This window comes from Pontibacillus salicampi, assembly GCF_042434395.1.
Classification (GTDB): domain Bacteria; phylum Bacillota; class Bacilli; order Bacillales; family BH030062; genus Pontibacillus; species Pontibacillus salicampi.
This window is the reverse complement of record NZ_JBHLTP010000003.1, coordinates 576005-806690: the sequence shown is the minus strand read 5'-3', so window position 1 is coordinate 806690 and position 230686 is coordinate 576005. Positions and strand designations below refer to the sequence as shown.

At 39.8% G+C, this 230686-nt stretch carries 233 protein-coding genes, 2 pseudogenes, 2 riboswitches and 3 other annotated features (2 of these 240 cut by a window edge); of the genes and pseudogenes, 76 read left to right on the top strand and 159 right to left on the bottom strand.

The window, feature by feature from the left end; genetic code table 11:
* Positions 1-1518, top strand: the 3' portion of a protein-coding gene (locus tag ACFFGV_RS05535) for a glycoside hydrolase family 13 protein (RefSeq protein WP_377345597.1). 138 nt of this gene lie to the left of the window's left edge; the window shows 1518 of its 1656 coding nt (coding positions 139-1656); the start codon falls outside the window, past its left edge; it ends in the stop codon at positions 1516-1518.
* Positions 1519-1624: 106 nt separating this feature from the next.
* Here ACFFGV_RS05535 and ACFFGV_RS05530 read toward each other — a convergent pair whose 3' ends face one another.
* The 5 genes from ACFFGV_RS05530 to ACFFGV_RS05510 form a co-directional block, all read right to left on the bottom strand.
* Positions 1625-2335: a nitroreductase family protein gene (locus ACFFGV_RS05530; protein WP_377345596.1), complete on the bottom strand. Its 711-nt coding sequence runs from the start codon at positions 2333-2335 to the stop codon at positions 1625-1627.
* A 124-nt stretch (positions 2336-2459) separates the two neighbouring features.
* The gene (locus tag ACFFGV_RS05525; protein ID WP_377345595.1) at positions 2460-2873 is read right to left on the bottom strand and encodes an RrF2 family transcriptional regulator; all 414 of its coding nucleotides are present in this window, start codon (positions 2871-2873) and stop codon (positions 2460-2462) included.
* A 245-nt stretch (positions 2874-3118) separates the two neighbouring features.
* Positions 3119-4699, bottom strand: a complete 1581-nt coding sequence (locus ACFFGV_RS05520) for a long-chain-fatty-acid--CoA ligase (protein WP_377345594.1) — start codon at positions 4697-4699, stop codon at positions 3119-3121.
* Positions 4700-4857: 158 nt separating this feature from the next.
* Positions 4858-5202: a VOC family protein gene (locus ACFFGV_RS05515; RefSeq protein ID WP_377345593.1), complete on the bottom strand. Its 345-nt coding sequence runs from the start codon at positions 5200-5202 to the stop codon at positions 4858-4860.
* A gap of 241 nt (positions 5203-5443) precedes the next feature.
* Positions 5444-5794: a DUF2200 domain-containing protein gene (locus ACFFGV_RS05510; protein WP_377345592.1), complete on the bottom strand. Its 351-nt coding sequence runs from the start codon at positions 5792-5794 to the stop codon at positions 5444-5446.
* Positions 5795-6084: 290 nt separating this feature from the next.
* Here ACFFGV_RS05510 and ACFFGV_RS05505 point away from each other — a divergent pair, with 290 nt between their 5' ends.
* Entirely contained in the window at positions 6085-6324 is a 240-nt protein-coding gene (locus ACFFGV_RS05505; RefSeq protein WP_377345591.1) for a hypothetical protein, read from the top strand.
* Position 6325: 1 nt separating this feature from the next.
* Here ACFFGV_RS05505 and ACFFGV_RS05500 read toward each other — a convergent pair whose 3' ends face one another.
* Together ACFFGV_RS05500 and ACFFGV_RS05495 are read right to left on the bottom strand one after the other, a co-directional pair.
* Positions 6326-7672, bottom strand: a complete 1347-nt coding sequence (locus tag ACFFGV_RS05500) for a cytochrome P450 (RefSeq protein ID WP_377345590.1) — start codon at positions 7670-7672, stop codon at positions 6326-6328.
* A 116-nt stretch (positions 7673-7788) separates the two neighbouring features.
* A complete protein-coding gene (locus ACFFGV_RS05495; protein WP_377345589.1) occupies positions 7789-9240 on the bottom strand; it encodes an aldehyde dehydrogenase family protein in 1452 nt (483 codons plus the stop codon).
* A 222-nt stretch (positions 9241-9462) separates the two neighbouring features.
* Between ACFFGV_RS05495 and ACFFGV_RS05490 the strand changes: the two genes are divergently transcribed.
* Complete coding sequence (locus tag ACFFGV_RS05490) at positions 9463-9579, top strand: putative holin-like toxin (protein ID WP_377345588.1); 117 nt, start codon at positions 9463-9465, stop codon at positions 9577-9579.
* Between the two features lie 188 nt (positions 9580-9767).
* On the opposite strand, the gene ACFFGV_RS05485 is transcribed toward ACFFGV_RS05490, so the two are convergent.
* The 3 genes from ACFFGV_RS05485 to ACFFGV_RS05475 form a co-directional block, all read right to left on the bottom strand.
* The gene (locus ACFFGV_RS05485) at positions 9768-10004 is read right to left on the bottom strand and encodes a YqkE family protein (RefSeq protein WP_377345587.1); all 237 of its coding nucleotides are present in this window, start codon (positions 10002-10004) and stop codon (positions 9768-9770) included.
* The gene (locus tag ACFFGV_RS05480) at positions 9997-10338 is read right to left on the bottom strand and encodes an iron-sulfur cluster biosynthesis family protein (RefSeq protein ID WP_377345586.1); all 342 of its coding nucleotides are present in this window, start codon (positions 10336-10338) and stop codon (positions 9997-9999) included. Before ACFFGV_RS05480 ends, ACFFGV_RS05485 begins: the two co-directional genes overlap by 8 nt.
* A 98-nt stretch (positions 10339-10436) precedes the next feature.
* On the bottom strand, positions 10437-11762 hold the full coding sequence (locus ACFFGV_RS05475; RefSeq protein WP_377345585.1) for a glycoside hydrolase family 18 protein: 1326 nt from the start codon (positions 11760-11762) through the stop codon (positions 10437-10439).
* A 171-nt stretch (positions 11763-11933) separates the two neighbouring features.
* On the opposite strand from ACFFGV_RS05475, the gene ACFFGV_RS05470 reads away from it, so the two are divergent.
* Positions 11934-12212, top strand: coding sequence for a DUF2651 family protein (locus tag ACFFGV_RS05470; RefSeq protein WP_377345584.1), 279 nt, complete (start codon positions 11934-11936; stop codon positions 12210-12212).
* Positions 12213-12261: 49 nt separating this feature from the next.
* On the opposite strand, the gene ACFFGV_RS05465 is transcribed toward ACFFGV_RS05470, so the two are convergent.
* From ACFFGV_RS05465 to ACFFGV_RS05450, 4 genes are all read right to left on the bottom strand, one after another.
* The gene (locus tag ACFFGV_RS05465; protein ID WP_377345583.1) at positions 12262-12675 is read right to left on the bottom strand and encodes a VOC family protein; all 414 of its coding nucleotides are present in this window, start codon (positions 12673-12675) and stop codon (positions 12262-12264) included.
* Positions 12676-12748: 73 nt separating this feature from the next.
* Positions 12749-14020: a Y-family DNA polymerase gene (locus tag ACFFGV_RS05460; protein WP_377345582.1), complete on the bottom strand. Its 1272-nt coding sequence runs from the start codon at positions 14018-14020 to the stop codon at positions 12749-12751.
* A gap of 187 nt (positions 14021-14207) precedes the next feature.
* The gene (locus ACFFGV_RS05455; RefSeq protein WP_377345581.1) at positions 14208-14987 is read right to left on the bottom strand and encodes an SDR family NAD(P)-dependent oxidoreductase; all 780 of its coding nucleotides are present in this window, start codon (positions 14985-14987) and stop codon (positions 14208-14210) included.
* A gap of 13 nt (positions 14988-15000) precedes the next feature.
* Complete coding sequence (locus tag ACFFGV_RS05450) at positions 15001-15963, bottom strand: MBL fold metallo-hydrolase (protein ID WP_377345580.1); 963 nt, start codon at positions 15961-15963, stop codon at positions 15001-15003.
* 413 nt (positions 15964-16376) lie between these two features.
* Here ACFFGV_RS05450 and ACFFGV_RS05445 point away from each other — a divergent pair, with 413 nt between their 5' ends.
* Entirely contained in the window at positions 16377-17915 is a 1539-nt protein-coding gene (locus ACFFGV_RS05445) for an AbgT family transporter (protein ID WP_377345579.1), read from the top strand.
* 40 nt (positions 17916-17955) lie between these two features.
* Here ACFFGV_RS05445 and ACFFGV_RS05440 read toward each other — a convergent pair whose 3' ends face one another.
* A complete protein-coding gene (locus ACFFGV_RS05440) occupies positions 17956-19575 on the bottom strand; it encodes a M20/M25/M40 family metallo-hydrolase (protein ID WP_377345578.1) in 1620 nt (539 codons plus the stop codon).
* Positions 19576-19785: 210 nt separating this feature from the next.
* Between ACFFGV_RS05440 and ACFFGV_RS05435 the strand changes: the two genes are divergently transcribed.
* From ACFFGV_RS05435 to ACFFGV_RS05425, 3 genes are all read left to right on the top strand, one after another.
* Positions 19786-20535, top strand: coding sequence for a glycerophosphodiester phosphodiesterase (locus ACFFGV_RS05435; RefSeq protein WP_377345577.1), 750 nt, complete (start codon positions 19786-19788; stop codon positions 20533-20535).
* Positions 20536-20866: 331 nt separating this feature from the next.
* Positions 20867-20971: a hypothetical protein gene (locus ACFFGV_RS05430; protein WP_377345576.1), complete on the top strand. Its 105-nt coding sequence runs from the start codon at positions 20867-20869 to the stop codon at positions 20969-20971.
* 97 nt (positions 20972-21068) lie between these two features.
* Entirely contained in the window at positions 21069-21488 is a 420-nt protein-coding gene (locus ACFFGV_RS05425; RefSeq protein WP_377345575.1) for a universal stress protein, read from the top strand.
* A gap of 111 nt (positions 21489-21599) precedes the next feature.
* Here the strand turns inward: ACFFGV_RS05425 and ACFFGV_RS05420 are convergent, their stop codons facing one another.
* Positions 21600-23639, bottom strand: coding sequence for a thioredoxin domain-containing protein (locus tag ACFFGV_RS05420; protein ID WP_377345574.1), 2040 nt, complete (start codon positions 23637-23639; stop codon positions 21600-21602).
* A gap of 192 nt (positions 23640-23831) precedes the next feature.
* Between ACFFGV_RS05420 and ACFFGV_RS05415 the strand changes: the two genes are divergently transcribed.
* Together ACFFGV_RS05415 and srtD are read left to right on the top strand one after the other, a co-directional pair.
* A complete protein-coding gene (locus ACFFGV_RS05415) occupies positions 23832-24272 on the top strand; it encodes an excalibur calcium-binding domain-containing protein (protein WP_377345573.1) in 441 nt (146 codons plus the stop codon).
* A gap of 79 nt (positions 24273-24351) precedes the next feature.
* Positions 24352-24990, top strand: a complete 639-nt coding sequence (gene srtD, locus ACFFGV_RS05410) for a class D sortase, LPxTATN-specific (protein WP_377345572.1) — start codon at positions 24352-24354, stop codon at positions 24988-24990.
* 50 nt (positions 24991-25040) lie between these two features.
* On the opposite strand, the gene ACFFGV_RS05405 is transcribed toward srtD, so the two are convergent.
* On the bottom strand, positions 25041-25199 hold the full coding sequence (locus ACFFGV_RS05405; RefSeq protein WP_377345571.1) for a hypothetical protein: 159 nt from the start codon (positions 25197-25199) through the stop codon (positions 25041-25043).
* Between the two features lie 376 nt (positions 25200-25575).
* Here ACFFGV_RS05405 and ACFFGV_RS05400 point away from each other — a divergent pair, with 376 nt between their 5' ends.
* Entirely contained in the window at positions 25576-27012 is a 1437-nt protein-coding gene (locus ACFFGV_RS05400; RefSeq protein WP_377345870.1) for an NADP-dependent glyceraldehyde-3-phosphate dehydrogenase, read from the top strand.
* Between the two features lie 606 nt (positions 27013-27618).
* On the opposite strand, the gene ACFFGV_RS05395 is transcribed toward ACFFGV_RS05400, so the two are convergent.
* The 7 genes from ACFFGV_RS05395 to ACFFGV_RS05365 all read right to left on the bottom strand — a co-directional run bounded on the left by ACFFGV_RS05395 (position 27619) and on the right by ACFFGV_RS05365 (position 34749).
* Positions 27619-28563: an LCP family protein gene (locus ACFFGV_RS05395; RefSeq protein WP_377345570.1), complete on the bottom strand. Its 945-nt coding sequence runs from the start codon at positions 28561-28563 to the stop codon at positions 27619-27621.
* A 1-nt stretch (position 28564) separates the two neighbouring features.
* Positions 28565-29041: a hypothetical protein gene (locus ACFFGV_RS05390; protein ID WP_377345569.1), complete on the bottom strand. Its 477-nt coding sequence runs from the start codon at positions 29039-29041 to the stop codon at positions 28565-28567.
* Positions 29042-29301: 260 nt separating this feature from the next.
* Positions 29302-29862, bottom strand: a complete 561-nt coding sequence (locus tag ACFFGV_RS05385) for an SGNH/GDSL hydrolase family protein (protein ID WP_377345568.1) — start codon at positions 29860-29862, stop codon at positions 29302-29304.
* Positions 29863-29997: 135 nt separating this feature from the next.
* The gene (locus ACFFGV_RS05380) at positions 29998-31488 is read right to left on the bottom strand and encodes an MDR family MFS transporter (RefSeq protein ID WP_377345567.1); all 1491 of its coding nucleotides are present in this window, start codon (positions 31486-31488) and stop codon (positions 29998-30000) included.
* A gap of 212 nt (positions 31489-31700) precedes the next feature.
* Entirely contained in the window at positions 31701-32660 is a 960-nt protein-coding gene (locus ACFFGV_RS05375; RefSeq protein WP_377345566.1) for an arsenic resistance protein, read from the bottom strand.
* Complete coding sequence (locus tag ACFFGV_RS05370) at positions 32657-34081, bottom strand: HAMP domain-containing sensor histidine kinase (protein ID WP_377345565.1); 1425 nt, start codon at positions 34079-34081, stop codon at positions 32657-32659. Before ACFFGV_RS05370 ends, ACFFGV_RS05375 begins: the two co-directional genes overlap by 4 nt.
* The gene (locus ACFFGV_RS05365) at positions 34078-34749 is read right to left on the bottom strand and encodes a response regulator transcription factor (RefSeq protein ID WP_377345564.1); all 672 of its coding nucleotides are present in this window, start codon (positions 34747-34749) and stop codon (positions 34078-34080) included. The genes ACFFGV_RS05370 and ACFFGV_RS05365 overlap by 4 nt, the downstream gene beginning before the upstream one ends.
* 149 nt (positions 34750-34898) lie before the next feature.
* Here ACFFGV_RS05365 and ACFFGV_RS05360 point away from each other — a divergent pair, with 149 nt between their 5' ends.
* The 4 genes from ACFFGV_RS05360 (at position 34899) to ACFFGV_RS05345 (ending at position 37629) form a co-directional block, all read left to right on the top strand.
* Entirely contained in the window at positions 34899-35831 is a 933-nt protein-coding gene (locus ACFFGV_RS05360) for an ABC transporter ATP-binding protein (RefSeq protein WP_377345563.1), read from the top strand.
* Complete coding sequence (locus ACFFGV_RS05355) at positions 35806-36522, top strand: ABC transporter permease (protein ID WP_377345562.1); 717 nt, start codon at positions 35806-35808, stop codon at positions 36520-36522. Before ACFFGV_RS05360 ends, ACFFGV_RS05355 begins: the two co-directional genes overlap by 26 nt.
* Positions 36522-37241 carry an ABC transporter permease gene (locus tag ACFFGV_RS05350; protein WP_377345561.1) on the top strand — a complete coding sequence of 240 codons (720 nt, stop codon included), beginning with the start codon at positions 36522-36524 and terminating at the stop codon, positions 37239-37241. The genes ACFFGV_RS05355 and ACFFGV_RS05350 overlap by 1 nt, the downstream gene beginning before the upstream one ends.
* A 91-nt stretch (positions 37242-37332) precedes the next feature.
* On the top strand, positions 37333-37629 hold the full coding sequence (locus ACFFGV_RS05345; protein ID WP_377345560.1) for a DUF3817 domain-containing protein: 297 nt from the start codon (positions 37333-37335) through the stop codon (positions 37627-37629).
* A gap of 109 nt (positions 37630-37738) precedes the next feature.
* Here ACFFGV_RS05345 and ACFFGV_RS05340 read toward each other — a convergent pair whose 3' ends face one another.
* The 4 genes from ACFFGV_RS05340 to ACFFGV_RS05325 all read right to left on the bottom strand — a co-directional run bounded on the left by ACFFGV_RS05340 (position 37739) and on the right by ACFFGV_RS05325 (position 39985).
* A complete protein-coding gene (locus tag ACFFGV_RS05340; protein WP_377345559.1) occupies positions 37739-38329 on the bottom strand; it encodes a YdeI/OmpD-associated family protein in 591 nt (196 codons plus the stop codon).
* Positions 38330-38587: 258 nt separating this feature from the next.
* On the bottom strand, positions 38588-39106 hold the full coding sequence (locus tag ACFFGV_RS05335; protein ID WP_377345558.1) for a dihydrofolate reductase family protein: 519 nt from the start codon (positions 39104-39106) through the stop codon (positions 38588-38590).
* Positions 39103-39378 (bottom strand): hypothetical protein, encoded by a 276-nt coding sequence (locus tag ACFFGV_RS05330; RefSeq protein ID WP_377345557.1) that lies wholly within the window; start codon positions 39376-39378, stop codon positions 39103-39105. Before ACFFGV_RS05330 ends, ACFFGV_RS05335 begins: the two co-directional genes overlap by 4 nt.
* A 202-nt stretch (positions 39379-39580) precedes the next feature.
* Positions 39581-39985: a GNAT family N-acetyltransferase gene (locus ACFFGV_RS05325; protein WP_377345868.1), complete on the bottom strand. Its 405-nt coding sequence runs from the start codon at positions 39983-39985 to the stop codon at positions 39581-39583.
* 338 nt (positions 39986-40323) lie between these two features.
* Between ACFFGV_RS05325 and ACFFGV_RS05320 the strand changes: the two genes are divergently transcribed.
* On the top strand, positions 40324-41544 hold the full coding sequence (locus ACFFGV_RS05320) for an MFS transporter (RefSeq protein ID WP_377345556.1): 1221 nt from the start codon (positions 40324-40326) through the stop codon (positions 41542-41544).
* A gap of 59 nt (positions 41545-41603) precedes the next feature.
* On the opposite strand, the gene ACFFGV_RS05315 is transcribed toward ACFFGV_RS05320, so the two are convergent.
* The 4 genes from ACFFGV_RS05315 to ACFFGV_RS05300 all read right to left on the bottom strand — a co-directional run bounded on the left by ACFFGV_RS05315 (position 41604) and on the right by ACFFGV_RS05300 (position 44264).
* On the bottom strand, positions 41604-41798 hold the full coding sequence (locus ACFFGV_RS05315; RefSeq protein WP_377345555.1) for a hypothetical protein: 195 nt from the start codon (positions 41796-41798) through the stop codon (positions 41604-41606).
* A 110-nt stretch (positions 41799-41908) separates the two neighbouring features.
* Entirely contained in the window at positions 41909-42085 is a 177-nt protein-coding gene (locus tag ACFFGV_RS05310) for a hypothetical protein (RefSeq protein ID WP_377345554.1), read from the bottom strand.
* Between the two features lie 350 nt (positions 42086-42435).
* A complete protein-coding gene (locus ACFFGV_RS05305) occupies positions 42436-43554 on the bottom strand; it encodes an MFS transporter (RefSeq protein WP_377345553.1) in 1119 nt (372 codons plus the stop codon).
* A gap of 158 nt (positions 43555-43712) precedes the next feature.
* Entirely contained in the window at positions 43713-44264 is a 552-nt protein-coding gene (locus tag ACFFGV_RS05300; protein WP_377345552.1) for a TetR/AcrR family transcriptional regulator, read from the bottom strand.
* A 1469-nt stretch (positions 44265-45733) separates the two neighbouring features.
* Between ACFFGV_RS05300 and ACFFGV_RS05295 the strand changes: the two genes are divergently transcribed.
* Entirely contained in the window at positions 45734-46618 is an 885-nt protein-coding gene (locus ACFFGV_RS05295; RefSeq protein WP_377345551.1) for an SDR family oxidoreductase, read from the top strand.
* Positions 46619-46621: 3 nt separating this feature from the next.
* On the opposite strand, the gene ACFFGV_RS05290 is transcribed toward ACFFGV_RS05295, so the two are convergent.
* The 8 genes from ACFFGV_RS05290 to ACFFGV_RS05255 all read right to left on the bottom strand — a co-directional run bounded on the left by ACFFGV_RS05290 (position 46622) and on the right by ACFFGV_RS05255 (position 51875).
* The gene (locus ACFFGV_RS05290; RefSeq protein ID WP_377345550.1) at positions 46622-47146 is read right to left on the bottom strand and encodes a nucleoside deaminase; all 525 of its coding nucleotides are present in this window, start codon (positions 47144-47146) and stop codon (positions 46622-46624) included.
* Between the two features lie 13 nt (positions 47147-47159).
* The gene (locus ACFFGV_RS05285) at positions 47160-47612 is read right to left on the bottom strand and encodes an ASCH domain-containing protein (RefSeq protein WP_377345548.1); all 453 of its coding nucleotides are present in this window, start codon (positions 47610-47612) and stop codon (positions 47160-47162) included.
* Between the two features lies 1 nt (position 47613).
* A complete protein-coding gene (locus tag ACFFGV_RS05280; protein ID WP_377345546.1) occupies positions 47614-48069 on the bottom strand; it encodes a hypothetical protein in 456 nt (151 codons plus the stop codon).
* A gap of 31 nt (positions 48070-48100) precedes the next feature.
* On the bottom strand, positions 48101-48418 hold the full coding sequence (locus tag ACFFGV_RS05275) for a class I SAM-dependent methyltransferase (protein WP_377345544.1): 318 nt from the start codon (positions 48416-48418) through the stop codon (positions 48101-48103).
* Between the two features lie 61 nt (positions 48419-48479).
* Positions 48480-49079 (bottom strand): M15 family metallopeptidase, encoded by a 600-nt coding sequence (locus ACFFGV_RS05270; protein ID WP_377345543.1) that lies wholly within the window; start codon positions 49077-49079, stop codon positions 48480-48482.
* Positions 49080-49203: 124 nt separating this feature from the next.
* Positions 49204-49677, bottom strand: a complete 474-nt coding sequence (locus tag ACFFGV_RS05265; RefSeq protein ID WP_377345541.1) for a 2-thiouracil desulfurase family protein — start codon at positions 49675-49677, stop codon at positions 49204-49206.
* 97 nt (positions 49678-49774) lie between these two features.
* Positions 49775-50356 (bottom strand): type 1 glutamine amidotransferase family protein, encoded by a 582-nt coding sequence (locus ACFFGV_RS05260; RefSeq protein WP_377345540.1) that lies wholly within the window; start codon positions 50354-50356, stop codon positions 49775-49777.
* 238 nt (positions 50357-50594) lie between these two features.
* On the bottom strand, positions 50595-51875 hold the full coding sequence (locus ACFFGV_RS05255; protein WP_377345538.1) for a histidine--tRNA ligase: 1281 nt from the start codon (positions 51873-51875) through the stop codon (positions 50595-50597).
* Between the two features lie 295 nt (positions 51876-52170).
* Here ACFFGV_RS05255 and ACFFGV_RS20855 point away from each other — a divergent pair.
* Positions 52171-52365 (top strand): annotated as a pseudogene (locus ACFFGV_RS20855) (IS110 family transposase); the annotation flags it as partial.
* Positions 52366-52818: 453 nt separating this feature from the next.
* Here the strand turns inward: ACFFGV_RS20855 and ACFFGV_RS05250 are convergent.
* The 17 genes from ACFFGV_RS05250 to ACFFGV_RS05170 form a co-directional block, all read right to left on the bottom strand.
* The gene (locus tag ACFFGV_RS05250) at positions 52819-53376 is read right to left on the bottom strand and encodes a cysteine hydrolase family protein (RefSeq protein ID WP_377345536.1); all 558 of its coding nucleotides are present in this window, start codon (positions 53374-53376) and stop codon (positions 52819-52821) included.
* A 371-nt stretch (positions 53377-53747) separates the two neighbouring features.
* Entirely contained in the window at positions 53748-54404 is a 657-nt protein-coding gene (locus ACFFGV_RS05245; RefSeq protein ID WP_377345534.1) for a Type 1 glutamine amidotransferase-like domain-containing protein, read from the bottom strand.
* Between the two features lie 333 nt (positions 54405-54737).
* The gene (locus tag ACFFGV_RS05240; protein ID WP_377345533.1) at positions 54738-55052 is read right to left on the bottom strand and encodes a hypothetical protein; all 315 of its coding nucleotides are present in this window, start codon (positions 55050-55052) and stop codon (positions 54738-54740) included.
* Between the two features lie 240 nt (positions 55053-55292).
* Complete coding sequence (locus ACFFGV_RS05235) at positions 55293-55487, bottom strand: hypothetical protein (protein ID WP_377345531.1); 195 nt, start codon at positions 55485-55487, stop codon at positions 55293-55295.
* 1020 nt (positions 55488-56507) lie between these two features.
* Positions 56508-57719, bottom strand: coding sequence for an MFS transporter (locus ACFFGV_RS05230; protein ID WP_377345529.1), 1212 nt, complete (start codon positions 57717-57719; stop codon positions 56508-56510).
* Positions 57720-57755: 36 nt separating this feature from the next.
* The gene (locus ACFFGV_RS05225) at positions 57756-58805 is read right to left on the bottom strand and encodes an ArsR/SmtB family transcription factor (RefSeq protein WP_377345527.1); all 1050 of its coding nucleotides are present in this window, start codon (positions 58803-58805) and stop codon (positions 57756-57758) included.
* A 241-nt stretch (positions 58806-59046) separates the two neighbouring features.
* Positions 59047-60711, bottom strand: coding sequence for a long-chain fatty acid--CoA ligase (locus ACFFGV_RS05220; protein WP_377345525.1), 1665 nt, complete (start codon positions 60709-60711; stop codon positions 59047-59049).
* Between the two features lie 30 nt (positions 60712-60741).
* Positions 60742-61716: a quinone oxidoreductase family protein gene (locus ACFFGV_RS05215; protein WP_377345524.1), complete on the bottom strand. Its 975-nt coding sequence runs from the start codon at positions 61714-61716 to the stop codon at positions 60742-60744.
* Between the two features lie 11 nt (positions 61717-61727).
* Positions 61728-62513: an enoyl-CoA hydratase/isomerase family protein gene (locus tag ACFFGV_RS05210; protein ID WP_377345522.1), complete on the bottom strand. Its 786-nt coding sequence runs from the start codon at positions 62511-62513 to the stop codon at positions 61728-61730.
* 12 nt (positions 62514-62525) lie between these two features.
* Entirely contained in the window at positions 62526-64289 is a 1764-nt protein-coding gene (locus ACFFGV_RS05205) for an acyl-CoA dehydrogenase FadE (protein WP_377345521.1), read from the bottom strand.
* On the bottom strand, positions 64264-65019 hold the full coding sequence (locus tag ACFFGV_RS05200) for a 2-phosphosulfolactate phosphatase (RefSeq protein ID WP_377345520.1): 756 nt from the start codon (positions 65017-65019) through the stop codon (positions 64264-64266). The genes ACFFGV_RS05205 and ACFFGV_RS05200 overlap by 26 nt, the downstream gene beginning before the upstream one ends.
* Position 65020: 1 nt before the next feature.
* Entirely contained in the window at positions 65021-66073 is a 1053-nt protein-coding gene (locus ACFFGV_RS05195; protein WP_377345518.1) for a phosphotransferase family protein, read from the bottom strand.
* A gap of 12 nt (positions 66074-66085) precedes the next feature.
* Positions 66086-66481, bottom strand: coding sequence for an acyl-CoA thioesterase (locus ACFFGV_RS05190; RefSeq protein WP_377345517.1), 396 nt, complete (start codon positions 66479-66481; stop codon positions 66086-66088).
* An 18-nt stretch (positions 66482-66499) separates the two neighbouring features.
* Positions 66500-67387, bottom strand: coding sequence for a 3-hydroxyacyl-CoA dehydrogenase family protein (locus ACFFGV_RS05185; RefSeq protein WP_377345516.1), 888 nt, complete (start codon positions 67385-67387; stop codon positions 66500-66502).
* Positions 67380-67964 carry a TetR/AcrR family transcriptional regulator gene (locus tag ACFFGV_RS05180; protein WP_377345515.1) on the bottom strand — a complete coding sequence of 195 codons (585 nt, stop codon included), beginning with the start codon at positions 67962-67964 and terminating at the stop codon, positions 67380-67382. The genes ACFFGV_RS05185 and ACFFGV_RS05180 overlap by 8 nt, the downstream gene beginning before the upstream one ends.
* 35 nt (positions 67965-67999) lie before the next feature.
* Positions 68000-68779 (bottom strand): SDR family oxidoreductase, encoded by a 780-nt coding sequence (locus ACFFGV_RS05175; protein ID WP_377345514.1) that lies wholly within the window; start codon positions 68777-68779, stop codon positions 68000-68002.
* Positions 68769-70004, bottom strand: a complete 1236-nt coding sequence (locus ACFFGV_RS05170; protein ID WP_377345513.1) for an acyl-CoA dehydrogenase — start codon at positions 70002-70004, stop codon at positions 68769-68771. The genes ACFFGV_RS05175 and ACFFGV_RS05170 overlap by 11 nt, the downstream gene beginning before the upstream one ends.
* Positions 70005-70169: 165 nt before the next feature.
* Between ACFFGV_RS05170 and ACFFGV_RS05165 the strand changes: the two genes are divergently transcribed.
* Positions 70170-70355 carry a hypothetical protein gene (locus ACFFGV_RS05165; protein ID WP_377345512.1) on the top strand — a complete coding sequence of 62 codons (186 nt, stop codon included), beginning with the start codon at positions 70170-70172 and terminating at the stop codon, positions 70353-70355.
* A 358-nt stretch (positions 70356-70713) separates the two neighbouring features.
* Here ACFFGV_RS05165 and ACFFGV_RS05160 read toward each other — a convergent pair whose 3' ends face one another.
* Complete coding sequence (locus ACFFGV_RS05160) at positions 70714-71133, bottom strand: Lrp/AsnC family transcriptional regulator (RefSeq protein WP_377345511.1); 420 nt, start codon at positions 71131-71133, stop codon at positions 70714-70716.
* Between the two features lie 120 nt (positions 71134-71253).
* Between ACFFGV_RS05160 and ACFFGV_RS05155 the strand changes: the two genes are divergently transcribed.
* Complete coding sequence (locus ACFFGV_RS05155) at positions 71254-72012, top strand: MBL fold metallo-hydrolase (RefSeq protein ID WP_377345510.1); 759 nt, start codon at positions 71254-71256, stop codon at positions 72010-72012.
* Positions 72013-72356: 344 nt separating this feature from the next.
* Here ACFFGV_RS05155 and ACFFGV_RS05150 read toward each other — a convergent pair whose 3' ends face one another.
* The 6 genes from ACFFGV_RS05150 to ACFFGV_RS05125 all read right to left on the bottom strand — a co-directional run bounded on the left by ACFFGV_RS05150 (position 72357) and on the right by ACFFGV_RS05125 (position 78724).
* Positions 72357-73271, bottom strand: a complete 915-nt coding sequence (locus ACFFGV_RS05150; RefSeq protein WP_377345509.1) for an RluA family pseudouridine synthase — start codon at positions 73269-73271, stop codon at positions 72357-72359.
* Positions 73272-73406: 135 nt separating this feature from the next.
* Complete coding sequence (locus ACFFGV_RS05145; RefSeq protein ID WP_377345508.1) at positions 73407-74117, bottom strand: LutC/YkgG family protein; 711 nt, start codon at positions 74115-74117, stop codon at positions 73407-73409.
* Positions 74114-75544 carry a LutB/LldF family L-lactate oxidation iron-sulfur protein gene (locus ACFFGV_RS05140; RefSeq protein ID WP_377345507.1) on the bottom strand — a complete coding sequence of 477 codons (1431 nt, stop codon included), beginning with the start codon at positions 75542-75544 and terminating at the stop codon, positions 74114-74116. Before ACFFGV_RS05140 ends, ACFFGV_RS05145 begins: the two co-directional genes overlap by 4 nt.
* Positions 75545-75558: 14 nt before the next feature.
* Complete coding sequence (locus ACFFGV_RS05135; protein ID WP_377345506.1) at positions 75559-76272, bottom strand: (Fe-S)-binding protein; 714 nt, start codon at positions 76270-76272, stop codon at positions 75559-75561.
* An 81-nt stretch (positions 76273-76353) separates the two neighbouring features.
* Positions 76354-77061, bottom strand: coding sequence for a FadR/GntR family transcriptional regulator (locus ACFFGV_RS05130; protein ID WP_377345505.1), 708 nt, complete (start codon positions 77059-77061; stop codon positions 76354-76356).
* Between the two features lie 76 nt (positions 77062-77137).
* The gene (locus ACFFGV_RS05125) at positions 77138-78724 is read right to left on the bottom strand and encodes an L-lactate permease (RefSeq protein WP_377345504.1); all 1587 of its coding nucleotides are present in this window, start codon (positions 78722-78724) and stop codon (positions 77138-77140) included.
* A gap of 446 nt (positions 78725-79170) precedes the next feature.
* Here ACFFGV_RS05125 and ACFFGV_RS05120 point away from each other — a divergent pair, with 446 nt between their 5' ends.
* Positions 79171-80406 (top strand): MFS transporter, encoded by a 1236-nt coding sequence (locus ACFFGV_RS05120; RefSeq protein ID WP_377345502.1) that lies wholly within the window; start codon positions 79171-79173, stop codon positions 80404-80406.
* A gap of 71 nt (positions 80407-80477) precedes the next feature.
* Here the strand turns inward: ACFFGV_RS05120 and ACFFGV_RS05115 are convergent, their stop codons facing one another.
* Positions 80478-81071 carry a CBO0543 family protein gene (locus ACFFGV_RS05115; RefSeq protein WP_377345501.1) on the bottom strand — a complete coding sequence of 198 codons (594 nt, stop codon included), beginning with the start codon at positions 81069-81071 and terminating at the stop codon, positions 80478-80480.
* A gap of 224 nt (positions 81072-81295) precedes the next feature.
* On the bottom strand, positions 81296-81667 hold the full coding sequence (locus ACFFGV_RS05110; RefSeq protein ID WP_377345500.1) for a MerR family transcriptional regulator: 372 nt from the start codon (positions 81665-81667) through the stop codon (positions 81296-81298).
* Positions 81668-81760: 93 nt separating this feature from the next.
* Here ACFFGV_RS05110 and ACFFGV_RS05105 point away from each other — a divergent pair, with 93 nt between their 5' ends.
* Positions 81761-82522 (top strand): SDR family NAD(P)-dependent oxidoreductase, encoded by a 762-nt coding sequence (locus tag ACFFGV_RS05105; RefSeq protein ID WP_377345499.1) that lies wholly within the window; start codon positions 81761-81763, stop codon positions 82520-82522.
* Positions 82523-82625: 103 nt separating this feature from the next.
* Here the strand turns inward: ACFFGV_RS05105 and ACFFGV_RS05100 are convergent, their stop codons facing one another.
* Together ACFFGV_RS05100 and ACFFGV_RS05095 are read right to left on the bottom strand one after the other, a co-directional pair.
* Positions 82626-83189: a maltose acetyltransferase domain-containing protein gene (locus ACFFGV_RS05100; RefSeq protein ID WP_377345498.1), complete on the bottom strand. Its 564-nt coding sequence runs from the start codon at positions 83187-83189 to the stop codon at positions 82626-82628.
* 16 nt (positions 83190-83205) lie between these two features.
* Positions 83206-83925: an AAA family ATPase gene (locus ACFFGV_RS05095; protein ID WP_377345497.1), complete on the bottom strand. Its 720-nt coding sequence runs from the start codon at positions 83923-83925 to the stop codon at positions 83206-83208.
* Between the two features lie 287 nt (positions 83926-84212).
* Between ACFFGV_RS05095 and ACFFGV_RS05090 the strand changes: the two genes are divergently transcribed.
* Both ACFFGV_RS05090 and ACFFGV_RS05085 read left to right on the top strand, forming a co-directional pair.
* Positions 84213-85268, top strand: coding sequence for a M1 family metallopeptidase (locus ACFFGV_RS05090; RefSeq protein WP_377345496.1), 1056 nt, complete (start codon positions 84213-84215; stop codon positions 85266-85268).
* Positions 85265-85669, top strand: coding sequence for a M1 family aminopeptidase (locus ACFFGV_RS05085; protein ID WP_377345866.1), 405 nt, complete (start codon positions 85265-85267; stop codon positions 85667-85669). Before ACFFGV_RS05090 ends, ACFFGV_RS05085 begins: the two co-directional genes overlap by 4 nt.
* A gap of 168 nt (positions 85670-85837) precedes the next feature.
* On the opposite strand, the gene ACFFGV_RS05080 is transcribed toward ACFFGV_RS05085, so the two are convergent.
* The 5 genes from ACFFGV_RS05080 to ACFFGV_RS05060 form a co-directional block, all read right to left on the bottom strand.
* Positions 85838-87064 (bottom strand): MFS transporter, encoded by a 1227-nt coding sequence (locus tag ACFFGV_RS05080; protein WP_377345495.1) that lies wholly within the window; start codon positions 87062-87064, stop codon positions 85838-85840.
* A 52-nt stretch (positions 87065-87116) separates the two neighbouring features.
* Positions 87117-87331, bottom strand: a binding site (T-box leader).
* Positions 87332-87390: 59 nt separating this feature from the next.
* Positions 87391-87813, bottom strand: coding sequence for a GNAT family N-acetyltransferase (locus tag ACFFGV_RS05075; RefSeq protein WP_377345494.1), 423 nt, complete (start codon positions 87811-87813; stop codon positions 87391-87393).
* Between the two features lie 15 nt (positions 87814-87828).
* The gene (locus tag ACFFGV_RS05070) at positions 87829-88380 is read right to left on the bottom strand and encodes a GNAT family N-acetyltransferase (RefSeq protein ID WP_377345493.1); all 552 of its coding nucleotides are present in this window, start codon (positions 88378-88380) and stop codon (positions 87829-87831) included.
* Between the two features lie 145 nt (positions 88381-88525).
* Positions 88526-89101: a TetR/AcrR family transcriptional regulator gene (locus ACFFGV_RS05065; RefSeq protein WP_377345492.1), complete on the bottom strand. Its 576-nt coding sequence runs from the start codon at positions 89099-89101 to the stop codon at positions 88526-88528.
* A complete protein-coding gene (locus ACFFGV_RS05060; protein WP_377345491.1) occupies positions 89101-89817 on the bottom strand; it encodes an MBL fold metallo-hydrolase in 717 nt (238 codons plus the stop codon). Before ACFFGV_RS05060 ends, ACFFGV_RS05065 begins: the two co-directional genes overlap by 1 nt.
* Positions 89818-90081: 264 nt before the next feature.
* On the opposite strand from ACFFGV_RS05060, the gene ACFFGV_RS05055 reads away from it, so the two are divergent.
* Together ACFFGV_RS05055 and ACFFGV_RS05050 are read left to right on the top strand one after the other, a co-directional pair.
* Complete coding sequence (locus ACFFGV_RS05055; protein WP_377345490.1) at positions 90082-91629, top strand: BCCT family transporter; 1548 nt, start codon at positions 90082-90084, stop codon at positions 91627-91629.
* Between the two features lie 189 nt (positions 91630-91818).
* Positions 91819-92286 (top strand): hypothetical protein, encoded by a 468-nt coding sequence (locus ACFFGV_RS05050; RefSeq protein ID WP_377345489.1) that lies wholly within the window; start codon positions 91819-91821, stop codon positions 92284-92286.
* Positions 92287-92453: 167 nt separating this feature from the next.
* Here the strand turns inward: ACFFGV_RS05050 and ACFFGV_RS05045 are convergent, their stop codons facing one another.
* The 5 genes from ACFFGV_RS05045 to ACFFGV_RS05025 form a co-directional block, all read right to left on the bottom strand.
* Positions 92454-93002 (bottom strand): GNAT family N-acetyltransferase, encoded by a 549-nt coding sequence (locus ACFFGV_RS05045; RefSeq protein WP_377345864.1) that lies wholly within the window; start codon positions 93000-93002, stop codon positions 92454-92456.
* 94 nt (positions 93003-93096) lie between these two features.
* Positions 93097-94104, bottom strand: coding sequence for a FecCD family ABC transporter permease (locus tag ACFFGV_RS05040; RefSeq protein ID WP_377345488.1), 1008 nt, complete (start codon positions 94102-94104; stop codon positions 93097-93099).
* Positions 94101-95105 carry a FecCD family ABC transporter permease gene (locus ACFFGV_RS05035; protein ID WP_377345487.1) on the bottom strand — a complete coding sequence of 335 codons (1005 nt, stop codon included), beginning with the start codon at positions 95103-95105 and terminating at the stop codon, positions 94101-94103. Before ACFFGV_RS05035 ends, ACFFGV_RS05040 begins: the two co-directional genes overlap by 4 nt.
* A 96-nt stretch (positions 95106-95201) precedes the next feature.
* Positions 95202-96137 (bottom strand): iron-hydroxamate ABC transporter substrate-binding protein, encoded by a 936-nt coding sequence (locus ACFFGV_RS05030; RefSeq protein ID WP_377345485.1) that lies wholly within the window; start codon positions 96135-96137, stop codon positions 95202-95204.
* Entirely contained in the window at positions 96088-96933 is an 846-nt protein-coding gene (locus tag ACFFGV_RS05025) for an ABC transporter ATP-binding protein (RefSeq protein WP_377345484.1), read from the bottom strand. Before ACFFGV_RS05025 ends, ACFFGV_RS05030 begins: the two co-directional genes overlap by 50 nt.
* A gap of 132 nt (positions 96934-97065) precedes the next feature.
* Here ACFFGV_RS05025 and ACFFGV_RS05020 point away from each other — a divergent pair, with 132 nt between their 5' ends.
* On the top strand, positions 97066-98118 hold the full coding sequence (locus ACFFGV_RS05020) for an NAD(P)/FAD-dependent oxidoreductase (RefSeq protein WP_377345483.1): 1053 nt from the start codon (positions 97066-97068) through the stop codon (positions 98116-98118).
* A gap of 351 nt (positions 98119-98469) precedes the next feature.
* On the opposite strand, the gene ACFFGV_RS05015 is transcribed toward ACFFGV_RS05020, so the two are convergent.
* On the bottom strand, positions 98470-98925 hold the full coding sequence (locus ACFFGV_RS05015; RefSeq protein WP_377345482.1) for a hypothetical protein: 456 nt from the start codon (positions 98923-98925) through the stop codon (positions 98470-98472).
* Between the two features lie 305 nt (positions 98926-99230).
* A riboswitch (TPP riboswitch) is annotated at positions 99231-99345 on the top strand.
* A gap of 138 nt (positions 99346-99483) precedes the next feature.
* On the opposite strand from ACFFGV_RS05015, the gene thiC reads away from it, so the two are divergent.
* A complete protein-coding gene (gene thiC, locus ACFFGV_RS05010; RefSeq protein WP_377345480.1) occupies positions 99484-101268 on the top strand; it encodes a phosphomethylpyrimidine synthase ThiC in 1785 nt (594 codons plus the stop codon).
* A gap of 28 nt (positions 101269-101296) precedes the next feature.
* Positions 101297-101464 (top strand): serine protease, encoded by a 168-nt coding sequence (locus tag ACFFGV_RS05005; RefSeq protein WP_377345479.1) that lies wholly within the window; start codon positions 101297-101299, stop codon positions 101462-101464.
* Positions 101465-101737: 273 nt separating this feature from the next.
* Here the strand turns inward: ACFFGV_RS05005 and ACFFGV_RS05000 are convergent, their stop codons facing one another.
* The 3 genes from ACFFGV_RS05000 to ACFFGV_RS04990 form a co-directional block, all read right to left on the bottom strand.
* On the bottom strand, positions 101738-102289 hold the full coding sequence (locus ACFFGV_RS05000; protein WP_377345478.1) for an NAD(P)H-dependent oxidoreductase: 552 nt from the start codon (positions 102287-102289) through the stop codon (positions 101738-101740).
* 686 nt (positions 102290-102975) lie between these two features.
* Complete coding sequence (gene eutH / locus ACFFGV_RS04995; RefSeq protein ID WP_377345477.1) at positions 102976-104052, bottom strand: ethanolamine utilization protein EutH; 1077 nt, start codon at positions 104050-104052, stop codon at positions 102976-102978.
* 212 nt (positions 104053-104264) lie between these two features.
* Positions 104265-105110, bottom strand: coding sequence for an HAD-IIB family hydrolase (locus ACFFGV_RS04990; protein ID WP_377345476.1), 846 nt, complete (start codon positions 105108-105110; stop codon positions 104265-104267).
* Positions 105111-105716: 606 nt separating this feature from the next.
* Here ACFFGV_RS04990 and ACFFGV_RS04985 point away from each other — a divergent pair.
* From ACFFGV_RS04985 to ACFFGV_RS04975, 3 genes are all read left to right on the top strand, one after another.
* Positions 105717-106583: an alpha/beta fold hydrolase gene (locus ACFFGV_RS04985; RefSeq protein ID WP_377345475.1), complete on the top strand. Its 867-nt coding sequence runs from the start codon at positions 105717-105719 to the stop codon at positions 106581-106583.
* Between the two features lie 466 nt (positions 106584-107049).
* Positions 107050-108012, top strand: coding sequence for an ATP-binding cassette domain-containing protein (locus tag ACFFGV_RS04980; RefSeq protein ID WP_377345474.1), 963 nt, complete (start codon positions 107050-107052; stop codon positions 108010-108012).
* Complete coding sequence (locus ACFFGV_RS04975; RefSeq protein ID WP_377345473.1) at positions 108005-110398, top strand: ABC transporter permease; 2394 nt, start codon at positions 108005-108007, stop codon at positions 110396-110398. Before ACFFGV_RS04980 ends, ACFFGV_RS04975 begins: the two co-directional genes overlap by 8 nt.
* A gap of 214 nt (positions 110399-110612) precedes the next feature.
* Here ACFFGV_RS04975 and ACFFGV_RS04970 read toward each other — a convergent pair whose 3' ends face one another.
* The 14 genes from ACFFGV_RS04970 to ACFFGV_RS04905 form a co-directional block, all read right to left on the bottom strand.
* Positions 110613-110900 carry a hypothetical protein gene (locus tag ACFFGV_RS04970; RefSeq protein WP_377345472.1) on the bottom strand — a complete coding sequence of 96 codons (288 nt, stop codon included), beginning with the start codon at positions 110898-110900 and terminating at the stop codon, positions 110613-110615.
* Positions 110901-111232: 332 nt separating this feature from the next.
* Positions 111233-111778 (bottom strand): dCTP deaminase, encoded by a 546-nt coding sequence (dcd, locus tag ACFFGV_RS04965; RefSeq protein ID WP_377345471.1) that lies wholly within the window; start codon positions 111776-111778, stop codon positions 111233-111235.
* A 77-nt stretch (positions 111779-111855) separates the two neighbouring features.
* Positions 111856-112296: a Fe-S cluster assembly sulfur transfer protein SufU gene (sufU, locus tag ACFFGV_RS04960; RefSeq protein ID WP_377345470.1), complete on the bottom strand. Its 441-nt coding sequence runs from the start codon at positions 112294-112296 to the stop codon at positions 111856-111858.
* Between the two features lie 134 nt (positions 112297-112430).
* Positions 112431-112784 carry a hypothetical protein gene (locus tag ACFFGV_RS04955; protein WP_377345469.1) on the bottom strand — a complete coding sequence of 118 codons (354 nt, stop codon included), beginning with the start codon at positions 112782-112784 and terminating at the stop codon, positions 112431-112433.
* 181 nt (positions 112785-112965) lie between these two features.
* Positions 112966-114141 (bottom strand): GTP-binding protein, encoded by a 1176-nt coding sequence (locus ACFFGV_RS04950; RefSeq protein ID WP_377345467.1) that lies wholly within the window; start codon positions 114139-114141, stop codon positions 112966-112968.
* Positions 114138-115325: an FAD-dependent oxidoreductase gene (locus tag ACFFGV_RS04945; protein ID WP_377345466.1), complete on the bottom strand. Its 1188-nt coding sequence runs from the start codon at positions 115323-115325 to the stop codon at positions 114138-114140. The genes ACFFGV_RS04950 and ACFFGV_RS04945 overlap by 4 nt, the downstream gene beginning before the upstream one ends.
* Before the next feature lie 27 nt (positions 115326-115352).
* Positions 115353-115622 (bottom strand): 30S ribosomal protein S14, encoded by a 270-nt coding sequence (gene rpsN / locus ACFFGV_RS04940; RefSeq protein ID WP_377345465.1) that lies wholly within the window; start codon positions 115620-115622, stop codon positions 115353-115355.
* Positions 115623-115674: 52 nt separating this feature from the next.
* Positions 115675-116883 carry a GTP-binding protein gene (locus tag ACFFGV_RS04935; protein WP_377345464.1) on the bottom strand — a complete coding sequence of 403 codons (1209 nt, stop codon included), beginning with the start codon at positions 116881-116883 and terminating at the stop codon, positions 115675-115677.
* A 38-nt stretch (positions 116884-116921) separates the two neighbouring features.
* On the bottom strand, positions 116922-118592 hold the full coding sequence (locus tag ACFFGV_RS04930; protein WP_377345463.1) for a nucleoside recognition domain-containing protein: 1671 nt from the start codon (positions 118590-118592) through the stop codon (positions 116922-116924).
* On the bottom strand, positions 118586-119701 hold the full coding sequence (locus ACFFGV_RS04925; protein WP_377345462.1) for an NAD(P)/FAD-dependent oxidoreductase: 1116 nt from the start codon (positions 119699-119701) through the stop codon (positions 118586-118588). The genes ACFFGV_RS04930 and ACFFGV_RS04925 overlap by 7 nt, the downstream gene beginning before the upstream one ends.
* A 45-nt stretch (positions 119702-119746) precedes the next feature.
* Positions 119747-120730, bottom strand: coding sequence for a CobW family GTP-binding protein (locus ACFFGV_RS04920; RefSeq protein WP_377345461.1), 984 nt, complete (start codon positions 120728-120730; stop codon positions 119747-119749).
* 155 nt (positions 120731-120885) lie between these two features.
* Positions 120886-121710: a metal ABC transporter permease gene (locus tag ACFFGV_RS04915; protein ID WP_377345460.1), complete on the bottom strand. Its 825-nt coding sequence runs from the start codon at positions 121708-121710 to the stop codon at positions 120886-120888.
* Positions 121707-122480: a metal ABC transporter ATP-binding protein gene (locus tag ACFFGV_RS04910; RefSeq protein ID WP_377345459.1), complete on the bottom strand. Its 774-nt coding sequence runs from the start codon at positions 122478-122480 to the stop codon at positions 121707-121709. The genes ACFFGV_RS04915 and ACFFGV_RS04910 overlap by 4 nt, the downstream gene beginning before the upstream one ends.
* Positions 122480-123424, bottom strand: coding sequence for a metal ABC transporter solute-binding protein, Zn/Mn family (locus tag ACFFGV_RS04905; RefSeq protein WP_377345458.1), 945 nt, complete (start codon positions 123422-123424; stop codon positions 122480-122482). The genes ACFFGV_RS04910 and ACFFGV_RS04905 overlap by 1 nt, the downstream gene beginning before the upstream one ends.
* A 418-nt stretch (positions 123425-123842) precedes the next feature.
* Between ACFFGV_RS04905 and ACFFGV_RS04900 the strand changes: the two genes are divergently transcribed.
* The 4 genes from ACFFGV_RS04900 (at position 123843) to ACFFGV_RS04885 (ending at position 127777) form a co-directional block, all read left to right on the top strand.
* Positions 123843-124625: an MBL fold metallo-hydrolase gene (locus ACFFGV_RS04900; RefSeq protein ID WP_377345457.1), complete on the top strand. Its 783-nt coding sequence runs from the start codon at positions 123843-123845 to the stop codon at positions 124623-124625.
* 933 nt (positions 124626-125558) lie between these two features.
* Positions 125559-125882 carry a PadR family transcriptional regulator gene (locus ACFFGV_RS04895; RefSeq protein WP_377345456.1) on the top strand — a complete coding sequence of 108 codons (324 nt, stop codon included), beginning with the start codon at positions 125559-125561 and terminating at the stop codon, positions 125880-125882.
* The gene (locus ACFFGV_RS04890) at positions 125879-126739 is read left to right on the top strand and encodes a permease prefix domain 1-containing protein (protein WP_377345455.1); all 861 of its coding nucleotides are present in this window, start codon (positions 125879-125881) and stop codon (positions 126737-126739) included. Before ACFFGV_RS04895 ends, ACFFGV_RS04890 begins: the two co-directional genes overlap by 4 nt.
* Before the next feature lie 21 nt (positions 126740-126760).
* The gene (locus tag ACFFGV_RS04885; RefSeq protein ID WP_377345454.1) at positions 126761-127777 is read left to right on the top strand and encodes a TolB family protein; all 1017 of its coding nucleotides are present in this window, start codon (positions 126761-126763) and stop codon (positions 127775-127777) included.
* Between the two features lie 33 nt (positions 127778-127810).
* Here ACFFGV_RS04885 and ACFFGV_RS04880 read toward each other — a convergent pair whose 3' ends face one another.
* From ACFFGV_RS04880 to ACFFGV_RS04870, 3 genes are all read right to left on the bottom strand, one after another.
* Positions 127811-128038: a hypothetical protein gene (locus ACFFGV_RS04880; protein ID WP_377345453.1), complete on the bottom strand. Its 228-nt coding sequence runs from the start codon at positions 128036-128038 to the stop codon at positions 127811-127813.
* Between the two features lie 165 nt (positions 128039-128203).
* Positions 128204-128389: a hypothetical protein gene (locus ACFFGV_RS04875; protein ID WP_377345452.1), complete on the bottom strand. Its 186-nt coding sequence runs from the start codon at positions 128387-128389 to the stop codon at positions 128204-128206.
* A gap of 28 nt (positions 128390-128417) precedes the next feature.
* Positions 128418-128771 carry a DUF3221 domain-containing protein gene (locus ACFFGV_RS04870; protein ID WP_377345450.1) on the bottom strand — a complete coding sequence of 118 codons (354 nt, stop codon included), beginning with the start codon at positions 128769-128771 and terminating at the stop codon, positions 128418-128420.
* A 159-nt stretch (positions 128772-128930) separates the two neighbouring features.
* On the opposite strand from ACFFGV_RS04870, the gene ACFFGV_RS04865 reads away from it, so the two are divergent.
* A complete protein-coding gene (locus ACFFGV_RS04865) occupies positions 128931-129959 on the top strand; it encodes a zinc-binding alcohol dehydrogenase family protein (RefSeq protein WP_377345449.1) in 1029 nt (342 codons plus the stop codon).
* Between the two features lie 517 nt (positions 129960-130476).
* Positions 130477-131166: a bacteriorhodopsin gene (locus tag ACFFGV_RS04860; RefSeq protein WP_377345448.1), complete on the top strand. Its 690-nt coding sequence runs from the start codon at positions 130477-130479 to the stop codon at positions 131164-131166.
* Between the two features lie 53 nt (positions 131167-131219).
* Here ACFFGV_RS04860 and ACFFGV_RS04855 read toward each other — a convergent pair whose 3' ends face one another.
* On the bottom strand, positions 131220-131489 hold the full coding sequence (locus ACFFGV_RS04855; protein ID WP_377345447.1) for a hypothetical protein: 270 nt from the start codon (positions 131487-131489) through the stop codon (positions 131220-131222).
* A gap of 248 nt (positions 131490-131737) precedes the next feature.
* On the opposite strand from ACFFGV_RS04855, the gene ACFFGV_RS04850 reads away from it, so the two are divergent.
* Positions 131738-132583, top strand: a complete 846-nt coding sequence (locus ACFFGV_RS04850; RefSeq protein WP_377345446.1) for an SDR family oxidoreductase — start codon at positions 131738-131740, stop codon at positions 132581-132583.
* 9 nt (positions 132584-132592) lie between these two features.
* Here ACFFGV_RS04850 and ACFFGV_RS04845 read toward each other — a convergent pair whose 3' ends face one another.
* Both ACFFGV_RS04845 and ACFFGV_RS04840 read right to left on the bottom strand, forming a co-directional pair.
* Entirely contained in the window at positions 132593-132808 is a 216-nt protein-coding gene (locus ACFFGV_RS04845; RefSeq protein ID WP_377345445.1) for a hypothetical protein, read from the bottom strand.
* A 390-nt stretch (positions 132809-133198) separates the two neighbouring features.
* Positions 133199-134239 carry a zinc-binding dehydrogenase gene (locus tag ACFFGV_RS04840; RefSeq protein ID WP_377345444.1) on the bottom strand — a complete coding sequence of 347 codons (1041 nt, stop codon included), beginning with the start codon at positions 134237-134239 and terminating at the stop codon, positions 133199-133201.
* 466 nt (positions 134240-134705) lie between these two features.
* On the opposite strand from ACFFGV_RS04840, the gene ACFFGV_RS04835 reads away from it, so the two are divergent.
* Both ACFFGV_RS04835 and ACFFGV_RS04830 read left to right on the top strand, forming a co-directional pair.
* Entirely contained in the window at positions 134706-134993 is a 288-nt protein-coding gene (locus ACFFGV_RS04835) for a hypothetical protein (RefSeq protein ID WP_377345443.1), read from the top strand.
* A gap of 178 nt (positions 134994-135171) precedes the next feature.
* Positions 135172-136191, top strand: coding sequence for an LLM class flavin-dependent oxidoreductase (locus ACFFGV_RS04830; RefSeq protein WP_377345442.1), 1020 nt, complete (start codon positions 135172-135174; stop codon positions 136189-136191).
* A gap of 37 nt (positions 136192-136228) precedes the next feature.
* Here ACFFGV_RS04830 and ACFFGV_RS04825 read toward each other — a convergent pair whose 3' ends face one another.
* The 6 genes from ACFFGV_RS04825 to ACFFGV_RS04800 all read right to left on the bottom strand — a co-directional run bounded on the left by ACFFGV_RS04825 (position 136229) and on the right by ACFFGV_RS04800 (position 140991).
* On the bottom strand, positions 136229-136987 hold the full coding sequence (locus ACFFGV_RS04825; RefSeq protein ID WP_377345441.1) for a YwaF family protein: 759 nt from the start codon (positions 136985-136987) through the stop codon (positions 136229-136231).
* Between the two features lie 59 nt (positions 136988-137046).
* Entirely contained in the window at positions 137047-137229 is a 183-nt protein-coding gene (locus ACFFGV_RS04820) for a hypothetical protein (RefSeq protein WP_377345440.1), read from the bottom strand.
* A gap of 416 nt (positions 137230-137645) precedes the next feature.
* Positions 137646-138017: an iron chaperone gene (locus tag ACFFGV_RS04815; protein ID WP_377345439.1), complete on the bottom strand. Its 372-nt coding sequence runs from the start codon at positions 138015-138017 to the stop codon at positions 137646-137648.
* 131 nt (positions 138018-138148) lie between these two features.
* Positions 138149-138634 (bottom strand): DUF456 domain-containing protein, encoded by a 486-nt coding sequence (locus ACFFGV_RS04810; protein WP_377345438.1) that lies wholly within the window; start codon positions 138632-138634, stop codon positions 138149-138151.
* 24 nt (positions 138635-138658) lie between these two features.
* Complete coding sequence (pabB, locus tag ACFFGV_RS04805) at positions 138659-140386, bottom strand: aminodeoxychorismate synthase component I (protein WP_377345437.1); 1728 nt, start codon at positions 140384-140386, stop codon at positions 138659-138661.
* Entirely contained in the window at positions 140383-140991 is a 609-nt protein-coding gene (locus ACFFGV_RS04800; protein ID WP_377345436.1) for an anthranilate synthase component II, read from the bottom strand. The genes pabB and ACFFGV_RS04800 overlap by 4 nt, the downstream gene beginning before the upstream one ends.
* A gap of 132 nt (positions 140992-141123) precedes the next feature.
* Between ACFFGV_RS04800 and ACFFGV_RS04795 the strand changes: the two genes are divergently transcribed.
* The 4 genes from ACFFGV_RS04795 to namA all read left to right on the top strand — a co-directional run bounded on the left by ACFFGV_RS04795 (position 141124) and on the right by namA (position 144223).
* Complete coding sequence (locus ACFFGV_RS04795; RefSeq protein ID WP_377345435.1) at positions 141124-141555, top strand: NUDIX hydrolase; 432 nt, start codon at positions 141124-141126, stop codon at positions 141553-141555.
* A gap of 60 nt (positions 141556-141615) precedes the next feature.
* Positions 141616-141801 carry a hypothetical protein gene (locus ACFFGV_RS04790; protein WP_377345434.1) on the top strand — a complete coding sequence of 62 codons (186 nt, stop codon included), beginning with the start codon at positions 141616-141618 and terminating at the stop codon, positions 141799-141801.
* Positions 141802-141957: 156 nt separating this feature from the next.
* Positions 141958-143100, top strand: coding sequence for a glycosyltransferase family 2 protein (locus tag ACFFGV_RS04785; RefSeq protein WP_377345433.1), 1143 nt, complete (start codon positions 141958-141960; stop codon positions 143098-143100).
* Between the two features lie 103 nt (positions 143101-143203).
* Complete coding sequence (gene namA, locus ACFFGV_RS04780; protein ID WP_377345432.1) at positions 143204-144223, top strand: NADPH dehydrogenase NamA; 1020 nt, start codon at positions 143204-143206, stop codon at positions 144221-144223.
* Positions 144224-144418: 195 nt separating this feature from the next.
* On the opposite strand, the gene ileS is transcribed toward namA, so the two are convergent.
* From ileS to ACFFGV_RS04765, 3 genes are all read right to left on the bottom strand, one after another.
* A complete protein-coding gene (gene ileS, locus ACFFGV_RS04775; RefSeq protein ID WP_377345431.1) occupies positions 144419-147508 on the bottom strand; it encodes an isoleucine--tRNA ligase in 3090 nt (1029 codons plus the stop codon).
* A gap of 93 nt (positions 147509-147601) precedes the next feature.
* Positions 147602-147829 (bottom strand) — a binding site (T-box leader).
* Positions 147830-147954: 125 nt separating this feature from the next.
* On the bottom strand, positions 147955-148377 hold the full coding sequence (locus ACFFGV_RS04770; RefSeq protein WP_377345430.1) for a GNAT family N-acetyltransferase: 423 nt from the start codon (positions 148375-148377) through the stop codon (positions 147955-147957).
* A gap of 238 nt (positions 148378-148615) precedes the next feature.
* Positions 148616-149128 carry a hypothetical protein gene (locus ACFFGV_RS04765; protein ID WP_377345429.1) on the bottom strand — a complete coding sequence of 171 codons (513 nt, stop codon included), beginning with the start codon at positions 149126-149128 and terminating at the stop codon, positions 148616-148618.
* A gap of 173 nt (positions 149129-149301) precedes the next feature.
* Here ACFFGV_RS04765 and ACFFGV_RS04760 point away from each other — a divergent pair, with 173 nt between their 5' ends.
* The 5 genes from ACFFGV_RS04760 (at position 149302) to ACFFGV_RS04740 (ending at position 154122) form a co-directional block, all read left to right on the top strand.
* A complete protein-coding gene (locus tag ACFFGV_RS04760; RefSeq protein ID WP_377345428.1) occupies positions 149302-149601 on the top strand; it encodes an ArsR/SmtB family transcription factor in 300 nt (99 codons plus the stop codon).
* A gap of 20 nt (positions 149602-149621) precedes the next feature.
* Positions 149622-150545: a ribonuclease Z gene (rnz, locus tag ACFFGV_RS04755; RefSeq protein ID WP_377345427.1), complete on the top strand. Its 924-nt coding sequence runs from the start codon at positions 149622-149624 to the stop codon at positions 150543-150545.
* Between the two features lie 7 nt (positions 150546-150552).
* Positions 150553-151920 carry an aldehyde dehydrogenase gene (locus ACFFGV_RS04750; protein ID WP_377345426.1) on the top strand — a complete coding sequence of 456 codons (1368 nt, stop codon included), beginning with the start codon at positions 150553-150555 and terminating at the stop codon, positions 151918-151920.
* Positions 151921-151958: 38 nt separating this feature from the next.
* On the top strand, positions 151959-152549 hold the full coding sequence (locus tag ACFFGV_RS04745) for a histidine phosphatase family protein (RefSeq protein WP_377345425.1): 591 nt from the start codon (positions 151959-151961) through the stop codon (positions 152547-152549).
* A gap of 229 nt (positions 152550-152778) precedes the next feature.
* The gene (locus tag ACFFGV_RS04740) at positions 152779-154122 is read left to right on the top strand and encodes a sugar porter family MFS transporter (RefSeq protein WP_377345424.1); all 1344 of its coding nucleotides are present in this window, start codon (positions 152779-152781) and stop codon (positions 154120-154122) included.
* 990 nt (positions 154123-155112) lie between these two features.
* Here ACFFGV_RS04740 and ACFFGV_RS04735 read toward each other — a convergent pair.
* Complete coding sequence (locus tag ACFFGV_RS04735; protein ID WP_377345423.1) at positions 155113-155532, bottom strand: hypothetical protein; 420 nt, start codon at positions 155530-155532, stop codon at positions 155113-155115.
* A gap of 334 nt (positions 155533-155866) precedes the next feature.
* Here ACFFGV_RS04735 and ACFFGV_RS04730 point away from each other — a divergent pair, with 334 nt between their 5' ends.
* Complete coding sequence (locus ACFFGV_RS04730) at positions 155867-156205, top strand: YrhK family protein (protein WP_377345422.1); 339 nt, start codon at positions 155867-155869, stop codon at positions 156203-156205.
* Positions 156206-156228: 23 nt separating this feature from the next.
* On the opposite strand, the gene ACFFGV_RS04725 is transcribed toward ACFFGV_RS04730, so the two are convergent.
* Positions 156229-158412 carry a Z1 domain-containing protein gene (locus ACFFGV_RS04725; protein WP_377345421.1) on the bottom strand — a complete coding sequence of 728 codons (2184 nt, stop codon included), beginning with the start codon at positions 158410-158412 and terminating at the stop codon, positions 156229-156231.
* A gap of 496 nt (positions 158413-158908) precedes the next feature.
* On the opposite strand from ACFFGV_RS04725, the gene ACFFGV_RS04720 reads away from it, so the two are divergent.
* Both ACFFGV_RS04720 and ACFFGV_RS04715 read left to right on the top strand, forming a co-directional pair.
* Positions 158909-159268, top strand: a complete 360-nt coding sequence (locus ACFFGV_RS04720; RefSeq protein ID WP_377345420.1) for a Lin0512 family protein — start codon at positions 158909-158911, stop codon at positions 159266-159268.
* Between the two features lie 314 nt (positions 159269-159582).
* On the top strand, positions 159583-161301 hold the full coding sequence (locus ACFFGV_RS04715) for a M14 family metallopeptidase (RefSeq protein ID WP_377345419.1): 1719 nt from the start codon (positions 159583-159585) through the stop codon (positions 161299-161301).
* Positions 161302-161370: 69 nt separating this feature from the next.
* On the opposite strand, the gene ACFFGV_RS04710 is transcribed toward ACFFGV_RS04715, so the two are convergent.
* The 4 genes from ACFFGV_RS04710 to ACFFGV_RS04695 form a co-directional block, all read right to left on the bottom strand.
* Positions 161371-161748 (bottom strand): DUF4440 domain-containing protein, encoded by a 378-nt coding sequence (locus tag ACFFGV_RS04710; protein WP_377345418.1) that lies wholly within the window; start codon positions 161746-161748, stop codon positions 161371-161373.
* A 20-nt stretch (positions 161749-161768) separates the two neighbouring features.
* Positions 161769-161948, bottom strand: coding sequence for an HIT domain-containing protein (locus ACFFGV_RS04705; protein WP_377345863.1), 180 nt, complete (start codon positions 161946-161948; stop codon positions 161769-161771).
* 373 nt (positions 161949-162321) lie between these two features.
* Positions 162322-164238 carry a threonine--tRNA ligase gene (gene thrS, locus ACFFGV_RS04700; protein ID WP_377345417.1) on the bottom strand — a complete coding sequence of 639 codons (1917 nt, stop codon included), beginning with the start codon at positions 164236-164238 and terminating at the stop codon, positions 162322-162324.
* A gap of 53 nt (positions 164239-164291) precedes the next feature.
* Positions 164292-164517, bottom strand: a binding site (T-box leader).
* A 288-nt stretch (positions 164518-164805) separates the two neighbouring features.
* Positions 164806-166014 (bottom strand): MFS transporter, encoded by a 1209-nt coding sequence (locus ACFFGV_RS04695; RefSeq protein WP_377345416.1) that lies wholly within the window; start codon positions 166012-166014, stop codon positions 164806-164808.
* 358 nt (positions 166015-166372) lie between these two features.
* Here ACFFGV_RS04695 and ACFFGV_RS04690 point away from each other — a divergent pair, with 358 nt between their 5' ends.
* From ACFFGV_RS04690 to ACFFGV_RS04680, 3 genes are all read left to right on the top strand, one after another.
* Positions 166373-166600: a helix-turn-helix transcriptional regulator gene (locus tag ACFFGV_RS04690; protein ID WP_377345415.1), complete on the top strand. Its 228-nt coding sequence runs from the start codon at positions 166373-166375 to the stop codon at positions 166598-166600.
* A 2-nt stretch (positions 166601-166602) separates the two neighbouring features.
* Positions 166603-166896, top strand: a complete 294-nt coding sequence (locus tag ACFFGV_RS04685) for a hypothetical protein (RefSeq protein WP_377345414.1) — start codon at positions 166603-166605, stop codon at positions 166894-166896.
* 92 nt (positions 166897-166988) lie between these two features.
* Positions 166989-167384, top strand: a complete 396-nt coding sequence (locus ACFFGV_RS04680) for an SET domain-containing protein (protein WP_377345413.1) — start codon at positions 166989-166991, stop codon at positions 167382-167384.
* Positions 167385-168330: 946 nt separating this feature from the next.
* On the opposite strand, the gene ACFFGV_RS04675 is transcribed toward ACFFGV_RS04680, so the two are convergent.
* The 5 genes from ACFFGV_RS04675 to ACFFGV_RS04655 all read right to left on the bottom strand — a co-directional run bounded on the left by ACFFGV_RS04675 (position 168331) and on the right by ACFFGV_RS04655 (position 172873).
* A complete protein-coding gene (locus tag ACFFGV_RS04675; RefSeq protein ID WP_377345412.1) occupies positions 168331-169191 on the bottom strand; it encodes an AraC family transcriptional regulator in 861 nt (286 codons plus the stop codon).
* A 163-nt stretch (positions 169192-169354) separates the two neighbouring features.
* Positions 169355-170503 (bottom strand): galactonate dehydratase, encoded by a 1149-nt coding sequence (gene dgoD, locus ACFFGV_RS04670; protein WP_377345411.1) that lies wholly within the window; start codon positions 170501-170503, stop codon positions 169355-169357.
* Positions 170504-170506: 3 nt separating this feature from the next.
* On the bottom strand, positions 170507-171142 hold the full coding sequence (locus ACFFGV_RS04665; protein WP_377345410.1) for a bifunctional 4-hydroxy-2-oxoglutarate aldolase/2-dehydro-3-deoxy-phosphogluconate aldolase: 636 nt from the start codon (positions 171140-171142) through the stop codon (positions 170507-170509).
* A 14-nt stretch (positions 171143-171156) separates the two neighbouring features.
* On the bottom strand, positions 171157-172110 hold the full coding sequence (locus ACFFGV_RS04660; protein ID WP_377345409.1) for a sugar kinase: 954 nt from the start codon (positions 172108-172110) through the stop codon (positions 171157-171159).
* A 7-nt stretch (positions 172111-172117) separates the two neighbouring features.
* The gene (locus ACFFGV_RS04655; RefSeq protein ID WP_377345408.1) at positions 172118-172873 is read right to left on the bottom strand and encodes an IclR family transcriptional regulator; all 756 of its coding nucleotides are present in this window, start codon (positions 172871-172873) and stop codon (positions 172118-172120) included.
* Positions 172874-173382: 509 nt separating this feature from the next.
* On the opposite strand from ACFFGV_RS04655, the gene ACFFGV_RS04650 reads away from it, so the two are divergent.
* Complete coding sequence (locus tag ACFFGV_RS04650) at positions 173383-174249, top strand: DMT family transporter (protein WP_377345407.1); 867 nt, start codon at positions 173383-173385, stop codon at positions 174247-174249.
* A gap of 617 nt (positions 174250-174866) precedes the next feature.
* On the opposite strand, the gene ACFFGV_RS04645 is transcribed toward ACFFGV_RS04650, so the two are convergent.
* The 6 genes from ACFFGV_RS04645 to ACFFGV_RS04620 form a co-directional block, all read right to left on the bottom strand.
* Positions 174867-176150 carry a GntP family permease gene (locus tag ACFFGV_RS04645; RefSeq protein ID WP_377345406.1) on the bottom strand — a complete coding sequence of 428 codons (1284 nt, stop codon included), beginning with the start codon at positions 176148-176150 and terminating at the stop codon, positions 174867-174869.
* 30 nt (positions 176151-176180) lie between these two features.
* Positions 176181-177362: a thiolase family protein gene (locus ACFFGV_RS04640; RefSeq protein WP_377345405.1), complete on the bottom strand. Its 1182-nt coding sequence runs from the start codon at positions 177360-177362 to the stop codon at positions 176181-176183.
* A gap of 19 nt (positions 177363-177381) precedes the next feature.
* Complete coding sequence (locus ACFFGV_RS04635) at positions 177382-178155, bottom strand: 3-hydroxybutyrate dehydrogenase (protein ID WP_377345404.1); 774 nt, start codon at positions 178153-178155, stop codon at positions 177382-177384.
* 17 nt (positions 178156-178172) lie between these two features.
* A complete protein-coding gene (locus ACFFGV_RS04630; protein WP_377345403.1) occupies positions 178173-178847 on the bottom strand; it encodes a 3-oxoacid CoA-transferase subunit B in 675 nt (224 codons plus the stop codon).
* Between the two features lie 15 nt (positions 178848-178862).
* Entirely contained in the window at positions 178863-179558 is a 696-nt protein-coding gene (locus ACFFGV_RS04625) for a CoA transferase subunit A (protein ID WP_377345402.1), read from the bottom strand.
* A gap of 204 nt (positions 179559-179762) precedes the next feature.
* Positions 179763-181124 carry a sigma-54 interaction domain-containing protein gene (locus tag ACFFGV_RS04620; protein WP_377345401.1) on the bottom strand — a complete coding sequence of 454 codons (1362 nt, stop codon included), beginning with the start codon at positions 181122-181124 and terminating at the stop codon, positions 179763-179765.
* A gap of 222 nt (positions 181125-181346) precedes the next feature.
* Between ACFFGV_RS04620 and ACFFGV_RS04615 the strand changes: the two genes are divergently transcribed.
* From ACFFGV_RS04615 to ACFFGV_RS04605, 3 genes and pseudogenes are all read left to right on the top strand, one after another.
* On the top strand, positions 181347-181967 hold the full coding sequence (locus ACFFGV_RS04615) for a PH domain-containing protein (protein WP_377345400.1): 621 nt from the start codon (positions 181347-181349) through the stop codon (positions 181965-181967).
* A gap of 588 nt (positions 181968-182555) precedes the next feature.
* Positions 182556-185207, top strand: coding sequence for a cell wall-binding repeat-containing protein (locus tag ACFFGV_RS04610; RefSeq protein ID WP_377345399.1), 2652 nt, complete (start codon positions 182556-182558; stop codon positions 185205-185207).
* Positions 185208-185385: 178 nt separating this feature from the next.
* Positions 185386-186108, top strand: a pseudogene (locus ACFFGV_RS04605) (transposase); the annotation flags it as partial.
* A 225-nt stretch (positions 186109-186333) separates the two neighbouring features.
* On the opposite strand, the gene ACFFGV_RS04600 reads toward ACFFGV_RS04605, so the two are convergent.
* Complete coding sequence (locus ACFFGV_RS04600) at positions 186334-186993, bottom strand: peroxiredoxin (protein ID WP_377345398.1); 660 nt, start codon at positions 186991-186993, stop codon at positions 186334-186336.
* Between the two features lie 209 nt (positions 186994-187202).
* Between ACFFGV_RS04600 and ACFFGV_RS04595 the strand changes: the two genes are divergently transcribed.
* The 3 genes from ACFFGV_RS04595 to ACFFGV_RS04585 all read left to right on the top strand — a co-directional run bounded on the left by ACFFGV_RS04595 (position 187203) and on the right by ACFFGV_RS04585 (position 189853).
* Complete coding sequence (locus tag ACFFGV_RS04595) at positions 187203-188144, top strand: arginine deiminase family protein (protein WP_377345397.1); 942 nt, start codon at positions 187203-187205, stop codon at positions 188142-188144.
* A gap of 267 nt (positions 188145-188411) precedes the next feature.
* A complete protein-coding gene (locus ACFFGV_RS04590) occupies positions 188412-189038 on the top strand; it encodes a LysE family transporter (protein WP_377345396.1) in 627 nt (208 codons plus the stop codon).
* Between the two features lie 59 nt (positions 189039-189097).
* Positions 189098-189853 carry a YqcI/YcgG family protein gene (locus ACFFGV_RS04585; RefSeq protein WP_377345395.1) on the top strand — a complete coding sequence of 252 codons (756 nt, stop codon included), beginning with the start codon at positions 189098-189100 and terminating at the stop codon, positions 189851-189853.
* Positions 189854-189902: 49 nt separating this feature from the next.
* Here ACFFGV_RS04585 and ACFFGV_RS04580 read toward each other — a convergent pair whose 3' ends face one another.
* The 3 genes from ACFFGV_RS04580 to ACFFGV_RS04570 all read right to left on the bottom strand — a co-directional run bounded on the left by ACFFGV_RS04580 (position 189903) and on the right by ACFFGV_RS04570 (position 191955).
* Entirely contained in the window at positions 189903-190094 is a 192-nt protein-coding gene (locus ACFFGV_RS04580) for a hypothetical protein (RefSeq protein WP_377345394.1), read from the bottom strand.
* Between the two features lie 630 nt (positions 190095-190724).
* The gene (locus tag ACFFGV_RS04575; RefSeq protein WP_377345393.1) at positions 190725-191366 is read right to left on the bottom strand and encodes a FusB/FusC family EF-G-binding protein; all 642 of its coding nucleotides are present in this window, start codon (positions 191364-191366) and stop codon (positions 190725-190727) included.
* 115 nt (positions 191367-191481) lie between these two features.
* Positions 191482-191955, bottom strand: coding sequence for a hypothetical protein (locus ACFFGV_RS04570; RefSeq protein ID WP_377345392.1), 474 nt, complete (start codon positions 191953-191955; stop codon positions 191482-191484).
* A 79-nt stretch (positions 191956-192034) separates the two neighbouring features.
* On the opposite strand from ACFFGV_RS04570, the gene ACFFGV_RS04565 reads away from it, so the two are divergent.
* Positions 192035-192820, top strand: a complete 786-nt coding sequence (locus ACFFGV_RS04565) for a hypothetical protein (RefSeq protein WP_377345391.1) — start codon at positions 192035-192037, stop codon at positions 192818-192820.
* Between the two features lie 100 nt (positions 192821-192920).
* On the opposite strand, the gene ACFFGV_RS04560 is transcribed toward ACFFGV_RS04565, so the two are convergent.
* The 7 genes from ACFFGV_RS04560 to ACFFGV_RS04530 form a co-directional block, all read right to left on the bottom strand.
* Positions 192921-194117, bottom strand: a complete 1197-nt coding sequence (locus ACFFGV_RS04560) for a dicarboxylate/amino acid:cation symporter (protein WP_377345390.1) — start codon at positions 194115-194117, stop codon at positions 192921-192923.
* A 446-nt stretch (positions 194118-194563) separates the two neighbouring features.
* On the bottom strand, positions 194564-195664 hold the full coding sequence (ddlA, locus tag ACFFGV_RS04555; protein WP_377345389.1) for a D-alanine--D-alanine ligase: 1101 nt from the start codon (positions 195662-195664) through the stop codon (positions 194564-194566).
* Between the two features lie 197 nt (positions 195665-195861).
* Positions 195862-196497: a response regulator transcription factor gene (locus tag ACFFGV_RS04550; RefSeq protein WP_377345862.1), complete on the bottom strand. Its 636-nt coding sequence runs from the start codon at positions 196495-196497 to the stop codon at positions 195862-195864.
* Positions 196490-197536, bottom strand: a complete 1047-nt coding sequence (locus ACFFGV_RS04545; protein WP_377345388.1) for a sensor histidine kinase — start codon at positions 197534-197536, stop codon at positions 196490-196492. Before ACFFGV_RS04545 ends, ACFFGV_RS04550 begins: the two co-directional genes overlap by 8 nt.
* On the bottom strand, positions 197533-198258 hold the full coding sequence (liaF, locus tag ACFFGV_RS04540) for a cell wall-active antibiotics response protein LiaF (protein ID WP_377345387.1): 726 nt from the start codon (positions 198256-198258) through the stop codon (positions 197533-197535). The genes ACFFGV_RS04545 and liaF overlap by 4 nt, the downstream gene beginning before the upstream one ends.
* Before the next feature lie 98 nt (positions 198259-198356).
* Positions 198357-199001, bottom strand: a complete 645-nt coding sequence (locus ACFFGV_RS04535) for a PspA/IM30 family protein (protein ID WP_377345386.1) — start codon at positions 198999-199001, stop codon at positions 198357-198359.
* A gap of 16 nt (positions 199002-199017) precedes the next feature.
* A complete protein-coding gene (locus tag ACFFGV_RS04530; protein WP_377345385.1) occupies positions 199018-199362 on the bottom strand; it encodes a lmo0954 family membrane protein in 345 nt (114 codons plus the stop codon).
* 197 nt (positions 199363-199559) lie between these two features.
* Here ACFFGV_RS04530 and ACFFGV_RS04525 point away from each other — a divergent pair, with 197 nt between their 5' ends.
* Positions 199560-200312: a TraR/DksA C4-type zinc finger protein gene (locus ACFFGV_RS04525; protein WP_377345384.1), complete on the top strand. Its 753-nt coding sequence runs from the start codon at positions 199560-199562 to the stop codon at positions 200310-200312.
* A gap of 63 nt (positions 200313-200375) precedes the next feature.
* Here the strand turns inward: ACFFGV_RS04525 and ACFFGV_RS04520 are convergent, their stop codons facing one another.
* Positions 200376-200603 (bottom strand): hypothetical protein, encoded by a 228-nt coding sequence (locus ACFFGV_RS04520; protein ID WP_377345383.1) that lies wholly within the window; start codon positions 200601-200603, stop codon positions 200376-200378.
* 149 nt (positions 200604-200752) lie between these two features.
* On the opposite strand from ACFFGV_RS04520, the gene ACFFGV_RS04515 reads away from it, so the two are divergent.
* The 5 genes from ACFFGV_RS04515 to ACFFGV_RS04495 all read left to right on the top strand — a co-directional run bounded on the left by ACFFGV_RS04515 (position 200753) and on the right by ACFFGV_RS04495 (position 203384).
* Complete coding sequence (locus ACFFGV_RS04515) at positions 200753-200986, top strand: hypothetical protein (RefSeq protein WP_377345382.1); 234 nt, start codon at positions 200753-200755, stop codon at positions 200984-200986.
* 2 nt (positions 200987-200988) lie between these two features.
* Positions 200989-201162, top strand: a complete 174-nt coding sequence (gene ykzP / locus ACFFGV_RS04510) for a protein YkzP (protein WP_377345381.1) — start codon at positions 200989-200991, stop codon at positions 201160-201162.
* 182 nt (positions 201163-201344) lie between these two features.
* Positions 201345-202253: a DMT family transporter gene (locus tag ACFFGV_RS04505; RefSeq protein WP_377345380.1), complete on the top strand. Its 909-nt coding sequence runs from the start codon at positions 201345-201347 to the stop codon at positions 202251-202253.
* A 31-nt stretch (positions 202254-202284) separates the two neighbouring features.
* Positions 202285-202860: a TetR/AcrR family transcriptional regulator gene (locus tag ACFFGV_RS04500; RefSeq protein ID WP_377345379.1), complete on the top strand. Its 576-nt coding sequence runs from the start codon at positions 202285-202287 to the stop codon at positions 202858-202860.
* Between the two features lie 98 nt (positions 202861-202958).
* On the top strand, positions 202959-203384 hold the full coding sequence (locus ACFFGV_RS04495) for an OsmC family protein (RefSeq protein ID WP_377345378.1): 426 nt from the start codon (positions 202959-202961) through the stop codon (positions 203382-203384).
* 68 nt (positions 203385-203452) lie between these two features.
* Here the strand turns inward: ACFFGV_RS04495 and ACFFGV_RS04490 are convergent, their stop codons facing one another.
* On the bottom strand, positions 203453-203728 hold the full coding sequence (locus tag ACFFGV_RS04490; RefSeq protein WP_377345377.1) for a hypothetical protein: 276 nt from the start codon (positions 203726-203728) through the stop codon (positions 203453-203455).
* 221 nt (positions 203729-203949) lie between these two features.
* Here ACFFGV_RS04490 and ACFFGV_RS04485 point away from each other — a divergent pair, with 221 nt between their 5' ends.
* The gene (locus tag ACFFGV_RS04485) at positions 203950-204201 is read left to right on the top strand and encodes a hypothetical protein (protein ID WP_377345376.1); all 252 of its coding nucleotides are present in this window, start codon (positions 203950-203952) and stop codon (positions 204199-204201) included.
* Between the two features lie 270 nt (positions 204202-204471).
* On the opposite strand, the gene ACFFGV_RS04480 is transcribed toward ACFFGV_RS04485, so the two are convergent.
* The 3 genes from ACFFGV_RS04480 to ACFFGV_RS04470 all read right to left on the bottom strand — a co-directional run bounded on the left by ACFFGV_RS04480 (position 204472) and on the right by ACFFGV_RS04470 (position 207831).
* Positions 204472-206265: a M3 family metallopeptidase gene (locus ACFFGV_RS04480; protein WP_377345375.1), complete on the bottom strand. Its 1794-nt coding sequence runs from the start codon at positions 206263-206265 to the stop codon at positions 204472-204474.
* Positions 206266-206445: 180 nt separating this feature from the next.
* A complete protein-coding gene (locus tag ACFFGV_RS04475; protein ID WP_377345861.1) occupies positions 206446-207159 on the bottom strand; it encodes a DUF421 domain-containing protein in 714 nt (237 codons plus the stop codon).
* 276 nt (positions 207160-207435) lie between these two features.
* Positions 207436-207831: a thiol-disulfide oxidoreductase DCC family protein gene (locus ACFFGV_RS04470; protein ID WP_377345374.1), complete on the bottom strand. Its 396-nt coding sequence runs from the start codon at positions 207829-207831 to the stop codon at positions 207436-207438.
* 180 nt (positions 207832-208011) lie between these two features.
* A riboswitch (SAM riboswitch) is annotated at positions 208012-208121 on the top strand.
* A 117-nt stretch (positions 208122-208238) separates the two neighbouring features.
* Between ACFFGV_RS04470 and ACFFGV_RS04465 the strand changes: the two genes are divergently transcribed.
* The 3 genes from ACFFGV_RS04465 to ACFFGV_RS04455 all read left to right on the top strand — a co-directional run bounded on the left by ACFFGV_RS04465 (position 208239) and on the right by ACFFGV_RS04455 (position 212142).
* Positions 208239-209942 (top strand): O-acetylhomoserine aminocarboxypropyltransferase/cysteine synthase family protein, encoded by a 1704-nt coding sequence (locus tag ACFFGV_RS04465; protein ID WP_377345373.1) that lies wholly within the window; start codon positions 208239-208241, stop codon positions 209940-209942.
* A 78-nt stretch (positions 209943-210020) separates the two neighbouring features.
* Complete coding sequence (locus tag ACFFGV_RS04460; protein ID WP_377345372.1) at positions 210021-211001, top strand: homoserine dehydrogenase; 981 nt, start codon at positions 210021-210023, stop codon at positions 210999-211001.
* Between the two features lie 427 nt (positions 211002-211428).
* Positions 211429-212142, top strand: a complete 714-nt coding sequence (locus tag ACFFGV_RS04455) for a cytochrome c biogenesis CcdA family protein (RefSeq protein WP_377345371.1) — start codon at positions 211429-211431, stop codon at positions 212140-212142.
* A 460-nt stretch (positions 212143-212602) separates the two neighbouring features.
* Here ACFFGV_RS04455 and ACFFGV_RS04450 read toward each other — a convergent pair whose 3' ends face one another.
* The 8 genes from ACFFGV_RS04450 to ACFFGV_RS04415 all read right to left on the bottom strand — a co-directional run bounded on the left by ACFFGV_RS04450 (position 212603) and on the right by ACFFGV_RS04415 (position 221433).
* On the bottom strand, positions 212603-213145 hold the full coding sequence (locus ACFFGV_RS04450; protein ID WP_377345370.1) for a histidine phosphatase family protein: 543 nt from the start codon (positions 213143-213145) through the stop codon (positions 212603-212605).
* A gap of 330 nt (positions 213146-213475) precedes the next feature.
* Entirely contained in the window at positions 213476-214486 is a 1011-nt protein-coding gene (gene rsgA, locus ACFFGV_RS04445) for a ribosome small subunit-dependent GTPase A (protein WP_377345369.1), read from the bottom strand.
* A gap of 374 nt (positions 214487-214860) precedes the next feature.
* Complete coding sequence (locus ACFFGV_RS04440) at positions 214861-216075, bottom strand: DegT/DnrJ/EryC1/StrS family aminotransferase (protein ID WP_377345368.1); 1215 nt, start codon at positions 216073-216075, stop codon at positions 214861-214863.
* 35 nt (positions 216076-216110) lie between these two features.
* The gene (gene hisD / locus ACFFGV_RS04435; protein WP_446686950.1) at positions 216111-217391 is read right to left on the bottom strand and encodes a histidinol dehydrogenase; all 1281 of its coding nucleotides are present in this window, start codon (positions 217389-217391) and stop codon (positions 216111-216113) included.
* A gap of 48 nt (positions 217392-217439) precedes the next feature.
* Positions 217440-218894: an APC family permease gene (locus tag ACFFGV_RS04430; protein ID WP_377345366.1), complete on the bottom strand. Its 1455-nt coding sequence runs from the start codon at positions 218892-218894 to the stop codon at positions 217440-217442.
* A 214-nt stretch (positions 218895-219108) separates the two neighbouring features.
* Positions 219109-220335, bottom strand: coding sequence for a threonine synthase (locus tag ACFFGV_RS04425; protein ID WP_377345365.1), 1227 nt, complete (start codon positions 220333-220335; stop codon positions 219109-219111).
* A gap of 57 nt (positions 220336-220392) precedes the next feature.
* Positions 220393-220764 carry a Rid family detoxifying hydrolase gene (locus ACFFGV_RS04420; RefSeq protein WP_377345364.1) on the bottom strand — a complete coding sequence of 124 codons (372 nt, stop codon included), beginning with the start codon at positions 220762-220764 and terminating at the stop codon, positions 220393-220395.
* Positions 220765-220776: 12 nt separating this feature from the next.
* The gene (locus tag ACFFGV_RS04415; RefSeq protein WP_377345363.1) at positions 220777-221433 is read right to left on the bottom strand and encodes a helix-turn-helix transcriptional regulator; all 657 of its coding nucleotides are present in this window, start codon (positions 221431-221433) and stop codon (positions 220777-220779) included.
* Between the two features lie 330 nt (positions 221434-221763).
* Between ACFFGV_RS04415 and ACFFGV_RS04410 the strand changes: the two genes are divergently transcribed.
* On the top strand, positions 221764-222768 hold the full coding sequence (locus ACFFGV_RS04410) for a permease (protein ID WP_377345362.1): 1005 nt from the start codon (positions 221764-221766) through the stop codon (positions 222766-222768).
* Between the two features lie 9 nt (positions 222769-222777).
* Positions 222778-223662 carry a TIGR03943 family putative permease subunit gene (locus tag ACFFGV_RS04405; RefSeq protein ID WP_377345361.1) on the top strand — a complete coding sequence of 295 codons (885 nt, stop codon included), beginning with the start codon at positions 222778-222780 and terminating at the stop codon, positions 223660-223662.
* Between the two features lie 138 nt (positions 223663-223800).
* Here the strand turns inward: ACFFGV_RS04405 and ACFFGV_RS04400 are convergent, their stop codons facing one another.
* The 7 genes from ACFFGV_RS04400 to ACFFGV_RS04370 form a co-directional block, all read right to left on the bottom strand.
* On the bottom strand, positions 223801-225048 hold the full coding sequence (locus ACFFGV_RS04400) for an MFS transporter (RefSeq protein WP_377345360.1): 1248 nt from the start codon (positions 225046-225048) through the stop codon (positions 223801-223803).
* A gap of 73 nt (positions 225049-225121) precedes the next feature.
* Positions 225122-225730, bottom strand: a complete 609-nt coding sequence (locus ACFFGV_RS04395) for a helix-turn-helix domain-containing protein (RefSeq protein ID WP_377345359.1) — start codon at positions 225728-225730, stop codon at positions 225122-225124.
* A 485-nt stretch (positions 225731-226215) separates the two neighbouring features.
* Positions 226216-226752 carry a hypothetical protein gene (locus tag ACFFGV_RS04390; protein WP_377345358.1) on the bottom strand — a complete coding sequence of 179 codons (537 nt, stop codon included), beginning with the start codon at positions 226750-226752 and terminating at the stop codon, positions 226216-226218.
* A gap of 204 nt (positions 226753-226956) precedes the next feature.
* Positions 226957-227373: an RDD family protein gene (locus tag ACFFGV_RS04385; protein ID WP_377345357.1), complete on the bottom strand. Its 417-nt coding sequence runs from the start codon at positions 227371-227373 to the stop codon at positions 226957-226959.
* A 578-nt stretch (positions 227374-227951) separates the two neighbouring features.
* A complete protein-coding gene (locus ACFFGV_RS04380) occupies positions 227952-229166 on the bottom strand; it encodes a M24 family metallopeptidase (protein WP_377345356.1) in 1215 nt (404 codons plus the stop codon).
* Positions 229167-229251: 85 nt separating this feature from the next.
* Positions 229252-229965, bottom strand: a complete 714-nt coding sequence (locus ACFFGV_RS04375; RefSeq protein ID WP_377345355.1) for a GntR family transcriptional regulator — start codon at positions 229963-229965, stop codon at positions 229252-229254.
* 80 nt (positions 229966-230045) lie between these two features.
* Positions 230046-230686: the 3' end of a BCCT family transporter gene (locus ACFFGV_RS04370; protein ID WP_377345354.1), read on the bottom strand. 919 nt of this gene lie beyond the right edge of the window; the window shows 641 of its 1560 coding nt (coding positions 920-1560); its start codon lies beyond the right edge, outside the window; its stop codon occupies positions 230046-230048.

Genomic DNA, 230686 nt, shown 5'->3' with positions numbered 1-230686 from the left:
TTTATTTGGGTATGTCCTATGTATAAATCGCCTAAAGACGATAATGGATACGATATATCCGATTACAAGGACATCTTGGCAGAATTCGGTACAATGGATGATTTTGATGCCCTTCTACAGGAAGTACACCGACGCGGCATGAAGCTTATTATTGATTTAGTATTAAACCATACGAGTGATGAACATCCATGGTTTATTGAATCTAGATCTTCCAAGGATAACCCTAAGCGTGACTGGTATATCTGGCGTGATTCGAAGGATAATAAGGAACCAAATAACTGGGAAAGTATATTTGGAGGCTCCGCATGGGAATTTGACAAGGAGACAGAACAATATTACCTACACATCTTTTCAAAAAAACAGCCGGATTTGAATTGGGAAAACCCCGAGGTAAGAGAGGCATTATACGAAACGGTAAATTGGTGGCTTGAGAAAGGGATTGATGGCTTTCGAATTGATGCAATCAGTCATATTAAGAAGCGTCCGCACTTACCTGACCTGCCAAACACGGAAAATAAAAAGTATGTCTCTTCCTTTGATATGCATATGAACCAGGAAGGCATCCATTCCTTCCTTCAGGAATTTAAAGAGCAGACCTATAGTAATTATGACGTTATTACAGTTGGAGAAGCAAACGGTGTCTCGGCTGACGAAGCTGACTTATGGGTCGGAGAAAACGGAAAAATGGACATGATTTTTCAATTCGAGCATTTGGATTTATGGGACCATGAAGCGGAGCAGCAATTAGATATACCTGGGCTAAAAAAGGCGTTAACCCGGTGGCAGAAAGGGTTAGAAGAGGATGGCTGGAATGCTCTCTTTATTGAAAATCATGATAAAGCAAGAAGTGTATCGACATGGGGAAACGACAAAGAATATTGGAGCAAGAGTGCCAAAGCATTAGGAACGATGTACTTCTTTATGCAAGGTACCCCATTTATTTATCAGGGACAGGAAATTGGGATGACGAATTACCATTTCCCTTCTATTGAGCATTACGATGATGTTGCAGCTAAAAATGCCTACCATAACATGATAGAAGAAGGGTTTTCCCAAGCGGAAGCGATGAAGGTGCTTTGGAATACATCCAGAGATAACAGCCGTACACCGATGCAATGGAATGACGAAGCATATGCCGGCTTTACGACAGGTACTCCATGGCTAAGCATTAACCCAAACCACAAAACGATTAATGTAGAAGCTCAGGAAAAGGATGAGAATTCTATCCTTTCCTATTACAAGCGCATGATTCAGACAAGAAAAACGAATGACCTGCTTGTATATGGATCCTATGACTTACTAATGATAGAAGATGATCAAGTGTATGCCTATACTAGGACGTTAGGAGAAGAACAGGCTTACATCATCACTAACCTTACCGATAGAGACGCTACATTCTTATCACCAGTTCCACTAGACTCAGCACACCTTGTCCTATCGAACGACAATATTGATTTACATGAAGGACAGAAGGAACTACGCCTAGCTCCATTCGAAGCTCGAGTTTATATCTTGTAAGTACTATGGTCTTCAGGAACAAGCTCTTCAATCGTGACCATAACAATTAAAGTAAAAAGAAATAAATAAGGCTGTCGAAACTTTCTCGACAGCCTGATGTTTTTATTTACTCGTATTTATTCCATTGAAGGATATCATCTAGCGGTAAGCGAGTCTTCTCAAATCCTGCTTTAGCACCTTTTCCTACTGCAATCAGCATAACTGGCTCCAGATTTTCCGGGATGTTGAACGCTTCTTTTAACTTAGCCTCATCATAACCACCCATTGGAACTGTATCTAATCCTTTTGCTTTTGCTGCAAGCATTAGCTGTTGAGATACAATCCCTCCGTCGATGGCTGCGATGCGAGAAAGACGCTCCTCTTTGAAGTTACCGTAGTTCTGCATGATACTGGCAACATAAGTATCCTTTACTTCCTCTGGCATATTCCCTTTTTTAGCAATATCGGAGTAAATGCGCTCAGCATTTTTGTATGCATATCTATCACCTAATACTGCAATAACAGCAGAGGAATCCATTACTTGTTGCTGATTGTACGCAATTGGCAGCAAAGCTTCTTTCTCTGCTTGATCCTGAATCACTAAAAATCTCCAGGGCTGAAGATTAGAAGAAGATGGTGCGAGAATAGCTGTTTCTAGCAGCTCACGAATCTCACTCGCCTCCATTTTGTAGGAAGAATCGTATTGACGAACAGAACGACGCTCCTTTGCTACCGTGAAAAAGTCTGTATCTTGTAATGCCTTCGGCTGCTCATCTGGGAAGTCTAAGTCTTGTACTTTATTTAAATAATCTTCTTTGCTCATTGTTTTTTCGGACATTCTTTTCTCTCCTCCATTTAATTTAACTGTAATGAATACAAGAACAGTATATTCCTCTTACTGTTCTTTTGTCAAGAACAGTTACTTATAAAAAGAAAAACGAAACTAGTTAAGTTCCGTTTTTTTATTTTTTCATTAAATCTGCAAGTGTCTTTTGTTGTAATCCTTCCAATATCCAGCCTTCCATTTCTGTACGCAGCTCACATAGCGCATGGATGGTATCAGGTAAAAAGCACTCCTTACTCTCTACATCTAGAAATCCTTTAGGAAAGGTTTCAGCACTCATAGATTCATATACTTCAGCAAGCGTAATCTCACTTGGATGTTTCACGAGAGAATAACCGCCGTTCTTGCCTTCTTTGGCCTGAATGAGTCCCGCTTTCACTAAATGAGTTAATATCTTTCTTAAGAAAACCGATTTAGAATCTAATTTTTCAGCCAGCTTGCCACTCGGACATAAACCCTCATAGTTAGCAAGTACAATTAGGGATTGCAATGCAACACCAAACCACCTGGCATTCGACACTTTCTCTGTCATTAGGACCACCTCTTTTACTCATTCCTATTGTGAAATAATAGGATACGAAAGTCAAAGTTCACATTCCTATCTTATGGTTACATACGTGTAAGATAAAAAATTATCAACGAAGCATTCCTTTATAAAAATATAACAAATTTATACTTGTCCATTTTCTTTATCTACTAGTATAGCACAGCTTCCTAATTCCCCATAAAATAAAGAGAGTCTGAATGGATCGTTGTAACCATTCAGACTCCCAGCAATCAATTCACATGCTTTTCTTCTTTTTCCCAGAAAGGCTTCCTTAGGACTACCTTTTGTATTTTTCCAGATGCCGTCTTAGGAAGCTCCTCCATGAAGGTCACACTTCTAGGAGATTTAAAATGAGCTAATTTGGACCTGCAATAGGTTATAATTTCCTCTTCTCCTATTGTTTCCCCTTCCCGAAGCACGACTACTGCGTGTGGTGCCTCTCCCCATTTTTCAGATGGAACGGCCACTACTGCAGCTTCTAGAATGGATGGATGCTCATATAACGTTCCCTCTACTTCTATGGAAGAGATATTTTCTCCGCCGCTTATGATAACATCCTTTCTTCTATCAACGATTTCTATAAACCCTGCTTCATCCACGACAGCCATATCCCCAGTAAAGAGCCATCCATCCCTTATTGTTTCATTGGTTGCTTCAGGATTTTTGTAATACCCTTCCATCATATTATTGGTTCTTGTTATGATTTCTCCTATACTTTTGCCATCATGAGCAACCTCGTCTCCCAGCTCATCTACCACCTTCACTCTGCTTCCAATCATTGGATAACCAGCTTTTGCCTTCTGTAAATATTGCTCTTCTCTTGATAGGCCTTCCTCCTCAGAACGAGGCTCAGAAATAGTAATTAACGGAGAAATCTCTGTCATACCATACACTTGTATAAATTTCCATCCCATTTCCTCTTCTACCTTCCGGACAAATGCGGCTGGAGGAGCTGAGCCTGCAATCACCACACGCACGTCCTGTGGAATATCAGGCTTTATTTCTTCGTATGCCTCCATAACCATATTCAGTACAGTCGGAGCCATATGTAATATGGTAACTTTATGTTTTTGAATTTTATCCAGAATGAGATAAGGATCTGTTTTGTGAAGCATTACCTGAGCCGCTCCATTAGCCGTATAATAAAACGGCGAACCCCACCCATTTACATGAAACATAGGCAGCACATGCAATAACGTATCTTTGTCCGTAACTTGTAAATGATGCATAGCACTCATGGCATGAAGATAATTTGCTCGATGACTAAGCAGTACTCCTTTGGGGTTCCCTGTCGTTCCACTTGTATAAAGTAAGGATGCAATATCGGATTCTTTCAGATCTTCTCTTTGAAAGGGGTGAGTTGGGAATGATGAGAGCCATTGTTCATAGGAGGGCTGTTCCTTTGATGAATTACCGTGGACGTACACATGCTCGAGCAAGGATAAGTCATGGATAACCTCTTCAACGAGATGGTATAAAGAGTCATCTACAAAAAGCGCCTTACTTTCACTATGCTCTAATATAAACCGATAATCTCTAGCCTTTAGTCTTGTGTTAAGGGGGGTCATGATCGCACCTGTCTGCATAACTCCATAGAAGCCCTCCAGCATTTCAGAGGTGTTCGGAGCAAGATAAGCTACTTTATCCCCTTTTTCTATACCTAATGATGTGAGTCCATGAGATAGCTGATGAACCCGGTCCTGAAGCTTCCGATAGGTCATTACTTCATCTGTACCAATAATAGCTTCCTTGTCACCATACAATGCTACTGCTCTGTCCAGGAAATCAGTCAAAAGCAAAGGTACATGCATTACTTCACCACTCCTTGAAATTATTAAAACGCTTACATCACATTGTAAAGATGATACTGTTATATATCAATCATAATTGTAAGCTTGTATTCCAAAAAAGCATGTCTACTAATCAAACGAATATATCTCCATGTTACCCCTTCTTCAATGTGTCCTTCTCACTCCCTGTAATGACAAACCTGTAGCCTATTGCTGTCTGCATCAAAAAAATCAAAAAAAGTGTTTACTCCATCATCATGAAGCCTGCCTAATTGTACCCCTTTCCCCTTTAATGTTTCATACGTTTCTTTAATATCATTGGAATAGAAAATAGGGTAGTTACCCTCTTTGTTTGCTCCTTCTCCCTCCTCAATCGTTAGAGGAACGCCCTTATCTCCAACATGTAGGATTCGATACCCTTCACCTCGAAAAACTACTTCAAAGCCCAGATGTTCTTCATACCAGTCACTAGCTCTTTGCACGTTGTTCACTTTCATACATACAGTATCGATCCTTTCCAGCATACATTATCCCTCCACATAATATTACATCTGTAATTATCACACATTTCCAATTATTCCAAAAGATAACCAGTAACTCAACTTTATTAGCTAAGAAACCTTCTGATAGTGAAACAATCGATTAAGGCATGATAATTGAAGAACAGATGAAGTAAAAATCAATAAAGGGACAACTACCTATTCATAAGATAATCGTCCCCTTCTCGTTAACAATTGCGAAGCGCTGCTTCTTCGCCTTTATATATTATTTCCGCTGTATCTTCTCCATTGCTTTTCCCTTTGCTAGCTCGTCGATAAGCTTATCCAAATAGCGAATCTCTTGCATAGTAGGCTCTTCTATGTCCTCTACTCGGACACCACAGATTACTCCTTTAATCATAGAACGCGAAGGGTTCAATTGGGGAGCTTCCGCAAAGAAAGTCTCAAAGTCTGTCTGGTGTTCCAGTACTGCTTCTAACCCCTCCTGACTATACCCAGTCAGCCAACGAATAAGTTCATCCACTTCAGCTTTTGTCCGCCCCTTTTTTTCCGCCTTCGTCACATAATGTGGATAGACACTTGCGAAACTCATTGTATAAATCTTATGTTTCGTCACTGTACACTCGTCCTTTCTTTAATGATTATTTTAATTGGTTTATTTATTATATCATTGTCTGTATGGTTTAAATGGGATAACCATTAAAAATTCTTCTGTAATGCTATATTACATCTTTTTACGATATTCACTATAGCTCCTACTTAAATCCTAATTATTATATATAATGGTTGTAATACACTAGCTTTTTTCTTGTTAAATAAAAGTATGACTAGGGTCTGTATATAAGATAGTAAGCATTTGTATGATACTACATCGTGGTAGTCCAATTTCCTGAAAGGTGGTTAACAATGATAGTGGTACAAATCGTTATATTTTCTCTCCTTCTGTCCATATTCCTGTTAATACACAAGCGATGCAAAGACAGTATCTACCCAATTGGATTAATAGTTATCATTTTGGGAATCGGTACATTGGTGTATTGTGGAATAAGGGAAGGTTTTGAACCATTGCTGGTGCTTCTTCTTGTCACGTTTGTTACGGCGCTGGCTGGGGTTACTAGTACATTCCTGCGTAGAATAAAGAGATAGATTATGAGTCATTAACCGTTACCATAATGCCTTCCTTAGGACGTAATGTGATGAGAGGATTAGGAATTACTGGATAGTTCTTATCGAGATTTATCGAATTATACCTGTATATAGTCGCAAGCACTACTGTTGCTTCTATAATAGAGAAATGATTACCTATACAGCTCCTGGCTCCTCCTCCAAAAGGTAAATACGTAAAACGAGGGTTATGCTTTAACGAATCATCAAGAAATCGTTCTGGCACAAATGTATCAGGCTCCTGATAGTATTGCTTTTGTCGATGCATAACATAAGGACTGATATGAACAACATCTCCTTTATGCAGCCCCCAATTCTCTCCAATCGTTATAGACTCTTTAGCTTCTCTGCCAAACAACCAGGCCGGTGGGTGGAGGCGAATCGCTTCGTGAATGGCTGCTTTCAGGTATGTGAGCTGCTTAGCATGCTCGTACGTAAGGTTACTATTTCCTACTACCTCTTGAATCTCATCCATGATTTTCCTCTCTACATTTGGGTGAGTCGCTACATGATACATTGTCCATCCCATTGCATTAGCTGTTGTCTCGTGACCTGCTAAGAAAATGGTCATTACTTCATCACGCAGCTGTCTTTCTGACATTACATTTCCATCCTTGTCTCTACTTTCCATGAGGATGGATAATAAGTCAGTTCTAGTAGGAGTAGGCTGCTCTCGTCTCTTTTGAATGATGGAGGATATTACGTTTTCTAATGCAAGGATGGATTGGACATATTTCTTATTTTCCTTTGTTGGAACAGAAAGGGGAATTTTTATTAGAGATCGTATTCTCTTTGTAGATGTAGTCATTATTTCATCAATAGCTTGAGAAATGGTAAGATAATCTTTATTTACATCGGTACCAAACATTGTTCTGCAAATAATCCCTAAAGCTACATTCATTAGTTCTGTATGAATGTTAAAAGGGGTATCTAGCTTCCAATTTGCCATCATTTCTTTCGTTTCCTCTTCCATTACCATGACATAAGAGGAAAGGTGACTTTCTGTAAAGGATGGCTGCATCCTTCTTCGCTGCTGTTTATGTACCTCTCCTTCACTGGTCAATAGACCTTCTCCTACAAAGGCTTTTAAAACAGCAAAGCTTTTTGCCTTTTTAAAATAGTCTGCTTTAGTTACCAGCACTTCTTTTAGAATATCAGGGTCCTTAATATGATAAATATTCTGATGGCCAAAACGGAGCCTTACTATGTCGGTGTCTTCCTTTTGGATTTGGTCTAAAAAGGCCAACGGATCTTGTTTAAACGAGGTCAAGTGTCCGCTAATCCATTTCTCTTTCGGCATTTGTACCGGTACTTTAAGTGGACTGGTCATAGGAATCCCCCTCCTTCGTCATACCATTATATGTATGATAAAGGTCAAAGGGCATGCTATTCATTTCCATAAAAATAAGCCGGAGCACTGTGTGTCCGGCTTTCTTTTTATCGTTATTAGAACGGATAGGTTCTATATTCAGATTGAACACTAATCCATTTAACCGTTGTGAATTTATCTAATGCCCATTCACCGCCGAAGCGACCAATACCAGACTGCTTTTCACCACCAAAGGCTACGTGAGCTTCATCATTAACAGACTGATCATTAATGTGGATCATACCGGTTTCTACCTGCTTCGCTACTTCGATACCACGATAGCGATCTGTTGTGAATACAGAGCCGCTCAAGCCATAAGGAGAACTATTGGCCACGTCGATTGCTTCTTGTTCATCTCCTACTTTGATCACCGTAGCAACAGGCCCGAAAATTTCGTTATGAGCAATTGGCATATCGTTTGTAACGTTGGAAAGGACAATTGGCTCCATTAAATTGCCACGAGCTTCTCCGCTAACTAGCTGGTGTGCACCTTGCTGAACACTATCTTCTACATCTTTGTGAATGCGTTCTACAGCATCTTGATTAATTACCGGTCCGATGACTGTATCCTCTTCAGCTGGATCGCCCACTTTTAAGCTTTTTACTTTTTCCGCAAAGGCACTCGTAAATTGATCATAGATGGATTCGTGTACGATTATACGGTTTAAGGACATGCAAATTTGACCTTGGTGCAAGTATTTACCAAACGCAGCTGCTTGAACTGCTTTATCTATATCAGCATCCTCCAGTACAAGCATTGCATTGTTACCGCCTAATTCAAGTGCCGTATCCTTGATATGCTTCCCTGCAAGCTCTCCAATATGGCTTCCCACTTCGGTCGAGCCCGTAAAGGAAATAAGCTTCGGAGTAGGATGAGTTACAAAGGAATCTCCGATTTCTGAGCCGCGACCTACCACAACATTAATGACTCCTTTTGGAAACCCTGCCTGTTCCAGCAGTTCTCCAATGATAAGACCTGATGTTACAGGAGTATCAGAGGCCGGTTTCACGACCACCGTATTACCCGTCGCAATGGCTGGAGCTATCGTTCGAAGTGCGAGGTGAAATGGGAAATTCCATGGTCCGATTACACCGATTACCCCTTTAGGAGAGCGTTCAACATAATTATTCTTACCAGCAACATTGGAAGGCAGGATAGCTCCTTGCATTCTTGTCGGGAAGCTGGATGATTCTTTGACAATAGCCATTGCCGCTTGAAATTCTACCTGAGCCTTCATTTTAGTACTACCTGATTCTTTAACGAGCCAATCCATAATATCTTCTTTTCGTTCATTCATCTTTTGAAGCAGCACATCAAAGTATTGTTGAATTTGAGCAGGTGCTAATGTTGCCCACTCTTTCTGTGCCCTTTCTGCGCTGTCATAGGCTGCATTTAAATCATCTTGATTTGCCGATGTAATTTCCTGCAGTACTTCGTTAGTATATGGATTATAGTTGATTACTTTCTTATCACTGGATCCTTCTATCCATTCGCCATTTATATATTGCTTCGTATAAGCTGTGGTCATTGTTATTCCCTCCATCAATCTAAAAAATAGGTACACACATTACATTGCCAATTTATTTAGATTTCAAACTATTTTCTTCAAAAAGATATTTGAATGTTGTTAGGGAACATACGGTCTTTTGTCCTAAAGCACTACCGCCCATAATTTGGTATAATGGGGGGAGGAGTCGTGTTCTGCTTAAGGTTCTAAGGGTGGTCGGCTAACTCCCTGTGAAAGGGGGTGATGCCTCTGGATGCTTACCAAATGTTTGTGATTCTCTTTTCGTTTGGAAGCTTTATTGTTGGTCTGCTGGGATTAGTCGTAAAGCTGATCTCCGAAATCAACAACAATAAAAAATAGACCTCCCTTATTCCGCTAAGATAAGGGGGAGGTCTATCCTGTTATGATGGGCCGATCCTCTGTTTAAGAGAACGCGGACTCCGGCGACCACAGTTCCAGCTGTGGTCGTTTTTTATGAAGTTTAGAAAATCTACCGTTATTATACCACAGCAGTGAAAAACAATCGAGTAAAATCTTAACAGTTGTCCTTAATCTTTAAAATTCTTCCAATTGTCCATGTTGCTTTCGTTCAATAGTTCTTCAAAGCTCTTGTTTGCTTCACGCCGCTTCCTCTCTTCTGCCTTTCTGCGTTGCTCTTCCTCTTGCTTAGCTTGCTCTTGTTGTTTTAAATCGGATTTCTTTGAACGAAGCCTCTGCAGCATATCCTCATCCAGCATTCCCTGCAATGTTCCAGCCTGGTCTTCTGCTTTCCTTTTTTTACTCATTCATCATCCCTCCTGTTTTCAGTACTCTTGAAGATATGGAAGGATTCAACAACCCTTTACGACTTTTAAGCTGAAATAGCTTCCCATTCCAGGCAAGCGTCATCTCTGGTTCGAAGAACGTTTTCTGCTGATTATCTATAAAAATGAGGTAATCTTCATTTTCTACTTGCTCATCATATTTCGTCTGAGCTTCATTCGTAAAATAAATAATTGGCATACCATTAACTCCACAGCCGCAACCATCTATATCATAAAACAGTCGTAAGGATGTCTTCCCCTCCGGCTGTAAGCGTCTCATTTGGTCTTTGGCTTCTTCTGTGATGTGTAATTTCATTTCAGACACCTCTCTCTACCCTGCTTCTTAAAGTGTAGGAAATGTTCGTCATATTTGCAATAATAGCGTTCCACTAATGTATTCCCGTCGAGGAGCGATTATTTCTTAATATGAAATTCTTCTGTTAACAAATAACCTGCTTGTGGAAAACGTAATCCTATCTTCCACCCTCCTAGTCCAGCTAGCTCATATTGTTTAACTAATCGATATTTAGGAAGGATAGACCTAGCATCCTCAAACCAAACCTCATGAACAATTCCATTACTATCTTTATATCTGTACCACGGAGCTGCCGACTCATAATCGTAATGAACCTCTTTAGCACGGTGGACCGCTTTATTCATTGCTTCCTTCTGAGAATATGCCACGCCCTTTTCCCCATCAGGGGTTATCGTCCAATCATATGCATACATAGCTAGTCCTAGAAATATCTTTTCTTTCGGAAGAACTGTAACCGCATAATCTAACGTCTTCTTCACTTCTTTAATCGGTGCAATCGGACCAGCATCTCCCCCAGGCCAATGCCAGTCGTATGTCATAATAAACATAAAATCCACATGCTTGCCTAGGGTTTGATAGTCATAGGCAGAAGAGTGCACAGGTATGGCATCACCTTGTTTTGGAGGGACCGCAATGCCTAGTTCACCTCCTATTTTGTCTAGCCTTTTATTTAATTTAGCGATAAATGTATTAAACAAATCACGATCCTTTTCGTGAATCCCTTCAAAATCGATAATAATACCCTTGAACTGCTTGTCATGAATGACGGTAGCAATTTCTTCTATCAGCCTGCTTTCCTTAGTTTTATCAGATAGAAGCCGATGTACTAAATCTGGATCAAACCCTTGAGAGCTTAAATTTGTTAATGTAGCATAAGGGATAAGCCCGCTCTTCCAATTTTTCTTTATTGAATCTTCCCCGTGAAGAGTACTTAATCGGCCGGTTTCATCAGGATGGTATTCAAAAACGCCAGAAGATGTCAGAAATTTGTTGTACTCTTTTAGGATAGTGGAATTGTTTTCTGGAGTGGACGGAACAAAGAAGGCCCCCACGTCTACAAGCCTTTTCTCTCCTTGAGGTATGACTAATCTCGTTCCAGTCTGAATGGAAGTCTCTTTTATTCCATTCAGCTCCTCAAGTTTACGAACAGAAGTTTGATGAAGGTTGGCCAGCTTCCAAAGTGAATCTCCTTGCCTTACAATATAGGTTTCTCCAGGTATAAATAATGCTTGTCCAGGTATGAGCTGACCCGCATTTTCTATCCCATTTATTTTCTGTAAGTAAGAAATCGAAGTCTTATACGATTTTGCAATTTCCCCTAACGTATCTCCTTTTTGAACGGTATAAATGACACTAGCATTTGCGTGCGATGCGAAGAGTAGGATGCTGAATAAAAACGTAAACATACATATTTTCATTTTCATGGGCGGAGAATCCTTCTTTCTTTAATTTATGGTTGTAGTATTTGAAAGATAATCCGCCATATGCATCTATTTCATTTTCATTACAATTATATTAATTCCCCATCCTCCCCTTTTATTGGTAATTGTTGTGTTGTAAAATTACACTAAATCATTCTGTATGGGAGGTTCTTGATGTTTGTAAATCCTTTTGTCTGCTTCATCTTACCGATTGCTGCCATTGTACTCGGCTCCCTCGGATATCGGATATTTAATAAGCTTTCCTCTATGCCCTTAGCGATAGCGGGACTTACTCTTATCCTATCGCTCACTACATATGAACGTACCTTTCTCCTCTGGGCTTTTACTTATACTGCTTGTGCCTTTATGGCTGGTCTATTGACCAAATTACTTGCCCCTTCTTTATCAGAAGAAGGCCCCATCCATTATTTGGACATCGATATGGAAGCGTAACCATTAGGAAATATACAAAAAACCGAGCTATTGGGCTCGGTTTTTCCCTTTATTCAGGGTAATCGCAGTATTCAATAATCGTTCCTTCCGTGTCTGCCGGATTAAGGTAAATAAGACGACGTCCGTGCTTATTAATGCGCAAGGAGTTGGGAAGTGTACGAATGCCTTTGGCCGTCAAGTCTTCTATTGCCTCATCGAGATTTCCAACATGATAGGCAACGTGGTGAACCCCTTTCCCCTTCTGCTTAAGGAAACGAGCTATGGGAGAAGTAGTATTATTCGTTGGAGCTAATAGCTCTGTCCTCGCCCCGTTAATATCCATTATTGCAATTTCACTTTCCACACCCATCGCATCGCTTCGATACTGATCGATTAATGTTGCTCCTAATACATCCGTATAAAACTGAATACTTTCTTCTATATCTCTTACTGCTACACCAATATGATCTAATGTCTTCTGCATGATACCTCTCCTAGTTGCATTCTTATGATTATTGTAACACACCTAAGATTGCTTCTCGTACCCGGCGCTTTACCTATTCTGCGTAGTGCCCGCCAACGAGTCTACTTCGATGCTTGGCCGTACCAGCCTTCGTATAAGAAACTGCGCGCAGCAGCGCATCACTGCCAAATTTATCGCGAATCGTATCCATTACATACCCTAAATCCCGCTTCTTATCGCGTTCTGGCTCAAAAAGGCTCAACTGCATCCCTTCATCTTCTTCTATGTTAGAAAGCGCAATAGAAATCTTCCTCACGGTTTGATTACGGTAGAACTCATGGAATAATTCTATACAGACATCGTAGATTTCCGTCGTAATATTAGTCGCAGTCTGAATCGAACGGGAGCGATGAAATCCCCCTCCCTCGTCCTTACTATACCCAATCCCCAAGCTGATGGTCCTGCCTGCCTTATGATTTGCTCGAGCACGCTTGGCGACCTCTTCGCACATCTCTAGGATGACATACTTCACTTCCTCTGGATCTGGATAATCGCGCATTAGAATCTGACTTTTACCAAAGCTAATTTGCCCACTCATGATTGGAGCTCCTAATTCAGAAATGTCTACTCCATTTGCGTGGTAATATAACTGATTTCCCATTACCCCAAATACCTTCTCGAGCTGCTCGAGGGGAAAATGGGCAAGCTGTCCAACCGTTGTAATACCGAGACGATTCAAACGCTTTTCCATCCGGGACCCAATTCCCCACATTTCACTTAAAGGAGAGACCGGCCATAAGCTGGTGCGTATATCATCATATGTCCATTCTTCAATCCCCTTCTGCTTAGCGTCTAAATCGAGACATAGCTTAGACATCAGCATATTCGGCCCAATTCCAATAGCGCAATGAAGGTGGAAGGTCTCAAGCATTTCTTTTCGAATCATAGCGGCTACCTCCCACGCACTTCCCCACAGTTTTTCCGTGCCAGTAACATCGAGAAAGCTCTCATCCACACTGTACGTATGAATGGCCTCCTTTGGAACATAGCGATGAAACAGCCTTGTTATCTCAGTGGAAATTTCCAAATACATGCGCATCTGGGCAGAAACAAGATGGATACGAGGGTCATCTGGAATTTCAAATAATCTGCTGCCTGTGCGAATACCAAAATCTTTCTTTAAGGCTGGAGAGGCAGCCAGAACGACACTTCCAGGCCGCTTCAAATCTGCTACGACCGCCACATGACTCGTCATAGGATCCAATCCCTTCGCAATAGCAGCGCAGCTAGCATAAAAGCTCTTCATATCTACGCACAGTATTTTTCGATCTGGAAACGTGCTATAGTCTATGGTTGGGTTGGTCATGTCTGTCTCCTCCTGATACAGCAAAACGAATGTTTGTTCGCATAGTAGTACCTATTATTATGCGAACTTTTGTTCGTTTTATCAAGAGGAGATGTTTTCCAATTTTCGACATAACGTATTCGACAAGCGCAGCAATACATACACATCCATAAAAATACCCCTCCTATGGCAATAAGAGGGGGCTGCTTTACTTTTTGGAAAACTGATTTCGCAACATGACTTCCATCAGACCTGGCATCAGCTGGTACAATTTAGCACCGACATTCATCCAGCCTGGCATATTCACCTCGCGCTTGGAGGTAAAAAGGGACTGGACGATTCGTTTGGCTACGACATCCGGATCAAGCATATATCGTTCTACCGAAGACTGATACGCCCCTTCTGGATCAGCAGTATCAAAGAAGTTTGTTCGAACCGGTCCAAGATTTACACCCGTTACCTGAATATGATGATCCTTCACTTCCATACGAAGAGAATTAGTAAAGCCAATTACCGCATGCTTCGTTGCAGCATAGCCGGAGCTTTTGGGAGTTGAGATCTTTCCAGCTTGACTAGCAATGTTAATAATGTGGCCATACTGCTTCGTAATCATATCTGGAAGCACTTCCTTGACACATTGAATTAATCCAAGCACATTTACATCAAACATCGATTGAAAAGCATTCATTGGGGTGTCAGAAACCGATTCAAATATGCCAAACCCTGCATTATTAATGAGAGCATCTGGTGGACCGTACTCAGACCGTATGCGGGCGAACGTTTCACGAATAGCTTCTAAGTCCGCTATGTCACAGGCGTACCAGGCGCTTGCACCAGGCAATTGTTGTACTATTTCTTTTAGTTTACTAGCTCTTCTTGCTAACAGAACAGGGAACCCGCCCTGGTTTGCTACATGGTGTGCTATTCGTTCTCCTATCCCGCTTGAGGCTCCCGTAACAATAATGATCTTATCCTGTAATGATTGCATCGCTTTCTCCTAATTATACTGCAGTATAGTAATAAATTCCGTCTTTCTTCTCCACTTGTACTCGCTGAACAGATTCTAAATAATCCAATTGTCCAACAGTTTCAGACATCGTGAGCCCAAATTCCTTCTTTATGTGAGAAGGAAATAACTGCTGACACACTTCAAAAGGTGTCAACGAGTGTGCACCCAGCATATCATACACTTTTTGAGCACGCTGTTCTTGTTTTTGTAAACGCGTACGAATAATGTCATGTACCCCGTCAAAAACAGGCCCATGCCCAGGCATTACTTTTTTAATAGGGTAGGATAGACACTTCTCCATCGTTTCCCGATACGTAACAAGCGGTTTCGGCCGTACTCCTCCAGGGTGGCGTGGAGGTTCGAGCAATGGATTAGAAGAGATATGATATAACAGATGGTCCCCAGAAAGCATGGTCCCATCTTGTGCCCTAAAAAAGGAAAGGTGGCTTTCCGCATGCCCAGGTGTTGCTACTACTTTCCATTCTTTGTGTCCAGGAATCGTATCCCCTTCCTGTAAGGATTTCGTCAAGGTCCCTTCCCCTACATATTTTAATGGGTCACGAAGATGCTTGAAAAAAGCCTGATACTCTTCTCCAACGCCGAATTGTCGATACAATTCTAGAAAGAAGGCACGAAAGCGATTCAAAAAGGGTTCATCTCGTTCCAGCCATTTGCGGTTATCTTCATGTCCATACAAACCAATCATGTTTGGAAAACGATCAACGAGCCCGATATGATCTGGGTGGTGATGAGTGAGCACAATTTGTTCCACATCTTGAGGAGTATATCCTACCTCCTTTAACCCTGCTTCTAATGCCTTCCATGCTTCTTCTGTCTTAATACCAGCATCGACAAGCGTTAAGGAGTCTCCCTTTAGTAAATAGGTGTGAACATCCCCAACCCCAAATGGAGTAGGGACGGTTAATTGATGGATAGTATCAGTAGTATATAGCATAAGCGACCTCCAATAATGAATGATCATTCAGTTACTTCTATTGTACTCCTTTTGGTACGTTTTGTCATATATTCTAGCTATTGTCCAGTATTACCAGAAAAAATATTATTCCTCCCTTTCATGGAAAGAGGCACCATATTGTCTATATGAGAATGAACATTTGACACCAGGATAAGGAAAAATCCTTAAAAGAATACTAAATCCAGCACCTATCCCAGCTGGCTCTGTTCATCTCCAGTGGACAAGACGAATTAGATTTACTCTTTACGAAACCACTATAATAATTTACAATTTTCGACGAATTCCGCATTTTTCAAAAAACCTTTAAATTACCTGACGATTTCCTTATACTACTCTAGTACTTACGATTACATTAAATTATTTGAAAATTATTGAAAAGGGGGAGACTTGCGATGGAAAACACCCAAAAACGTACTTGGGTTATGAAGTCTTTGGATTTCATTGAGCGGGTCGGTAATAAACTTCCGCACCCAGCTACTCTATTTGCAATCTTTGCATTACTTATTATTATCGTATCTGGTATTATGTCCGCCCTTAATGTGACGGTGGATGACCCTATAAAAGGCGAAACGGTTCAAGTATTCAACTTGATGTCCACAGAAGGTATTCGCTATATATTCGAAAGCTTCGTTACAAACTTCACAGGCTTTGCTCCATTAGGTACTGTGCTTGTAACGATGCTTGGAATAGGTATCGCTGAGCGCTCCGGGTTAATCAGCGCTATGCTGCGCGGCTTGGTAACCTCTGTACCAAGCTCGCTCATCACAGCAACGCTTGTATTTGCAGGTATTATGTCCAGCATGGCTGCCGATGCTGGCTATGTAGTGCTCGTACCACTTGGTGCTGTGCTATACGCAGGACTAGGCCGACACCCACTGGCAGGTCTGGCAGCAGCCTTTGCTGGGGTATCTGCTGGCTTTAGTGCAAATCTATCTTTAACCGCACTAGACCCCTTATTGGCTGATCTAACTGTTGAAGCAGTAAAAGGCTCTATCTACGCTTCCTATGCGAGTGAAATTACGTACACGATGAACTACTATTTCATGGTAGCATCTGTTGTCCTATTAACGGTATTAGGTACATGGGTAACCAACCGCTTTGTTGAGCGTCGTCTTGGCACTTACGAAGGGGAAGTAGAAGATGAAGTAAACTATCTGACCAAGATTGAGAAAAAAGGGTTAATCTTCTCTGCCCTTGCTTTAATTGCAACGCTAGGTCTCATTTCTCTATTAATTGTGCCGGAATGGGGACCATTACGCGGCGAAGAGTTTTTGAAATCACCGTTCTTCTTTAATCTTGTGCCAAGTATTTTCCTAATGTTTATTATACCTGGATTTGTTTATGGAGTTGTTACGAAAAATATAAGAAATGATAAAGATGTTGCCAATCAATTGAGTCAAACAATGGAGTCAATGGGATCATTTATCGTATTATCATTCTTTGCTGCTCAATTTGTGGCTTACTTCTCCAAAACAAATATCGGCCGCATTCTAGCTATAAAAGGTGCCGAGTTTCTAAAAACAACAGGAATGGAAGATTTCCGTGTCATTCTGTTGTTCATTATCGTAGCAGCATTAATTAACCTATTTATGGGAAGTGCATCAGCGAAATGGGCCATCATGGCACCTGTCTTCGTTCCGATTATGATGAGAATTGGTTATACACCGGAATTTACGACACTTGTCTATCGTATTGCTGATTCCACAACGAACGTTATCTCACCATTAATGACCTACTTTGCCATTGTGATTGCATTTGCTCAGAAATATGATAAAAACGTAGGAATTGGAACACTCGTTGCGACGATGCTGCCATATTCCATCGTATTTATGATTGCCTGGGTGATCATGCTGTTTGTATGGATGGCTCTAGGTATTCCGATCGGACCAGGAACAGGCATCGAATTTATGCAGGAAAACTGGACGAATTAATATAAGCCTTGCTCCTTTATGGAGCAAGGCTTTTCTATTTCTAATTTTTCAATAAGAAGTGTATCGTATCTGTTACGATATGGGGTAAATATTCAAAGCTATACTTCAATTCCAATCGTTCTGTCCATTGATGCGGATCCTTACCACGAGGACCCACGTTCAAGATGGGCATCTGCAGTGTCTGAAGCAGCTGCTCGGACAGGTCATACCCCTTCCCCTTTAATGGCATGTTTTCCATTAAGGTATGAAGAGACGCAGAGGAGGTTGCCGGGCCGATAAAGCTTAAATCAGATAAGCCGGGGAAGAATTCTATTTCCTTCAACTCTACCTGATAATGCTCTTTGGTGTATTCTTTCACGCGTGTTAATGTCCTTTGAATATACGCATCCCCTTTAGAGGACACTGCGGGATAGAATGGTGGGCTGTAGAATAAAACAATCATTGGTGCTAAATCCTTACACAACGAAGCAAGCTCGTGAACCAATAAAGTAGAAAATTCCCGGTCTCCTTTCTCTCGCTGATTGATTAAAAGATTTTCCCGTCTTTCTACTTCATGAAGACCAAATCTAGAAACTGCCTCTTCTACAAGCTCATCGTACATTAATACTCGAACATCCATTTCTGGAAATTCAAGACCTGGCTTTTCCTTATGAAAAGCCTCAGCCTTGTGCTGATAATGCTTCGTAATACGCCCGCTCGCCCTATGAGCAGCCTGCATCAGCTTCTCATTAATATCATCAATAGACTGCTTTAAATACAATACATTGTACATAGAAACGGCAGCTTGAGGAGTTTGTACAGAGTATTCTTCTTTAAGATCCCGCTGCATCAGACTGACAGGAGGAGGCGTTGTTTCATTCCCCACTGTTTCAATAAACGTTTCATTCAACTCAAGCTCCTGAGCAATATAGCTAATCATTAAATTCGCATTCAACCCAGCAAACGGCTCGCCTACATGTGTTTCCTTTCCGTAGCAGAAGAAACCCGGTAGTACTTTTCCAATTGAACCAGAATACACATAATTATGTGGGTCACCTGGATATTGACTGAACATCGGCTCTCCGTTTAAGCAAGCTTTATAGTGTAAATTCTCTTGCTCTTTGATTTCCTGAAGCGCTGGAAGTGCCTGCAGCATCCCAAAGGAGTTTGCTTCTTCATCGGGGACCGTTAACAGCAATATGTTACCGTTAAACTCACCAGACATGGCCTTCTCAAGCATCGATAAATGAACAGACAATCCCGCCTTCATGTCCATCGTCCCTCTTCCAAACAGCCACTCTCCATGTTCTAAATCTGCTTGCACAGCATCGGGAAGTTCATCTATATAGCGATGATAGTCCTCCGTTAGAGCACGAGGATGGAAGGCTAAGTTCTTCTTCAACCCATAATCTTCCACACCAACTACGTCAAAGTGACTTAATAAAATAATGGTTTCGGTACTTTCCCCCTGTTTTACAAGTGCGGTCAATAATCTCCTGCCATCTTGTAATGGATGCAGTTTCATATGCTCTGGATTTTTCTCAAAATAAGGACGTTCCGACAGCTTATGATATAAATATTCTACCAGTGCTATTTCCGCTTCACTACCCGTAATACTCGGATATTCCACGAGAGAACACAGTAAATCAACGAGTTGTTCTTTACTTTGCCATTGTTGCATATCCTCCACCTCACCTTACACCCATAGTACAATTTATGTATGATGTTCTGCTCCTACTACTCCTTAGGATTATATTTTCAGACTACTTCATGCTATCATAATTCCTTGCAGGATGCCCACGTGTCGTAATGGGTTTTGAACCAAACTAAATTGACAATTTCGTGTAGATAACAGAAAATAAAATGGAAATACTACCAGGAGGTGCCAATAGTGAACACAACCATTTTTGCCCACCGTGGTGCAAGCAAAATAGCACCTGAAAACACAATGCCTGCTTTTAAGTTAGCCAAAAGTGTCGGAGCAGAAGGTCTTGAAACAGATGTGCAATTAACCAAAGACAATGTCCCTGTTCTCATCCACGACGAAACACTGAATCGGACTACAAATGGTAACGGATACATTAAAAATCATACATATGAACAATTACAACGGCTTGATGCTGGAGCCTGGTTTGCTGAGAAATTTCAAGGTACCTCCATTCTGAGTCTAGATCAATTTCTTACCTGGTCCAAAAAGTTCCCGCTTCTCCTTAACATTGAACTAAAAACAAATATTATCGAATATGAACACATTGAGTCCATTGTACTAGAACATATTCAACGCCACAGCCTTCAATCTAGGACCATTATTTCAAGCTTCAACCCTTCTACCATTAAACGGTTCAGCAAGCTTACAAGTGAGGTAGAGACTGCACTGTTACTATCCCAGCGCATTCGAGACCCTTTATCCTATGTAAAGAATAGCGGTGCAAAGGCGCTGCATGCGAAGTATTCATTGTTAACAAGACGTCTGGTCGAGGACTGCCGGAAAGAGAACATGCCATTAAGAATTTATACTGTGAACCGCCCACCCAGAATTATGCGTTGTTATAAGTTAGGCTGTGATGCTATTTTTACAGATGTTCCTCATTCCGCTATTGAATACCAGCAGCTCTTTGACCATCGCTACGGTAATCGGTAGCTTTCAATATAATTGCTTTTACGGAAGAATACTGCCTTTCTTCCAGCACTCTCGTGAGAAGGGATATAGTGAATGGAAAAAGCTCCGCTTCCTAACAAGGAGCAGGAGCTTTTTGGGTAGTGCGCCTATATTTTTTGATATTCGCTCATAAATATGAAAATTCGCCCATATTTTTTGATATTCGCCCACAAATTTTAACATTCGCCCATATTTTTGAAAATCCGCTCACAAATGCTATCGGTTGCTATCGTATATATGGTTGTTTCCTTCACGTTAAGTAAAGTTTTCCGATTTAGCCTGCAATATCGGCGGACCTACTACTGCAGCTGCCATGGCAATTGCAAAAGGCTGGACTAAGCTGGTCGTTCTTATATTGCTCCTTGTAGGGAATTATATCGGAGCAGGCATTGGTGCTTGGTTTAGTAGTTTAATATAGTGACAAATTTGCGAATTGCAAGACGTTTATCCTAAACATATGTTAAAATTTAAGTATAGAGAAGGATATAACGGCTAACCAAAAGGAGTGGTTTTCGATGGAAAAAATATTAGTTGCTTATGATGGTTCTACTTTGAGTAAAAAAGCTCTTCAGGAAGCTATGGCAAAAGCCAGAGAGCGCCAAGATACCGAAGTCCACGTTGTTACCGTTATTAATCCAACAGGTCCGTTTACCAACGTGGCAGTTTATAAAAGTATTGAAGAGGATCTACGAAAAGAATCCAAAGTGGAGCTAGAAAAAGTAGAAGAAGAATTTCGCCACGTTAATCATCCTATAAAAACCGAAGTTCTTGCCGGCAATGCTGGTGCTGAAATTTGCAAGTATGCTAGAGCACAGGATATGTCCCTTATAATGGTCGGCAGCCGAGGTCTTGGCAATGTGAAAGAGCTTTTCTTAGGAAGTGTCAGCCATAATGTCGTGCAGCATTCACACTGCCCTGTTTTAGTACTAAAATAACTACGCAAAAAGGAAGCCCACTAGCAGGCTTCCTTTTTTAATGCATTACTATTGGCTCTGATAAAGTATTTTATTGGAGGCTCAGTCTTCCACTATCTCTCGATAATAGGTTTATTTATGATAGAGCTGCTCTACTGCTTCCCATAATTTTGTTGTCGGCTGCTGACAGGTAAACTGTTCACATATATATAAGGAAGGCTGTGCATCGATCTGCTGATAGTCTTTCAAGTACGGTGCCAAGTCTTTTAGGTGAGCTGGGTTATTTGTATAGATTATGGCATCAAAAGGGTGAAAATGAGACTGAAGGTGCTGCACTACTTCGTCAGATTCTACACTCTTCCCTACAAATACAAGTTCCTTAGCGGGAGCTTCTTCTTGTAACAGACTATGCAGAAACATGGTAAAACCAGCAGGGTATGCTTCTACATCCTTTTTAAAGGTAGCGAGCATAGAGGTAGCTTTTTCTTGAAAAACGACATCCCCTGTTAAGCGGGCCATTTTCTGTAATACCATAGCTGCCACACTATTAGCAGAAGGTAATGCTCCATCCTGGGCTTCCTTATCCTTCGCAATCAGTTCTCTATCGTCTGACCCTGAAAAAAAGTACCCTCCATTTGCTTCGTCAAAAAACCATTTCTCCATTTCTTGAACCGTATGCTGTGCGCTCTGTAAATACTCTGGCTCGAAGGTCGCTTCATACATTTCAACATACGCCCAAGCGAGAAAGGCATAGTCATCCAAAAACCCTTTATGTTTGACTTCCCCCTCACGATACCGCTTCATTAGCCGTTGCTCGACAACCAAGTTAGACTCAATAAACTGTATAGCTTGTTTAGCTTTAGCAAGATAGTTAGACTGATGAAAGACACGCCCTGCTTTCGCTAATGCAGCAATTGTCAAGCTATTCCAAGACGTCAGGATTTTGTCATCTACATGCGGGTACACTCGCTCTTCCCTTTTTGCTAGCAATTGTACCCTGCCTTCTTCTAACTTGCTGTCCAACTCATGCGGGTCTAAACCATATCGATCTGCATAGCTTACTATGTCCACGTTAATTAAGTGAGGAATGTTATTCCCTTCAAAATTACCATGAGGAGTCATTTGATAAACGTCTGTAAATAAGTCACCTAGTGATTCTCCAAGAATGTCATAGACCTCCTCGAAGGACCATGTGTAATACTTCCCTTCTTGCCCTTCTGAATCTGCATCAATGGCAGAATAAAAGGCACCTGCTTCGTTTGTCATCTCTCGGTCTAGAAAGGAGACGACTCCTTCACAAATTTTCCGATAGCGCTCATTGCCTGTTACTTGATAAGCCTCCGTATAAGCCATAAGCAGCATAGCATTGTCATACAGCATCTTTTCAAAATGAGGCACGAGCCACTTCTCATCCACAGCATAACGTGCAAACCCTTTACCAACATGATCATGGATACCTCCAGCAGCTATACTGTCCAGTGTTTCCAGCGCGAAGCTCAAGGCTTTCTCCTCACCTGTCCAATGATAATAACGAAACAGAAACATCATCATGTGGGGTCTTGGAAACTTAGGCGCTCCACCAAAACCTCCAAAGGCATCATCAAATGATTGCTGCAGCTGCTCAAATACCTGATGCAGTACATCTCGATCCAAGCGATGCGCTTGATCGACTTCATACTGCATATTGAGCACCTTCGTAATTTGATTAGAAGCTCTCGTTATTTTATCTGGATCCTGCTTGTACTGCTCATATAATTGCGTAATGACCATTGAAAAGCTAGGGATACCGTGCATACTCTGCTTCGGAAAATAGGTACCAGCATAGAATGGTTTTTGCTCAGGGGTCAAGAAAACACTAAGCGGCCATCCCCCTTGCTGATTCAACATTTGACATACACGCATATAAATTGAATCCACATCCGGGCGCTCCTCGCGGTCTACCTTAATAGAAACAAAGCACTCATTTAACAGTTTAGCCGTTTCCGGATCCTCGAATGATTCATGGGCCATGACATGGCACCAATGACAGGTGGAATAACCAATGGAAAGAAAAATTGGCTTCCCTTCCTCCTTAGCCTTTTCGAAAGCTTCTTCCCCCCATGGATACCAATCAACTGGATTGTCCTTATGCTGCAGTAAATATGGAGATTTTTCATATTGAAGACGATTCATGGAAACACTCCTAACTTTTACACTTATGAAGCTATCGTACATTATGTTTGCCTAATACCATCGTAACATTTATGAACTAACACAAAATTATTTTCAGATTTTTCTTTCTTTTTATGGTTTACATATTTCCAATTATCCCCTAAAATGCAAAGTGTAATAGGGGATGGTACAAATAAAGAAAGGGGACTTTTGATGAAAAGACTGTTTCAATTTGTGTTAGCTGGAGTGTTAGGTTTAGGTATGTCATTGGGCGGCTTCTCTATTGCTAGTGCAGAGCATGGTACGGATTATAATTGTACTGAAGATTTTAGTACATATGATGAAGCCAAACAGCATTGGGATAACCATGGCTATTCAAAAGACAACGACCCTGAAGATTTAGACCGTGATAGTGACGGCATCCCATGCGAAAGCCTGCCAGGTGGCGAAGATGCCGGCTCTGATAATACTTCTTCTGATGAGAGCATGGAAGGGTCAGAAGATAATGCTTCTTCTGATGACAGTACAAATGCTGACGAAGAAGGTGGAGAAATGCCGGATACAGCATCCAATTACGCAACAAATGCATTAGTCGGCTTGGCATTGGTCGTATTAGGTGGATCAATATTTACGTTCCGTAGACGCTTCCAATAAAGGATGATAAACATCCCCTGACTTTGGACAGGTACATCCTGTCCAAAGCTCTTTCTCCTTCAGAAAGCAGGTGAGATAGATGAAATACATTGAGGTAGGTCTTATACTTATAGGTATTTTTTTCATTAGCTGGAATGCATATCAATGGTGGGAAAGCTCTAGCTCTGTCACCGCTATTCCAGTCGCTGATAAGTCAGAAAGTAGTCCTTCTGACACATCCCATGCATCATCAGTAAATAGTACGAAAAAAGAAACCCTAAATAAGAAAGAACATACACCTTCCTATCCTACAAGTACCCTTGACTATGACACTAAGGATGGAAAAGATATAGCTACCTTATCCATTCCGTCCATCGGACAACAATTTTCTGTATATTGGGGTACTAGTGAAAAAGTTCTTCAAAAGGGGGTTGGTATGTATGACAGCAAATGGACCTCTGTTCCGAATCGTCATACCGGTCATACAGTTTTGAGTGGTCACAGAGATACGACATTTTATAAGCTAGGAGAAATTGAAATGGGGGATGTTATCGATGTCTCTTATCAAGGCAGTTCTATCTCCTACAAAGTACAAGACATATGGAAAACCGATGCCGATGATTTATCCGTCATTGTCGATAAAGAAACCTCCACGCTCACTTTAACAACGTGCTATCCGTTTCAATTTATCGGTGACGCTCCGAAACGGTATATAGTCCAGGCTGAGGCCATTCAATAATAAAGGAACGAAAGCAACCAAGTGCTTCGTTCCTTTTTATTATGTACACTTTACATGAAAGCAACGATGCCAACCGTAATAATAAAAACAATGCTTAGTGCAATTGCTATAACTCCACCGCTATCTCTCTGCTTATTATTACTATTGATTTTTAGTAACGAAATAATAAGGAAGCTGACCAAAAATAGTATCGGAAACAGCCACTCCATTTTATGCCCTCCCCTTTTTATGTTTAATACCATTTTATTCCATAACCTTCCATTCGTCAAAACCTCTATGATTTCCCACCTCTTATTTGTGCAGAACACGCACAAACTAAACCAGTATTATAATTTAACTCCAAAACGCGTTTATATATCCCTTTATCTTGAATGTTATTAACCAGCAATTATCTATCAAAATTTTTATATTTTTACAATAAAACGCTTACTTAAGCCCTTTCATTATGTTATAATGTTTTTCTTTTGCAAAATATCGAATACAGTCATACAATAGTTATCACAAAGCAACACTTCTATTATTGATATTAAGATTTTTTACTTCCTAAACCACTTAGTAACCATAAAGGAGTTTTTATACATGACAATGAGTACAGATCAAACAGTAAAGACACTAATTCACGGCGAATGGAACGTAAGTGAATCTGGGAAAACAATAGACATTAAATCCCCACATAAAGGTGAACTAATTGGACAAGTTCCTTCTCTATCTCAGGAAGAGCTGGATGCATCCATTAAGAAAACAGTTGAAGCACAAGTAAGCTGGGCAGAGCAATCTATCCAAGCTCGTGGAGACATCTTAAAAAAATGGGCAGACATACTAGAAGAACGCAAAGAAGAAATTGGCGAAGCAATTATGCTGGAAGTTGCAAAGAAAAGAAGCTCTGCAATTTCTGAGGTTACTCGTACAGCAGAATACATTCGCTATACTGTCGAAGAAGCATACCGCCTTAATGGAGAAGTAAAACGCGGTGACGGATTCAAAGGCGGGAACCCAAATAAAATTGGCCTTGCAGAAAAGACCCCGCTAGGTACTGTATTAGCGATTGGGCCATTTAATTACCCTGTCAACCTGTCTGCGTCTAAAATCGCACCTGCTCTTATGCAAGGGAACAGTGTAATCTTTAAACCTGCAACTCAAGGTGCAATTAGTGGAATTAAATTAGTTCAAGCGCTTGTAGATGCTGGCATGCCAAGTGAACTTGTTACGCTTGCAACTGGCCGCGGTTCCGTAATCGGTGACTTCCTGGTACAGCATCCAGAAGTAGATATGATTTCCTTCACAGGTGGAACTGCGACAGGCCGACATATTGCAGAGCTTGCTTCTATGATTCCATTAGTACTAGAGCTTGGTGGTAAAGACCCAGCGATTGTTATGGGTGATGCGGATCTAAATAAAGCAGCAAAAGAAATTGTTGCTGGTGCTTACAGCTATTCTGGACAGCGTTGTACAGCCATTAAGCGTGTGCTGGTTCAACATGAGGTAGCAGATGAGCTTGTGAAGAAGATTTCAGATCAAGTAAGTGAACTGTCCGTTGGTATGCCGGAGGATGACGCCACCATTACTCCACTTATCGATAATAAGAGCGCGGATTATGTTCAAAGCCTAATTGATGACGCGAAGGAAAAAGGAGCAACAGTCGTTGTGGGAGACAAACGGGAAGGTAATTTACTTCACCCTACTCTGTTAGACAACGTAACAAGCGATATGAAAGTAGCGTGGGAAGAGCCTTTCGGACCTATCCTGCCAATTATTCGGGTATCCAGCCAGGAGGAAGCAGTTCGTCTTGCTAATGAATCTGAGTATGGTCTGCAGGCATCTGTATTCTCCACTGACATGGATACAGCTATGGATATTGCGCAGAAACTCGAAGTAGGTTCTGTTCAGCTAAACGCCAAAACAGAGCGTGGCCCAGACCACTTCCCGTTCCTAGGTGTAAAAGCATCCGGGCTTGGTGTACAAGGTATCCGTGAGAGTCTTCAATCTGTTGTTCGTGACAAAGTAACTGTTATTAATATGTAAGATAAACAAGTGCCTGGAGCAATGCCTCTAGGCACTTTCTTTGTAAGGTCATTTTAATTTATCCACCAGAATAAACCTCGAAACAATTTCTAGGCACTGGTTTTGAGATATATATGGCATTTATTCTTTGTAGGTTTTGGCAACATGTTTATTAGTCAAGGTGTATAAATAAACGCGTTATAAAGTGCAGGGTGAGACCCCACAGGACGGAGTCCGAGGAGGCTCACCGCGCTCCCGCGGAAAGCGAGCTATTCCTCGCAGCCCCCATCCACTCAACAGAAGTCTCGAAACTGAGTCTTCCACAAACGAGGGCTTTACTTTAACAAACTTCGCGAACAAAAAGACCTTAAATATGCATCATTTTATACATTGATGATAATATTTAAGGTCTTTTTATATTCAAAAAATATAATGCCATTTCATACATGGAATAAATGCCAAATACAGGTTTTGAGAACCTGACTAATGTGTAGGTTTTATTATTTAAGATTTTGTGAAAAGGGTATCAGTGATATTAAAGTAATCCACCCTCTGTTTCCAATCCATTAACAATGATTCACAAGACAATTAAAAAGGACGAAACCCTAAGTGATTTCGTCCTTTTCTCTATTCTAAAAATTCTTGAACGGCCTGTTTGGTAACCTCTTCGTTATGCATAATGACAGCTGCTCCGTTTACTCTTCCATCCCAGTGCTCGATATCAGCTGGAATAGATTTTGTTTCGATGCTGCCTGGAGTGTTTAAGATAAAATCCTTACCAAAGCTTGCTATTGTCATTTTACCCATATTAGTTTCAATATAAGGCTGAATGGTTCCAACTAGTCGAGGCAGCTTCGTTAAACCATTAATCGACATTGCCTCTTCCTTCAAAGCCTTTATCACCTTTTGCTGTCTTTCTACTCTTGCATAATCCCCTCTTGCGTCATGACGGAAACGGGCATATCCTAACAGCTCATCGCCATTTAGCGTTTGAGTTCCCTGCTCGAGATCGATGGTTCCTGCTGAATCCTTATAATACATGTCTTTCTCCACTTCTATTTCCACTCCATTTGGAGCTAATGTATTGACGATATTACTAAATCCATCGAAATCTACGACAGAATAGTACTCAAGGTTAACACCAAAGTTCTCTTTAATAGTTTGTCTCATCAATTCGGGACCTCCATAGGCAAAGGCTGCATTCAGCTTACTATATCCAACCCCTGGGATGTTTACATATGTGTCCCTCATTAAAGATAACAGCTTCATTTGGTCATTTTCTGCATCATACTGGGCAATCATAATCGTGTCCGACCGGGTACTTGTCTCGTTGCCACGGCGATCCACCCCTAATAATAGAACATTGGTTTTACCTTCTGGGGATGCTACTCCTTTAAAATCATCGAAATTTTCTTCTCCTGATATTGGTCCATCGCTATCGGCGCTTCGAATTCCTGCCCAATATTCATATAATACATAGCCACTTATAATAAGAAATAAAAATAATAGCGTAACTAAAATTCTGCTGCGCTTTCTCTTTTTCTTGCGCTTAGCCATACGATTATTCTCCAAGCTAATTCCCCTTCCGCTGCTCTATACTGCTTTCTAATGCATGAATCTCATCCATAATGTCCTGATATCGCTTTGAATCCATTTCGCTCCGTTGTGATTCTGGAGGATATGTTTGAACCCTTTGTAATAGTAGTATATAGCGATCATAATGCTCGGAAGATAAATATTGTTTTGCCACATTAAGCTCTTGTTTACTTCGCATTTCAATGGATTTCGCCTCGAATTCTGCAGCCTGCTCCTCCATATTCTGAGGCTTTTGAGACTCATCTTCTCTACCATCGAAGCCGAGTTGATTTCCAAGAATCCAAAATACACCAGTAAAAATGAAAATGAGTGTAACAATTCTTCCGAAACGCTTCCCCTTCCTAACTAACGCTTGACGTTCTGGCAAATAGGCGGTTACTTTATCAAAGCTAACCTTCCTTTTAGAAGGTTCTGATATATATAATAATTGCTTCTTCCATTTAGATATCATCATTGTCCTCCTCCATATGTCAGTATGTAATGAGGTCTGGACTATATCGCTGCATATGCATTTCCCTATGAAGGAGTATCCCATATCCAACGAATTTTGACAATTTTTTCACCTTCTATGTTGATAGTACTATGATTCAAGCAATTTTTCTAGAGCCATTTTCTTCAATGTATAACATTGGTAACACTTCCAATCCACCTACTCCTCCATGTTGCATGTGACATCTTTTGTTTATCCCTATATGTTGAGTCTATTAGGTGAATTTATATCTCACGTAAAGTTTGCACGATTAGCTGACACAAAACGGCATATCCGGCCTCGCCAATGTGCAAACCATCATCCTGTTGACCTTTAACTAAATAAGGGTAATCCTTACGGCGGATCATAGTGGAAAAGACATCTATTAATGGACATTTCATTTCCCTAGCTACCTCGCTAACGGCTTCGGCATACTCTTCTAATACGGAGTTGGTTCTTCTGAACTGCTTCGTTTCATCTACTGGTGTTGGAGTGAGCAATACGCACGTGCTAGGATAAATCTTCCTGACGATTTCCCTCAAATTGTTCTTATATGTAGAAAGCGGCACCATTTTGTGAAATGCTGCATCATTAGCTCCAAATAACACCGTTACAATATCAGGGTTATGTGATAGAACATCTCGATCTATTCTTCGTATTGCATCATTCGTATTATTCCCTGAAACCCCTTTGTTCAGAATCTCATAGTCAGGCAGAGCTTCTGCAATTTTTTTCGTTAGTAACGGTTCTTCATGTCCCTCGTGCCCTGCTGTGATACTATCTCCGAAGCAAATTAATCGAGTCATTCTTTTCCCTCCATATGATTAATCAAATATCGACTATGACACATTTAAATAGAAGTTATCCACTCTTATTTCAGCACAGAGCATGTATAAAAAAGCACGCCCTTCTACCCTTTGGACGTGCTGCTTTTCTATACGTTACGATCCTGTTGCTGCTTCTTGCTCTTCTGATACGTCTTCCGCGGTAGCTCGCTTTATAAATAGCGACAAGATAAAGCCAGTTACTGCTATTCCACCAATGATAAGGTACACAGTATTCACCCCAGATACAAGTCCTTCTTGAATTGTGCTTTGTGCCTGTGGATTTGCTGCGTTTTGGATGTAGGTATTCTGACGAGAAGTCATTACTGCAATATATACAGCAACACCTATTGCACCAGCCACTGGCTGTAGCGTGTTCATGATGGCCGTTCCATGCGGATAAAGTGACTTAGGCAATTGGTTCAAGCCATTGGTCTGAGCAGGCATCATAATTGCTGAGATAGATAACATGAGAAAGATATAGCACATAATGATATACCATAACTCTGTGTTGACTCCCACTCTGCTTAAGCCAAACATGGTGATACTTAATACAAAAGTAGCTGGTATCATTAATTTTCTAGGTCCAAATTTGTCAAAAAGCCTTCCCATAATCGGTGACATTAATCCATTAAGTAAAGCTCCTGGCAAGAGTACTAATCCTGCTGTCGCTGCAGCAATACCTAGAGGTCCTTGCATATACATCGGCAGAATAATCTCAGATGAGAACATGGATGTAATGACGATTAGAAATAGGATAACGGCTAGAGTAAACATTGGGTATCGGAATACACGAACATCCAATAAAGGTTCCTCTAGCTTCAGCTGTCGAAGAGTGAAGATGATTAAGGAAACGATTCCTAACACGATTGTTCCATATACTTTCGGCTGTGCAAAACCAGCATCCCCTTCTCCTGCCAGACTAAACCCTAGTACTACTCCGCCAAATCCAATTGTGGATAAAAGTATGGACATAATATCAATACGCGGCTTGGTTACATCGCCTACATTTTGCAGATATCGATATCCAAATGCAATGGAAAAAAGTGCAAATGGTATGACAGTAATAAATAAAAATCTCCAACCCAGGTATTCTACTATTATTCCTGATAATGTCGGTCCAATAGCCGGGGCGAACATAATAACCAATCCAACGGTCCCCATAACAGCTCCTCTTCGTTTGGGTGGAAAAACGAGAAGGAAGGTGTTAAAAATAATAGGTATGAGTAATCCTGTACCCACAGCTTGTAATATTCGTCCCATAAGCAGAACTGTAAAGCTAGGGGCAAGAGCACTAATAGTCGTACCGATAGTGAAGATGGTCATAGTCCCGAGAAACATTTGACGTGTAGTAAATGTCTGGATTAACAGAGCGGAAATAGGAGTCATGATTCCCATTACGAGCATAAAGCCTGTAGCCATCCATTGAACGGTAGGAGCCTCTAAAGAAAATCGCTCCATAAGTGTTGTTAAAGCGATATTTAATAGTGTTTCATTTAATATAGCAAAGAATGCACCTATAATGAGTGAGACCATTACAGGCATCACTTTGAAATTGGGATCGTCTGCTAGAAATTCATACGATTGTGATTCTGTCTTTTCCCCCATAATCATGTCTCCTTTATAACGTCTTACGTTGCCTATCGTAGCATACCTATCCTACTACATATCCATGAAAGAAGAAAAGAAAAATACTTACCATTTAGCTAACATTCTTCCATACAAAAAACGTCCTTTATAAATGGTGTAACGACTTTTAAGAAGCAACACTCTACCATAATATGTACGGTCCATATCATTCCATTCACACCTGCTAGCCCTTAATCACGAATTATTATGCTGGGAACTAGGCGAATGTAAACTAGCTCACTTAACAATTCCACAATCGTCTGGGTAATAATCACTGCAGCTACAACATCCCCATTATCTGGAAACGATAATGCGAGTGGGAGAACAACCAATGAATTCCTTGTGGCGCCACTAAAAATAAGGGCTCTACCTGCGCTAGCTTCCAATCTAAACCATGCAGCTACATATTTCGCCAGGAAAGGCATTATCCCCATAAAGATGATATATAATGGAAGCACCTGAAGTATGTAGTTTAAATAAGTCTCCAATTTAACGATTTGAGATGCCACCACTATAAAGAGGGTTAAAGCCATTAGAGGCACTGGAAGCCAGGCTGAGCTGCTCGAGACTTTTGTTAGGAACGTGATTCGTTTCGCTCCCAGTTGTAATAACACCGCTATGCCCAGCGGAATGATCACCAAGTATAGAAATGCTTCTATAAATGGAAGAGGCTCTACAATTGCTAAAGCATCCCTTCCCATGAACAGCCACAGATACATTGGTAATAGCAGCATTTGTACTACAAACAAAATGGGGGTAGATACTAATACCAACTTTTCATCCCCTCTGCCTAAGGCAGTAAAAACGATTACGTAATCAATACAGGGAGTCAGCAACACTAAGTAGAATCCGATTAACAATGTGGTATTACCCGTTAACATCTGAGATAACACCCAAACCACAATCGGTACAATCATAAAATTAAGGACAAGCAAAGCCTTAATAAATGCTGCATTCCTAAACGCCTTTTTCATAGACGTAAATGGAATTTGAGAAAACATACTAAACAGCAATAAACCAATAACGATAGAAGTCACCGATTCTAATCTTACCGCCGAGCCAGGGAATAGTAACCCAAACACAACTGCTACAATCATCATGACAACATATAGCCACACTTGATTCCTTTCAAGCTCTGAACGAGTCATCAACTCATTTCCCCCCTCCCCTCCGACTCACCAATGTGAAAAGGCTTTTTCCATACAAAGTAATGAGTGCTTCCATTGTGGTCTGAATGGACGTTCCAATCTATATTCATATCTTTCGTCATTAAAGCAATAATACGCAGACCAACACCAGTTCCTTCTGAATGTACAACAGAGCCGGCGAACCCTGGCCCTTTATCTGTTATCCAAAGGGTTATCGCCTTTTCTCCCTCTTTCATTCCTACTTGCATATAACGCCCTTCCTCTGCATGACGTAGAACGTTTTGAAATACATTATCAACGATGCGCTGCAGCCATTTAGGATCCAGCCTCATCACCATTTTCTCCTCCGGTAAGTTAATGTCTACTTCAAAATCATGCTGTTCAAAGATGGCATACCAATCTGCAACACATCTTCGTATGATTTGCACCAGATTTACTTCTTTCTCGTGATAAGGATATCGATGAGAGGAAAGTAAGGAATAGGATAGCAGATTCTCAATTAGTTCACTTAGATACGTTATTTTATCATCTGCAACTGCTATAGCATTTCGCCCTTCCTCTGATTCAATTTGTCGTTGAATCGTGTACATTTGCCCTCTTAAGACTGTAAGGGGAGTACGAAGGTCATGGGAAAGGTTAGCTATTAATTCTCTTCGGAGTCGTTCCTCTTCTTGTTCCTTCTTGCGACTCGTTTTTAGTGTTTCAATCATGTCGTTAAACGTTTCTTTCAATAATCCAATTTCATCCCGCTTACCGACATCAACAGGCTCAGGGATTGCTGAGATATCATTGGAGGTCATGGCTTGCTGTAAGTCTACTAATCTCTTTCGAATGCGATGGAAGAAGATATATGATATTACTAAGAATAGGACAAAAACGGCTATTACTCCACCGATATAATAGTAGCCTCCATATACTTCAATATACCGATTCATCTTCTCCCCCAAATATTCCTTCGAGATTTGGAAGACCATAAATCCTTCATCTTGCCCCTCACCTATAAATGCCAGAACGGTAAATGGATCAGCATAATAGCTCTTTTTCATAAAGTCGAGTGCAGCTGTAGCGTCCCAGTTTTCCTTGACGTGTTTTGGCTCTCCCCATGTTCTTTCTAATAGGTCATCGTTATTCACCCAAAACAAGGACGATTGAGGATATTTTTCCTTCAATAAGCTAATCTCTTGTTCAATTTCCGTTTTACTAGCTCCCCCTAGCCTATTTGCGGTCTGATGTACCTCTTCCTCTAACCGGATATTGTTATAATAGACCGGCTTTTTCGCTTCATAAAAGGTATCCATCACGAGATAAAAAATACCGCCCACCGCAGGGAAAGAGATTGGAAATAATAAAATAGCACCAATGAGAATGAAAATATACTTTCGTAACAGCGAGGTACTTCGAGTGTGGTTACCTGTTTTCTTCATCCCTTCACCCTATACCCTATACCTCGAATGGTTTGAAGAATTTCAGGATGGCCAGGGTCTTTTTCAATCTTTTCCCGTAAATGACGCATGTGCACCATCAACGTTTTATCTCCTTCTATGTATGGTTCGTTCCATATTCCTTCATATATTTGTTCTTTGGTAAGGATCTGATTTAGATGCCTAATCATAAAAAAGAAAATCTTATGCTGTTTACCTGTAAGGATAATCTCTTCGTCGTTTTCCTTTGACACAATTTGATACGTTCCAGGATAAACGAGAAGATGTCTGAAATCGATGGAATCAGCAGGTGCCTGATCAAATCTTCGTAGCAATACCTCAATACGGGCAGCAAGCTCTTTTGGGTGAAATGGCTTCGTCAAATAATCATCAGCAAACTGCAAGCCGTGCACCTTGTCCTCTACGGAGGTTCTTGCTGTGAGCATGAGAATTGGAAGATTAGTTCGTTTGTCCTTTATTCTCTTCCCTAATGTAAATCCATCAATTCCAGGCAGCATAACATCCAATATGGCGATATGAACATCCTCCATTACATTCTCTACCCCTTCATCAGAAGTAAACCAATGCACTGTGTATCCTAATGTCTCTAATTCTGTGGTTACCCAGCTGCCTATTTCTCTATCATCTTCCACATATAATATAGCTGACATATAGTACTCCCCCTTCTCCACTTCCCCCGTCATTATATCGTACTCCATTCTATATTAACTAATATTTTCCTATATTTTAAACAGAACTTAAACTACATCAACCATTGTTTTAAATAACCTGCTTTACTATGTAAAGAGAGGTGATAATAATGGATTATGTTATTCAAACAAAACAATTAACCAAAACGTACAAAGACCAGCATGCAGTAGATAAAGTTGCTTTACAAGTTCCTAAAGGGTCTATTTACGGCTTTCTAGGTCCTAACGGAGCAGGAAAAACAACTACGATTCGAATGCTGCTAGGACTCATCAAGCCAACTAAAGGAGATATTACTATCTTCTCTAAGTCCTTAACCAAATACAGGTTAGACATTTTAAAAAAGGTTGGCTCACTGGTAGAGAATCCTTCTTACTACGGACATCTAAATGCTCTGGAAAACCTGGAAGTCTATCGAATACTTTTGCAAGTACCAAAAGAACGGAAGCAAGAAGTGCTCGACATCGTGGGCTTGTCCTACGCGGCTAAAAAGAAAGTGAAAAACTATTCTCTAGGTATGAAGCAGCGTTTAGGCATTGCGATAGCTCTCTTAGGAGATCCAGACCTGCTCATTTTAGATGAACCGACAAACGGTTTAGATCCATCCGGTATACAAGAAATTCGCCAGTTAATCAAAAGACTTGCCCATGAGCGAGGAATTACGGTACTCATATCTAGTCATTTGTTAGGAGAGGTAGACCAAATGGCAGATTATGTTGGGATCATATCGGAAGGAAAGCTTATTTTCCAAGATAGAATAGAGAAACTGAGACAGCGAGCACAGGCTAAAATAAGATTTCAAGTAAAGGAAACAGAGGCTGCCTGGAATGTAATGCTTGCCCAGGGGCTTAAGGCAGACCGAGAAGAGGAAACCATTACGGTACAAAATATCGACAAGGAAAAAGTAGCTTCCCTTATTGAGAAGCTAGTGCACCATCAAATTTCCATTTATAGGGTGGAGGAACTTACGCAATCGTTAGAGGAAATATTCCTTCAGGTTGTGAAGGAGGGTCAAGGAAATGTTTCTAAAACTATGGAAGGGTGATCTATTAAAACTAAAGCGAAAATGGATGTTAGGTCTAATCTTATTAGGTCCCTTTGGAGCAGTAGCGCTTCAGGCACTTAACTTTGGCTTAAGGTATGACTATTTAACCAACTTATACAAAGATGATCTCTGGGGAGCACTGCTTATGAATATTCAAGCCTTTGTTCCACCTGTTATCATTCTCGGCATGGCTATTATAACCTCCATGCTTGCAGGTATTGAACACGAAACAAATGCTTGGAAGCAGCTAATTGCCCAGCCCATCCGAAAGCACCAAGTGCTCTGGTCTAAATGGCTGCTTGGGTACAGCCTTTTGCTTATTTCCTGTGTCTTACTCGCTCTATTCAGCGTGTTATTGGGGCTTCTATTATCTTTTGGTACAGACATACCTCTAGATGTCCTCTTTCGTATGAGCTTTTATCCATTTCTAGCTGCTACCCCATTTTTCGTTTTACAGCTTTGGTTAGCGATTGTATTCAAAAATCAAGGAATCGCCTTAACCATTGGAGTTGTCTGTACTGTTTTTATAACATCCGGTTCTATGATGCCACGATGGAACCCATTGTCTTGGCCGAGTTTACAGGCAGATTTTGCAAACCCTATTATTAGTGTAATGCTTGGGATTGGGCTTGCTCTACTCCTCACCATTATCAGTACAATTGATTTTACACGAAGGGATGTGGTGAACTAATGTCTATCCTGAGAGCTGAGCTTTATAAGCTGAAACGAACTAACATCTGGATTGCTTTTTTAGTCAATCCTATCCTAACAGGCTTATTTGCCATTTCCATGAATCCAAGCGAATCCCCTTATCCATGGGCAGAACTGTATCATAGGCAGTTCTTACTGCACGGACAGCTATTTCTTCCATTAATGGCATGTCTAATTACCGCCTACCTTTGTAAATTTGAACACGATCAAAACAATTGGAAGCAATACCTTACGAAGCCCATTCAGAGGTGGCAAGTATATGCAGGTAAATTCACACTATCCGTTCTGTTTGTAGGCATCATGCAACTCCTAATGCTCGCTGTTTATCTCAGTATTGGCTGGATGTTAGGCATAGATGGTTCTCCTCCATCAGAGATGATCGTAAGGGGCATTGTTGGCGGCTGGATTGGAACGTTTCCTTTGATTGCCTTGCAGCTTTGGATGTCATCGATATGGAAGAGCTTCGCAGGTGCTATGAGTATTAGTGTTATGTTTACACTACCTTCCATCCTCATTGCAAACTCTGCTACATATGGACCTTACTATCCGTGGGCACAGCCATTTTTACTCACCATAGCACAGTCTGAACCAGGCAATGTATTCTATGTCTCCCTTGTTCATATGGCTCTTGTTCTTGGTGGCAGCATACTTCTCTTTTTCGGAGTAGGTGTAACCCAATTCAAAAGAAGAGCCTTTTAATCCCTTTCACTAGATGGGCTATCCTCATTCCTCCAGGATTGTGATAGAATGATTATGGTGTACTAGACTACAATTACTGGAGGAAGACAAAATGCTATCTAATGCTCTAAATCGCTTCCGCTTAGCCGGAATGGTAGAAGGCGGCTCCCTATTATTTTTAGTATTAATCGCTATGCCTTTAAAATATTTCGCTGGTTTGCCTGAAGTCGTCACAGTAGTTGGCTCCATCCACGGATTCTTTTTTATTACGTACTGCCTCGTCATTGCTTACACAACCTTTAAAATACGCTGGTCGTTTTCATGGGTATTCCAAGCCTTTATCGTTGCCTTTATACCGTTTGGGAATATATGGCTGGACCAGCGTTTGAAAAAGAATTTTGCCGTCTAAATTTAGACAAGAACAAAAACAGGTGCGTTCAAACTTAACGCACCTGTTTTCTTGACGAAAAAAGGGAGACATGATGTTATACAATACTAACTAATATTTACAAACTAGCTTATTTATCGTTCAATCCTTTCCCATCCATAATGTGCTTCATATATTTCTCAATTCTAGACACTCGAGTTTCAGACCGTTTCGCTTTGGCAAAATAGAGTATATAAGCGCGTTGTCTCCCTGGAGTTAAATCTTCAAAAGCAGCTTTTAATCCTTTAATCTCATTAAATTTAGTTTGCAGTTCGTCAGGTATTTCCTCCTTCTTATCCACATTTACTTCTAATCCTGCTTCCTCAACAGCAGCCGCTTCCTTAATATATTCTTTTAATGTAGATTCTTTTTCGTAAATCTGCTGTACATTAGTAAACCTGATTTGACGACCAGCTTGTACATTTTCTGTTTGCTGAATAAGTAAATTGTCGGTATCTTTTAATAGGACACCTTTAAAAAACAACAAAGCACAATATTCCTTAAATCCATGAATGAGAACAACATTTTTATTATTTAATGTATAGCAAGGGTGTCCCCACTTTAGGTCCTCCACTAACCCACAATCAAGCGCAACCATCCGCAATGTCTCAAATTCTGTCTTCCAGTTTTCCGCTCTACTTACATAATCATCAACCTTTGGGTTCATTTCACGTTTGGACATCCAGAGAAGCTCCTTTATTGAAATTATTCTCATGCTAGCTATTAACATGAACAAACAATCACACATTCTTCCAAGTATTATTTCAAAAGATGCTCATAAAAACAACTTACTTTACCTCTACTTAACACTACCCTTACCAGTTCAGTAGGGGATGCCGCTTTGATGAGGGTAGTCTTTCTGTTAAGAGAAAAATGGTATATATATAAAAAGCACTTCCACCATAAGGAGAAGTACTTTCCAATCAAGGTCTTAACCATGTCACTTTCTTCTATAGTGGAGTTGCGGAAATGATCCAAATCGTTTCATATCTACGAGCTCCATTCTTTGTTCTACATTCATTTCTTGAAATAATGGGATACCGCTTCCGATAATAATCGGTGCTATAGAGATAATAAACTCATCTACTAGTTGGTGCTCCATAAGGGATTTAATGATAGAAGCGCCTCCGACAAGCCAGATATCCTTTCCTTCTTGGGCTTGTACATTTTTCATAAACGAGACAGCATCGCCTTGGATAAACTGAACATCTTCTGTATCCTCTCGTGTTTTACTGGTAAACACGTAGCTTTGTTTCCCTTTGTATGGATTGTCACCCTCATGCTCCATTATCCACTGAAACGTTTTACTTCCCATTACCACTGTATCAATACTGTTGTAAAATGCGTCATACCCCGCGTCCCCTTCTGGGTCTTCCACAAAAAGCCAGTCTAGGGAATGCTCCTTCGTTGCTATATATCCATCTATGCTAGTAGCTATGTACACAATTATTCTTCTCATTCCTTATCATCCTTTGACTTGTATCTAAGAAGTTTCTCCATCTCCTCTACTAATTGTACTATTTCTTGTTGCGTCAAGCGAACGAGAATCTGGTCGTTAATCGTTAATATCTGCTCTTTATCAGATGCACAGGAGCTTAAATAATCATATACAGATTGAAGCTGATTCCTGTTCCACACGGATACCGTATCGACATGCTTTAAACGTTCTATTGTTAACTCCTCTGTCGTTTCATCAAACTCTCCTGACAGTATAGTACTGTTAATATTCACTGTATGGGTCACTCCTACTATAGGTTGTCCTCTACTATATTGAGCCGGGAAAGGGTTATTTAGTCAGGAAATGTTCTATTTAACAGCTTTTATGTAAAATCGGTGTTGGTGTACTGGACAATTTGCCAAGGAATAGCTTTTTTAGTAACTGACTACTTCCCCTTAAAAATAATTGGAGTTGCTACTAAGTATTTTTCAGGTATTATTTCAATTCTCGACTTAGTCTTATCATATCTCGGCATTCAATGCCATTCTCTACAATTTTTTCCTCGTAATGTTTGGGGAAGTAGTCTATATCTACCCCTTTGATTCGGAATCCACACTTTTGATACAGCATAAGTGGTTCAGCACTAGAGTTTCCTGTTCCTACCTCCATTGTGTGATAGCCCTCTTCTCTTGAAATGGAAATGGCATGGGAGACTAGCTTTTTCCCTATACCCTTCCCCCTGTAGAAAGAAGCTACTGCAATATTTACTAATTCTATCGTGTAAGGACGAGTTGGCAGCAATACATATACTCCCACGACATCCTCTCCTTCTTTCGCAACATACCCTACACCTTTCTGTAAATAATGCATAATTGCTTTTTCAGAAGGATCGGCCTCCATAAGTAGCCCTAACGGTATCTGTTCATCCCCCTGTATAGGTTCTATGATCAATATTACTCCCCCTTTTATCCATTCCTGTCCTACGTACTATTCGATACCACCTCGTTGTATCCTTCCTTTAATCTAGCTTTTTCTTTGATAAATAGAAAACAAAGCTGTCCAAATTGTCTGAAACATTATACAATAGTACAGAATCTAATCAGGAGGTTTTATTACATGTTAAAAACAATACTAGGTAAAGCAACTACACTACAGGCAGGAGGAATGGCTATAAACGCATAACGCTTATGCTCACCTCTTGCCTTTATCGGAATAGAAGATAAAGCAGGAGGAATTTCATGAAGAAAAATACGTTAGCCTCCCATAACATACGATTATTGTTTTGGGCAGAAATATGTGGAAGTGTTCGATTCATTCAACCCGTATTAACGTTGTTCTATTTTGCGCGTGGGTTGGAGTCTTCGGATATTTTAATAATAATGACATTTTTTAGCTTAGGCGTTTTAATAGGTGAATTACCAACTGGTGCCTTTGCTGATCGCTTCGGTTCTAAGAGTGCTTTTTTAATTGGTTCTGGTCTAGGTATTGTGAGCCATTCTCTTCTTTTTATTGCCTACGAACCGTGGGTGTTCTTTCTTAGCAGTGGGTTAACTGGTGTTGCTGCTACTTTTTTTAGTGGAGCAGATGAAGCATTAATATACGAATCTCTCAAGCTGTCAAAGGAAGAGGATTCTATGGATCAAGCCATCGGGAATATAGCTTCAGCTTCCTTTTTAGTCACCATCTTCATCGTGATCATTGGTGCTATTCTGGCAAGAGATTTAACAAACCAGCAATTCACAACACTGATTGGGCTCGGCATAGCCTTTCTGTGTATAGAGTTTATCCTGCTATTGTTTATAAAGAACCCACCAAGCCAAGGTACCTATCAAGGGACGCCGATGAAGCAAATTGTTGATGGATGTATTGCGATTAAACAACACCCTGCTGTACTGTGGATGTTCTTAAACATAACCCTTGTATTTATTCCTGCTACAGCCATCTTTGAGAAATTTGATCAAAAGGTGCTCGTCGATGCCGGGCTTCCAGTCTATTGGATTGGCGGTGTGTATGCTTGTGCAAGCATAGCAGGGTTCATTGCATCACGATTCATCGCATCGTTAACAAGGAGAACAAATCGCGTTTTACTTTTACGGGGAACAGGATTTCTCGCAGTCGTTTGTTTGTGTGGTGTTGCGATATGGACTCACACACTTTGGGTCATATTAGTTATGCTCATCCTGCTTAAACTAGTTAGCGCAATTCGTTACCCTGTGTACGCCCAGCTAGCAAATGATATAATCCCGTCTAACGTCCGTGCCACTACGATTTCGTTACTATCCATCGTGGATTCGTGTCTGGATTTGGTTATTTTTACTACTATAAGCGGCATTGCAACTAAGGGAATGACAGCATTATTCTTCTCCTGTGCCTTTATTGCACTCATCGGTGTACTATTACCCGTTAAACCAAAACAGCCAATAGAAGAGATTACTCCGCAGTATCCTGTAACGAAATAATAGAAAAATAGGAATAAGAGGTCCACCTACATAGGTAGACCTCTTTCAAACCGCCAATATTAATAAACATTACGAACGAGTAGGAATCCACCGAAAGAGACTAGATAAACAAACAATAATAGCAAAGCAAGTTTATTGGACACATATGCTTTGTTTTTAAACTCCGCTACACCATACATTACGATATTGACTAAAAATATACATGCAGATAATCCTAATGCTGCCATCGCGACCACCATAAAAAACGCTTCCATTCCAATCCCATCCCCTCTTCTATGCTTACCTATAGAATACAAAACGATAGTAAAAAAATAGAAAAAACGAGGTTATATTTTGTTTAAAAAATACCAGCTTTTTTAAACTCTTAATGGAACTCTAGTGCATCTCCTTCTGGATCACTAGCTTTTTCTCTAAAGGAGGTGTTTGTTAATCGGTTAGTAGGATTAGGATTAACATCCCAATCAGCAGTAGGTCGAAGATTGAGCACATCAACTTCTTTAACTTTGGTATCACTAGACCCATGCTCATCAATGACAGTCAACTTGACTTGGAAAATGCTAGGTTATCCAAAAGAGAAAGAATGAATCTACTTCCATATAACCACTATGTGGCAAAGTTATCCTATACCAATCCTCATCACTCGTTGAAGTAATATCTGCATTACCATGGTTCTCTCAAAAAAGCGTTCTTTAGGAGCAGGTTAAAAGCACCACCAATGGTGTTCTAATAACTACGTCCCAAAGAACGCTTTGTTCTCCAGCAAAGTAACGAGGACTTTAGTAGATTAGAAATATAAGCGATAGACATAGCAACTATAGCACCCGCTTCGTTTTGATTTCGAGAAAGTTGATGCATTTTGTTAACTGAATCTATCATTTCTCGAATTTTGTTTTAGGCTGTCCTTAAAAAGGACCCTAAGATAGAGATTGCTCCAAAAACAGCGAACGTCATTGCATAGCCAATTCCTTCAATCATACTGCCTGCAAGGATAGATCCGATAACTTGGCCTAAGGAAAGCATAATGAAAGGTACACCTATACCTAAAGAAGCATTACTTTCGAATACACGGATTCCCCAGACAATCAGCAAGCCACACATAAACAGATTGGAGGTGCCAAATAACGCAGCTGCTCCTATTACCATAGGTATGCTGTCAGATGCCCAGGCAAGCAGAAACGAAGCTCCTCCCATCATCACAGCAAATAAGGTATAACTGGATTGGAGTCCAATTCGTTCGATAACGGTGCCGCCTAAACCACTGGTTATGCCGAAGAGCCCGATCGTTACCCAGAACAAAGATAATACGAGCGTACTAAATTCACCGCTACTTTCTATGAAACTCCTGGAAAAAGTCCAAAAACATGCACTTGAAATCCCCATTAGAACAGCCCCGGTAATCATAGATTTAGCTCCTTCTAATCCTTTTGCTGATAATATGCCGCGTTGAATTTTTAAGGAATCATCAGGTTTTGGGATAATCCGATAATTCCACCATAAAACGAGTAACGCAATAAGAGCATACAGTACGTAAGTGTATCGCCAATGAAGTGGCAGCAAAATGGCCCCAACTCCTGTCGCGACTATACCTAGACTAGTACCGGAGTTTATCCACGTGTTGGCTTTTCCTTGTAAGGGGGCTTTTATCCAAAAGGCAATAGCCGAACCGTACGGCGGAGACACGAGTCCTGTACTTCCCCCAGCCAAGAGAACTCCTGCCGCGAGCATCCATTCGTTCAAGGAAGCACTAATTATAAGCATTCCGCTAACAGCAAAACCACCTGCTAGCATAATCATAGGCTTAGGCCCTTTATTGGTTGTTATGACGATAGAATATATAATAGTAACACAAAAGGAAAGGTAAAATAGAGAAGAAATGATTCCAGAAACTGTATCAGACATGTGAAACGAGTCGGAAATGTTAGAAAGTAATAATCCAAAACTGTACCTTGCTAATCCATATGTGACAGCAATCATGGTTACGCCAGGAAAGACGAGTCTCGTAAAATTCATAAACGATGATACTCCTTTTTCATGAAAACTAGATAGAACGTTCTTTCTACCTAGTTTAAAATTTTTAAACCACACAAGCTGTATGATTCATACCATGAGCTCTTCTATATGGTGAAAGGATTTACTTATAGAAAAAACGGTATCCGAAAGGATGCCGTTTACATTTGGAAATGGGATTGAAGAGCTTTTGTCATGGTAACTGCATGTTCAGTGGCTTGTGTTGGATCTGTAATCTGGGTCATGGATGTAGCTCCTTCGATAATGAGAAGAAACTCATAAGCAAAATTTTTATAATCTTTGATGTTGTTACGAATAGCAAGTTCCTCGAAATACTGCAGCACTTTTGATTTATGGTTTTTGGCAATATCTGCAATGTTACTGTCTGTATCATGATATACTTCAATGGCACGCAGGAACATACACCCTTGAGGGGATACTTCTTTTAAGAATGCTCCATGTAATTGCGCAATTCGTACGAATGGTTCGTTAGAATAGACCTCGGATACAGAACCAATGTATGCCCAGTACCGCTCTTCCCGGTTTTTAATGGCCTCTTCTACAAGCCTGTTCTTAGAGGAAAAGTGATTATATAACGTCATCGTCGCTACATTTGCTTCATTAATAATTTGTTTTAAGCCTACTCCATGAAATCCATAATCATAGAAAAGTTGTTCGGCAACATTTAATACTTGTTTACGTTTTTCACTCAATGGTTAAGCAAACCTCCTAGATAGAACGTTCATTCTATTTTCAATTTAGCATTTATAAAAAAGGAAGTCAAAGTGAATTTTGGTTAAAAGGAGAGAAGGACTAAAAGAAAAAATTCTTATGTGTTTTTTTCTTTGTAGTTGGATTGGTTATACTGCAAAAAATGGCCATCATAATGATGTTTTCAAAAAATATGTTGGGGATTATTATTACTATTATTGGTCCCGTTAACTGTCTTTTAACCAAAAAAATAATCCACCTTTGAGCTAGAGACTCGCGGTGGATTACTTCTATCCTATGTCGATCCCCCTTGCAGGGAAACGTTCTATTACGGACCCGTGATGTTACCAGCATCTGCGGTCTTTTTTATTATACGTTTCCGATATCTATATTCAAACCTAATTCACTAAATTACAAATGTTTTTGGATAAGGAATCGATGATAGTTGTTTTAATTGGTTCACTATATGCTGGTATAGATTTAGTTTCTCATCTAATTGTTGGGAAAGTTGAAGGACCATAGAGTCTTGGGGATTATCTGGATATAAATGTATTATTTCAATGGAGATGAATCCTTTCAGCCGCAATTTAAATTGGCTATAGAATAGCTATGGTATAAGCCTAAACAATTCGTAAATAACCACTAAACGCTCTAAATGCCAGAATATTAGAAAGTAAAAAATAAGAGGAAGTGTACTTTCCTTACATACCTTACATATTTTATATAGATTGAATAACTATAAGTATAATGCTAATGAAAATTAAAACATAATACGCAAATCTTTGACTTCTTATTAACTTCGAGTTTTCAATTAACTGTTGTAACAACACAACAATAATTAGACTAGATATAATCGATAGTATTAAATCCATCTTTAAATACCTCTCGCCATTTAGATGCTACCTAACAGATAATAGCTTCTTTCATAATGATTTTGCCGATTTACTGCTAATATAAATTGTTACAGCTGCTACGCCTGCAGTACCTGCGGATGACAGTGCCTCTACCACAGACCACCCAAGTAAGTAAGCAATACCAAGTGCCCTTGCTAAGTTGCTGAAGCAGCAGCTAAACTATATGATTTCTCTCTGATTCAACAGATCTTGCTAAAGCACTATAATTAGATACTTTAGAATTCATATATTAGTATTTTGTCCTTGGAGTACCAGAACCCCCATCTAAAAATGCATTTTTTTGGCGTCTTATAAGCTTTTAAATATATACTACTACTTCTCTTTAAGTATAGTAAGTAAGCCATGACTTACCATCGGAAGATGAAATTCCCCCTTTATTAAATACATCAACTTACAATTTCCCCATAAATATATTAATACCTGCTAACAGAATAAAAAATGGTATTATTCCCCTATTAAATACTGCTACAGACTTAAGGCTAATAAGATGGTACATTTAATACAATACAGGAAAGATTATCAATGTTACCAGGCTATCATTGTGAGGAGGTCAGGTTATGAAAAGAATTCTAATAGCTGGAGCCACAGGGTATTTAGGCCGATATTTAGTGAAATCCTTCAAGGAGCAAGGATTTTGGGTACGCGTATTAGTACGCGACAGGGGTACATTAGCACAGAATGGCCCTTTTTTTTCACCAGCAGTATCGTCCATAGTAGATGATATCCACGTGGGAGATGTCACAAAGCCCAATTCATTAACAGGTGCTTGTAATGGAGTAGATTATGTTTGCTCTGCTATAGGGTTAACAAGACAGGCTGGGGAGCAAACTTTCTATGATGTAGATTATGCGGGAAACCTACAGCTTTTACGAGAAGCTGAGCGTCATAATGTAGCAAAGTTTATGTACATTCATGTATGTAAGGGAGAGATTATGAACAACCCTATTGTATTCTATAAACAAGCATTCACCAAACAGCTACACCATTCTACTATCCCAACCCCTATCATAATAAAGCCGACTGGGTACTTTTCCGATATGAGTGACATTTTAAAGATGGCACAATCAGGGAGAGTGTACCTCTTGGGTAGTGGATCGTACAAGCTTAATCCCATTCATGGAGAAGACTTAGCAGACTATTGTGCGGATGCAATGAACGCAAATACTGTATCCGAATTGGAAGTAGGAGGACCGACCGTTTTTATGCATAGAGAGATAGCATCGCTGGCATTTAAAGTGCTGCATAAACAGCCAAAGATAGTGTACATACCACATGTTGTCATAAAGCCTATCTTTCCAGTCCTTAAAGTCATTAACCCTACTTGGTATGCGTTAGCTTCCTTCTTCTATGAAGGGATGGGGATGGATGTAACGGCTCCTCCGTATGGGAAGGAAGAGCTGAAGGATTATTTTCACTCCTTACTAGATATAAACAATTCCTAACCACTATGTATCTATCTTCCCCCCGTTTCGTCTACGCGCATTCTTTACATTATTAGGATGATACGCCCATTCTAGCAGCAGCTTTTCCTGCTGCTGCTTAAGCGATAGTATCGGTTCTGCTTCCATGTGAATATTTTGGAATCGCTCTTTGAACACTTGATGCTCCTTCAACTTATGAAATCCACCTAGTCCAGCGCCATCATTTAAGGCCCATATAACATTCCGTATGTTAGCAAAAAGAATAGCACCTGTACACATCACACAAGGCTCTAGGGAGATATATAGTGTAAGGGACTCTCTGGATTCCTTTGCCTCTAAAATAGAGGAGCCGGCAGCTCGGAGCGCATCGATTTCCGCATGCGCAGTAGCATCCTTTTGTTCAAATACTTTATTACGACCAAGAGAAATTATTTCGTGCTTATTGTTCACAATTACAGCTCCGACAGGGTATGTTCCTTGATATAAAGCCTTCTTTCCTTCTTCTATCGCCAACTGCAAGAAGTAACGGTGCGCTTTTATCTCAACCAACTCCTTCGTTACATCATGGATTTACATCCACCAGCTTAAACCGTTCACAAACTACTAGCATATCTTCCTGATAACGGTATCCTATTGTTTCTAACTCTTCCTTAAAAAACGCTTCATGCACCTTTTTCCAATGTTGATAGGATCTGTCTCCTTCCCCTTCTTCCCATGCAAACTCTTCTGGAACTTCATTCATAGGCGTAATATCCACACTAGTTGTTTGAATGATTGCAACAGGCTCCTCTTTACTATTTAAAATGATATTGTATTGACCTATAGTGGGAAGAGGCTCCTCTTCTACTTCATAGAAGACAAATGCTGAACATGTAGCTGTTTTAAACCCTTTGACAACAAGCTCTGCTAAGTAGTCAGGCTCAGTACCAAATTGCCATGCTGTAACTTCTTCAGGCGCGTCCTTCCTTTGTGTATCCCAAAAATAATGCCAATATTGCTTTGCTTTGTCATTCATTTCATCCACCCCTTTTTTTGTCTTTCCAAGCCACGTTGACAACTAAATCTATTGATTCTGTTAGCGCTCCTGCTTCTTCAAAAGGGTGCAGCGATTCGCGCACCTCTTGTTCGAAATAAGGTGCATCCTCCCCAACATAACGCTTTGCTCCAAAAGAAGTAGAATAAATATAACCGATTAAGGAAGAAATAGACCATTTCCATTCAAAGGACGGGATACGCACCTGCTCCAAATGGAAGGGGGATCGTCTAATAATGTCTTCGTAGGCTTCTTTTGGATGTTCGTAATAAGCTTCTCCTGCTCTTCTTTTTTCTCCGTACCATTTTTGCACAATATAATGGAGGGAATCTCGCCACTCTCTATTGCCTTGTTCAGAACGGTCAGGGTCTATAATACAAATAGCACCACCGTCTGTTAAATAGGGATAAAGAGAGGTGAGCAAGCTGTCTCGATTCAACCAATGAAAGGCCTTGGCGATTATAATGAGATCAAAGGGTAGGGGTTTGATTCAAATAGTCATGTATATCACCATGGACCCACGTGGTATTGGATACTCCCAGCATCTTTTGACACTTTCTAGCCTCCTGAATCATCCCTTTTTCCATATCTACCCCAACTATGTCCTGACACCAATCTGAGAAACGGAGGGTAAATTGTCCTGTTCCACACCCAATGTCAAGCAGCCGCTGGCTACCATCCAACTTCAATGTATCGACCATCCATCTTATAAGCGTGGATGGGTATGTAGGACGAAACTTTGCATAGTAAGGCGCAGTTCCTTTAAAAATATCCAACCCATAAATCAAAACCAAACCACTCCTCTTTTCAAAAAAAGAACGCGCCACCTTCTGGATAAGGAGCGCGTCACTAGGAGGCATTATCCTCGTTCGTTTCTTCCGCATACGTTATATTCTGTGGTCTCTTTCCATATTGAAGCTCTCGAATAGTTAAGCCAAAATCCATTTGAAGGTGCGGGTAATCTTTAAAGGAGCTCCAATCTCCTCCCCACTCAAATCCTAGATCCTTCGCAATAGATACTACTTCCATCCAATCTGCTTCACCGTTGCCATTATCGTCACGCTCTCTATCCCATACCACGTTTCCATTATCTAAACGCAATGCAAAATCTATAGCCATCCCATAATTATGATAGGATTCCCCAGCTTTGGCATTGGTTACAATCTGTCCATCCTTGGAACGTCCTTTTTCGTATAGCTCCTTCTGCTCTTCCTTGGATCGATGGCCATCTGTAATGGCCACGTCTATCCCTTTATCTTCAGCTCTTTTAACGAGCTTATCCATAGCTTCTTCTACCTTTGGATGTAATTCGTCTGGAAGGGGCACATCTTTTTTAACAAGCTGTTGATTTGTAGGAACAGATGACCAGCTAGGCACCAATACCATAACGAACAACACCACGCCTGCTATTAAAAGAAGAAATGCAAAGAAATTGGTTAATATTCTCATAGAATGCGACCCTTTCAATATAATATTCTCTTAATTTTTAGAATATCATATTGAGAGATAGATAGGAATTAATTTGATAACAAGCTTCCATTCGTATGTATCGTGCAAGTCACCAGATCACTAACTATATGTCTTCCACTCTGTCTAATTCCTTCATGAAGCTATATTCCGACATTACGTCTATGCCGTTTCTCCTTAATAGAGTTGTGGTTACACCCTCTCCATTGGTTTTCATATTTGAAAATGCTCCATTATAAATGGTTGAACTGCCGCAAGAAGGGCTGTATTCTTTTAACACAACAGTCGTAACTTGTAGCTGTTTTGCCATCTCCAGCGTTTTGTAGGCTCCTTGTATGTACATATCCGTTACGATTTGTCCTGATTTTTCTTTTACTACAGCTGTGCCATCCAGCACATCACCACCATCTCCACCTACAATTTCTGCAGGCTCCCTGGGTATAGAAAAACCTCCTAGCAATTCTGGACAAACGGGAAGAGCCATATTTTGTTCTATGAGTTGCTTGAGTCTAGGATTCAAGCAATGGGTTTCGTTATATCTAACCTGTTGGCCAGCCAGACATGAGCTAATCAATATCATACGACCCAACCTTCCTATGAAATACATTGTATTTCTCCGTAAGGATTATCACTATTTGCTATCGTGATCCCTCTTTCATACTACCTTTATAATAAGGCTACCTACTTAGATACCCGTTCTTGAACAAATCATACCATTCTGTTAGTTTGTTCCCTTCTAACACCTGCATTGTTTCTAGTATGTCTCTCGAAAATTCCACCGCCCCGCTGCCATTAGCAGTGATAAGCCCTCTATCTGAAACAGATTGCTTCTCTATGTAATTATCCGTACCTCGATAATTAGGTGCTCCCGCTTGTAAATGAGACAAAGAGTTACCTGTATGATGATGGTGATCAAGAAATCCGTACATACCTAAGAAAGTCGTTGCATCACAAATAGCTGCAACAGGTATGCCATTATCAAAGCAATACTCTACAAGCTCTTTTACCTGATGGTTTTTCTCCTCTCTCCATCCAGTCCCACCAGGTAATATAAGCAAAGAACATTCCAATGGAAAGGAAATATCCGCTAAGCTATAATCTGGTACCACCGTTAACCCTCCCATAGACTTCTTAGATTGCTTATTAATCGCTACGGTTTTAACGTAATAGCCTGTTTCTTGCTGATTTAATTCTGCTGTAACATAACTTGCTTCCCAATCAGCAAAACCATCTGTAATAAATAACAATACCTGTTTCATAAACATTCCTCCATCATGTTAATAGTTATATATAATTACTCTAAACTCTAGCTGTAATATCCTCATCGTCTAATTCCAATTATTTCAAAACCGGAAGAATAACTCAATCTTTTCTTTAATCATTCGCTTTCAAAGCTAAGTTACTAGAATTAGGAGAATAAAGGGTCTTTTGGTATAGACCATTGTTGATGTTACATTTATCCATATTTCGCGGAGGGATAGGGGAAGGCCCCCTTAATCATACAAAACTAAAAGGCTCAATACTTTCTATTCCAGAATCCATATTTTTTAACTTCAATTCATTATTTTTCACTTCTTCCTCACCGATGACAATTACATTTGGAATATTTTCTTTATTTGCTTTATCAAGTGCTTTACCTAATTTCTTATTACCTAGTTCTAACTCAATCTTAAAGCCTTGTTTTCTAAAGCTATCTGCCACAAGTAACGATTCCTTAGTTTTTCCTAGTGGAATTATGTAATAATCTATATCCGAGTTCACTTGTATGTTATCAGTTTTACTTAATGCAGCATAAATAACATCTAAACCAAAGGATATACCTGCTGTTGGGAATTCCTCATTTGTTTCCATAAGTCCACCTACTGCATTATTGTACCTACCTCCACTACCAATGCTCGAATTTATTGATTTATCAGCTAAGAAAATCTCATATATTGTACCAGTATAAATCTCCAGGCCTCTTGCTAAGAATGGATTGAATATACACTGAGTTTTAACACCAAGCATATCTAAATAAGATTCAAGATTTCTTAATTCGTTCAACCCTTGATTGACCATCTCACTTCGTTTTGCAATAGATTCAAAATAGCTGAAAGTGGTATTCCTTTCATCAGTCAAAAATGTTCTGATTTGGTCAATGATAGAACTGGATATATTATTTTCTACAAGTTCAGAAATTACTGCATTAACCCCTATTTTTTCTAGCTTGTCTAAAACTAATATTACATTATTAGTGATCTCTTCAGCCAATCCAAATTCCTTTAGCATTCCGACTAGCAGTTTTCTATTATTATACTGAATCATCACATCTACTTTTAGCCTATTAAACGCTTCCAAGGCCATGCTCATTAATTCAGCTTCAGCTACCTCTGATTCTACACCAACTATGTCAACATCACATTGAGTAAATTCGCGGTACCTACCTTCTTTAATTGGTCCATCCCTAAACACTTTCCCTATCTCATATCTCTTGAAGGGCATTCGTAAAGTAGGATTCATCGCCACAACCTTTGCGAAAGGAATGGTGAGGTCATAACGTAATGCTAAATCTCTTTCCCCTCTATCTGATAATGTGTACATTTCTTCTAATATCTCTGAACCTCCGCCATATTTAGAAGCGAGTAGTTCCGTATAATTTAAGATCGGTGTTTCTAATGGTTTACAACCATATTGAATAAACACATCTTCTAATGTCCTTTTAATATTTCTTTTTACTACTTCTTCCCTCCCTATATAATCCTGTGTTCCTTTTACATTTTGATAGTCCATTTTCTTCATGGTTATACCTCCTGTGATTTTGAATATAAAAAAACCGCACTTGATTTAAGTGAAAAACTTAATCAAATGCGGTTCATGATAAATAGTCTTCCTATGTACGATGTTTAAATCGAATAGCAAGACTAGTACATATGATGATGTAGTTGTGAACAGTAAGTAAGTGTATTGACTATCATTTTGTTCACCTCAGATTTCTTGTAATGTATCATACTTTAAATAACTAATTTTTTCAAACATTTCCATAAAATATTTTCAGACATACAGTTTACAGGTGACGTTGTTAAACAATCGCCCCCCTTATCTTAGACGTGCGATATGGCAAGCAGCATTCGTCGCTAGTTTTAAGGATCCCGCCCTATCCCTTTATTATCAAAAGTTACGCGATCGCGGGAAGGCTCACGGTACTGCGGTAGGGGCCGTAGCACGTAAATTGACACACATTATTTTTGCCATTTTAACAGATCAAACGCCCTATGTCCCTCGCCCTTAAACCAATGAAAAATTAACGAATTTTGCCGTTTTAATAATTCACGAGTGAGGTTTATTTGGCATGCCATATTATATTTCGGTGAGTACACAAGAAACATCTATTTAGTTACTTAACATTTTATAGCTAGTCTTCACTTGAAGATTCGAAGTCGAGATATTTTGACCAGATGACTAACTAAACATAGAGTTAATTGAATACAAAAAGATTATAATCTGGAATATTATCTCGTACAAACCCCAATTCATTTCCATCTATATCAAGAATAGTGAACTTTCTACTTCCATATAAATTAGAAAACAATTCCTCTACACTTCGGCTCTGTTCTTTATTTACCCCATAGACTATCTACATTATTTTAAATGATATTCCCCCCTTATATAATTTATAACAAAGCTAATATCCCAATTTCATATATAAACTAAGAAATTGGGATATTGTTCTACTATTCAAGTATTACCTATATGAATTATGTGTTGGATAAAATAAATCCTCTTCTGTATTTCTTACAATTGAAAAGTTTTCAACATTGTAATGTCCATGAAGAGTTTCGTTATGATGATTTATAATTTGTTCGGCACTTAAAACATGGCCTTTTGTTGTTGAATGTCCATCTCCAACTAAGGTGACATCTATTCCATTAATAGTTGCAGTTCGGACTGCACTATCTATGCAATGTTGGGTTGCGCATCCCATTACAACAATATGTTCAATCTCTTGAGATTTTAAGTGACTTAGAAGCCCTGTACCATGGAACGAATTCGTTGCAGTTTTTTCAAAGAAATATGCATTTGTAGGTACATTAATTTTTTCATGAACTTGAAAACCTTTACCAATTCCTTCTGCAACCTCCAAGTCCCTTACAAAGACAATAGGTACATTTGAATTATTTGCTTTTTTAATTACTGCATTGATATTTGTAATAAGTTGTTCCTTTTTGTAAACAGCACTTTCTTTTTGATTCCCTTCAATTAACTCCTGCTGGGCATCAATGATTAACAATATTTGCTTCAAATAATTTTCCCCTCTCAAATTTGGGGAAACGCTTTATTTAATTTGACGTTTTCCCCTTAATGTTTTTAACGCCGGTATATTTTTTCATTTTCATAATACCTACCTCCTACACTAAATTATCCTCTAATTGAGCGTTTAAATTTTCAGACAGTTAAATATTAACATATTATATTTGAAATAACACATCATATCATCATTTAGTTACTTCACTATTGTGCTCTTTTACTTTAATAAGTAATAACTGATCTACTTATTGAAATAAAGCCCCCGTTTCTTGAGATTTTGAATTCAAGATAATCTTGTATATTCAACCTACTACTCAGTTGCGATAGGATATGTAATGCATTTGCGTTTTTAGCCACTCATAATAATTATATCGTCTCATCCAATTTCTGAATTTTTGATTTAGTAATTAAGTGTACATCACCAATAATGTCAATTTTGTCCCCCTTTATACGTACAGCGCAATCTTTGTTCGAGGCATAAATATTTATTTCTTCTGACAAGGGAGACAGTTCTCTTTGAACAAGCTCCATGTTATTTTCTAGATCAAAATGAGATAAGACAGAAAACTCGTCAAGGCCGATTCCTTCGTAAACAGAGCTTACTTCAACTTCATCTCCTAAGTTTTTTGAGCATAACCATTTAGCGGACATATTGATTGCACCAGCACTTGCCCCCATCACAACTGCGCTACTTTTCTTAATCCAATCTGATAATTCATATTCCATCAAAAAACCATTTTGTTTAAGAATATCTCCACCTAGCAAGAAAATAACTGAAGCATTTTGAATTAATCTTTGGGCATCTTCCTTCTGGACGCGATGATTAATTAAATGATATTCATCAAACATAATGCCTGCCTGATCAAGCCATGACCGTTCAGTAGCACCGTCTTCTTCATAAAATAATGGATTGGAGCTAATCATAACAATTGATTTTCTATCAATGATATCCTCCTTTAAAACCTTTCTCAGACTCTCAGGGAAAAAGTTTCTGAACCAACCTAAATAATAATGAATTTTCATAAGTATCCCCCGTAGCAAAATGTAAAGAATATTAATTTTCTTCGTTACTCATGCTGCTTTCTAACACCAACACAATATTGACTCAGTAAGTAATAACAGGGCAATCGTATTCCAAGAAAGCCCCCCTTTTCAGAAAGACTCAGCTTCGAGATAAACCCACAAAACTCCCAATGACCTATCTCTAATTCCCTTTGCTTAGCAACTACTGAGTAACTAAGTGTTTTACAAAGGAGTAATCCCTATAGTAAAACCACAACTAACTCCCCTAACTAAGCTAGCTTAATTTACTTACCTTTAGAAGAGGTATTATTGGTCACTTTATAAGATTTTTTGTTATAAGATTTTTTGCTTTTCTTTCTCTTTTTCTAATGCTCCGAGCTTATACTTATCACTGGTGAACATTCCTACAATTAAAGTAATTAGTCCAGCTAATAGTATAGAGAGTCCAATAACAGCACCAATCGCCCCTGCACCTATTCCACCCCCAAGTCCCCAAAAAGACAATAATAGTACAATAGGTGAAATTAGCACGATGGTCAGTCCAACACTAATTCTGTTTTTTTTATAGTCCGGAATTAAAGCTATAGTGCCAAAGCTGATTACTGCTCCTCCAGCAATTATTATTAGTAAACCAAAAATTAAGTCCACCGGTAATTATCCCTCCCTTTTATATATTGTTCTTCCTCGATAATAAAATCTTCAAATGTTTGTTTACCTCTGTCAAAGTTTAGTGTTGATTTTTTGAAAAACAATCAATTCTTTGGATGCTACTTAATTGGGCTTATTCAACTAAAGCCCCCGTTTCATGAACACTCCAATCCGAGATAATATGGAGTTGTTCTTCAACTAACACACCCAATATTTTAATAATATTTATTTTCTTTTAGTTTAATTTACCGTCTCTTTTTTCTCTTTCCAGTGACTGACAATAAGGCTTGCGGAGAAAATTAACAATACCAACATAACAATTGGTGAGATTAGTGATATGACTCCTGCTTGTTCGCTAATCTCACTAATAAGTTCGAACAAAAAATAGGGCATTAACAGTATGCTTATTGCAAATATAAGAACTTCAACTTTCAACTCACATACCTCCATTTCAAATTTTGACTTTTAATTGTATTCTTGTACGGATATGAAAGTATCAACAATTCTGCTCGCTAGCGAAAAAGATGAGTATTCCTATTAAGCAATTGCCCCCTATACTTGTAGACTCGAATTCAAGATAAATATATAACCTTACCATCCTGGTGTACTAGATATATTTGATGGAGTTGCTTTGATTTACCGCTTAATAAATTTAAGCTTTTTACTGCTTATTGCCGTTGGAGTCCATATGTTATCAACAAAGAGTAAGAATGGATCAACAACTCAGCATTGAAAAAAGAATATCCTTAAAATTGCAATATCTTGTCGGATAATAAACATGAAGTGAATAGTGTAATCAATCTAAATAACTGACATCGGCTTTTATGGTTATTGTTGGAGGTCTTTTTCTAGTATCTTTATCATTGTTTTGGATTGTACCATTCTTTAAAACGCACTGGCGTAATGCAATTAAAAAGGGACACCCATTATTGGACCCCCTTTTTTAATTCGCATAATTTTCAGCTATTTTGTGTAGATCAACCGTACCATATTATCCATATCTTGTAATTAAATGATTTGATAAACTTCTATGAAAATTTCACTAAAAGTAAAATGCAAATTTTTCATATAACAAAACTATCTGAATACAAGTCTTCCTAACCTGTCTGTTATCAAAAAAGCGTTTGCTCTTATTGAAAAATCGCCCCGTTACAGGAAGATTTAATTTCGAGATAATTAAAGCGGTCTTCTACTTAATATCAGGTTAGCCCCCTTTAACAGAAGACAAATTTTCAAGATAATCTCAGGTTAGCAATCCATTCTCCAACCCTGTTTCGAATTGAACCAACAAAGCATTTTAAAGGTAACATAAATTTTCCATTTTTCTTACCTAAAATTAAAGTGCTTCTCATTTTGAGAAGCACTATTTTATATAAAAATAAGAGCTCACATGGTTTTATATTAACGGGGAGGTCAATATTGGAATCAAAGTACTCTTATTTGTAACGCACTTAATCAAGCAGTTTTTAAAGATGGATGTAAATAAATAAAAGAAGCAATAGTAGCAATTACTCCACCTACTAGTAATGTTAAAGTAGTACTGAAATGCTCTGCTATAATCCCTGCAACTAACGCTGATACTGGCATTAGTACCCATGTCATAAAACGACTTGTAGCTTGGACACGCCCCAATAGATAATCTGGGCTAAGATTTTGACGTATAGTTACAATGCAGGGGCTCATAATTGCCGCAGAAACTGTACCTATTGCATTCATTAGTGCCAACCATAGGAAAGAGTTATACATTGCAAAAGCTATTATTGATGCTCCTCCTATAACTCCTGCAGTAAAAAGAATGCTTCTGTAAGAAAAGTGTTTTTTTAACCAACTAGTAGTTAAAGCGCCACCAATAGCCGCAACACCGCCAATCGAAAGGAGATAACCTATTTGCACAGCACCTAAACTTACGGTGGATTTCAAGTGTATTACTAGCATTGTTAAGAAAAGAGTGGTTCCAAAGATTGAAAAGAGCATAGCTAAATTGGTGTATAAAATTGGTTTCACAGTAATAACAAACTTGAACCCTTCCTTAATATCTTTAAATACTTTTGTACTGGTCATTTTATCTTTTTGTTTATTACTATCAATACTAAAACTTAATACAACTACAAAACCTATCAAAAAGGAAAAGCTGTTAATAATTAAACCTATCCCTGGATTAAAAATACTAATTATGATTCCTCCTAACCCAGGTGCAATAAATACTGCCGTTTGAAAAATGCCTGTATTAATTGAATTAACTAACTGTAGATCTTTCTTTTGAACCAGCTTTGGGATTGAAGCAAATTGACAAGTATTATATATCTGGGTTAACAAACCAACGATTAATGCTCCGACATATATTTCCCAAATGGTTAAGTGATTTATTATGTATAAAAAACCTAAGAGACCCACAGTTAGAAATCGCCCCAAATCACACATCAACAGAATTCTTTTCCGATTAAAATTGTCAGCCAATACTCCAGTAAAGGGCTGGATCAGAATAGGTAGTCTCTCGAGAGCTGCTACTATTCCCATACTTAGCGGTGATCCGTTGATTGCCAATACAATCAACGGGAGTGCAATTAAATATATTTGATCGCCGAAAAAGGAAACTAAGTTACCACCAATAAATCTAAATACTTGAAAATTCTTTTTGAACTCAGGAACTTTTTCTTCCGATTCCACTTGTACTGCTGAATAATTGATAAGCTTCTCCCCTTTTTATTCACTATCCAAATACAGACTTAAATCGGTAGGTAAGAAATCTATGGCGCTTTGATTAATGGCATATTGGTTGTTTGAAACCTGAGATATTAATCTTGCTGACTTTAAGATCTTTAAATGATGATGAACGGTTGTTTTGCCTAACTTCAGTTCAGACGTTAACTCTTGCAGAGATAAATGATCCTCTTTTATCATCTTCAGTATTTTTAAACGTGTTTCATCTCCTAATGCTTTATATCTTTGTACCAATTGTTTATTCGGCACAAATTTCTCATTCGAGATACTTTCATTTGCTACCGCATAATAAAATACTTTAACACCATCCAGATCTGCTTCAACGTTCCATGGTCTGTAAAAATAATGTGGTATGAGAATAACCTTATGCACACTTGGTTCGGGAGAATATTTAACACCATCAGTAGCCCATTCAATAAATTCTTCCGGGTCTAATTTGTTGATCTTATTTTCTTTTGAAGCCTTGTCCCTTAAAAGTATTGCGCTTAGTTTATCTTTTTCAGGTTCAATGACTGTTTCAAACCATCCAGCCATAACTTCAATTAAGTGACTTTTTAATTCCTCAGAGGAAACGTCCCTTATATATTTAAGGTAACTTGGAAGAAACGGATGATTTTTTGTTATTTTTTGCAACTCACATAGACTTTTTTCAGAACCCTCCAATAGTTCATTTATCAAATCATGGTACTCCTCACCTAAATAAGGAATTGCAATGGACTTTAGACGTTTTGAGGATAAGCTATTTACATAGTCTATAAAAGAAGTCAGATGTTCAAAGTCTTTTTGGTGAAGAATTTGGAGAAGTGTCTTCCAAGTGTTATGTTTTTTTACATATTCAAGATGCTCCATCATCCTAGGTGATAATGTTTGTTCGATTAATTTTCTATTCTTTTTAGAGATTTCTAACGTATCAATCAAAGATTCATTTGTTATAGCTGCTATACCTAAAGCTGATTCCCACAAAAGAGAACATTTGACCTCAACACTATATTTATCTCTAGAGACCTTGGTACCTGCAGAAAATAGTTCCATATTATCCCTCCTGAATTTATTCTACATAATTAGAACGTATTATTCAATATTTTTTGTATATTAAAAATGCCATTCTTTTTTAAGAATGGCTCTTTCAAATACATAAATTCTTCCAGTTCATTCTACTTTTTTAGAACAAAAAGTCCACCAACTCCCTAAAATATCAACAACAAACTTTAACAGAGCCTTTTAAAAAAACCGCCCAGATACACAATCTGGACGGTTTCTTATCCTCCTACCGTTATACGTTACTCTTTTCTTCTTCCTGTAGCTTTCTCCATAATATCTTACCGCTGCTTGTGGTTGGTAAGGAGTCACGGAATTCGATAAATCGTGGATACTTATAGGCAGCCATGTGTTCTTTTGACCATTCCACAATTTCCTCTTCATTTATTGTTCCTTTTGCATCGTCATTCAGAATTACAAATGCCTTCACTGTTTCCCCTCTTCTAGGATCAGGAACTCCTACAACGCAAGCCTGCTGGATAGCTGGATGATTATAGAGCAAGGATTCAACTTCTGTCGGCCACACTTTATAACCAGAAGCATTAATCATTCGCTTCAGTCTATCGACGATAAAGAAATATCCTTCCTCATCTACGCGTCCCATGTCTCCTGTACGAAAGAAGGTCTTCCCGTCTATTTCCACAAAGGCGTCTTCGTTATCCTCCTGATGATAATAGCCTGTAAACACTTGCGGTCCATGTACAATTATTTCCCCTGTCTCTCCCTGGTTTAGAACCGATTGAGTTGCAGGATCCATTATTCTTGCATCGACATCAAAGGCTGGTATGCCTAGACATTGCAGTTTCGGTCGATCAGGCGGATTAAAGTGTGTATGGGAAATCGTTTCAGACAAACCGTACCCTTCGACAAATTGCAGTCCTGTTTTCTCATATAATTGTTTCCCAACTGCTTCTGGCAATGGTGCTCCACCTCCAGCCAGTACTTGCAGTGAACTAATCCTATAGTTTGATAGATTAGGATTGGATAAGAAATCAATGAGCATGGTGCTGATGGTTACCCAATGAGAGATTTTGTACTGCTCCATTAGCTTTGCGGCAAGCTCTCTATCCCAACGAGTCATCATAATCATGGTACATCCGCCATAAATAGGTGTATGCAGGCTATGGAGCATTCCTGTTACATGAAATAACGGCAGTGTGGTGAGATGAACGGAATCCATTGTGATATTTACCCAATTATAGGCTGACACCGTGTTAGCCTGAACAGTTGCATTGGTATGCATACAGCCTTTAGGTCTCCCAGTGGTGCCTGAAGTGTAAGGCATCACACAAAGATCATCAGGTCCAGCTTCTTGTATCTGTTTTGGTTCAAATCCAGATGCTAAAGCTTCCATCCAGTAGTATGTTTGCTCATTGTCGTACACTTGTCGTGGTGCAGTTACTTCATTTGGTAATGATTCAAATTCACTTGAAGGAACATAGTCACTATATGCACAAACAATTATGTGCTCAAGAGTCGTAGAAGCTACTAATGGCTCCACTCTGTCATACAATTCTTGTCCTACAATAGCAAACTTTATGTTACTATCCTGTATAAAGAAGGATAGCTCCTCGGATGTAAGCATAGGGTTAATAGGAACTACAAATGCATCTGCTCGGTTGATTCCATAAAAGCTAATGACGTATTGCGGGGAATTCTGCATAAAGATTAATACAGGATCTCCTTTTTGGACACCAAGCTTCCCTTGCAGATAGCCTGCAAAAGCATCTGTTTCATCTTTCAGTTGAGCATAGGAAATACCGTTTCCATAATAATTAATGGCAGTATGATCGGCGAAACGAGCTGCAGATACTTCCAAGTTATGATAAAGCGGAGTCTTCGGTACAGTAAGTGACTTTGAGACACGGTTTGGATAGTAATCATAATGTTTGGTTAGCATGCATTCCATCTCCTTTCTTTCCCTCCATATTTACGGAACAAGCACAAGCTTTCCTTTTGTCTTTCTTCCCTGCATCAGTGCATGTACATTAGCCGCTTCTGCTAATGGATACACTCCCCCAATAATTAAACGGAGCTCATCCTTTTGCAGTAATGTTAACAGCTCCTGCAGACTTGATTGAAACAGCTTCGGCTTCTTCATGATTTGAGGTAGGAAAAATCCTACAACGGATAAATTACGGTTCATCAATCCTGATAGGTACATCTGAGCTGGGTTTCCACTTGCTACTCCATATACGACAACTCTTCCGAATGACCTCATGCACTTAACGGTTTCGTGAAAAATATCTCCTCCTGCCATTTCTAATGCCACGTCCACGCCTTTCCCGCCTGTAGCTTCTATGACTTCTTCTCGCCAATTCTCTTTCGTATAATCAATCGCCACATCAGCTCCAAGCTCCTTAACAAGAGCAAGCTTCTCCTCACTGCTTGCTGTGGCAATAATCGTTCCAGCCTTAAAATAGTTAGCCAATTGAATAGCGATTGAGCCAACACCACCTGCTCCCGCGTGAATGAGAATGGACTCCCCTTCTTCCAAGCGTCCCATCGTTTTAATAATGTGATAAGCGGTTAGCCCTTGGAGAGGTAATGCTACTGCTGTCTCAGGTGTAACTCCTTCTGGTATAGGAATAAGCGATTCCGCAGGGGCACTGACGTACTCAGCATACCCGCCCTTTTCGATTAAAGTTACGACGCGATCTCCTTTTTGAACATGGGTTACTCCTTCCCCTGTTTCCTCCACGATGCCGGCAACCTCTGCTCCTGGGATAAACGGTAATGGAGTAGGCACGACATAAGCACCTTCTCTTCTGGCTGTATCTGCATAATTGACTCCAATTGCTTCCACCTTTAGAAGTACTTGCCCCTCTGAAACTGTTGGAGCTGATACATCTGTGACCTCTAACACCTCTGGACTTCCGTATTGCTCAAATTGAACCGCTTTCATTTTACCCCTCCTTATTTTCCTGTGAATTGAGGCTTTCTTTTTTCACTAAATGCTTGTACTCCTTCTTCATGATCTTCTGTTTGAATCATATACGTTTGAGCGGTTCTTTCCTGCTCTAATATAGATTCTAAGCTAGAGATTTCTGCTTGATGGACTAATTTCTTCATCATACCAATTGCATGGCCTGGTGCCATTGCTAGTTTTTGAACATATTGTCTTCCCATCTCCTCTAATTGCTCTTGAGGGTAAAGCTGATTTACCAGACCTAACTCTTTGGCATAGGAAGCTGATATTGGTTCAGCGTTGAATAAAAGCTCCTTTGTTTTATAGGGACCTAATTTCTTCGTCAGAAAATAAGTACCTCCTCCATCAGATATTAACCCTACTTGAGCGAAGCTTAATACAAACTGACTTTCTGCTGCTGCAATGATTTGATCACACGCTAAAGCAAGATTCCACCCAGCCCCAGCTGCAAAGCCATGAACGATAGCTACAACAGGCTTAGAGCAGCTTCTTATCGTAGTTATTAATTCATTGAGTTTCCCAATATGTTCATACACTTGACTCGTTTGGGCCTGGTTCATCTCTTTGACGTCGCCTCCTGCTGAAAAGGAACGGCCTGCACCTGAAATGGTAATAACCTTAATCACTTCATCGTGCTCTGCTTCAATAATGGCATGCTTCAAGCCATTAATCATGTCCTCACTAAACGCATTTAACCGGTCTGGTCTATTGAGTGTACAAGATAAAATGGACCCTTCTACTTCAATGGATAAGTGTTCATTTCCTGTTAACATAATATTTCCTCCCTAACATACATATTTTTTCTCTCGAATGAACGTATCCGCAATAGACCTTCCAGTAGGTAAACTATCTGCGGATAAATATTCATTTATTCGAGTGGAGATTGTGTGGATAAAATACTTTTGTATGTCCCCTTTTAGTAAGGGCATGGCAAGTTCTTTAGCATTTCGTTCGACTTGCCACAGCTCCTCTCTTATGAAGAACATGGTAAGTTCTTGTTTACAATCGCTCTTTTCCCCTGCCTTCAATGTACGCAGAACAGCTGATTCAACTCCATAAAGGGAGATCGCTAAGTTTGCTAGCCTCATTAACAATTCCTGCTCCTCTTTCATTGCTTCCCCGTATTTCTCATAGGCGGCTCCAGCGCAAACTAAAAATAGGTTACGAATTAGCGTTACTGCGCTCTGCATTTGTTCCGAAATGGATAAATCCTCTAGCGCTGTACTATGTTGTTGTAAATCAACTTGCGCTTTTTCCATTACAGACTTGGCATCAAACTCTCCTTTTGCCGCCTTTTTAAAAAATACTCCAGGTATTAGCAGTCGGTTGATTTCATTTGTCCCCTCAAAGATACGATTGATGCGAGCATCCCGATAAGCCTGCTCTATTGGATATTCCTTTATAAAACCTGCCCCACCTTGCAGCTGTACTCCTTCATCCACCATCTCGTCCAGCGTTTCCGAACCCATTACCTTACATATAGCAGATTCTAGAGAATGCTCGTTCATCGCCTTGGCAATGGTTTGGTATTCGTCTGACTCATATAACCCCTCTAGAGCTCCTTCGACTAGCCCACCTGTTCGATACATAACCGCTTCTGTTGCATATAGACGACTTCCTAATCGCGCAATTTTCTCTTTTGTTGCCGGAAACTCTGCAATAGATTTCCCGAACTGCTTTCGTTCTGTTATTTGCTCTAGCGTTTCCTTCAAAACCGACTTGGCTGCTCCGGTTGTCGCAAAACCAAGGTTATACCGCCCGAGATTTAACACATTCAAGGCAATGAGATGACCCTTTCCTACTTCTCCCAGCAGATTTTCAACAGGGACATGGCAGTCTTCCAATATGACAGAGCAGGTAGAAGACCCTTTAATTCCCATTTTCTGCTCTTCTGGACCAATGGTAAGTCCAGGGAAATTCTTTTCCACAATAAAGGCAGAGAAATGTTTGCCGTCTACTTTGGCATAGACAATAAACGTATGAGCAAAGCTCGCATTCGTAATGTAGATTTTGGTTCCATTTAGAACATAGTGAGTTCCTTCTTCATTTAATACAGCGCTGGTCTTGGCAGATAGTGCGTCTGATCCAGCCTCTGGTTCAGTTAAGCAATAGGCACCAATATACTCACCAGACGCCAATTTGGGCAGGTATCTCTCTTTCTGTTCCTCTGTACCGAAATACGTTATAGGCAGTGTTGCAATACAGGTGTGATTGCTGTGGGCAACTGAATAACCACTTGCCCCTCCAAGGGACCCTCCCACAATTCCTTTACTGACTTTATCAAGACCAAGCCCTCCGAATCGTTCAGGTATGCTATGGGCGAGCAGTCCTAATTCTCCAGCCTTTCTCATTAGCTTAGCTACAAGGGGAAAATCCTGGTTTTCAATCCGCTCCTTTTGAGGAATAACTTCTTTTTCTATAAATTGCAGCGTAGTTTGTTCTATCATGCGCTGCTCATCGGTTCGATCCTCAGGAGTAAAAACGAGCTCTGAAGAGGTGTCTTGTACGAGAAATTGTGCACCTTTACTCCACTTCGCTACTGTACTCATGATTTGTTACCTCCTTAATCGTCCCTCGTGTCTTCTCATAAACAGGTGCAATAGTGTACTTATTTAATGTAGCCACATATTGAATATCCTGCTCTAAACCAAACTCCATCAGCATGTTACCTACTCTCGTTTCCGTCAACAGTCTGTATGGGTTCAGTCGATGAACCCGATATAGGTGCCGCGCGGTTAGGGCTGCATCAGACAGCATTAGCTCCTCTTTCTCTGACAACGCTTCCACCAGAGCACCTGCGCCAAAGAAATCCTCCATACTGAAGGAGCCCCCAGAGCCTGAGCAGATTAATACAATCTCTTCGTTCTGCTCCTTTAAGATAGATTCCGCCACCGCATCAATGTTCAATAAAGAGCACAAGTATAGTGGGGAAGCATTAGCTGCATTTCGAATCGCCACTGTCCCATTAGTAGTCGACAAAATAAGCCGTTTGTTTCGAATATTATTTCTGAGCCACAGTGGATTTGGTGGATGAAACCCTTCAATCGTTATCCCATTGTACTTTCCAGATATGATAGTATCCTCTACAGGGTAAATTCTCGCCTTATCACGCGCTTCTTCCTTGTGCAGTACAGGGATTACTTCCTTTGCACCATTTGCCAAGGCAGAAACAATAGAAGAAGTTGCTAATAATACATCAAAGACCACTGCCACAGATTGCTTTGACCATTTCCCGGCTTTTATATCTTCTTTTTTCATGACTACATGTACTTTACGCACGTTATAAGCCTGCCGTTTCTTCCGCATAATCGAGCAGATGGTTAACAAAATGGTTCATACCGCGAAAACGCTCATCATTTGTTTGACCGTTTTTATAACGATAGTAAATTTGCTGGACGATTCCAGCGAGCTTGAAATAGGCAAAGGTGAGGTAGACATGTATTTGCTCCACGTCCCTTCCGCTCTTCGCAGCGTATCGCTGGAGAAATTCCTCTCTTGAATAGAACCCTGATTCTACCGTCAAAGGTGCCTTACCTAAGCCCGTTTTAATTTCTGATGGGTCAGATGGCTCCATCCAATAACTCATGGCTACTGCTAAATCAGCCATTGGATCTCCAACTGTTGTCATTTCCCAATCAAATAATCCAATCATCTTTCCATAATCGTTCCTATCAAACATTGCGTTATTCAACTTATAATCGTAATGAATAATCGTGCTTTCTGCTTGGGTAGGAATATGCTCTGACAGCCATTGCTGTAAACGTTGACCTGAACGAACATCATCTGTAAGAGCACGATTAAATCGTTTAATCCAACCATGCACCTGCCTTTCCATAAACCCCTCCGGCTTTCCCATTGCTTCAAGCTCAGTCCCCTCATAGGACAATGCATGGAGCTGTACTAACCTATCTACCATCTCCTCAGAAATAGCTTGACCCAGCCTTTGAGTATCCCTCGTTCCCTCCGGCCATTCTGTATCTAATACGACTCCATGCTTGCGCTCCATTAAAAAGAAGGGAGCTCCAAGTATGGAATCCTCTCCTAGTAAAATAGGCTTTGGAGCAGGGTCAAATTTACTGTGAAGCGCTTTCAAAATAGTATATTCTCGTTTCATATCATGAGCCTTTGGTGCAACTGGACCAAGCGGCGGCCTGCGAAGAACCGCTTCCCATTCTCCAGCCTCTAGTTCGTAAGTTAAATTGGAATGACCTGCACCAAATTGCCGAATACGAAGCTGATGATTCCTTAATTCAGGAATTTGGTTAGCTAAATATTCACTCAGCACAGCTTTGTCCAATTCTTCTCCTTTTCTAACAGGTATTGTGTCCTCCATTTTCATTCCTCCCTACGCCATCATCACATACCGTTCCAAATTGCTTCTTACTTCCTCTGACAATGGTTCACTCTTCTGTGTCTCAAAGTTAAACGACACAATCGTAGACTCCGCTCTTGCAATGACATTCCCGGTTTGTTTATCCAAGACTATCTGATCTAATTGAAAGCTAGAGTTACCAATACGACCGATTTGGCTCTCGATGGATAAGGTTTGACGAAAAAAAGCTTGACTAACAAAATCACATTTTGTTGAGGCTAAAACATAGTTCCATTCTTCTCCTAGAATGCGAGCATCATAGAAAAATTGAATACGAGAATCCTCTAAATACACAAAATAATTTTTGTTATTTACATGTCCAAGCATATCTGTCTCACAAAAACGAACAACTATCTCATGCTTATGCATCGTTTTACTTCCCTTCTATTATCGTTTCACTTTACCGGCTTCATCATAGACGTAAAACCCTTTACCTGTTTTCCTGCCAAGCTCCCCTGCTTTCATTTTTTGAACCATTGTTTCAGAAGGTTTATCCTCTGGATTACCCGTTTCAGCAAAGTGCTGCTGCATTACATAATATCCAACATCAATACCGGACAAATCCATTAGCTCAAAAGGCCCAAGAGGATGACTTAGTGCTTTTTTCGTAATCGTATCAATATCTGTATAGTCAGCATAACCGTTCTCATAGAGGTACATTGCCTCTTTTTGTATGGCAAAGAGAATACGATTGGCAATAAAACCAGATATTTCTTTATCAAGCTGAACTGGGGTCCGATGTATTGCTCTGCATAGCTCCATAGCTGTGCGGAGCGTTTCAGAGGATGTATGCTCTCCTTGGACAACCTCCACACAATCCATCACGAGTGGCGGATAAAAAAAGTGCATGTTACATACTCTATCCGATCGGTTTGTTGCATCGGCAATTAAGGAACTAACAATGGTAGAGCTGTTAGTAGCAACAACGGCATGAGGAGGTGCTAAATCATCTATTTGAGCAAATACCTCCCTTTTCACATCTAACTTTTCTACCACTGCTTCAATTACAAAATCAGCTTCGATTGCCGCCTCTTCTAAACTCGGGGTAAAGGAAAGCCTATGAAAGGCAGCCTGTTTTTCCTCCTCGGTTATCTTTCCTTTTTGAACCCATTTGCTCATAATGGACTGAAGCGTTGTGTGTGCTTTATCAAGTGATGCCTCATTAATATCCTGTAAATACGTGTTAAACCCGCCTAAAGCCGCGAGCATGGCAATTTGATGTCCCATACTCCCTGCGCCAACCACCGTTACCTGTTTAATAGATGGATTACTCATCTATTTCTCCTCCTTTCGTTTGTATCCCTTCTATAATCATCCTCATATAAATGTCAGTTAATTGATCTTCTGAAACTTCTCCGTCAGGCTCAAACCAAAAGTAACTCCAATTAGCAACGCCTAAAACGGCAAAGGAAAGCATGTCTGCCCTAAGATCCCTTCTGAATTCTCCCTCGTCGATACCTCTCTGAATAATTCCTTGAATATTTCGTTGAAACTCATGTCTTTTTGGAAGCACCTTGGAAGTATGATGTTCATTCAAATGCTTCATTTCCCGAAAAAACACCTTTGCGCTTTGAACACCGTTTCGGATATTACGAATAACCATCTGAACATTATCGTGCAGTTTTTCTTGATTCGTTTTGCTTTGATTGTCAAGGATCGCTTTCTGCTGCTCTAACAGTCCTTCAATAAAGCGAAGGTGGATGTGCATCAATACATCTTCTTTATTAGTGAAATAATAGTAAAAGGTTCCCTTCGTCACTCCAAGCTCCTTCGTTATATCCTCAATAGAAGTTTCTCGAAAACCATGTGCTCCAAATAGTGCAATGCTTGTATTGATGATTTTTTCTCTCATGTGTACGTTCTCCTTGTTTGTTGGATTGTTATCGTTTAACAGGATGCATGCATGCCGCCGTCGACGACCAGTACATCCCCTGTGACGTAATTTGAAGCATCAGATGCTAGGAATAGAGCTGCCCCCTTTAAATCCTCCTCGCTTCCAAATCGATTAAGCGGGGTACGATCTAGAATATAATCTCCCCCTTGCTCTAACACTACCTTCGACATTTTCGTAGGGAAAAAACCTGGGGCAATAGCATTGACATTAACACCATACGATCCCCACTTTACAGCTAGATCCTTTGTTAAGGTGATGATTGCTCCCTTACTGGCATTGTAGCCAACCGTTTCCATAAACCTGGAATCCGCTCCGCCAAGACCTGCAACAGATGCAATGTTAACGATTTTGCCTGACTTCTGCTCTACCATTTCTCTTCCAACTGCCTGAGACATGAGAAACGTCCCTGTTGCATTTACATTCATCACCTTGTTCCATGCATCCAATGGCATGTCAAGAGTTGGCGCCCCCCATGTAGCACCACTGTTATTGAATAGAATATCAATGGACCCAAATTGTTCCTTAGCTTGTGCTACCACTTCCTCAACTTGAGCCTGATTCGTTACATCGCAGGCCAGTGCTAGGGTTTTATTACCATACTGCTCCGATAGCTGATTCGCCACCTCCTCACATGCTTCTCGTTTTCGAGAGCATAGCACGACATTTGCCCCAGCATCGGATAATGCATCAGCAATCTGGGCGCCAAGACCTCTTCCTCCACCCGTAATAATTGCCGTCTTTCCTGTTAAATCAAACAAGTGCTTAACTCCCACTTGGAATACCTCCTGTCATTTCATGCTTTTGCAGCTCCAACTTAGCAATTTGTCGACGGTGAACTTCATCTGGTCCATCCGCAAGCCGTAATGTTCTGGAATTAGCCCATTGAGCAGCCAGTGTAAAATCATCACTAACACCTGCAGCACCATGAGCCTGAATAGCCCGATCCAGCACCTTCAGAGCAATGTTCGGTGCGACAACCTTTATCATAGCGATTTCTGTTTTGGCCTTTTTGTTGCCGACTGTATCCATCATGTAAGCGGCCTTTAACGTTAATAACCTTGCTTGTTCAATTTCAATTCTAGAGTCAGCAATCCATTCCCTTATAACACCTTGATTCGCAAGCGATTGATGAAATGCTTCTCGCTGTTGTACACGCTTACATAAATCATCAAGCGCTCTCTCTGCCGCACCAATCAGTCTCATACAATGATGGATCCTGCCTGGTCCAAGTCGGCCCTGAGCAATTTCAAACCCCCTGCCCTCCCCAAGAATAATGTTTTCCTCGGGAACTCTTACATTGTTAAAATCTATTTCCGCATGGCCATGAGGAGCATGATCATAACCAAACACTGGTAATAATCTAGTGATAGTAACACCAGGTGTATCGAGCGGAACAAGAATCATCGATTGCTGCTCATAGCGCGGGGCATCAGGGTCGGTTTTCCCCATGAAAATAGCAATCTCACATCTGGGATCTCCTGCACCAGACGACCACCACTTTCGGCCATTTATGACATACTCCTCTCCAACTCGTTCAATTCTTGCTTCTATGTTGGTTGCATCTGAAGAGGCCACGTCCGGTTCCGTCATAGAAAAGCAAGAACGGATTTTTCCATCTAATAGCGGCTTCAGCCATTTCTCCTGCTGTTGTTTACTGCCGTAGCGGTAAAGTACCTCCATATTTCCTGTGTCAGGAGCATTACAATTAAACACCTCTGGACCAAGCATGGAACGCCCCATTTCTTCACATAACGGAGCATACTCAAGGTTTGTCAGCCCAGCCCCATTGGCTGAGTCTGGAAGAAATAAATTCCACAATCCTTTTTCCCGTGCCTTTTGTTTTAAGGTTTCCATAATAGGAGGGACAGAGGAGAACCTCGTATCTTGAGCATTTAATTGTTCTTCAAATACAGCTTCATTGGGATATACATACTCCTCCATGAACCATCTAACCTGATCTCGATATGCCTTAACCCTTTCTGAATAAGAAAAATCCATTAGTGTGCCTCCTTCGAGAAACATACTGACTGGTTAGTATGTTTTGATTTCATTGTACGAATACTTTTCTGAAAATTCAAGCATTATCTCTTTCAAAGCAAATTCAGAACATTTCGGTATTATAGTGTACTTTCATCATATTATGTAAGGAAAGGAGGGATATGTATGGATCGCTTCGAGGTGTTGATGGTAGCTTGCATCCTTGCTGGCTTCGCTTTAATTCGAGTTCCTCTTGAAGGAACCTTCTTGGAGTCTGTGGAGCCTGTTACAACCGTAATCGGCATTGTCGCCATTTTACTATTCTCCTTATTCCTGTTGTATAAAGGTGTCAGAGCTATGTTAGGCAAATAACAGAAATACAAAGACTCAGCTACCAAGCTGAGTTTTTTCTCATATATGCGGTAGGATAATCCATATTATAGAGAGATAATGGAGACTTTGTTTATAAATGGGTGAGAAATACTCATGGAGGTGCATTGATAGATTAGGGGTAGCTGCGTTTTCCTTTGGACGTGGGGGGGTAGGAGAGCTATCGCAAGCAGTTCAGCAACAAAGAGGATAAGTAAACAATCTTTAATACTTTCTCTATCCAAAGACAAATCCCATAAAGAAGAGGGCAGAATCTAAGCTGTGCCTTCTGTCCCTTCCCTCCTGTTATCTCTAGCAGCTCCCTCAATACACTACACGTTTTTACAAATCAGCTTAATAATTATGATTTTGTTTGGCTCACTACTATGGATAATTTATAGCTCACCTGTTTAGATAGATCAACTAAGAAGCTATCCAGTTCCTCGTTAGAGGGAAAACGGCATTCTAGTAAATAGCAGCCTTCCCCGCTTATTTTGAAATTGTTCCTTACATATGGTTTATAAATGTCCAGTACTTGGAAATAATGCTGGTGCTGGAGGCTTTTCGTATAAATATTAATAAAAGCATGAACAGGAAGACCAACCCTTTGCTCATTCACCTTTACAGAGTAACCTTCAATGATACCAGCTTCCTCTAGCTTCAAGACTCGTGTAGAGGCTGCTTGGCCTGTTAGATGAACTTCTTCTCCTAATTGTTTCATGCTAATCCTTCCATTTTCGGATAGAACTTTTATTATTTTTTTATCTGTATCATCTATCAACTTTCCCATTCCTTTCACATTTCAAGTAAAAGTGATGTAACTCTTGATTTTATGTATGTATGCCTTTCGTACGTCTATTTTATACTAGGGAGGAATTAGATTAAAAGGAGGCTGCCTCATATGAATATTCAATTGGTCCGTAACGCAACGCTTCTTATTACCTATGCAAATAAACGCATTCTCGTAGATCCATTTTTCGCTCAAAAGGAAACAATGCCTGCTTTTCCGAATACACCGCATCAGCATCAAGCTAATCCGATTGTTGATTTACCTGTTTCAGTAGAGGCTTTAGTGGACGCAGATGCTGTCCTAGTTACCCATTTACACCCTGATCATTTTGACGAAGCCGCCCATAATGCTCTTCCTAAACAAATTCCAATCTATGCTCAGAACGAGGAGGATGTGATCGCTATTAAGGAGAAGGGGTTTGGGAACGTTTATAGCTTAGAATATATTACTAAAATTAGCGATATTTATGTGTCCATTACAGCTGGACAGCATGGTCATGGAGAGATAACAAAAATGACCGGAACAGTTTCAGGATTTGTGTTTGCACATCCACAGGAGCCCACCTTGTATGTGGCTGGAGATACGGTATGGTGTGAGGATGTAAGCCACAATATTCACACATACCACCCCGATGTTGTAGTAGTGAATGCTGGTGCTGCTCAGTTTTTAGAAGGTGGACCTATAACCATGACGAAAGAAGATGTCGGAGCTGTATATCAAGCTGCACCTAATCGTTCTATTGTCGTGACGCATATGGAGTCATTGAATCACTGTCTTTTATCAAGAGATGAATTAAAGCAATATCTTTCAACACATAATATGGAGGATCGAACCTTCGTCCCAGATGACGGTGATGTGTTGCCCTTTTAAAGCTAGTGCGGAAATCGCTCATTATAGCACCACATCCTTTTATCAATGACCTAACATCTATGTGGGTACTAGAGGGGATGAACTATTCTAAAAGTAATTCCAAATAAAGAATGCCTCCCCTTTTAGGTAAGGGAAGGCATTTTTTTGGCTCTGTCATCGCTTGTCGTTCATTCCTAATATAATATCCTTAAATGTAAGCTTTAAGTTTTGTAAAAATAGCAAGGAAAGTGGAATGGAACTGCGCTTTCCATACCATACCTTCCTCGCAAATTAATAAGCAGATCTTCCCTATCTCGAAATCAACTCTCCCAATTATGATATATAGGCCAACCTAACAGTGTCTATTATTTTATATAAGCTTCTACGTTGCCTGGAAAAATTGGTGGGTTATCTGTAAATGGTGCCATGCAGGAAATGGTCTCTCCGCTTATAGGATGCGGGAACTGGATGTGTCCAGCGTGTAAAGCCTGTCGTGTACCGTTTGGACCTCCATATAGCTTGTCTCCAAGTAGTGGATGACCTAAATAACTCATATGGACTCGTATTTGATGTGTTCTACCAGTCTGGAGCTGAAGCTTTACTAGTGTTGCATTTTTTTTAGCATCGTAATGTATTACTTCATAGCTCGTGGTCGCATGTTGTCCCTTAGGAGATACTCTTCTTCTGGTGGGATGATGACGATCTTTCCCAATCGGCTTGGTGACCTTGCCTGTATGATGCTCAAGCCTTCCCTTCACAAGGGCCATATAGGTACGCTTGATGGCACGGTTCTCCAGTAACCGATCCATTTCTGCTCCTGCTAAAGCATGCTTGGCAAACAGTACAGCGCCTGTGGTATTCTGGTCTAATCGGTGTACATGTCGGACTTTGGCATGTATTCCCGTTTTTTTAAAATAATGGGCAACCTGGTTGGCTAGTGTATCCGTTTGGTCTGCTTCATTCGGATGAACGTTAATACCAGCCGGCTTATTGGCCACAAGCACATGATCATCTTCCCATAATATGTCTGGGCTCTTTTCAGTAGGTATAACTCCTAAATGCTCCTCTTGAAAAAGACGTACCTGAAGCAAGTCACCCGCATGGACACGATTTGTCCACTTTACCTGTTCTCCATTTACCGTTACCCCCTGCTCCATTCTTAGCGCGTGTAACTGTTTTTTAGGGATATGAAGGTGGTGCTTTAATATCTCTTCTAATATAGCCTCCCATTTCTGAGGCACCGTAATTTCTAACCATTGTCCTAGTTTTTTTAATTCCATATAGTCACCTGCTTTTGCTTCTTTATTAGCCTCCCCTCATTAAATCATAGAATAGGTGTAGAAGCGAACCTAGCTCTAGCTCTCTAGCTAGAGCGCCATATTCAAAATAAAATTGAAAAGGGGCATCTCCCTTTATCATCTATTCTCTACTAATATGTAAGTTACCTCTACTGGCCCATGTACTCCGACAATTAGATTCATTTCAATATCTGCACTATTACTTGGACCTGTTATAAAGCTTACACAGGACGCAACACCATGCCCTTCTTGCTCTGCTTCGTGTATATGCTTGGCTGCCTGAGTCATCCTCGGGACAAGGGTGCTTTTAGGGATAATGGCTATGTAGGAGCGAGGCAGTAAGCTAATCGCTCTACCATTACCGCTGTTATTAAACAACGTCACCGTCCCGGATTCTGCTAGCGTTATATCACTAAAGGTAATTCCCACATCTGCACTCTCTGCATAATCGAGATTATATTGACCATCCGCTGAATTCCATATATGACAGGTAATTCCTTTTTTCTGTAAATCCTCATATAAAGAAGAGATTCCAAACGTTTCATTACGGCTATCATCTGAAGCAATAATTCTCTGGCCTTTAAGCTCCTCTATCGTTTCTTGCAGCACTGTATGAAGATTTTCAGCATTAGTACGTTTACAGGTGGTATGAATGGAATGGCACTGTAGCTCAAGTTCATCTGCCAGTTCATCCTGACTATGGTGCTGAAAAACCTGCCATTGTGGCATGAGGCTTGAAGAGGGTCTTTCTACGTTCTTTGTTTTTCGCTCTCTCCCTAAGTGTTGTGCCACATTATTCAGAAACCGCTCTCTATTTTGTATTGTCATGAGGAGCCACCTCCATTTCGCTTTCTTTCCTTAAACCATGTTCGAAATTGTTGTTTACTGGGAGCGGGAAAGTCACGAACATCGGTCCAGCCTTTTAGGGGACCAGGACCATTCGATATGGTTTCATCCACCGTCCATGGCTTTAATGCCATTCTGGCCATTTTAGTACTTAGCTTGTAGGCAGCTGGATGTGAAGCCCATTGAGCAAACCCTTCCATCATGAGCTGCTCTGTTTTTGGTGTCTGTTTTTCTTTTTCTACTATTATTTCTCTATGACGAATTAATTGCTCATGTAATGGTATTTTTACTGGGCATGCCTCTGTACAAGCAGCGCACAAGGAGGATGCATAAGGCAATTCTTTGTGATCCTCATAACCGTCTAACAGCGGTGTCAGTACAGCACCAATAGGACCAGGGTAAACCGAGTTATACGAATGTCCCCCAACATGACGATATACAGGGCAGACATTTATACAAGCTGCACACCTAATACAATGGAGAGCTGATTGAAACTCTGTACCTAGTATTTTAGAGCGTCCATTATCAACGATGACGAGATGATACTCTTCTGGTCCGTCTACTTCATCTTCGAGCTTTGTCCCAGTAATAGCTGTCACATAGCTTGTTAATTTTTGACCAACCGCTGCTCTCGTTAGAAGACTAACCAATACTTCCATGTCCTCCCATGTTGGAGCAATTCGTTCCATTCCCATGACAGAAATTTGTGTTTCAGGTAGCGAGGTAACTAGTCTAGCGTTTCCTTCATTAGTTACAAACGTAATAGCTCCTGATTCTGCAACAGCAAAATTACAACCGGTAATTCCAACGTCTGCAGAGAGGAATTCCTTCCTTAATTGCTCTCGAGCAAAGGTGGCAAGCTCTTCAGGTAGATCTGAGTTTTGGTATCCTTTTTTACTAGCAAATGTCTCTCTAATTTGCTCTTTATTTTTATGGAGTGCTGGAGTTACGATGTGAGAGGGTGGATCCTCATCCATTTGTAGAATCCATTCACCTAAGTCTGTCTCCACTACCTCACTGCCCGCCTCCTCTAAGGCTTCATTCAACCCAATTTCCTCCGTTACCATTGATTTGGACTTTACTACCTTCTTTGCTTCCTTTTTCTTTACAATGTTTTGAATGTATTCGTTTGCTTCTTCTGCTGTCTCTGCAAAAAAAACATGTCCACCCCTTTTAGCAACTTGTTCGCTAAGCTGATGTAAGTAATAATCCAAATTCTCTAACGTGTGGGTTCTGATTTCCTCTCCTTTTGTTCGCCAATCCTCCCAATTTCCAAGTTCCTCAGCCGCATTAAGTCTCCCTGAGCGAAAACGACCTTGAGCTGATGATACAGCTCCTCGCATGAAATCATTTTCTATGCCCTTTTGTATTCTTTCTTTATAGGAAATTTCCCCTAATTTAATTGGCATGTTAATCCTCCTTTCTAGCTGTTCAATACGTGACTAATGTGGAGCGCTTTTACGTTTCGGTTGTCTCGACTAAGTCTCCCTCCGATATTGAGAAGACATCCCATATCCCCACCAATTACGTATTCCGCTTCTGTTTCTACAATATGCTCTGTCTTCTCCTTCACCATTTGCTCTGATATTTCTGGATTTTTCACGGCGAATGTACCTCCAAATCCACAGCAATCTTCACACAATGGCAGCTCTTTAACGGTAATCCCCTCTACATGCTTCAGCAGAGTAAGAGGTGCATCCTTCACTCCAAGGAGGCGACTCATATGACAAGATGTATGGTATGTTACCGTTCCATTAAATGTGGCACCCACGTCTACGCATCTCAATACATCGACAATGAATTGAGTTAATTCATAAGACTTTGCAGCAAGATTGTTTGCTTCCGCTTCCCATACAGGATCATCTTTAAAAACATGTGGATACTCTTGAAGCATTGCCACACAGGAGCCAGACGGACCGACAACATAATCAGAATGCTGAAACGCTTTCATCATTTGCTTCATTGCTTCCTTCGATTTGGTGACATACCCGCTGTTATATGCCGGCTGCCCGCAACATGTTTGTAACTCTGGAAAATCCACCTCACACCCTAACTTCTCTAAAAGCTCTACCGTATCCTTACCAACATCAGACGAAACGATGTCACACAAACACGTAATAAATAAAGACACTTTCATATACAACCTTCTCCCCTCTTCGCCTGCAATAGACAGGTCATCTGATGACTTAGCTGCAATAGGGACCTATCGCGGTCCTTGCTACTCTATATATTTAAATAAGGCTTCTTCCACTTGCGTTAAGTGGAACAGCATTAGTTCCTGTGCCTTGTCCCCATCCTGTTTTTCAATAGCCTGATAAATCAATTTATGTTCTTCTAGCAGCTTAAAGGTCTTCTTTTCTGAATGAAACCAAAGCTTTCGTGCTTCTCTCATAGCTTCCATCATAATTTCCGATACGCTGTTCATTAAATTAATAAGCATATCGTTATGTGTCGCATGCGCTATGGCTAGATGAAAGTCGAGATCCGCTTTTTCCCCAAGCTCCCCATTACCATTCGCCTCCTCCATATCTACTAAAGCTTGGTGCATAGCGCGGAGGTCTCCCTGATTATGTTCTAGCGCTGCGGTATAAACAGCTCCCACCTCTAGTATTTTTCTAACATCCATCAACTCTTTTATATCTTTTCGTTTCATGATGAATGCAATCGAGACTGGGAGAGAGAACTTGGTAGGATCAAATTCTTTTACAAAGGTTCCCTCCCCTTGCCTCATTTCCAAAATACCAGTTGCTCGTAATGCACTTAGTGCTTCTCGAATGGCAGAACGACCGACATTATAATTTTTTGCTAGTTGCTCGACAGAGTCCAGCTTATCACCAGGACGGATATCTCCTTTTTGAATCATTTCTAACAGAGAATCTGCTACTTCTTCATATATTTTTCTTGTACGTATTGGCTTATATTGCACGTTCATTTCCTCCAAATTCCAAACCAGCTTGTATATATTGTAAAACAATTCACTACAATTAGAAAGCTTCAGCCGTTTATAACAGTTGCAGTAATAAAAAGCCTCCGATGCCTGCAACAAGTCCATACAACAAAGCCGGAACAAGCGTTTTTCGAATAATATCTCCTTCTTTGCCCGTCAGTCCTACAACAGCAGAAGCAGCAACCACGTTATGTACACAAATCATATTTCCTGCTGCAGAGCCCATAATCTGAGTAGATAACACTACGTCCGGCATCATACCCGTTTCCTTTGCAATACTATATTGAATGGGCGAAAACGTTAAAGTAGATACTGTGGCACTACCTGTAATAAAAGCTCCTAATTCTCCTAAATAAGGAGATACGAATATCCACATCGAGCCAAAGGTTGCTGCCAATGTCTGAGCTATATATTGAGGCATACTGATCAAATCCTCTGCATTGATTCCAGAGTTCGTAAACACCTGGACCAAAGCTAGTGTGGAGAGTAGTGCCAATGCTGCATTTTTCATAGATCCTAATGATTGCTTTGAGGCACTCCAGAAATGATGTAAGGATTTCCCCTGGATAAACACAGCTAATACAGCAGCTAATACAAGAATACTTCCTGGAGAGTATAGTACTTCCCAGCCAGATGATATAGCCTCATACCCTAAAATATTATTCCAACTTAAATCAATCGTGTTTAACGTGAATTGTTTTATCGGTGGGATAATTCTAGTTATTAATAATAGTACAATAACGATTAAATAGGGAAACCAGGCTCTAACGAGTCCCATTTCAGATTTTTCTGTTTCTTGGCTAAACCCATCACTTAATGCATCCTGCCACACGTTTTTAGGAAGCAACACTCCCTTCCTCGCTGTTAATGTAGCCACAAATAAACCTGTTAATGCCGCGAGAATAGAAACAAATTCATGTCCGAATAGAAACGCATACAACAAGGCTGATAAGGAATAGGTTAAACCTACCAGTAACGTCCAAGGTAACAAGGCTACTGCATCCTTCATTTTTTTCCCTTGTCCGAAAAAGATTGTCAAAATCAGCACAAGAGCAAACGGAACAAATGTTGCCCCTAATAAGTCGATAGCCGCTATTCTAATCCCAATGTCCTGATAGAATGATAGATTTGCACCAGGTATATTACTTAGACCTACCTGTATGGGAGTACCTACAGCTCCATAAGATACTGCTGAGCTATCGGCTATCAAGGCAAGTGTCGCAGCTGCCATCGGAGTAAAGCCAAGAGCCACCATTAATGGTCCCACTACTACTGCTGGCGTTCCAAAGCCTGCTGCCCCTTCAATTAACGATCCGAATAAAAAAGCAACTATTACAACCTGCACTCTCATATCAGATGAAACACTTTGGAACCCCTGATTAATTCGTTTTACTGCCCCTGTATTTCGAAGCGTATCCAATAGCACCATAGCGCCAAACAATATAAATAATATAGTTAACGCTTTATGAGCTCCTTGCAGAACAGACGCCCCTATTACAGGGAGCTCTACACCCCAAATTGTAACCGCTAACAAAACAAGAATTAGTGCACTAAAAAACATACCTTTCTTTGCCGACATCCTCCACAATACAAGAAACACAAATGGTGCAATAATAGCACTTAATGCCGTAAGCAGCAGCATTTCATCTCCTCCTGTCCTTTAATCTAAAACGCTTTCATAATTGGATAAATGCATAACAGGTCATCAGATGACCTGTTATGCATTTTATTGTATACAAAGGAGACACCAATATCAACAATAATTTGAAATTATTGTCTGCTTGTTTCCTTAAGATTTCCATTAGGATCTTTCATATCAAGATGATTTAACATATTAGTGAACAAAATGACTTTTGCAAGCCATTATTAGCCTCCAGGAGCAATCTTTAACCATTCAGCTCACCTACTAACAGCACCCATATTATCTCGAACTCACGTTTTTCACATAAAAATGATATATAGGAAAAACGTCAACACGGATGAACAAAGAAAAATTTTTAAAAACCGTTCATTTGCCAAATACCGCATTGGGTATTAAAATGCATAAGGAGATGTTACCATAATCAAAATCGAAATGAAGGGATATACATGAATCATTGTGATACATCTGCACAAATAGGGATAAAGGAAAATGTCATAACTTTTTCCTTACTACTAATAATTAATGTATTTGTAGGTGCTATGGTCGGATTGGAACGAACGATCCTCCCAATATTAGGAGAAGAAAAGTTTGGCTTGGTATCGACAAGCGCTGCACTTTCCTTTATTGTGAGCTTCGGCTTTTCCAAAGCTATTGTTAATTTCTTTGCAGGAAGTGTGGCGGATCGGTTTGGACGTAAACATGTATTACTGTTCGGTTGGGCAGTCGGACTAGTCGTTCCGGTACTCGTGATGGTGGCGCATGCCTGGTGGGTCATTGCGGTTGCCAATATATTTCTCGGTATCAATCAAGCGTTAACATGGTCGATGACGGTGAATATGAAGGTTGATCTTGCAAAATCATCACAACGGGGATTGGCCGTTGGTTTAAATGAATTTGCCGGTTATGTTGGCGTTGCTCTCCTGGCAGTCATATCAGGTTATGTAGCATCCACTTTTTCGTATGGTCCAGAGCCTTTTTATATAGGAATAGGAATTGTTATTGTTGGTTTCCTATTATCATTATTGGTAAATAACACGGAAGAGCATCTATCGGTGCAAACTAACGAGCATAAACGTAGTTCACAGACCATATCTACTTTGGACGTTTTGAAAAAGACAACCTGGCAGGATAAATCGCTATCCAGCAGCAGCTTTGCCGGATTGACGACCAATTTGAAAGATGGAATGGCCTGGGGATTATTCCCTACCTTTCTTGCATCAGGTGGGTTAACTATTGCTCAGGTGGGGACTGTGGTAGCAGTGTACCCTGCAGCTTGGGGGGTATTCCAACTCTTTACAGGCATATGGAGTGATCGGATTGGAAGAAAGAAGTTAATTGTAGTCGGTATGTTCGTACAGGCTTTTTCCTTATGGTTTATCGTATTCGTACAGGCGTATTGGCTATGGATTATCGGAGCAGCCATGCTAGGTGTTGGTACAGCCATGGTCTATCCTGTTCTTATTGCATCGATTAGTGATGTTGCCCATCCTCAATGGAGAGCCACTTCCTTGGGTGTGTATCGATTTTGGAGAGATAGTGGATATGCATTTGGGGCAATCATAGCAGGAATAGTCGCCGATACCCTCTCGATTCACTGGGCAATTGGTCTTGTCGGTGGACTCTCCCTTTTGGCAGGGGTCCTCTCCTTCGTTAGGATGAAGGAAACGTTGGTTATTAAATAAGTCGATTTCTTCCCCTCCATGTTCATGGAATACTAAGAAGAAGTCTTATCAATAGACTTCTTCTATCAAGTTTAAAGTAATGTACCCACATATACACCAGCTAAAAAAATCGTAATTATGAGGATGAAATGGACGGAAAACCATGCCCATCTCCCATACCAAAAGGCCCTGGTTTGAATAGGCCGACGCTTATCATCTGATACTAACTTCCCTCCGATAAACTCAAATACAAGTAAATACACCCACCAGGTAGCGTAGGAGTCAAATGTATCCCAATAAAAACCGTATTCAATAATAGAGGTGTATTCTTCCATCAGCTTTTCCGCTAATACACCGATATGTACGAATGCCCAGTAGAATGGTATCTTTAAATACCAGTGCCTGGGGCTAAAACGGACTCCCAGTAATACATAATAGGGGAATGCGATTAGGATGGCAGTATAAGGCATATGAATTCCGAAGTGGAAAGGTACAACAGGAAAAGAATAAAAATTCAAAACGACAAATAGGATGCAAATGATATTTCCGACGATACCACTAAGGATAAATAATAGACCGTAGCCTCTCCAGTCTATTTTAAGTATAAATATTGCTCCAACAGAGCTTCCGACGATAACAAGAAGCATAATGAAATACTCGAGTGGATACTCCATAAACATCTCCATTACTACCTACACCCCCATCTAATACCTCACTATGTTTCTTATGTACAAAAAAGGAAAACACGTGATTGATGTTTTCCTAAAGGCTGATTATAAAATGATTAGCAGCAATAATACAATTACTAACATGCTTCTCATAAAATCACCTCATTGATATGCTCACCGAAATGACTCTAATTATGCATGTAAATGAGTGATTCTTTTCTATTTTAGGTAATGGTGAGATATTATGCATTGCTTTCTATTGCATGAAGATATTCTTTATAAGCAGTAATTTTTCTGTCCAGCAACGCGTCGGTCTCTAATAATGTAGTAATTTGATTTTGGATATCTCGCTGATGGGTTTCCAGAAGCTGTAAACGAGCCAATGAGGTGTGTTCTCCTTCTTTCAATAATTGCGTGTACACTTTTATTTGTGCAATAGGCATTTTCGTTTCTCTTAGCTTCATGACAAACTTCAGCCATTTAACATGCTGTTCGTCATACCAACGAATACCATTCTCCTTTCGATGGGCTGTGAGGATGCCTTCTTTTTCATAATAACGCAATGTATGGGGCTTGGTCTGTACTTTAATTGCTAACTCACTTATGGAGTACATACACATTTTCCTCCCTTTCTCTTGACTTAAAGTGAACTTTAACGATTACGATTATACTGTAGTTAAATAAAATAGCAATGGGAGGTACTATCCATGAAGTACACTGTGATCACAGGAGCAAGCTCAGGAATCGGTTATGAAACAGCTTTAGCATTCGCTGCACGAGGGAAAAATGTAATTTTAGTTGCTCGCCGTGAAGAAAAATTACAGCAGCTCAAGGAAGTCATTCAAGAAAGCAATAAGCAACTCGATGTCGTAATTAAAAAAGCCGATTTATCTAAGAAGGAGGAAGTATATAGCCTGTATGAGTCTTTAAAGGAATACACACTAGAGACACTTGTCAATAATGCTGGATTTGGAAATTTTGATTCTGTAGCAGAACAGGACCTAGATAAAATTGGAAATATGCTGCATTTAAATGTGGAAGCTCTTACCGTTCTATCTTCCCTATTTGTCCGCGATTACGAACAAGTTGAAGGAACGCAATTGATTAACATATCCTCTGGTGGTGGTTATACCATTGTAGAAGGAGCTGTAACCTATTGTGCTACCAAGTTCTTCGTAAGTGCATTTACAGAGGGGCTTGCACAGGAATTGGCAGGCAAAGGGGCGAATTTGTCCGCCAAGGTGTTAGCACCTGCTGCAACGGAATCAGAGTTCGCTCAGCATTCTCTAGATGTTGCTGATTTTGACTATGAGACCAATGTACCGCAATATCACACTTCTAAAGAAATGGCTCAATTCTTGTTAGATTTATATGACAGCAATAAAGTAGTCGGTATAGTTGATGGATATACGTATGAATTCTCCTTGCGTGACCCTATTTATCCATACGCTGCACGGCCGACTAACTAAATAATTATTCGTAATATACGAAAGCGCCCTCCATTCAGCATGGAGGGCACCTTTTATAAAAATATTGGTTGTATTCCCTGACTGGTTATGTACAACCTGTTTTCTAATCCTTTTCGACATACTTGATAAGACGGGCTGGATTGCCGCCAACTACCGCATTATCAGGAATACTCTTCGTCACGATGGCTCCTGAAGCAATTACTACATTACTCCCAATGGTTATGCCGGGGTTAATAACAGCTTTCCCGCCTATCCACACATCGTCTCCAATCGTAACAGGTTTACCAAATTCAGCACCATTGCTTCTCTCCACTGGGTTAAGGGGATGGGTGGCAGTATAGATATGTACCCCCGGCCCTAACAGTACGTTATTGCCACATGTGACAGAGCAAACATCTAATATTACACAATCAAAATTAGCAAAAAACCCTTCTCCGACATGAATATTATAGCCATAATCACAGCGAAAGGAGGGCTCTACCCACAGCTTTTCTCCTGATGTACCAAAAAGCTGTTTCAAGAGATGAATCCTTTGTCCCCCTTCTGTCTCCGTTGCATTATTAAACTTCCTTGTTAGCTCTCTTGCCTGTATTCTTTCCATCACTAATATAGGGTCATCAGCACGATAGAGCTCTCCATTAAGCATTTTTTCTTTTTCCGTTTTCACAGGTACCCCCCATTCTTTACCCTTCATCTGAAAATAATTCCTTTAATACACGTTCTCTATTCTGAAGAAAAGTATTTGTAATGGTATAGTGTTCAGTTTCCTCATAATGTACGTTACATATTTCCTCTCCATCAAAGCTCCATATATCAGCGTCAGGATAGCCTAGTAGGATCGGGGAGTGGGTTGCGATAATAAACTGGGCGTTTCCGAATTCCGCTAAATCACGTAGTACTCTGAGGAAGGTAAGCTGCCTCGCTGGCGATAAGGCTGCTTCAGGCTCGTCCAGTAAGTAAATGGCTGGTCCATCTCCCTGAAAACGGTTAAGAAAGAGAGACAAAAAGGATTCACCATGAGATTGGGCGTGCAAAGACTGCCCACCGTAAGCCTCCAGCCCAATTCCTTCTATATAAGAAGCAAATTGATAAAAGGACTCAGCTCGCAGAAAAAATCCACGTGTTACCTTCGGAAGCCAAGACAACCTTATGTAATTGCCTAATGCACTTTCAGAAGCATGAACATCATATGTATTATTTCTCCCCCCACCAGCTGTATGAAAGTCGCATCGATCCGCAATGGCCTCTAATAGAGTAGATTTCCCTGCCCCATTTTCACCTACAAAGAACGTAATTGGTTTTCGAATGGGTAGTGTATCCATTGACCGGATGGCAGGGATGTCAAAGGGGTATTGTTGAAAGGATGTTATATTTTCTCGTTTTAAAGCTATTTGTTTCAGCATGTTTAATCACCTGATTTTATTATAGCAAAATGAAAATCAATAGAGGAGTAGAATGTATTATTCCTTATTCATAGTGCATTTGCGTATTGCTCTACACACTCCCCTTCCTTCCATTTAAAAAGAAGAAAACATATTCCTAATAACCTAAATAGGCTACTACTTTGCTTCCACCTACTAGCCCTAAAACGAAACCAATTTACTATTTTTGGTAATTAGTTCTAATCTCTCAAGGAATTCAAGTAAGAGATAAGGAAGTAGTTCAGAAGCAAATAAGAAGGAGGGTATATATGTTAAAGAACACAATGTTTAGTATAACCGCACTGAGTACTATGGCTTTGCTGTTATGTATCACTCTTGCTTTTCCAGTCTTTGCTAGCCCTGCAATATCTTCAAACGAAAAATCATCTTTTGAAGAATACACTAATTCAGACCTCTACAGTCGTGCCGAACCAATTCAGCAAATAAATCCTTTTCCATTTCAATCGAGAAGAGGTCCTTCAAATCCTAACTATACATTAGACGTCCACTATGATAAGGATCAACATGTGATGAAGGGGAGCATGAAGGTAGAGGTAACAAACAATCTGAGTACTACGCTTGATCATATTTATTTTAATGTATGGCCTAATGCAGAAACATTCCAGGAAAATGGCGGAGGCATTACGGTAGAGAACGTTCAGGTGAACGGCAATGCTTCTGAGTATAGGGTGGAAAAGACGAAATTAGATATCCAACAGGTACAATGGAAGCCTCATGAAAAAAAGACGATAACCATGGAATTTAAAGTACAAATTCCTAAACAAAAGGATCGCTTTGGCTGGTATGGTGATACAGTATCGCTTGGCAATTGGTTCCCAATTTTAGCAGTGTATGATGAAGAAGGGTGGAATTTAGATCCGTATTATCCTTACGGAGAAGCGTTTTATTCCTTGAGTGGTAACTTTGACGTAACTGTCACTACACATTCCTCAGAGGTAATAGCTGCAACAGGCAAGCAAATCGGGGAAAGGAAAGTAGAAGGAGACATGGCTACATATCGATATAAAGCATTTAATGTACGCGATTTCGCTATGGAAATGGATCCTAACTATCATGTTACTACTGCTATAGTAAATAACGTGGACATCAACGTGTACTATACAGATAAACAAGAAAAATATGCAGACGATATGCTTGAATCAGGTGTAGACAGCATTAAGCTATTTAGTGAAAAATTTGGTGCTTATCCATGGCCAGAGCTCGATATTGTAAGCATGGAAGGCTGGTTTGGAGGAATGGAATACCCTCAGCTCGTAATGATGAGCTTAACCGATAATCGCAACACCAATGGTATTATGGGATAATAGGAAACAATGAATACGATGAACCCTGGCTGGATGAATCCTTTGCAAGCTTTGCTGCCGCTCTTTACGACGGGGATCTAGAATCGCTTCATGTGCCTGCTCCTCGTCCAGACTATTATCACCTTTCCAGTCCCGTCTCTACCTTTACTGACCATGCTGACGAGGGTGGAATAAACTACTACTATTACACCATTTACGATTATGGTGCGAGTACCATTAATGACTTGCGGAAGAAACTAGGGGACGAAACATTTTATAAATCTATGCAAATCTATTTTCAATTGAAGAAATTTGATGTAACTACGACGAAGGATTTTATAGACATCATGGAGGTGGTAAGCGGAGAAGACTTGGACGCTTTCTTCCAGCAACATCGAGTATATGAACAAGACCAACAGTAGGAAAAACCACTTCTATCCGTCTCAAACGTATAACAGCATTTATGGGCGAAAAAAATGTTAGCGAATGTCAATTTTTATGTGCACACCATCCATAAAGCTCCTGATCCACGGTAGGAACAGGAGCTTGTTTTAACATTATAGTTCTTTCCCAACAGTCTGCCGGTTCTCTTACAAGAACCGGTTTTCTAATGGTAAGGAGCCAACAGACAAGCCCCTCCTTCCCTTCCAGCTATAGATAGATAGGAGAATTGTTATACATAACATTAAGATAACAGCTCCCATTACAGCTGCTCTAACAGTAACAATTTGAGCCGTTAATCCAATGACGCCTGTTACTATTAACACCATCAAGGCCTCCACCCACCCATACAGGCTAGTCACCCTCCCCATTATCGGGACAGGAATATGAGTTTGATAAAAGGTTTGAAATCCTACATTAGCAAAGGATAAAGAAAAAGATAATACAAAAAATCCTACCGCTGCTCCAGCAAACCCATCTGAAAAAGCATATACGACATAACCCAGTGCTACACACGTCGTTCCACCAATTATTAACGGTACAGCCTTCCACTTCATGGATCCCGCCATATTGACAATGGCTCCGACCACAACTCCAGCTCCGGCTATACTAACTAATATCCCATAGGACGTATTGGATAAGCCAAGCACCTCTTTTGCAAAAGCAGCTTCTAGTGAATCAATAGCGGAAGCCATGATATACATAAAACTAAATAAACTATAGATGACCATTACAAATAAATATTGTTGACTAAACGCTATTACTATTCGTACATCCTCTTTTATGTTGGAAAATGTGTTCGACCCATGGCTGGAAAAGTATTTCACCTTTTTATTCGGTAAAAAATGCAGCAGTAAAGCAGATACGACAAAGGAAACACCGTTCACATAAATTGCAATGGCAGGAGTACTCGTAATAAATAAGAGACCCGCTAGTGCAGGTCCAGTAAGAAAGGCACCTGAATCTACCATACTACGAAGAGAGTTAAAGCGCATACGCTTCTCTTCTGGAAGTAATTGAGTAATATAGGTCCGTGAAGCAGGCTCGAAGATGGAACTTCCCATATTAATAACAAAGACAAAACCATACATCATCCATAATGAAGGAAGGCTTGGAATACACAGGATCAATATCCCTCTCCCAACATCCATAATGATCATAACCGATTTAGTCTGGACCCGATCGATTACACCCCCAGCCCACCAATTAATGCTTATCGTGGCAAGTGGCTTAAGCACATATAACATGGCTACAGCTAACGGAGAGCTGGTCATTTCTAAAACCAATAGATTTATCGCGATTAAGTATATCCAGTCCCCAACGTTGGATATTCCAATACTGCTTAACAACAATGCTGCATACTTTCGTTTATACATCACTCAATCTCCCCTTCTAAACATAAAAAAACCCGCCCCCAAGACGCAATGTCTTGGGGACGAGTCTTCGTGGTGCCACCCCAGTTTAAACAGTTTCACCTGTTTATCTCTTCGTTATTAACAGGAACTACCTGTCACATGATCCCACGAGTGTTCCCATGTGAAGCTCAGAGATTTGGTTCAACAATGGCACGCTACTCCTTCTCAGCTTCTGCGGAGCTCTCTTGGAACGAACCTATTCTTTACTCTTCTCTTCCCAGCCTTTATTATTTCCAATAATTTTACCAGGACTTTACACCTTTGTACACTAGTATTCTACAGTTGGATCATCTAAGACGCTTTTGAAGGAAGTATTGGTCCATTCCTTCAGCTGGGTGGTCTTGCAACACACCAAAAATCTCATAGCCATTCCTCTGGTAAAAATCAGGAGCTTGAAAGCTATATGTATCCAGACAGATTAAGCGGCAATTGTCTTCTTGTGCACGATTCTCCAAAGCATGGAGTAACGCCTTCCCATACCCTTTCTTACGATAGGACTCCTCCACCCATAAAAAATCCAGCTGCATATGATACCAAAAGGAGGTAGCAGTGATACCGCCTACCACTTCCCCATCATCATTTTGCAACAAATAATTGTACTGATTTTTAGATGTCTTCACTTCTTCTGGGATGTTCTTCATGTTATGTTCTATTACTTTGCTTCGTACGAAGTTTTGTTTTTCCTCGGACTGATCAAATATGACCTCCATATGTCTTATCGCTCCTTATTTTATACTATCTTCCCACTCCTGCTTGATGATTGAATAAACATTAGCATCGTGGGATTGGTTGTGCTGGAATAGATAATCTCTTAATTTCCCCTCTTCCTGAAACCCTAGCTTGGTAAGAGCACGGATGGAAGATTGGTTTTGTGGAAATGTAACAGCCCCTATTCGGTGTAAACCAAGCTCATTAAACGAATACTCTACTATACAGCGTATCGCTTCTGTAATGATACCTCTGTTCCAATATTCAGGGTGGAGCTCATACCCTATTTCAGCCCGTTTGTGCCATAGACTCATATTATTCAAGCCTATAGTTCCTATTAAACGATTATTGTTCTTAAAGAGAATACCATAGCGTACTCCCTTGTCGTTTGTAAGAGCTTGTTGAAAGGAATGAATCAAATCATATGCTTGCTCCACATCCTGAATCGGATCCATTCCATAATACTTCATTACTTTCCTATTGGAGAAGATCTCAAAAAGCTCTCCAGCATGGGAATCAGATAGTTCAATATAGAATAGTCTATTAGATTCAAGAGATTGAAATTCCACCCATCATGCCTCCCATCTTATCGTAATAATACCTATTTCTATTTCCTTCCTTGAATCCCTCTCTTGTATTACACAAAAAACAAATTACCAACTAATAATAAAAAGCGAGATTGTTTGCACCTAGTTTAATGATTCAGTACAGCGATTAGGATGAAGATCTATGCTCCAGTCCTTTTATAAAAATATCAATCATCCATTGCTGGGTATCTTGCACTTGTATTGGTATGTTGAATTCATTTCTATGGTTAAGGTCAACGAGTCCGTGTAAGAAACTTCTAAAAGCTCTAACCGTGTGTATTAATGCTTCCTGTTCCAGATGAAATACAGAAAAAGCTCTAGTAGTTAGATTAATCATGGGTTCGCCTGCTAATTGCACTTCCGAATCAGCAGAGTCAGGTGCATGAAGAGTTGCTTCGTACAACCCTCTATGCTGTTCTGCAAACTCAACATAGGCCTTAGCTAAGGCTACAATCATCTCTTTTCCCTCAGACTTCCATTCTATTTTTTGAATAATATAATGATACATTTCTTCCATAGCAGCTATTGCAACCGCCTTTTTTATTGCAATTAAACCAGTAAAATGATTATACAGAGAAGGAGGCTTAATGTTTAATTCTCTTGCTAATGATGCAATGGTTAGAGCATCTATCCCTTCCATTTCTGCCAGCTTTAGAGCTTTATGGACTATAACATCCTGATTCAATCCTGCTCTTGGCGACATTAACCCATCCCTCCTAAAACCGATTTAGCATGGGAAATAGCCCTCACCATCTTATCCTTGGGAGCTTCTAACATTTCACCGTGTCCTACAGCTAAATAGGATGGGTTTAAGTCCAGAAGCTTCTCTGCTGAATAAATAGCACGACGTTTATCCCAGGTTGCTAAGGCTGGAAAAGGAAACGTCCACTTCAAATCACCAGCTACCGCTAATCCACCCTTTGTTTGAAAGGCATCTGCCGCTATGACAACCTTACTTCGGGTATCTAGAAAAGACATCATACCAGGAGTATGTCCCGGTGTATGGATAGCGACTAAGGAACCAACTTGGTCTCCATCCTGTAAAAGGGTATCAGGTGTAGTGGTCACATTTTTAGGTGCTCCTCCCTTTAAAGGATTAGCCCCTTCTCCGTCTTGTAGTGATGTGTCCCCTTGGAGAATGGGCAATTCTCGTTCAGGCAGAAAAATTTCTGCCTTAGGCAGCTCTGCTTTTAAACTATCAAGTGCACCGATATGATCGCTATGGGCATGACTGATAATTATTTTCTCGATTGGTTTTCCTATAACGTCTGCACTCTTTAAAATGTTTGTTTTACAAAACCCCATCCCAGCATCTATTAATGTTAACCCTTTTTCTTCCTCCACCAAATAGCAATTAATTGGAAACCACTTGGGCATAAATGCCAATTGATGTACTTCATGTACTTGAACTGTTTTCATGTTTCTTCTCCTCCTCAAAAAACTAATGGCATTAGTTTTATTATTAACTAATACCATTAGTTTTACAAGTATTAAGTACAGCATAGTGTTCCTTCGCACTTTTTACATCCCTGTAATTAATTCTGATAATTTAGAATTTTAGAAGGAGAGCATTTCATCCTAGAAATATGGGAGCAAATTCGTTATAATTCCAAACTAGTACAGTTCATAAATTTTTCACTGTATAGAAAAAACAAATAATAAAAACAACATAGGAGGAAAAATGTGAATAAGTTTACACCAATGTTTTGGATTGCCTTAACGATTGGAATAGTATTCGTTAGCTGGGGCGCAATTTTCCCAGAACAATTATTAACTACGATGATGTCGATTCGAAATGGTGTACTCGACCAATTCGGTTGGTTTTATCAGCTAGCTGCAACGTTTATGCTAGTCATTTCTATTATTATAGCTTTTAGTAAATTTGGAAAAATAAAACTAGGAAAAGAGAAAGATAAACCAGAATATGGCACCATCACATGGTTTGCTATGTTATTTAGTGCAGGAATGGGGATAGGTCTATTATTCTATGGATTGTCTGAACCCGTTACACACTATGCCAACCCTCCGGTTGGGGAAGCACAAACTATTGATTCTGCCAAACAAGGGTTAAAATACAGCTATCTCCACTGGGGCCTACATGCCTGGGCTATTTATGCTATAGTGGCGTTAGCACTTGCATACTTTAAATTTAAGAAAGACATGCCTGGATTAATGAGTGCTACACTCATTCCTTTATTCGGAGATCGAATGAAAGGAAAAGCGGGTTATGTTGTCGATATTATTGCTGTTTTTGCTACTTTATTTGGAGTAGCCATCTCGCTTGGAGTAGGAGCAAAACAAATTAATGGTGGTCTCAATTATATGTGGGGCATACCTAACAGCTTTCCTGTCCAATTAATCATCATGGGAGTTACTGCTGTCCTATTCATTTATTCTGCAGCAACAGGACTATCGAAAGGTATTAAGTATTTGAGTAACACTAACTTAATTCTTGCCGTATTACTATTTTTCGCTTTCTTAATACTAGGACCCACTCAATTTGTATTAGAAACCTTCTCCACTACTCTTGGTGCTTATGTACAGGATGTAGCACGCATGGGATTACGTTTTGCTCCTTTCACGGAGGAAAATAACCAATGGGTGAAGGATTGGACGATATTCTACTGGGCATGGTGGATTTCCTGGACACCTTTCGTTAGTACATTTATTGCTAGAGTATCCAAAGGAAGAACGGTAAGAGAATTTCTTGTAGCCGTTATTATTGCGCCAACATTAGTTTGTACCTTATGGTTTGGTGTATTTGGAGGCGCAGGCTTGTACTTTGACTTTGTTCAAGGATTGGATGTAGCAGGGCAAAGCCTTGAAACATCTCTATTCTATGTGTTTGACCAACTACCATTAAGTGGCTTGCTTTCTATCATTGCAATCATTTTGATTATGACGTTCTTCGTCACATCAGGAGATTCAGCAACCTTCGTTCTTGGAATGCAGACGTCAAATGGCAGCTTAAATCCTCCATTCTTTGTGAAATTCAGCTGGGGAATTATCCTAACGGCTATTGCAGCTATTCTGTTAGGAGCTGGTGGATTAGATGCCCTCCAAGCAGCGGCCATTATTAGTGGACTCCCCTTGGCAATCATATTACTGCTCATGATAGCCAGTCTATTAAAATCATTTAGAACAGAATTTAAGGAAAGTACAAATACTACGAAAGTAAAACAAAAGAAAGCAGCAGCTCAAAGTACCGAAGCAACTAATCCGGCAAAATAGGTAGTACGGGACGAGATGATGATCATCTCGTCCTTTTTCTTTTTCCTAAAATACTTCTTTTTTACCATTGAATGAGACTTTCTTCCATCAACATTGTTCTCTCACAGTGTCCCATATTACAATGATGTACAGGTTAGATATGCGAAGCAAGAACCTATATATAATAGATCACAGGAGAAGGGGGAAAGGATGTTGCAGCATAAAAATTCTACAGCAAAATGGCTTAGTCGAAGTGGGATTGCATTAATTGTTATTGGAGTACTGTCAAGCATCATCTTATTTGGGGAACACCGCACCATCCCTATGAGTGGGATAGACGCTATATTAGGAACGGTAACCTTAATAGGCTCAGTGGTTGGGGGTGGGCTCTTCTTCGGAATAGCTGAAATAGTAGAGCTGATAAATAAGAACTTACATAGCGTGACTCATTACAGTGATAGTACATCCTTATCTACGGATAGGCAACAAACTGTTGAGTTCAAAAATTCAGTTCCCGCACAAGCGGCAATTGCTATCATGAATGACTGTAAGCAAGAAGGGAAAGCTGTGAAAACTATCGAACGGACTGGAGTAAATCATGTATATGTTGTCACTTCCGAGGAAGAGAAATGGCTCGTTGACCTAAATGGGCCTAAACTGGAACGAAAACCATATTGAAGAGCTTTCGCATTAAGAATTGGTTAAATTAGAGAAAGGGAGTGGCTATCACTCCCTTATCCTCTATCCAAACATTGTTTGCCAACAAGGCACAAATGATACCAGATTATGAGGTAAGAAGAATAAGCGTAACCGCGATCAATACGTAGACAACAGAGGAGCCACCGTTATTTCATCTCCCGAATCCTTCCGTTATATTCGTCTTGAAAGACAGCCATCATCGTAATATTATGCCAGGCACCCTCTCTAAACAAATGTTCTTGTAGCTCTCCTTCCACTTTAAAACCTAGCTTGTTATATAAACGGATAGCCCGCTCGTTGTAGGAAAATACTTTTAAATACACTTTATGTAGATTAATTTCCAGAAAGGCATAATCCAATAACAGACACATGGCTTCTTCTCCATACCCTTGTGACCAATAGTGTTTTTCTCCTATATCAATAATACATTCCGCATTTCGGTTTGGAAAATCAAGGTGAATTAGCGAGGTGATTCCAATCGGATTATTTGTTTGATGGCACTCTATAATAAAGCTCTTTGCACTTGAGTCATTAGCAATATGTCGGATGAAATTCTTCGCCTCGTGTTCACTGTAGGGTTCAAGATGAGGTCTCGTTAGTGTCATTACCTCCAAATCATTAACCCATTTACTATACAGTGCCCCATCCTCCTCTGTTACTTTCCTTAAATAGATTCGTTCGCCCTTAAACATAATTTCCCCCCTTTATTCTCTTATTTCCTATGTTATCAAACTCCATTACATAACAAACCCTTTTATTCTTCTAAACGATAAAAGGGCTCCATTCTCATTATTTCTTTAATAAGAGGTAAATAAAGTAAGGGGCACCTATTAGTGCCGCTACTATACCTGCTGGGATACCGTCTGGTTCTACAACGTTTCGTCCGATAGTATCTGCAACTAAGAGAAGCCAGCCTCCTAATAAGATCGCTATAGGGATATATAATTGATGCCTAGGTCCAATTAGCGCTTTAGCAAGGTGGGGGGCCATTAACCCGATAAATGCAATTCCTCCTGTAACCGATACAGCAGCTGCAGCTAACGCTACTGCTACTAGCAATAGCACCTTCCGTTCTCTTTCTACCTTCATTCCAACACCGATAGAAACCGAATCACTCATATTGAGGATGTTAAGACGATCCGATTTGAATAGAGCAAACGGTATAAGCACAAGTAACCATGGTAGAATGGCTAAGATAAACGGCCAATCAGTTCCCCATATATTACCAGAAAGCCAGTTCTGGATAAAATCTACTTTTTCTCTTTCAGCTGAAGAAATAAGAACTACCATTAATCCCGACAAGGCCATCGAGAATCCAACACCAGTCAATATAAGCCGTATCGGCTGCATACCTTCTTTCTTCCGATAGGAAACAAGATAAATTACAATTGCCGTTAAAAAAGCACCTATAAACGCAACGATGGGAATGAGGTACACAAACGTGCCTACGTCAATTGGGAAATATAAAAAGAAAATGGCAATCGCAGCCCCTGATCCAGAATTAATGCCAATAATTCCAGGATCTGCGAGATCATTCCTCGTTATCCCTTGAAGAATAGCTCCAGAAAGAGCTAAAGCCATTCCTGCTAGTAGTGTTATGATAATCCTTGGCAGTCGAACAGAAAATAGTACAAATTCTTCTTTGAAGGTGCCCTGTTGCAGAAGTACAGGGATAATTCTATCAAATCCTACACTAGAATAGCCTAGACCAAGACTTATTATGACGGTTATTAAGGTGAGGGAAATGAGTAGTCCTACTAAACCTTTTTGTTTGCGGATAATAGTTGGATGTATCATGAGAAGGCCTTCCCTCCCCTGTTCACAATCAATAAGAAGAAGGGCAGTCCAATAATAGAAATAATGGCAGCTATCGGTGTTTCATATGGTGCATTGATGGTTCTAGCCAACGTATCAGCCACCAGCATGAAGCAGGATCCTAATACGGCACACATTGGCAAGACATACCGATAATCCTGACCAACAATTGGCCGGACTATATGCGGAACCATTAGGCCAATGAAGGCCATGTTACCAACTAATGCAACAGACGCTCCAGCTAGTATTATAATAAGAACAAACAGTGTCACTTTTACTCTTGTGACCTTTTGTCCAAGGCCCACAGCTAAATCATCACTAAAGCTCATGATTGTTAATTGACGAGCGAGAAACAGAGCTATCACAATTCCGATGATAATAAACGGTGCAATTACCTGTATTTGCTGCCAGGTGACGCCTAACAGACCGCCCGCTGTCCACATGGATACGTCTTTCGATATGTTAAATTGAAGAGCAACTCCATCCGCCACAGCAAATAATAATGCTGATACCGCCGCACCAGCTAAAACAATACGAAAAGGAGAGAACCCTCCTCTCCTCAAGGATCCAATCCCAAATACTAATCCTGCTCCTACGCCTGCACCAATAAAGCAAGCTATCATCGTTCCAAAATAGCCTACTGCTGGATAAAGCGCTATCGTTAAAGCCAGTACTGCATTCGCTCCTGCCGTCAAACCTAATAATCCTGGATCTGCAAGTGGGTTTCGCGTCATCCCTTGCATAATGGCACCAGATACTGAAAGTCCTGCTCCAACTAAAATGGCCGCAATTTCTCTTGGAAGACGAAGCTCTCTAATAATATTTGTACTTTTATTGGATATATCTGTCGTCAGCGCTTTCCAGACATCACTGACTTCCATGTCAGCTGCCCCGTATAATAAAGCAACAGCTAATGATAAGACTAGCAGTATCGTTGCAGCTGCTAATTTGTATGGAAAGGAAATAGATTGTATAGCTTGCATCAGTATCATCTCAACTTTGCTAGGATTGTGGAGCGATTATAAGCATAGACTGCTAACAGCTTTCGTTAGCAGTCTACACAAAAATAACGCTCCGTCTTATGTTTGCTCTAAAAATGCTTCCTTAAGAGTTTCTAATTGGTAATCAAGTGTATCTGGATCATTGAAATAAAACGTATTGGCATCTACTTCAAAAACTTGACCATTTTGTACTGCAGGGATATTTTGATACGTTTCTGTTTCCTGATACGAATTGTCCGCTTCCTGATTTTCACTGACGATTAAATAATCTCCAGCGTATTCCGGAAGAACCTCAGGGGATATGGCATAATAGCCATCCTCCAGAGCCATCTCTTTTACTTTCTCAGGCATCTTCAGTCCCATTGCCTGATAAATGATTTCTGTACCGCGTCCCCAATTATCGCCAAATACATAAATCTGCTTATCAAATTTTTCTACAACGGAGACTGTTGCATCCTCACCTATTTTCTCTTTAATGTCTTCACCAGCTTGTTCAGCGCGTTGCTTAAAATCTTCTACCCATTTCTTGGCTTCTTCCTCTTTGTTTAGAAGCTTACCGATTTCTATATGTTGCTGAAGATAGTCTTCTTTCCCATATGTAAAGGTTACAGTAGGGGCAATTTCCTTTAATTTCTCAACATTCTTCGTATTCGATAACCCAATAATAAGATCTGGATCTAGTTCAATGATTTTCTCTATGTTATCGGCAGTAACTTCCTCAACGTCACCTAATTCTTCCTCCCAGCGAGGATTATTCTTCGACCATGAGTCTACGCCAACCATATTTACATCCAGCTGAATTAAACTTCCAGCAAATGAAGAGAGTACTACTACTCTTTCTGGATTTGCCGGTACTTCCACTGCTCCATTCTCTGATTCATAGGTAATGGTTTCGGAGGAAGATGAGGTATCCTCTGTTTCATTATCGGCACTAGCTCCTTCTTCAGACTGGTTGCCACATGCGCTAAGCATCAGCACGAATAAGAGTAGGGTCGGGATTAATAGTTTTTTCATAGTTTTCTTCTCCTTTTAATAGATTATATGTGAGGCACATTGGCTTTTGGGTTCTTGGATCACGACCTATGACAGCATCAATATTAAAAACAGAACGCAGCACCTGCTTTGTCATAACTTCTTCACTACTGCCCGTTTGGATGATGTCACCATCCTTCATTGCGATAATATTATCAGCAAATCGGGCTGCGTGATTCAAGTCGTGAAGTACCATGACAATCGTTCTTCCCTCTTCTTTGTTTAACTTTTCCAACAATTCGAGTACTTCCAATTGGTGAGCCATATCCAGGTAAGTAGTTGGTTCATCTAAGAAAATCATATCCGTTTCTTGTGCAAGGGACATCGCAATCCATACACGCTGCCGTTGACCACCTGATAACGCATCAACGGACTGATACATAAATTCAGCGGTTCCAGTTACCTCTAATGCCCACTGAATTACTTCTCTATCCTTAGTACTTAACCGGCCAAAGCTCTTCTGATAAGGAAATCTTCCATAGGAAACCAGTTCACCTACCGTTAAGCCAGATGCATTCTCTGGGGTTTGTGGTAAGATGGCCATCTTCTTAGCCAAAGCTTTCGTATCTTCCTTTGAAATACTTTCTCCATCAAGAACAATGGAGCCGGATTGATGCGAAATAATTCTTGTGATAGCTTTTAATAGAGTGGATTTCCCACAACCATTAGCACCAATGATGGTTGTAATTTGCTGATCAGGAATATGTAGCGTCAGATCCTCTACGATAGACTTTTCTCCGTACCCTACCTGTAAATGTTCTGTATATAAACGGACCATATGAAGCCTCCCATTGAAAATAAATCCTCAACGCTGTTGAAAATGATTCTCACTATCGTTACAATGTTACTATACTTTCTCAACATATAACTGTCAACCAAATTTTTTGGGTACATATAGGGATGGAGCGTGATGACAATGCATCAGGAATACTATGATGTTACGATTATTGGTGGAGGTCCAGCGGGTCTTTATTCTGCTTTTTATAGCGGTCTTAGAGAAATGAAAACAAAAATTATAGAATACCAGCCTCAATTAGGAGGAAAGGTGCAAATTTACCCCGAGAAAATGGTCTGGGATGTTGGCGGTCTTCCCCCTACTACTGGGGCGCAATTAATGGATAATCTTGTCCAGCAGGCATTAACGTTCGATCCCACTATTGTACTGAATGAAAAAGTTACCTCCATTACGAGAATGGAGGATGGGAGCTTTCGCATAGATACTGCATCGGGAGAGAAGCATTATTCTAAAACCGTTATTGTTGCTGTTGGCAGCGGTATCTTAAAGCCAATGAAGTTACCGATAGAAGGTGCGGATCGTTATGAGTTGACCAACCTGCATTATACCGTTACCTCTTTACAGCATTTTAAAGATAAGACAGTGGTGATTTCCGGGGGAGGAAATTCCGCAATAGATTGGGCTAATGCTTTAGACTCTATTGCGAAAAAAGTGTATCTCTCTTATCGAAAAGAAGAGCTAAAGGGACATGAGGCGCAAGTTACCCAACTACTCGATGGACCCACTGAATGTTTATTCCATACCTCCATTACTAATTTAATAGCCAACAAGCAGCAGGACATCATTTCTGAAGTTGAGCTCACCAACCACCTTGACAACACAATTAGTCATATAAAGGTAGACGATGTCATTATTAATCATGGGTTTGATCGTGATGCATCCCTTCTTGATAATAGTACAGTTCCTATTACCCTTAAGGATGATTATTTTATCCAAGGAAATGCGTTGAGTGAATCTACTGTAGAAGGTTTATACGGAGCTGGTGATATTTTATATCATGAGGGGAAATTAAATTTAATTGCAGGTGCTTTTCAAGACGCAGCTAATGCAGTAAACAGGGCGAAGCGTTTTATTCAGCCGGACGCTGCTGCTAATGGAATGGTCTCCTCCCACAATGACATGTTCAAGGAGCGGAATAAGCAGCTCATTCAAGAGCTGGTACAATAACCAACCACCAACAGGGGAAGATTTCCTGTTGGTTTTTTATGTGTCCTTAGCTTGTGTATGAACAGATACCTACTACACCTATTTCATATGCTATTTTGATTTGACTCGCTTATATAATAAAGGGACTTAGTACCGGTACCTAGTCCCTTTTATTATTGGAGTCTCAATCTTTATCTAACTGCTTATATTTTATTCGTGAATATATTACAATAATCAAACTAAGAACAAAGATGATAACCACGATCCATGTAGTTACTATTCCCTCAAACAAGAATAAAGAAGCCAAATTTACAGCTAGCAACAGTATAAAAAGCCAATCCAGTTTTGCCAGAAATTTCTTTTGTGAATTATTCATTCGAGTATCCAAGAACATGCACCTGCATTTCTAAACGTTTTGTAAGCAGAAGAACATTTTGTAACAAATGTTCTTGCTCCTCCAGCAGCTTTTAATGCTGACTTCAGCTTAACTATTTTAGCTGGGGTTAAGTTGATAACTGCTGCTGTTCCTAATGCTCCTGCACAAGTCGCTACCTTCCCCCAACTTGCTTGTGCTTGTACAGTGTATGTAATAGATTTAGATTGTTCAGATGGAAGATCTAATCCGGTATATTCCTCAATCCATTTTTTACGTTCTTCCCTACCAGAATAAATAATATTATCTGGCATATTTTCAATTGCACTTAATACGTTCACAGTGTCCTCATCAATTATGGTGTGTCCTTGTACTTGTGCATTTGCTCCTTGCGGAAGTACAAAAGCTATTGCTATGGCAACCATAAGCACAGAACTTAACCATTTTTTCCTCAACTAGCTTCTTCCTTTCCAAAATTGAATTTTTTTACACATATTTGAAGCTATCACTCTATCATTATAGCGTCAATCTGAAATGATAAAATTGGTAGTATAGTTCAGTATAAAAAAGCGTGTAGAGATCTTCACCTTTTATAATGAAAGAATAGTTGCAGCGACATGAAATAAATCTAGTATTTGTGAGGCTCCTTATCAGGAAAGGAAAAGAAGTCGTGTATTTTTCCATTCACAACATCCATTTGCTTAGAAATGGTATTTAGTGAAATATCCCTATTCCTAATTCCTGCAGGAAAATATATACTATAGACAACTAGGGGAGTCCGATGAGTCGGGCTGAGAGAGAGACGCGTGGAAGTTTCTTGACCCTTTGGACCTGATCTGGATCATGCCAGCGTAGGGAAGTTAGTCATAAACAGCATCTTGGAATGCAATATAACTTCTACATACATCTGCCGGGTCCCTATGGAATAGGACCCGGCTTTTTATGTACTTTCAACTCTTTAAGGTTGTTCTGGATCTCGTCCTTCCCATCTATAAGAAGGAGAGATGAAGAATATGGTTAAACAAAGCGTAAATGAAAAGAACATGACGATTATGTCCAGTTTTTCTGGAAGTAAAAAAGTGTATGTACAAGGATCTCAAGCTGATATTCAGGTACCAATGAGAGAAATACAGCTATCCCCTACTACTGGCTCATTTGGGGAAGAGGATAATCCTCCTCTCCGAGTGTATGATAGCAGCGGTCCCTACACAGATGAAGACTTTCGTATAGATATTACAAAGGGTCTGCCTCCGCTTCGAAGCGGTTGGATTGATGAGCGAGGAGATGTAGAACAATATCAAGGAAGAGTTATGCTTCCAGAGGATAATGGGTATAAACACATGGCAGATCCTCGGATAGACCATATGGCATTCCCAAATCAAAACGATAAGCCTAAGAAAGCTAAAGAAGGTCAACGGATTACCCAGCTTTCTTATGCAAAGAGGGGTATAGTTACAAAAGAAATGGAATTTGTAGCAATACGAGAGCAGAGAGATCCTGAATTTGTACGAGAAGAAATTGCAAAAGGACGTGCTATTATTCCTTCTAATATCAATCACCCAGAAATAGAACCTATGATTATCGGCAGGCATTTTCACGTAAAGGTGAATGCTAATATAGGAAATTCTGCGGTTACCTCCTCTATAGAAGAAGAAGTAGAAAAGATGACATGGGCTACCCGATGGGGGGCAGATACCATTATGGATTTATCAACCGGAAAAGATATCCACAAGACAAGAGAATGGATTATACGAAATTCCGCTGTCCCTGTTGGAACCGTCCCTATTTATCAGGCACTGGAGAAGGTGAATGGAGTTGCAGAAGACTTAACATGGGAAATCGTCAGGGACACGTTAATTGAGCAAGCTGAGCAAGGAGTGGATTATTTTACTATACATGCCGGTGTATTACTTTCCTACGTCCCGCTAACTGCCAGCCGCTTAACCGGAATTGTGTCACGAGGTGGTTCTATAATGGCTCAGTGGTGTTTATATCACCATGAGGAGAACTTCTTATACACTCATTTTGACGAAATATGCGATATCATGAAAACCTATGACGTATCCTTCTCACTTGGAGATGGTTTGCGACCTGGCTCCATAGCAGATGCCAACGATGAAGCTCAGTTCAAGGAACTCGAAACCCTTGGAGAATTAACAAAAAAAGCATGGGAGCACGATGTACAAGTAATGGTCGAAGGCCCAGGACATGTTCCTATGCACCTTATTAAAGAGAACATGGACAAACAACTGGAAATATGTGAAGAAGCACCCTTTTATACTCTCGGCCCCTTAACAACAGATATCGCGCCAGGCTATGACCACATCACCTCGGCTATAGGGGCGGCGATGATTGGCTGGTATGGGACCGCTATGCTTTGTTATGTTACTCCCAAAGAACACCTTGGCTTACCAAATAAAGACGATGTCCGTGAAGGAGTGATCACATATAAAATTGCTGCTCATGCTGCTGATTTAGCAAAAGGCCATCCTAGTGCTCAATTAAGAGACAATGCCCTTTCTAAATCTCGCTTCGAATTTCGCTGGAGAGATCAATTTCATTTAGCACTAGACCCAGATAGAGCGTTGGAATACCATGATGAAACATTACCAGCCGAAGGTGCAAAGACAGCTCACTTCTGCTCCATGTGCGGTCCAAAGTTTTGCAGTATGAGAATTTCACAGGATATAAGGAATTACACAAAGGAACAACAGCTTGCTACAGATGAAGCAATATCAAAGGGAATGAAAGAAAAAGCAGCTGAGTTCCAAAGATCTGGCGGTTCTATATACCAGTAATTCTTATTACATGGAAGGAGCACGGAATATGAAAGCACAAGACATAACGGAAGAAATTGCACAGTTGAAAATTCACATAAATGCATTAGAGAAACAACTTCACCAGCTACAAGAAGAATGTGAGCACGAATATATTCCATCTGCTCACCATGAGCAATGTATGAAGTGCCATAAGGTAAATACGTTATATTACTAATTGGATCATTTTTATTATGAACTATACAGGTAAACCACAGAATCACGAGATGCCAATCCTAACAGATTGGCAATTTCCTTGTTGGGGGTGTAAAAGACTGCCATGTTCAACAAAGGAGGGGTTGGAATTGGTGACATCAGAATTGTTCGTTAAGGGTTTATCTGATTAGCATGCTAAAACGCTTGGAATTGGCTTCAAGCGTTTTAGCATTTTATAAACCTTCCTATCTCACCTTGAGCTTAGTAACTATGAATGACATTTCTGCACTTGTACTTAGTCCTCGAAGACTTCATTGAAATGGTTCTTTATTTGATTTTTATATTGCGGTACATCAGTTGATTTGACAACATCATGAACGGAAAATGTCGGAAGGGGGTTCATCCCTACGTACTGATTCATTTTATGAAGATGATAAATAGCTTCATCCAATGAATTCCCTTCATAGAATGCATCATAGTTATTAAATATAGATGCTGGAGCATTCCATGTTAAAGAGAACATGTATTGCTTTTCAGTCAATAGCCCTCCATGACCATATCGTGTTGATCCCGTAAAGAAAATGTTATCCATGAACACTCTATCAATATAACCTTTAAACTTCCCTGGAATGCTAAACCAATAGATAGGTGTCTGCATGATGACTACATCTGCCCACTTCCACTTTTCTAATTCATCATCCACGTTGTACCCCTCATCTACAATCGTTGTGTTGACTTCGTACTTGGAAGATAATACCTTATGCCACTCCTGAAAAAGTGTATGGTTTAACTCTCCTTTGGATTTATTATACGCTTCATGACCATTAATAAGTAAAATATGCTTCATTACTCTTCTCCCCTTTCCTTTATTCGACTCATATTGTATCTTTATCTATCTCATTAATGAAAGCGCTGCAATTATTACTTGTATGTACCTAAGGAACTTCCAAGTACGTATAGGTGGTCTATTGTTTTTACTATAATATGGCAAAATTTAAGGATAATTTTACTGAATGGATGTGAACGTAGTACAAATTAACATCTACATAGACTTTACAAAAAAGGAGATATATCCTAGGGAAAATGAGCTTATTTCCCTACCTATATCGATTTGAGATTCTTATCCACGTTCACGAAGGAGATTCATCTTCCCTCAAAAGTAAATATACAAATATAGAAGGTTTCCTAATTTTGTTTATAACCTGTGTGCATTTAAAAAACTGGCCTCCATGAACAAAAATATTGTTCGTGATGGCCAGCTTTTTATGGTTATTGGTCTGTTTTCGGATGCTTCTACCGTTTCTACCATAGTAAAGGGGAAAAGTGTCCTAATAGCAACCCTTGCAGTTTTGGCATATCGGCATACTTAACTCCTCCTAAAATATTTAACCACCATACAGTGGGGTCCAAAAGTAGACATGCCTTCATCTCTCTCATCATTGCCCTCTCCCACATCCACAATAGTCAACTAAAGGCTGTATGAACCAAAAACATCACGGCATTCATTCAGAACATATGAACAGCACAACTAATTTAAACCCACTTTCTAGTCACAATAACAGCTAGAACTACAGCACTAATTCCTCCTACTAGCTTCCCAACTATCATTGCAAATACAATGTCTTTATTAACTCCAGCAACAAAACCTAAATGGCTTCCTAATACGAAAGCACCGCTGACAGCAAAAGCAACATTAATGACTTTTCCTCTTGGGTTCATATCCTTTAACAGGGATAACATAGGGATGTTATGAGCCAGGGTTGCCATTAAGCCCGCCGTTGAAACCTCATTCATACCTAATGCATATCCTATTTGTTTTAATGGCTGTTTAAGGAGAAAAGAGATAACCGTAACCATCGGAAAGGCACCTGCAAGAAAAACAGCGATCATCGCTACAATTTCAACCCCTTCAACAAGTGGTGTCATATTAGGGATTATTACTATGCCCGTGAAGGTTTCAACACTAATAGCAGTTAAACCTATAATAGCTACTATGTGAATACCTTTCGCAAAGACAGCAAAACCAGCGATCATTTTATCTGTATAGATAAATAAACCGATAGAAATAAATATGGATAAAATGATGGTAGGAATAAGGTTTTGTATGATTATAAGAATATTTAAATCCGCAACTATTCCACCTATTAAACAACCGACAGGGACAGTTATTAATCCTAATAAAATTCCTTTCGCAAAATACGTATGATCTTCCTTGTCAATAATGCTTAATGCCACAGGAATAGTAAATGCTAAGGTCGGTCCCATCATCGTACCTAAAAAAACCCATGCAAATAGTTCAGCATCCTTCCCCTGTGCCATCTCCGTTGCTAACGAGTACCCCCCCATATCCAGTGCTACTAAAGTGTTAGCAAAGGAGGCCGGATCTGCACCAAACACACTATAAACTGGCGCAACAAATGGGGTTAAGATACTTGCTATAACAGGAGCTAATGATATAATCCCAACCATCGCCAATGTTAACGACCCCATTGTCATAAATCCTTCTGTAAACCTCTCGCCAACCCCCAACTTATTTCCTATTAGCTTGTCCATCGCACCTATACACATAAATAAGATGACAATGTAAACTATTATATCGTTTATTCCCATTGCATGATCTCCCCATTTAACAACCCAAATATCATAGAATTATTTTTCATAAAAAGGAGGATGATGACCATTATTCTTTTTTTGGAGTAGAAAGCAGTTATAAATCACCTTAAAAAATTGCTCTATTATCTTTTTCAGATGTTCACTTCCATTATGAATAGAAATATGAGCTTACTGCTAACTAAAATCACCAACCTGCTTCCATGTTAATTTCAAATATACGTATTTAGTGTATTTAAAATTCCTTCTGCATATTTTCCGATAGAGATATTGGTATGTTGACTTTTTGCTTCTTCGGTTGCATTTTCTACTAAGTACCCATGCCCAACAGAGGTAAGCATAGCTATGTCATTCCCACTATCACCAAAGGCAAAGGATCTATCTCTACTAACTCCGTACTTATCAAGCATAAATTCTACTATTTTATCTTTACCTGTACCTAGAGGAATAAAATCTACGTCGTAACTATGTTCAGGATCACCAGCCATAGGATTACACTTGTTGATATTTACTGATACACCCATTTCCATGGCTTTGCTTCTAATTAGGCCCAAATTATTCTTATCAAGAGCAGGATTTTGTTCGTGATAATAGTAATTTTTTTTGAAGGAGGAACCTCCTAAATTGGTCTGTGATTCTAATAATATGCCATGTTGATTATGAAGCGTTTCCAGTATCTCTTCTATTCTGGAGCTTGAAAAATTGGTATTTTCAAGAATATACTTCCATTCATAGTCTACTGTATTAAAGTTGTCTCGTTCAAAGTATGTAATTTCTGTGCCTAAATTGCTTGCAATGAAATTCGGGAGTAATGTCAGACCTCCTTTTTCCATCTTGGAAAAAACAGATTCAAGACTACTTCCTGTAACCCAACCAAACATTAGTTGTTGATGTCTTGCCTTATCAGATAAATATTCCTCCAGCTCTAACATTTTTCCTCTACGTGATGAACTGAATTCGTGCGGAAAATATGTTTCATCGAAATCCATAAATAGAATATTGGAAGGGGTTGTGACCTTATGTACACGCTTAAATTGAGTATGGTTTACTACCTTCATGGCTTAGCACCTCCATATAGGGTTATTACAAATACACAGTAATGTATGAATTCAATAGCAGGTTAATAGAACCTTTACGAGTATGGGAAGTCATGGCAACCATCGAGGAAATTGCGCGCATTAATGAAGTGTCTAACACAACCTTTCAAGTTAAACAATCCTCCATATGTTTCTGACGAACTAAAATACTTTATTCTAAAGCATATAGAGCATTTAGAATATTCCCCTAGCTCTCTAGCAAGAAATCTCCGCAAAAATAAGGAGAGAATCTACATAATTTATGAGAATGATAATTTGTAAGTAATCACTATCCATAGCCTCATCTACATACCATAACAATTCTATACACTTCGTACTATCAGCCTATCTTATGTTTAATTCGTTGACACCAATTATAGCATAATGTACCATTCTAACCACTAAATATTAATTTAGTGGTTATTTTCATGCGAGTAGGGGTGAAGGGGATGAAACTCGCTAATCAATATTAATGTCGATTAGCCTGTAATGTTCAAATGGAAAGAATGTCTCGTCTTCATCACTCAAAAGCGTGCGTAAATAATGATTTAAAAACTTGAAATTTTAACATTTGTTGGAGGTAGAATAATGGAGAATCATAAAACTATCAACGGTGAAGCATTTAAACAGAGACAACAATCCGTCACGTTGGAAGGCGTCGTGGAAGAGCCTGTGAAAATCAACTACACAGACGTAGGCTCAGGAACTCCTATCATGCTATTGCATGGTATCCCGACCTGGTCCTATTTGTATCAGAGCGTCATTCCGGAGTTAGAAGAAGAATACCGGGTCATTGCCCCTGATTTACTTGGCTATGGGTGGTCTGACCAGCGTGATCAGTTTGACCGCTCTCTTCACGTACAGGCAAAAATGATAGTCAAGCTCATGGACGAGCTGGAATTAGAGCAAGTAAATGTGGTTGCTCATGATATTGCGGGAGGAGTTGGATTAATCCTTGCTCATCATGAACCAGAGCGAATCAATAAGCTAGTTCTTTCCAATGCCGTAGCATACGATTCTTGGCCAATTCAAGACATGTTGATGATGGGTCACCCATCTAGAAAGAACGACTCTATTCAGGATATTGAGGACTTCCTCTCTAATGGGTTTAAAGAAATGTTCTTCCAAAAGGAACAGCTGACGGAAACCTTCTTACAGGGCATCATGGCACCTTATTTACATGAACAGGGCAAATTAAGTCTCGTCCGCAATGCTTCAGCCTTAAATACAAACGAAACGACGGCTCTTACGCCTAAGCTTTCCTCCATCCAGCACTCTGTTCTTCTTCTATGGGGAGCTAAAGATACTTGGCAACCAGTAGAGACCGGCGAAAAGCTGGAAAACGATCTACCTAATAGTAAATTAGTAAGAATTAACGCCTCCCACTGGGTACCGCAGGAAGCACCAGAGGAATTCACAGCTGAGATTAAGAAATTCATTGAGAATCCAAATTAAGAATTTAGATGTAGTTACCAAGCAGCGTCCCAGTAGACGCTGCTTGGCTTAATAATGCTCGTTCTAAATCAAAGTATTTCTTGCTTCTTACCGCACACATAATATTTGTGCTTCATTCAGCTATATAACCAGCCTTATCTATTAATATATAATTTTACTAAAAGCCTGTTTAGCGGCCGTTGAATGAATACATAACTAAACTCTTCGCTTTATTTAAGCCCCTCCTTTCATACAATCCTTTATGAAAATCTCCACCCTCCCCCTTGCAATGGTTACCATTCATCGTATAACAAAGCCTCTTAGACACTAAGATTTCCTACACAATATATAAAATGCTGCCACACCTACATAAAGATTGGGTAATTCATTGCAAGTCAACCTTTAGTTGACTAAATTTAGTTGCTTTTTCTTCTTATTTTTGACATCTTTAGAGGGTATCTTGGATTGAAAAAGGAGCTTGTAAATAATGGATAATGTTTTTGTAGGTGAACGCCTAACAAATTTACGAAAACTAAAAGGTCGTTCACAGTCGGATGTCGCTGCACAATTTGGAGTGAGTAAACAGGCTGTATCAAAATGGGAAAAAGGCCTTTCAATGCCTGATGTTTTAATCTTGCCTGATCTTGCTGCTTATTTCAGCGTAGATATAGGGTACTTCTTTGACAAACAGCATGAAGAAACTCCAGGTGTCCCTCTTAACAAGGAACAAGTCGCTATTAAGGTGCGCCATCTTACTAAAACCTTTAAAGGGAGCTCCACTCCAGTATTAAAGGGAATTAACATTGACATTTATGACGGACTATCAACCGCCATTATGGGACCGTCAGGCTGCGGTAAGACCACGCTTGTTAATTGTATTTCTGGATTGGAAAGTATCACAAGCGGTAGTGTAGTTATTTTTGGGGAAGAAATAGCTACTCTAAAGGAGCCAAAATTAACTGAATTCCGAAGAACACATACAAATTATATATTCCAGCAATATAACTTAGTGGATGTCTTAAATGTCATTGACAACATCAAGCTCCCTTATAAAACTTCCGGTCAGAAAATTGATCGTACACGAATGAAAGAGTTAATTCAAAGACTGGGGTTGTCGGGGAAGGAAAAAATGATGCCATCCAAATTATCTGGAGGACAACAGCAGCGGGTTGCCATAGCTCGTGCACTGTTAGGAAAAGGTAAATTAATTCTTGCTGATGAACCTACCGGAGCACTAGATTTAAATACTGGAAACGAAGTCTTGGAACTCCTGCTTGCAGGAAGCCAAGAATTTGGTTCACCAGCTGTAATTATTACTCATGATAGCAAGGTTGCTTCTAAATGTGATATTGTACATTTCTTACTAGATGGTAAAATTGTAAAAACATTAGAGCGTCCTGATGCCTCTGAAGTCTCCAAAGTGATGGTGAGGTTGTCTGAAAATGGGTAAATTACTAGTTGCAGATCTTCGTAAAAATCTTAAATTGTTTTTCGGTACTTTCCTTGCCATTATTGTCACAAGCTGTATTATTAGCGCCTGCCTTAATCTTGTATTCTCATCTGTTGCTGGATTTGATTCTGGTAAAAGATTTAAAGGAATGGACCTTGTAGTCATGGCTGAACAAGACATTACGGTTTCTCATACGGAGGAGGATGGTGATGTTGATAAGGAGATAGAAAAATCTAGTGGAAGAGTTCTACTAAGTGAAGAGCAGATTTCGTTTTTACAAGAAAACTATAACGCAATCCCCGATTATTCCTTCCATGTTGAAGTAGAAAATGCAATGTACACCAAATTGGCAGGACATAATTTCGAATCCATGGAACTAAGTGATTTCGGTTTAGATGGAAACAAACCATCGCATGACCAAATCGTGGTGGATGAGAGGTTTGCCGAAAGAAACAGCCTGCAAATTGGGGATAACCTTACAATTAAAACGAATGAAGAAGTTGAAAGTTTTGAAATTAGTGGCATCGCGACAAGTGATAGTAGAGAATTATATGAGCTTCAGAATTATATCTTTTTTGAAGATGCTATAGCTAAGGAAAATGCCATAGGAAGCTTTAGTGCAGGGATTACCACCTCTTCACCAAAAGATGTGGAACAATCTTTAAAGGAAAACCATTATACAGTATTAAGTGGGGATTATACATCTAAGGCTGAATTGCCTAGCATCGCAAGTAAAAATAATTCCCTGATGGTCATTTTTATCACAATGGGTTCGGTATGTCTTGTTATTAGTATGTTTGTCATTAGTGGAACCGTTCAATTTTCTATTCAGAATCGTTTTCGAACGCTTGCACTTCTACGGGTAATCGGACTAAATAAAAGGCAGATACTAGCGATGCTTGCAGGACAGTCCCTTATTATTGGGCTTGGAGGATCCTTAATAGGTACTCTCCTTGGTATTCCTTTAGCAAAATTCATAATACATGCCTATCAAAGACTGGGAATTGTTAATGAAGATTTTACGGTAATCCATTTCTGGGCTTGGGATGGTGTAGTAATATCAGGCATCATAATGCTTTCCATAATTGTCACCATAATAACAGCCAACAGACCCTTATCTGTCTCCCCTTCTTCAGCAATTAAAGAGGAAGGCGAATTTACAGGAAAAACTTCTGTACTTGGTATATTAACAGGTATTATCTTAATTTTGGGCGGAGTGTCCATACTCAATTTCACACCAATGAGTGGAGGGATAGGAATAGGAATGGCATTCTGCGCATGTTCCTTATTTCTCGCCGGGATTATGAGTTTAACACCGATTTTAATGAAAGGATTTAATTGGATACTTTCATTATTTTTTAGAAACATGGGTAAAAGTTTAGGGCAAGTCGCTCATGCAAATATAAAAGGTAAAGCATCTAAATTCGCTGTGGCCTCTGTCTCTATCTCCATTATGCTGACGATGGGGACCGTTATGATGTTGAATAATATCACATATATGGATGCTGTGACTCAGCAGCAATATGAATTTGCGGACGAGTATCCTTATGTCACCCAAGGAATGGCTCCCTTTGAAGTGAAAGAGAGGACCGATATTCTAGGGCTAACGAGTACGGAAACCCTACTTCATCATAGAAATGACTTATTTGATTTAAATATGCTGCTCACAGTGGGAAAAGTACCCGAACTACAAATAATAGAAGGGACTTCTAACCTTACGGAGGATTCTATACTTCTTTCGAACAAGATCAAAGACGTTCACCCTGGTGATACCATTCCGGTTTTCCTTGAGAATGGCACACAAAAAATACTAACGGTGGAAGGGATTTTTGAATCCGATGGTATCCGGGATGAAAGCTTCAATAGTGTTACTTTATTTAAAACGGTAGAGGAAAGCCTCTATAACCATAATTTAGACTATGTGTATTCTGAGAATCAACTCCCTGGCTCGGAAATAAACAAGTATTCATATTATGCAGATGCCCCTTCCTACGATTTGCAATTAGGTGCTTCCCTCCTGCTCGGAGGAATTGCATTAATTTTATCTATTGTAGCTTTATTTAATACATTTGCTGTTATTATGTCTGTTAGAAAACAGGAGTTTAACGGTCTAAAAGTCATTGGTGCAAAGAGAATACAAATATTTAACATGACATTGATTGAAATTCTTATTGTGACTATTTCAGGGGTACTAATTGGTTTGGTTGTTCTTATAGCTTGTGTGGGGACCTATTCTTATGCCACCACAGGAATCTTCGATTGGATAGTAGATAAAAGACTATTTATAGGAGTACTTTCCCTCTCTTCTATATTAGGACTTTTGGCAGGTATCATTCCATCTTTTATTACTATTGGAAAACTAAAACGCCAATTTCGAACAGAGTAGAGAAATCACTTCCAAGTCTAACCTTTATGAAATCTGGAGGATAAGCTCCACACTATCGGATTAGGATCGACTGAATTACTAATATACAAGATTAAACAAATTAGGGCATTATAAAATCGGTTCCTACCATGATATAGGAACCGATTAATGCTTTACTTTGTTAAGCTAAAGCACTACCTATTATGTGAAGGCTTGAATATTTTCATAACCATGTCTAAAACTCCATAAAAAGACCTAGAATATTTAGAAAACTAAACCAACCAAACGTTCCAACACTAAGAGTTATAACGATCAACGAGAATATTTTAAAAGAATTAACGTGCTTTTGTTTTTCTTTAAAAAAGATATATAAAGAAATAATGAAACTTACTACTAATAATACTCCCAATTCCCCATTATAATTACCTACTCTAATACCTAACCAAGTATCTAGCCCAAACAGAGTGATTGCGATATAAAACAGATTAACAAATAATGCTATTCCTAATAGAAATGTGCTCATTGAGAACCTCCCATCTGTTTATCAAGAGCTATACCCACATCTCATCATAATAGTGGCTATCAGGTCAATTTCATTATAAATGAATCGGGTATAAAACAACTCATTCATTGCAATTATGACTTTAGTGTAGAATTAAGAAATTTAAGAGGCCACCGAATGTAAAGAATATTCAATTTTACTCATTCTTAGTATAATTTATGAAAATTCCCCATTATATTTTAACATTTATTACCATTTGTTGAAAGATATTTTCCGTAAATACCAGAACAGTAACCATACTTTTAATGAAGCGTTATTTCTTCCGACATCATACTATAAATAGTTGTAATAAGTTAGATTTTATTCTCTTTATCTTCGTAAACAGCGCTCGGCGTTGTACTCGTTTGTCCAACATACTTCCCCTTGTAAGGGTTTGTTGATTGGTCCATTTCTGCAATAACTAATTGACAAACTCGCCACCCTTCGAAGAGTTCAATAGGCGCACGGTTTGAATTGAATAACTCTAGAGTGATGCATCCTTCAAAGCCAGGATCAACCCATCCTGCGTTTTGAACAAATAGCCCCATCCTGCCAATTGAGCTTCTGCCCTCCACAAAAGCAGTAAGGTAATTAGGTAGCTTCACCCACTCCTTGGTTGTGGCAAGAATAAATGAGTGTGGAGGTATCACAATGCTCTCATTAGGTCCAATGTATATATCACGATAAGAGGCGCTCTCTTTTACCGAAATTTTAGTGGTACAGAACTCATCCACTGCCATAAAATGGCTTCCCACCGTTAAATCGATAGAAGCAGGTTGAATATGTTCAAATGGTAGTGGATCGATTATTAATTCATTACTGTCTAATTTCTTTTGAATAGTTTGGCTAGATAATATCATCTTGGCACCTTCCTTAATTAAAATCGCTACTGCTTACGAAGCTTATTCTCCTTGCCCTACCCCACTTTTTAGCCGCATTAATGGTTACCGATTTCTTGCTCCTCCAACCACTTGTCGAGTGCTTGCCAAGGCATCAGCGCACAATTATGTCGCGCCCTTAATCGGTGTACTCCTTGAAGGGATGCGGCATCACCTAAGTCAACATCATCTTTTAATTCACCATCTCTAATTAAACGTTCAAAAGCCTCTCTCTTCTCCCTACATTCCTTTACTGTATTAATTTTCAAAAGTTCTGTCATCATAGAGCATGAAGCCATACTAATACTGCATCCTTCACCTTCAAATGATAAGTCCTCTATCCCATTCTCTCCTAACTGTATATATAAGACCATCACGTCTCCACAGGTAGGGTTCTTATAAAGTATAGTGTGGACACCTTTTTGTCCTTCTAGCTTTCCATAGTTTCGTTTGTATTTGGCGTGATCCATCACAATTTGTCGATATAAATCGTCTAACATCGTTAGCCCCCTAATTAGTAATCGTTACGATTTATTTTAAAGAAACGACTTATTATTGTAAACAATCTCGCTTTATTCAACTATATACCTAAGTAAATAACACTTTTATTACATAATACGTAGGCAAGGGAGCATTAATTTGGTATGGATACGTAAAACACTTTCTGTTTCTTTGTTGAAGTAGAATAGACAAAATCCGTGCAATCCATCCATTTGACTTCATCCATCATTGAAGTTAATTGCTGATCTATATCTAACTCAACATCTTTCATAATTTGTAATAGTTCAAAGAGTGTGAGACCAAAATGTTCCGCTGCCAGCTTATGAGGAGCTTCAATCTTTAGATAATCTAGAAACTCCGCCGAAGTGGCAACTTCTTTTTCAACTTCATCTTCCATCCTCATCACATAGGTATAGATTTCTTTCTTTTCCTTTGGTAAAGCACGTACAATCTTATCGGTCAGTTGCCTAATTAAATAATTATTCATAGTTTCACCCCACTTAACATCTAATGGAAAATTATCTTTGAACATATTCCTAATAAATCAAATGAAGAAAACCCCTATCATTAGAGATTTTCTTCTTAATATTTGATATTAAATTAGCTTTAAGAGCGGAATGCTGCAATATCATCCATGTTCCATTCTCACCCAAAGCTAAAAATGAACGCTAGAAAAAACTAGGTAGTGGATCAGAAAAGTCACTCCAATTTCCTTCCATTTCTTCCGCAGTTAACAAGCAACGATCTAACCGTTCTTCCAGTAATGTTCGATCTACTTTAATACCGATAAAAACAATCTCGTTCTGACGATCACCATAGATGGAATCCCATCTAGACGACAAGCTGGAATCATCTTGAAAATGTTGTTCTTGCTCCTGCTCAGGGAGAGTTGCCACCCACTCCCCTGCGCCTTGAATGGACAACGAAGAACCAGCTTGAGATAGCAGCCCAACGTATTCATTTCTACTCGCCAACCAGAAGAATCCTTTGGAGCGAGTAATCTCCTTCGGCCAATTCTCCAAAAAATCCAGAAATCTAGATGGATGAAATGGTCTTTTTCTGCGATAAACAAATGATGTAATACCATACTCTTCATTCTCTGGTATGTGTTCCTCGTTTAATTCTTTAATCCAACCCGCACCTTGACTAGCACTTTCAAAATCAAAAAGATGTGTATTTACTATATGGGAGAGAGGGATGTTCCCGTATTGAGATTCGACAATATTAGCAGTGGGATTGAGTTGGGATAAAATAGCTTTTAACTCTTCTGCTTCTTCTTTAGGGATTAAGTCCGTTTTGTTTACTACAATGACATTCGCAAATTCTACTTGATCGATTAACAAATCTGTTACATCGCGATCATCTTCCTCATCTGCAGCTTGTTTGCGATCTAACAAACTATCGCCTGACTCATAATCGTTCCAGAAACGATTAGCATCTACAACGGTAACCATTGTATCTAGACGACAGTTCTCTCCCAAATCTATTCCTAATGCTTCATCCTTATAGGTGAAGCTTTGTGCAACTGGTATTGGCTCTGAAATCCCGGTAGATTCTATGACAATATAATCGATATCCAATTTAGCAAGCTTATTTACTTCCTCTATTAAATCTTCTCGTAATGTACAGCAAATACAACCGTTTTGCATCTCCACTAAGTTTTCTTCTGTTCTGCTGAACCCACCCTGTTTCACTAAATTTGCGTCTATATTTACTTCACTCATGTCATTGACGATTACTGCAATCTTTTTATCTTCTCTATTGTGCAATATATGATTTAAGAGTGTTGTTTTTCCAGCTCCTAAATAACCACTGAGGACAGTTACTGGTATTTTATTATTCATGTACGTACCTCCAATACAGGGAAAGCCTTACAAATTCGTTCAGCAGCTTTTCTAGCTCCGGCTATATTTCTTGCCACAGGTCCAATCTCTAACTCTGCTAGAGCTCCTGAAACATATAATCCCTTACTCCATTTCAATTGTTGGTCTACGATGGGGAATCCACAGGGAGCACAAGGCAATTCATGCTCCTTAATTAATGTGGACAGCCAACCTTCACCCGGCAAACCAGCTTTTGCACCTGTAGCTAAAAATAGATGATCTGCTATCATTTCACCTGTGTTTTTCATATTTAGAAAGATGTTTCCATTTTGATGATGAGCTGTTTCAACATCATCCGTAATGATATTCAATTTGTTTTTCTGCTCTAAGAGTCTTAATTCTGCGTACATACTTTTCGTTACAGACCCTCTATGTCGAGCATGTTGTATCCATTGCCTTCTTTTTTTATAGGAGGATTCCTTATGATAACTCTCTAGATATTTAGGCCCCAGCCAGCCAGGGTCACTATCAAAGTCCTCGATTCGAAAAGGATGGCGCTTAATCATTGTAACGGGTTCGGTAGCCTTGTGAGCCAGTGTCGCTGCCATATGAGCAGCCGATAACCCGCCCCCAACGACAACAGCAGCATCTGAATCCATGCCAGCGTTTGGTGCGTTTTCATCAAATACATGCGTGACGGATTGTGGTACAGCCTCTCTTACACTCTCAGCCCACGCTGGAATAGAAGGTTGATGATTAACACCAATTGCTATTACTACATTTTCTGCTTCAATCCATTCATTGGATGAAAGCTTCACCTGCCATCTCGCATCATGAAATTGGAGAGCACTCACCCATCCTTGTTTCCAGCAGTTCTGCAGGCTAACGGTTTGAAATAAATCGTAGCAATGATTGTTAAACATGTTCAATTGAGGTCGTTTGTAGTGCCCTCTAAATGCTTGTGAATAATCTTTTTCTTTTGCATATTTCTTCAAGCTGTATGGTTCAGGGGCCAAATGGTGAACAGAAGGAGATCGTAAGTAAGTCATTCCAATTTTTCTAGTTGTAGCAGTCCATTTATGCAATGGATATTCATAAGGGTCAATGACTAATAAATCCTCTTCCTTTATTCTATGGAAGTGGAGCAGCCAGGTCGCAATGGTAGCCCCCTGGACTCCTCCTCCAATAACAATCAATTTGTACAATAGCATTCCTCTTCTCTTAGAGAATCCCTACCAACTGGCTTTTTTCACTCCAGGAATTTGACCTTTATGAGCATAATCTCTGAAAGCTATACGAGACATACCAAATTGTCTCATATATCCTTTAGGCCTTCCTGTGACAGCGCAACGATTATTGGAACGAGTTGGGGATGAATCTCTAGGTAATTTTCTTAATGCTTCATAATCCCCTTTTTCCTTTAATTCCTTCCGCTTCTGAGCATACTTTTCCACCATTTGTTCCCTTTTTTGCTGTTTCACAATTTTAGATTTCTTTGCCATAGTAAAAAACTCCTTTAATAGTAATCGTTACGATTTAATGTTAACAAAAATTCTATACATTTGCTTGAGAAGGAATCTGCCAAACAAATGGATCTGTTTGTTTATTCCAATCCATGCTTAACTCATTAAAATCCATTAAGCATTCATCTAATTCAGAAATAATCATTTCTGGCTTTAAATCAACGCCTATAAATACTAACTGAATTTTTCGATCTCCATATTCAGGGTCCCATTCCTTTAACAAATCCGGATTATTTTCGATAATCGCATTCTGTTTCTCTTCCTGTAAGGAAGCCACCCAATAGGATACCGGTTCAATAGAAACAGAAGGGCCTGATTGAGAGAGCATTAATGCGAGATCGTTTCTAGTAGCACACCAAGCAATTCCTTTTGCTCTTACAATACAAGTAGGCATCTGACGGATCCAATTATAGAAGCGCTCTGAATGAAATGGTGTTCTTCTTTCATATACAAAAGATGATATCCCATATTCTTCTGTTTCTGGAGTATGATTGTGATGCCCATTCATAAACTCTTTAAGCCAACCAGCCGAGTTGCTCGCTTTATCAAAGTCAAACATACGAGTGTCTAATACCTCTTCTGGTTTTACTTTCCCTTGCTCCGTATGGATAAGGGTTGCTTCTGGTTGCAGCGTCTTTAGCACGTTATCTAGTTTTGTAAGTTGTTCCTTATCAACAAGATCACACTTATTGACAACTAATACATTGCAAAACTCGATTTGATCGATTAATAGGTCGGCAATATTTCGTGTGTCCTCATCCCCTACTGCCTCTTTACGATCCAAGAGGGTATCACCTGATTCAAAGTCATGCCAAAATCTATTAGCGTCTACTACTGTAACCATTGTATCTAAATGGCAAAAGCGGGTTAGATCTATCCCTAATTCTTCATCAATATAAGAAAAAGTTTGCGCTACTGGTATGGGTTCACTAATTCCCGTAGACTCAATGACAATGTAATCCACTCCACCAGCCTTAGCAATTTTCTCCACTTCCTTAAGTAAGTCTTCGCGAAGCGTACAACAAATACAACCATTTGACATCTCTACTAAATTCTCTTCTGTTCTTGAAACCTTCCCACCTTTTTCAACTAAATCGGCGTCAATGTTCACTTCACTCATGTCATTCACGATAACAGCAACTTTCCATCCTTTTCTGTTATTCAGAATATGGTTTAGTAAAGTAGTTTTTCCTGAGCCTAGATAGCCGCTTAGTACGGTTACAGGAATTGTCTTTCCCATCATTAACTCCCCCTCTATTTCATTATTTCAACAACTTATTAATAAATAAGTATAAACAGTAACGCGATTACACCTGTACTAACAGTGGAAGTAGCAAATTGTTTACTAAAAACTTTAAGAGAAGTACTCCATCCCATTTCTTTATAGATGGTGAACAAGGTTACCATGCAAGATGATATGGTGGAAGCTAAATAAACTGTTAAGAAAACCTTCCACATAACCATATCACTTAATAGATCTCCGTTACCCTGGTTTAAAATCATCACTCCATCTTTACGTATCATAGAAAACAAAATACCTGGTGCTACATCTGTTGGCAGTGCGAATATGTTTAAAAAAGGGCCAATCATGGAAGCTAGAAAGCTCATGATAGAAAACATCTGTAAGAAGGAAGCTACAAAACAAATCAATAAAAATATCGGCATAGCCTGCAACAGGAATTGCTTCACTACAGACTTAACGCGAAAGTAAAGTCCTCTAAGCGTTATGCTTTGGATATAAGGTAAAGACTGTACCGGTTCAACAGGAACTTGATTTCGATTCCAAATCCTTGTATGAATAGCTCCTACAAGGAAAAGAAGTAATATATAAGGAAAAAACAGCATAGGAGCTCCCACAGAGCTAAAAATAGATAGGGAGGCACCAATCTGATAACTGCAAGCAGAACCAAATGAAATCATAGAAACACAGGCATGCCTAGTGCAACTACTACACCCTCTTGTTTGCATAACAGCCACGACGTTACATCCGAATCCAGTTAATACTGCTATTAAATCCCTTCCATTTAATCCAATTTTCCTTAGCCAAGGATTCAAGGTATGTGTAATATATTCTTGAATCCCTATCTCCTCCGTTATTGCTACACTTAACCCTATGAAAAAAACCACAGGAAAAGCCCACAAAAAGGAATACCACCCTAACGTTAAAAGTCCGTAATCACCTACAAGAATACCTTGAGCAAACTGGGGTAAAAATGTAAGACTTTCTTTTAAAGGTGTAATCAAAAATTGATCTGCTAAAGGCTGCAGCCAATCAGAGAAGATGTAAGCAAGATAGACTGGCCCTGCAAAAATAGTAAGCAGGAAAAGCAATGCCATGCTTGGGCCTAGTATTGGAGTAAGAAAAAGTCTTTGAATAAAAGGAGTTGGTTGTAGTACACTTTCTGGAAGAAACGATACAATACTTTGATTTACCTTCCAGTGTATGGGGTGTTGTAATGCCGTTATTATTTCTTCAGATTCACTATCGGTTATATTTCGACTATTACACCAAATTATTTGAACACCCAATAACTCCTTTATATATTTTTTCTCCTCTGTGCTCGGATTGTATTTATCTTTATGCGTGACGACTATAGTAACCTTCTTACCTCTTAATGAAATCTGTTTCATTAATGTGAGTAATTCTTCTTTTAATGAAGCGGATTTCAGGACTAGTACTATTTGGTCTACTCGCTTTAATTCTTTTAGTGCTAACTGAGTTGTGACATTGTCATCCTCGTATCTTATTCCGGGAGTATCCACCAATTCAGCCTGATCTTGTCCCTTAATGATGCTTTTAATGGGATTGATGGTAGAGCCCTTCACATTGGTCTCTACTCCAGATTGATCTCCTGTTAATTGACGGAATATAGCAGACTTCCCTACCGACTCCACACCAACAAGGGCTATTCTAGAGGGAGGTGAATGGGTGTTGTCAGAAGTTAACATTCGCACCGCTCTCCACAACTCGAGAGATCATCTAAATAAAAATTCTCCTTTTGATACATTTCCAGTATGTCTTTATTTAATTTAAGCTTATCAGCAATTGATTTCGCCACAATTGGAAAACGTTGCCTAAATTTATAAATAAAACAAAATACATGACTATCATGTCGAAGTTCAGGGCCACATAGGTACAATCCATCACTAATTATAGATTCATCTTCCTCATTTACTAAAGGTTTTCCGTGTTCACCATATTGAAATAGATGGGAAATCATCTGTGATCCACCTGTAAATCCGGTAGCTAATATAGGTGGGTTGTCGGAAGTAAGGATAATGCCTAAATCAGTCTCCACCATGTACTGTCCACCCTCTTTACGGACAGACGTTACAGCTTGGTTCTCATGAATAGAAATATTTCCTTTAGGTATAACTTCCTTTATTCGATTAAATGTATATGGAGAAACATCGACACTTGGATCACTACTATCCAATCTCCATGTACTTGTTTTGGCTACTAAATCTGACGCTTTCCCTGATTGGTCCAGGTGATAGACTGCATCTAATCCACTTTCATACCCGCCAATAACGATATGGTGATCACCCTCCAATTCATCCCATGCCTCGACATGACTACTGTGAATGCAGTAATTCGCTCCAGGGAAAGGGGAAAGGTTCGGAAATTGAAACTCACCTGTAGCCCATACAACCAAACGACTTGAGATTTCCCTTTTTGTTGTATGAATGGCATACTTTCCATTATCCTGTTTTTGAACCTCTTCCACTGCTTCATTTGTATGAACAGGTAACTCAAAATGCTTTACTATTAACCCTAAATAGTCTGCAAATTCCTCTCCATTGAGATGTTCCTGATTTAAATTATATCCTGGGGACGTTTTTGGAACGACCGCATTCAAATCTGTCTGCCCAAATCCTTGTGAAGGAAAAGAAGGAGTGATCAGACGCATCTCTTTTGGCCATTTTCGGAAGGAATCCCCTATTTCACCTTTCTCAAGAATACAAAATGTATTGCATCCCATTTGTTTTAAAATCGATCCTACTCCGATTCCAGATGCTCCAGCACCTACAATCACAACATCATAATCCTGTTTCATAATACCTCCAGTGATAATAATAATCATTACGATTTAAAGGTTATTCTAGCCCTCCGCTATACAACTCTCAAACTGCTCTTGTAAAGTGTCTTTATCTAATCCCGTTCCGATGAAAATCAATTCGCTTTTTTTGGTTTCGTCTTTACTCCACTCTCTCCCTCGGTCACTAGCAAGTAACATGTGTACACCTTGAAAGATGAGACGATTGGTTTCACCTTGTATATTCAATATTCCTTTATAGCGATATAAGCTTTCCCCTTTCAACTCTACAAGATAAGAAAACCAAAGATTAACTTTCTTCATATCAAGGGGCTGTTGCCCTTCTAACGCAACTGAAACGACATCATCGTTATGGTGAGGGCGGTGAATTTGCTTCATTAAGTTAGGATCAATGGCTAGCTTTTCTTGTAAATCAAACGCGTACACACCTAAGATTTCGTTTATATTTATACGGCTGTGGTTCGTAAAGATTCTTTTGGCAGTAGGATTAATCGCGTTTATTCTGTTCGTTAGATTATTCAATTCCTGCTCAGAGGATAAATCTGTTTTATTAAATATTAAAACATCCGCAAAAGCTATTTGATATATTGATTCATCCTTTTGATCCAGATGATAGGAAATGTTTTGAACATCAACTATGGTACATACACTATCCACTTCAAAGGCTTCCATCATTTCGGGATACATTAAAAAAGTTTGTACAACAGGAGCAGGGTCTGCTAAGCCGGTAGTTTCTATAACAACCCGGTCAAATTCTATAAGACCTTCCTTTTTTGAAAACAAAAGAGTAGATAGCGTTTTTATTAGATCCCCTCTAACATTGCAACAAATACATCCATTATTGACTTCAATGATCTCTTCTTCTGTTCTCTCAACTAATTGGCCGTCTATCCCTATATCTCCAAATTCGTTAATGATATAAGCTATTTTTTCATTCGTTTGTTTTCCTATCTCGTTGATTAACGTCGTTTTACCTGCTCCAAGAAAACCGGTTACAATCGTAACTGGTACCCTTTTATGTGTAGTCATTTGTCACCTCCAATAACACTTTCTGTAATCTCAAGTTTCACCTATTTACTAAAATCCTGCTAATGTATTTGCTTTATTACTGATGAAGACCAGTTTTTAATTCGTAATCATTACGATTAATAAATTATAGATGAAAATTATTCCTTTGTAAACAGTTATGTTCGCTTCCATTTAGTTTTTAATAAATAGATACTGTAGCAAAGGAAGTAAGACAAGCCTGATAATAATATAATAGTGGCCCCTGAAGGTATATCAAATGAATACGAAATCCAAAGTCCTCCCACCGTAAATACCAAACAAAAAGCTGTTGCTAGCGTAATCATATGCCCTAGCTTTTTTGTGAAAAATTTTGCAGAAGCAGGTGGAGAGGTTACTAGTGCAAAAATTAATAAAAACCCTACGACCTGTATCAATACGACGATTGCTAGGCCTAGAAGGATAAATAATATATATTCCAACCAAGTAGATTTTATCCCCTGAACTTTTGCAAACTCTTCATCTAACAAGAAGATCTTGTAGGCATTATAAAACAATAGGATAGTACCCGTGACCAATAGGGTAATGATAACCATTGCTTTCACTTCTGAACCTGGAACAGTTAAAATGTTCCCAAAAAGATACGTTGTTAGATCAGGTGGGTATCCATCCATAAAAGATATAAATAAAATACCCAATGCCATTCCCATAGACCATAATAGTCCAATCAGCACGTCTGTATTTCCTTTAGAATCCCGATTAATCCTGCCAATTCCTACAGACGAAGTCACAGAAAACAGTAGTGCTCCTAACATAGGAGAGAAGCCTGCCAGATAGGATAACCCGATACCACCAAACGCAGCATGAGCTACTCCACCACTTAACATAATCATTTTCTTCTCCATCACAATCGTGCCAATAAAACCACAGACAATACTAGTTAAAATAGCAGCCACTAGTGCATGTTGAAGATACGCATAGTCTGCAAGTGACGCCCACATCATTCTACCTCCTCATGATTTGTTAACACTCGATGCTTGACCTTATTAGCATGAGAAATAATATCAACGTTTGTCCCATATGTTTCATAAATAACCTCCTCTGGCAACTCAGAGTCTCCATGATAATGTAAACTCTGATTTAAACACGCTACCGATTCAGTATAAGAAGAAACTACTGTTGTATCATGAGAAACTACAATAATCGTCATTTCCTTCTTTAATTCCGTTAATAGATGGTAGATATCTTCACTTGAGGACTTATCTACACTTGCTGTTGGTTCATCTAACATGAGTACATGTGGGTTAGAAACGAGAGCTCGAGCAACGAGAACACGTTGAAACTGCCCTCCTGACAATTCCCCTATTTGCCTATCTGTTAGGTCTTTCAATCCTAATCGATTTATTGTATCCCATGCCGCTTGTTTATCTTTCTTCGTATAGCGATGAAAAGGGCCAATTTTTTTATAAAATCGACCCATGATTACCAAATCGTACACAGTGATAGGAAATCTTTTATCAAGATTAGAAAATTGGGGTACATATCCAAGTCGTGCTTTACGATTTGATTCGCTAGTCTTGTTAATGTCAATTGTTCCACTTGAAGGTGCAATCAACCCTAACATGGCCTTAAGTAATGTGCTTTTTCCCCCACCATTTGGACCAATGATGGTTAAGAACTCTTTCTCGTATATACTAAGATTGACATCGGATAATGCAGTAACATTTCCATAATTCACACTAAGGTTATTTACCTCAATAATCGTTTGCTTCATTAAGATCCCAAGACTTTCTTAAATGTTTCTGCCATATTTTTTAGATTGTTAATATAATCCGGATTTAATGGTGAAATCTCTTTGGTATCCCCATTAATTTCTTCAGCCACGGCTTCTGCTTGTTCAGAGCTAATTTCTTTTTGATAGAAAATCGCTTTAATATTTTTCTCTTTCGCTAAATCAATTATCTCTTCCATTTGTTTAGGAGATGCCTCTTTGCCAGCCTTTTGTAATGAAACCATTTCTAAGTCATAATCCTTCGCAAAATATCCGAAAGCTGGATGATAAACGATGAATGTTCTATCATCTAATTGTGCAAGTGTATCTTCCAATTCCTTATCTACCTGTTCTAATTTGTTGCTATATTCTTTCGCATTTTCTTCATACAATTCTTTGTTACCAGGGTCCGCTTCACCTAGCACTTCCGCAATTTTATCTACCATCACTTGTACACGTTTTGGAGACATCCATACGTGAGGATCCCGTCCCCCAGATGGGAACTGTCTTTCTTCATACTGCTCGGAAGCTGCATCTGCCAGGTTTACCACCTGGATATCATCATTTAAATCCTTTTGTGAAAGAATGTTTGCTTGTTCCGTAGGTACACCAATAGAGAAATAGATGTCAGAATCACTAAATTTATTCATTAAGTTTGGTGTAGGCTCATAATTGGCAGGACTATTTCCTGGAGGAATCATAGTGACGATATCCACGTTGTCACCAGCCACTTTCTCCACAAACGTGGCCTGAGGTACTACGGAAACAGCTACAGTAAGATTTCCATCCTCATTCTTGCTTTTACTATTTTCAGATGTTTCCTTTTCAGAAGCACTTTCCATATTCGATGAGTCCTCAGCGCTATTATCCTCATCTTGCCCACTGCAAGCTGCTAGAACCCCTATCATAATAGATAAGATGAATAACACAAATATCTTTCTAGTCATACAAAATCCCCTTTCTAAACGTCTAACATAAATCGTAACCATTACGAATTATATTGTAAAAAGGAAAGGTGTGTCAACAAAGAACATTATTTCTTTTGCTTGAGTTAAGATTATGTTGATCATTTTCTTGTTTCCATTTTAAACGGATTCTTCATTCGCAACTCAAATAATCATGTAAATTATCGTTGCATCTTATATTAAAGCGAGATAGAATTTAATTCATTAACGATAAATTGTAATGATTACTATTTGAAGCCTAATACACCTTTATGAATATAATGTTATTTCATTTATGGTTCAATGGCGATGTATATTACAAGTAAAAATGATGCGTTCTAGCATATATCATCTATAAAGTGAAATATGCTTCAATTTGTTTACTTATTTCTAATAGATTTTAATTCATAGGAGGTTAACCATGAATACATACTCATTTCCTATAGGAAACTTTAGTGCCCTAGTGATTTCTGATGGCGGTATGCCAGTAACGAAGGAATTTTTCTTTGCTGAAACACCTGACCATCTCGTTCAAGGCTTTCCAGCAAACTTTCAAGCTCCTCTTAATTTTATTCACATAACTACTGATAATAAAAATATTTTGATAGACACAGGGTTTGGCAGCAGGTGTAAGGATGCAGGTCAACTGCTTCATAATTTAGCTAAACATGGAATTAATAAATATGACATAGATGAGGTCATACTAACTCATGGACACTTAGACCATATTGGCGGGGCTGTGATAGAAGGAGAACCTTCTTTTCCCAACGCAACCTATTACCTACGAATAGAAGAATGGGATATGTGGGCAGCAAATAAAGAGTCAGAGGAATATCAAATCCTTTCTAGGTTGGAGAATTCTATCACCTTTATTCACAAGGACGTTGAAATACTCCCTGGAATTAAACTCTTTCTCACTCCAGGACACACGGATGGTCACCTTTCTGTAATGGTACAATCGGAAAGCCAAAGACTTCTAATTGTCTCTGATCTTTTAAATGACCCTTCAACCCTAAATCATCTCTCGTCTCATATCGGGTTGGAAGTCTCACCAGAAAAGGGAAGCCAAACCAGAAAAGCCATCATAGACTTTGCAAAGCAGCAAGGCATTATGCTATTTGTATGTCATTATCCATTCCCAGGACTAGGCTTTATAGAAGATCATAATAATAACCATAAATGGATCCCCTACTTCAAAGAATAAAAGCTATTGTTGTAATAAATATAATGGCGGCAATTCGAAACTATACTGTATATGGCATTTATTCTTTGTAGGTTTTGGCAACATGTTATTAGACAAAGTGTATAAATAAACGCGTTATACAGTGCATTAACGTGTATTATCATTCAATGTTTGGCAATTATCTTGAAACTGAGTCTTTAAGTAAAGGGAAGGATTGTGGAAGACTCCGTTTCTAGACTTTTCGGGGTTCGTTGCTGATTGAAGAGTAAGGGGTGGTTGGGAAGCCACTCGCTTTCTGCGGGGATGACGGCAAGCCTCCTCGAGCTAAAGCTCTGCGGGGTCTCGCCAGCCAATCCATTCCCGCGGGAGTCTCGCAGCTTCCCAACCACCCCTTCGATTATGTGAGAAACGAACCCCTATACCAGGAAGGTGTATCTTCCACCATCACTACCTATAGCAAGAAACGGAGTCCGAGGAGGCTCACCGCGCTCCCGCGGAAAGCGAGCTATTCCTCGCAGCCCCCATCCACTCAACAGAAGTCTCGAAACGGAGTCTTCCACGTACGGGGGCTTTACTTTAACAAACTTCGCGAACAAAAAGACCTTAAATATGCATCATTTTATACATTGATGATAATATTTAAGGTCTTTTTTTATATTCAAAAAATATAATGCCATTTCATACATGGAATAAATGCCAAATACAACTATATTGATTTCAATCAACGTACTACACAAAAAAAGGCTCTCTTAAGATTCGATCTTAAGGAAGCCTTTTTTTGTGTAACGAACATATTGTTTTAAGTTTAATTTCTATAAGAGGAGCACGATTATCAGGTCTGTTTACTTTCTTTTCCATTTTTTTATTTGAAAAAATTTTCCTTTCTAATACATTGCAATACGATGTACCCCGTTATACAATGTACTAAGAAAATAATGGAAAGAGGTGAGTGATATGGATCGGGAAATTATGAAGGGGAGTATAGATATACTTATGCTGAGCTTGGTTGCTAAAAAGGATATGTATGGCTATGAGATGGTGAAGCGACTTAAAGAAGAAAGTGAGAACCTCTATCACATGAGTGAAGGGACATTGTATCCTGCCCTAAAACGGTTAGAGAAGAAAGGTTTGTTAACTTCTTATTGGTCTGAAACACAAGCTGGGCGTAGGAAATATTACAGCATAACGGATGATGGCAAAGTCGTATTACAGCAAAAGCTCAATCATTGGGAAAGTATCAATGGACTCATTTCAAAAATGTCGGAGGATTTATTATGAACAGATTAGAAAAGCACGTTCAAGAAATTTTACTTCATATGCAAACCCCTCCTGAGGATAGTGAAGACATTAAAGAAGAGCTTATGGAACACCTAGAAGCAGCTAAGCGAGATTGGATGGAAGCCGGTTATTCTGAAAAGGAAGCGGAACAAAAAGCTATACATTCCTTTGGAAAGAGTGATCTCATTGGAAATGGTATGCAGGAGGCCTTATACCCTTATCAGCGTGGCTTTCTTTACATGATCGGACTTTCCACCCTTATATATGGGATGTTTTTCTACCTCAGCATGTCTTTTTACCAAGGGCAAGGAGATCTTTTATGGCTCATCATTCAGACGGTATTAGGAGCCGGCGTTACATGGACGGCTATTAATATTTCCTACATGGCAGGGCATTTTTGGTCTTTGAATGTTATCGTTCTCCTTTCCGCTATTTGGAATGGGTTTAATGTATTTGTCGTTGAACAATTAGGAGATATTCAAGCTATATTGTTTTCCATTTACCTTGTTGCGGTCGTTCTAATCAGCTTCATTTTCATTATTAGAAACTCCTATTTTTCGTCTAACCCTTCTCCTTATTCAAAGGAGAAGAGAACCGTACTCAAGATAAGCTATATCATTAATGTATTATTCGGAATTATTCTGTGTGGTGTTGCTCTGTTTTTCTCCTATGGATTAATTATTTTTGCTGGCTACTCCTGGATTCTCGTCTTTCCATTTTCTCTAATCGGGTTATGGCTGCTGTTTTTCAGATTCCAGATGAAGTATATACCACAAAAGCCAGTAAGAGCCATTGCGCTAGGCTTAATTTTTCTCCTGCTTATTACCATAACACCTATAGCAATTGCATCATTATAATATTTGGAAAGGGTGTAGCACTTGTCTTTACGATCGAAAAACCTGCTATTTTTATTCACCATTATCATTGTTACTTCGTTAGTCTATCTCACTGGTACATTGGCAGACGGCCCTCCAAAAGAAAACGGCTATGGGCCGAATCCCTCCTTATCCTCAGATGGAGAGTCCATAGCGTTTACGTACACAAAGGAAGATGAAATGGCTTTATATAAAGCTCCTTCAACTGGAGGTCAGGCTGAGCTTCTCTTTAAAGCTGAGAAAAAAGAATCATTTACGAATCCAGTTTTTTTACCAAATGCATCTACCCTTTTATTTCTTAAGGAATTCCAAACCGAAGATACTCCATACAAGCAACTAATGCAATTTGATATAGACCAGAAACAGGTTGTCCCTCTAATGGAAAAGGATGAATATATTAACGATGTAGTTATCTCGGCGGATGGACAATACATTTTCTACTCGAAAGCCAATACCTATAAAGAAAATAATGAAGGCAAACCTATGCCAGACCAGTTTGATATTTACCGTATGGATTTGGAAACAAAGGACACGAAAAAAATAACAGACAAAAAGGCACTTACCCTGTCAAGTTTATCTTTATCAGAAGACAGAAAGAAGCTCCTGTACAGTACGTATTATAATAGTAAAGATGTTCTGTATCTGATCAATTTACAGACGAATAAAGAGCAGCGTATCACACCAGAGGCTTCTTATGAAACAGCAGCAGCACAAGGACCAATACTAGGGACTCCTACTATTTCACCAAATGGACGTACTATTGTATTTATGGATGTAGCAAACACAAAAGAGAGTGGAACATACGAGTATGAGCTTTTCTCTATGCAGAATAACGGAGACAACGTTCAGCAGATAACTAGATTTCATAGTAATGCTTCTTCTCCTGCCTTCTTTCCAAACGGAGACGAATTACTCATAACCGTAAACGAAAACTTCGCAAAAGGGGATCCAGAATATGAGTATTGGAAAATAAGTAAAGATGGGAAAGAAAGACAGCGTATTATCTTAACTATTCCATAGAAATCCCCCTGGTCCATTTGGGCAGGGGTTCCTTTATGCTGTTGTATGTATGGCCCGTCTTGCATTTTCTTTATTCTGTTTCGTCACATACAATTTATATTCATTTTTGTAATCATCGTAAGCTCCACCAGCTGCCTCAGACATGTTATTAAGCATCGCCACTCTAAATTTTATACCGTGTGCATGTAGTCGGGATGCAATGGTGGCATATTCCTTCTGACTAAATGTCGTATAGATTAACGTCTTTTTTTTAGAAATCAAATAGATGATTGCATTAGCAATAACCCCAATAACAAATTCCTCCTCATCATATATTTAGCAGTCTCACAATCTATTGTATTACGCTTTGTACTCTATTCAGGGAACGGGGTGCACTATGTTATATCCAATGGCTGCTGCCTTCACGTTTTTTGATAATATAAACATCTAAGAAGGGGCGTTTCCTTTGTTATCTTTCTGTGAAGAAATCGCAGATGCTAAAGCAATGACAAATAAACAATTGTTAACTGCCATGACTATACCATTCCATTCTCCATCGAACATGACTACATTACCTAACGTAATCATATGCATACCTGTCAAGATCAATAGTAAGAATTTGGTGACACTCATATGGCAATCCCCCTGTTCTTCAATATTATTAATCGCCTACTCTTTCTATTTTTTCAAGCTCATATTGTGGAGGATCTGATTCTAACGCCCCTCCATTCCCCCACACCTTAACTTTTTCCCCTTTTTTGTAGTTGGAAAGAGAGCTGAAGAATCTACCATCATTTAATGTGTACACTTCCAGCTTATCACGGTACTTTTCCGATAGCTCTTCCCATGTTTTTGTTTTGGCATCTGTTCTGCTTATATTAGAGGCTACTATTATACTGTTTTCATTTACTTGTACGATAAACCCTTCTACTTTTGGTTTATTGGTTGGATCAGAATTACCGCTGCACCCAAACAAAAGCATTACTAATAGCAATGCTATTACATGCTGCTTCACTATTTTCCTCCTCTTTGTATAACGATACTTTATTCTAAAGGCAAGAGTCAATTTCTGTCATCCTTCTCCCCTTTGTACTTCTATTGATATATTGTTTGGAGTACCTGATTAGGAGTAATATTGTTATAGGTAATACATTATTAGATAGAAGGTGATGACATGACTGAGGAAATGAAAGCCATTGGCTTATACCAGCACTTGCCTATTACAAATAACGAAAGTCTTGTAGATGTATCTATTCCTAAACCAAGGGCATCTGGACATGACTTAGTAGTGCAGGTCAAGGCCGTCTCCGTCAATCCTGTTGATACGAAGCTGAGGGCGAACGGAGAAGAAGAAGAGACGCCTAAAATTCTAGGATATGATGCTGCAGGTATTGTGACCGAAGTCGGAGAGAAAGTCACACTATTTCAACCAGGTGACGAAGTATATTACGCTGGTTCTATTGACCGCCCCGGAACGAACAGCGCCTATCACGCAGTTGATGAGCGAATCGTCGGCAAAAAACCGGCCACAATAACCTTTGAAGAAGCTGCTGCTATGCCACTCACAAGCTTAACGGCCTACGAAGGACTATATGATCGTCTTGGTATTTCCAGACAGGAGACGGATAATGAGGGGAAATCGATTTTAATTATTGGAGCTGCAGGTGGTGTTGGATCCATTGCAACACAAATTGCCAGTCGAGCTGGCCTGACAGTAATTGGTACTGCTTCAAGGGAGGAGACCATCACGTGGGCACAAAATCATGGAGCAGAATACATCATTAATCATCATAAAGCTCTTTCTACTCAATTGCATGATCTTGGTTTTCCCTTTGTTGACTATATTTTTTGCTTAAGCTCAACTGCCGATCATTGGGAAGAGATGGTAGCATCCATTAAACCACAAGGTAAAATTGCCAGTATTGTAGAAACGGAGGAACCACTTAATCTCACTGCCCTGCAAAGTAAAAGCGCAACCTTTGTGTGGGAATTTATGTTCACTAGACCACTCTATCAAACAGAGGATATGATAGAACAGCACCATATCTTATCAGAGCTTTGTTCGCTTATCGATAAAGGCTATATTGACACCACCATAAACGAAACCATCGAAGGGCTAACGGCTCACAATCTGCAAGAGGCTCACCGACTTGTGGAAAGTGGTAAAATGATTGGCAAGGTGGTAGTGACCGCTAAAGAATAAATATTTAAAAAACAAAAAGGGAGCCCGCCTTAGGCTCCCTTTATTAAACAACCTTCTCTATCTTGGACCTCAATGTCTTCATTAAGCGGTATTCGTTGGAAAGCTTTTAGAGCCACCCATCTCTTTCAACGGTTTTTATCACCTTCATCACATCTATCTCCAGCCAATGGGGTAACGTACCGAATTGCTTAGAAAGGTGCAATTGGTAAGTCCATATTTTATTAGTCGGCTTCCCTATCAAGACTTGCGTAATTAGATGTGCCTTTCTTGTAAGGGTCTCCTTCCTTCTTGTTTATGGAGCCAATCGCTTTATTCTTTCTTCCTTATAAAAAATCATATATGGAAAATTATTATGGTGATAAGCAAGATCTGCATATAGTTTCACGCTATTGTATTTACATTCCTTCACAAGTACCTCATTTTACAATACATATAGCAGCAATAAAAGAAATGAACAGTTTATATCCGCTCTTTTTTGCCTATAATTTGAAGGAAGAAGACGAAAGGAGCAAATACAATGAGTGATTTTATTATTTCCATGCATATTTTTTACTTCATTATAATGATAACAGGCTCCATATATTTTTATGTATTAAGTCGAAAACCAAAACAGGTACCATTATATGAATATGCCATCGCTATGGTAATTCCAGCTTGGTCCGGTGCAGCATACCTTTCCATCGCCCTCGGACAAGGACTAGTATCAAACCCAGACAAAACCATCTATTTTGCAAGGTATATCGATTGGGTGGTTACGACACCGCTATTACTAGTAGCCCTTGCATTAACAGCCATGCTTCAAGAGAAAAACAAAAATAAAACGTTACTATTTGCCTTAATCATTTCAGACGTGTTTATGATTTTGACAGGATTAATAGCAGACTTCTCAAATGACAGCATTAAATACATTTGGTATATCCTGGGCATGATAGCACTGGTCATCATTTTAGTAATAATTTGGTACCCGTTGAGGAAAATTGCAGACGCAGCTTCCCCAGAACTATCCCGTCATTATAAACGAATAGCTCTTTATCTGTCTTGCTTTTGGATTCTATATCCAACAGCATGGCTAGCCGGCTCATCCGGAATCGATATCACACACCAGTCCATTGAGATAGCTGCATTTATTATTCTTCCTATCTTTTCTAAGATTGGATTTAGTATATTGGATCTTCATGGACTGCGCAACATGCACCTTCCTACTTGAGTAGGAAGGGTTTCTTTCTGTAGGAGCGGTGGGAATTCCGACGTTCTTACCCTTTATTCGTTCCCTTGCTTTAACTCCTCACATAGCAAAGCATTTAAGTAGCATATATCCACGAGTTGCTCCTGGCTTGGTTCTAATTCCTTTAAGCGCTGCGCGGAGTCTCGGCAAATCCAGGCGCAGGCTTCGGCGATGTCAGCCGCTATAGGAGAACCTTGTTCTGTTGTTTCCTTAGCATGACGATAGGCTTCTGTACTTTTCTTTACGAAGCTGATGGTGTTTAATAAAGTGTATGATTCATTCTTCATAAAATTTTGTTCAGACATAGTAACTCCTTCTCCAAATTTTTACATTAAAAAAAGCCAAAAAAGACCTCTTATCGAGAGATCTTTTTTGGCTTATGACTGGCTCTATAGTCCAGGGCATTCCCACCAAAATGAGATGCAATATATTTTTGTCCATTTATGACACGATACGTTGAAAGGAAAAAGGGAATCCTACCACTTTTTCTTTTTTTACTGTAACATAATTTATACAGCTATTCCATCCCGTGTCATAAAAAGGAGAGACTTCTATGGTTGATCGAAAAATTGCTCTTATCACTGGAGCTAGCAGTGGTATGGGGTTAGCAGCTTCCATTGCACTGCTCAGAGCAAAGTATTATGTTGTCATGCTGTGCCGCGATTCCTCTCGTGGAGAAGCAGCCAGGCAGCAGGCTATCAAGGAAAGTGGTCAATCCCAAGCGGAAGTATTGCTTTGTGACCTCGCTTCTCTTGATAGTATTCGTAACAGTGCTTCCCTTTTCAAGGAAAGACATACTCACTTAGATGTTCTAATCAATAATGCTGGTGTTGTAAGTACAAAACGCCATACCACAGTAGATGGGTTCGAACGTATGATTGGTGTAAATCATCTTGGTCATTTCTTGCTTACTAATTTACTCCTCGAAAAACTACAAGCTGCAAAGCAGGGTAGAATTATTACCGTTTCTTCAGGTGCTCATAAGGTTGGTGATATCCATTTTCCTGATCCTCATCTTACCAACCATTTTGGTCTTATTAAGGGCTATGCTCAGTCAAAGCTTGCCAATATATTATTTACCAACACCTTAGCAGTCCTTCTTGCTGATACGAATGTCACAGCAAATTCCCTTCATCCAGGGGCAGTGAGTACAAGTCTTGGGGTAAACCGTACCACTGGATTTGGTAAAGGAATTCATTCCCTGCTGCGCCCCTTTTTCCAATCTCCCGCTAAAGGTGCGGACACTGCTATTTATCTGGCAACTGATCCACACATGTCAGCAATTAGTGGGGCATATTTTTATAAGCGTCAAATCGCTTCTACCTCTAAAAGAGCTCAGGATAGAAACCTTGCTGATTCTCTATGGAAATGGAGCAAGGAAGAGGTTGGTTTGGAGTGATGTTACCCATTACATCTCTCCCCCTCCTCCCCCCGGAACAGAACCTCGTCGTATGGAAGATGCTTCATTCTCACTGTTTTGACGATCCTCTTCTAATTCTTCAGGAGTCCTTCCTTCCCATTTACGGGGAGGATGCTGATTATGCTTCTTATATTGAAGAACCTTAGCCGTAACAATGACCAACATAATACTTCCAAGGCCTATCACTGGCATAACGAGTGACAAGGAATACCTCCTTTTGTGGATACCCTCACTAATGGTGATGTGGCTGTTTCATGCTCATTATAATACTCAACAAGAAAACCACAGCCAGAAATAATATGGGATAATATCCTGGCATCATAAGGATGGAAAGAAACCCCGCTGCATATAAGGCTTCTATCTTCCATAAAGTGTCCCTCTGACAATAATGTAAAACAGCAAAAACAAGGAACAGCAAAGATAAGAAGACAATTAACCAACTCTTTACCTGTACATTCTCTCCTAACCAGAAAAGCGACGGAATTACGAGAATAAAGCTGGCAGTTTTTAATCTTTCTATAGTAATGATAGTTTCCCCTCCCTATTCTTTTATACAAAGTTTACCATATTACCCTTATTAAGGAGGGGGATGAATTAGGATTGGGGTAGGAGTACTATCTTCCCTAGCTTCCCTGCTTCTTTAAAATAGCTTTGTGCCTCTCTTGCTTCCTGTAAAGGAAAAGTTCGATCAATGACAGGCTTTATCTTTCCTGATGATATAGCGGCCAGCATCCGCTTAAATTCGGCTCTTGTACCAAGCACGGAACCATATAACGTAATATGCTTTAAATACAACGTCCGAAAATCAAGCTCTGTTTTTTGTCCACCTGCTGACCCCGACGTACAGAACTTGCCGCCTTTTTTCAATACGTGAAGGGAGGTCGAGAATAATGCGTCTCCAACTACATCTAATACGGAATCAATAGGCCCGCCGTTTGCCTCTATAATTTGGTCTGCCAGATTATCGGACTTATAAGACAATACATGGGTAGCACCAAGCTCTTTCAGCTTATCTTCTAATGCCAAATCTCCTACAATTGCAATAACCTTCGCACCAAATACATTTGCGGCAATTTGTACATTCAGGGAACCAACTCCCCCATTAGCACCAGTCACCATTACAGTCTCAGTCGGCTTTATGTTTAGTTGCTCCACCATATGCCAAGCTGTCATACCACTAACAGAAAACACAGAGCTTTCTACATAATCAGAAAGCGGCATATCATAGCAAAGCTCAGCCGGCCAGACAACATATTCAGCATAGCCACCATCATATTCTGACCCGATAAAGGACATATCATCTGAAATATGCTCCGCTCCTTCTTTTCCGCTTGACGTAAAAGGGAAAAGGACAACATCGGTCCCAACCATTGCTTCATCAACATCCTGACCTACTTGAACTACTTCCCCTGTTATATCCGAGCCTGGAGTTCGAGGGAATTGAACCCCTTCTGGACGCCAGCCTGATTTGGACCCAGTTCCATAAGCTCCCTCTCTCATCCAAATCTCTGTATTATTAATAGCACATGCCTTTACCTTCACCAGTACTTCCTTTTCCTTTGGTTCCGGTATAGCTGCATCAACGACCTCTAGTTTATCTACATCTCCGTATCCTATTACTTGCACAGCTCTCATGTAATATCCACCCTTCTAAAGAAATAAATGTTTTGTTATTCAGTGTCTCCTATTCCAGCACAAATGTGTATGTAATTCGTTTTTTGTTTGGGTGTTAGCTTAGGTTAGACGTATCGAAACTGTAACAGTAATTCCTCGTACTGTAAAACAGGTATAATCTTCCCTGGACTATATTGCTAGTTGTCCGTATTACCCTTTTTTTGTTTTTCCATAAGTCGTCTAACGTTGTCCGTTGGTGTCCAACAGTCGAACTTCCATTTAGGGTTTGTTTCATAACCGAGCCTGGCACAATACCTTTTCACCCTATTATTGTTCTTTATCAGTTCGTAATGAATGCACGTTGCACAACAATGAAAATCCTTCACGGACCTCCCCCTTTATACTTGCCCATTTCTGTCATGAAGAAACCACCTATTCTTGTTTATGCATACTATATTATCAATGAAATAGACAGGAGGCTAATAAGATGTTTTCAACTAATCAGCATAAACCCCTCGTCCCCTTAGGAGAGGAAGAGGGTGCTTTGGAGGAAGGAGCTTTTCTAGATGGCTTTCCTTTCGCAGGATTCCCCTTTGGTGGAGCAGGTGATTTTGCATTCGGTGTTTTTGGGACCTTATTCTATCCAACCACGTTTCTAGCACCAACATTTCCATTCTTCGCTCCCTTTGCCGGTCCCTATCCATATGGATATCCTCCGATTGAATGTGAAATAGAGCAAAAGCCAGGCTTTTATGAAAGGCAATGGCCTTTTTAATCGATAAAGCTGTCGATATACCATCGGCAGCTTTTCTGTATTAGGGCAACAGAAGGAAAACTTAGGAAGGATTGAGCAGTTCCTTAGGCACTCGAAATAAAATATTGGTACACTGAACCATACATAAAATGTAGGGGAATCTCCTCATTCAAACTAATGAAAGAAAGAAGATGAATATATGAGCAAATCATTACAATCCATTCCCTATTCTGTATTAGATTTAGCCCCAATTAGAGAGGATGGTACTCCTCAAGATGCCTTTCATCGTACAGTAGACCTTGCTAAGCACACTGAAAAGCTTGGCTACACACGCTATTGGTTGGCAGAGCATCATAACATGCCTTTCATCGCAAGCTCAGCCACCTCTGTACTAATTGGACATGTTGCATCACATACGTCTACTATAAGAGTGGGTTCTGGAGGCATTATGCTCCCAAACCACGCACCCTTAGTTATAGCAGAGCAATTCGGAACCTTGGAATCCCTTTATCCAGAACGTGTTGATCTTGGACTAGGACGAGCTCCTGGTACAGACCAGCTAACAGCTCACGCACTACGAAGAGGTGTGAAAAGTGGACCTAATGATTTTCCAGATCAATTAGAGGAGTTAAGAAGTTATTTTGATCCAACTCGAGGTAAGGATAACCCGCATGTACGCGCTTATCCTGGGGAAGGTCTCGACATTCCTATCTGGCTGCTCGGCTCCAGTGGATACAGTGCTCAGCTCGCAGGAAAGGAAGGACTTCCTTTTGCTTTTGCTAGTCATTTCTCTCCACGAGACACTGTTCCTGCCCTTGATTTATATCGCAGAGAATTCAAGCCATCTAAACACCTAGATCAGCCCCATGCGATGGTAGGTGTGAATATAATAGCTGCGGATACAGACGAAGAAGCAGAACGCTTGTCTACGACACTTCAGCAGCAATTCCTCAACCTGATTCGACAAAATGAATTCCCACTTCCCCCTCCTGTTGATTCTATGGAGGATATCTGGACAGAACGGGAAAGGCAGGCTCTTCAGCAACAGCTTAGCTCCTCTATTATTGGGAGTAAGGATACTGTTCGCAAGAAGCTTTACGACTTTATTGAAAAAACAGGAGCTGACGAAATTATGGTTATTTCTCAAATTTATGACCATGAAGCACGTCGTAGATCCTATGAGATAGTAGCAGAATTATTTCAAGAACACTCATCATAACCAAAGTAAAAGCTAAGAGCAGCAGTCTCTTAGCTTTTTACGTCTCGTTTAATAGAGCATCTGTATGAGAGGATTTCTTGCTATGTATAGCACTAACCGCTTTGTATAGGAAGTACATAAAGACAAATAATCCGAAACAAAACAATTCGAGATGGATATAGTACCACACGCCATCCCCAAGCATATCTAGAGGAGTGGTGACATCAGGGGTACTGGCGAGGAATAAATAATTCGTCCCAATCTGTCCGTTCAAGAAAAATATAATAGCAGCATACCCATTTAATAGGAAAAACATCTGGCCTAATACCCTTATCGTTATAGGCGTAGTGGTCATCAATAGTAAGAATATCCCAGTCCAAACTAATGCCATGTGGTGAAGAAAAAATTTCATAAAACGGAAATGGGGGAAGGAATAGAATACCTCTGGTGTGATTAAAGTGATGAGAGCCGGAAGGATGGCAGCAAAATAAAGAAACTGAATAAGCTTTCTATTATATGTCACCAAAGCTATCATGGAAAGAATAGAGCCTAATCCACATAAGTGAAGAGGTGCATGATCCTCCATGCTCCAGCTTCCATTAGCTATCCCCCATAAGGTGTGCGTAATTTCTGCCATTAATAATATACTAAAGAGTCCCCATCTTACCAACTGCTGCAGTAGTTGATAGGATAGTAAAATTCTATAGCTAAGAAACAAGCCAACAATACCACTTATGAACAGTAATAACAAAACAATGTGACTGTTAGAGAACGCTTCAAAGCGTTCATCAATGTTCGTGTCAAACCATGCAGGCATTCTTCCCCTCCTTTGTAAAAAAAAGCTGAAGCAATAGCTTCAGCCTTTAAACCAGACAATTACACAACGTTACCAAATAATAATAGCAATGTAACTACAAATAATAGCCCTAGTCCAGGAAACATATTGATAAAATACCTTCGTCTGTTTTGAGCAGTTCGTAATTCCCACAGCCCTCTTGTCACGAAGAAAATACCGATGAAACAGATTAGTATCGTAAGTGGAAAAATGACATAGTTCATGAAGTGCGTCCCCTTTTATAGCGAACTAGTCTTACAACCTAGCTCCTCAATTCATAGGCGCCACCCTCATACACCTTATATACCCCTACTGTCCCGTTTTTCTTTAATAGATTTAGAAGTAAGTTCAATAGTGTAATAGGATCCAGAATCATCTGATTCCAACTGACCACCCATATCATTAAATTGTATATCATCATTATTATGCATGTCTAACTCGTTTTTCAAGGGAGTAATAGCCTCTTCTCCTGAATGTATTTCAACTCCATTGGCATTCCCGTTTTTCTCGTAAGCTGATCTTAAACAAGGAAGGCAGAGCTCTTTTTGTGGTTATATAAGTCATTCTCTATTTTTGACATCACATATTTGTTCTATATGATTTAATTTCCTTACCCTTTCCTGATAAGCGGCTTCAGAAGTTATTTGCGCCAAAAAGTAGAACATTCCGCTTTATCCTGTATGTTAAACGCAATGATGTTCTCTAACAATTCATAATCGATGGCTTCGTTCCATTTAATTCGGAACAACCCCTTTGTAGAACTGTAGCCAGCCTTTGCAATTTCAGCAGCAAAGCGAACCATAGCTGCCTCTTCAGGAGCAAAGCTCATATGATGCTTGGCTTTATCGATGCCAATGATAAATGTACCATGGTCGGTAAACATTGGGGTGTTCCACTTTATGTGCGGTTCTAAATTCGGAAATGTGTTGGATACCCAAGCTAATACCTCCTCTAAACGGTCACGGTGATCTGGGTTATCGATTCCTTCTAGATACTGGACAAATGCTACCATTTCATACCCTCCTTAAATAATGATATATGCTCATGCTAAGTGGTCTACCGTTTACCTACTACTTTAGGAAGGGTGAGGTGCTTCCTGCATTCGGAATTCACCACTGTGGGAAACGATTGCTCTCATACCTGTTAAAATACATACACACTAAGTAAAAACCAAATGATGATAAAGGTTTGGATTAGTAATTTAGCGACTGTTCCTCCTAAAAATCCTACTAACGCTCCTACAGCAGATTTAGCTGATTTTTCGAAGTCCTCATTCTGTACCATTTCCGTTATAAAAACGAGAATAAATGGAACAATTATCACTCCAAACGGAGGTAATATAAATGAGCCTAATATCACACCTATGCCAGCCATTCGTTCCCCCCATTTGGAACCACCGAATCGTTTGACTACTTTACTATTAATAATTATGTCAGAGATAATTAAAATAATGGTCAGCACGATCATTGTTATCCAAAACCATATCGAAAGCTCCTCTGAATTAATAAAGAATTGATATGTTAATAAGCTAACCCACAGGAATAGGGGACTTGGCAGCACAGGATAAACAAGTCCAATATAACTAACCACGAAGCCTGCAATAACGATAATCCAAAGTACTATTTCCATGACAATCTCCTTTGCTAACTAAGTCTACACTAATTCAACCGGCAGCCAGCCTCGTACTCCATTGATTAAATAAATGGAGCTAGACAGCCTTACCTCTTCCTTTGTAATACTTCTTTCTTTAATGGTTCCTTCCTGCAACAAAAATTCGCGGTACGTTCCGGCTAGTAAACCACATTGAACAGGAGGTGTGACCCATTCTCCATCTGATTCAATGACAACATTCCCAATCGTAAATTCCGTAACATATTCATCCTCATTCCAGAGCAACACGGAAAAGACGTCCTCTTTCGCTTCCTCCATATGTTCATCATATATAGCACGATAGGTTGTTTTATGATAGAGGAACGGGTTGGAGCTATCAATGGCACGTTTAGCTAATGAGACCCATAGTGGTTTCCGCATTGGTGTAATCTGGTGTGCTTCGGTAGAAAGTGTACCATCTTTTGCTACAAGTAACCGAACCTTATAGGTATGTATGGGATACGATAGTTGAAGGTTTCTCAAATGCTCTACTACTGTATTTCTATCAAGCTCTATATTAAAATATGCAGCACTCTCCATAACCCTCTTCACATGGAAGGATTGTAATGGGAACTTCCCGTTATCGAGACACATACTTTCTAACAGTTGAAAATCTGGTCTCTTTTCTGTAAGAAGACGTGCCTTTGTTTGAATTTCTTCATACTCTCCTTGTACTGTTGAATCCCATGTAATACCTCCCCCACTGCCATAGGCTGCTATTCCCGCCTTATTGTCGAGTAGTACAGTCCGGATAGGAACGTTAAATATAGCATCTCGTTCTGGTGTAATGTATCCTATTGCTCCACAATACACTTCCCTTGGATGTTGCTCGAGCTGCTTAATATACTCCATTGTCCTTACCTTAGGAGCTCCGGTAATCGATCCGCACGGAAATAAAGCGGCGAACAGATTGTAAAAGGATGTCTCCGCTGAAATGACAGCTTGAATGGTAGAAGTCATCTGATGAACAGTAGGATACTGTTCCAAATCAAATAAAGAAGGAACTTTAACACTACCAGATTCAGCAATATTCCCAAGATCATTTCTAAGTAGATCCACAATCATCAGGTTTTCTGCTCGATCCTTCTCGGAGGCATGTAACTCTTGTCGAAATAGATTATCCTCTTCTACCGTTCTCCCTCGCGGTCTTGTCCCTTTCATTGGCTTAGTGGTAAGGAGAGTATTCTCTTTTTGAAAAAACAGTTCTGGGGAGGCAGAAAGTATAGAATGGTCTCCCAAATTCAAATAGGCACTGTAGGAAGACGCTTGATTTCGTTGTAATTGATTATAAAAAGCAAAATCATCTCCTGCAAAAGATGCCTCTAATCTTGTCGTATAGTTAACCTGGTAAGTGTTCCCCTCTTCAATCGCTGACCTGATTGCTTCTATTCCGCTTTGGTATGTAGAATACTCATCCTTAAATCTCCACTCCGATAGGGTATAGCTGCCGTTACCTTGATCCGTTTTTGCTGGTACTGGTGAGGAGAACAACCCAAACCACACTAACGGAAACTTTGGCGATTCATGAACGGAGAGATAGGAACGAAATGCTGGTGCAGCCTCGTAGGAAATGTATCCTGCGGCATAATAGCCTTTTGCAATCCAAAGCTCCAGTTTGTTAAATATCCCTTTTACTTCCTCATATGTGTAGGCTACGAAAACCTTTTCCGGTTTATAAAATGCTAAAGGAGCTGGTGTAAAGTCAAATTGCATATATACGTTTTGTGTCAAGAATTCGTCCCCTCCTTTTGGCGGTATCGGAAGCTGTTGACATGGTGGTAGAAATAATTCTTTAACATAGAAAAGCCGTCTATAGAGGTTATTGATTCAGGATGGAACTGGACGCCTTCAATAGGTAATGATGTATGCCGAACAGCCATGATAACACCGTCCTCTGTTTCAGCACTCACTTCCAGACAGTCAGGGATAGAATCCCTGTTTGCCATTAATGAGTGATACCTCGTCACAGGAGTTGGTAAAGCAATATCTTTAAACATTGTTTGACCGTCGTGGACAATAGAAAACACCTTACCATGTACTGGGAGAGGACCTTTTTCTATTCTCCCTCCAAAAAAATCCACAATTAATTGGTAACCAAGGCACACACCAAGGATAGGAATATCCAAGTAGCAGGCGGAGAGCACCTCCCTGCTAACCCCAGTATCTTGAGGAGATCCTGGTCCTGGGGAAAGGACGATAGCATCCGGACGGAGAGCTATCACTTCCTCTGTTGTTATTTGATCATTTTTATATACGACAACTTCATCGGCAATTTGATCTATGTATTGAACCAAATTGTACGTGAACGAGTCATAGTTATCAATTATTATTATCATCCTACATACACCACATTTTCTAATTGTAACGGTACCCTTCTTATTATAGCCGCAAATGACGATCTATCCAAAACAGAAATACCCATCACTAATGTCTCATGATAAACTATAGATAAAGAAAGGGGAATGAATATGAAGAGAGTTGATGTTGCCTACACCCTGCTGCTAGATTCATCTAAGGAGAGCATCCTCATGGTTCGTAATAAGAGAGGAAATTCCTTTGACTACTCATTGCCTGGCGGCGCAGTTGAAGAAGGAGAATCTATTCAGGATGGTGCCATTAGAGAAGCTAAAGAAGAAACGGGTCTTCATATTGAAGTACATAATCTTCTTTCTGTCAATGAAGCGTTATTTGAGGAAGAAGGGCATCATTGTCTCTTCTTTACATTTTATGGATCAATTATTAGTGGAGATATTGAGGTTACCCGCCCTCATGAAATCGAAGATGTAGTCTGGATGAGTGTTCAAGAAGCAGATAAAGCGATGCCCTACTTTCCTGGTGGAATAAGTCGGTACATTGGTAATCAATACGCTATCCCGTATGTGTTTGAAGGGAAGAAATAGTACGGATGATATTAGCCTCCCTAACCAATCCTATTCATAAGGAATAGGAGGTGTAATACAATGGGTAGAAAAAATCGTGCTCAAGAAGGCGTTACTAAAGCGGCTAAGACATTTAAGGATGGTGCTGATGCTGTGTTTGATACCGTCCAGGGGGCTGCTGAAGCAACAGAAAGTGCAGCTATGAATGCCGTAGATAAATCAACAGATGCCATTAACAAAGCGTTAGACCGAAGCGATCGCAAGTAATAAAACAGACTGTCTTACTGCTCGTCAAGTAAGACAGTCTGTTTTATTCTATGTTTCCTCACCTTCCAAACACATCCAACAATCCATGCTACCTTATCATTTGTTATGATAGATGAAAGGAACAATCGTCCCACTATTACCAAAGGAGCATTATCTATGTTCTACCTCTTAAGTATCATCTTTTTATTTTGGCTCTTTGCTTTTATAGATAGTGTCATTGGGCTTCGACGAATAAATCGAGTAGAGGATATTTCTTCTTCCCCTATCTCTGATATGGTGTCAGTCATTGTAGCAGCTAAGGATGAAGAAGCATCCATTGAAAGAACTATTCAGTCACTCCTAGCACAAACTTACCCCAACATGGAAATTATTTTAGTGAATGACCGCTCTGAAGATAAAACGGGAGACAAGATGAATAACTACGAGCAATTGCCATTTGTACGCGTCCTGCACATCTCTTCTTTACCAAAAGGGTGGGTTGGGAAAAATCATGCTCTTTATTACGGATATAAAGCAGCACGAGGTCGATACCTCCTATTCACAGATGCAGATGTTTGGCACAATCCCCGTACAATAGAGGTTGCACTCTCGTACCTGGGACAGGAAAGGGCAGATCACCTTACCCTCTCCCCTACTCTTACCGCATCCTCCTATTGGCTACGCTCTTTTATTGCCTATTTTCTCTTTGGGTTTGGATTTTTTAAACGACCTTGGTCTGCCAATGACGATGGAAGCAATAAGGGCGGAATGGGCATAGGTGCATTTCAATTACTAACAAAGGATACATATGAACGAATTGGAACACATCAAGCCTTTGCCAGCAGACCTGATGATGACTTGTATTTAGGTCAATTAGTAAAATCATTTGGTTTTAAACAGAGACTGGCAACTGCCAAAAGCCTTCTCACCGTAGAATGGTATCCTTCATTATCAGAAGCAATCAAAGGATTAGAGAAAAATACGTTTGCCGGCTTGTCCTATTCATGGATGTTGGGATTTATTGCTATTGTAGGAACTTTACTATCACAAGTTCTCCCCTTTGTTACGGTCTGGAGCACTTCTGGCAGAACCCAGCTCATAAGCCTTGGCATAATTGTCCTTCTCTACACGATGTATGTCATATCCACTAGAAAGCTGACCTCCTTTTCTCTAATGGTTATTCCTGTCTTTCCTTTAACAGCATTGCTTTTTGTGTACACCATTACAAAGGCCTTATGGAAAACATATAAACACAAAGGGATTACGTGGCGGGGTACCTTTTACTCGCTAGAAGAATTGCGAAAACATAATAAAAGATAAATTGTTTTACTATTGGAAAATGCAAGCAAAAGGGGTGAGCTGTTATCTGGTTTGTGAGAAAATGTGTGATGGTATCATGTGATGAACTTTAGGAGGTAAGAAAATGGATGCAGCATTATTTTCCCCGATATCATTTGGCAATGTAACTCTAAAAAATAGAGTAGTTATGTCCCCTATGTGTATGTATTCGTCTGTAACAGAGGATGGCAAGGTATCTCCTTTCCACTTTGCTCATTATGAAAGCAGAGCTGCAGGTCAAGCTGGACTAGTAATGATCGAAGCAACTTCTGTCTTACCAGAAGGAAGGATTTCTCCACGAGACTTAGGCATCTGGAGTGATGAACATATCAAAGGATTGCAACAGGTGAATGAAGGAATACACCGCCATGGAGCAAAATCCAGCATACAATTGGCGCATTCTGGAAGGAAAGGTATATTAGAGGAAGACATTTTTTCTCCGAGCGCACTACCATTTAAAGAAGATAGGAAAACACCAATAGAAATGTCACAAGAGGATATCAAGCGAACGATTACTGCCTTTCAGGAAGCCGCACAACGCGCGAAAGATGCTCATTTTGATATTATAGAATTGCACGGTGCTCACGGGTATTTAATCAACCAGTTCCTTTCGCCACTCACTAATAAAAGAACCGATCAGTACGGTGGAACTAGAGAAAATCGCTTCCTATTTTTAAGAGAAATAATAAAGGCAGTTCAAACAGTGTGGAATGGTCCTACCTTTGTAAGAATCTCAGCAAATGAATATCATGAAGACGGGAATACCTTTGACGATTTCGTCTATTTTGCTTCTGAAATGAAGAAGCTTGGCATTGACCTTATCGACTGCAGTTCAGGTGGTGTTGTTCCAGCACGACCTCCTGTATTCCCGGGGTATCAACTACGATACGCTGAGGGCATCAAACATAAAGCCCACATTGCAACAGGTGCTGTAGGGATGATAACGTCTGGTTTACAGGCTGAGGAAATTCTCCAAAACAACCGAGCAGACCTCATTTTTGTTGCCAGAGCCATGTTACGAAATCCATACTGGGCTAAAGCAGCGGCTGACGATTTAAGAGTAGAAATTCCTTCCCCTGTTCCATACGAGCGTGGCTGGAAATGATGCATATAAATTTAAAAAACTAGCAAGCGAATATACTGGCGTCCACACTAGCTAGTAGAAAGCCTTATGTCTTTTCCATGACCATCTTAATAGAAACGGAATGTGCCACCGAATATTTTTTCAAACACTGAATAGAGTTCTTTTCCTTTTCAGCATGGAACAACAAAATCCCCAGCCGAGGCCGGGGATTTTGTTTTATTGGTGAAGAACCAGTCTCAGTGAATGATCACCGACGGTAAACTCTTTCATTTCGTCTTTCTCACCGATTGAAAGCTCCTTAACCAGAACATTCTCTCGGATTAGCTGTTCATTTAGCTTGATGGCTTTCTGCACTTCTTCATCACCGGCAAGGGTAATATCAATTCGTAAATCAATTGGCAGATCCTCATGCTTCCGCTCATCCTGAATGACACGGATAACTTCACGAGCCAGCCCTTCTAGGCGGAGTTCATCTGTAATGGTTGTATCAAGTACAACATGGAAATCCTGGTTCGCTCCCATCGAGAGCCCTGCATCCGCAACACGCTCAATGTTTAATAGATCCATTGGTACTTCTACCTCACCATCAGCTGTAGGAACGACCGCTTTTTCCTGTTGGACTACAGCTGCAGCCCCTTCTTCGGACAGCTGTTCTAGATATCCTTTCACAACGCCAACGTTCTTACCAAGTACTGGACCGGCGGCACGGAAGTTCAGCTTCACTTCATAACGGACAAGATCCTCAGAAGACTGTTTCACAATCACTTCTTTAACGTTAATCTCATCACGGATGATGCTGCTGTACTCCTCGAGTGCTTTTCCTCTTTCCGGGTTAACTGGAATTACGACAAGCTCAGAAAGTGGCTGCTTTGTTTTGATTGCTTCTGTATTCCGTACTCCTCGGGCCAGTTCTACGACCTGCAGAACGGTGTCCATATCCTTCTCCAGCTGCTTGTTCACTACTGCATCGTCTAATTTAGGGAAATGTGCCAAATGAACACTCTCACCTGTCAAATTGTGATGAATATCTTCAGCCACGAACGGTGTGAATGGTGCCATCAGCTTGCTCAGCTGTGTCAGCACTTCATGAAGTGTATGATAAGCAGCTTTTTTAGACTCGCTCATGCCTTCTTCCCAGAAGCGGTCACGGGAGCGACGGATATACCAGTTACTCACTTCATCAATATATTTCTCCAGAGCCTTTGCTCCTTTTGTGAAATCGTACTCCTCAAGAGCTTCCTCTACGATAGCTGTCACACTGTTCAAGCGAGAAAGGACCCAGCGATCAAGAAGTGTCTTTTCTCCAGTTTCATCCTTCTTAAACGTGTAGCCGTCAATGTTTGCATACAACGTATAGAAGCCATGCGTGTTCACTAGAGTATCGATTACCTTGGACTTGGCCTCGATAACGACACGCTCAGAAAAGCGTTTGTTATTCCAAGGTGCACTGTCAGCAAGCAGCGCCCAGCGGAACGGATCAGCACCAAACTTATTTACGATGTCTGTTGGATTTAGTGCATTTCCTTTACTCTTCGACATCTTACGGCCTTCCTCATCAAGAATATGGCCGGTGGAAAGCACACGCTTGTAAGGTGCTTTTCCAGTAAAAAGGGTAGAAACAGCAAGCAGGCTGTAGAACCAGCCACGCGTCTGGTCAATTCCCTCACAGATGACATCCGCCGGAAACTGTTTTTCAAACTGCTCCTGATTCTCAAATGGGTAGTGCTGCTGAGCAAACGGCATCGATCCGGAATCAAACCAAACGTCAATAACCTCCGGAACCCTGTCCATCGTTCCCCCACACTTCTCGCAGGTAAGCTGAACACGGTCGACATAAGGCTTATGCAGCTCTACATCTCCAATATCTCCTTTCGCTTTTTCCTGAAGATCCGCTTTACTGTCGGGGGCATATTGATAATCACAGGAATTACACATCCAGATAGGAAGCGGAGTTCCCCAAAAACGGTTACGACCGATATTCCAATCGACCATATTCTCAAGAAAATTACCAAAGCGTCCGTCTCTAATATGGTCAGGGTGCCAATCGACCTGTTGGTTGTTGGCAAGGAATTGGTCTTTCAGCTCGGTAGTTTTTATGAACCAGCTTTCAATAGCGTAATATAGTAATGGAGAATCACAGCGCCAGCAATGCGGATAGCTGTGTTCGTACTTTTCTTTATGGAAAAGAAGTCCCTCATTAGCCAAATATTTTACGATATCGACATCACAATCTTTCACAAAACGGCCTTCAAATGGAGGAATATCTGCAGTGTAGCGTCCCTGTCCGTCTACTACGTTAAAGAAGGAAAGGTTATGTTCTTTCACCAGATTATAGTCATCTTCACCGTAGGCAGGAGCGATGTGTACGACACCTGTACCACTTTCAGCATTAACGAAATCAGCTTCTACGACAAAATGGCCACGCTCAGGCTTCACGAATGGGAATGGAGCTTCATAGGCAACTCCACTAAACTCGCTTCCTTTGTGCTTGGAAAGAACAGTGTAGCCCTCTCCAAGGTTCTTTTCCGCAAGTGCCTCAGCAACGATGTAAACTTCACCATCTTTTTCCGCTTTAATGTAATCCAGGTCGGCATGGACTGCCAGTGTAACATTTGCTGGCAACGTCCAAGGCGTCGTCGTCCAGCCAAGGAAGAACTCATTCTCCGTATCTTTGACTTTAAACTTCGCTGTAGCAGATAGGTCTTTCACATCCTCATAGCCTTGGGCCACTTCGTGTGAGCTCAATGTCGTCTGACAGCTTGGACAGTAAGGAGTTACCCTATGGCCCTTAGACAACAGATTACGCTTGTGAAGATCACTTAGGATGTACCAGACACTCTCAATGTACCGGTCTTGAAGAGTGACATACGGATCATCCATATCTAGCCAATAGCCGATAGATTCCGTAAATTCACGCCACTCCTTTTCATAGTTAAAGACACTTTCCTTACATTTCTCAATGAATTTTTCTACGCCATACTCTTCTATCTGCTGTTTCCCGGAAATGCCAAGCTGCTTTTCAACCTCCAATTCAACTGGGAGACCATGGGTGTCCCAGCCTCCTTTACGCAAAACCTGGTACCCCTGCATCGTTTTGTAGCGACCGACAAAGTCCTTAATCACTCGGCCAAGTACGTGACCGGCGTGGGGAAGCCCGTTCGCTGTTGGAGGTCCTTCATAAAAAACAAATGTTTCTGCACCTTCGCGCTCATTCATAGAGCGTCGGAAGACATCCTCTTGTTTCCAGTAGCTCTTCACACGATTCTCACGCTCCAGAGCCGCTTCCTTCGTATTAACACTGCGCATTTCTTCCACCTCTTACCCTCTTATTTTTGTATAAAAAATCCCTTAGGATTTGGTATAGATTTCCTGAAAAGACAAAAAATCCGCCCCTGTTGTAACAGGGACGGATGTTCATTCCGCGGTACCACCCATATTCCGTGTACATAAACTCACACGGCACTCGGTAAAAACGGATAACGGCCGCCAGCCGGTTCCACCTACTCTCAAGTATTTCAGCAGAACTTCTCAGGGATGATCTTCAACTGATTCCGCCATCGCTTCCCACCAGCCAGCGACTCTCTATAGGTCATGATATCAGCCTACTCTTCCCGTTAATGAAACTATACGTATTTTTTATAATCGTACAATGGAACGTCATGGATGTCAAAAGTTTCTTCAATCCCATTCTTGCCCAATTTGATACAGCATATCCGTTGTAATGCTAGAGCAAAACCATAATTTCTACACATTTATAACTTTTTTTGAAATACATAGCTCTTTTTCTTCATATCTACCTTATGTTCATAAAAATGATGTGCTTGCTCCCGCTGCAGTCCTGAGGATAAAATGACTTTTTCATACCCCTGCCCTCTTGCCCACTGCTCTATGTAGTTTAACACATACGCTCCGTATCCTTTTGATCGTGCTGTGGATGAAGTAACAAGATCATGTACCCAAACGTAATTCCCCCATGCAAAGCTCCTATCTGTAACAAAACCAGCCAACGCCTGCATTTCCCCATTGTCTACACAAGCCACCAGACTGTATCCGTTTTGGGCCATATGTTCAAGATCTGCAATGTAATCCTTTTCTGTTAGATGTGTCCTGAGTTCCTTCATAATCGGAAACGATTCTCTCCATTGCTGCTTAGTTGTCAGGTTTATTATTTCCACACCTCATCAATCCCCTTCTTTCATTAATCTCTGACCATGCTTGTTGGTTATTTTCAATATAGAGCCCTCGTATGTGGAGAACTTTAAATGGAGATAACTTTATGTAAGATGGGCATTTATCGGAAGAAAGGAATGGCCTATAAAACGGATAGGACCCATCCCTGAAAATTATCGCGAATCTGAGTCTACCACTATCTCCCCATTTTGATGAACATGGTACCTTCCTTTCGGGTTTGTACTAAGACGCTGTATGCATTGAATTTGCTATCCGCAGTAATTGTTCCATGTTTGAGCTTGTAGAGTTAGTCGGCATATAGCTCATTAACTTAATAATGTAGGTGCTTTTTTCCTGATGATCAGTCCAGGTTAATTGGTCCCCAAACTGTCTAGTAGAGTATTTTGCTCTGGTACCATTAGAAAGCTCCACTTGCTTGCCTTCTCTCTGTCTATAGGTAGCGACATCATCTAATTTCATAATATGTACATTTTGATCCCCATTTGAGTACACCAATTCAATCATCGTTTCTTCCTGACTTGTTGTGGTCAAAGCATCTACCTCTTTGACCTCGAACGGAATGTAATCCGGTAAGAGCAGCCTGTCTAACTGTTCAGGCGACACATCATCAAGCTCCTTTGTGATAGACGGGTATTTCTGTTTCAGTTCAGAAAGGCCATGTACAGGAGAAGATTTTGCGGAACAAGCTGACATAAGGGAAATACACATCATAATAGTAACAAACCGATAATTCAATGAGATCTCATCCTTTATCCAACTTTTTATCTTTCCATTTACAGACGTATTGTATTATGTATTCGTTTCAAGAAAATAACATTTTCAGGAAAGAAGTTTTCTTATTCCTTGCAATTTACCTATTTTCATCATATAATTCGTTTAAAAATTTAAACCAATAGGAGCTAGCATATATGAGCGAACTTATTGAAGAGTTGTTCCGTGCCAATACATTAACCTTTCATGCGTTAGGTGATACCGCTCGACAAGATATAATCTTGCTGTTAGATAAACATGATCGACTTAACGTTACAGAAATTACCGAGCACTCTCCTCTGTCTAGACCAGCTATCTCTCATCATTTAAAAATATTGCGAGATGCAGGAATTGTCGGCATTCATAAAGAAGGCACAAAACGTTATTACTATTTAACCATTGAAGATAGTGTTCAATTATTAAAGGAACTCGTTTTAGAAGTTGAAAAACATTGTTAATGATTTAGGAGGACCATAATTTGGATATCACTTTTTTAGGAACTGGTGCAGGTGTACCCTCTAAAAAGCGCAATGTCTCCTCTCTTGCATTACAAATGCTGCAAGAAAGAGGAAGCACCTGGCTCTTTGATTGCGGGGAAGCAACCCAGCACCAAATACTTCATACAAATATCCGGCCAAGAAAGGTAGAAAAAATCTTCATTACGCATTTACATGGGGATCATATTTTCGGATTGCCTGGCTTTATAAGCAGTCGTTCCTTTCAAGGAGGCGATAGCCCGTTAACCATTTATGGACCAAAGGGCATTCAAGCATTTCTGGAGACCGCACTAGCTGTAAGCGGTACTCATTTAGCCTACCAGGTGGAAGTAATGGAAGTAGAAGAAGGACTTCTCTATGAGGATGACCATTGTACGGTACACTGTCACAAATTGGATCATGGTATCACAAGCTACGGCTATGCTATTCAAGAACACGATAAACCTGGGGAATTACTAGTTGATAAGCTTAAAGAAGAAGGCATCGAGCCTGGTCCTATATATCAGCAAATAAAGGAAAACCCGGTAGTAGAATATAATGGAAAAAAATTATACCGGGAGCAATTTATTGGTGAGAATAAAGCTGGTCGGAAAATATGCATCCTTGGTGATACACGATCTCAGGAAAGTACCAAAGATTTTATCCAGGATGCTGACCTGCTGGTTCATGAAGCCACGTTTGCCAAAGGCGAAACAGAATTAGCCTATAGCTATTATCATTCTACAACAGAACAGGCTGCCCTTCTTGCTAAAAAGGCCAATGTAGGAATGCTAATTTTGACTCATATATCTTCTAGATATCAGGATGATGATATAGATGCTTTATTACAAGAAGCGCAATCAGTCTTCCCTAATACGAAAATAGCCAACGATTTATCTACGTTCCAAATAACGAATATGAGGTGATGTTAAGGTGAATATACCTAGTCTGATAGAACAACAACGTGCCTATTTCAACACAAAAGAGACAAGACCAATCTCCTTTCGTATAGCACAGTTAAAAAAGCTGAAAGAAAAAATAGAGAAGCACGAAGACGAAATCCTTACTGCATTACAGTCTGACCTTCATAAATCAGAGTTTGAATCCTATACAACGGAGATTGCTTTTTTGTATGCCGAAATTAGTATGATGGTTAAGGAACTAGAGGGGTGGATGAAGCCTGAGAAGGTTAAGACACCAGTTTCTCACATAGGCTCTAAAAGCTATATTTATAAAGAGCCTTACGGGGTTTCCCTAGTTATCGCACCATGGAATTACCCTTTTCAACTAGCTCTTGCTCCAGTACTTGGTGCTATTGCTGCTGGCAACACGGTTATATTAAAGCCATCAGAGCTCACGCCACACGTTTCCTCCCTATTGCGTGAAATTATCAATGAAACATTTGAGCAATCGTATTTCACAGTAGTGGAAGGCGCTGTTGAGGTCAGTCAAGAGCTATTAGAGCAAAAATTTGACATTATCTTCTTCACGGGAAGCGTTCCAGTCGGAAAAATCGTCATGGAGAAAGCTGCTAAACAATTAACACCTGTTGTTTTAGAGTTAGGTGGTAAAAGTCCAGTCATAGTGGATGAAACAGCAAAATTGGATCTTGCTGCGAAACGAATAGCCTGGGGAAAGTTTATTAATGCTGGGCAAACGTGCATCGCACCTGATTACTTATATGTCCATCGTGATGTAAAGCCGGAGCTGTTAAGTAAATTAAAGGATGCTATTCAAGAACTGTATGGATCGAAAGCATTGGACAATGAAGAGTACACCCACATTGTAAATCAGAAGCACTTTGATCGATTATTCCCCTACCTAGAGAATGGGGAGTTACTATATGGCGGCTCTACGAATCGCGACCAGCTAGTTATGGAACCAACTATATTAGATCACATTACGTGGGATGATCCAGTCATGCAGGAGGAGATATTTGGTCCTATCCTTCCAGTATTGACATTTGACAGTCTAGACGAGGTAGTGGAAAAGGTTAGAAGTAAAGAGAAGCCTCTAGCGTTGTACTATTTCACAGAAGATGAACAAAGAGAAAATACTATTTTAGAGCAAATTCCTTTTGGCGGTGGATGTGTAAACGATACAATTCTTCACGTTGCCAATCCTCATTTACCTTTTGGTGGAGTTGGGCCGAGTGGCACTGGGAGCTATCACGGGAAAGCGAGCTTCGATGCGTTTTCCCACCGTAAAAGTATCGTTCACCAAACAACAAAATTTGATTTTTCCTTCCGGTACCCCGGCTCTAAATTTGGGTTATCCATTATTAAGCGACTATTAAAATAAGCTATGATGTATTTATAGAAGAGAGAGGACGATATGTAGTGACGACAATATGTCTGGTTCGACATGGTGAAACAGATTGGAACCGCGCTAAACGTTTGCAAGGTCAAGAGGATATACCGTTAAATGAACTAGGGCGACGCCAGGCGAAGGAATGCGGAGCCTTTCTCAAAAACGACCAATGGGACGCGATTGTTGCCAGCCCCCTTTCACGTGCGAAGGAAACGGCATATATCATTGAGCACTATTTACCAGAGGATAAAGAGATTGTAATGATGGAGCATTTCAAGGAGCGAGCTTTCGGCAAAGGCTCCGGTTTAACACACGAAGAAATTAATGCTCAATTTCCAGACCGCAATTATCCAGGAATGGAAAGCTTTGAAGATTTTCAACATCGAATATTTGAAGGTCTTCATTCGATCCAGCATCACTTTCCAAGCAAGAAGGTACTACTTGTCGCCCACGGCGCTGTCATTAATTGTATTTTATCTGTCTTAACAGATGGGGAAATAGGAACAGGGAAAACAAAGCTAATTAATGCGTGTATTTCTAATATTGAACGGCTTCAGGATAATTGGGAATTAAAAAGCTATAATGAGACAACCCACCTTACAGATTACGCTTCCCACTAGCTGTGTTCTTCACTCCAGAGAGACTATATCTCTGGAGTTTTTCATTTAATAGCTTAGTTACCAAAAATGTCAGATGAAGATTGATTCACGATAATACATTCCACACCTTTCGCCTGTTTTATTTAACATAACGTTCCTGTATATGTTTATTTTTTACCAATACTAGGGAATCACGTTTAGGTAGTGTTCAACAATATTAACTACAGGTGAGTATAAAGGTGGGAACAGCATGAATTATAATCTTAGTAAAGGTTGGATTTTTTTCTTTGGTGCGCTGGGAGGATTATTGTACGGGTATGATACCGGTGTCATCTCAGGAGCTCTTCTATTTATTTCAAACGACATTCCTTTATCCAACTTTTTAGAGGGAGTCGTAGTAAGCTCCTTGCTTGTTGGTGCCATTGTCGGTGCAGGAATGAGTGGATATGTATCTGATCGGTTTGGACGAAGACGAGTTGTCTTTGTTATTGCTCTTATTTACTTAATCGGATCACTGATTTTAGCATTTGCCCCTAATGCAGCAATATTAATAACTGGGAGGATAATATTAGGGCTTGCTGTTGGTGGTTCTACAGCAATTGTTCCTGTTTATTTATCAGAGATGGCTCCGACTAATTCAAGAGGTGCTCTTGCCTCGTTGAATCAATTAATGATCACGATTGGTATCGTTCTAGCATATCTTGTCAATTATGCCTTCAGTCCAATCGAGGGATGGCGTTGGATGGTTGGACTCGCAGCCGTACCTGCCATCGTTCTAATGATAGGTGTTCTTTTTATGCCTGAAAGTCCAAGATGGCTGCTGAAGCATAATCGTGAAAACGAAGCACGTAAGATTATGGCTCTTACAAGAAAGCAAGAGGAAATAGAGGACGAAATAGAACAAATGAATAAAATGGAGAACGAGCAGGAAAGCACATGGGAAGTTCTCAAATCAAAATGGGTTCGTCCTATGCTAATAGTAGGCAGTGGCATTGCAATATTCCAGCAGCTCATTGGAATTAACGCGGTTATTTACTATGCCCCAACTATATTTACTAAGGCTGGATTGGGAGATTCAGCTTCTATCTTAGGCACTGTTGGTATCGGTACCTTAAATGTGCTAATGACGCTTGTTGCTATTGCCACGATAGATAAGCTGGGCAGGAAGAAGCTTCTGTTAATCGGAAATGCTGGTATGGTAACTAGCTTAGCTGTATTGGCCACTATACTGTTTACAGCTCAACTAACCACAACAATCGCCTGGTTGACCGTCGTCTTTCTCGGTATCTTCATTATCTTTTTCTCAGCTACATGGGGACCAGTTGTATGGGTTATGCTTCCTGAACTCTTCCCGCTTAAAGCAAGAGGAGCTGCTACAGGATTTACGACACTATTATTATCATTAGCCAACCTAATTGTATCGTTAACCTTCCCTATCCTGCTAGGAGCAATTGGAACGGCTTGGGTATTCGTTATTTTTGCAATCATCGGTGTAATAGCATTCCTATTTGTCCTTCGCTTCGTACCTGAAACGAAGGGTCGGAGTTTGGAAGACATTGAACGAGATTTAAGAGGTGGTGCAACCACTGCCTAATAGCTATCATAAAAGCGCGCTTCTAAGACGATGCGCGCTTTTTCATTTGGTTCTCTTATTAACCGATGTTAGTTGATTGACATGATGCAAGGAAATAGTCGAAGCCTAGAATAAAGATATATTGGAGTAAAGCTTGAACTAACATGTATTTGGCAGTTATTCCATGTATGAAATGGCATTATATTTTTTGAATATAAAAAGACCTTAATTATTATCATCAATGTATAAAATGATGCATATTTAAGGTCTTTTTGTTCGCGAAGTTTGTTAAAGTAAAGCCCCCCCCCGTTTGTGGAAGACTCCGTTTCGAGACTTCTGTTGAGTGGATGGGGGCTGCGAGGAATAGCTCGCTTTCCGCGGGAGCGCGGTGAGCCTCCTCGGACTCCGTCCTGTGGGGTCTCACCCTGCACTTTTTCCCGCAGGAGTCTCGCCATTCCCCTCCGCCCCTCGGCCTAATAAATATCTCGAAATCACTTTCAGAATTAGGTGCATTTTATACGTATAGGAACTGTAACACAAAGCTTCCATTGTATGGATAGAGCTCATAACCGCTTGTAATAGAGCTCTTTCTTGCTATAGGTAGTGATGGTGGAAGATACAGCTTCCTGGTATAGGGGTTCGTTTCTCACATAATCGAAGGGGTGGTTGGGAAGCTGCGAGACTCCCGTGGGATTGGCTGGCGAGACCCTGCAGGCAGAGCTTTAGCTCGAGGAGGCTTGCCGTCATCCCCGCAGGAAAGCGAGTGGCTTCCCAACCACCCCTTACTCTCCAAACAGCAACGAACCCCGAAAAGTCTCGAAACGGAGTCTTCCAGAAATCTGCCCTTTACTTAAAGACTCAGTTTCAAGATAATTGCCAACATTGAATGATAATACACGTTAATGCACTGTATAACGCGTTTATTTATACACCTTGTCTAATAAACATGTTGCCAAAACCTACAAAGAATAAATGCCATATACACTAACACACTTGATTACGTGTTAAAGTTTAAAAAAGAAAGTCGAAAATTTGATAGAATTGATATAATGCAGCTAAGAAAAGTGCCCCCACGCCTGCGACTAACAGGTATCGAACTTTGTATAACCACTCGTATTTATATTCCTTTGGATCGCCCCACTTTTGATAATCCTTTTTTACATTGAATAAAATGATCATTACAAGTGGACAAACGATAAATACAACAAGCCCGAGAAAGAAAATTTGATTGTATGTTTCCATGGATGAATCAGACAAGATTGTTTTTAATACTTCACCTAAAGCAACAAATAGCCAAACTAGTGGTAATGCAATAGAGTTGAATAGTGAAGTGATACTCTGTTTCCTCTTACAATCTTTTATGATTAAATATGGAATGAAAAACATTAACCCAATCGCAGATAAAGCGTAAAAATATGTAACACCATGCATTGAACCCCTCCTTTTACTACCTATACGTAGTAACGGCTTTCTAAGTTCCACGATGGAGTTTTGAATCCGTTCCTTCTATATAAAATAATCCCCTTAATACAAATTGGTTGATTCCATATAATCCTCCTTATCTTGTAGACTTTGTTTTCAAGATAATAGTAAGTTTCCTTAAGAAGTAAAGATTCCTACGCTTCATTCTCAAGGACCGAACGGATACTTTTCTATGTCACTATATGACTCAGCCATGGAATTCGGCTTACACCATTGATGATTAAATTCTGGATGTTCAGGGAATGAAAGAGATAGATTATGTGTTGGAAGGAGGCAGTATGCTTTGGAACATGTACGCCATCAACAGGCAGATGCAGCACATCATAATAAAGAGGAATATGTAGATATTAAAATTGGTAACCATGATTTATTTTTTAAAAAGACATATGAAATACTCTACACGCTTAATGATGTCCTGATTGGAATTTGGTTTCTTGTAGGAAGTATATGCTTTTACTTTACTGAACCAATAAAAACATGGGGAGTAAGTCTATTTGTCCTAGGTAGTGTGCAATTACTTATTCGTCCTACTATTCGTCTTATCCACCGCACTCACTTAAAAAGATTATACAAGCAAGAATACGAGTATAAAAAAACGAGAGAGCTGCATACATACAAGTAAGTAGCAACTCTCTCCATATTCATCTAATCCTTCTGCCCAACCTCATTAGCGAAAATCGCCGGCTCTGTTTCTTGAGGAGTCATTAATACAGGCCACCAAAACGGAGCATCCATCCAACCTTTCTCTTTTTCCCCTTTTTGCTTTAACAGTATTAAAGCAGGTACCGTGATCGCTTTTTCTCTTGCTATATGGGCTTCTCCGCCTCCGGTTCCTGGTGTATCAGGCGCACTAATAAACCGTCCATTTTGATCATACCTGGAAATTGTGCGATTACGCCTAACAATAATCCATACGTAACCAGAAGATGCTGGGTCACTAGATTGATAGGACAAATACTTCATCGCAGCAATCATTGCATCAGCATTCCACGTATATCCTTCCTCCATATAGATGGTGTCCGCTATCCTCTTTATTATTGCCACTGCCTTTTCAACAGGAAGTAGTACAGGAGTCTTTTCAGATATTCCCTCCACTATTGAATCAATAGCTTTTATATGCTTTTGAATATACGTTTTATAACCGGTTTGAAATCCAACTGGCAGCATTCGCTTGGAAGGCTTTAGGGTTGTTGTCTTCGAGAGTAGTAACTTGTTGGGGGAGCATGGGATAATGCGATCTTGAGCATCCTTTTGAATAAATACGATGCCACCTTTGTGGCCTCCAGATTCAAACGCACTCCGAAGTGCACTATCCATCTCGTTTATTTGTTTCATTGTTTCATAAATCGCAGGTGTCGTGTAAAAACGAGTAATGGCGAGATCCCCTCTGTCCCTGTATCCGTACATTCTGGAATGCTGTAAGACTGTATCCTGCTGAAACGTTTTAGGGTTTCTACCATAATAAAAACCAACTAAATTCTGCACAGTTATTCCTCTGTCTAGTATTTGCCCTCCGATAAAAATAGTCATAGGGGTTCGCAACCTAAGTTCTCCCTGCTCATTTAATAATTGTTCCACCTGTTTTTCGGAATTCACAGTAGTTACTAGTAAATATTCTGCCGATAAGGCTCTCAGGACATCCACATGGACCTGTTGAAAAGAAGGAATATCATCACGAGCAAACGTCTTCTCCAATGAACAGCATATAGAATGGTAGGTTTCCTCGAGTATGGGTGTAATCAGGTCCGGTTCGTATTGAGCTGCATACTGAAGGGATGATACCATGCTTTCTACAACATATCGCTGCCACTCATGGGTAGCTTTGTTGATCTGCGTATGCATGATAAAGGAATACTTCTTTTCTATTTCCCCTTGCCTTCTTTGCTGCCTTCTTCTGATGCTAGTTCCGACAATAAATTGTACAATTGCCCTCCTAAGACTCTGTACTTTATGACTGGTCAGGGCATGTTCCACCTTGAAGCGTCGCCTGTCCTCTTTCTTTAAAATTACTAATTCATCAGAGAGTATAGGTTCATATACATAAGAAGCTAAAGAATATTCCTCATCGCTCTCCTTAAAATAAAAGTCTCCACCGACATATTGGTCAGGTATGGGAACGAGCGATGTAAAGGCGGGTCGTATGGGTTGAAAACGCTTATGTTCATGTACCTGGAGATTCTCCGGTTGAAGATATAGCGAATAAGGGGTTGCTGTAACCTGTAAAAGGCTCGTATCCATCAAACAGTTTCGAATGTTATCCAATTGTCCTGCTATGGTTCGTATTTCAGTTGTTTCCCTGTTCGTCTTTTCGAATCCTATGCTGGCGTAATCCGCTTCATCATCTATAATAAGCGTCTTCCTTTTCCCTAGTGCTGGATATTCCTCAAACAGTGTCTCATACAGTCTTTCGAGATTTTGCTTTTGCTTTTTCACAACAAAGATTAGTTTCTGATTAAGCTCATAGGCAACAAGAAAATCTGGCAAATGCATAATATCATAAACCTGAAGCTCATCTTGCTCCTGAAATGTATAGAATTCTTTCTTTAATCGTTGATACGTTTGATGAGCTAGTGCTTTTGTACCTTTTGTCAGTATAATTGCTATGTCATACCCATTATCAAATGCTAAGCTCATGACTCCGATAAATGCTCTCGTTTTTCCACTTTGAATATTTCCGAGCAGCATCCCAGGTCGTGCTAAGGTTGTATTTTGCTCCAGCAAATGTACAACGGTTTGTTTCATTGCATTCTTCAACTCAAGGTCATAGTCGTTTTGCTTTGCTAAAGTTGTATAAAAATGTCCTCTTTTTTCAATTATCATTGTCATCATTCACCTGAATCCTATCTTTTTCGAAACGAATACTATTGTACTACGCATCAGAAAAAAGTCCAATAGAAGCACTAGATCGTATGACAAGGTCAAGTGGTTGATATTTCTGTATAGCTTCCTTATGTGGAAGACTTGAAGTCGAGATAATGTTGATCCGTTGCTGAAAGGCGAGTTGAGTGATCGGAATTAGCTCCACATTCCCGCGGCCCCATCCGACGTGGGGTTGTAGGAAAGCGGAGTGATTCCAGCCCAATCAACTGTTCTTTCTATACTCCTTCCAAACCATCTCGAATCCAAGTCTTCCACTGTCTCCCCATTATATTGATTAACCTAACATCAACAATGATTATCGCTTTCGTTTACTTTTATAAGCCACATGCACTAATTATAATGAGGAGCATTTCGGTTCTCCCTAATATACATAACCCTAACAGTTAAAATAGAATCCGACTGCATGTTACAATGAAAATAACTCTAATAAAGGAGGTTTTTACCAATGGATCAATTACTATTTATTCAAACTGGAATGGGTGTTGACGTGCATGGACAAAATGTGACAAAAGCATCTGAACGCGCTATTAAAGACGCCATTCATACAAACTCTATGCCAGGAGTACGGTATAGCTTACCGGAGGAAAATCTGGATAACATGAAAGTTCACGTGAAGCTCGCAGTGCCAGCGGATAAAGAGTCAGTAGACCTGGAGGCAATTAAACAACAAATTCCATATGGGACCGTCCAAGTTGAAGTAATGGATGGCGGGATGTTGACGACGAGCGGTATTGAACTTCCTGAAAAAGAAGACAAAAATGACTTAATGTACATGGTTAATGCTTCAGTAGAAGTAGGATATTAATACGAGAGCCCTCTCTATTTATTAGTGAGGGCTCTTTTGTGTAGGTTTATAACTTGCTTTACATACTAAAGAATGACGGTCCTTCATGTGAGACTATCTATGCAATTTCATCAATTATCTATCAAGAGCGTACTATGTTTGCAGCAATGAAACAGCAAATAATAGCATAGATTTCGGAATATTATTCCATTAAATTCCATATAAAGCGATTTCAAGCAGCGATATACCCAAAAGTACGAAAAGAATAAATTTTTGTAATATTCTTACGGAGACGATACACTGAGCATGCATTTCATATTAGAGAGGAGAATTTGATGAAGATGATGAAGAAACGCATAGTCTACTTGGTCATACCCATTTTATTACTTGCCGGTATGACAATGGGAACAGCGAACGAAGTGCAGGCCGAGGATACACCGTATTATGGTAAAGTGTATAGTCAGCCAGATCAAGTACTTAATCTATATCCTGCTCCAGAGAGAGATTTAACTACTCCTGCTTTTATGAAGGACAACAAAGCATTTACTACCCAAGAGGAAATGCTGCAGTTCATTCATAAGCTTGAAAAAGAGAGCGATAACATAACGATTAAAAACATAGGCACTTCTATCGAAGATCGTTCTATACCAGCCATGTTCTTCGCAGAGGATGGTAAATACGATAAGCATAAGCCTACGGTTTGGCTGCAAGGACAAATCCATGGAAATGAACCTGCTGCCGGAGAAGGGGTCCTTGCAACTATGCAAAGTTTGGCTGGGTCTTTCGGGGATAACGTTCTTTCCAAGATTAACGTTATCGTAGTTCCTCGAGTTAATCCTGATGGCTCTTATGCGTTCGATCGACACGCTGCGAATGGATTAGATGCTAATCGGGATCACATAAAATTTGATTTACCAGAGGTCAAGGCGATTCACCAGCTTCATAACCAATACCGTCCTGAAGTTACTATTGATGCACATGAATACAGTGTAGGTAACGAATTATTCAGTGACTTAGGAGAAGAAGGGTACTTAAAGTATCATGACATAACCATATTATCTGGTAAGAACTTAAACATCCCCCAAGAGATTCGGGATGTCTCAAACGATTTATTTATTGATAACGCACAAGAGCAATTGAAGGAGAAAGGCTATTCCAGCCGAAACTATTATGTAACTGGAAGAGATGATGAAGATGTTGTCATTAAGGAAGGTGGAACAGACCCTAGAATAGGACGAAACGCATTTGGCCTTACTCCATCTATTTCCTTTCTTGTAGAATCAAGAGGAATTGGAATAGGAAGAGAAAATTTTGCACGCAGGGTAGCTTCTCAACAGGAAACACATGAAAGCATCATTGAAACTACTGCTCAGAATGCTAAGGAAATTAAAAAGCTAGTTTGGAATGCAAGGAAAGACATTGTGAAGAAAGGGTTCCTTGCTCGCGATAACGACGAAATTATTGTAGAGGATAAGCGTGCAGAGCAAGACAATGAGACGTTAGAAGTCGTTGATATTGCTAAAGGGGATACAAAGGACATCCCTGTACAATACTTCAGTTCTTCTGATGCCATCCCAACATTGACAAGGGAAAGACCTCAAGCTTATTTTATTGACAAGAGTGAAAAAGAAGTAATTGAAAAACTGAAGCTCAGCGGTGTACATGCATTTCAGCTTCCTTTTGACGTTAATCTAAATGTGGAAGCGTACAAGGTTACTTCTAAAGAAGATGGAGGCTTTTACGAAGGGTATAACAGAACCAACGTCCAAACAGACCTTTCTAATAAGAGGAAAAAAATTGAAAAAGGTACGTATGTTGTGCCAACCGCACAAGTCTCAGCAAACCTGGCAGCTATTGCATTAGAACCGGAATCTGATGACAGTTATGTTACCTTCAATATAATCTCCTCTGCAGAAGGAGAAACATTACCAATATACCGTTATCACCGTGACCAAGCATTCCAGCGCTACGGCAAAAATAAGCTTCATCAGCAACAACAGGACGCAGGCAGTGAGAAGTTCAACAGCTGGCTACAAGAAAAAAGTAAAAAATAATTGGAAAAGCCCCGCTCCAGCTGGAGTTGGGGCTTTTTACAAAGCATATCAGCTAGCAATTGGAGGGAATTATGATTCTAACTCTATATACTCTCTTTGCAGCTTCCAGCCCTCATCCTCTCTCCCCCATATAAACATACAGTGAGCACTAAAAGGCTCCCCTTTGATAACATTTGTTTCTCTTCCGACTACGATGGCTTCTTGCCCACCCTTCCTTTCCACTATGGATAATGGGTGAAAGCTTTTCTCTGCATCATTCATTTGTTTCAATACAAGATGTAAGTCATAGTCATAGTAATACGGGTCGGGCTCTCTTACCTCAGAATAAGCCCAATACCCAACAAAACTTCGAGACATATACTGCCTGATGAACTCTCCATCCTTAGTCTGTAGAGCTTGATTCCAAGCATTAAAATAATCATTTAATGTTGTCTGAATGTCCTTCATTATTTCCACTCCCTTTCCTACTAACTAAGCGATTCTCCATGAGCAACGTGCCAGTGTAAATGTTTGGAGTCTTGATGTTGACCAAGATTGGTCAGAACTCGGAAAGCTCCATACTCTTCCTGTACAGTTTGAGCCACTTTCTTCACCATGTTCACCAGTTCCAATACCAAGTCCTCCTCTGCTTCTTCGACTGCTACCAGCGAGGAGATCTACTTCTTTGGTATTGCAACAATATGGACTGGATCATACGGCTTCGTATGATAATAAGATAGACATCTTTCCGTCTCCATGACTTTCAAACGGCCTATTAGGAAGATTATACAAACATCTTCAAATCCCTTCCTGATTGTACAATTTTGTCATGGGGAGTTAGTAAAGAGGGTCGGCTAAAACTGCTTCATGACATTGAACTACCCCACACCATGTAGTAGGAAACCGGGTGGTTCTTATCTCTCATTTACGTATGGACCTTCTTCAACCACATTATTTCAAACCTAAGTCTTCGATTTAGATAAGTTTAGATCCTTAAAAGAAATGAAATTAGCTGAGCGCAGTGGCTCAGCTATTAAAAGGCTACTTCTTATCCCGTATCATTTGATTAATACTGGAGATGAAGTTATCTAACTCCATTTTATTTAGGTCATCCTCCCCATATTTTCTTACGGAAACAGTCGCCTGCTGCTGTTCTTCATCACCGACTACTACAATATATGGGGTTTTCTTTACTTGGGCTTCTCTTATTCTATATCCTAATTTCTCTTGTCGATCATCCACTTCAACTCGCACACCGTCTCTCTTTAGCTGCTGTAATATGTGCTCGGCATATGCATGATGAGAGGAAGACACTGGTAGGACTTTTATCTGTACAGGAGCTAACCAAACAGGAAATGCTCCGCCAAAATGTTCAATAAGAATGCCTAAGAAACGGTCAATCGAGCCAAACACAGCTCGATGGATTACGACAGGTCTTTTTTTGCAATTGTGTTGATCTACAAATTGCAAATCAAATTTCTCCGGCATTTGAAAGTCTAGTTGGACTGTTGCACATTGATGACTTCGATTTAGTGCATCATTAATATGAATATCAATTTTTGGTCCATAAAAGGCACCATCGCCTTTATTAACAGAGTAATTGTAATGAAGAGAGTGAAGCACATTACGAAGAGCGCCTTCTGCCTTTTCCCACAAAGCGTCGTCGCCCATTGAATCCTCTGGTCTAGTGGATAGCTCGATACGATAGGAAAATCCGAAAGTTTGGTACACATTGTCAATTAATTGGAGAGCATGTTTCACCTCAGCTTCTATCTGATCTTCCCTTACGAAAATATGAGCATCATCCTGACAAAACGTGCGCACTCTTAGCATACCATTGAGAGAGCCGCTAAATTCGTGACGATGTACCTGACCAAATTCAGCCATTCTAATTGGCAGATCTCGATAGGATCGTAATTGATGCTTATAAATAAGCATATGTCCTGGGCAGTTCATCGGCTTCAGAGCAAACCTCTGTTCATCCACGTCAGAGAAATACATATTATCCTTGTAATGATCCCAATGGCCTGATTGCTCCCATAAACGTTGATTCATCATAATAGGTGTCCTTACCTCACTATAATCGTATGCCTGTTGCAAACCTCTTAAGAACACTTCCAGTTCATTACGAATAATCTGGCCATTGGCTAAAAAGAAAGGCATTCCTGGCGCCTCTTCAGAGAACATGAATAACTCCAAATCTTTTCCCAATGTACGATGATTTCTTCTTTCTGCGTCTTCCAGAAATGCTTGATATTGTTTTACATCATCTTTTGAAGCAAATGCCACTCCATAGATACGTTGCAGCATCCTGTTACGATTATCGCCCTTCCAATAAGCTCCCGCCACATTCCGCAAGGAGAATGCCTTTGCATATTTTGTGGACGGCAGATGAGGACCCTTGCATAAATCAATAAATTCTCCTTGTCGATAAATCGTTACTTGATCCTCTACCGGTATATCTTTAAGCAATTCAAGCTTAAGAGGATCTTCCTTAAAAATTTGCTCCGCTTCCACTCTACTTACTTCCTCCCGCTCAATAGGGAGGTTCTCTGATACAATGTTATTCATTTCCTTTTCAATGAGCGATAAATCTTCCTCCCCAATACTCACCGACAAATCCATATCATAATAAAAGCCATGCTCCACAACAGGTCCAACTCCTAGGTGAACACGGCTGTTATGATAAATTCTTTTCACAGCTTGCGCTAATATATGTGCCATTGAATGCCGTAATACTTCTAGTCCCACATCGGACTGTAAATCACATAATTCAATGGAGGCGTCGTGCAGAATAGGCCTTTGATAATCAAATAGCTCCCCATTTACCCTCCCAGTCACAGATTTTTTACGTAAACTGGAACTAATCGAACCAGCTATTTGCTCAAGGGATACGCCTAATGGATATGATTTCTTCTCCCCATTCGGAAATGTAATTTGTATGTGTTTATTCTCCATTCCAATTCCTCCTGTACGAATATAAATATAAAAAAACACGCATCATCCCTGCAATAAGGGACGAGCGTGTTCATTACCCGTGGTTCCACCCAACTTCCCATCACATTTCTACATGACGGCTCATGGTAGCTATAACGCAGCAAACGGTATTGGATACTTGTTGTTCCCCAATACGGCTCCAAGGTGGTAAGTTTATTTGTGCCACTGGGAAGCTCTCACCTAACCTTCCCTCTCTGTACTTGCTCCATAATAAACCCATGTCCTTTTCTTCACCTATATACATGACATAAAAAAGCACTCATCCCTCCAAAAGGGACGAGTGCTTATACCCGTGGTTCCACCCAAGTTCCCATCTATACTTATCGCATAAATGGCTTGATTGCTGTATCGTAGCAGCTACGGTTCTGGCTACTATCGTTTCACCAGAACGGCTTAAAGGTGGTGAATAGCAGGTTTTTGCTAGGGAGTTTTCAGCAGTGCTCCCTTCTCTGAAAGCTAATTCCTACATCCGTGTCCTCATCAACGCAAGTCGTATGATTTTCATTTACTATATAGTATTCCAATTATTTAGTCAATGTTCTTTGGCAAATTTTTCTTATTTATCCATCCAATGATTGCGGCTAAGCCTAGTATGGAACCTGCTGCCATAAAGGCTATTGGAGCACCTTTCCACTCTGTCATTGCTCCAAACAACAGAGAGGACACACCAAACGATAACGATAAGAGAGCTCCTTGGGCACCGTACAAGATTGGTAGGTCCTCAGTGGACGACCTCTTTTGCAGAATGGAGTCGATAGTTATAGATTTTATCTGTCCTAATATGCCAACCAGAATAGAAAGGAATAGCGCTATCCATGGCACATAATTTAACCCAAACCATACTGTTACAGCACAAACTCCTATAGAAGAAAGAAGGAACAGCGTTCTAGTATGATGCTCTACAAAACGAAAGAGCTTAGAGCAGCCTATCCCGCCAATTAATAACCCTATAAAGAAGGTGGTATTAATATACCCCCACCATGCCTCTGATACTTGAAGAACTTCTGCTACAAATACATAAAGGATAGCTGCTATCCAAACAACGCTTGCCATTACTTCCAATAGTAAGAGTATATGAATCGTTCTGTACAAAGGGCTAAACCATATCAGCTTCCACCCTTTTGTAAGCTGGCTAATAAATGCTTTTGTATTTTTTTGATTGGACGTATTATGAACAGGATCCTGTAACAATGCCATCATGATAGAAGACAGAATAAATAGTACACATGTAATCCAAAGGATAGATGGACCATTAAACAAGGCAACCAATAGCCCGCCAACAGCCCATCCTCCTAATTGAATAGTTTCCGTTACGACCGATAAGAAGCTATTGGCTCTTACTATCTCATCATACTCCACCAGCCTCGGTACCATCGCTGTCATTGCCGGACTGGCAAACCCATCTAGAAATGCAATAAACACTATACAAGCAAATACAAAAACGACTGACACGTTAGTCCCGATATAAATTGAACAGAGCATAACCAACAAAATGGTTTTCAGTATTTGAGAACAGGCCAGAACACGCTTCAATGAAAATGCCGAAAACAATATTGGAGAAGCAATTCCGCCAGCAAAGCGACCAAACGTATTTAAAAAAGGCAAAACAGCGACGTAAAACGCAGACCCAGATTCCATATACAGAATGGCTACTAAACCAACTATATAAAATACATCTCCCAGATTCGCAAACGACTGCCCCATCCACAAAAACCGGAATGATACTTTTTGCTTCATTTCCTCTACCCCTTTATCAAAAAAATGTTGCTGTAATAAAGGGGATTCCTACATTGGACAATTCCTCCTAACTTCGTATACACCTATATAATCAATTCCATTTTCCTTAATTTTCGAGACGAAATAGATATTTTCACAAGTGGCGTTTCACTAGGGATAGAGAAAATCACTGTATTTACTTTGCGGTCGCTATGAATCAATCATGTAGTAAAATATTACCTTATTATGTAATGTATGTGAATAATTTTCTATCATTTTACTTTTCTTGTTGCATACCTTCTGTTATTGAAGTAAACTATTTATAACATAATGTAAAAAATAGTTTACCACACATTACTTGGAAGGGAGGATATACCTCGTGGGTTTAAAAGCGTCGGGAGATTTGCAAAACAGGCTCAGCGTATTAAGAGCCGAGCAAAAGTGGTCACAGAAACAAGTGGCAGAAATGCTCGGTGTCAGCAGACAAACGATCATTTCGTTGGAGAATAATAAATATAACCCATCCTTAAAGCTAGCTTTTGAAATCGCCGTTCTCTTTGATAAAGATATTACAGAGGTTTTTCAATATAAATTGAAGGAGGAATAAATATGTTTACTATCTTGTATATCCTACTCGTTCCATTATTTATTGTGTATCTCATTGTTTCCTTGAAATTTCAGTTCGGTGAGGAAGGGAAGGATGAACGTGGCATGCAGATTTTAAATCGATCGTACATGTACTCTTCACCTATTTTTCCGATTGGATGGCTGCTTGTAGAAGTCGTTCATTCTTACCTACATCCCTTAACGATTGAAGAATATCGAGATGTTTTCTTCTTTATTATATTATTAACGTTTATCATCCAAGGGTTAGTTATCTCCATATATAAGAAACGGATATAAAGTAATCGTCACAATTATAAGATAATTGCATTATCGTGCAGGACCTGTCAGACTGTTACTAGAAATAAAGGACTGACAAAGAAGGTGAGATAATGATAGAGGTACGAGCGTCTTCCATTACAGATGACTCATTGAATAAGGGTGTATTTGCGAAGCAGGATATTGAGAAGGGGCAATTAATACACGAAGCTCCAGTAATTCCATATCCAAATGAGGATCATGTGCATATTGAACAAACTCATCTGGCTGATTATGTATTTGAATATGGCCAGCATCATACTGCGTTTTTACTAGGATATGGCATGATGTTCAATCACTCCTATCAACCCAATGCCGAATATGAAATCAACTTCGAAAATAATTCATTTGATTTTTACGCATATACAGATATTCAAGCAGGGGAAGAAATATTAATCAACTACAATGGCGATGTGGATATAGAAGATCCACTATGGTTTCATACCGAATCATCTGATTCTAACGAATAACAGCAAGGTTGCCTGGGCCAATACAGGCAACCTTGCTTCTTTATTTCATCTGTTATTCTGTCATGTTTCTTTGCACATACATGGCTAACATCAGATACCCCGCTACTAAAAGTGGCATTAATACACCAATCATTCCTTGTAGCTCCTCTTCCTTAACCTTTATTACAAGAATGATACATATTGAACCGAAGCTACCATTGTAGTAATCAATCAGTCTTCCTAATTTTACGCTTGCCCCTCACCTGATGCTTATTAAACCCACTACATAGCCACGTTTGCTTTTCACCCAATCAAATAGCCCGTTAGTATTAATAGGAGGCCAATACTGAAAAAGTGCGTTTCCTCTCCCATATGAACATTCCCGATTTCTATTCCTAAACTGCCTTTCCATTCCTTACGAGTGAATCACATGTTAGTTTCACAATAGGAAAACAAAACAGTGCTCTTTAAAGGAGCACTGCAANTCATGTATGCGGGCTGGCAAATACCACTCGCTTTCCGCGGACGAACGCCCGAGCCTCCTCGTGAAACCCACACTCGGGGGTCTCGGATCGCCCGTTTTTCCGCAGGAGTCTCCTGGTATTTGCCAGCCCTTCACCGAAAAAGACTCCCCTTCACCTAACACACCCTTGATAGGTGAAGGGCAATTTTCTTCATGTTCTGACAGGCAGCTGTCAGTAACGCCTGTGTCGCGCACATTTTCTTTTCCGCGCAGGCGACAATAACGGAGGAGATGGTCTTCAATCGTGACCATTTCGATTTCATTTTGACGCTCTTTTTTGGATTGAACATTGAATCACCTTTCGTTAGAGAATATATAACTATTATAATAAATTGACGCGGTGAATAATGAAAGTAAAAAGAAAAAATAAGGCTGTCGAGACTTTCTCGACAGCCTGAAGTGCTCTTTAAAGGAGCACTGTTTGTTCTTCTTCCATTCGATTTGTTATTTTACTGGTATCCAAATCTCTGAATGATACGATGGACTATGAATATCCCCATCTGAGTACACTTCTAGGTCTGGTGTTCCTGCATGCTGATAGCCGCTTGATGGAAACCATTCTGAGTATATTTTACCCCAAGCTTGTTGTATTGCTTGCGGCATTGACCCTTTCACCTCGAACACAGCCCATTTTGATGCTGGAATAGTAAGCTTTTCCATCCCTTCAGGTACTTTCCCCTCGTAATCCGTACCAATCCAATATTGCATGAAAGACGGTTTTTCCGGATGTAAATCCACACAAACTCCAACAATTCCTTGGATATTACCATTGTTCATTTGAGCCAACGCATCATCTGTACCATCCTTATTCACCTTGTCCCATAGCTTCGGAATTTCCACCTCGTTCTGTCCATCATGACAGGATACTTCATGCTTCATACCCACTACTTGAAATGCCGACTTGTCTACGATTTCATACTGCATTGGATCGTCTCCCTTCAAATTGACCTGAATACTCAGGCGGTTATAGGATGTAATCTTTCCCTTATACGTACGGGCCTCCCTAGGAGATATACCATGCTGTTTACGAAACGCCTTGGAGAAAGATTCGGGGGTTTCGTAGCCATATTGCAGGGCAATGTCGATAATTTTCCTATCTGTTTTAGCAAGATCATATGCGGCCAATGTCAGTCTCCTTTTACGAATGTATTCCTTGACAGACATATCAGTCAAGGCTTGAAACACTCGCTGGAAATGAAACGGAGACATCATAGCTGCTTCAGCTATCCCTTCTATCGTTACCTGCTCCTCTAGATGATCCTCCATATAATCCAGCGCTACTTGTAAGGACTCTACCCATTTCATATAGCTCCCCTCCCATGTCTTTATACTAACAGCGTGTAGCAAGCCATTCCTGTCATTTCGTGCTTGATGTGGATAGTTCCTTTGTTAAATGAATCTATCTGACAATGTAATACTGCATTGGTTTTTAACCATATATAGTATCTTTATAAAGAAAGGGTATTGTTTACCATTCAGCGAATGTACCGTCTTTATGACGCCAGATAGGATTTTTCCATTGATGCCCCTCTTCTGCAGCTTTCTTCACACGTTCTTCATTTATGTCAACGCCAAGACCAGCGCCGGTAGGGAACGTAACAGCACCATTTTCGTATTCAAATATCGTCGGGTCTACGAGGTAATCGAGTAAGTCGCTTCCTTTGTTGTAGTGAATGCCTAGACTTTGTTCTTGGATAATACAGTTTGGAGTACACGCGTCAAGCTGCAGGGAAGCTGCTAGATTTATTGGTCCAAGCGGTGCATGTGGAGCCACAGCAATGTCATATGCCTCCGCCATAACAGCAATTTTCTTTGCCTCAAGAATTCCACCGGTGTGGGATAAATCGGGCTGGATAATATCCACCACGCCGTCCATTAGCATCTGCTTGAACCCCCATCGGGTGTAATTGCGTTCTCCGGTGGCAATGGGAGTTGTTGTATATCTAGCAATTTCTTTAAAAGCTTCCAGGTTCTCTGTAAGGACGGGCTCTTCTATAAACATAGGGCGGTATGGCTCTAATTCCTTGACAAGAATCTTTGCCATACCCTTATGAACCCTTCCATGAAAATCGATTCCTATTCCAAAGTCATCCCCAACTGCTTCCCTGATGGCGGCAACTCTCTGTACTGCTTCATCCACTTTTCGGTAGCTGTCGATATAATTCATTTCTTCTGTACCATTCATTTTGATAGCTGTAAATCCAGCATTTGCTTTCTCCTTAGCAGCTGCACCAACATCCTGTGGTCGATCTCCTCCAATCCAAGAATATACTTGAATATTATCTCGTACAGCACCACCGAGCATTTCATAGACTGGCATATTATAAAATTTACCCTTTATGTCCCAAAGTGCTTGCTCGATTCCTGAAATAGCACTCATCAGAATGGGGCCGCCTCGATAAAAACCTCCACGATACAGCACTTGAAAATGATCTTCAATATTTCTTGGGTCCTTCCCTATTAAGTAATCCATTAGCTCTTGTACACAAGCAGCTACCGTATGAGCGCGCCCTTCGACAACGGGTTCTCCCCAGCCTGAGACTCCTTCATCCGTTTCGATTTTTAAGAACAGCCAACGTGGCGGTACTTGATAGAGTTTAAAATTAGTAATTTTCATTTTTTACACATCCTTTATTGCTTGTACAAATGTTTTAGCTCGTTCGGTTATGTTCCACAATGTTGCCTCGTTCATTTCTTCCTTCGTATTGACAAGTGCATTCCCAAGGCCTGCAGCTACCGCCCCTTTTTCAAAATACTCTCGAATGTTCGTCAGGTCGACACCACCCGTCGGCATTAGCGGGATTTGTGGTAAAGGACCGTGAATATCCTTCATATAACCTGGCCCCATAGAACCTGCAGGGAAAATTTTTATAAGATCAGCACCATACTTATAGGCTGATACTATCTCAGTAGGTGTTAACGCTCCCGGGATACTAACGACTCCGTTGCGTTTAGTCATCTCAATCGTCTCTTGATCTACCGTTGGAGAAAAAATAAACTGCGCCCCAGCCGTAATAGCAGATTTAGCTGTCTCCGCATCCAAAACAGTCCCTGCCCCAACAATCATCTCATCACCGTGTTCCTGCTTGAGCTGCTGAATTAATTCATTCACTTGTGGTGTATCCGCTGTTACTTCCAGAATATGAACACCACCTTTATAGAGAGCTCTTGCGATGGATAGCACCTCTTCTCCTTGTGCCCCTCGAATAACAGCAACTAGCTTATGCTTCTTCATCTTCTGTAAAGTTTCACTCATTTCTATAAACCTCCTTATCTATCCACGTCATCCTTGTCCCTTTGATTCATGAAATCTCGTAATCTGCCTTTGTCTGGAAGACCTTCCACATCGCCCTCTACCAACGTAGCCATCGCACCAACACCATTACCTCTTCTGGCACAAGCCTTCCAGTCCAATCCATCAATCATCCCCGAGATGCACCCAGCTGCAAATCCATCTCCAGCACCAACAGGATCCAGTACATTGTTAACAGGAAACCCTTCTACGAACCCTTTCGATTGCTCTGAATATACATAAGCCCCTTCCTTGCCAAGCTTCATTACAACATGACTTGCACCCTCTTCATAGAAAGCGCTAGCCAACTTCTCAGGGGAAGATTCACCAAAAATGAACTGAGCCTCCTCCCATCCCGGTAAAACTACATCAGCCTTACTAGCTAAGGAACGAAGCACCTTTCTCGCATGACTATCCTCCCACAGCTTCCGACGAAGATTCGGGTCAAATACTATTGTTACTCTATTCCTTCTAGCCATCTCCATCGCCTCTAAAACGGTTTCATAACATCCCTCACTAAGCGCAGGGGTAATGCCCGTAACGTGCAAGTACGCTGCTTGTGATATGTATGCTTCCTTCAAATCAGCTGGGGTCATTAGGCTGGCTGCTGAGTGTTTTCGATAATAGGTTACTCGTAATTCATCTGGTGTAATCTTCTCCTTAAAATATAGACCTGTCGAAGCTGAATCATCAAAATGAACCTGGCTAACATCTACCCCCTCTCCACGTATGAAGGAATGAATTCTCGTTCCAAATTCATCTTCTCCTAACCTGCTAATCCATCCAGCCTGGTGCCCAAGCCGTGCTAGACCAATTGCGACATTCGATTCTGCACCGGCTACTTTTGATGAATAATCACCGGCATATCGCATGAGACCAGACGTTTTCGGAGTAAACAACACCATAGATTCTCCTATTGTAATGACATCCATTATTTTGTTAACCTCCTTTTGTGAAACCCGCTCTTTCCGAAATTTGCAATGCAGTCTTAGTCAATTCCTCCACTATTTCAGCTTGTCGAGAATATACACGATTTTTCGGCCCTGATACACTTATTGCTGCAACCATTTCTCCTGATGCATTAAAAACTGGAGAGGCAAGACAATATAGACCACTCTCATTCTCTTCATCGTCTACGGCATAGCCTTGCTGCCTAAAAAGGGAGAGCTGATTATTTAATGAAAGGCGACTAGTAATTGTTTTTTCGGTAACGGCATGCATGTCCACATTAGCGAGAATACGATCCTTCATGGACTCTGGTAAAAACGCTAAAAATGCTTTGCCAAGACCCGTACAATAAATCGGCTTTCGCATTCCAATTTGAGCACTTGTAAGCACAGATCGGGGATTATCCACCTTAGCCACATAAACAAGCTCCTGTTCAATGAGCACTGCCATAAACACCGTTTCCTCTACTTTCTCCATCAGTCGACGGAGATATGGCTGAGCTTCACTATTGATATCAAGTGTTTCTATTGCTTTAGTACCTATTTGAATAAGCTTAGGACCTAGCTTGTAGCTTCTTCGCTCTGTCACAATTAGAAAACCCTTCGATTCCATTGTATTTAGAAGATGAAAAGTACTGCTTTGAGGCAACGACAAGGAATCGGCAATTTCCTTTAACGTCATTCCTTCCCGTACATCCTTCAATAAATCCAATATGTCTATAACCCGTTCAGCAGATTTAACTGTCAATTTTTCACCCCTCTTAAATTCACATATGTGAATGCGCTTTCTATATATGAATTAATTGTAATGATAGCACACAAAAACGCTTACATAAATAGCGAATGAAGACATTATTTTTTGTAAAGCACCATAATCTGGTACGAAACGCATGAAGCTGTTAATGAGAAAATTATCTATTAGTAAAGATGTATCTTTAGTGAAACTTGTGTGATGACCATTTACCTGCTTTGTTCCTGTATGAATCAGTTCGAGGTTTAAATATTTTTATTTTATGGAAAAGACCTATAGCTTTGTTAAAAGAAATGGTTAATGGTAAAAGGGAAGCCTTGAATTGAAGAGTGGAGACATGTAAAAGGGAAGGAGATGGAATTGGAATAACTCCGCTTTACTACTATATCTTCCTCAAGTACGTGCTGCACCTATCTCGAAGCCAAGTCTTCCAGCTTACGTCGCTGTTTCAATAGAAATTCACCAAACAGGGGCAACATCTTACACATGAAATTAGGAGGCAAACATTGAAATATGCTGGAATAGGATATGTTATGATAGCTGCTATCCTCTGGGGTGTAACCGGGGGGATTGCGGATATTTTGATGAATAAAGGCTGGAATCCTATCGTCATTTCCTTTTATCGAGGAACAGTCGGGTTTATTTGTACCTTCTCTTGGTTTCTATTTCACGCAAGGCAAAATTGGCCAAGCTCTCGCTATACCTATCTATGGTCAATTCTGGCAGGTGTAGGCGTGGCTGGAAACTTCACGTTTTATTTCCTTAGTATAGAAGCATCAAGTGTTGCGGTAGCTGCGACATTAATGTACACCGCTCCAGTGTTTGTTCTGCTGGCTTCTTTTCTTCTTCGATTGGAAGACTCAACATGGTTTAAGTGGACATGTATCACAGTTGTACTTATAGGTATTTCCTTGCTTACTAACATATATAACAGTTCATCCACTGTAACTATTACTGGTGCATTACTTGGGCTTGGTGCAGGTATTTCCTACGCTTTGTTTATTTTTGGTTTTAAAAATGCTTCGGCGTACAGTAAACCTCAAACGACCCTAACTATTGCTTTATTTACATTTTGTTTAATACTGTTCCCCTTCCTTAATCGCCAAGAGGCTGCTTCTGTACTCACCTCCAGTGATGTCGGTTGGTTTATCCTGTTAGGGTTCATCGGAGCTGGTTTCTCTTTTGTGCTTTATATTTATGGCGTGAAACGCACCAGACCCACTACTGCTTCCATGATTGCGATGGTAGAGCCCGTTACTGCTTCTTTGTTTAGCGTTGTTATTCTTCAAGATAGCTTAACGTTCGTCCAACTGCTCGGTATGGTGCTTATACTGTGCACTATCACCCTATTAAGTACTAAACAGTCTTCTTGAACCACTAACCGCAGGTAATAATAACGTTAATAACAACATTACATTCGAGTATTTCATATAATTACCTCCATCCACTACCAGCTTAGAGATTGCAGTTCCTTTTGAAAAGGGAGGCACTATAGAAAAGTTCATGAAAAAGAGGAATGCGATAAAAGCATTCCTCTTCAGGCTATCGAAAAAGTATGGAGGGCGGTTCTGTTACAAATACTGTGATTAAACGGAAAATAGACCCCTGTGAGATCTCACAGTTGTCCATGCATCCCAGAGGAGTCTGCCCATTTCCACCCCACGGTGCGATAAGTAGTGGGAACAGACCCTAACGACAATAAAAATTCCCCTGATTCCATGCAAAAATAGACCGCTTTCTTTCCTCATGACAGCAGAAGAGGTTCAGACTCATCATTCGAAAGTTGTTGGCGAAACGGCGAGACTCCTATGGACAGGAGTACAGATGAGACCCCACAGCGACCGAAGGGAGTGAGGAGGCTCAGCGGACGCCCATGGAAAGCGAGTCGTTTCGCCAACACCGCCTCAATACACATGAAGAACCGACGGTACTTTCTCGACACTCTGAAGAGGAATGCGATAAAAGCATTCCTCTTTTTACTTCCTGCATATTATAATAATCCAATAGCTGCCAGCATAATCACAAACGCTACAGAGATAATGGGGATAAGAACAGCTACGACAAAGATATCCTTGTAGCTATCCTTGTGTGTCATGCCTGTAATGGCAAATAAAGTGAGTACCGCTCCGTTATGAGGAAGCGCGTCCAGGCCGCCGGAAGAAAGCGAAGCAATACGGTGAAATGCTTCTGGGCTCACTCCCGTGTTCTGGGCAATCTCATAATATTTAGAGCCAAGTGCTTCTAGAGCAATTCCCATACCGCCTGAAGCAGATCCTGTAGCACCAGCTAGTATGTTGACAGAAATAGCTTCTGAGATAAGTGGATGTCCTTTCACACCCATTAACAGCTCTGTCAAACGCTCAAAGCCTGGTACAGCTCTTACAACAGTACCAAAACCAACAGCTGCACTCGTATTAATAATGGCAATAACAGAACCATTTGCTCCTCCATTAATTGCTTTAATAAATCGTTTAAACTTCCCAATATTTAAAATCATAATTAACACGATTCCGCAAATTAGAGCAGCAACTACATCAAATTTAAAGCCATTCAAAGTAATAAGTACAGTTAATAAAGGCAAGAAGGACAGCGTCCAATGAGGCACTTTATCATCTGCTTTGGTATTCTTGTCATCTTCTGGCTCAGTATAAACCTCACCATTTTGTATCAATTTCCTCTCTTGCCTGCGTAAATATACATAACCACCAACCGCCATGATGATTGCTGCAATACTTCCCATTACAGGAGCAGCCATCGCTGTAGTGTTAAAATAATCCCTTGGGATAAGATTTTGAATTTGGGGTGATCCTGGTATAGCAGTCATAGTAAAAGTGAAAGCTCCTAAAGCAACAGTAGCAGGAATAAGCTTTCTACTAATATTAGCTTCTCTAAATAAAGAAATGGCTAACGGATAGACTGCAAACACAACAACAAATAAGCTGACACCGCCATAAGTTAGGACTGCTGATGATGTCAGGACTCCTAATATCGCTCTCTGTCTTCCTATAACCTTCGTCATCGCAACGGCCACAGAGCGTGCCATTCCTGTGTCCTCCATTAATTTCCCAAAAACAGCCCCCAGCATGAAGACGGGGAACCAAGATTTAGCGAAGGACACAAATCCGCCCATATACGTATCTTTATAGGCTTCTAATAAATCAAGTCCCCCTGTTAGAGCAACCACTCCAGCTGCTATCGGTGCGACCCAGATAATCGACCAGCCTAAGTATGCGAGCACCATTAGAACAATTAGTCCGAGTAATATCCCCCACATATGGTTTATACCTCCAATTATCTATTTGTTTTAGTTTTGTGCTTCTACTACCATCGCAATTCCTTGGCCACCGCCAATACATAGGGAGGCAATGCCGTATCTCTCCCCTCTTCGCTTTAATTCCTTGACGAGCGTGTACAGCACTCTTGTTCCACTTGCACCGACAGGATGTCCAAGAGCTACAGCTCCACCATTCACATTAACCTTCTCCCTGTCTAAGCCAAGCTCTTTTTCCACTGACAAATATTGAGCAGCAAATGCTTCGTTCACCTCTATTAAACTAATATCATCTAATGATAGGTTCGCTTTCGATAAAGCTCCCTTTATCGCAGGTACAGGTCCAATGCCCATAATCGATGGATCAACACCGGCCACGTGCCAAGATACGATTCTTGCTAAAGGTGTTATGTCATTAGAGGAGAGGTATGCTTCTCCTCCTAGAACAACTGCACCCGCTCCATCATTAATTCCGCTAGCATTTCCACCAGTCACGGAGCCTTCTTTCCTAAAAGCAGGCTTCAGGTTTGCTAGTTTTTCAACCGTGGTGTCTGCTCTAACATGTTCATCCATGTCCACCATCTTAGCCTGTTTCTTAGATGGTATTTCTACTGGAACAATTTCCTCTTTGAAAATACCGTTTTCCATTGCTGCTGCCGCTCGTTGATGGCTTCTTACCGCATATTCATCCTGAGCTTCCCGAGAAATATCATATTTTTCCGCCAGGTTCTCTCCGGTAATACCCATGCCAGCCCCTATGTATTCATCTGTTAAGGTAGCCCAGAGCATATCCTCCACCGGTGGAGTACCTAGCTTCGTCCCAAATCTGGTGCCTCTTAACACGTGCGGTGCCAAGCTCATACTATCCACACCGCCCGCAAGCGCTGTACGCCCTTCCCCTAACATTATCGACTGAGCTGCTGATACAACTGACTGCAATCCAGAACCACATAGCCGGTTCACCGCCAGAGCAGGACTTTGGATTGGAATTCCAGCTTCCAATGCAATATGTCTCGCTAAATAAGGAGCATTGGAGGAAGAGTGAATAACATTTCCCATAATAGAAAAATCGATATCCTCTGCTGCCATACCGCTTCGCTTTATTGCTTCTTTACTTGCTGTTGCTCCAAGCGTAGTTGGTCCAACATCCTTCAACGCTCCACCAAAACTACCAAATGGAGTTCGAGCACCTTCTACGATGTACACCTGTTCCATCGTAATCATCCTCTCTATATTATTGAGCTGTATAACCGCCATCCAATACAGCAGCTTGCCCTGTTATCCCTTTAGCTTCATCACTTGCTAGAAAAGCGGTATAATCAGCTATTTCTTTCACATCGAGTAATCTTTTCTGAGGAACTAACGGATAAATCACCTCTTCTAACACTGATTCCAGAGAAACATTACGGTTACTCGCTAGATCCTCCAATTGACCTCTTACTAGTGGGGTGTCCACATAACCAGGACACAGAGCATTTACTGTAATGCCATGTTCCGCTCCTTCTAGTGCAGCAACTTTGGTTAGACCAATAACACCATGTTTGGCACTATTGTATGCTGCTTTCCCGCTAAAACCGATAAGGCCATTAATGGAAGCCATATTTATAATACGCCCGTACCCTTGCTGCTTCATTATTGGAAATGCATGTTTCATCGCAACAAAAGGTGCGGTCAGCATGACACTCAACATGAACTCAAATTTCTCTGTTGGAAACTCTTCTATAGCAGACACATGCTGTAATCCAGCATTATTAATCAGCACATCCATGCGCCCATAGTAGCTAATCGTTTGTTGGATAGCCTTTTCGAGCTCCGCTTCCTTCGTAACATCACACGCTACAGCTATACACTCATATCCGCCCTGCTGTAACCCTTGCACCGCATCATTCAACTTCTTTTCGTTTATATCACTAAAGACTACCCTGGCTCCACGTTTAGCAAAATCCTCCCCTATCTCATATCCGATACCACTAGCTGAACCAGTTAGGAACACTACTTTGTTCTTCATTAATACACGACTCCTTTTTATAGAGAAAGCTCCTCCAATTCTGGACTCACAATAATCTCCGCTTCCGTTGAAGCAATAATTTCATCCACTGTCCATCCTTCAACTACCTCTACTAGCACTAACCCCTTTTCGGTTACATCCAATACAGCTCTATCCGTAATAATTCTGTTAACAACACCTTTACCTGTTAAAGGTAAACGGCACTCTTTTAAAATTTTTGGCTCTCCATGTTTATTGACATGATCCATTATAATGACAATTTTGCGAGCACCATGAACAATGTCCATAGCACCTCCCATACCTTTAATCATCTTACCGGGAATCATCCAGTTTGCTAGGTCACCTGCCGCTGAAACCTCCATACCGCCCAATATAGCGAGATCTAAATGGGCTCCTCTGATCATTCCAAACGATTCCGCACTATCACAATAGGAGGCGCCTGTAGATGCTGTTACCGTTTCTTTCCCTGCATTGATTAAATCCGGATCCACCTCATCTTCATAGGGGGAACGTCCTATACCGATTAGTCCATTCTCTGATTGAAGAACAACCTGCTTGTGTGGTTGGATATAATTGGCTACCATAGTCGGCATACCAATACCCAAATTAACATAGTAACCGCTTTCAATTTCTCGTTCGGCTCTTCTCGCAATAAGTTCTCTCACTGCTGCTTTCTCTAGTTTGACTGCCATAATTAACACTCCTTTTTACGCTTTTTCTGCTACTGTTAGCCGTTCAATTCGTTTCTCCTGCTTTCCTTCTATCAAGCCTTGCACATAAATACCTGGTGTATGAATATGTTCAGCATCCAATTGACCTGGTTCCACTAGCTCTTCTACCTCCGCTATGGTCACTTCACCTGCAGCCGCCATCATCGGATTGAAGTTCCTTGCCGTTTTGTTATACATTAAATTACCGTAATGGTCACCCTTTGCTGCCCGAACGAGACTAACGTCTGCTGTTAGAGCCTTTTGCAATAAATATTCTTTCCCATCAAATAGTCGTACTTCGCCACCTTCAGCTATCGGTGTTCCTACTCCTGCTGGTGTATAAAAAGCCGGTATGCCTGCTCCACCAGCTCTAATCCGCTCTGCAAGCGTCCCTTGTGGAACCAGCTCTACCTCTAATTCACCTTCAATTACCTGCCGTTCGAATTCCTTGTTTTCACCAACATAGGAACCTATCATCTTATCAATTTGCTTATTATGGAGCAGTAATCCCAATCCCCAATCATCTACACCGCAATTATTGGAGATAACCGTTAAATGCTTGGCATTAGATTCCACCAATGCTAATATCAAATTTTCAGGAATTCCTACTAGACCGAATCCACCAACCATAATTGTGGAATGATCCTCTATGTTCGCTACAGCTTCTTCAAATGATGTATATAGTGTTTTCATCTACAATCACTCCTTTCAGCTCACAAATATGCAAAAATTGTGCCAAAATTGAAAACGCCTTCATTGTGGTGCACCTCTTACTTCCACATCACTCTTTGTTCCAATTTTCCAGAAAAACATTACCTGCCACACACCAAAAACCAACAGTACTAATAAAAAAAGCCATTCCGAAAACACGGAACGACTTTCTGAATATATGGAATTTTATAAGTGGTACTTTTTCGCTTTTTCATAAAGGCTAGACTTGCCAATTCCCAATAATCGGGAAGCCTCCTTCTTATCCCCCTTGGCACGCTGCAAAGCATCTTTGATAGCCGTCCTTTCCGCCTCTTCCAGCTGAGCTTTCAAATCTACCTGTTTCAACGTATTTTCCCTTTTTTTCCAAACGGAGGATGGGATGTCTTCTAGTTGTATCCATTCATTATTCGTTAAATGTACAGCTGATTCAACTGCATTTTCAAGCTCTCTTACGTTTCCAGGCCAGCCGTACAAGGTGAACGCCTGCAATACATCTTCTTCAAATCCTGCCACCCTTTTTCCGATACGTTCAGATACCTTTTGCAGAAAAGTATGAGCTAACAGTGGAATGTCACTAGAACGTTCCCGAAGCGGCGGCACATAACATTCCATTACATTAATACGATAGTATAAATCCTCACGAAATTGTTGACTATCAATCAATGCCTCCAATGGCTGGTGAGTTGAAGCAATTACTCTTACATCTACCTTTTGAGGGTGGACCGCTCCAACAGCCTCCACCTCTCCTTCTTGCAGGACTCGTAATATTTTCACTTGTGCGCTTAACGGCATATCACCAATTTCATCTAAAAATATGGTGCCTTTGTCTGCAAGCTGAAATTTACCTGCTTTGCCACCTTTCTTCGCTCCTGTGAATGCTCCATCCTGATAGCCAAATAATTCTGATTCTAATAAATGCTCTGGTATCGCTGCACAATTTACTTTTACAAACGGCTGATTACTTCGTTCACTAAGATGATGAACACTATGGGCAAACAACTCCTTACCTGTCCCGCTTTCTCCTCTTAACAGCACAGACACATCACTTGGAGCTATTTTCTTAATCTTATCTTTTAACTTAGTCAGCTGGGAGGATTGGCTAATAATATGATGGAGAGAGTAGCTTGGACCCTGATTATTATGCTGAAATCGATACGCTTTCAGCTCAAGCAATAACTCCCTGATATGACTATTCATTTTAAGCCATTCTTCTGTATCACGGAATAATACCATACCGAAAGCACCGATTACGACCCCATCTGCAACGAGCGGAATCCGGTTAGCAATCATGTAATTACCTCTTATGTATTGCAAATCCGCCATTTCCTCTTCTCCGCTTTCCACCACTAGATGCATTCTCGTATTTTCAATTACTTTTGTTACATGGGTACCTATCGCCTCGTGCTTATTAATTTTTAGAAAGCGGCAGTAACTGTCGTTAATATAGGAAATAACACCCTTCTCATCCACTACAACAATGCAAAAGCTTCCACTTTCAAAAAAGGTTTGAAACAATTCATTTTCATAATGATCGATGGTTAACTCCACGGAACATCCCCTCCAATCCTGATAACGATTTCAATTCTTTATTGAAGTCTAACACGAATACAAGAACCGGTATAGACTACTCTAAACTACTATTTGAGACCAACGTCATAATCAGTCTGTAAATTTCTGTTACGGTCTAATGACAAAACAGCATCTCTGTGGTTCGGCGAATTTTGGCTGTGCTATAATGGGAGCGAAATGGATAAGAAAGGGATGGATACAATGTTTAAAAAAGTAGCTTCTGACGCACTAGGACTAAGTGATGTTGGTAAGGTAGTTAAACGAGAAGATTTCGACAAAGTTGATGCAGACGATTATGTTATGCATGAGGATGGAGAAACGATTTACTTCTTAATCATGTCTCAATCAGACGAATACTGCTTCACAAACAAAGCGTTAATCCACCTAGACGGCACAAGCGCTACAAGTAAAAAGCGTACCCTTCACCGTTATGATTATTATAGTCATTCGATTAGAAATGTTGCACTAGAAACAGCCGGCACAGTAGATCTGGACGTAGAAATTAAATTCACCATGGGTAATCAGCACTTTTCTATCGATGTTCATAAGAAAAACCTTGAAGAATTAAAGGATTTGTATAAAACCATGCTGAAAATTCAAGAAATCCACGACACCAATGAAGCATATATGGACTTCACCAAGCAGAGCTTGGACTACGCATCTAATGCCCTCAATCAAAACCATGCTCATGGCACTGAAATGAAACTATCGGATGAATTTAAGCAAATTAACCAGCACGCCTTTAACTGGCTAGCTGAAAGCAGGGAGAAATACACACAAAAGGACTTCGGATCTGTTTTTGAACGTTACATCCAAAATTAATAACCAAAAACAGCAATCGTAGTATTTATAAAGAGGGTGCCCCCTTCATGAAGGGGGGGCACCCTCTTATCTATCCATGTATTGAGTAGTAAGTCGTATTACCTACCTATCTACCAGGCGACAATTTGAATTGCCGTCTTTTTTCCATTCTTATCAGCTACCCCAACTCAGGCACTGATCCCCCCTCTGTTAACTCCACTAATACAGAGTCATATAAACGGGAAGGGCATATGGGGTGGACATAGCTCTCATACCCCCCATCATTACCTACCCCAAAGCTCACGTAGAAGAGTACACTCTTTTCTAATGAGTAAATCCAAACCATAGTAATTTTTTATCATCTTTTTCTGAAGCATCTATTTATATATACCTAGAATATGCCGACAATAAATACAGAGCTTATTCATTCGTGTTATTTTCGTAGAAATAAAGATTTCATCACTTAAATGTACACCCATTTACCTCAGCTATCATCCCACTTTTCGCATGCAACCCTACTACTATATAATAGAAATATTTTACCTGCTTTAGACGGAAACAACCTAATGTAAAAGAGTAGTTCAAAACCAAATAAAGGAGACACATAAGTTGTTAAGACATAACATTCTTGTTTTCATTTGTTTATTATTCCTTTCGATTAGTAACAGTGGCACTGTGTTTGGAGAGACTGAAGAAAAAACAAAGCAAGAGGTGATTTGCAGAGAGACATGTCACACCTTTTTATATACTAATTATAATAACTCCACCTTAGTGGATGGAAAGATCCAAAGCGATTTCCTACCATTTACAACACAACTTGCTGAGTCCATAGGGGGAGAAATATATAATCACTATAAAATGAATCAGGAGAATAGTAGTGTTAGCAAGGAAGGCCTATCTATTAAGGAAGCTATGGTTCCTCCTGAAACTATACTATCTATAAAAGGGAAGAGCGGGACAAAGCCTTTAACCTATATTACAGGCGGGAACAGTAAATTAAGAGAGTTAGTAAAAAAGCATTTAATGATACATGGTTTCCAGGTTAGAGAAGAGCTTGGTCTGCAACAGCAGAATGCAGATGAAGTATCCATTACACTTACAGAAGCACAAGGTCAGGCTTTCTTTAAGGAAAAAGTGAATGCTAATTCTTTTTCCTCATTATCTACAACAGCTAAAACCAAGACCTATTCTACATATTCTAAAGCAGTACAGGATGCCTTACACGAGTATCACGCTCAAAAAAATGTGTGGATTTGGAATAGCAGAGAAGTAACTGAAAATACAAGACAAACTATGGAGAAGCTTAGTATGCAGCAGGTTAACAACGTCTACTTACACTTTAATCCTGGAATAAGTAACAATCATTATGCAAGGTTTATCCAGGCAGCAAATACCGAAGGCATACATGTACATGCATTAATGGGAGACCCGCTCTGGGGATTAAAAACATATAGTGATGATGCTATAGCAAGAGTAAAGAAAGTACTTGCATATAATGATAGCGTAGCAAAGAATGCCGCCTTCATTGGCGTTCATTTTGATGTAGAACCTTATGTATTGCCTAATTGGGATGAGGATCGTCAGGATGTATTAAAGCAATGGTCCTATTCGGCGAGCAAGTACATTAATTTTGCAAAAGAGAACGGACTAATAGTTGGGAGTGCTTTACCCTTTTGGACCGATCAAGAAGCTGTTACAGATTACTATAATCATTTCTATGAGGAAATGATAGATAAACAGGACTATGTGACGTTAATGGCTTATCGAAACAGCGCATTGGGACCTAACAGTATAATCCCCTTAACTAGGAGTGAAATAGAATACGCAAATTCCCCTAAAATAGAAGTGGGACTAGAGCTAATGCCAAATGACCTTGATTATGTAAGCTTTCATAATCGCTCTACTCTTCAGCTAGAAAAAGAAATGGCAATTGTAAGAAGCTATTATGCCTCCAGTGATTTAAAAGGATTTAAAGGCATTACATTACATGATTACGATGCGTGGGAGAAAAAGCCATCCATCCCAATGAATCAAGATACAACTGCTCCGAAGCTACAGAAAGTAGAAATTAACAAAAAGAAAGTAAAGCCAGGTGAAGATGTAACCATTTCCATTCATTCACATGATGGAGAATCAGGGGTGGATTATGTCCAACTGACCATCGAGAATTCTATGAGTGATCGTAGCATAGTGAAGAAAGTAACCGACAATAAAGGAAAGTTCAATGCTCACATTACAATTAATGACAACACTGCAGCTGGCACTTGGACGTTAAGCGCAATAAAGCTTGTAGACCATGCAGGAAATATAAATGCGGCAGGCTATGACCAAGAAAATATGATTGACTATGAGGTTACAAATGGAACTTCCTTCAGCAGAATCGCTGGAGGCAATCGTTACGAAACCTCCCAAGCATTCACTCATAAAATCCCAGATCATACGTTAGATTCAATCATTCTCACTGACGGGAATAACTACCCTGATGCCTTAGCTGGCGGCGTATTAAATAACACGCTGAACGGGGTAATTATGTTAATAAACGATAAGCAAGCTATCATTCATTCTCAATTGAAGGAAGCACAAAGGCTTCTTAAACCCTCAGGAGAAATAAAGGTATTAGGAGGAGAAGGTGCGGTATCAGATAATATCTACAAACAATTCCAATCGTTACATTACCCTATCAATCGTATCGCTGGAAAAAACCGCGTCCAAACAGCAATTAATATTGCAGAGACGGTTACCACCAAACCAAACGGTATATTTTTAGTGGATGGGAATGATTTCGCCGATGCGCTAAGTATCGTACCTTATGCAACAAAGGTGCAAAAACCAATCCTGTTAAACACATCAAGCAAGGCATTAAGCCCTGAATTACAAACATATATAACGAATAATCCATCCATATCCTCCATTACAATAATTGGTGGACCTAATGCCGTCCCTTCTAATGCTGAGTCACAGCTTCACAGCCTTGGAATAGAAAACGTAGAACGAATTTCCGGCAGTAACCGAGCGTTGACCGCATTAGAGATTGCTAAATCGTACTACCCTCAAGCAACTAGTGCAGGGATAGCAAATGGGACGCGCTTTCCAGATGCCTTATCAGGAAGCAGATATGCATATGAAAACAATATGCCCCTTCTGCTAACCAAACAGGCTCATGTGCAACAGGAGGTGCTTGAGTATATCGAGCAAATACATTCCATTACTCTTTATGGAGGAGAAGGCGTTCTTGATCCCTCTTTACAAACCATATTATAACCATAATTGAATACTAGGAAGGAGAGGTTTCATAAGAACACCTCTCCTTTTTTCCTAACAACCTAAATGAATACATACGACTAAGCATGTAAATGAACCCCAGAGCATGCAATATCAATTTTATTACCGGCCCTTCCTGATTTGCACCTCACAACAAATAAAAGGCTATCCGCAATGAAGTGAGTATCTTTATCGTGAAAACAAGCCGGAGGGCTTCTTTTACCTCGACCATCGTACCACGGATTTGAAACATAATATCATTACAGATGTTCATGTCACTCCGGGAAATGTGCACGATTCGAAGCCCTACCTTCAACGGTTGGATCGACAGGTGAAACGATTTGGGTTTGAGGTAGAGGCAGTTGGTTTAGATGCGGGTTATCTGACGAACCCGATCTGTCATGGCTTGATCAAAGAAAGAGATATATTCGCTGTCATTGCTCACAGGAGGTATTAATCGAAGAAAGGCCATCTTCCAAAATGGAAGTATCAATATGATGAGGAAATGGATTATTATGTCTGTCCTCAAGGAGAAGTGCTCAGTTACAGCACGACCGACCGTGACGGGTATCGACACTATAAATCAAACCCAGAAAAATGTAAGGATTGCCCTTTACTCGTGCAGTGCACCCAGAATCAAAAACACCAAAAAACCGTTACACGTCATGTGTGGGAAGGAGCCAAAGAGCAGGTTCGGTTGAACCGTCTATCTAATGAAGGTAAGTGGATATATCGAATGAGAAAAGAGAAAGTGGAGCGTAGCTTCGCAGATTCAAAAGAACTGCATGGGCTGCGTTATTGTCGCCTGCCCGGAAAAGAAAATGTGCGCGAACAGGCGTTACGGACAGCTGCCTGTCAGAACATGAAAAAGATTGCCCTTCACCTATCAAGGGTGTGTTAGGTGAAGGAGAGTCTTTTTCGGTGAAGGGCTGGCAAATACCAGGAGACTCCTGCGGAAAAACGGGCGATCCGAGACCCCCGAGTGTGGGTTTCAAACGAGGAGGCTCGGGCGTTCGTCCGCGGAAAGCGAGTGGTATTTGCCAGCCCGCATACATGAAAAAAGCTTGTAGGAAACAAGGGGGTTTCTCTACAAGCTGAGGCTATCCGCAATGGGATAGCCTTTCTCTTAGACATCTTTTTTGGAAATATACCAATCGATATATTCAATACCCTCTTCTTGTGCACGCTTTGCCGCTGCTTCTTGTGTTTTCGGAGGAGCTACCACTGCTTTGTCTCCTTCCGTCCAGTTAGCTGGAGTAGAAACGCTGTGCTTATCTGTTGTTTGCAACGCTTTAACTAGTCGAAGAATTTCCTGCATATTTCTTCCTGTTGTTAATGGGTAATAGATGATAGAACGAATTTTTTGTTTGTCGTCAATAACAAATACGGCACGACTCGTTTCCACCTGACTTTCTCCAGGCATTATCATTCCGTATTTCATGGCTACTTGCTTATCTAAATCTGCAATTACTGGAAATTCAATTGTAGTATTAAAGTTCTCTTCAATGCTTCGAATCCAAGCAATGTGGGAGTTTACACTATCTACGCTTAGTCCAAGCAGTTCTGTATTGAGTTCTTTAAGCTCTGGATAGATTTCTTGGAAACCAACAAATTCTGTCGTACATACTGGTGTAAAGTCTGATGGATGGGAAAACAAGACTACCCATTTACCTTTATAATCCTCAAGACTAATATTTCCCTGACTTGTCGCAGCAGTAAACTGTGGTGCTTGATCATTGATGCGCGGCATTACTGTTTGGTTTTGTTGTGTTTCAGTTGATTCCATTGTTCTACCTCCTCTTAAGTTTCGAGACTCTATAGATACATTTTCCACTTACACTTTCCATTAATCATAATAATCTAAATAAATTGCTTATTCAAACAATTGGTTCAGCTGATTGGAAAAAATTTTTAGTAATTGGATGCTTTTGTATCATCTTACTAAATTGCGGGGAATCTAAATCTATACATTATTATTTTCAAAGGAGCTGATAGGTGTTGGATTCAATACACGCAAGCTGCTTTTCTGAACATGAACCATTGCATTCAGTCGTTCTTTGCCCTCCTTCCGATCTAGATGTGACGGACATGAAGATTGCTACTCAAGTACAGTGGAATGGTCCAGTTGATCAATCCAAGGCAAGAGAGTGTCATGAGAATTTAGTAGGAGCTCTTCAACAAGAAGGCGTTCGAACCATCATGTACGATGAATTTCTGTCAGACAAAGACCTGCATCTAAGTAAGCAGTTGATTAACCGTGTCTTTGTTAGAGATTTAGCATGTGTGTTTGGGGAGTCTGTTTTGCCAGGAGAAGCTGGGACCTCGATGAGAAAGCCTGAATATGTTCAATTTCATTTATTATTGTCTCATTGGCTACCAGATGCTTTTCAGATAAATGAAAATAATGATATTAAAGCCTTAGAATTTGGTGATCTTCTTATTCTGAATAAAGATGCTATTTTTATCAACGTAGGGATGAGAACAAGTATCTCGAGTCTGGAGAGGGTAAAAGAAGCCATATTCCAGGCCGGGTTTTCCGAAATTGGAATTATTGACCTGCCACGAAGCGCTAGCACTCTCCATTTAGATATGAATTGCAACGTTGCAGGCTCTGATGTTGTGGTTGCGAAGCAATTCTTAAAATACTTTCCAGTTCAAGTCATAACAGAAAGCTCCTCAAGCTTTAGTATGGTGGATGCATTTCTATTTCGACATGGATTTGATATACACTGGCTACAGTCTTATAAAACCATTCCAGATATTAACTTCCTCAACGTAAACCCTGAAACGCTTCTTGTGAGCAAGCAATGCAATAAGAATAGTTTGAAGGAGCATCCTTCTTTGCAAAAGAAGAACATTATTTCGATAGACGTAACTGAGCTCGAAAAAGGAGGAGGCGGTATTCGTTGTATGACTCTTCCATTACATCGTGGTTAAACATGTCTCACTCCCCTGATGAGAGAACTATACGCTGTCAATAAGACTTTTGCTGCTCCTAAATATTAACAGGGCTGATAAGCTATTCAAAAACCTGTTTTTTTTCTGTTTGTAAACGGTTGAGTGCAGATTAGACATTAACGTTCAATAAAAATAACTTTCTACATGCTGAAGCTCTTCTTCACACGAGAAGAGCTTTGGTGTAGTACAAGCTTCTACTGTTACATAGAATAAAAACATATATGTATTAGGAGGTGTGCTTTATTCGTGAATAGTTTTGTCAGCTACATACTGTTAGGATTATCATTGTCAGCTCCGATTGGTCCTATTAATGCAGCGCAGCTCGACAAAGGAATCAAATTTGGCTTCTTGAGTGCCTGGCTCGTTGGGATCGGTGCTATGGCTGCAGATATGTTATTCATGCTCTTTATCTATTTTGGAATTGCCCAGTTTGTTTCTATACCTATCGTCAAAGCGTTCTTATGGTTATTTGGTACATTTGTACTTATTTATACTGGGATAGAAAGCATCGTGCATGCTAAGCAATCCGTCATGGAGAATACTAGGGCGAAACAATCAGGCAAACGCTCCTTCCTTACAGGTTTTTTTATGGCTTTATCCAATCCACTTAACATCTTATTTTGGCTAGGTATATACGGGTCCATTCTGGCTAACACGATGGAAACGAATGATGGCATCACGTTGCTGGTATATAGTTCAGGAATCTTCATCGGTATTCTAGCGTGGGATGCGACTATGGCCTTTGTAGCTAGCACCTTCAGAAAGGTAGGGAATCACAACCTCCTTACTTTTATATCCATTGCAGCCGGGATAGTATTAGTTGGGTTCGGCTTATATTTCGGCTATCAGGCTGTAAAAATGCTCTTTTTCTAATAAGGACAGTCACCTAATTTTCTCCTCTGCTTATGTTAACCATGTGAGGAGGATTATAAATGACACACCTTTTATCTAAGAGCATGATCGAAGAAAACCCGTCCCAGTTTACACCTTGGCAGCACGAAGCATTTACTGCATTTAAGAACATGATCGCCGATAAGGACAATACGTATCCATGCGTTCCTGGGCGTCAGGGTTTCCTTATGGATCATTTACGCTATGGATTTATTGGAGATCCGAGAGAAGAGGCCTCCTATAAATCATGTGCTGCACTACTTAAGGAATATACAGAATGCTCACGTGACACTGGAAAATATGCCTCTATCGCCTTCTTGTTCGAAACCCCTGTTGATATGATAGAGGGTTATGATGTGGAGCAATATGAGCGTCTATTCTGGAATGTGTTGAACGGCATAAGTCGCTACGATGAAAAAGAATGGCCTGAGGATATACCAAAAGATCCCCACGACCACCAGTGGGAATTTTGTTTTCATGGTGAGCCTTATTTCGCATTTTGTGCCACCCCCGCCCATACGATTAGAAAAAGTCGGCACTTTACTCATTTTCTCATCGCTTTTCAGCCAAGATGGGTGTTTGAGGAAATAAATGATTCCACACCCTTTGGACGAAAAATGAAAAAAGCTATACGAGAACGATTATTCCAATACGATGGTATGCCTGGCCACCCTTCTTTGAAATGGTATGGACAGGAAGATAATTATGAGTGGAAGCAATATTTTTTACGAGATGATGATTCAGCTCTCTCCAAATGTCCATATACACGTTTCAAAAACTTATTGAGTCGCAAATAACCATAAAAACGGCCGACCATCATCAATGGATGGTCGGCCTTCAGCTGATTTACCGTTTATCATGAAACTTACTTATATCTAATGGGATGGTCGCATTATTACTATAATATATGGAAAGTAATTCTAGGTCACTTAGTTTATCATTATCTTCTGCATAGTGATCTTTAAAACGAATATGTTCTTCATATTCCTGCTTTTCTTTTTCAAAACGCGAATTCATTTTCATCCACTTTTCAGCCATATTCGCCCCTCCTTTCTTTCTAGCTTCCTAGACATTAGTTTATTCTATTTGTAAAAAATATACCCGCCTCACTAAGTGGAAAATCTTCCATAATTAAAACGAAAAAAATTTTAACAACATAATATTATATAAAGTGTAACCTCTTTGTGATTTCCGGCTTGTTAGAGACTTAAGTTGTTGGTAATTATTATGGAAAAGATAAAAAAAGAGAGTTTCTACCTTGTTATAGCTAAAGGGTAAGATAGGAGATACAAAAGTGGAATAACTTTTTTAGAGAAAACCCTTTACAGTTCATAGAACTATATGTATAATTATATATTTGTAAGCAACTTATTGAGTAAATAAATGCTTAAACAAGCATATTCCCATTACATTTACGGTAAAATCACATGGCAAACTGTGAAAGCTTCAGCATGCACCTTAATTATGCTGGCGCGACCTAGGAGTCGCAAGGACGGAAGAGAGGTAGGGCTTTCGTTATTTAAGGTTTTTACAATAAGCAGTGATCACTACCGCGGCAACTTATAAAAGATTTGAAGTAAAATAAATGAGAATGCAAAAAAGAGGGTGGTGCGTATCCGGTATTCGCATCACCCTTGTCCAATACATAGAGTATTATCTACCCCCCTACTACTCTCCGGTCACTATCCTCTCTACAAATGTATCCACGTTAGCAATATTTGTTATATTCCTATTACATTCATAGCTATCCATACAGATGTAATTGCCTACTGCTTTATAGTAAGCACCGCTGCTATTTTCTGTTTGGGCCGTCACTAATCCAACCTTCGTAAATTGATTACATAATGCACATACATTCTTTTGTTGGATAGAAGTAATATGAGCTTCAATCGCTCTTATTCTTCCTTTAAAAGGATATATGATATATTTCTTCTGGAGCTGATGATCATTCCATCCTAAATAAGAAATGGCTTTAAAATTAATGTAGGATAAGGCGGGGACATCCATTTTCTTGTTCGGAAACAAATTCTTCACTTCTACTTCCGTCATATATGGAAACATAACTCTATAGGGAAGCAGCGATTCTAGATACCCATAGAATTCATGCTCTTGATGAAGATCACTAAAGGAGGTAACTAAACGCTTCTGTTCTTCTGTCAATGAAGTGAAGATGGATGTAATTTTACGCTCTGCCTCATAACGGATAGCGCTCAAAATTTCCTTATCATGAACGCTTTTCACAGAGTATTGTAATATATAAATTTGTTGCTGAATGTAGTTAAAATGATGATTATGAATAAATGGTTCCAAGCACTCACTCTCCCTTGTTCATACTGACCGAAATACCTCGTTAATACACCTTATTTCTAAACGGTGTATCATATTATAACATGCACAAGGTAAACTGTATGGTCAAGGAAGGAGACTATACTTGTGATTGGCTTGTATCATGCACACCTAAATAGGATACAAAATATTTACGACAGATATCCTGAATGAGCTGCACTTCTTGATAGGTTTTACACTGAATGACAAAGAGCATTCTAATATTGATCTCTTTCTTCCTTTTTTCCATTTTGTTTTTCTCTTTCCTTCTGTCTATTATGTAGCCTATTACCCCACCTAGAATCAAGCCGAGCAAACCAATGAACACTGGTCCAATATAGAGAACAGAGCCGTATATGACACCAAGTAACATACCTATCGTTGCAAGAGCAGCAGTAGTATCAGAGAAGCTCATACCATCAGAATAATTTATGCTGTCAAGTAATACCCTGCCCCGCTCTTCGTTGTTCATTTCTACAAATACGATTCTGTCTTCTGGAAATTTATGCTCCACTATTTCTCCAATTGCCATCTCTACATATTCATTACTTTCAAAAGCAGCAAATACGTGCATAAGAACACCTCTTTTTACAAATAACACCAATAACTAGTTTATCTAAATTATGGGGAAACTAGTCATTCGAGGTGAAAAAATGGTAAAAAATATCCAGAAGGTGCAATTCTTTAAGCCAAGAAGACCAAAAATCAAAGTAGGAGCATTTGATGTTAATTATATTAAAAAGCGCAGACCGATTATTGTGGCATGGTGGTCTGCAGCGTTACCTGGTATGGGGCATATCCATCTTGGACATTACCTAAAAGGGTTATTACTAGTGAGTGGAGAGATTGTATTGAACACTCTTTCCCACTTAAATACGGCTATATTTTTTTCCATGACAGGACAATTTCAAGCAGTTCATGAGGTTGTTAACTATAACTGGCTCATCTTATATTCCTCATTCTTTGTATTTGCTATATGGGATTCATACCGTATTTGCATCGATACGAACAAGTCTTCTCTCATCGAAGAGAAGCAATCGATAAAAGAAACGGCTTTTGGGGCAATCGATACGTGGGGCATGAATACCCTGAATATAAGAAATCCTAGAATGGCTTTTGTTTGGAATGGAATTTTTCCAGGATTATATCATCTTTGTAACAATAAAATCATTAGCGGTATTACGTTACTCGGATGGATGATAACCATTAGCTACTTTACTAAATTACCACTAGTAGTCCTATTAACGATGACTGGGCAATTTACCGAAATACAGCCTCTTATTAACCCACAATGGCTGCTTTTCTTTCCATCTATTTATCTTTTCACGCTATACGATGGATATAGTCATGCTGTGTTTTATAATCGTCTCTTTGAAGAGGAACAGGCTTATCATTTCCATGAGAAATTTGGAGATAATAGGCTGCAGATGGAAAGGTAAATTCCCAGTTTATTATGTCATGGCATTGTTCAAGTAATTTGACGCAAACATTCGCCTTTCTTGAACAGAGCCTAGATAAAAAACGCCTTGCAGTCTGTAATTATGCGGAAACGTGCTCTTGCTGCTCAGCTTCTGTCTCCATTTTCTCACCAAAAATAGCATCAACTAGTACAGAGATAGCCCCGTCTCCTGTGACGTTAGTTGCTGTACCAAAGCTATCCTGAGCCAGGTAAAGAGCGATCATTAGCGTTGTCATTGTTTCGCTGAAGCCTAATATAGACTGTAACAAACCGAGAGCAGCTATAACAGCTCCGCCAGGGACACCTGGGGCGGCTATCATGGTAAGGCCAAGTGCAAGAATAAATTGAATAATCGTTGTTGGTTCCATTGCCATGCCATTGACGAACATAACAGCCATCGCACAACTGACTATTGTTATCGTGCTCCCAGACAGATGAATATTCGCACATAGAGGAACAACAAATTCAGCTACTTTATCCCGGACCTTATTTTTCTTTGTCTGGTCCAAGGTCACCGGAATAGTAGAAGTAGATGACTGAGTACCAAGAGCTGTAAAGTAAGCTGGCACCATCGTCTTCAACAAGCTAATAACATTCCGCTTTGATGCAAAAGCAGCAGCACTATATTGAAGGGTGAGCATCACTAGGTGCAATACAATAATAAGGGCAAATACTTTAATGAATGTTGCCATAATGGTAGCTACTTGACCACCATATGTCATATTGGCAAAAACACCAAAGATATGAACGGGTAATAAAGGGATGATAACGTATTGAATGACCTTCTCAATAATTGCTCTGAAATCCTCAAGGCCCCGTTGAAGCGTATCACCTTGCACAGCTGCAAGACCTAGTCCCAGAATAAAGGATAAAATAAGTGCCGTCATCACTCCCATAACAGGAGGCATATCTACTTGAAATAAAGGACTTTGTAAAAATTCTTCCGGATTTTCGAAGTTTCCATTCATACTGCCGCCTTCCAGTATTTTAGGAAACAAGTAATTGCCAGTAGCAAATGCCAATAAACCAGCAAATACAGATGAAGCATAGGCTAACGTGGTCGTTAACCCTACTAGCTTACCAGCTCCCTTACCTAACTCGCCAATTCCAGGTGCTATGAAGGCAATAATAATTAGCGGAACAATAAACGATAAGAAATTCCCTAACATTCCACTAAATGTGGCAAAAAGTTGTATCCACCACTGAGGGAGTAGTAAACCTGCTACAATTCCTAGTATGATGGCGATTATGAGCCTTGGTAGTAAACCTATTTTCATGTTTGTCCTCCTCACGTGTACGAACGTTTTTCTAATGTGGAACTAAGTATATCCCTTCCGCATTCGTTTGTTAAGTGCTTTTCTTAAATTCATAATATTCAAATTTATTATCCGGGATTCCTTTAAGCCTTTGACTGCTTGTTGGCGATAATGAAGTATCGTGCCCCTTTTGTGAAAGAATGGAAGTGGCGATGGGAGGAAGGTATGCTCTAATAAACGCTCTCTTTCCTGCAGCCCAACAAGGTAGTGCGCTCATAAATATTGATATTCGCCCATAAATTTCGAAATTCGCTCATATTTTTTGATATCCGCCCATATATTTTAAAATTCGCCCATATATTTTGATATCCGCCCATAAATGTTCAAATGGATCAACTTAGCATCGGCTAATCCACAAAAAAAGAGAACCACCGTGTTGGTGGCTCTCCTCTAGTGCTTTATCCTATTTATTCTCTTGAGCTTTTTAATGATGTATCACGCTCGTGTCGTTCTAATGCCAATTCGATTAATCTGTCAATTAGGTTAGGATACGATATACCGCTTGCTTCCCATAGCTTTGGATACATACTAATCTTAGTAAAGCCAGGAAGTGTGTTAATTTCATTCACAATGATTTCGCCATTATCTTTAAGGAAAACATCCACTCGGGACAAGCCTTCACATTCCAGTACTTGAAATGATTCGATTGCCGTCTGGCGAATTCGTGCTTCGGTGTCTTGATCTAGAGACGCAGGAATTTCTAATCTTGCGCCGCTTTCATCGATATATTTCGTTTCATATGAATAGAAGTCTCCTTGCGGGAGAATTTCCCCAGGTACCGAAGCTTCTGGTTCTGCATTTCCTAGTACAGAGCATTCTATCTCTCGCCCTTCTATTCCTTCTTCGATAATCACCTTTGTATCATACAGAAATGCTTCATCCATAGCTGTTTGAAACTCTTCTTCATTTCTAACTTTACTGACACCGACAGAAGATCCCTGGTTAGCTGGTTTTACGAAGAATGGCAGGCCGAGATCCTGCTCTACTTCAGCATATGAAATGTGTTCTTTTTGATGCTTTTTATACGTATGCCATTTCGCTACTCCAATACCAGCATCACGGAGAAGACGTTTCGTCAAGTCTTTATCCATACAAACGGCAGAACCAAGCACATTTGTGCCCACGTAAGGTATGTTAGCAATCCGCAGCATTCCTTGAATGCTACCATCTTCGCCAAGTGTGCCGTGCAGAATTGGAAAGACTACATCCAACTGATCTAAACTAGCTTTGGTACTCATGTTTAGTACTTGGTTTTGGGACTGACCTGGAACAATAGCTACGCCTTCATTGGTTTTATTCAATGAAATAAGCTTTGGATCCTCTGCATGTAATAAGTATTGAGATTCATCGTTAATGTGCCACGAGCCATCTTTGTCAATTCCTATTAGGGTAACTTCATACTTATCTTTATCAATAGCTTCTACAATATTTTTGGCTGATTGAAGTGAAACCTCATGCTCTGATGATTTACCCCCAAAAATAATACCTACTTTTTTCTTTATTGTCATAGCTTTCACCCTTTTTTAAAAAAATCTCTTATCCATTAATTAATGAACGATTGCTCCCTTTTATGTTACAGGAAATAATGTTTCATGTGGAAGTTTTTTTAATTTGACCATATGTATGCAAGAGCCCACCTATTGTAATTAGAGGGGCTAGCCATTTATTATACTTGTTTTTCATAAAACCAACAATAAAAAACAAGTTACGTATCGATGAGATCGTGCTTAAACGCATAAATAACCGCTTGCGTTCTGTCCTGTACTTGCAGCTTTCCAAGTATGTTACTAACGTGCACTTTAACTGTTTTCATAGCGATATATAATTCGTCTGCTATTTCTTGGTTTGTCTTCCCCTCTGACATCAATAAAAGAATTTCCTTCTCCCGCTCCGTAAGCTGCTCATGAAGCTCTTCAATTGGTTTTTGACGCATTTTATTCATAATTTTCCCTGTCACTTCGGGCTCTAAAATGGATTGACCAGCAAAGGTTGCGCGAATGGCTTCTGCAATTTCATTTGCTTTAGATGTTTTCAGCATATAGCTGGTAGCACCTGCTTCTAAAGCAGGATAAACCTTTTCATCATCCAGAAAGCTCGTTACAATGATAATTTTCGCTTCTGGCCATTGCTTTATAATTTGCTTTGTCGCCTCAATACCATCCATGTCTTTCATGACAAGATCCATTAAAATGATGTCGGGACGGTGCTCCAATGCTTTTTGCACAGCATCTCCCCCATCATCCGCTTCTGCAACCACATCAATATCTAATTGAGAGGACAAATAAGCTGTCACTCCAATCCTAACCATTTCATGATCATCTGCAAAGAGAACGTTAATCATCATCCATCTCCTCCCTATTTACATATGGGACCTTTACTTCTAACCGTGTTCCTTGATTAGGGACGCTTATTACCTTCAATGTGCCACCAATCTCCATAGAACGCTCTTGCATATTCTGCATGCCATAGGAGCTTGTTTTCTGCTCTTCCACATGAAAACCAACTCCATCATCCGTAATTCGTAAAATGACAAACTGATCCCGCTGAATTAGCATCGTGTGTAAGGAAGTTGCTTTGGCGTGCCGTAGTGTATTGGAGACCGCTTCTTGCAAAATTCGGAATAATTGATCCTCTATTCCCTTATCTAATGTGATTGCTTCTATTTTCCAATCAATGGTCATAGGCACCTTATGGGTCAATTCCTGTAATAATTCCTCCATCCCCTCCTGGAGAGATTTTCCTTTTAATGCAACAGGACGCAGATGAAGTAAAAGGGCTCTCATCTCTAACTGTGATTGCTGTATCATATCCTCTACCATAGCCATTTGCTTTTTTAATGTTACGTCCTTAGGAGGATTTGCATCATTAATAGCAGACATCATCATAGAGGCTGCAAATAATTGCTGACTAACTGAATCATGCAGCTCTCTTGCCAGCCGATTGCGTTCCTGAGCTACGACCTCTTGTAGACTTTGCTCCCGTTCATTGGCACGTTCGGTAGCTAGTCGCTGTGCAGCCTCGGCTTGCTTTTTCCATTTTGATTCCACTTTTTGCAGCTGTCGTTCCATTTCTATAAATTCTGGTACCGTCTCCTCAGCGGACACATTTAATGGGTGACCATTCAGTAAATCATCCAAATGGTTTGAAATGGAATGCAGTCTCCTTTTCCAATACCATCCGTAAGAGAACCCACCCACTAAGCCGCATCCTATAACAAAGGAGGTGATAAATATCAAGAAAGGTATATCAAAAGCCTCTGTGGTCCACAAGGCAGCAATGCTCTCGATTGGGAATACAGAGAAACTAATACCTAGTACTACACCACTGATAAGAATGGAAAATACCACGCCCGTTATCATCTGCCGAATCACATAATTCATATGCGCTTCACCTCTATATCACCTGACAATAATGAAGTCATGATTTTAACTCGTGGCTTCGTCGTGTAATAGTCGGCGGTATGGTAGGAAAGCTGTTGGTTCATTATGTTCATATGATACTGACCGAGAATATTAGCCCTGCCAAACAAAGAACTATGATGAATACTTATCTCTATTTCATACGGCACATATATTTCTATATTTCCGATAAAATGGCGTATTGCAATAAATGAATCCTCTGGCAATACCGTGTTGCTTAAATCTAGAACACGGTCTCCGACTCCCCCATGAATAGTAATATCATGCCATTCATATCCTATCTCACTAGTAATGTGATCGCCTAATAGCTTTTGTGGAATTAACGGTTCTGTCTGAAACAAAGCTTCCGCTTCAGAATGCGCCTCCTCAAAGGAAACATCCCACTTGACAGGACCTTGTTTAGATTTGTAATGATGCTGCAGGAACAAAGCAAAGCCTACGATAATTAAAAATCGTACAGCAATCATATTCATTACCGTAATAGCCAGCATGATTATTCCGATCCAAAACAGTACCTTGCCGTATGTTTTGTAATAATACCTTCTACCAATGTAGGCAAGTATGGAAGCGAACAATAAAGAAAAAATTAACTCACCATTAAAAAAGGCTATTTCTATCCCAAGAAGGGCCACCCCTATGATAATAATCCAATTTATCGTATTGGTAGATATTTTTGAAAACATATGGGTGTCTCCTTTCCATCTATAATCTAAGCTGTCCATATAGAAAAGACGCAGAATACTGCGCCTTTCCATTACTACTGTTTTAGAATATCACATTTCTAGGATGGAGCTGTAACGTTTTCCCGATTTTCCATCTCTTTTTCCAATTGTGCAATTTTACTATCAAAGGTATTCTTGTAGTACGAGCTATTTACTTTATACTCCATGTTTTGAATATAATTTTCTAATTCTCCAAAACGAGAATAGGGCTGGTCCACCGATTCACTCATAACGGTGTTCATACGATAATGAGCACTTGCAATATTTTCTCTTCCCATTAATTCCATCCGTTTTAATTTCATATCCTTCAATCGATGCTTCATATCTTCATATTTCTGTTCCAGAACCGCTAGTTGCTGCTCCGCCTCATTACGTGAAGCTTCCATTCGTTCAGCTCTTGCTGTATATTCCTCGAATTCGCGTTTAGCAAACTCCAACAGCTGCGCTTCTCCTGCCTTGTTGGCAACCTCTAATTGAGATTTTCGTTTTTCAGCCATATCCCTTGCCTGTAAGTATTCCTTGGAAAACTCCTCTTTTAATCGATATTGTCTTTCCACTAACTTCCTGACCTTCTCTGTTTCCTGCTCGCTTTGTCGTAAGTAATGGTTTAATGAAGCGACTGGATTCTTTTGTTCTTTCTCATCCATCATTTCATGTAAATCTGCTGAGATGGAATCCATCATTCTTGTAAATATGTTAGCCATTGTAATCTCTCCTTTATTATTTGTGTAAATCAGCCCATTGCTTCTCAAAATTCACAAAAGGGTCGCTCGTTTTATCATCTGCTGCCTTGTCCTGCTTCTTCCAGCTCTTATACAATTCGTACAGCCCATACGCAGCAGCAATTCCGATTACGGCATATAGGTTAGAAATCGCTATACTAAGGACCAGCAATCCTGCTACGATCCACATTATTTTTTGGGAGGAGGAATCTGATTTGCGATACTGTTTAAGGACCACATACAGTAACCAAACACTAACTCCAAGCATTATCATTGGGCCAAGATTGGTAAGGACCAGCGTGATAGCAACCAATGCTCCAAGCAAATATAGAAAACCTTTCATGTCGTTCGCCTCCTTTCCTTTATCCTACCTCTATCTTACAGTCACTCGAGTTTTGGCATAATGTACCTAAGCTATATTTCTCTATAAGCCTTGAGGCTTAGTACAACATAGGAGTAGTTCATAATTGGTATCCAAAGCATTAATTCTTCATGGATGTTTATACTAACTTGTAAATGAAACTTGAAGGAGGAAGAGCATTGCTGACTTCCAATCAATTAGAGAAGCTCCAACAAATACTTCATAAACAACAGGAATCATTAGTGGCACACTTACAACAAAATGACCACTTTGACTTAGAATCTGAAGCATTTCAGGAAACAGTTGGAGAATTATCTAACTACGATAATCATCCTGGAGATTCTGCAACTGACCTATACGAAAGAGAAAAGGATATTGCTTTAAATGAGCATGCAGAACAGGAATTAAAGGATGTAGTGAAAGCTTTGTACAGAATGAGTTCCGGGGATTATGGAACATGCGAGGAATGTGGGAAGGAAATAGCTTACGAAAGGTTAGAGGCACTTCCTACTACCAAATACTGCAAAGAGCATAGCCGTGATAAGCTGGAGCATGAACAGCGACCTGTAGAAGAGGATATATTACAACCAGGCATGCGACAACGAACAGATGAACAGGCTGATACTACCTTTTACGATGCAGAGGATTCCTGGCAAGGTGTGGCACGCTATGGTACCTCTGATACTCCTTCAGATTTTGCAGGGGAGGATATACAAAACTACAGTGATACGTATATCCATTCAGAAGAGAACATCAGCTATGTGGAGAACTACGAGAACTTCTCGGGAGTAGATTTATACGGGAATGAAGTGAAGGTATTCCCAAATAAACAGCATGATGAATATGAAGAACAGCTAGATGAGGAAGGAATGATGTCTATTTTAGGAGACGTTCCCTATTCGGAGGCAGACAGTTATATTGAGGAAGAATAAAAGGCGGTACCTCTCCAAATCAAAAAAAAGCATTTCATGAAAGGGGCATGAAATGCTTGCTACTTATTCTTTGTGCTTGTTTCTCTCATCTTCCAAATGAGGCTGGCTGTTGTCGGTAATATCAACAGCTGCGGTATTATTGTTCATGTAATAATTGGATAGAAGCTCTCCCTCCCCATCTCCACCATCATGGGGGGACTCACTATTAAACGCTTTACTAATTCTGGTGTTTGCGTTAAAAGCCTCTGCTAATTCATTATGGAATTCTCTTTTTATGGTGTATTTACCCATTAGGATATCCTCCTTTTATTAAGTTGTGGATATACAGTTATAATTCCCGAAATAACGCTAATCCAATCATGGAGAATAAGGAAATCAGCCTGGCACAAACTAAGAGTAAAGCAGCGCTTGACATATACAATAAGGAGTTATGAAGAATAATGGAATTTCAGTTATATGGTAGAGATGGTGCCTTTCCCTGCGAAGTGACAATTGACGATGACAACGGGAGATATATGATTCGTAAAGAGGATACTAGCGGAGAAGTATTTAACTCCACTGCAGAAATGTACCTGTGGATGCGACAGCATTGGAAGGCCGAAGATTTTCATGAACCAGAATTATATATGCTAATGATGCAAGAAGTTCAAAAACTAACCAAAAGGAATGAGTAATCGTGACCAAACGTAAAATCATGAAGGATGCAGCAGAAACCAATAACATGACACCAACAGAGAGCATGAAAAGCATTGAGTACACAGACGAAACAATGAGCAGAGAGAAAAGCCTTCGTGCAGCAAATCGAAACTCCAAAAAAGGATATCAGGGCGGAGAGGATGGGCGTCCTTAACTGCTACATGAAGGGTTACTTGTAAAAGAGTAACCCTTTTATTTATTTCAACCATACAATGAGCCATTCCTACTCCCTGCATTCCTTTATGGTGGTAACTACCAAAAGTAATTTTGTTGACAGTAAACCGACCGGTATGGTTATATAAATTATACTGGTCGGTTTACTTCAGGAGGTAGATTATGCTCACAAATCAACAAATCAATATACTAGCTGCGGTTGGATTCGTCATCATGTGGAGCTCTGGGTTTATTGGTGCCCGTTTAGGCACCGCTGAAGCAGGTTCTCTTACTGTATTAATGTGGAGATTTATTGTTGCAGCTGCCATATTAAGTGTCTGGTGGCTTTGGAAGCAACGCAAAAGAATGTCCATCACCATTGTTTTATGGCAATCCTTTATAGGTCTTCTTGCACAGGGGGGATATTTATTAGGTGTGTTTTTATCTGTAGAAAATGGTGTCTCTGCTGGCACATCTAATTTGATTACTACCCTTCAGCCTATTGTTGTCGCAGCCCTTGCGGGACCTGTACTGAAGCAGAACACCACTATAAAAGAATGGATAGGGTTACTCATAGGAATATTAGGTGTGCTGCTTGTCGTTTATGATGATTTAGGAACATCCGCTCACGTTCCCATTTGGGCTTATGCATTATCTGTTATGGCAATGGTTAGTTTAGTAACTTCTACATTACTAGAGAAGAAATTCGATTTTTCTGCCCCCCTTTCGGATGCATTACCGATTCAAACCATTATTAGTGCTTTGCTCTTTACTGTCATTGCGCTGGTCTCTAACCAGGCAGCCCCACCCGTATCGTACGATTTTTGGGTTGCTGTGCTGTGGGTGGCAGTATTATCTTCCATAGGAGGGTATGGCTTTTATTGGCTGAACCTTACTCTCGGTAGTGTTACGAGAGTGAGCAGCCTTCTATATCTAACACCTCCCGTCACCATGATCTGGGCTTTTCTTATGTTCGGCGAAACAATTGGTTTCTTCACTATAATGGGAATGCTATTATGTTTTATAGGAGTATGGATCATCAGTCAGAAAGAAATGAGACAATGGAAGGCGAAACGTTGTATAGAAATGTAAGAAATCTTACAAAAACAAAGGGTGAAACATAATGAGGGAAGCAACGTACATGACCCCTGCTGCACGAAAAATTTTAGATACAGCTTCTCACTTATTTTATTGGAAAGGCATCCACGCTATTGGTGTAGAGACCATTGCCAAAGAAGCTGGGGTCACTAAAAAGACATTATATGATCGGTTTGGTTCAAAAGATCAGTTGATTGTAGCATACCTTCATAATCGCGATGCATTATGGAAGGATCATATAAATCAGTATGTAAATAACGTCTCAGATAAAGACCCTTTATCCAAAATCCTGAGCATTTATGATGCGCTGGAAAGCTGGTTACAGAAACAGGATCAAAGAGGATGCGCCTTTGTTAATGCATTAGCCGAATTAGCGGAGCCTACACATCCTGGAAGAAACGTCATTATGGAAGAGAAACAATGGCTTAAACAGCTTTTTGCCACCTACCTTGTTGAGCTTGGTGTTCCTAATACTGACGATATAAGTGAACAGCTACTAGTATTGCATGAAGGCTTAACGGTAACTAATTCCATGAAGCTTTCCCCTAATGGATTTACTTCTGTTAAGCAAACAGCAAAATTGCTCATTGGCGTTAAATAGGGTTAAATGGAATTATAACTACTGTCCTGTTACATAGTAACGGGACAATAGTAAAACATAAGCTGAGTAACAATTGCGAACAAAGGAGCACGAATCGTATGGAATTTCAAGTGAATTGGACAGGAAACATGGCATTTCAAGGAGAAGCTCCATCAGGACACTCGTTAAAAATGGACGCCGGTGCAGATAGTGGAGGAGTGAATGAAGGGGCACGACCAACAGAATATCTGTTAAATGCAGTGGCAGGATGTACAGGTATCGATATCATCTCCATTTTGAAAAAGATGCGGTTAGAGCCTACCTCCTTCCATATGGATATTAAAGGAGACCGCGCTGAAGAGCATCCACGTAAATTTACAGACATCCACATCCATTATGCTCTTGAGGGAGAATTGCCCGAGGATAAGGTAATACGAGCTATCGAATTATCGAAGGACAAGTACTGTTCTGTTTCTCACTCCATAAGTGCCAAGCTTACCGTAAGCTATTCCATCAATGGAGAAGCAGGGAAGAAATTGCTATAACTAACAGTACACCATACCCCTAAGTCAGGTACTCAGGGGTATTTTTATTTTTTCGAAGTAAAACAGCCTTAACAGGTAATATTAAAAGAAAAAAATACGGTTACTAGTATAAAGACAATTACTAGTAAAGTGGAGCTTATCAAGGATTCTTTGGTGGTAACTCCTGCTTTATGCTCTAAAAATCCTATTAAGTTGCTAACAAATAGTATTCCAAATAAAATAAGCCATTGTCCTACGGAATCTTCAAAAACAACAAAATATCTCATCATACCTAATCCTAGAAATAACAGCCCAATGTGACCAATGATCATAAAAAAATACTTCTTTAAGTTCCGACTTTTCATATATTACTCTCCCACCACAAATAGACGAATTGACCTGTTCCTTTGCAATGATTTGTATAAATGCCTACTAATGAAAAAATGAAAATGAAGTGATACACTAAGCTTAGACGTCAGAAGGAAGAGCTTAAGGATGTGAAGTGGGACAATACCTAACAGAAAGGGGTGGCCGACTATACGAACCTATGTTGTATCCCTCCTATTACCGGCATTCAGGAGAAGACATGGATAAAAAGTTCATGAATGTTCTTGGATTAATAGGAGTAGCCGCATGGATTTTATACTTTATTTGGAAATCAGGTTCCTACACCAATAAGGAGCTAACAGAAGCATACATAACACTCGCCTCCATGACTCCTCTTTACTTTATTCTAACCAATCTCTATTCTCGCTTTGACAAACTAGTCCTATGGAGCCTGTTATGCTTAGGTATTCTTTCATCAGGAATTGCTGTCTATTTTCATGTCCACTCCTAAGAAAACAGGTGTGTGCTTTAATCATACCACCTGCTCGGTAAACAAATAATAAATGTTACCATTCTATTTCTAGTAAACCCACATGGTTGATTTTTTCTTTATTTTGGAGGGGTTCTAGTTCATCTGTTGAACAAAGAATCCCTCCCCCCTTCTGACAGGTGTGAATTCATCGTATCTTCCGACTTAGTTAGTGTTCATTATTCCAAATTTCCAGCAACAACTCCATCTATCTTTGAAATGAATAGGTTTTATGAAAAAAAAGGGCCTTGTCTATGGAGATGTGTTATATACTTGTTCACTTATATGTATAAAATCTTGCACATCCTGAATACATCGTTGCATTCCATTCTCCCAGAAGCTTTCTTGTGTTATGTCCGCACCTAAATGCTTCATAGCCAACTCTTCTACAGACATCCGACCAGAATCTTCGAGTAAAGCGACATATTTCGACTCAAACTCTTCTCCTTCCTGCTCTCCTTCAGCATAAATCCCCATTGCAAATAAATATCCAAATGTATAAGGGAAATTATAGAAGGGTGCCTCCGTTTTAAAGTAATGAGGTATAGTAGCCCATGCATAAGGAGAGAGATGGTCTATGGAACCGAGATAGCCTTTATTGAAAGACTCCTCCATAATTGTGTTCAAGCGACGGGTTGGAATGTATCCTTGTTTTCTTTCTTCATATAGTTTCGACTCAAATAAATACCTAGAGTGGATTTCCATAAAATTCATGACGCTTCGCTTTAGCTTCTCTTCTAATAAGAAGAGCTGCTGTTCTTTGGAAGCTGCCTCCTGATAGGCGGCACGCAGCATTATCATCTCTGTATAGGTAGAAGCTGTCTCTGCTAGAGTCATAGGATAATCTCTTAATACGGGTGATACGTTGTTAAGGGCCTCATTGTGAAACGCATGACCTAACTCATGGGCAAGCACTAGCACATCTGTCATTTGTCCACCATATGTCATACAAACTCTCGATTGTCCTGATAATGGAAAGGCTGCACAAAAAGCATACGCCGATTTGTTAGGACGGTCTTCTGCCTCCACCCAATGTTGCTGGAACGCTTTTTTAGCGAAGTTAGACATTTTTGTTCCATACCTCTCTAGGTTATACAAAACAAAATCCACACCTTGATCATAATCATAGGAGGCTACTTCCTTATTAATGGGGGCCCAAAAGTCATACGCCTTCATAGTTTGATTGCCAAATAATTTAGCTCTATGAGATAAGTAATCTATAAAGGGTTGTTTGTTGCGCTCAATGACGTCCCACATCACCTGAAGCGTTTCCTTCTTTATACGGTTATTGGTAAGAGCTTCGTCGAACGGCGTGTCTATCGCTCTTAATTCACACAAGCGGGTCCTAACTCCAGCAATTCGGTTTAGAATGGAGGAAAAGATATTAGATTTATCTTCGAATGCATGATGTAATTGTTGAAAAGAATGTACCCGAACATCCTTCATCATGTGGGAGCGTAAATTTCTAGTTTGGGCAATGGTTAGCTTTCTGTTCTCTTTGCCTATCACCATGTAAATAGTCATATCGTTTACTGTTTGATGATATAGGTCTTCCCAGCAGTAGTACCCATCCTCTAATAGAAATTCTACTCTTTCGCCCAATGCTCTACCGGCCTTATCTCGCCATTCTTCTAAAATAAATTGGTAATGTGGTAACTGGTCCAGGATACGTTTCCAGACCGGTTCCTCTAATTTGAATAGAAGCTTGTACAATCTGTCCGCTTGTGATTGAAAATCTAAGCGAAGGCTAGAAACAGCTTCCTTCCATTGTGGTGTTTCCTCTTCTTGTGTGTTTTCTGCTCGTTTACAGGTTAAGAGAGAACTAATCTCTGCTAGACTATCTTTTATTTCTTCTAAGGTGTGAATAGTGTGTTCCAAGGTATTTACCTCAGGAGTTGCTGTAATTTCTAATTGTTCCACCAGCTTCTTTAATTCTTCCATTTGCTCGCCAATTACCTGAATGGGAATAGGAAGCTCAGACAAATCCGAACCTATATTCCATTTGCTATATATTTTCCACGTTTTTGAATATTTATGTTCACTCATATCTATTCCTCCCGTTCGAGTTTATTTATTTTACTCAGAGTAACAGAACACAAGTGCTCTCACCAGAACCATTTGCATTACTAGTGTATTTAGAACGATCGGGTTACAAAAAAATGCTTAGCCAGCGTGTTGGCTAAGCGGAACTTATATATGTATAAGTGTGGAACTCAAATTGCATACTTAGTGTTTATAAGGAGGCACATGATCCATGCGTGACTGTTTCTTGGACATAATTAACTCCCCCTTAGAGTTAACTGCTGCGTAGAAAATAGATGATATGCTATGTTCCCCGACTGTATTAAGCTTGTCAATCAGCCACGTCTCTGTTTTATTTACTTCCTGCAGTAAATCATATTGTATCTTCCCATCGAGAATAACCGGAATTTCGTAATTATCACCAGATGTATAAATGGACATATCCTCCCGAATGACACTTTCTTTAGCAGGATATAATTTCACACTAAGCCTTCCATTCGCCTCTATAATGGCAAGTTCCACATCCTTTGTATGAAATACGTCCTTCTCTCTCAGCATTTGTAGAATATTATCAATCGAGTACTGGATACGCTGCATATTCTCCATAAGGAAGGTTCCCTTATACATTACTACTGTAGGCTCGAAAGTAAGTAACTTCCCAACCTTTTGATGTTTCAATTTCAACCTTATAATAAGCTTCTGTAATATCGCTATCGCAATCATTGCAACTATGGTGTGAATATGATCTATACTCGGGTCTGCTATATCGGCACCAACTACAGCTCCCAAAACAAGCACTACAAGAAAATCAAATACCGGAAGTTCTCCTATAGAGCGTTTACCCATATATAGACCTATTACAAGCATAAAAGGAAGAATCGTTACAATACGCAGGATAACCTTTATACTATCCATCATAATATCCACGTAAATGCACCTCTTGTATGTGTATAGTGTTATACCTATCATTGCCAAAGATGATGACATTCCATACTTCTCTTTTATTCCTTGGTGATTAGATAAAATACACCATAATGGCTGTGTGCTCTCTTGAATCAAGTAGATATAGTGATTAAGAAGCCTTTTCCTTTCTATTCTCCTAAGAAGGAGATAAATGACATCCCTTGTCGTCAGCAATCCTTCTAATGTAGCATTCCTATTCACTTTTGGAGGACCAGTGAATTTATTTCGTATTTAATCCAAAAATCTTTTCCGAACCGAAGGAGATGGTAGTGTACATTCGGATTTCTTCCCAAACCATTTATATCGGTTCCTTGCTAGCAAGTCATACATTTTATTCCGAATAAAAGGAGGCACTGCTATTAATATATATAAAAGCTTCCATAAGCCTGACATTTCTTTCAAAATCCTTAAACTAGCAGTAGATTTAGTATAAACGTGATTCTTTTCCAATAAGATAATGCTGTCTGTTTGTTTATCCACCTCGTACTCATCTACTAAACGTTGCCCTTCCTCTCCTTGCAGTGAAGCAAAGTAGAATTGTTCCTTTTTATCTCGCTTTATAATAAATTGAACAGCTCCATCACAGAAATTGCACACTCCATCGAATAGAATAATTTTTTGTTTCACTTCATTTCCCCTCCCTAGCGCTATTTCCTATATTGTACCAAACAGACTTACTTTGTGAAACAATGAACATAATTACAGTTTTAAATTTTCGAATAAGTCAATTAATTGTGTTGACGAAATACTGACCTATCGTTTATACTTTTGAGTAGTAAATGACTAAATGCTAACTGACAATTTAATCTCTTATCAAGAGCGGCAGAGGGACTAGGCCCTGTGAAGCCCGGCAACCTTTCAACATCGTTTGAAAAGGTGCTACATCCTACAGGTCATGCGGATCTGGAAGATAAGAGGAGGACGGTACATATAAACCCTCTTCTTATGAAGAGGGTTTTTTCTATTATCCCCTCTTTTCCCTTACCTGTCAGGCAATTTCCCTAGACATCATCTAATCAAGGAGGAATTGTACCATGACACTACCATTTCATACGTATCGTTTAGAAACACTTAGCCTACATGGAGGCCAAACCCCTGATAAAGAAGCAGGTGCAAGAGCTGTACCTATTTATCAAACTACATCATACGTATTTAACGACACAGACCATGCCCAAAATTTATTTGCACTTAGTGAACCTGGTAATATTTATACAAGAATTAATAACCCTACTGTAGACGCATTCGAGCAGCGAATCGCACTATTAGAAGATGGGATAGCTGCGGTAGCTACTTCTTCCGGAATGGCTGCTATTACATTATCCATACTAAATCTTGCTCAGGCGGGAGACGAAATCGTCGCCTCCACCAACTTATACGGTGGAACCTATAATCTATTTGCTGTCACATTACCAAAATACGGCATTCATGTAACATTTGTAGATGGTACTGACCCTGAGAAATTTAACGAAGCCATTACGTCTAAAACCAAAGCTGTGTTTGCTGAGGTCATTGGGAACCCGAGCTTAGATGTCCTAGATCTTGAAGCAATAGCAGATGTTGCTCATGCTCATCACATACCACTGATTGTGGATAGCACCTTTGCTACCCCTCACATTTGTAAGCCCATCAGCTGGGGAGCTGATATTGTTGTTCACTCTGCAACGAAATGGCTCGGAGGACACGGTAATTCTATTGGTGGAGTTGTTGTGGATAGTGGCCGATTCAATTGGAATCAAGATAAATTCCCAGGGTTTACCGAACCTGATGAGAGTTATCATGGTCTTCGTTATGGAATCGATGCCGGACCAGCAGCATTCGCTATTAAGTTAAGGGTTCAGCTGCTACGTGATATTGGAGCGTGCTTAAGTCCAACCAATGCCTTTTATTTACTGCAAGGGCTCGAAACATTACCGCTTCGAGTGGAACGACATGTACAAAACGCGGAGCAAATTGCTACTTATCTCGAAAATCATCCAGGTGTGGAATGGGTATCCTACCCTGGATTAAGCAATCATCCCTCTTACGAATTAGCTAGCAAATATTTGCATAATGGGTTTGGTTCAATGATTGTATTCGGTATTAAAGGTGGCCGGAATGAAGGTAGAGAGGTTATAGATAATATCAAACTGTGGTCTCATGTGGCTAACGTAGGCGATGCCAAATCTCTTATCATTCACCCAGCAACTACTACCCATCAGCAATTGAATGAGGAAGATTTAAAGAAATCAGGAGTAACAGAGGATTTAATCCGTTTATCCGTTGGACTAGAAGCTGTAGAAGATTTGATTGCAGATTTAGAGCATGCGATATATCAGGCGACAGGATTCCAATATAGCAGTGCAGCACAACCAGCAGCTGTAGAAACCATCCTCACTTCTTCTCTTTATCGAGATGAAAATGAGGCTAGACCAAAAGTAATTACTGTATATGGAGCCGATCGTACAAGTAAACCTGAAGAATTTTCCAAATTAGAAAGACTAGGGTTTCAGTTGCTGTTTGACAGCGAGGCACAGGTAGAGCATACCGATATTGTGTATGCTTTGAGCAGCACGGGAGTTGAAAAAGCCATCTCACAATTCCCAAGTGCTACCGTTTTTATCACACAGCATATTATAGATGAGGATATAAAGGATAAGTTAGACCATTACTCCATTTCCTACTTAGAAACGGACAGTGTCTATCGTCTTGCACAGTCCATTCGAACTACGAACAATAACCGTGAAACGACTAAAGTATAACTGATGCACAAAGAGAGCGCCGTTAAACGGATGGCTCTCTTTGTCACCTTAGATGATACGGAAGAAAGGAAGATGTAGATGACGATTAAGGTCGCAATACTAGGATTTGGAACAGTTGGAGAGGGTGTATGGGAAACACTTCATACCCACCATGAATATATACAAAAGAAATTAAGTACGCCAATTGAAATTACGAGCATTCTTGTCAAGGACTCTAATAAGAAACGAAACCTCCCCGATTCTGTACAAGTGACAACAGACATTGAAGAAGTCTTTCAACAGCCTGTAGACGTTGTCCTGGAAGCCATTGTTGGAAAACAGCCTGCCTATCAGTATGTAACACGAGCTATTGAGCACGGAGCACACGTGATAACGGCAAACAAGGAGATGTTTGCCCATTACGGTCCACACCTCCTTGAACTGGCTAAAGAGCATAATGTATGGATTGGGTACGAAGCAACAACAGCTGGTGGCACCCCGGTTATTCGAACCATTGATCAGATGCTGCAAGTAAATCAAATAAAGAGTATCCAAGGTATCGTAAACGGAACATCCAACTATATTCTGACACAGATGACCAAGCACCAAAATTCTTTTGAAGATGCTCTCCTGGCAGCCCAGCAAAAAGGCTACGCAGAAGCTGACCCAAGCAATGACGTCGATGGCTATGATGCATTCTATAAAGCTATGATTCTAAGTCAGCTTGCCTATCAGGATCAACCAAACTGGGATGAAGTTTATTTGGAAGGAATACGTACTATTTCCAGTCAAGATATTGATAAGGCGACTATACAAGGGCAAAAGTGGAAGCACGTGGCTACCATTGAATTACGCCACGGAGCACCAAGAGCATCCATCCAGCCCATGCAGCTAAATGAGGACCATCCCCTCTACAACATAGATGGGGTAGAAAACGCGCTCTCTATCCAGACTGACCTGCTTGGCTCCATAACATTATCAGGACCAGGTGCAGGAAAACTCCCAACGGCGAGTGCCATGATCGAAGATTTACTATACGTTTTCCAAAAAGAGCGTCAGCAGGAAGCTCAATATGTGTAGAAGAAGCTATTTCATATGTTTCAAACATATAAAACAAAGCCTCATAAACGGCTGTCATTGCCGTAATGAGGCTTTGTTTTTGCTTTGAAGAGCGAATAATATACTTATGAAGCACTCGCGTTAACCCGAACCAGCTTAATTTGATCACTGAACTGAAACAAATTAGAGCTCGGATTGTTTGATCCTCTTCATATGTAATAATGTAATAATATGGATAGTTCTGTTAAACTAATAGTCAATATTCCGAAAAACAAAGATATAGTATCCCCTATTAGTAAAAACCATAAAACAACTATTAGCAGTAAGCTTCTCATCCACTGCTTTTGCAACAGCTTCATCTCTATACCTCTATTTTTTATATGTTACTATCGTTTTAGGGTTGTTATAATTAGAATAATATGTAAATAATATTAGCTGGGGGTAGATTATGGAATTAAGCATTTGGTTAGCATTCGGAGCAGGTATTTTATCCTTTGTTTCCCCTTGCGTTCTCCCCTTGTATCCGTCTTTTATCTCTTATATTTCGGGAGTGTCAGTAGGACAGCTCTCTGACAGAGCATCTTTGCCGCGCAAAGCACAGAGATCTATTACTATCCATACCATTTTATTCGTAGTAGGACTTTCTGTCATTTTCTTCGCGTTAGGCTCAGCAGTTACATTTATTGGTGAACTATTTTCTGGATATCAAGAGACTATTAGAATGCTAGGGGCTATCATAATCGTAATAATGGGTCTATTTCTAATCGGAGTTTTCCAACCCACATTCTTAATGAAGGAAAAGCGTGTACATTACAAAAGTCAATCACTCGGTTATGTGGGATCCTTCTTTGTTGGGATGGCATTTGCAGCTGGATGGACTCCTTGCATTGGACCGATCATGACATCTGTTTTAACATTGTCCGCGACCAACCCTAGTCAGGGTCTGCTTTATACATCCTTTTATAGCCTTGGGTTTGCAATACCATTTTTAGTGATGTCCTTTTTCTTAAGTAAGACCAAGCTGTTAGTAAAGTACTCTAAAAACATAATGAAAGGTAGTGGAGCTATAATGATTGTGCTAGGATTATTGCTGTATTTCGATCAAATGTCCTCTCTAACATTATGGTTGAGTAACTTGTTTGGTGGATTTAGAGGCTTTTAATGGAAGCCTTTAACCAAAATATCACCTGTCCACTCACCTATACTACAGTAACCTTGTTTGAAATGCACCTCACAAACTGTTGAGAAACTAAATGTGTCGCTTCCCTTGTGGCTTGGATGCGACACATTTTCCTAAAAAAGCCAAGTAGTTAATAATTAAGCCAAGGCAGCAATGGCTCCTGTAACGAACAATGTTATGATTACGCTTCTAAGTTTACTTTTTTTCCACATAATTACTCCACTAATGACTCCAGCCACTGCGAACAAAATAATCCCTACATACTTCAGGGTGTTTATAGAAACAAGATTTCCTATAGAAGATAGAAAGGCTCCAATCACAAGAAGATTGATTGTTTCACGCTCCCTGGCTTATGGATATTCTCCGTCATACTTTTTTATAGGTGTGGAAAATAACTAACACACCCTTACATTACTTCACATTCTGTATAATGCATATTCTATTATTTCCATATTCGTTTAAACGTTACCTGATTACTATTGTTTATTAGGACAAACACGTCCGGATTACTAAGATCGTTCCAATCATTAAAGCCAAAATCCTTATTATAATACATTAAAAGTAAGGACATTAAGTTTCCATGAGTAACAATAACTGTATTGTTATGGTTTCTACTAAATACTTCTTCTACAACCTCGACAATTCGTTTCATAGCTTCTTGACTTGATTCTCCGCCTTCATACTTCCATTCTATATCATTAAATGTTCTTTTAAGTTTTTCAAACCAATCAGGAAGGTTTTTAGTGCTGAGAATACGTTCCGTTAGATTTCTATTAATTTCAACGTCTATATTCATTCTCTTAGCAAGGGGGGAGATAGAGTCCATTGCTCGCTTATATGGACTGGAAATAATACGATCGATACTACTATTGCAGAAAAAATCTGATAATTCGTCCGCCTGTTCAATTCCTCTATCTGTAAGTTGGGATTCAGGCGACTGTCCTTCTGCTTCGCAATGCCTGATTAAATAAATTTTCTTCAACATCAACCACTCCAATATTTTAATAACGATTTTTCGGCTAATAAATTGAAAGCAACGCTTCGACATGCTTAATGCTTGCTTTTGAGTAATCTTGGACAATGAAAAATGACTAATACTATAGCAGAAATCCTTCCTGTTTTCGTTTTTAACGTAAATCTCCTCTCTAATTTGATATATTTAACAATTATTTCGGTCTAATAGTTCCCTTTCATAAATCGTGTAATACAAATTTATTTACGGTGAACTAACCCACCATTAACAATATCCTAATTTTTACATATTATTAAATAGAAAGAAAGAGATACCGCATATGCGATATCTCTTTCCTATTCTTTATCTGTTTGCCTTAGGCCCATGCAGCATTCTATTTGCCTTATGGGTGCCATGCCGAGCTTTTAAATCAAGGCGTTCCAATTCTCTTTTTAATTTCTTATAACTTTTTAATCGAGTTATTTCTAGTTGTCCCTCTTGGATAGCTTGTTTCACAGCACAGCCTGGTTCTTGATTATGCTGACAATCCCTGAATTTACACGCTAGACTCAAGGCTCCTATATCAGAAAAGGCTGCGTCGACATTCTTCTCATCCCCCCATAGCTGTACCTCTCTCATTCCTGGAGTATCTATTACATAAGCTCCACCAGGCAAGGAAAATAGCTCTCTATGGGTGGTGGTATGGCGGCCTCTATCGTCTTCTTCGCGGACTGCTTGTGTTACTTGTTTTTCTTCCATAAGTAGTTGGTTAATCAATGTGGATTTCCCTACGCCAGAGGATCCGATAAGGGAAACCGTTTCACCTGGTATTAATTCCTTTTCCAAAAGCTCGATTCCTTCTCCAGTCAATCCATCGATATCATACACCGGCACACCAGGAGCTACACTACTGGCTTCAAGAATTTTGTCTGTTAACGCGTCACATAAATCCCTTTTAGTACAAACGATTACGGGTCGTGCCCCACTTTCATACACCTGATAAACATACCGCTCCAAACGTCTACTGTTAAACTCATTAGTTAATGCCGTTACGATAAACACTACATCAACATTGGCTGCTATTATTTGTTCTTCTTTAGCAGTGCCCGCCTTTTTACGGGATAATTCTGTCTTCCGCTGCAATACTCGCTGGATAAGTGCTGTTTCTTTATTTGATGCCTCAAACACAACCCAGTCTCCAATGGCAGGGAGCACACTGCTTGCATGCAGATTATAATACAGCTTTCCTGATAATCTTCCTTTATAAGTAGAGCTTTCTGACACAATGGTGTACAGAGTATGATTGAGGCTAGTAATGCGGCCTAACCGCTCTCCACATGTTATTTGGCTTTTAAAAAATTCCATTCCGGTCATTTTATTCCTCCAGTTAGTTGGAGGACGCTATCGGGTTGATGTGTCCTCCATATGATTATGAAATGCGAAAAAGATGGTGTGGATACATTTAATTTGTGCCATAACACATCAACTCCTAACGGTATAATTAATAGTAGTATATCAAATAATGCTTGGAAGCGTTAACTTTTTTAGCATAGTAGTTCGGTTGAGCATCTTATCACAAGATTGAAGGAATGTTGTTATGTAGTCATACACACTTCATTATGAAATAGAGGAATACTATAATTAACGTAAAAAAAAGCACATTCAATATAGAACGTGCTTTTCGTATAACTATCTTGGAATGATACTCTTGTATTTATGCGCTGCTTGGATTCACGACAATTAAACTCTTAATTAAAAACCTCCTGGGATACCTCCCTTATAATGGTTGTGACCTCTATGCAATCCTCTAAAGTGAATGTTAAAGGTATGCGAATATCACATAGATAGTCCAGGATAACATTAGTAGAATTTAAGGAATCTTGTGCATGTATATAATGCCAGCTCTCGTATCTGCTAGTAAATCCTTTAGGCTCCAAGTTTCCAAACCATTTAATCTTAATCCCTCTAGCGTCACAGGTACGAATGAACCGTTTTACAGCCTCTACGTTTGTACTTTTAATGGTGAATTGGAAGGAGGAGCCCACATACTCTTCTTTATCTCTTCTATTAGGCACCCTTATATTCTCATCTTTTCTTAGTTCTTGCTCTATTATCCTATATCGCTCATTCCACCTTTGACACCTTTCTTCTAAGACTGGTAACTGAGCACGAATTAAAGCCGCTACAAGATTTGACATTCGCAAACTAAAATTGGGTATGTTCTTTTTGTATTTTTCAAATACTTCCATATCCGGCTTCCTTAGATGCGATTCATAAAGCATATAGGAACCAGAGTACAAGATTGCCTTTGCTGCTACGTCTTCATTATTTGTAATGAACAGGCCTCCTTCTCCAGAATTTATATGCTTATAGGTTTGAGTTGAAAAACAACCAACTTGTCCAAAGGTACCTGTAAACTTTCCATTCCAGCGGGCTCCCATTGTATGAGCGCAATCTTCTATTAAAGTAATATTTAATCTAGTACATATGTCTACCACTTGATCCATATCCACTATGTGCCCTCTCATATGAGATAACAAAAAATATTTGGCTCCGGATTCTCTCGCTTTAAATTCTAAATCCTCAAGATCTGTGACATAATCCTCATTTATTTCCACAAATATTGGCTTTGCTCCTGCATTTTCTATTGCACCTGGTACAGGGGCTAATGTAAAAGCATTGCATAATATCAATTCCCCTTGCTTTATTCCGAAGCTTTGTAGTGCTACATATAAGGCGCTGCCACAGGAAGCCATCCCTACACAGTACCTAGCTCCAGTATATTCGGAAAAATCTTTCTCTAAAAGACTAACTTCAGATGCTTCTCCTTCTAAAGTATTGTATCGATGTAAACGACCGCTATCTAATAGTTCTAATACCCTCTCTACCCCGTTTTGAGGAATACTTTCCTGCAGCGTAAACTCTTTTGAAAATTGGGTACCTGTTTCGCTTTGATATGTCACAAATAGTACCTCCCGTCAAAATAAAATGCTTCCTTCTATAAAGAAAACTTCTTCTCTCTTAATTCAGCCGTAACAGCGTGAGCAACCATCCCTTCGTATCTGCATTGCCTCGATAATATAGGAGCAATACGTTTACTAGCTTCTTTAGTACACTTTTGGTATGTTACTGTTTTAAGGAATTTCCCTACCCATAAGCCACCGGTGTAACGGGCTGCTTTTCCAGTAGGCAGAATGTGATTCGTTCCAATTCCTTTGTCTCCATAGGTAACAGTTGTTTCTTCCCCTAGGAACAATGAGCCATAATTTTTCAAATTATTCAGATAATAATTACTATACTCAGCCTGTACCTGCACGTGTTCAATGGCATAGTCATTAGCCACTTGTACGGCTTCCTCTCTTGTGTCTACTAGGATAATTTCTCCATTTTCCTCCCAAGATGCTTCTGCAACCTTAGCAGTATCTAATGTAGGAAGCTGCTCTCTAATTTCATGTTGGACCTTCGATGCTAATTCATTTGATGTTGTTATCAATATGGAAACAGCTTGATAATCATGCTCACATTGACCTAGAATATCTGCTGCAATTAGAACGGGATCAGCATCAGCCTCTGCAATGATTAGATTCTCACTAGGTCCCGCAATTTGGTCAATACCCACTTCACCAAATACCTGGCGTTTAGATTCGGCTACAAAGGCATTCCCCGGACCTGCTATAAAGTCGACAGGCTTTATACCTTCTATTCCATAGGCCATCGTACCAATTGCTTGGATACCTCCAAGTGAATATATCTCATCTACTCCTGCTAAATGCAGAGCATAAAGAACACCTGGGTGAATTCCTTCTCCATTTCTAGATGGAGAGCATGCAATCACACGCTCCACTCCAGCAACCTTTGGAGGGATGGTACTCATTTGAACAGAAGACACAATTGGAAAACGCCCTCCTGGAATATAAGCTCCTACATTCTCAATAGGTATCAATTTTTGTCCCAAATACACTCCTGGTTGAATTTCTCTTTCAAATTCAGATAGGCTGTTCAGCTGAGCATTAGCAAACATTCTTACTTGTTCCTGGCAATATTTCGTATCTTGCTTAAATGTTTCAGGTACTTTGTTTATTGATTCATAGATTTCTTCGTTAGAAACTTTGAAGGAATCTGGATTCCATCCATCGAATTTTTCTGATAATCTCCTAACTGCTGCTTCCCCGTCATCTTTAATATTGGTTAATTCTTTCATTACAATATCTCTTACATTCCCACCTTTTTGTTCTGATTGAATATTTTTTTCCTTAAGATATGTCACCACTTGTTTCATCTCCCATCCTAATTAGGTTAAATACATTCTTTTTTAATGTGCTATCAGTTACTTTGTGCCTGTTTTCCTGATAGAGTCTGTTTTTCGCTCATCCTGGAGCACTTCTTTGCCGAGAATATAATAATCCAGCTCCTTCTTAGGAATGTTTCTATATCTTCTACCGTTAAATAGATAAAACAAAACACCAAGAAATATCCATGCAAACAGTGCAATTAAGGAAGGTAAAGCAAGAAAAGCTGGAGATCCAGGTATAAATAATAACCCTAAAAAGATTAAACTAATAGTTGCTCCAGTTAAAGAAAACAGCTTTCGAATAGGGTTGTCGCTCCAATTGAAAAATGTATATGCCGAGGCACAAGTATAAACATATGCAATTGCTACTCCAGTAGCAGTCATGTCCACAATCCATAATAATGCCTGCCTGCCAAACCATGGGGAAATGAAACAAAGGATTGCTGCAGTGATTACCCCTATATATGGCGTATTAAATTTAGGGTGTAGCTTGGTGAAGGCGGCAGGTAAAATCTTCGCCCTTCCCATTGCCAACAGCATTCGACTGGACGAAACCATAAAGCCATTGATCCCCGTAAATATCCCCATACAAAGAGCTATTGTCAGGATTACAAGACCGAAGCCTCCAAACAGGTTGGAAACAACATCCCCAGTTCCCCATACCGGCCTCTCACTAACTAGCTGCTGCCAAGGAGCACCCATAGCAGTCGCATAGACCATAACTGCATAAACAATTCCACCGCTAGCCAGACCGAAAATCATCAACTTGAACGCCATCTTTGAAGAAAAATTAAATTCCTCGGATGCCTGAGCAATGTTATTGAAACCGGAATACAGAAATGGTGCTGTTGCAATAATAACTAGAATGGAAGACCATCCACCTATGTCACTATTAAATGCTGGTTGAAGATTAGAAAACGAGGTATCCGAATGTAATGTCATAGCTATTCCAATAAATAGCGCACCTAAAAAAAGAGCCAAGCTGAAAATAAACTGCATTCTACCTGTAATCGTAATACCTTTTATATTCACAAAGCTAAACACAATCAACGATATGCCTGCTAATATTATTTGACTAATATAAATGTCCCAATTGGCCACCGTGTACAAATAACCGATTTCAACCAAATTAGGATACAAGAATTTAAACAGGACAATTATTGCAGACGCATTTAATGCTACAGAGGTAATATAGGACAGCGTAACAAACCAACCACAAATATAAGCATTTATCCGCCCTAATCCCAAGTACGTAAACACAAACTCCCCACCAGAGACAGGAAATTTATCAACCAGGAAACCATAGCTAACTGCAATAACCATAATTAAGAGAGCACCTATTAATACACCTAATATTACCCCTATTGGCCCAGCCTCTCTTATCCAGTCAGTCGGTAAGACAAAGGCTCCCCAGCCTATGGCAGATCCAAATGCAATCGCTACTACCCAGTGTGGCTTTAGTGTCTTCGATAATACATTCCTATTATCCACTTCCCTTACACTTCCTCTCTGAGTCTTCGTTTGAAATACACTCTTTTCCTTTTGTATTGAAGCCCGAGCGGATTTAAGTAGAATGATATACGCATACCTCATCAGAAGTGCTAGATAGGCAGCCGAGTCCTGATGAGGTATGAAGAGGTATGTTTCAATAAATTGGTTTTGATAAGTTTGGCTTCAAAGCTTCACTCTTTGTGTTGTAAACAAATCACTTAACATAGTCTTTTACAATTCTATCCTTAGGCTGTAATATCGGTGCATCTACTTCTACAGTATTTGGGTACTTAATCCCTGCTCCGGTATTTAATACAACCACGCGTTCATCCTGTTTTATCCATTTGCTTTCCCTTAGCTTACGAGCCGCAACAAATGCTGCTGCCCCTTCAGGACACACGAAAGTTCCTTCTTTCGTTGAAATAGTACGTAACTCATCTAGTAACATTTCGTCACTGACAGAAATAGCGCACCCATCTGTTTGTCGTATAGCGTCTAAAATCAGAAAATCTCCTATAGCCTTGGAAACGTTAATGCCAAATGCAATTGTAGAGGCATCCTGCCAAGGCTCAGCGTTCGTTTTCCCTTCTTGCCACGCCTTTACAATTGGGGCACATCCATCAGACTGTACTGCAACAAGCCGGGGCATTTTCTCTCCATTAATCCATCCTAGCTCTTTTAACTCTTGCAGTGCTTTGAATATACCAATTAATCCAACTCCCCCGCCCGTTGGATACAGAATGACATCAGGCAGCTCCCAGCCAAATTGCTCTGCAATTTCTAATCCCATCGTCTTTTTACCTTCAATCCGATAAGGCTCTTTTAATGTAGATGCATCAAATAAATCATAGTCTTTAACTGCCTGTGCTACAATCTTACCTGCATCTCCAATTAAACCATCAACAAGATATAAATTGGCACCAGCTGCTACACACTCTTTTCTTGTAATTTCAGGGGCATCTGTTGGCATAACAATCGTTGACTTAATTCTTGCTCTAGCACTATATAACGACCATGCCGCTCCAGCATTTCCGTTAGTAGGCATAGCCAGTTCTTCTACACCTACTTCTTTCGCTTTAGAAACACCAACTGCTGCACCGCGAGATTTAAAAGAGCCTGTCGGGATTAACCCTTCATCCTTCATGTAAAGATTTGGTATATCCATATCTTCACCTAAGCTAGACATTAGTACCATAGGAGTCATACCCTCTCCCATAGAAACTACATTCTCTATACTTTGGACAGGCAGCATTTCATGGTAACGCCATAAATTAGGTTCTCTTTCCCTTAGTAACTCTGGATAAAATACTTTCTTCATCTCTTCCATGTTATATGAGACTAACAATGGGGATCCACAGCTACATAATTGATTCTTCTCCACTACGTTATAAGTATTGTTACACTTAGGACAATATAAATGAGAGACATAACTATATGTCATGACACAACCCTCCAGTTATTAGAATATTAGTGCTGTTATTGCATACTAACCTTCTAGCTACCTTATAGCGATAGATTCTATTTCTATTAACGCATCTTTTGGAAGCTGTTTTACACCAACCATGGCACGTGCTGGTTTAGAGCTTCCGAAAAAATGATTGTACACCTCGTTCACAACCTCTACCTCAGTAAATGAGGTTACATAAATCGTATTTTTCACCACATCTGAGAGAGATAAATCTGATGCATGTAAAATAGATTGTATATTCTCTAACACTTGCTCTGTCTGGTTTTTAATACCTATTTCCAGCTTCATTGTGTTTGGATTAAGGGGCAGTTGACCTGATATAAACACATGTCCTGCTTTTTCTACCGCTTGTGAATAGGGGCCAATTGCTTCAGGAGCTAAATTCGTTTCAATTGTTTTCATCCTATCCTCTCCTTAATGTGCATTAAAATTTTCTTCTGTTCTTATTTGCTGAAGGTAATTATAAATTGTGTATTTCGATACACCGAGTACCTTTGCTAAGTACTCTGTAGAACCTTTTATTAAAAAAGTTCCTTTCTTCTCCAAAATACGTATAACTTCAATTTTTTCTTCTTTATTCAGCATAGCTGGCGTCTTATTTAACTCTTGTAGTGCATGTTCAATCATATCCTCCACTACATCATGGACCGTAGTATAGAAGCTCTCTTTCTCCACCCTTTGATCATTGAATGTAATAAAATCCTGAATTTCACCTCCCAATTGAATAAGCAAACTTACATCTATATTTACACATAAAGCACCAATAACTTCATTTTCATCATCGTACAAAAATACAGTGGAAGATTTCATAACATGGCCTTTATGAGAAACTGTTTTATAATTAGCAAAATCATCAACATTCGATTCTGCATTCTTTAACTGTTCTAACACTAAACTAGTAATTGGAGAACCAATCTCTCTATCTGTAATAGATCCAGCTAAATGAATAAGAGACTGATCCAAATTACGAAAATCATGGACCGCCACTTCGCACCGAGATCCCATCATTTCGACAAGAATATCGGCGGTCCGTATGGCTTGATCGAAAACCAACTTATTTTTTTCAATCATCATAAAACTCCTAAAGTTTATTTTGCTTACTATTCTTTATTTTCTGAATATTATAGTATCAGTACATGGAATTTTTTGCAACAATTTTGGAAGATTTACAAATTTTTTTTAATAAAAAAATAGCCCCCTATTATTTAGAGAGTTATCCCAAGGAAATACTATTATTTTCCTTCCAAATGCTCAAATGTATATACCTTCTCTTTTTCGATGAAAAGTAAATCACCGAACTAATATAGATAAATAAATAGATTTGCTGGAATAAAGTATTCATAAATTGATCATTATACTCTATAATATAGTAATGATTACGATTTGCGGGGGTGGGTTATCTTGAATAAATATGTACTGCAACCTCTTGTTTATATGATAACTATTATTATATTATTCCTATTTATCATTGTTTTTTTTATAGGAGATTTTATACCTATTGAAAAGATGATTCGTATTCCTACTACTATATTAGATGTAAACACTATTTTTCTAAGTATATTCTTGGAAGCCATCCCATTTGTACTTTTAGGTGTGTTTATTTCTGCGCTGATTCAGGTCTTTATTAAAGAAGAGCACTTGAATCGTTTTGTCCCCTCCAACCCAATACTAGCTATAGTCCCCGCTGTTGTGATAGGGACTATCTTCCCTGTTTGTGAATGTGCTATTGTCCCTATCGTCAGAAGACTTGTAAAAAAAGGAATGCCGCTTCATGTTGGTTTTGTCATATTAGTGTCTGCACCAATTTTAAACCCTATTGTGTATTTATCTACTTATTATGCTTTTCAAAGCACACCGTTTATCGCTCACTCCAGGATGGTTTTAGCTCTTATTTCTGCCATTGCCATTGGCCTGTTAGTGTATTTCTTCTTGGGTAAAAGCAATCAAATGAAAGAGGAGGAGCGACATTTAACTCTAGACCATCATCACCACCAGCAAAGAAGTAAATGGAAGGAAACACTATACCATGCAAGTGATGAATTTTTTGATGTTGGAAAGTTTTTGTTACTTGGAGCTTTCGTAGCCAGTTTGGTACAAGTATTTCTAGACCGTTCTTTATTAGTAGAGGTCGGAAGCGGGACAATTTCTGGGCCAATGGCTATGATGGGGCTTGCTTACATACTATCTCTTTGTTCAGAGGCAGATGCATTTGTAGCTTCCTCCTTTAAAACCATTGCCTCGCCTGCTGCTCTAATAGGTTTTCTCGTGTATGGACCTATGATTGATTTAAAGAATACGATTCTATTGTTCGCTTATTTTAAAAAGAGGTTCATCCTGGCATTTATTCTTATTGTTACCGTTGTAGTATTTTGGATTACTCTACTATATGATTATTGGTACTTATAGGAGGTACTTATGAAGGCTAATCTACACATTTTTATTCGAAACGTCATTCTAACTGGCTTCTCTCTTCTCCTTTTTAAGCTAGTTGTGTCTGGGCAGATATTAAATTTCGTTTCCCCTAAGATGCTACCCTATTTTTATTTTGCGCTAGTTTCGCTCATTGTCTTGTGTTATGTACAGTTTTCTAGGGGAACGGAAGAAGATCAGGATATACACTGTGATTGTAATCATGAACATTCCTATTCCAAATCTTATATTAAATCTCTTTTGTTATATAGTGTTTTTGTCCTTCCAGTCCTAACAGGATTTCTATTTGCTGACCACACATTAGGAAGTTCCATTGCAGCTAAGAAAAGCGTTGCTTTTTCTAGTCAATCAAATGAAACTAATAATGCCATGAACGTGGACAAAGAAAAGGGTATCACAGAAGAAAATGCATCCCCTGAAGCTGCTAGTGGTATTATTACACCTAAAGAGATGTACCCTAAACGCTTCAAAGAAATGAAGGAGTCCCAAACCATCAACCTTACCGACGAAAATTACATTAGTTCTATTTACATCTTGGGAGATAACCCCTCTCTATTTCTAGATAAGCAAATTTCCATGATAGGATTTGTTTACCGTGACACCGTTTTAGATGAAGAAAGGCTTTTGATTGGCAGGTTTGGAGTTTCTTGCTGTGTAGCGGATGCTGGAATAAATGGACTTATGGTGGAAGGTCAAAATATCCATCAGTTTGAGACAGATACGTGGGTGAAACTCTCTGGCGTTCTAACAGAGACCCAATTCAAAGAGTGGACGTTACCCCTTGTGTCTATTACCTCCGTGGAACGTATTGAACAACCTGAACAAGCTTATGTTTATGATAGAATTGATTATGAGAATCTGCAATATTAACAAATAGCTTCTTGTGACGGAGCAAGCTTAAAACGCTCCAGACTTCGAAAAAAATCACAACCTTTCCCCTAAGGCCCTAGCTGATTTATTTTCAATCTATCTTACAGCTCATTACTCATATACTCTCTAATAGAATTATTAGTCAACGTCCCTAAGAATGGGGTAGGCAAAATATAATACAGCAACACTTATTATTAATGGCAAAGAACTCCATGCCATAATTACCTCGATACCCATCCCAATCCCCAATAGAATCGAGGTCGCTGCATAAGAAAACGGAATTAACCCTAAAGATCCCGTACGAATCAAGCTCATAACCCGACCTACTTTTTCATAACTGGAGTACGATTGAACCAACGATATCAATGGGACATTCACACCAGGATTGAGCATACCTATGAAAATAATAATACAAACAGCCGCCATGATAGATGGTGCTTGGCTAAACAAAAGCATTCCTATTCCTTGTAGCGCTATTAAGTATAGTGCATATGCCCCTCTCTTCCGTTGAGGGTTCATCACTCCAATGAGTACAGACCCAAGAACCATTCCTAACGTTAAACCACCTTGTACAAAACTAAACCCTACCGAGCTACCATGAAGTACTCCCTCTACAAATATTGGCAGTCCCATAAGTAGTGGGCCTGATATAAAGAAATTTACAACCACGGTCATCATAAACAACGACCGCAATAAAGGAGACGTCCACGTGTAGGTAAACCCCTCCATTAATTGACGTTTAAAGGGTTGATTTTCATCTTTCTGCTGCTCCTCTTTCTTCCATTTTATAAAGAAAACACTTATCCCTGAAAGACATAAGCAACTTCCAATAAGAAGGAGCACAATGTTGTAACTGAAGTAGGTAATCATTACTCCAGCAAGTAAAGGACCTGTGAATAAAGAAATTTGAATTGCACCTTGAAGCAGGGAATTTGCTCTTGTAAGGTGGTCTTCTCTTACTATTTTGGGAATAAGCGCATCTCTAGAAGGCTCAAACATACCTCCAGCAATTCCAAAAAAGGCTGCGTTTATAGCAAGAACCCAAATAGGAACATCTATAAACAAAAGAAAAAATGCTGCAAGGGCAAACATCAAAATCGCTAACGATAAATCAGATAAAGCCATTATTTTCGTTGGACTGCCTTTGTCAGCAGCTACTCCCCCAATAATCATAGAAACCATCCTCATGATCGTCAAAGAAACCAATATTATCCCAAGAGATGCTTCCATACTAAGTGTTTCTACTACATACCAGGATTGAATGAACATAAACATTGATAAACTGAGGCTTGAAACAACCGTTGTAAACCATAGTAATACAAACGACTTTGATTTCGATAAAGAAAAAGGAGCTTCCAATTCCAGTCTATTCACATTGCTTTCCAAATTTAACCCTCCTATTAATTTTTCTTACACGGTAAATATAATTTTACCGTTAGAATAAAAAAAGAGAACGAAATTAACTGTCTCTTTTTTCCGGTTCGTAGCTGCCTTCCTCCACTTGCAAGCCTAATATATGGAAGTAATATAGCTTAGCTTCTGGAGAAGGGTCTGGTCTTTGTATCTCTGCAAGCTCCTCCATTAATTTTGAAAATTTATTCTGCCAAGCTAGGAAATCTTCCTCTTTAGCATGAATCTCATAGGCACTTGATCGATATTTCCATGCAGCAGGATCCTTAGAGCCAGATTCGTCCTGAAGGGACTCTTCAGGGGCAGCGAGTATTCTTCTTTTGGATTGTTCCAACATACTTACCATCATCTGTCTTACCGTTTCTGTCATATCAGAATATGGAATTAAAGATTGGTCAGGTACAAAGCCTCGAGCCATCGCCTGGTAGAACTTTTGCACAATCCCATTCTTTTCCTCTTTATGAACAATCTCAATCAGATCGTTCTTCTCTAATTCCTTTAGATGATAGTGAATACGAGCTCTTGAGAGATTAAAAACTTCTGATAGTTGCTGACCTGTCTTTGGTTTTTCCATTAGCCTTAAGAGTAAATCCGCACGGAATGGGTCCGCTAGCGCTTTTAACTGTTCATGAGTAGTTAATAACTTAATATCCTTCATTAGGATGGTTCACTCCATTTACTCGGTAAAATTAATTTAACAATAGTATGTAGTAAGTTATGAATATTGTCAATGGAATGATATTCGTTTCATATAATTGTTACTGAATGGTTTTTATCTTTACAGTATGTGTGAATAAAAAGATAATAATAATTCTACTAAGGACGGGGAGAGATTATGAGCGTACTAGTGCTTGGAGCAAGTGGTAAGACAAGTAATGAAAAGACAAATGAATACCCGGGTACTGATTAGAAAGAGTGTGCCCTCCTGTCTGGGTCACCATAATACGTTTAAAGGCATATATGGAAAACCGCATTTGTTAGTATATGAGGCAGTAAAAAGACAGTAAAAAGAGTGTATGAGACTATACTAAAAATGGACTGTCATGGTATTAAGCTAATCCTGATGAGTACAACTGGATATACGAACCTTTTAATGCAAGAAGGAAATTCTTTTTGGGTAAAATTAGTTTTTCATTTAAACAATTAGTTCAGCTGTTCTTCATAGAGTTTATTATCCATGCTGTCATAAATATATAATGTTGCACTTATGGCTTCATTATCTTCTACCTGGTCACCATAATAAAAAATAGATGATCTCGGGGTTGATGTACATTCTATGGAAGAAGCAAAAGTGAGACCATCATCCAATACTATATCGATTAGTCCGCCCTTCTCCAATAATTCCTCATCGTTAATCACAGCATAAATATATGGGGGCGCAATATCAAATTCTACCTTACTATTGTTGTCTTCCAAAGAATGTGTATTACTAGTCAAATCCCCATCTTCATTTTCATGCACTTCATAGAAACCATTCTCATACAGTACAGCTGCACGGTTTAACTCTTCGTTATATCTTTGAGAAGGCTCTAGTATTGCTAATGGCTTAACGTTATTTTCATCTATATATGTTTGCATGTGTGCGTAAGCAGATGTTGTGGATTGCTTGTCATCATTAGTAGAAGAAGGGGAACATCCAACTAAGCACATCACCAAACCTATACTAAATATGTTTCTCATAAACCCACCTTCCGTCAAAAAAACTTTTAAAGGGAGCACTTTAAACAATTTACAAATTGAATACATTGTTAGCTATGCACAACTACCAAGCATTATGGTGATGATACATAAACATATATTATCAACTGCAATTCCATGTTCCAAATACTTGATACTTCTCTTCAACCGACTGCATATCCAAGTTCACTATAAATAGTGTTGTTTTTATTTAGTATAACTTACATAAGTCCTGCTAATTAAATCATGAAGTGCCCTTTTGTCTTCTCGAATATTTATCATAAATATGCTAACGATAGTAGATATGCCTAGAGATGCATACACTAGTAGGAATTTACCAACCACTTCTCTCATTATCATATTTTTATAGGTTAAAGCTTCTCCGTCGATTTGCTTCACTTTAATGCCCAACAATCGCTTACCTAATATATATCCTCTCCATACCAAGGGAAGAATGGTTAAATATAACGTATAGCTAATCTGCCAAATAAAGCTTTGCGCCCATTGATATGCATATTCTCCCTTTATCATAAAAATGACAATGCTAATCAGTGTACTAAGTATTATAAAGTCCAACAAATCAGCTAATAACCTGACTTGGAAACCCGCTGGTCGACTATTCAACTATACCTCTCCCTTTTTCTAATACCCATTCTTCGTTACATCAAGACATCTTTCTCGTTCATAATGAACTGCTGTCTATCGATTCTACTCGCTCATCCCATAATTAAGAATAAGTAATTTAGAAATGCGTACCACCCCAGAGATCCGATACTAATAAAAAATACAAATACAGATAACAGGGAAAGAGAGCGCTTATGGGTACCTTTATTTATTATAAGGTAGCCTGAAAATATCACACTTAAGATGAGGAACACTCCTAGGCCGACATTCCACATATTGGATATTTTTACACCAAAACCAACAAGCGTATTAGCGATATAAAATACATTAACCAGAGTTGCAAAGATTAATAAAAACGCCTTCATGTTAAACGCCTCTTTTCCAAATATTTGTTATATAATATGGTAATTATTTCAGAACTTCCCCCATTTATCAACATGTAAAAAATCAGAAGAAGAATAGTGGATAATGGATACAACTCCCTTGATGTTTCCCTTTGCAATTTTTGCAATAAGCAAAAAAAGCGATCCTTCTCATGGAAGAATCGCTTTTTTAAAAAACAATCTCTTGTTTCCTGCTTATTTTAATAATCGGTGCTCAAACGGAAAATCAGAAAAGTTCTCTACGCCGTTCTCTGTAACAAGTAATTGTTCCTCCAGCTTAACGCCTTCTTTGCCCCCTGGCGATCCGATATAGCTTTCTACGGATAGCACCATATTAGGCTGGATAACTCCGTCGTACCCTTTTTCTTCAAAATCTTGTGGGTACACAATATAAGGATATTCCCCACTCAACCCAGTTCCATGAGCAACAGTAAAATAACGGTTCGGGAAGAACTCATCAGGGATTCTCCAGCTTTTTTCTGCATATTCTCTAAAGGTCATTCCTGGCTTCAGCAGGTCAATATTGTATTGAATTTGTTCATATGCTGTTTGATAGAGGCGCTTTTGTTCCTCTGTTGGCTCACCATCTCCGCATAAGAATGTTCGGCTAATGTCTGTGAAGTATCCAAACGGACCGTTCATATCTGTATCAAATGCAACTAACTCTCCGTCATTGATCACTTTATCACTGCATTCCTGGAACCAGGGATTGGTACGGTGACCCGAGTTTAATAGTCTTGTTTCTACATAGTCTCCACCCTGTGAGATATTAACGTTGTGCAGATGTGCCCAAAGTTCATTTTCAGTAATCCCAGGTTCTAGTGCTTGCTGCATACGGATCATGCCTTCTTCAGCAGTCTTAACGGAAATCTTCTGAGCTTGAATTTCTTGATCATTCTTAATGCTTCGAGCATGTTCAATTGGTTCTTGACCATCTACTACGTCTATACCCAGGTTGGCAAGCTCAATTGCACCAACGGAAGGAACATAGTCAATTGCAAGCTTGTTGTTGCCTCCTGCATGAGTATGGAATAAATCAGCAATTTCCTTCGCCCACTCTTTAGCATTATCATACAGGTTCTCACCAGAGGCAACATACGATAGCGTTGTTGCTGGTCGTACTTCATCGATGGTTTCAATTCCATCAGACAGGTGTTCGCAGTTCGGAAAATCAAATAAAGTTACAGGACCTTCTGTTGGAATGAAGGCATAGCGGGCTGGATTTCGCAGCATAAATACTTGCATGTTACGGCTTCCAGTCGCGTAGCGTAAATTGACAGGGTCAAAAATTACGATACCTCCGTACCCTAGTCGCTTTAATTGCTCCCGTACTCTTCCAAGTCGGTACTGCCTCATTTTCACCAGGTCAATTTGTGTCTTTTCATGACGAATACTCGTTAATTTATTCATGTGAGATTCCTCCGATACTATCATGGCTTGTATTTCTCTTCTGAGTACATATTATAATAAGAAATAACTTATTGCAATACGTAGGTTAACTTTGATCAATTTCGATGCTATATTTAAATGAATAGGTTGTATATTTCGTTTTGCTGTACTCGATAGGATTGGAATCTATACCAAGTGTGGTCCGTTCAATATTTATTAGCGCTTCTCCTGTCGCTACCCCTAATAAATCCGCCTCGTACTGCGTTGCATTACTTGCAGATACATGCTCCTTAATATTGGTATGATAGATGCTATGCTTACCCAATGATGAAAAGATATCAAATTCCGTGTCTGCAATATCTTTGACTACATCACCAATACGTGTTGGAACATACAATTGCTGATAGGCAATAGGCCTACCGTCCGCAATTCGGAGTCGCTCTGCAAAAAACACATCTTCCTCCCCTGATAAATTGAGTTGAAATTTCGCATGATAATGACTTTGACTATTGCCCATTCTTAAGACAGATACAGCCATGTTCTCGCCAATTTCATGATGGATAATACCAGGGTTCCCAAAGTGCTCTTCTGGAATTTCTTTCACTTTTGTTGGGGCACCACGACTTGTTTCGAGAATACCGGTTTGAACAAGCTCTCGGATGGATTGCCTTATTGTAGTACGACTAACATTGTATTGTTCGATGAGTTGACTTTCTGACGGGATCGTATCGCCAGGCTTCCAGACTCCTTCCTTAATATTATTTACTAACTTATTTTTGATTTGGAGATAAAGTGGTAATTTTTTCTGTTGATCGTTCATATCTACAATCCCTTCTATATACATGCTTTATACCTATTTTATAGAAGTACACTAGTCGTTACTAGCTGTTACAATAATCATCAGCTAATCTTATCTTCCTGTTCTTCCTCTAAAGAGGATTGATCTTTTTGGGATAAGTCATGACTGGCGGCTTTGAGAAAAGACATAGCAAGCATTGGCATAATGATCAGAAGTGGAATCCCTCCTACAATACTTGCTGTTTGCAAGGTAGAAAGTCCGCCAAGATACATTAACACGATAGGTAGAATAGACAATGCAAACGCCCAGAATAAACGATTCCATCGCATTGGGTCACCTTTGACCTCTTTCTGGACGACAGAAGCAATAATGTAAGAGCCGGAATCAAATGTTGTTGCTGTAAAGATAACAGCTAATACAATAAAGACCGTTACAATAAACTTGCCAAGTGGTAACATATTGAGAACTCCCATTACTGCTGCTGGTGGCCCAAGGGTTTGAACAGCATTTACAACATCATAAGCACCTGTCATTTCCAGATATATCGCATAGTTGCCTAAAATACCAAAGAATAGTACACTACCTAACGTTCCATAAACTAACGTACCAAGTACTAATTGTCGTATGGTGCGCCCCCGAGAGATACGTGCTACGAATAATCCTACAAATGGGGCAAATACAAGCCACCATGCCCAGAAAAAAACGGTCCATGTTTCTGGGAAACCTGAACGGGAGAAATTAC

Bases quoted from the DNA above. Each gene is read 5' to 3' on its own strand.
- ACFFGV_RS05530 (WP_377345596.1), bottom strand. From the start codon at position 2,335: ATGTCCGAAAAAACAATGAGCAAAGAAGATTATTTAAATAAAGTACAA.
- ACFFGV_RS05525 (WP_377345595.1), bottom strand. From the start codon at position 2,873: ATGACAGAGAAAGTGTCGAATGCCAGGTGGTTTGGTGTTGCATTGCAA.
- ACFFGV_RS05520 (WP_377345594.1), bottom strand. From the start codon at position 4,699: ATGCATGTACCTTTGCTTTTGACTGATTTCCTGGACAGAGCAGTAGCA.
- ACFFGV_RS05515 (WP_377345593.1), bottom strand. From the start codon at position 5,202: ATGCTGGAAAGGATCGATACTGTATGTATGAAAGTGAACAACGTGCAA.
- ACFFGV_RS05505 (WP_377345591.1), top strand. From the start codon at position 6,085: ATGATAGTGGTACAAATCGTTATATTTTCTCTCCTTCTGTCCATATTC.
- ACFFGV_RS05500 (WP_377345590.1), bottom strand. From the start codon at position 7,672: ATGACCAGTCCACTTAAAGTACCGGTACAAATGCCGAAAGAGAAATGG.
- ACFFGV_RS05495 (WP_377345589.1), bottom strand. From the start codon at position 9,240: ATGACCACAGCTTATACGAAGCAATATATAAATGGCGAATGGATAGAA.
- ACFFGV_RS05490 (WP_377345588.1), top strand. From the start codon at position 9,463: ATGCCTCTGGATGCTTACCAAATGTTTGTGATTCTCTTTTCGTTTGGA.
- ACFFGV_RS05485 (WP_377345587.1), bottom strand. From the start codon at position 10,004: ATGAGTAAAAAAAGGAAAGCAGAAGACCAGGCTGGAACATTGCAGGGA.
- ACFFGV_RS05480 (WP_377345586.1), bottom strand. From the start codon at position 10,338: ATGAAATTACACATCACAGAAGAAGCCAAAGACCAAATGAGACGCTTA.
- ACFFGV_RS05475 (WP_377345585.1), bottom strand. From the start codon at position 11,762: ATGAAAATGAAAATATGTATGTTTACGTTTTTATTCAGCATCCTACTC.
- ACFFGV_RS05470 (WP_377345584.1), top strand. From the start codon at position 11,934: ATGTTTGTAAATCCTTTTGTCTGCTTCATCTTACCGATTGCTGCCATT.
- ACFFGV_RS05465 (WP_377345583.1), bottom strand. From the start codon at position 12,675: ATGCAGAAGACATTAGATCATATTGGTGTAGCAGTAAGAGATATAGAA.
- ACFFGV_RS05460 (WP_377345582.1), bottom strand. From the start codon at position 14,020: ATGACCAACCCAACCATAGACTATAGCACGTTTCCAGATCGAAAAATA.
- ACFFGV_RS05455 (WP_377345581.1), bottom strand. From the start codon at position 14,987: ATGCAATCATTACAGGATAAGATCATTATTGTTACGGGAGCCTCAAGC.
- ACFFGV_RS05450 (WP_377345580.1), bottom strand. From the start codon at position 15,963: ATGCTATATACTACTGATACTATCCATCAATTAACCGTCCCTACTCCA.
- ACFFGV_RS05445 (WP_377345579.1), top strand. From the start codon at position 16,377: ATGGAAAACACCCAAAAACGTACTTGGGTTATGAAGTCTTTGGATTTC.
- ACFFGV_RS05440 (WP_377345578.1), bottom strand. From the start codon at position 19,575: ATGCAACAATGGCAAAGTAAAGAACAACTCGTTGATTTACTGTGTTCT.
- ACFFGV_RS05430 (WP_377345576.1), top strand. From the start codon at position 20,867: ATGGCAATTGCAAAAGGCTGGACTAAGCTGGTCGTTCTTATATTGCTC.
- ACFFGV_RS05425 (WP_377345575.1), top strand. From the start codon at position 21,069: ATGGAAAAAATATTAGTTGCTTATGATGGTTCTACTTTGAGTAAAAAA.
- ACFFGV_RS05420 (WP_377345574.1), bottom strand. From the start codon at position 23,639: ATGAATCGTCTTCAATATGAAAAATCTCCATATTTACTGCAGCATAAG.
- ACFFGV_RS05415 (WP_377345573.1), top strand. From the start codon at position 23,832: ATGAAAAGACTGTTTCAATTTGTGTTAGCTGGAGTGTTAGGTTTAGGT.
- srtD (WP_377345572.1), top strand. From the start codon at position 24,352: ATGAAATACATTGAGGTAGGTCTTATACTTATAGGTATTTTTTTCATT.
- ACFFGV_RS05405 (WP_377345571.1), bottom strand. From the start codon at position 25,199: ATGGAGTGGCTGTTTCCGATACTATTTTTGGTCAGCTTCCTTATTATT.
- ACFFGV_RS05400 (WP_377345870.1), top strand. From the start codon at position 25,576: ATGAGTACAGATCAAACAGTAAAGACACTAATTCACGGCGAATGGAAC.
- ACFFGV_RS05390 (WP_377345569.1), bottom strand. From the start codon at position 29,041: ATGATGATATCTAAATGGAAGAAGCAATTATTATATATATCAGAACCT.
- ACFFGV_RS05385 (WP_377345568.1), bottom strand. From the start codon at position 29,862: ATGACTCGATTAATTTGCTTCGGAGATAGTATCACAGCAGGGCACGAG.
- ACFFGV_RS05380 (WP_377345567.1), bottom strand. From the start codon at position 31,488: ATGGGGGAAAAGACAGAATCACAATCGTATGAATTTCTAGCAGACGAT.
- ACFFGV_RS05370 (WP_377345565.1), bottom strand. From the start codon at position 34,081: ATGAAGAAAACAGGTAACCACACTCGAAGTACCTCGCTGTTACGAAAG.
- ACFFGV_RS05365 (WP_377345564.1), bottom strand. From the start codon at position 34,749: ATGTCAGCTATATTATATGTGGAAGATGATAGAGAAATAGGCAGCTGG.
- ACFFGV_RS05360 (WP_377345563.1), top strand. From the start codon at position 34,899: ATGGATTATGTTATTCAAACAAAACAATTAACCAAAACGTACAAAGAC.
- ACFFGV_RS05355 (WP_377345562.1), top strand. From the start codon at position 35,806: ATGTTTCTAAAACTATGGAAGGGTGATCTATTAAAACTAAAGCGAAAA.
- ACFFGV_RS05350 (WP_377345561.1), top strand. From the start codon at position 36,522: ATGTCTATCCTGAGAGCTGAGCTTTATAAGCTGAAACGAACTAACATC.
- ACFFGV_RS05345 (WP_377345560.1), top strand. From the start codon at position 37,333: ATGCTATCTAATGCTCTAAATCGCTTCCGCTTAGCCGGAATGGTAGAA.
- ACFFGV_RS05340 (WP_377345559.1), bottom strand. From the start codon at position 38,329: ATGTCCAAACGTGAAATGAACCCAAAGGTTGATGATTATGTAAGTAGA.
- ACFFGV_RS05335 (WP_377345558.1), bottom strand. From the start codon at position 39,106: ATGAGAAGAATAATTGTGTACATAGCTACTAGCATAGATGGATATATA.
- ACFFGV_RS05325 (WP_377345868.1), bottom strand. From the start codon at position 39,985: ATGGAGGCCGATCCTTCTGAAAAAGCAATTATGCATTATTTACAGAAA.
- ACFFGV_RS05320 (WP_377345556.1), top strand. From the start codon at position 40,324: ATGAAGAAAAATACGTTAGCCTCCCATAACATACGATTATTGTTTTGG.
- ACFFGV_RS05315 (WP_377345555.1), bottom strand. From the start codon at position 41,798: ATGGAAGCGTTTTTTATGGTGGTCGCGATGGCAGCATTAGGATTATCT.
- ACFFGV_RS05305 (WP_377345553.1), bottom strand. From the start codon at position 43,554: ATGAATTTTACGAGACTCGTCTTTCCTGGCGTAACCATGATTGCTGTC.
- ACFFGV_RS05295 (WP_377345551.1), top strand. From the start codon at position 45,734: ATGAAAAGAATTCTAATAGCTGGAGCCACAGGGTATTTAGGCCGATAT.
- ACFFGV_RS05285 (WP_377345548.1), bottom strand. From the start codon at position 47,612: ATGAATGACAAAGCAAAGCAATATTGGCATTATTTTTGGGATACACAA.
- ACFFGV_RS05270 (WP_377345543.1), bottom strand. From the start codon at position 49,079: ATGAGAATATTAACCAATTTCTTTGCATTTCTTCTTTTAATAGCAGGC.
- ACFFGV_RS05265 (WP_377345541.1), bottom strand. From the start codon at position 49,677: ATGATATTGATTAGCTCATGTCTGGCTGGCCAACAGGTTAGATATAAC.
- ACFFGV_RS05260 (WP_377345540.1), bottom strand. From the start codon at position 50,356: ATGAAACAGGTATTGTTATTTATTACAGATGGTTTTGCTGATTGGGAA.
- ACFFGV_RS05255 (WP_377345538.1), bottom strand. From the start codon at position 51,875: ATGAAGAAAATGGACTATCAAAATGTAAAAGGAACACAGGATTATATA.
- ACFFGV_RS05245 (WP_377345534.1), bottom strand. From the start codon at position 54,404: ATGAAAATTCATTATTATTTAGGTTGGTTCAGAAACTTTTTCCCTGAG.
- ACFFGV_RS05225 (WP_377345527.1), bottom strand. From the start codon at position 58,805: ATGGAACTATTTTCTGCAGGTACCAAGGTCTCTAGAGATAAATATAGT.
- ACFFGV_RS05220 (WP_377345525.1), bottom strand. From the start codon at position 60,711: ATGCTAACCAAACATTATGATTACTATCCAAACCGTGTCTCAAAGTCA.
- ACFFGV_RS05215 (WP_377345524.1), bottom strand. From the start codon at position 61,716: ATGAAAGCGGTTCAATTTGAGCAATACGGAAGTCCAGAGGTGTTAGAG.
- ACFFGV_RS05210 (WP_377345522.1), bottom strand. From the start codon at position 62,513: ATGTTAACAGGAAATGAACACTTATCCATTGAAGTAGAAGGGTCCATT.
- ACFFGV_RS05205 (WP_377345521.1), bottom strand. From the start codon at position 64,289: ATGAGTACAGTAGCGAAGTGGAGTAAAGGTGCACAATTTCTCGTACAA.
- ACFFGV_RS05195 (WP_377345518.1), bottom strand. From the start codon at position 66,073: ATGGAGGACACAATACCTGTTAGAAAAGGAGAAGAATTGGACAAAGCT.
- ACFFGV_RS05190 (WP_377345517.1), bottom strand. From the start codon at position 66,481: ATGCATAAGCATGAGATAGTTGTTCGTTTTTGTGAGACAGATATGCTT.
- ACFFGV_RS05185 (WP_377345516.1), bottom strand. From the start codon at position 67,387: ATGAGTAATCCATCTATTAAACAGGTAACGGTGGTTGGCGCAGGGAGT.
- ACFFGV_RS05180 (WP_377345515.1), bottom strand. From the start codon at position 67,964: ATGAGAGAAAAAATCATCAATACAAGCATTGCACTATTTGGAGCACAT.
- ACFFGV_RS05170 (WP_377345513.1), bottom strand. From the start codon at position 70,004: ATGGATTTTTCTTATTCAGAAAGGGTTAAGGCATATCGAGATCAGGTT.
- ACFFGV_RS05165 (WP_377345512.1), top strand. From the start codon at position 70,170: ATGGATCGCTTCGAGGTGTTGATGGTAGCTTGCATCCTTGCTGGCTTC.
- ACFFGV_RS05155 (WP_377345510.1), top strand. From the start codon at position 71,254: ATGAATATTCAATTGGTCCGTAACGCAACGCTTCTTATTACCTATGCA.
- ACFFGV_RS05150 (WP_377345509.1), bottom strand. From the start codon at position 73,271: ATGGAATTAAAAAAACTAGGACAATGGTTAGAAATTACGGTGCCTCAG.
- ACFFGV_RS05145 (WP_377345508.1), bottom strand. From the start codon at position 74,117: ATGACAATACAAAATAGAGAGCGGTTTCTGAATAATGTGGCACAACAC.
- ACFFGV_RS05140 (WP_377345507.1), bottom strand. From the start codon at position 75,544: ATGCCAATTAAATTAGGGGAAATTTCCTATAAAGAAAGAATACAAAAG.
- ACFFGV_RS05135 (WP_377345506.1), bottom strand. From the start codon at position 76,272: ATGAAAGTGTCTTTATTTATTACGTGTTTGTGTGACATCGTTTCGTCT.
- ACFFGV_RS05125 (WP_377345504.1), bottom strand. From the start codon at position 78,724: ATGCTGCTGCTTACGGCATTAAGTGCTATTATTGCACCATTTGTGTTT.
- ACFFGV_RS05120 (WP_377345502.1), top strand. From the start codon at position 79,171: ATGAATCATTGTGATACATCTGCACAAATAGGGATAAAGGAAAATGTC.
- ACFFGV_RS05115 (WP_377345501.1), bottom strand. From the start codon at position 81,071: ATGGAGATGTTTATGGAGTATCCACTCGAGTATTTCATTATGCTTCTT.
- ACFFGV_RS05110 (WP_377345500.1), bottom strand. From the start codon at position 81,667: ATGTACTCCATAAGTGAGTTAGCAATTAAAGTACAGACCAAGCCCCAT.
- ACFFGV_RS05105 (WP_377345499.1), top strand. From the start codon at position 81,761: ATGAAGTACACTGTGATCACAGGAGCAAGCTCAGGAATCGGTTATGAA.
- ACFFGV_RS05095 (WP_377345497.1), bottom strand. From the start codon at position 83,925: ATGCTGAAACAAATAGCTTTAAAACGAGAAAATATAACATCCTTTCAA.
- ACFFGV_RS05090 (WP_377345496.1), top strand. From the start codon at position 84,213: ATGTTAAAGAACACAATGTTTAGTATAACCGCACTGAGTACTATGGCT.
- ACFFGV_RS05080 (WP_377345495.1), bottom strand. From the start codon at position 87,064: ATGTATAAACGAAAGTATGCAGCATTGTTGTTAAGCAGTATTGGAATA.
- ACFFGV_RS05075 (WP_377345494.1), bottom strand. From the start codon at position 87,813: ATGGAGGTCATATTTGATCAGTCCGAGGAAAAACAAAACTTCGTACGA.
- ACFFGV_RS05065 (WP_377345492.1), bottom strand. From the start codon at position 89,101: ATGTCGCCAAGAGCAGGATTGAATCAGGATGTTATAGTCCATAAAGCT.
- ACFFGV_RS05060 (WP_377345491.1), bottom strand. From the start codon at position 89,817: ATGAAAACAGTTCAAGTACATGAAGTACATCAATTGGCATTTATGCCC.
- ACFFGV_RS05050 (WP_377345489.1), top strand. From the start codon at position 91,819: ATGTTGCAGCATAAAAATTCTACAGCAAAATGGCTTAGTCGAAGTGGG.
- ACFFGV_RS05040 (WP_377345488.1), bottom strand. From the start codon at position 94,104: ATGATACATCCAACTATTATCCGCAAACAAAAAGGTTTAGTAGGACTA.
- ACFFGV_RS05035 (WP_377345487.1), bottom strand. From the start codon at position 95,105: ATGCAAGCTATACAATCTATTTCCTTTCCATACAAATTAGCAGCTGCA.
- ACFFGV_RS05030 (WP_377345485.1), bottom strand. From the start codon at position 96,137: ATGAAAAAACTATTAATCCCGACCCTACTCTTATTCGTGCTGATGCTT.
- ACFFGV_RS05025 (WP_377345484.1), bottom strand. From the start codon at position 96,933: ATGGTCCGTTTATATACAGAACATTTACAGGTAGGGTACGGAGAAAAG.
- ACFFGV_RS05020 (WP_377345483.1), top strand. From the start codon at position 97,066: ATGACAATGCATCAGGAATACTATGATGTTACGATTATTGGTGGAGGT.
- thiC (WP_377345480.1), top strand. From the start codon at position 99,484: ATGGTTAAACAAAGCGTAAATGAAAAGAACATGACGATTATGTCCAGT.
- ACFFGV_RS05005 (WP_377345479.1), top strand. From the start codon at position 101,297: ATGAAAGCACAAGACATAACGGAAGAAATTGCACAGTTGAAAATTCAC.
- ACFFGV_RS05000 (WP_377345478.1), bottom strand. From the start codon at position 102,289: ATGAAGCATATTTTACTTATTAATGGTCATGAAGCGTATAATAAATCC.
- eutH (WP_377345477.1), bottom strand. From the start codon at position 104,052: ATGGGAATAAACGATATAATAGTTTACATTGTCATCTTATTTATGTGT.
- ACFFGV_RS04990 (WP_377345476.1), bottom strand. From the start codon at position 105,110: ATGAAGGTAGTAAACCATACTCAATTTAAGCGTGTACATAAGGTCACA.
- ACFFGV_RS04985 (WP_377345475.1), top strand. From the start codon at position 105,717: ATGGAGAATCATAAAACTATCAACGGTGAAGCATTTAAACAGAGACAA.
- ACFFGV_RS04980 (WP_377345474.1), top strand. From the start codon at position 107,050: ATGGATAATGTTTTTGTAGGTGAACGCCTAACAAATTTACGAAAACTA.
- ACFFGV_RS04975 (WP_377345473.1), top strand. From the start codon at position 108,005: ATGGGTAAATTACTAGTTGCAGATCTTCGTAAAAATCTTAAATTGTTT.
- ACFFGV_RS04970 (WP_377345472.1), bottom strand. From the start codon at position 110,900: ATGAGCACATTTCTATTAGGAATAGCATTATTTGTTAATCTGTTTTAT.
- dcd (WP_377345471.1), bottom strand. From the start codon at position 111,778: ATGATATTATCTAGCCAAACTATTCAAAAGAAATTAGACAGTAATGAA.
- sufU (WP_377345470.1), bottom strand. From the start codon at position 112,296: ATGTTAGACGATTTATATCGACAAATTGTGATGGATCACGCCAAATAC.
- ACFFGV_RS04955 (WP_377345469.1), bottom strand. From the start codon at position 112,784: ATGAATAATTATTTAATTAGGCAACTGACCGATAAGATTGTACGTGCT.
- ACFFGV_RS04950 (WP_377345467.1), bottom strand. From the start codon at position 114,141: ATGAATAATAAAATACCAGTAACTGTCCTCAGTGGTTATTTAGGAGCT.
- rpsN (WP_377345465.1), bottom strand. From the start codon at position 115,622: ATGGCAAAGAAATCTAAAATTGTGAAACAGCAAAAAAGGGAACAAATG.
- ACFFGV_RS04935 (WP_377345464.1), bottom strand. From the start codon at position 116,883: ATGGGAAAGACAATTCCTGTAACCGTACTAAGCGGCTATCTAGGCTCA.
- ACFFGV_RS04930 (WP_377345463.1), bottom strand. From the start codon at position 118,592: ATGTTAACTTCTGACAACACCCATTCACCTCCCTCTAGAATAGCCCTT.
- ACFFGV_RS04925 (WP_377345462.1), bottom strand. From the start codon at position 119,701: ATGAAACAGGATTATGATGTTGTGATTGTAGGTGCTGGAGCATCTGGA.
- ACFFGV_RS04920 (WP_377345461.1), bottom strand. From the start codon at position 120,730: ATGACTACACATAAAAGGGTACCAGTTACGATTGTAACCGGTTTTCTT.
- ACFFGV_RS04915 (WP_377345460.1), bottom strand. From the start codon at position 121,710: ATGATGTGGGCGTCACTTGCAGACTATGCGTATCTTCAACATGCACTA.
- ACFFGV_RS04910 (WP_377345459.1), bottom strand. From the start codon at position 122,480: ATGAAGCAAACGATTATTGAGGTAAATAACCTTAGTGTGAATTATGGA.
- ACFFGV_RS04905 (WP_377345458.1), bottom strand. From the start codon at position 123,424: ATGACTAGAAAGATATTTGTGTTATTCATCTTATCTATTATGATAGGG.
- ACFFGV_RS04900 (WP_377345457.1), top strand. From the start codon at position 123,843: ATGAATACATACTCATTTCCTATAGGAAACTTTAGTGCCCTAGTGATT.
- ACFFGV_RS04895 (WP_377345456.1), top strand. From the start codon at position 125,559: ATGGATCGGGAAATTATGAAGGGGAGTATAGATATACTTATGCTGAGC.
- ACFFGV_RS04890 (WP_377345455.1), top strand. From the start codon at position 125,879: ATGAACAGATTAGAAAAGCACGTTCAAGAAATTTTACTTCATATGCAA.
- ACFFGV_RS04875 (WP_377345452.1), bottom strand. From the start codon at position 128,389: ATGAGTGTCACCAAATTCTTACTATTGATCTTGACAGGTATGCATATG.
- ACFFGV_RS04865 (WP_377345449.1), top strand. From the start codon at position 128,931: ATGACTGAGGAAATGAAAGCCATTGGCTTATACCAGCACTTGCCTATT.
- ACFFGV_RS04860 (WP_377345448.1), top strand. From the start codon at position 130,477: ATGAGTGATTTTATTATTTCCATGCATATTTTTTACTTCATTATAATG.
- ACFFGV_RS04855 (WP_377345447.1), bottom strand. From the start codon at position 131,489: ATGTCTGAACAAAATTTTATGAAGAATGAATCATACACTTTATTAAAC.
- ACFFGV_RS04850 (WP_377345446.1), top strand. From the start codon at position 131,738: ATGGTTGATCGAAAAATTGCTCTTATCACTGGAGCTAGCAGTGGTATG.
- ACFFGV_RS04840 (WP_377345444.1), bottom strand. From the start codon at position 134,239: ATGAGAGCTGTGCAAGTAATAGGATACGGAGATGTAGATAAACTAGAG.
- ACFFGV_RS04835 (WP_377345443.1), top strand. From the start codon at position 134,706: ATGTTTTCAACTAATCAGCATAAACCCCTCGTCCCCTTAGGAGAGGAA.
- ACFFGV_RS04830 (WP_377345442.1), top strand. From the start codon at position 135,172: ATGAGCAAATCATTACAATCCATTCCCTATTCTGTATTAGATTTAGCC.
- ACFFGV_RS04825 (WP_377345441.1), bottom strand. From the start codon at position 136,987: ATGCCTGCATGGTTTGACACGAACATTGATGAACGCTTTGAAGCGTTC.
- ACFFGV_RS04820 (WP_377345440.1), bottom strand. From the start codon at position 137,229: ATGAACTATGTCATTTTTCCACTTACGATACTAATCTGTTTCATCGGT.
- ACFFGV_RS04815 (WP_377345439.1), bottom strand. From the start codon at position 138,017: ATGGTAGCATTTGTCCAGTATCTAGAAGGAATCGATAACCCAGATCAC.
- ACFFGV_RS04810 (WP_377345438.1), bottom strand. From the start codon at position 138,634: ATGGAAATAGTACTTTGGATTATCGTTATTGCAGGCTTCGTGGTTAGT.
- ACFFGV_RS04800 (WP_377345436.1), bottom strand. From the start codon at position 140,991: ATGATAATAATAATTGATAACTATGACTCGTTCACGTACAATTTGGTT.
- ACFFGV_RS04795 (WP_377345435.1), top strand. From the start codon at position 141,124: ATGAAGAGAGTTGATGTTGCCTACACCCTGCTGCTAGATTCATCTAAG.
- ACFFGV_RS04790 (WP_377345434.1), top strand. From the start codon at position 141,616: ATGGGTAGAAAAAATCGTGCTCAAGAAGGCGTTACTAAAGCGGCTAAG.
- ACFFGV_RS04785 (WP_377345433.1), top strand. From the start codon at position 141,958: ATGTTCTACCTCTTAAGTATCATCTTTTTATTTTGGCTCTTTGCTTTT.
- namA (WP_377345432.1), top strand. From the start codon at position 143,204: ATGGATGCAGCATTATTTTCCCCGATATCATTTGGCAATGTAACTCTA.
- ileS (WP_377345431.1), bottom strand. From the start codon at position 147,508: ATGCGCAGTGTTAATACGAAGGAAGCGGCTCTGGAGCGTGAGAATCGT.
- ACFFGV_RS04760 (WP_377345428.1), top strand. From the start codon at position 149,302: ATGAGCGAACTTATTGAAGAGTTGTTCCGTGCCAATACATTAACCTTT.
- ACFFGV_RS04740 (WP_377345424.1), top strand. From the start codon at position 152,779: ATGAATTATAATCTTAGTAAAGGTTGGATTTTTTTCTTTGGTGCGCTG.
- ACFFGV_RS04735 (WP_377345423.1), bottom strand. From the start codon at position 155,532: ATGCATGGTGTTACATATTTTTACGCTTTATCTGCGATTGGGTTAATG.
- ACFFGV_RS04725 (WP_377345421.1), bottom strand. From the start codon at position 158,412: ATGATGACAATGATAATTGAAAAAAGAGGACATTTTTATACAACTTTA.
- ACFFGV_RS04720 (WP_377345420.1), top strand. From the start codon at position 158,909: ATGGATCAATTACTATTTATTCAAACTGGAATGGGTGTTGACGTGCAT.
- ACFFGV_RS04715 (WP_377345419.1), top strand. From the start codon at position 159,583: ATGAAGATGATGAAGAAACGCATAGTCTACTTGGTCATACCCATTTTA.
- ACFFGV_RS04710 (WP_377345418.1), bottom strand. From the start codon at position 161,748: ATGAAGGACATTCAGACAACATTAAATGATTATTTTAATGCTTGGAAT.
- thrS (WP_377345417.1), bottom strand. From the start codon at position 164,238: ATGGAGAATAAACACATACAAATTACATTTCCGAATGGGGAGAAGAAA.
- ACFFGV_RS04695 (WP_377345416.1), bottom strand. From the start codon at position 166,014: ATGAAGCAAAAAGTATCATTCCGGTTTTTGTGGATGGGGCAGTCGTTT.
- ACFFGV_RS04685 (WP_377345414.1), top strand. From the start codon at position 166,603: ATGTTTACTATCTTGTATATCCTACTCGTTCCATTATTTATTGTGTAT.
- ACFFGV_RS04680 (WP_377345413.1), top strand. From the start codon at position 166,989: ATGATAGAGGTACGAGCGTCTTCCATTACAGATGACTCATTGAATAAG.
- ACFFGV_RS04675 (WP_377345412.1), bottom strand. From the start codon at position 169,191: ATGAAATGGGTAGAGTCCTTACAAGTAGCGCTGGATTATATGGAGGAT.
- dgoD (WP_377345411.1), bottom strand. From the start codon at position 170,503: ATGAAAATTACTAATTTTAAACTCTATCAAGTACCGCCACGTTGGCTG.
- ACFFGV_RS04665 (WP_377345410.1), bottom strand. From the start codon at position 171,142: ATGAGTGAAACTTTACAGAAGATGAAGAAGCATAAGCTAGTTGCTGTT.
- ACFFGV_RS04660 (WP_377345409.1), bottom strand. From the start codon at position 172,110: ATGGATGTCATTACAATAGGAGAATCTATGGTGTTGTTTACTCCGAAA.
- ACFFGV_RS04645 (WP_377345406.1), bottom strand. From the start codon at position 176,150: ATGTGGGGGATATTACTCGGACTAATTGTTCTAATGGTGCTCGCATAC.
- ACFFGV_RS04640 (WP_377345405.1), bottom strand. From the start codon at position 177,362: ATGGAACAGGTGTACATCGTAGAAGGTGCTCGAACTCCATTTGGTAGT.
- ACFFGV_RS04635 (WP_377345404.1), bottom strand. From the start codon at position 178,155: ATGAAGAACAAAGTAGTGTTCCTAACTGGTTCAGCTAGTGGTATCGGA.
- ACFFGV_RS04630 (WP_377345403.1), bottom strand. From the start codon at position 178,847: ATGGCAGTCAAACTAGAGAAAGCAGCAGTGAGAGAACTTATTGCGAGA.
- ACFFGV_RS04625 (WP_377345402.1), bottom strand. From the start codon at position 179,558: ATGAAAACACTATATACATCATTTGAAGAAGCTGTAGCGAACATAGAG.
- ACFFGV_RS04615 (WP_377345400.1), top strand. From the start codon at position 181,347: ATGTTTAAAAAAGTAGCTTCTGACGCACTAGGACTAAGTGATGTTGGT.
- ACFFGV_RS04600 (WP_377345398.1), bottom strand. From the start codon at position 186,993: ATGGAATCAACTGAAACACAACAAAACCAAACAGTAATGCCGCGCATC.
- ACFFGV_RS04585 (WP_377345395.1), top strand. From the start codon at position 189,098: ATGACACACCTTTTATCTAAGAGCATGATCGAAGAAAACCCGTCCCAG.
- ACFFGV_RS04580 (WP_377345394.1), bottom strand. From the start codon at position 190,094: ATGGCTGAAAAGTGGATGAAAATGAATTCGCGTTTTGAAAAAGAAAAG.
- ACFFGV_RS04570 (WP_377345392.1), bottom strand. From the start codon at position 191,955: ATGCACGTATTTGCTGCTTTTGAAAGTAATGAATATGTAGAGATGGCA.
- ACFFGV_RS04565 (WP_377345391.1), top strand. From the start codon at position 192,035: ATGGTAAAAAATATCCAGAAGGTGCAATTCTTTAAGCCAAGAAGACCA.
- ACFFGV_RS04560 (WP_377345390.1), bottom strand. From the start codon at position 194,117: ATGAAAATAGGTTTACTACCAAGGCTCATAATCGCCATCATACTAGGA.
- ddlA (WP_377345389.1), bottom strand. From the start codon at position 195,664: ATGACAATAAAGAAAAAAGTAGGTATTATTTTTGGGGGTAAATCATCA.
- ACFFGV_RS04550 (WP_377345862.1), bottom strand. From the start codon at position 196,497: ATGATTAACGTTCTCTTTGCAGATGATCATGAAATGGTTAGGATTGGA.
- ACFFGV_RS04545 (WP_377345388.1), bottom strand. From the start codon at position 197,536: ATGAATTATGTGATTCGGCAGATGATAACGGGCGTGGTATTTTCCATT.
- liaF (WP_377345387.1), bottom strand. From the start codon at position 198,258: ATGTTTTCAAAAATATCTACCAATACGATAAATTGGATTATTATCATA.
- ACFFGV_RS04535 (WP_377345386.1), bottom strand. From the start codon at position 199,001: ATGGCTAACATATTTACAAGAATGATGGATTCCATCTCAGCAGATTTA.
- ACFFGV_RS04530 (WP_377345385.1), bottom strand. From the start codon at position 199,362: ATGAAAGGTTTTCTATATTTGCTTGGAGCATTGGTTGCTATCACGCTG.
- ACFFGV_RS04520 (WP_377345383.1), bottom strand. From the start codon at position 200,603: ATGGGTAAATACACCATAAAAAGAGAATTCCATAATGAATTAGCAGAG.
- ACFFGV_RS04515 (WP_377345382.1), top strand. From the start codon at position 200,753: ATGGAATTTCAGTTATATGGTAGAGATGGTGCCTTTCCCTGCGAAGTG.
- ACFFGV_RS04505 (WP_377345380.1), top strand. From the start codon at position 201,345: ATGCTCACAAATCAACAAATCAATATACTAGCTGCGGTTGGATTCGTC.
- ACFFGV_RS04500 (WP_377345379.1), top strand. From the start codon at position 202,285: ATGAGGGAAGCAACGTACATGACCCCTGCTGCACGAAAAATTTTAGAT.
- ACFFGV_RS04495 (WP_377345378.1), top strand. From the start codon at position 202,959: ATGGAATTTCAAGTGAATTGGACAGGAAACATGGCATTTCAAGGAGAA.
- ACFFGV_RS04490 (WP_377345377.1), bottom strand. From the start codon at position 203,728: ATGAAAAGTCGGAACTTAAAGAAGTATTTTTTTATGATCATTGGTCAC.
- ACFFGV_RS04485 (WP_377345376.1), top strand. From the start codon at position 203,950: ATGGATAAAAAGTTCATGAATGTTCTTGGATTAATAGGAGTAGCCGCA.
- ACFFGV_RS04480 (WP_377345375.1), bottom strand. From the start codon at position 206,265: ATGAGTGAACATAAATATTCAAAAACGTGGAAAATATATAGCAAATGG.
- ACFFGV_RS04475 (WP_377345861.1), bottom strand. From the start codon at position 207,159: ATGATGGATAGTATAAAGGTTATCCTGCGTATTGTAACGATTCTTCCT.
- ACFFGV_RS04465 (WP_377345373.1), top strand. From the start codon at position 208,239: ATGACACTACCATTTCATACGTATCGTTTAGAAACACTTAGCCTACAT.
- ACFFGV_RS04460 (WP_377345372.1), top strand. From the start codon at position 210,021: ATGACGATTAAGGTCGCAATACTAGGATTTGGAACAGTTGGAGAGGGT.
- ACFFGV_RS04455 (WP_377345371.1), top strand. From the start codon at position 211,429: ATGGAATTAAGCATTTGGTTAGCATTCGGAGCAGGTATTTTATCCTTT.
- ACFFGV_RS04450 (WP_377345370.1), bottom strand. From the start codon at position 213,145: ATGTTGAAGAAAATTTATTTAATCAGGCATTGCGAAGCAGAAGGACAG.
- rsgA (WP_377345369.1), bottom strand. From the start codon at position 214,486: ATGACCGGAATGGAATTTTTTAAAAGCCAAATAACATGTGGAGAGCGG.
- hisD (WP_446686950.1), bottom strand. From the start codon at position 217,391: ATGAAACAAGTGGTGACATATCTTAAGGAAAAAAATATTCAATCAGAA.
- ACFFGV_RS04425 (WP_377345365.1), bottom strand. From the start codon at position 220,335: ATGACATATAGTTATGTCTCTCATTTATATTGTCCTAAGTGTAACAAT.
- ACFFGV_RS04420 (WP_377345364.1), bottom strand. From the start codon at position 220,764: ATGAAAACAATTGAAACGAATTTAGCTCCTGAAGCAATTGGCCCCTAT.
- ACFFGV_RS04415 (WP_377345363.1), bottom strand. From the start codon at position 221,433: ATGATTGAAAAAAATAAGTTGGTTTTCGATCAAGCCATACGGACCGCC.
- ACFFGV_RS04405 (WP_377345361.1), top strand. From the start codon at position 222,778: ATGAAGGCTAATCTACACATTTTTATTCGAAACGTCATTCTAACTGGC.
- ACFFGV_RS04395 (WP_377345359.1), bottom strand. From the start codon at position 225,730: ATGAAGGATATTAAGTTATTAACTACTCATGAACAGTTAAAAGCGCTA.
- ACFFGV_RS04390 (WP_377345358.1), bottom strand. From the start codon at position 226,752: ATGAGAAACATATTTAGTATAGGTTTGGTGATGTGCTTAGTTGGATGT.
- ACFFGV_RS04380 (WP_377345356.1), bottom strand. From the start codon at position 229,166: ATGAATAAATTAACGAGTATTCGTCATGAAAAGACACAAATTGACCTG.
- ACFFGV_RS04375 (WP_377345355.1), bottom strand. From the start codon at position 229,965: ATGAACGATCAACAGAAAAAATTACCACTTTATCTCCAAATCAAAAAT.